This is a genomic window from Pseudomonas frigoris, from assembly GCF_047758635.1.
Taxonomy (GTDB): Bacteria; Pseudomonadota; Gammaproteobacteria; order Pseudomonadales; family Pseudomonadaceae; genus Aquipseudomonas; species Aquipseudomonas frigoris.
In genome coordinates this window covers 6,474,598-6,702,072 of sequence record NZ_CP180479.1, presented here as the reverse complement: position 1 = coordinate 6,702,072, position 227,475 = coordinate 6,474,598, and the positions used below count along the sequence as shown (strand labels likewise).

The following is a 227,475-nucleotide window of genomic DNA, read 5'->3' as shown; positions in this document are numbered from 1 at the left end:
ACCCGTGGGGCTTTTTTGAGGCACTTTGGGGCGTTTTTATGCCTTTGAGCGCTTTAGCGTCTGCGGGCTTGAGCGGGCCGTGTTGTATTTTTTACGGGGGTGTTGTGTAAAAAAATGAACAAGGCTAAGCTCGATTCAAACCCATAACACCAATAATACCGGGGTGCTTCATGTCTCGCCTGCCGTTAATCGGCGTGACCGCCTGCTCTAAGCAGATCGGTCTGCATGCTTATCACATCAGTGGCGACAAGTACGTCCGCGCCGTGGCCTCAGCGGCCAAGGGGCTGCCGGTGATTCTTCCGTCCCTGGCTGATTTGCTGGCACCGTCCGATATTCTGGACGGTCTGGATGGCATCCTCTTTACAGGCTCTCCTTCCAATATAGAACCGTTTCACTATAGCGGCCCAGCCAGCGCACCGGGCACTGCTCATGATTCTGCACGCGATGCCACCACCCTCCCGTTGATCCGCGCCGCAGTCGAGGCCGGTATTCCCGTACTCGGTATTTGCCGCGGCTTCCAGGAAATGAATGTGGCGTTCGGCGGCAGTCTGCATCAAAAAGTCGACGAAGCCGGTCCATTCATGGATCACCGTGAAGACGATAGCCTACCGCTTGAAGGACAGTATGCGCCAAGTCACCCGGTGCACATTCAACCGGGTGGTGTGCTCGCAGGTCTGGGCCTGGCGAGCGAGATACACGTCAATTCGATTCATGGTCAGGGCGTTGAACGTCTGGCGCCGGGCCTTTGCGTCGAGGCCTTGGCTCCCGACGGGTTGATCGAGGCAGTCTCGGTCCCGCAGGGCAAGGGTTTTGCTTTGGGAGTGCAATGGCATCCCGAATGGCAGGTAAGCTCAAACCCGGATTACCTTGCGATCTTTCAGGCATTTGGCGATGCCTGTCGTAAGCGCGCATTACAACGCGACGCCGATGCGTCAAACAACGCCTGACTTATAAGAGTCAGGAAACTCAGCCTAGAGGCATTTATGAGTAACAACCTCGACCAGCTCACCGATTGGTTGAAAGACCACAAGATCACAGAAGTCGAATGCATGATCGCCGACTTGACCGGGATCACCCGGGGCAAGATTTCGCCGACCAACAAGTTCATTGCCGAAAAAGGCATGCGCCTGCCCGAGAGCGTTCTGTTGCAGACCGTGACCGGCGACTATGTCGAAGACGACATCTATTACGAACTGCTCGACCCGGCCGACATCGACATGATCTGCCGCCCCGACCAGAACGCGGTATTCCTTGTGCCCTGGGCCATCGAGCCCACCGCTCAGGTGATCCACGACACCTACGACAAGCAAGGCAACCCGATCGAGCTGTCGCCGCGCAACGTGCTCAAAAAGGTGCTGAAACTCTATTCCGACAGGGGCTGGCAGCCGATCGTGGCGCCAGAAATGGAGTTCTACCTGACCAAGCGCTGCGAAGACCCGGACTTCCCGCTGCAACCGCCGGTTGGCCGATCCGGTCGCCCGGAAACCGGTCGCCAGTCCTTCTCGATTGAAGCGGCAAACGAATTCGATCCATTGTTCGAAGACGTCTACGACTGGTGCGAATTGCAGGAGCTGGACCTCGACACGCTGATCCACGAGGACGGCACGGCGCAGATGGAAATCAACTTCCGTCACGGCGATGCCCTGTCCCTGGCCGACCAGATCCTGGTGTTCAAACGCACCATGCGCGAAGCCGCGCTCAAGCACAACGTGGCAGCCACTTTCATGGCCAAACCCATGACCGGCGAGCCGGGCAGTGCGATGCACTTGCACCAGAGCATCATCGACATCGAGACCGGCAAGAACGTCTTCTCCAATGAAGACGGGAGCATGAGCCAGTTGTTCCTGAACCACATCGGTGGTTTGCAGAAACTGATCCCCGAGCTGTTGCCGCTGTTCGCGCCTAACGTCAACTCGTTCCGCCGCTTCCTGCCGGACACCTCGGCACCGGTGAACGTGGAGTGGGGCGAGGAGAACCGCACCGTGGGCCTGCGGGTTCCGGATGCCGGGCCGCAAAACCGTCGGGTGGAAAACCGCCTGCCGGGCGCCGACGCCAACCCGTACCTGGCGATTGCCGCGAGCCTGCTCTGCGGTTACATCGGCATGGTCGAAGGCTTGAACCCGAGTGCGCCGGTAGTAGGGCGTGGCTATGAACGCCGCAACCTGCGCCTGCCACTGACCATCGAAGACGCGCTGGAACGCATGGAACACAGCGCGACTATCGAGAAGTACCTGGGCAAGAAATTCATCACTGGCTACGTCGCGGTCAAGCGGGCCGAGCATGAAAACTTCAAGCGCGTGATCAGTTCGTGGGAGCGGGAATTCCTGCTCTTCGCCGTCTGATGCGCCGGGCTCGGCCGGAAATCGCCGCGCCTTTCACTGAAATCTTAGGAGAATTCGCATGACCAGCAACAACCCGCAAACCCGTGAATGGCAAACCCTGAGCAACGATCACCACCTGGCCCCGTTCAGCGACTTCAAGCAGCTGAAAGAGAAAGGCCCACGGATCATCACCAACGCCAAGGGCGTTTACCTCTGGGACAGCGAAGGCAACAAGATCCTCGACGGTATGGCCGGACTGTGGTGCGTAGCCATCGGCTACGGTCGCGATGAACTGGCCGATGCCGCCAGTAAACAAATGCGCGAACTGCCTTACTACAACCTGTTTTTCCAGACGGCTCACCCGCCGGTGCTGGAACTGGCCAAGGCCATCTCCGACATCGCGCCACAAGGCATGAACCATGTGTTCTTCACCGGTTCCGGCTCTGAAGGCAACGACACCATGCTGCGTATGGTTCGTCACTACTGGGCGATCAAGGGCCAGCCGAAGAAGAAAGTCATCATCAGCCGCAAGAACGGTTATCACGGTTCCACCGTGGCCGGCGCGAGCCTGGGTGGCATGACGTACATGCACGAACAAGGCGACTTGCCGATTCCGGGAATCGTCCACATCGCGCAGCCGTACTGGTTCGCTGAAGGCGGCGAGATGACACCGGAAGAGTTCGGTATCTGGGCGGCCAATCAGCTGGAAGAGAAAATTCTGGAAGTCGGCGTGGACAACGTCGGTGCCTTTATTGCCGAGCCGATCCAGGGTGCCGGCGGCGTGATCATTCCGCCAGACACCTACTGGCCGCGCATCAAGGAAATCCTCGCCAAGTACGACATCCTGTTCGTGGCTGACGAAGTGATCTGTGGTTTCGGCCGTACCGGTGAGTGGTTCGGTAGCGATTTCTACGACCTCAAACCCGACATGATGACCATCGCCAAAGGCCTGACATCCGGCTACATCCCTATGGGTGGCCTGATCGTGCGTGACGAAGTGGTTGCGGTGCTCAACGAAGGTGGCGATTTCAACCACGGTTTCACCTATTCCGGGCACCCGGTGGCCGCTGCGGTGGCACTGGAAAACATCCGCATCCTGCGCGAAGAAAAAATTATCGAGCGCGTTCATGCAGAAACGGCACCCTATTTGCAAAAGCGTCTACGGGAACTGAACGATCATCCCCTGGTGGGTGAAGTGCGTGGGGTGGGTCTGCTGGGGGCGATCGAGCTGGTGCAGGACAAGGCCACTCGCAAGCGTTACGAAGGCAAGGGCGCCGGCATGATTTGTCGCACGTTCTGCTTCGAAAACGGCCTGATCATGCGCGCCGTCGGCGACACCATGATCATCGCTCCGCCACTGGTGATTACACCGGCTGAAATCGATGAGTTGGTGACCAAGGCACGCAAGTGTCTGGACCTGACCCTGAGTGCATTGCAGGGCTAAGTGCTAGGCTCTGAGCGGGGTGTGAAGTTCGCATTTCGCTCAGAGCAAACGAAGGATAGGTCTTTCCTTGAAAGCCTGCCTTGGATCTTGCCAGACTACCGGTTGTTTTAGTTGCCCAGGAATAGGCCGCTGGCTCTTGGTTAACAAGAACGTGGTTAAAAAGAAAAATTGGAGCATTACGCATGAAGGCATTAGGTATGAAGATAGCTGGCAAGACCCTCCTCGCCATGTCCCTGATGGGCGTGATGGCGGGCGCAGTTCAGGCGGACGACAAAGTTCTTCACGTGTACAACTGGTCCGATTACATCGCGCCGGATACCGTCAAGAAGTTCGAAGCCGAGTCGGGGATCAAGGTTGTTTACGACGTATTCGACAGTAACGAAACCCTGGAAGCCAAGTTGCTGGCAGGCAAGTCCGGCTACGACATCGTCGTACCGTCGAACAACTTCCTGGCCAAGCAGATCAAGGCCGGCGTTTACCAGAAGCTGGACAAGTCCAAGCTGCCTAACTGGAAAAACCTGAACCCTGACCTGCTCAAAGCGGTATCGGTGAGTGACCCGGGCAACGAACACGCTTTCCCGTACATGTGGGGTTCGATCGGTATCGGCTTCAACGCCGAGAAGGTCAAGGCAGCACTGGGTGCCGATGCGCCAACCAATTCCTGGGATCTGATCTTCAAACCTGAAAACGCCGCCAAGTTGAAGTCGTGCGGTATCAGTGTCCTGGACTCGCCAACCGAGATGATTCCGGTGGCGTTGCACTACCTGGGCTATCCAACCGACAGCCAGGACAAAAAACAACTGGCTGAAGCCGAAGCGCTGTTCCTGAAAGTCCGCCCTTCGATCGCCTACTTCCACTCGTCCAAGTACATCTCCGACCTGGCCAACGGCAACATCTGCGTAGCCGTGGGTTATTCGGGCGACATCTACCAGGCCAAGACCCGCGCGGCTGAAGCCGGTGACAAGGTGAAAGTCAGCTACAACATTCCGAAAGAAGGTGCGGGCAGCTTCTACGACATGGTCGCCATCCCTAAAGATGCCGAAAACGTCGAAGGCGCCTACAAGTTCATGACCTTCCTGCAGAAGCCGGAAATCATGGCTGAAATCACCAACGCCGTACGCTTCCCGAACGGTAACGCGGCAGCCACCGCATTGGTCGATAAAGACATCACCACCGACCCAGGCATCTACCCGCCGGCAGACGTGCTGGCCAAGCTGTACGCGATTGCCGACTTGCCGGCCGCGACCCAGCGGATCCTGACTCGCAGCTGGACCAAGATCAAATCCGGTAAGTAAGTAAAACCCTGTAGCAGCTGCCGAAGGCTGCGTTGAGGTCCGAAGGACCTCCGCTTTTCGACAGCACAACTGCTTCGCAGTTGAACGCGGCCTGCGGCAGCTGCTACAGGTATCTGTATAAAAGTTTTGCTGGAACGGTTTTTCGAGGGTAAGTTGCGCGCCGGTTTTGTTGCCAGGCAGCCATGGCTGTCATGTAACGCTGGGCAACTTGGGCCCAAGTAATTTTAGAGGACCTCCACGTGCCAATTTTTTCTTTGTTGCGCAATGCGCTGCTCATCGGTGCCGGGCTGACGCTTGCCGTTAGTGTCCAGGCCGCTGGCACTGTGCATATTTATAACTGGTCGGACTACATCGGTTCGACGACCCTGGCAGACTTCCAGAAAGAGACCGGCATCAAACCGGTTTATGACGTTTTCGATTCTAACGAAACCCTGGAAGGCAAGTTGCTGGCCGGGCGCACCGGTTATGACGTGGTCGTGCCGTCCAACCACTTCCTTGGCAAGCAGATCAAGGCGGGTGCTTTCCAGAAGCTCGACAAGTCCAAGCTCACCAACTATGCCAACCTCGACCCGGTGCTGCTCAAGCGCCTGGAGCAAAACGATCCGGGTAACCTGTACGCCGTGCCGTATCTGTGGGGCACCAACGGCATCGGTTACAACGTCGACAAAGTGAAGGCTGTACTGGGCCTCGACAAGATCGATTCCTGGGATGTGGTGTTCGAGCCGGAAAACATCAAGAAACTGCACAGCTGCGGCGTGGCGTTCCTCGACTCCGCCGATGAAATGATGCCCACGGTCCTCAACTACATGGGCCTGAACGCCAACAGCACCAACCCCGAAGACTACAAAAAGGCCGAAGCCAAGTTGCTGGCGGTGCGGCCTTACGTGACCTATTTCCACTCGTCCAAATACATCGCGGACCTGGCCAACGGCGATATCTGCGTCGCGATCGGCTTTTCCGGCGACATGTTCCAGGCCAAGGCCCGCGCGGCTGAAGCCGGCAAAGGCATGAACATCGCCTATTCGATTCCGAAAGAGGGCGGCGCGCTCTGGTTCGACATGTTGGCGATCCCCAAGGATGCAGCCAACGTCAAGGAAGCCCATGCCTTCATCAACTATTTGCTGAAACCTGAGGTCATCGCCCAGGTCAGTGATTACGTGGGTTACGCCAACCCAAACCCAGGGTCGGACACATTGATGGAACAGTCCATTCGCACCGACAAATCGGTTTATCCACCGCAAGCCGTCCTCGACAAGACTTACGTGTCTATCGAGTTACCACCAAACATTCAACGTTTGATGACCCGCAGCTGGACCAAGGTCAAGTCGGGTAAATAGCTACAAGGCTCAAACTATCCAAAGTTCGCTCGCTTCGGGCGAACTGCAAATTTTGTTGGGAGTTTCGTAAATGGCAGTTGCCTCCGGCGCCTATAAGAAAGCCCTCGAGGGCGACCAGTCACCTAAACAGGTGTTGGTCAAAATCGACCGGGTCACGAAGAAGTTCGACGAGACGATTGCCGTGGACGATGTGTCCCTGGAAATCAAGAAAGGCGAGATTTTCGCCCTGCTCGGCGGTTCGGGATCGGGCAAATCCACGTTGCTGCGCATGCTCGCAGGCTTCGAACGGCCCACGGAGGGGCGCATTTTCCTCGATGGCGAAGACATCACCGACATGCCGCCGTACGAGCGGCCGATCAACATGATGTTCCAGTCCTACGCTTTGTTCCCGCACATGACCGTGGCGCAGAACATCGCCTTCGGCCTCAAGCAGGACAAGATCCCCGCCGCTGAAGTCGATGCGCGCGTGGCCGACATGCTCAAGCTGGTACAGATGAGCCAGTACGCCAAACGCAAGCCGCATCAGTTGTCCGGTGGTCAGCGTCAGCGTGTGGCCCTGGCGCGTTCCCTGGCCAAGCGGCCGAAACTGTTGCTGCTCGACGAACCGATGGGTGCTCTGGACAAGAAGCTGCGTTCGCAAATGCAGCTTGAGCTTGTCGAGATCATCGAGCGGGTCGGCGTAACCTGCGTCATGGTGACCCACGACCAGGAAGAGGCCATGACCATGGCCGAGCGCATCGCGATCATGCACCTGGGCTGGATCGCCCAGATCGGCAGCCCGATCGACATCTACGAAACCCCGACCAGCCGTCTGGTCTGCGAGTTCATCGGCAACGTCAACATCTTCGACGGCGAAGTGATCGACGACGCCGAAGGTCACGCGACCATCACCTGCAAGGACCTGGACCGCCAGATTTACGTGGGCCACGGCATCAGCACGTCGGTGCAGGACAAATCCGTGACTTACGCGATCCGTCCGGAAAAACTGCTGGTGACGCCGACCATGCCGACCTGCGAATACAACTGGTCCAGCGGCAAGGTGCATGACATCGCTTACCTCGGTGGCCACTCGGTGTTCTACGTCGAACTGCCGAGCGGCAAGATCGTCCAGTCTTTCGTCGCCAACGCCGAGCGCCGCGGCCAGCGCCCAACCTGGGGTGACCAGGTTTACGTGTATTGGGAAGACGACAGCGGCGTGGTACTTCGCTCATGAACATGCGCAAATTCAAACGCCGCCTCGATCGAATAATTCCCGGTGGCCGTCAGCTGGTCATCGGGGTTCCGTTCATCTGGCTGTTCATGTTCTTCATGTTGCCGTTCTTCATCGTTCTGAAGATCAGCTTCGCCGAAGCCGACGTGGCCATTCCGCCGTACACCGAGATCTACAGTTACCTCGACCAAAAAGTGCAGTTGCTGCTTAACCTGAGCAACTACGCGATGCTGGCCGGCGACGAGTTGTACATCGCCGCCTACCTCGGCTCGTTGAAGATGGCGCTGATCAGCACCGTCCTGTGTTTGCTGATCGGCTACCCGATGGCCTACGCCATTGCCAGTGCCCGTAAAGAGCTGCAAACGGTGCTGGTGCTGCTGATCATGATGCCGACCTGGACCGCGATCCTGATCCGCGTTTATGCGTGGATGGGCATCCTCAGCAACAACGGTCTGCTCAATGGTTTCCTGATGAGCATGGGCTGGATCAGCGAGCCGCTGCAGATCCTCAACACCAACCTGGCCGTGTACATCGGCGTGGTGTATTCGTACCTGCCGTTCATGATCCTGCCGCTCTATGCCAACCTGGTGAAGCACGATGCCAGTTTGCTGGAAGCCGCATCGGACCTGGGTTCGAGCACCTTCAACAGTTTCTGGAAAATCACCATTCCACTGTCCAAGAACGGCATCGTCGCGGGCTGCATGCTGGTGTTCATTCCGGTGGTGGGCGAGTTCGTGATCCCGGAACTGCTCGGCGGTCCGGAAACCCTGATGATCGGTAAAGTGCTCTGGCAAGAGTTCTTCAACAACCGTGACTGGCCGGTGGCGTCCGCCCTGGCGGTGGTGATGCTGGCGATTCTGATTGTGCCGATCATCCTGTTCAACCGTAGTCAGGCCAAAGAAATGGAGGGTAAAGAATGAAGCGCTTCCGTTTCTCAAGTTTGATGCTGGTGCTGGGTTTGCTGTTCATCTACGCGCCGATGCTGATCCTGGTGATCTACTCGTTCAACGCCTCCAAACTGGTGACGGTGTGGGGTGGCTGGTCGATCAAGTGGTACGTCGGCTTGATGGACAACACTCAACTGATGGGCTCGGTGGTGCGCTCGCTGGAAATCGCCTGCTACACGGCGGTGGCGGCGGTGGCGCTGGGTACATTGGCCGCGTTCGTCCTGACCCGTATCACTCGCTTCAAAGGTCGCACGCTGTTCGGTGGCCTGGTCACCGCGCCGCTGGTGATGCCCGAAGTGATCACCGGTCTGTCGCTGTTGCTGCTGTTCGTGGCCATGGCGCAGATGATCGGTTGGCCGCAGGAGCGCGGCATCATCACCATCTGGATCGCCCACACTACGTTCTGTGCGGCGTATGTGGCGGTGGTGGTGTCGGCGCGTTTGCGTGAGCTGGACCTGTCCATCGAAGAAGCGGCCATGGACCTCGGTGCGCGGCCGTGGAAGGTGTTCTTCCTGATCACCATCCCGATGATCGCGCCATCGTTGGGGGCCGGCGGCATGATGTCGTTTGCCCTGTCGCTGGATGACCTGGTGCTGGCGAGCTTCGTGTCCGGTCCGGGTTCCACGACCTTGCCGATGGAAGTGTTCTCGGCGGTGCGTCTGGGCGTGAAACCCGAGATCAACGCCGTGGCCAGCCTGATTTTGCTGGCGGTGTCGCTGATGACGTTCCTGGTCTGGTTCTTCAGCCGTCGTGCCGAAGAAAGTCGCAAACGTGCGATTCAGCAGGCGATCGAAGAAGGTGCTGCCGACTCCTGGAAACAACCGGACGTACGTCGCGCCCAGCAGGCGCCGGAAGCGGCTTAAAGCGTTGGCCACAATTACGTGGTCAACCCCGATCAAAATGTGGGAGCGGGCTTGCTCGCGAAAGCGGTGTGTCAGTCGACATCTCTATCGACTGAAACGGCCTCTTCGCGAGCAAGCCCGCTCCCACATTTGGTTTAGGACATCCAGAGGGATTTGCGGATGATCTCGACGAAGTTCATCGGTTTGAAACCCGGCTCGCTGTCGACCAACACATCCGCGTTTACAGTGCCGAACGTGGTGTCCGGTTTGTGCTTGAAGCCATTGGCAAACGCACACAGGATGCACTCCTTGAACCCTTCGCCACGCGGGTGGGCATGCACGACTTCTTCGCGTTGCGCGCTGGGGAACGCTGCGTAGTCGATACCCAACACATCCATTTCAACGCCAGCAGTCACCATCGCCACGTTAGGCCGCAGGTGTTGCGGCACCCCCGGTGTGGTGTGCAGAGCAATCGACAACCAGACCTGTTCGATATCATCGTCGGACAAACCGTAAGGCTTGAGGAATGCTTTGGCAGCGTTGGCGCTATCAACTTCGAAGCGCTCGTCGTCAGTGCGATGACCTTCCACCAGACCCAAGTCATGGAACATAGCGCCGACGTACAACAGTTCGGGGTTGTAGGCCAGTTGCTTGCGTTCACCGCTCAATGCGCCGAACAGAAACACGCGACGCGAGTGGTGATACAGCAGGTCTGATTCGACGTCGCGAATGTATTCCGTGGTGGCCTTGGCCAACGCGCTGTCGGGGATTTTGATACCGGCAATGGTGCTGCTCATGGTGCTGTCCTCGTGGGGAACGCCGTGGCGGCGCTGATGGGTTCAGTCTGTCCGCGCACCCGAAACCGGACAATCGATCCATGGCTACTATCCCGGCCAATGAGCATGCATATCGCGCCAACCTCGCTTGTTGGGCGAGGATTGGCTAGGGTTGATAGTGATCAGCCAGAAAAGATCGCAGCCTTCGGCAGCTCCTACATGGAAACGGCGCGCACCTGTAGGAGCTGCCGAAGGCTGCGATCTTTTTCACATTCAAGGTGATTTCCTGTCATGCAGAAAACCGTTGCCATCGTGGTCTTCGCCGGCGTTCAGTCCCTGGACGTCACCGGTCCCATGGATGTGTTTTGCGAAGCCAATCGTTTCCTTGAGCCGCCAGATCACTATCGACTGGAGGTGATCGGCGTCGAGCGCGGGGTGATGCCGTGTTCCAACGGTTTGGCACTCAATGCCCATCGGCATTTCAGCGAAGCGCTGGAGGCCTATGACTTGCTGCTGGTGGCCGGTGGGCCGCAGTTACCGTTCATGGATTTCGGTGCGGCATTCGATGCCTGGCTGCGCGATGCCTGCGCGCTGGCGCAACGCTTTGGCTCGATCTGCAACGGCGCGTTCATGCTCGCCCGGGCCGGATTGCTGGAAGGGCGAACGGTCACCACCCACTGGGGCGACGCCGCGGCGCTGGCGCAGTTGTGCCCGTCGACTCAGGTCGAGGCGGATCGCCTTTACGTGGAGGACGGCGAGCTCTACACCTCGGCGGGTGTCACGGCGGGGATTGATCTGTCGCTGTACTTGCTGGCCAGGGATCACGGGCCAGAAGTAGCGCTGAGTGTGGCAAAGCGGCTGGTGGTGTTCACTCAACGCTCCGGCGGGCAGTCACAGTTCAGCCCATTCCTCACGCCTCACGCCGAACCCACTTCTGCCGTGGCACTGGTGCAGCTCTACGTGTTGGCCAACCTGACGGGCGACCTGACGATTTCCGACCTGGCCAACGCCGCCAACATGAGTGCCCGCAACTTTTCCAGGGTGTTTACCAAAGTGGCAAAAATCACCCCGGCGGAATTCGTCGAACGGGCCAGGGTCGATGCGGCGCGGGTGCTGCTTGAAAGCACTCAATCGCCGCTGAAGACCGTGGCTTATCAGTGCGGATTTCGCGATGCCCAGCACATGCGCAATGTGTTTAATCGCAGGCTGGGCGTGACGCCGCAGCAGTTCAGGCTGAACTTTGCGGCGATGGTTTGAACTGACATTGTTGTTGCCTTTCAGGGCCTCTTCGCGAGCAAGCTCGCTCCCACATTAGACCGAGTCTGTCTGGACAACTCAGTCAACTGTGGGAGCGAGCTTGCTCGCGATGGCGGCGGAACAGCCAATAATTTTTCGGCCTATTGCACAGCCCGCGCCGGCAACAGCTTCAACGTACTGCGCGTGTTGGCCGTGACTTCTTCATCATTGAGATGCGCCTGGTAGTAAATCCCTTCGATATACGCCTCAGCCTGATCGTCATAGTGGCTGTCGAACGGTACGCCACTCTGGCCAACCGGGTTGACGGTCAGGCTGTGGGTCGGGTCGGCGAAGTCGATCAGGCGGCGGGTCGAAGGACCATAAGTTACTGGCCACGGCGCCGGGCCGATTTTGGCCGAGAGGTTGTTCGGCACTTCGTGAGTGCCGGGTGCCGCGAACGGGCCGACATTGAAGATCCGGTCCAGCGGCTTTTGCTGCCCCAGCGGATGGCCATGGGTCAGCGTGTGCACCTTGCCCCACTGCCATTGCGCGAAATCGCCGCCGAGGGTGGTTTTGAGATGAGCAATGCTCGCCTTCCACGCAACCTTGACCGTATCGGCGCGGGTTTCCATGCCGAGGGTGTTGCGGTTGTCCCACCACGGCGAATCGGCAGTCGCGGCCAGTCGTGGCAGTGCAGAATCGATCACCCGCGTCGACAGCAAAGTCTCGAAGAAGTCATTGCCCAGTTCATCGTGCATCGTCGCGTCAGCCAGGTTGAACAGGAACTGGTTGAACAGCGTGGCGCTGGTGGAATCGAGCGGGTAGTCGCCTTTCCACTGGGCCAATTGCTCAACCAGTTTGAGCTCGGCCGGATCGCTCACCACTTCACGCAGTACGGGCAACAACGGCGCGAGCAAGCGCGGGCCGTAAGCGGTGGTGGTGCCCAGTTGCAGCTTCTGGCTGGCGTCGAGATCCCACTTGATAGTCTTGTCGCTGAGCTGGCGATTGAGCTGCTGACCTCGATCGGCCAGGTTGTAGTAACCGGGAATCTCCATGCCGGTCGGCGACACCGGCTGGAAGTTGGCCGAGACGATGTAACCGCGTGCCGGGTTCTCTTCCTGTGGGTTGGCGCTGAACGGGTAAAAACCTTCCTTGTCTGCGTCGGCGGTGCTGCCATCGAGGATGAACCCCGGACGCACACCCGCCGGACGTTTTGGCAGTTGCGCCGCTGCCCACCAGCCGATGTCGCCCTTGGCGTTGGCCCAGACGATGTTCAGGCCCGGCGCCTGGATCTTTGCGCAGGCACTGCGCGCCTTGGCCAGGGTGTCGGCGCGGTTGAGCTGGTAGAAGCCCTCAAGGATCGGATTCTGGCTTTCGAGAAAACCCCACCACATGGCGATCGGCGTTTTACCGACGCCGCTGCCCAGCGCATCGTTGACGATCGGACCGTGGGGCGACTGGCGCAGCACCAGTGTCACCGGTGCCTGGCCCTTGACCGCGATCTGCTGTTCGCTGGTCACCATGTCCACCCACTTGCCGCGATACCAGACCTGATTGGGATTGTCCGGGTTGACCTTCTCAGTGATCAGATCGAGGTCGTCGTTCTGGAACATGGTGATGCTCCAGCCGAAGTCGCGGTTCATCCCGAGAGAGGCGAACGGCATCAATGCCTGATAGTGGCCGTAGAGCTCGAAGCCCGGCGCCGAGAGCTGCGCTTCATACCACACCGACGGCGCGGAAAAACGAATATGCGGGTCGCCGGCCAACAGCGGTTTGCCGCTTTTGGTCCGACTGCCGGAGACAGCCCAGGCGTTGCTGCCCTCGAACTGCGGCAAGCCGTTGTCGGCCAGTGCCTGTTCGCTGAGGCGGGCGAGGGCGTTGAGGTCTTTCCAGTCGGTACTGGCGAGGGGCGGCATGGCACCGCTGCGGTTTTTCGCCAGCACGCCCTTGGGCTGCCAGTCGAGATCGAAGACGTTCAGGTAGTTGGCGCCCAACTGATCGCGCACGTAGGTCAGCAACGGTTCGGTGCGAAACGCTGCGGCAAAACTGTAGGCCATGTAACCGGTGATGCTGATGGTGTCCTGGGCGGTGAAGGGCCGTTTGGGAATGCCCAGTACATCAAACTCCGCAGGTTTTGGATGGCTGTCCTGATACTGGTTGATGCCATCCAGATAGGCTTGCATGGCGATAAAGGCCGGCGATTGTTTGTCCATGTTCGCCAGGTAGGTGTCGGCGCGTTCGCGAATGCGCAGGCTGCGCATCAGCTTATCGGTGTCGAGAAGTTTCGGGCCCAGTACCTCGGCCAGCTCGCCACGGGCGAGGCGACGCAGGGCTTCCATCTGAAACAGCCGATCCTGGGCGTGCACGTACCCGAGGGCGCGGTACAGGTCGGTTTCGTTCTCGGCGCGAATGTGCGGGATGCCGCGCTCGTCGTAGCGCACGGTGACCGAACCTTGCAGGTGTTGCAGCTCCACCATGCCCTGACGTGTCGGCTGCTTGCTGTAGACGTACCAGCCTGCACCTGCGGCGAGCGCAACAATCAGCAGGGCGAGAACGGTCAGGCTACGTTTCATGGTGATTCCTTGTTGTTATCAGTGGCAGCAGTTCCCTGGCGCCACTGTTTAACACGGCTTGCCGACATGGCCATCGCACTTAGGAGGGATTCGCGTCTCCTGTCAGCCTTACTTCGCGGCGTCGACAGGCCATGGGCAGTAACAACCCACGGCCAGTGTGTGCGTGGCATTCACCGCGCGGCCTTCGTTCAACGCTTGCAGAATCGGTTCGATAAAGCTGTTACTCGAATTGCAGGTCAGGCCTTCGCTGTACGGGCCGAAATACGCCAGTTTGCCGCTGCGATCCCAGATCGCCACGGCCGGGCTGGCGGGGATCTGTTCGGAGCCTGGCAGGACGGCGATGCTTTTCAGGCGGCTTAAGGTGCTCGGTAACTGACCGTGGCTGCCAGGCTTTTGTACCGCATAAAACTCCACGCCTTGCGGTACATAATGCTCAACCAGTTCGCTCAGGTGTTGTTGATTACCAACGTTGCACGGGCAGGCCGGGTCCCAGAAGTGCACGAGGCGGATGGCGCCGGGGCCGGCGAGGTTGTCGGGCAGGCGCAGCGGGTCGCCGGAGAACACCGCGGTGTGCTCGCTGAACGCTCGCAGGTAGCGGCCCTGAAACCAGTCGTAGGCAGCCCACAGCGCGCCGGCACACACGAGGGCGAGCAGGCTGGCAAGCAGTGTGGCGCGGTAGGGCGAGCGCATGGATTTCAGTCCTCGAAGGTGCGCTAGCTTGCCATGCTTGCCCCAACAGATGAATATCGCAGGCCCATAAAGTCCGTTTGCGTTCTGGAATTGCTCATGTCTGCCACTTTCGACTCCGATCATCTGCGTGCCAGCCTGCGGCCGCTGGCCGACTGGCAGCCGCTGTCGGCAGAAGCGCTGGCTTACCAGCGCTTCTACGGGCTGGATTTTGCGGGCCGTAACGTGCGCAGTGGTCTTGGGCGTTTCGCGGTCGATGGTTATGAAGTGGTCAGCCAGGTCTGGTGGCCCGAGCGGACGAAGGCGACGCTGTTTTTGTTCCACGGTTTTTACGATCACACCGGGCTTTACCGGCATGTGATCGAATGGGCGCTGGATCAGGATTTTGCGGTGATTGCCTGCGACCTGCCGGGACACGGGCTGTCCAGTGGCGAACGGGCCAGCATCAAGGATTTCACTGAGTATCAGGACACGCTGCAAGGATTGTTCACCGAAGCGCAATCCCTCGATCTGCCGCAGCCGTGGCACCTTTGCGGGCAAAGCACTGGCGGTGCGATCGTGATCGATCATGTACTCAATCAGGGCGCCAGCAGTCCGGCCCAGGGCCAGGTCATTCTGCTGTCGCCGTTGGTAAGGCCGCGGGCCTGGGGCTGGTCGCAGCTCAGCTATTACCTGCTCAAGCCTTTCGTCAAAGCGATTGCCCGACGCTTCAGCGAGAACTCCAACGACCCGGATTTTCTGCCCTTCCTGCAAGCTGACCCGTTGCAGCCGCTCCGTTTGCCGACCGCCTGGGTCGGTGCGCTGGCGCGCTGGATCAAACGCATCGAAGCCGCACCGGACAGCACGCGGCGACCGCTGATTGTGCAGGGGCAGGCGGACATGACCGTGGATTGGGAGCATAACCTTGAAGTGTTGCGGGGCAAGTTCGATCGGCCGCAGGTGTTGATGTTGCCTGAGGCACGGCATCACCTGGCGAATGAGACGCTGGCGTTGCGGCGGGAGTATTTCGGGTTTTTGACGAAGCGGATCAAGGGGCGGAATCTTTAGCGTCTGTCATGGCCTCATCGCGAGCAAGCTCGCTCCCACATTAGACCGAGTACGTCTGAACAACTCGGTCACTGTGGGAGCGAGCTTGCTCGCGATAGCGATTTATCAGGCGCTAAAAATTACTGGCGAAGCGTTGAAGCATCCTGCCCCACCGCCAACCCCGCGCGAATCGCCGCCAATGCTGCCTGGTAATAAGCCTTGCCCTCGGTGGACTCGGCGAAGGTCGCGAACTCTTCCAGTTCTTCATCCGACAGGTCGCGATAGACATACAACAGCGTGTTGTTCAGGTCGTTGCCGATCTGGTCCATCAAGCGCTGACGCTGACCATTCAACATGCCTTGAGCCTGACCACCGCCGAGCAGGCCGGGGATCATCGAGCTGAGGCTGTCGGCCGCGACGCCGGCAATCGCCAGGCTGACTTCCGCGCCAGCCTCTCGGGCGGGCAGGGCCTGGGCCAGATGGCCGATGATCAGCATGCGGCTGTCGCTGGCCTGGATCTTGGGTAAACCCTTGGCGTTTTTTGCCAACTGATCGCGACGGGTCGCGAGCAATTCGGCGGCCACGATTTTCTTGCCCAGGGGGGACTGAAAAAACGTCAGCGCGGGTTTCGGATCGGCGAGGGTCTTGCGCAATTGCGCTTCGGCGCGCTGGTCGACGGCCTGGGGGGCAAAGCGCTGATTGCTGTTATTCACCAGCGCCTGGAACACTGCCGGCGGCAGACTGTTCTGGTACCGCTGCTGAGCGGCCGAGAGAGCGTCGTTGAAATGCGCGCGTTGTTCTGGCCAACCGGCGACCTTGTACAACTGGTCGTGGCCGTCTGCCCAAGCGGGCAATACACAGAACATCAACAGTGAAAAAAGCAAACGGCGCATAGGGACTCCTGTCAGCAGGCGACTATTCTCCGTGTGGCATTCGTCCTTGTCGAGAATTCGTATCAACCCGCTGCGCGGCTCTGTCGGATTTTCAGGCACAGGAATACTATGCGCGGCATGCGAATACCCTCTGATCACCCGCTGCTGTTACGTATCGTCGACGACCTGGCTGAGCACGGCTGGTCGCAGCAGAATATTTTCCTTCCTCTGGGTCTGACCCGGGAACTGGCGGCCGAGTGCCGTAAACGTGCTGCCGAGGGCGAATTGGCCCCGGCCGCCGTGGGGCGCGGGTCGACATCCGAGATTCGCGAGGGGATTCGCGGCGACCATATCCAGTGGATCGAGCCCGGCCAGGCGTTGGCGTGCGACAGCTATCTGGATTTGATGGACAGCCTGCGCGAAGCGATGAATCGTGGTTTGTTTCTGGGCCTGGAAGATTTCGAAAGCCATTTCGCGCTGTACCCGCCCGGCGCGTTCTACCTCAAGCATGTCGACCGTTTCCGCGATGACGACCGGCGCATGGTGTCGGCGGTGGTCTATCTAAATAACGCCTGGCTGCCCGAACACGGCGGCCAATTGCGCATGTATCTGGATGAAAGCGTCGAACATGATGTGGTGCCCACAGGTGGATGCCTGGTGGTGTTCCTGTCGGGTGAAGTGCCCCACGAAGTCCTGCCCGCGACCCGCGATCGACTGTCGTTGACCGGCTGGTTCCGGCGTCGTGGCAACGAGCCGTTCTGATCATGCAAAAAATTCTGGTAAGCCGCTGTCTGCTGGGCCACCGCGTACGTTATGACGGCGGGGCGAGTGGGCCGTTCGATCAGCTTCAACAGTGGCTTGATGAAGGTCGGGTGGTGCCGTTGTGTCCAGAGGTTGCCGGTGGCTTGCCGACGCCACGGGCGGCGGCGGAAATTCCGGGTGGGCAGGGTGGTGAAGTGCTTGATGGCCACGCATCAGTGATCACCACCGAGGGCGAGGACGTCAGCGCCGAGTTTCTCTCGGGGGCTTATCAGGCGTTGGAACTGGTGCAAAAGCACGGCATCCGCATTGCCGTACTCAAGGCCAACAGCCCGTCTTGCGGGAATCTGTTGACCTATGACGGGACGTTCAGTGGAGTGAAGGTCAGTGGTGAAGGCGTGACTGCGGCGTTGCTCAGGCGCCATGGCGTGCAAGTCTTCAGTGAGCTGGAGTTGCCGCAAGCGGCGGCAGTCCTGGCAACCCTGACCTAACGCCCTACACAAAACCACTGTGGGAGCGGGCTTGCTCGCGAAAGCGTTGAATCAGACAACATTCATTTGACTGACACACCGCTTTCGCGAGCAAGCCCGCTCCCACATTGGATCTCCATGAATTGATCTATTTCCAGAACATCAGGGTTTCGGCGCCACACTTGTATCCGCCCCCAGCCACTTCTGCGACAACGTCTCCAATCGCCCATCCGCCTTGATCCGCTGCAGCGCGTTTTCCAGGCTGGCATGAAACGCCGGGTTACCTTTCTGAAACGGAATCGCCAGGCTCACTGCCGGGCCAGCCTTCGGCTTCTCTTCCGTCAGCGACTGCACCAGCAGCATCGAGCGCGGTTGCTCTTCCTTCTGCGCGATCAATTGCGCATCGGTGTGAATGTAAGGTTCGCTGAAGTCGAAACGATCCTTGAGGTCCGGGGTCACTGCTATGTGGTTGATGGCGACGTCGTACTTGCCGGTTTCAACACCTTGCAACAGATCGCTGGAATCGGTAACGACGAAGTCGGCCCGTACGTCCAGTTCGTCAGCCAGCAGTTGCCCCAATTCGACTTCGAAGCCCGTAAGTTTGCCGTCCTCCTTGAAATTGAAGGGGGGTGTATTAGCCTCAAGGGCAATACGCAATTCGCCACGGTCGTTTACATCGTCAATCATTTCGGCATGAGCCAAAGGGCTCAGAAGGGGTAGCAGGCAGATCAGGCCAGGCAGAAAACGCATGGTCACTCCTTTGAATTCATTATCGCGACGCTCTGTTCAGGCTCGCTTTGCTATGGTTGTCGAGAGCCTTCGACAACGAATGGCCGTGAAGTTGTCATGGCCACGCGGATTTTACGAAAAAACTGGAGAAGAGAATGAAAACCTTTATGTCACGAGCAGCATTGGCTGGCCTGTTGATGGGTGCTTCGATGCTGGCAACGGCTGCGACTCCGGCCCCCAAGGGTGCAGAAGTGTCCATCGTTTCTCCTGCGGACGGAGCTACGGTTCCGCAAACCGTCGTCGTCAAGTTCGCTGTCGAGAACATGGCGCTGGCGCCTGCGGGCGATGTCACCAAGAACACCGGCCATCACCACTTGCTGATCGATGTCGATAAACTGCCGGCCGCCGGTGCGCCGATTCCTAACGATGCCAACCACCTGCATTTCGGCAAGGCGCAGACCCAGGCTGAAGTAAAGCTGACGCCGGGCAAACACACCTTGCAGCTGGAGCTGGGAGATAGCGGCCACATGCCGTTCGATCCGCCGATCGTGTCGGAGAAAATCACCGTCAACGTTAAGTAACCTGCTCGGAATAAAGAACCGCGCCCATGAAAAAGGAGCCCCCAAGGGCTCCTTTTTTTGTCACTCAAGTCACTATCAGAACAACACGCGGCAACGAATGGTGCCGTTGATGTGCTGCAGCTTCTCTTGCGCCATTTCCGAGTACTCGGCGTCGACGTCGATCACGACGTAGCCGACTTTCTCGTTGGTCTGCAGGAACTGACCGGAAATGTTGATGCCGTTTTCGGCGAAGACCTTGTTGATCTCGCTCATCACACCCGGAATGTTCTCGTGGATGTGCAGCAGGCGATGCTTGCCAGGGTGAGCCGGCAGGGCCACTTCCGGGAAGTTGACCGAGGACACGGACGTACCGTTGTCGCTGTACTTGACCAGTTTTTCTGCCACTTCCAGACCGATGTTGGCTTGCGCTTCAGCGGTAGAACCGCCGATGTGCGGGGTCAGGATCACGTTGTCCAGGCCACGCAGCGGGCTTTCGAACTCTTCGTCGTTGGAGCGAGGCTCCACCGGGAAGACGTCGATGGCCGCGCCGATCAGGTGCTTGTCCTTGATCGCGTCCGCCAGCGCTTGCAGTTCAACTACAGTGCCGCGCGCCGCGTTGATCAGAATGCCGCCCTTCTTGATCGCACGGATTTCTTTCTCGCCGATCATCCACTGGGTCGCAGCGGTTTCCGGAACGTGCAGGGTGACGATGTCGGACATGCCCAGCAGCTCGGTCAGGTTGCCGACTTGAGTCGCGTTGCCCAATGGCAGCTTGGTCACGGTGTCGTAGAAGTACACCTGCATGCCCAGGCCTTCAGCCAGAACCGACAATTGCGTACCGATCGAGCCGTAACCGACGATACCGAGCTTCTTGCCACGGATTTCGAAGGAGTTGGCTGCGCTCTTGATCCAGCCGCCACGGTGGCAGGAAGCGTTCTTCTCAGGGATGCCGCGCAGCAACAGGATCGCTTCGGCCAGCACCAGTTCCGCGACGGAGCGAGTGTTGGAGTACGGAGCGTTGAACACTGCGATGCCGCGTTCGCGGGCAGCATTAAGGTCAACCTGGTTGGTGCCGATGCAGAAACAGCCGACAGCGACCAGTTTCTTCGCGTGATCGAAGATCTCTTCGGTCAGTTGAGTGCGGGAGCGAATGCCGATGAAGTGAGCATCAGCGATCTTTTCCTTCAGCTGGGCTTCCGGCAGAGAACCTGTGAGGTACTCGATGCTGGTGTAGCCCGCCGACTTGAGGACGTCGACAGCCGATTGGTGGACGCCTTCGAGAAGAAGGAACTTGATCTTGCTCTTATCGAGAGAAGTCTTGCTCATCTGCGTAAACCTGTATCCCGGAGAAAAATGGCAGGAAATGGTCAACAGATGCTGACCCGGACGGCAAAAAAGCCGTCGCCGCAGAACAGCCGTTGGGCACTATCCTGCGGGGTCGGTATGCTAGCATATGCACCCCGCTAAACACTCATTCCTGCGACGTGAAGCGTTCTCAGGATGACCATGAATTGTTCGAGAGTTCTGTCGATGACCAATCCTGCCCTGATTGAAGAGCTGAAGACCCTGGTTGAGCCTGGCAAGGTGCTGACCGATGCCGACTCCCTGAATGCTTACGGTAAGGATTGGACCAAGCATTTCGCCCCGGCCCCGACCGCCATCGTGTTCCCCAAGACCACCGAGCAGGTTCAGGCCATTGTCCGTTGGGCCAATGAGCACAAAATTGCGCTGGTGCCGTCCGGCGGTCGTACCGGGCTGTCCGCCGCGGCCGTGGCCGCCAATGGCGAAGTCGTCGTGTCCTTCGACTACATGAACCAGATCCTCGACGTGAACATGACCGACCGCACTGCGGTCTGCCAGCCGGGCGTGGTCACCGAGCACCTGCAGAACGTCGCCGAAGAAAAAGGCCTGTACTACCCGGTGGATTTCGCTTCGGCAGGTTCGAGCCAGATTGGCGGCAATATCGGCACCAATGCCGGCGGGATCAAGGTCATTCGCTACGGCATGACCCGCAACTGGGTGGCCGGCATGAAAGTCGTCACCGGCAAAGGCGATCTACTGGAACTGAACAAAGACTTGATCAAGAACGCCACCGGCTACGACTTGCGTCAGCTGTTTATCGGCGCTGAAGGCACCCTCGGTTTCGTGGTCGAAGCCACCATGCGCCTGGACCGTGCGCCGAAAAACCTCACCGCCATGGTCCTCGGCACTGCCGATTTCGACTCGATCATGCCGGTGTTGCACGCGTTCCAGAGCAAACTCGACCTGACCGCCTTCGAATTCTTCTCCGACAAGGCTCTGGCGAAAGTCATGGCACGCGGTGATGTCCCGGCGCCATTCGAAACCGATTGCCCGTTCTACGCGCTGCTGGAATTCGAAGCGACCACCGAAGAAGTGGCCAACCACGCCCTGGAAACCTTCGAGCACTGCGTTGAGCAGGGCTGGGTGCTGGACGGCGTGATGAGCCAGAGCGAAACCCAGCTGCAGAACCTCTGGAAGCTGCGCGAATACATCTCCGAGACCATTTCCCACTGGACGCCGTACAAGAACGACATTTCGGTCACTGTGTCGAAAGTCCCGGCCTTCCTGAAGGAAATCGACGCGATCGTCGGCGAACACTACCCGGATTTCGAAATCGTCTGGTTCGGCCACATCGGCGACGGCAACCTGCACTTGAACATCCTCAAGCCGGAAAACCTGAGCAAGGACGAGTTCTTCGCCAAGTGCGCGACCGTCAACAAGTGGGTGTTCGAAACCGTCGAGAAGTACAACGGCTCGATTTCCGCCGAACATGGCGTGGGCATGACCAAGCGTGATTACTTGACCTACAGCCGCTCGCCGGTCGAGATCGAGTACATGAAAGCTGTCAAAGCGGTGTTCGACCCGAACGGCATCATGAACCCGGGCAAGATCTTCGCTGTTTGAATCAACGAACCAGGAGTCGGTAAATGAGCTATCAGCACCAGTATGTCGACGGTACGCGTATTCATTTCCCGCTGGGGAAAGTGGTATGCATTGGCCGTAACTACGCCGAACACGCCAAGGAACTGGACAATCCGGTGCCTACAGAACCGCTGCTGTTCATCAAGCCGGGCAGTTGCGTAGTGCCGCTGGAAGGTGGTTTCAGCATTCCGACCGAACGTGGCTCGGTGCATTACGAAGCGGAAATCGCGGTGTTGATCGGCAAACCTTTGTCGACCAAACCGAGCCGTGAAGAAGTGCTCGATGCTATCTCCGGCTTCGCTCCAGCCCTGGACCTGACGCTGCGCGACAAGCAGGCCGAGCTGAAATCCAAGGGCCTGCCATGGGAAATCGCCAAGTCCTTCGACGGTGCGGCGGTGATTGCGCCATTCGTGTCCGGCAGCACCTTCGCTGACCTGACCGACATCGGCATCCGCCTGACCATCAACGGCGAAGTGCGCCAGGATGGCAACAGCAGCGCAATGCTCAACCCGATCGTGCCGATGATCCAGCACATGGCCGGCTGTTTCTCGCTGCAGGCCGGTGACGTGATCTTGACGGGTACGCCGGTGGGTGTTGGCCCGCTGAATGTCGGTGATGAACTGGTGATCGAGTTGCCAGGCGCCAGCAGCTTCACCAGCGGCGTCCGCTAACCAAGACACTGCCAAACCCAGTGTGGGAGCGGGCTTGCTCGCGAATGCGGTGTGTCAGGCAACTCATATGTCGACTGATACACCGCATTCGCGAGCAAGCCCGCTCCCACATTGATTTTGTAGTTGCCGATGCAGAGCAATCCCGCCATTTCCCGTTTTTTTCACATCTCGTCCGGATAATTCCGGGACTTGCCGCGTCTTAGCCGGTCCCACTTGTGCTATTACCCATAGCCTGAATTTCTGGAACGCATCCCTCGATGGTCACCCAACCACTGCCCAAGCTTAAAACTGCCCGCCGCTCGCGCTTTGTCATGCGTTGGTATTCCTGGCTTTTGCTGGTGGCCGCCGCCGCGTACGGCGTTGCGTTTGCCATGCATTGGGATGATCGTGGCGTGCTCTGGTTGCGCGAGCGTTTCGAAAGCCCGGCCAAGCGTCAGGCCAGTGTCTGGTTGCCGGATTACCGGGCAGTGATCGACGCCAAGCTACTGCCGGGCATGGAAAAGGACGAAGCGTCCGACCTGGCCTACAACCCTCAAACCAAAACCCTGTTCTCGGTCATGGGCAAGAACCCGTTCCTCGTCGAATTGACCCTGCAGGGCGACGTGCTGCGCAAAATGCCGCTGGTGGGCTGGAGCAACCCGGAAGGCGTGACTATGATGGGCAACGGTCTGCTGGCCATCGTCGATGAACGTGACCACATGCTCTCCATCGTCAAGGTTGACGCTGACACCCGCGAGCTGAACATCGCCAACTTCCCGAAATACGACCTCGGCCCCTCGAAAGACCAGAACAAGGCCTTCGAAGCAGTCGTCTGGGATTCGCGCAATCAGCAGATGTTGCTGGGTGAAGAGCGTCCACCGGCGTTGTTCACCTGGAAAAGCAACGATGGCCAGACACTCACCGGTGACAAGCAAAAACTCGCCAGTGACCAACTGGACATCCGCAACCTCTCGGCGCTGGCCATCGACCCGCGCACTGGCCACACCCTGGTGCTGTCTGCCGACTCCCACTTGTTGCTGGAGCTGGACGAAAAGGGCGAGCAGGTCAGCTTCATGACCTTGCTGGGCGGCTTCAATGGTTTGAAGAAGACCATTCCTCGCGCCGAAGGCGTGACGATGGACGAGGCGGGGACGCTTTACATGGTGAGCGAGCCGAACCTGTTCTATCGCTTCGAAAAGCAGAAATAAGGCCTGAATGCGTCGACTTGCCCGCCCCAAGCCTCTGCTTTTGATCCTGTCGGTCATTGCGTTGATCGCGCTGGTTGCGGCCGGCCAGTACCTGCGCCTGTTCGAGCGCGCCTGGTTCAACCTGCACACGCTATGGCAACCGGAGAATGGTCAGTCCATCGCTCTGGATCAATACCAGGTGACGCTCGAAGCCCGAATTATCGAAGGCCTGGCCGACGATGTGTCGGCGCTGACCTTCGATCCGGTGCGCAAAAGCCTGTTCACCGTCACCAACAAAAACTCAGAGCTGATCGAACTGTCGCTGGACGGCCAGATTATTCGACGCATTGCGCTGGTCGGGTTTGGCGATCCGGAAGCGGTTGAGTTCATCAGCGCCGACACTTACGTAATCACTGACGAGCGTCAGCAGCGGCTGATCAAGATTCATCTGGAGAACGACACAACGTTCCTCGACGCAGCGGATGCCGAGCAGATGACCCTTGGCGTGCACATGAGCGGCAACAAGGGCTTCGAAGGCCTGGCTTACGACTTGGTGGGCAAGCGGTTGTTTGTTGCCAAGGAGCGCGACCCGATGCTGATCTACGAAGTGCAGGGCTTTCCCCATTACAACCCGGAAAAATCCTACGCGGTGCACGTAGTGAACAACCCCAAGCGCGATGCCGGGATGTTCGTGACGGACCTGTCGAGCCTGCAATACGACGAGCGTAGCGGCCATTTGCTGGCGTTGTCGGATGAATCGCGGCTGATTCTGGAACTCGATGTCGACGGGCGACCGCTGAGCACCCTGTCACTGAGCAAGGGGCGTCAGGGGTTGCAGAAAACGGTGCCGCAAGCGGAAGGCATCGCCATGGATGACGACGGCACGATGTACCTGGTGAGCGAGCCGAACCTGTTCTACGTCTTCAAAAAACCAGTACAAAACTAACAAACGCCCCAAAACCAATGTGGGAGCGGGCTTGCTCGCGAAAGCGGTCTGTCAGTCGACATCTCTATCGACTGACACGGCCTCTTCGCGAGCAAGCCCGCTCCCACAGGTTTTGCTATGTGTTCGGCTTACTTTGCGCGCAGGGTTTTCACGCCTTCGCTGGTGCCCAGCAGCAGCAAATCCGCTGGACGTGCCGCGAACAAACCGTTGGTGACCACGCCGACGATGGCGTTGATCTGCGTCTCCAGCTCCACCGGGTTGGTGATCTGCATGTTGAACACGTCGAGGATGATGTTGCCGTTGTCGGTCAACACGCCTTCACGGTAAACCGGGTCGCCGCCAAGCTTCACCAGCTCGCGGGCCACGTGGCTGCGGGCCATCGGGATCACTTCCACCGGCAGCGGGAACGCACCGAGCACCGGCACCAGTTTGCTGGCGTCGGCGATGCAGATGAAAGTCTTGGCCACAGCCGCCACAATCTTCTCGCGGGTCAGGGCTGCGCCGCCGCCTTTGATCAGGTTCAGGTGTTCGTCGCTTTCATCGGCGCCGTCGACGTAGAACTCCAGGTCGCTGACCGTATTCAACTCATACACCGGAATGCCGTGGCCCTTGAGGCGGGCAGCGGTGGCTTCGGAACTGGCGACCGCGCCGTCGAACGCGCCTTTGTGCTTGGCCAGTGCATCGATGAAGCAGTTGGCGGTGGAGCCGGTGCCAACCCCGACGATGCTCTTGTCGTCGAGTTTCGGGAGGATGAAGTCGACGGCGGCCTGAGCCACTGCCTGTTTGAGTTGATCCTGGGTCATGCGGGCTCCGAAGCGGGCAAGGGGAGAACGAAAGGCCGGCATTATAGCCCCATGCCGGGTTAAAACCTCTTGATTCGTGTGGTCGCCCGCCCGAAAGCCGGGTTAGACTCGTTGGCCCTGCCCAACCCGCTCAGTGATGCTTTCCGATGCTCGAACAGTACGTCAAAAAGATCCTCACCTCGCGCGTTTATGACGTTGCCGTAGAAACCCCATTGCAGACTGCCCGCCAGCTCTCCGAGCGGCTGGGCAACAGTATTTTGCTCAAGCGCGAAGACTTGCAGCCGGTGTTCTCGTTCAAGATTCGTGGCGCCTATAACAAGCTCACGCAGCTTTCCGATGAAGAGCGCGCTCGCGGTGTAGTCACTGCTTCGGCAGGCAACCACGCGCAAGGCCTGGCCTTGGCGGCGAAAGTGTTGGGCGTGAAAGCGACCATCGTGATGCCCAAGACCACCCCGGAGATCAAAGTTGAAGGCGTACGTTCGCGTGGCGGCAAAGTGGTGCTGCACGGGGATTCGTTCCCGGAAGCCCTGGCCTACTCGCTGAAACTGGTCGATGAAAAAGGCTACGTCTACATCCACCCTTACGACGATCCCCACACCATTGCCGGGCAGGGCACGGTGGCGATGGAGATTCTGCGCCAGCACCCTGGCCGTCTCGACGCGATCTTCGTCCCGGTGGGCGGTGGCGGATTGATCGCCGGGATCGCGGCGTACGTGAAGTACTTGCGACCTGAAATCAAAATCATCGGCGTCGAGCCGGACGATTCCAACTGCCTGCAAGCTGCCATGGCCGCTGGCGAGCGAGTGATCCTGCCGACGGTGGGCCTCTTCGCCGATGGCGTTGCTGTGGCGCAGATTGGTCAGCACACCTTCGATATCTGCAAAGATTATGTCGATGAAGTGATCACCGTCAGCACCGATGAAATCTGCGCGGCGATCAAGGACATCTACGACGATACCCGCTCGATCACTGAACCTGCCGGCGCATTGGGCGTGGCCGGGATTAAGAAATACGTCGAGCAACGCGGCGTCACCGGTCACACCTTCGTGGCCATCGACTCCGGCGCCAACGTCAACTTCGACCGTCTGCGCCACGTCGCCGAGCGCGCTGAACTGGGCGAGGGCCGCGAAGCGATTATCGCCGTGACGATTCCCGAGAAGCCGGGCAGCTTCAAGGCGTTCTGCGAGGCCATCGGCAAGCGCCAGATCACCGAATTCAACTACCGCTACAACACCGGCAGCGAGGCGCACATCTTTGTTGGCGTGCAGACGCACCCGGAAAACGACCCGCGCAGTGCGCTGATTGCCAGTCTGACCGAGCAGGGTTTCCCGGTGCTCGACCTGACCGACAACGAACTGGCCAAGTTGCACATCCGCCACATGGTCGGCGGCCGTGCGGCTCATGTGGTTGATGAAGTGATTCTGCGTTTCGAATTCCCGGAGCGTCCGGGCGCGCTGTTCAACTTCCTCAACAAGCTCGGCGGGCGCTGGAACATCTCGATGTTCCACTACCGCAACCATGGCGCGGCGGATGGCCGGGTGGTCGCAGGTCTGCAAGTGCCTCACGATGAACGCCATCTGGTGCCCGCTGCGCTGGCAGAAATCGGCTACCCGTACTGGGATGAAAGCGACAATCCGGCCTATCTGCTGTTTCTCGGCTGAGCGGCTACGCTGATGGGCAAGCCATAAGGAGATCGAACAATGGAAACGTTAACCGCCCTGAAAGTCGCTCATATGGTGGCGACGGTGTTGCTGCTGGTCAGCGCGCTGGGCTTGGCGATCTGGGTCTGGCGTACGCGCCGTAACGGTGACGCGACGGCTCACGCGCGCACGTTGCAGCGGCCGCGGGTGTTTATCTGGCTGGTGATGGGACTGGCGCTGCTGAGCATGCCGTTTACCGGCTGGTGGATGGTGCATCTGGTGGGCTGGCCGTTGGGGCAGACCTGGTTGTTGGCTTCCAGTGTGCTTTACACCGTCGCGGCGTTGGGCTGGTTCTGGTTGCTGGTGCGGCTTAACAAGTTGCGCAAGGCGCCGGCAGCGGGCAATGGGAAATTTACCTTTGCCTTGGCGTTGTTCAGTTTTGTCTGCTTTATCGCGATTGCGGGGTTGATGGGCGCCAAACCGGTTTAAGGCTTGGGACCGCGGCGGCCCCTTCGCGAGCAAGCCCGCTCCCACACTAGATCTTCAGCGAACACAGATTTTGTGTACGACGCAGATCAAATGTGGGAGCGGGCTTGCTCGCGAAAGCGGTATCAGCCGCGCAGAGTAATCACCGGCCAGCCACGCTTCTCGGCTTCAGCACGCAGATTCGGGTCCGGATCGACAGCGATCGGATGCGTCACCTGCTCCAGCAGCGGAAAATCATTCATCGAGTCGCTGTAGAAGTAACTGTCTTCCAACGAATATCCGGTCTCTTCCAGCCAGCGATTCAATCGCGTCACCTTGCCTTCACGGAAGCACGGGACGTCGGTGCTGCGCCCGGTGTAGCGGCCATCAACCATCTCGCATTCCGTGGCGATCAGGGTTTCGACGCCCAGACGCTGGGCAATCGGCCCGGTAACAAAACGGTTGGTCGCGGTGATGATCACCAGTTTGTCACCCGCCTCGCGGTGCTTGGCCAGTAGTTCGAGACCCTTGGGTAACACAATCGGCTCAATGCAATCGCGCATGTAATCCAGATGCCATTGATCCAGTGTGGCCATCTCGGTGCGGCCGAGCACTTCCAGGCAGAAGTTCAGGTAGGCATCGTTATCCAGTTTGCCGGCCAGGTAATCCTGATAAAACTCGTCGTTGCGTGCCTTGTAGGCGACGGCGTCGAGGAAGCCGCGTTCGCACAGGTAATCGCCCCAAGCGTGGTCACTGTCACCGCCCAAGAGCGTGTTGTCCAAGTCGAATAAAGCCAGCCGCATTGCAGTTACTCGCTGAAAAGTCTGTAGAAAGGCGTCCAGAATACGGACTTTTCACAAGAGTGCACATAAGGTAGACCGGCTCGTTGCTGCTATCACAACCTTTGTGGAACAATGCGGCGACATGCGTTTGCGAGGTTGTTGCCGTGATCGACCCCGATGGTTTCCGCCCCAATGTCGGGATCATTCTCACGAATGATGCCGGACAGGTGCTATGGGCTCGCCGTATCAATCAAGATGCCTGGCAGTTTCCACAGGGCGGGATCAACCCCCAGGAGACGCCGGAAGACGCCTTGTACCGCGAGTTGAACGAAGAAGTGGGTCTTGAGCGCGAAGATGTTGAAATTCTCGCCTGCACCCGGGGCTGGTTGCGCTATCGTTTGCCGCAACGTCTGGTCCGCACGCACAGCCAACCGCTGTGCATTGGCCAGAAACAGAAATGGTTTCTCCTGCGCCTGGTCTCCAACGAGCAGCGGGTGCGGATGGATTTGACCGGTAAACCGGAATTCGATGGCTGGCGCTGGGTCAGCTATTGGTATCCGTTGGGCCAGGTGGTGACATTCAAGCGCGAAGTGTATCGACGCGCTCTCAAAGAGCTTGCCCCGCGCCTTTTATCGCGCGACTGACGACGGAGTTCGACCCCGAGCCATGCTCAATACGCTGCGCAAGATCGTCCAGGAAGTTAACTCCGCCAAGGATCTCAAGGCGGCGTTGGGGATTATTGTGTTGCGCGTCAAAGAGGCCATGGGCAGCCAGGTCTGCTCGGTCTACCTGCTTGACCCTGAGACCAACCGCTTCGTGCTGATGGCCACCGAGGGCTTGAACAAGCGCTCGATCGGCAAAGTCAGCATGGCACCCAACGAAGGTCTGGTTGGCCTGGTCGGCACGCGTGAAGAACCCCTGAACCTCGAAAACGCCGCGGATCACCCGCGTTACCGCTACTTCGCCGAGACCGGTGAAGAGCGCTACGCCTCATTCCTCGGGGCACCGATCATTCACCACCGCCGCGTCGTCGGCGTGTTGGTCATTCAGCAAAAAGAACGTCGCCAGTTCGATGAAGGTGAAGAAGCCTTCCTCGTGACCATGAGCGCGCAGCTCGCCGGCGTTATCGCCCACGCCGAGGCCACTGGTTCGATCCGGGGTCTGGGTCGTCAGGGCAAAGGCATTCAGGAAGCCAAGTTCATCGGCGTACCGGGTTCGCCGGGTGCGGCGGTCGGTACCGCGGTGGTCATGTTGCCGCCGGCCGATCTGGACGTGGTGCCCGACAAGACCATTACCGACATCGCCGCCGAACTCGGGCTGTTCAAGACTGCCATCGAAGGCGTGCGCGCCGACATGCGTGCCTTGTCCGCCAAGCTCGCGAACCAGTTGCGGCCTGAAGAACGCGCGCTGTTCGATGTCTACTTGATGATGCTCGACGATGCGTCGTTGGGCAGCGAAATCACCACCGTGATCAAGACCGGTCAGTGGGCCCAGGGCGCGTTGCGTCAGGTGGTCACCGAACACGTCAACCGTTTCGAATTGATGGACGATGCCTACCTGCGTGAGCGCGCGTCGGACGTCAAAGACCTTGGTCGCCGCTTGCTGGCTTACTTGCAGGAAGAACGTCAACAGACCCTGGTCTACCCCGACAACACCATCCTGATCAGCGAAGAACTGACGCCGGCAATGCTCGGCGAGGTGCCGGAAGGCAAGCTGGTCGGTCTGGTGTCGGTACTCGGTTCCGGCAACTCCCACGTGGCGATCCTGGCGCGCGCCATGGGTATCCCGACGGTGATGGGCCTGGTCGACCTGCCGTATTCGAAAGTCGACGGCATCCAGATGATCGTCGACGGCTACCACGGCGAGGTCTACACCAACCCCAGCGAAGTGTTGCGCAAGCAGTTCGCCGAAGTGGTCGAGGAAGAGAAACAACTGGCCCTCGGGCTGGATGCACTGCGGGACTTGCCGTGCGTGACCCTCGATGGCCACCGCATGCCGCTGTGGGTCAACACCGGCCTGCTGGCGGACGTGGCGCGGGCGCAGAAGCGTGGCGCTGAAGGCGTCGGTCTGTACCGCACCGAAGTGCCGTTCATGATCAACCAGCGCTTCCCGAGTGAAAAAGAGCAACTGGCGATTTATCGCGAGCAGCTCGCCGCGTTCCACCCGCAACCGGTGACGATGCGCAGCCTGGACATCGGTGGCGACAAATCGCTGTCGTACTTCCCGATCAAGGAAGACAACCCGTTCCTCGGCTGGCGCGGCATTCGCGTCACGCTCGATCACCCGGAAATTTTCCTGGTGCAGACCCGCGCCATGCTCAAGGCCAGCGAAGGCTTGAACAACCTGCGGATTCTGCTGCCGATGATCTCCGGCACTCACGAACTGGAAGAAGCCCTGCACCTGATTCACCGGGCCTGGGGCGAAGTCCGCGACGAAGGCTGCGACGTGCCTATGCCGCCGATCGGCGTGATGATCGAAATTCCGGCGGCGGTTTATCAGACCAAGGAACTGGCGCGGCAAGTGGACTTCCTGTCGGTCGGCTCCAACGACCTGACCCAGTACCTGTTGGCGGTGGACCGAAACAACCCGCGTGTAGCCGACCTCTACGACTACCTGCACCCAGCGGTGCTGCAAGCCCTTCAGAGCGTAGTGCGTGACGCTCATGCCGAAGGCAAGCCAGTGAGTATCTGCGGTGAGATGGCCGGCGATCCGGCGGCGGCGGTGCTGTTGATGGCGATGGGCTTCGACAGCCTGTCGATGAACGCCACCAACTTGCCGAAAGTGAAGTGGATGCTGCGTCAGATCAACCTGAGCAAGGCCAAGGAGTTGCTCGCCGAGCTGATGACCATCGACAACCCGCAAGTTATCCACAGCTCGCTGCAATTGGCGCTGAAGAACCTTGGGTTGGCGCGGATGATTAATCCGGCTTCGGCCAAGACCCTCTAAACGCTGATGGCCCCTTCGCGAGCAAGCCCGCTCCCACATTTAACCGAGTTTTCCCAGAAGAACGCGGTCGAATGTGGGAGCGGGCTTGCTCGCGAAGGCGTCAATCCTGACAGCGCTAAATCCTGATTTCCACTTCCCCCAAATGCCCCCCATACGGCCCAAAACTCCGTTCAACCATCCACCGCGTCCCATCCGCCTGAACAATCAACGCCGTACTCGCTCGCGTCCCATAAGTCGGACTGGCAATAAACACACTCGACAGCAATGTCTCGGTGGCCAACCCGACCCCGGTATCCGGCAGTTCGGCAAACGGTGCCGTCTGCGGATCATTCAGCAACGCCAATAAAGCCTGAGGTTGCGGATCGCCCAGCACTTCCTCCAGCGCTGCCCGCGCCTTGAGCAGTTTCGGCCACGGCGTATCCAGCCAGGCGTTCGACAGCCCATAAACACCAGGCTGCAGCATCACCGCCTCAGTCTCCCGGGCATTGAAGTGCCACAGTTCGTTGGCATTACCGATCAGCAGGTTAAACCCGGCATATTCCAGCGAACGTCCGACAACGTCCGCCAAGTAGTCATCTATCGACATGTCGCCGGTCAGGAATCGCGCCACCAGTTCACCTCGCGACTTGCGTGCGGGCGGTTGATGCGGATCGCGGATATTGGTCAGAGCGGCGAAGCGTCCATGGGCGCCAACACCGAGCCAGGTGCCGCCGGCCTCCAGATCGCGACCGGCATGCACGTGCGGTGCTTCGGGCCATTGCGCCAGGGGCAGGCTGGGCCGGGCATAGAACTCGTCGCGGTTGGCCGCCACGATCAGCGGCTGGGCGTGACCCGGTCGCCAAGCGAAAACAATCAGGCACATAAGGTAGTCCTTGTGTGTTTTCTGCCCACTCTACTCAGTCATCGTGTGGGTATCCATCGCCATCCAGTGGAGCTTGAGGCCATGCATCCGTTACCATGCCGCTCTCATTTGGGGATGCGCATGGAATTTCTGCTCTATCTGGCGCTGGGCGCCTGTGCAGGTGTGCTGGCCGGGCTGTTCGGGGTCGGCGGCGGGATCATTATCGTTCCGGTGCTGGTCTACAGTTTCAAGCTGCAAGGGTTCGATCCGTCGATTCTCACGCACCTGGCGGTCGGCACGTCCCTGGCGACAATCATATTTACCTCGGTCAATGCGATCCGCGAACATCATCGCCGCGGTGCCGTGCGTTGGCCGATTTTTGCCTGGATGACCCTCGGTATTCTCATCGGCGCCGGTTTTGGGGCGCTGACGGCGGAGGCGATTTCCGGGCCCAACCTGCAGAAAATCATTGGTGTCTTCGCCTTGGTCATCGCCGCGCAACTGGCACTGGATTTCAAACCCAAGGCTTCTCGAACGGTGCCGGGTAAAGTCGGTCTGACCGTGGCCGGCAGTGTGATTGGCTGGGCCTCGGCGATTTTCGGGATTGGCGGCGGTTCGCTGACGGTGCCGTTCCTGACCTGGCGCAGCGTACCGATGCAGCAAGCGGTGGCGACTTCTTCCGCCTGCGGCCTGCCGATTGCCTTGTCCAGTGCATTATTTTTCATGATTCTGGGCTGGCACGATCCATTGCTGCCGGCCCATAGTCTCGGTTTTGTTTATTTGCCGGCGTTGCTGGGGATCGCCCTGACCAGCATGTTCTTCGCCCGCCTCGGCGCACGACTGGCCCACAGCCTGTCGCCGAAGTTGCTGAAAAGACTGTTCGCCGCTTTGCTGTTCTGCGTGGGCCTGAATTTCCTGCTCTGACGCAGCGCAATCCTGACTTAATCCTGGCGTGACAGCGTCGCCCGGGAATTTTAAAGGTTTCAACTCTAACGAGGAGTCGCAATGCTGCCTTACCCGCAGATCGACCCGGTGGCATTGGCCATCGGTCCGCTGAAAATCCACTGGTACGGCTTGATGTACCTGATCGGCATCGGCGGCGCCTGGCTGCTGGCGTCGCGCCGGTTGAACCGCTTCGACCCGACCTGGAGTAAAGAGAAACTCTCCGACATGGTGTTCTGGATGTCGATGGGGGTCATTGTCGGCGGCCGCTTGGGCTATGTGCTGTTTTACGATCTGAGTGCTTACATCGCCAACCCGTTGTTGATCTTTGAAGTGTGGAAGGGCGGCATGTCGTTCCACGGCGGGTTCATCGGCGTGATGTTGGCCGCGTTGTGGTTTGGTAAAAAGAACGGCAAGTCGTTCTTCCAGCTGATGGACTTCGTCGCACCGATGGTGCCGATCGGTCTGGGCGCCGGACGTATTGGCAACTTCATCAACGCCGAGTTGTGGGGCAAGGCAACCGATGTGCCGTGGGCGATGGTCTTCCCGACCGATCCGGCGCAACTGGCGCGTCACCCGTCGCAGCTGTACCAGTTCGCGCTCGAAGGCGTGGCGCTGTTCGCCATTCTCTGGTTGTTCTCGCGCAAGCCGCGGCCGACCATGGCGGTGTCCGGGATGTTCGCGCTGTTCTACGGCATTTTCCGTTTCATCGTCGAATTCGTCCGCGTACCGGACGCGCAACTGGGCTATCTGGCCTGGAACTGGCTGACCATGGGTCAGGTACTGTGCGTACCGATGATCGTCGGCGGTCTGTACCTGATCTGGCTGGCGTATCACCGTGCATCGGCGGCTCCAGCGGCGGCTGTATAAATTCGAACCCCGGGGCGACGGTCCCGGGTTCAAGGACACAGGTAACTCATGAAGCAATATCTCGAACTGGTCGCCCACGTCATCAAGAACGGCACCAAACAGGCCAACCGCACCGGCGTGAACACCATCAGCTTCCCTGGCGCGATGCTGCGTTATGACCTGAAGGAAGGTTTCCCGGCGATCACCACGCGCAAGATGGCCTTCAAATCGGCCATCGGCGAGATGTGTGGTTTTCTGCGCGGGGTGAACAACGCCGCCGAGTTCCGTGCCTTGGGCTGCAAGGTCTGGGATCAGAACGCCAACGAAAACGCCCAGTGGCTGGCCAACCCGTTCCGCCAGGGCGAAGACGACCTCGGCGAAATCTACGGTGTGCAATGGCGCAAATGGCCGGCGTACAAGCAGATTCCGGTCAGCAACCAGGCCGCCATCGAACAGACCCTGAGTCAGGGCTACCGCCAAATCGCCGAAGGCGAAGAAGACGGTCAAGCCTACGTGGTGCTGTACAAGGCGATCGACCAGATCCGCCAGTGCGTCGACACCATCATCAAAGACCCGGGCAGCCGCCGCATCCTGTTCCACGGCTGGAACGTCGCCCAGCTCGATGAAATGGCTTTGCCGCCGTGCCACTTGCTGTACCAGTTCCACCCGAATGTGGAGACCAAAGAAATCTCTTTGACTCTGTACATCCGCTCCAACGACCTGGGCCTGGGCACGCCGTTCAACCTCACCGAAGGCGCCGCGCTGCTGAGCCTGATCGGTCGCCTGACCGGCTACACGCCGCGCTGGTTCACCTATTTCATCGGTGATGCCCACGTCTACGAAAACCATTTGGACATGCTGAATGAACAGCTCAAGCGCGAGCCGTTCCCGATGCCGAAACTGGTGATTAGTGATCGTGTGCCGGAGTTTGCCAAGACGGGTGTTTATCAGCCGGAGTGGCTGGAGTTGATCGAGCCGAGCGATTTCTCGCTGGAAGGCTACGAGCACCACGCGCCGATGACCGCGCCGATGGCGGTTTAAGCCTTAACACCGACCAAATGTGGGAGCGGGCTTGCTCGCGAAAGCGGTATGCCAGTCGACATCATCGTTGACTGACACGACGCATTCGCGAGCAAGCCCGCTCCCACATTTGATTTTCGGTGTTTTTAGTGGCCGTGACTGCGGCCAACATGGGAATGCTCCACCTCCGTCGCCACAACCCCGCCGTTCACTTCAAGCCGCTGCAAAATCCCGCACTGATCAATATCCGGCCCCTCGCCACAACGTTGGCGCAGGTCGAGTAGTTGTGTCTGCAACGCCATCAACCCATCGATCCGCGCCTTCACGTGATGAATGTGCTCGTCAATCAACGCATTCACGCTTTCGCACTGATCCTGCGGACTGTCACGCAGGGCCAGCAGGCTGCGGATTTCCTCAAGCGTCATGTCGAGGGTGCGGCAGTTGCGGATGAAGGTCAGGCGCTCGGCGTGGGCCTGGGTGTAGACGCGGTAGTTGCCGTCGCTACGGGCCGGCTCCGGCAGCAGATTTTCGCGCTCGTAGTAGCGAATGGTTTCCACGGCGCAGTCGGTGAGTTTGGCCAGTTCTCCGATCTTCATGACGGCAATCTCCAAAAGGGTGCTTGACCCTATAGTGGCTACAGGGTCTTTACTTGGCAACAGGCACCTTTCCGGACGCGACCCAATGAGCGATTCCCTTCACACGCACAAACCCGAGGCTGATCACGATCACGATCACGATCACGATCACGATCACGATCACGATCACAGCCACAAGCTGCAGCCTGTACAGAAGCATGACCATGGCAGCCACGAGGATTCCTGCTGTTCGTCCAAAGTGGCGGCACCGTCGCTGATCAAACTCAGCGAAACGCCGACCGCTGGCGCGCGCCTGAGTAGCTTCCGCATCGATGCCATGGATTGCCCGACCGAGCAGACACTGATCGAGAACAAACTCGGCAAACTCGTGGGCGTGCAGCAACTGGAGTTCAACCTGATCAACCGCGTGTTGGGCGTCACCCATGACCTGCCGAGCACTGCTCCGATCATCGACGCCATCAAGTCCCTCGGCATGCAGGCCGAGCCGATAGAGCAGGGCGCTGAACCGTCAGCACCGGCTCCCGAGAAAAAGCCCTGGTGGCCCTTGGCGCTGTCGGGTATTGGTGCGCTGGCCGCCGAAGTTATCCACTTCATCAACGCCGCGCCGAACTGGGTTGTGGCGGTCATTGCGCTGATCTCGATCCTCAGCGGCGGCCTCAGTACCTATAAAAAGGGCTGGATCGCGCTTAAAAACCTCAACCTGAACATCAACGCGCTGATGAGCATCGCGGTGACTGGCGCGATTTTGATCGGCCAGTGGCCGGAAGCGGCGATGGTGATGTTCCTGTTTACCGTGGCCGAGTTGATCGAAGCCAAGTCGCTGGACCGGGCGCGCAACGCCATCGGCGGCCTGATGCAGATGACTCCGGAACAGGCCACGGTGCAGCAGGCTGATGGCAGTTGGATTGAGCGGGATGTTAAAACCATCGAGTTGGGTGCGCAGGTGCGGGTGCGTCCCGGTGAGCGAATCGGTCTGGACGGTGAAGTGGTTTCGGGCAGTTCAACCATCGATCAGGCGCCGATCACCGGTGAAAGCCTGCCAGTGGAGAAGACCATCGGCGATAAAGTCTTTGCCGGCACCATCAACCAGGCCGGTTCCCTGGAGTACTCAGTAACCGCAGCGGCCAACAACTCGACACTGGCACGAATCATCCACGCCGTGGAACAGGCCCAAGGCGCGCGGGCACCGACCCAGCGTTTCGTCGACAGCTTCTCGAAAATCTACACCCCGGCGGTGTTCATCCTGGCTCTCGCCGTCGCTGTGATTCCGCCACTGTTCATGGGCGCCGTATGGTTCGACTGGATCTACCGGGCGTTGGTGTTGCTGGTGGTTGCGTGCCCATGTGCGCTGGTGATTTCAACCCCGGTGACCATCGTCAGCGGCCTCGCGGCGGCGGCGCGCAAAGGGATTCTGGTGAAGGGCGGCGTTTATCTGGAGGGCGGTTACAAGCTCGATTACCTGGCCTTGGACAAGACCGGCACGATCACGCACGGCAAACCGGTGCAGACCGATTACCTGTCGCTTGATCCGACCGCGGACGAATCAGCCCCCGCCATTGCGGCGGCGTTGGCCAGTCGCTCCGATCACCCAGTGTCCTTGGCCATTGCCAACGCGGCTGTGGATAAACAACTCGCACCGCTGATTGTGGATAACTTTGAGGCGCTGGCCGGTCGCGGTGTACGCGGCGAAATCAATGGTCAGGTTTACCACTTGGGTAATCACCGTTTAGTGGAAGAACTGAACTTGTGCTCGCCTGCGCTGGAGGAAAAGCTGTTCGCGCTGGAGAAACAGGGCAAGTCCGTGGTGCTGCTGCTCGACAAATCCGGCCCATTGGCGCTGTTTGCCGTGGCCGACACCGTGAAAGAGTCCAGCCGCGAGGCGATCCGGCAACTGCACGAACTGGGCATCAAAACCCTGATGCTGACCGGCGACAACGTCCACACCGCTCAGGCGATTGCCGCGCAAGTCGGCATCGACGAGGCCAAGGGCGATCTGTTGCCGACTGACAAGCTGCAAGCCATCGAAGTCCTTTATGCACAGGGCCATATCGTCGGCATGGTCGGCGACGGCATCAACGACGCTCCGGCGCTGGCGCGAGCCGAGATCGGTTTTGCCATGGCGGCGGCAGGCACCGATACCGCTATCGAGACTGCGGATGTCGCCCTGATGGACGACGATCTGCGCAAGATCCCGACCTTCATCCGGCTGTCACGACAAACCTCAAGCATCCTCAAACAGAACATCGCCTTGGCATTGGTCATCAAAGCGATCTTTCTTGGGGTAACCTTCGCCGGGATCGCCACCATGTGGATGGCGGTGTTCGCCGACATGGGCGTCAGCCTGTTGGTGGTGTTTAACGGTTTGCGCCTGTTGCGCAAATAAGCGATGAGGAAAGGGTGTGCTGAGTGCCGAGCTGAAGGCGTTTTACATGGTTGCCCGCTTGGGCAGCATTACCCTGGCGGCGAAAAAACTCGGCCTGAGCCAACCCACGGTGACCACGCAGATTCGCAATCTGGAAAGCCAGTACTCGGTTGAGCTGTTCTACCGTGGCGGCCGCCGCCTCAGCGTCAGCGATGAAGGTGCGCGGCTGTTGCCGATGGTCAAGGCGCTGTTGCAACAGGAAGCCGACATCGAGTTTTTCCTGCGTAATAGCGGACAGGTCCAAGGCACGTTGCGTATCGCCGCGACCGCGCCGTATTACATCCTCGATCTGGTGAAGACCTTTCGCGAGCGCTTGCCGCAAGTTGAAGTGTCGGTGGAAATCGGCAACTCCCAGCAAGTGCTTGAAGCCCTGGAGGATTACCGGGTGGATGTCGCGGCGTCGTCGCAGTTGCTCGACGATGCGCGGCTGATTCGCCGGGTGCTCGGCAGCGATCCGCTGGTGCTGGCGGTGCATCGCAATCATCCGCTGGCGGTCCACGACCATGTGCCGCTCAGTGCGTTGGCCGGGCATACGTTATTGATGCGCGAATCGGGTTCGACCACTCGACGTCTGACCGAGGAATTGCTGGCCAGCGCCGGGGTGAGTTTCGGGCCGCTGCTGGAAATTGGCAGCCGTGAGTCGATCCGTGAGGCGGTGTTGCGCAATATCGGCATCAGCATCATTGCCCGACAGGAAGTGCCGCATGATCCGCAACTGCGCGTGCTGACCATCGAGAATGCGCCGCAGATTCCCGAGTATTTGTACTGCCTCAAAGAGCGAAAAGGCGCGCGGCTGCCGGCGGCGTTCCTGGGGTTGGCGCAGGAAATGGCTCCGGCCTGAAATGTGTGCTGACTGTTCTAGCCTCTTCGCGAGCAAGCCCGCTCCCACATTCAACCGTGTTCTTATCCAAAGACTCGGTCAAATGTGGGAGCGGGCTTGCTCGCGAAGGCGCCAGATCAAACAACACAAAACTCGAATCCCGTACCCAAATCCTTGAATACCACTATCAGCCGTTTTTGCCTCACTGCCACATGACGGACGCATTACAAATCTAGGATGGCCTTCATCTGCTTGATGAGGCCTGTCCATGAACCACTCGATCGCAACTGCCCTGACCAACCCTGGCGCGCCGATGAAAGTGCGCGGCGTGCAGAAGCGCTTCGGCGCCTTCACCGCGCTGGATAACGTTTCCCTCGACGTGGCGGCCGGTGAACTGGTGTGCCTGCTCGGTCCGTCGGGTTGTGGCAAAACCACCTTGCTGCGTTGCATCGCCGGTCTGGAGAAACAAGACAGTGGCGAGTTGTACCTCGGCAATCGCGACGTTTCCCACCTGGCGCCCCAGGCTCGGGACTACGGCATTCTGTTTCAGTCCTACGCGCTGTTCCCCAATCTTACCGTCGAAGCGAACATCGCCTACGGCCTCGCCGGCAGTGGTCGCGATGAAGTGCGCAAGCGTGTCGGTCAGATGCTGGAGCTGGTCGGCCTGATCGGCAGTGAGAAAAAGTACCCCGGCCAATTGTCCGGCGGCCAACAGCAACGTGTCGCACTGGCTCGGGCCTTGGCGCCGGCACCTTCGTTGCTGCTGCTGGACGAACCGATGTCGGCCCTCGACGCCCGGGTCCGCGAGCATCTGTGCACCGAACTGCGCCAACTGCAGCGCAACCTCGGCATCACCACCCTGATGGTCACCCACAATCAGGACGAAGCCATGCTGATGGCCGACCGCATCGCCGTGATGAACAACGGCAAGGTCGAGCAATACGCCACGCCGCAGGAAATCTACGACCGCCCGGCGACGCCGTTTGTGGCGGAGTTCGTCGGCCAGGGCAACTGGCTGCCATTCCAGCGCAGCAGCGACAGCCACGCCCAGGTCGGTGGGATGAACATGCGCCTGGCCGCAGATTCTGGCAACGCCGCCTCGGGTCGTTTGTTCTGCCGCCCCGAAGCGATCAGCGTCAACCCGCCCGTGCATGAAGAAAACCTGTTCCCGGCCAAGGTTCGCGAAATCACCTTCCTCGGCAACCGCTGCCGCATGAGCTTCGAACTCGATCAACTACCGGGTCATGCGCTGCTGGCGGAACTGGCGCCAGAAGCCATGCCGCGCCTCGGCGCGCAGCAGATCATGGTCGCCTTGCCACCGCGCAGCCTGCAGGTGTTTGCCTGATGAGCGCGAACCTCGCGCTGCCGATACCGCACAAGCAGGTTCGGCAGACCTCCCGTGCCGAGATTGGCGACCGGGTGTTCGTGGTCGGGGGCAAGGCCCTGTTGTTGGTGTTGCTCGGCGTTTCGGTACTGATGCCATTGCTGGCGATCTTCTGGCGCGGTTTCAGCTCTGAAGCCGGGCAGGGCGGCGGTCTGGTGGCCGCCCGTGAATTGGTGACCAGTGCCAATTTTCACTGGTTGCTCGGCAATAGCCTGAAAGTTTCCCTCAGCGTTGCGGCGATTGTCGTACCGCTGGCCTACCTGTTTGCCTACGCCCTGCAACGCACATTGATACCGGGCAAAGGCATCTGGCGTGGGATGTCGCTGTTGCCACTGATGGCGCCGTCGATGTTGCCGGGCATTGCGCTGGTTTATCTGTTCGGCAACCAGGGCATGTTGCGCGGTTTGCTCTCGGACAACATTTACGGCTTCTGGGGCATTGTTCTGGGTGAGGTCATCTACACCTTCCCACACGCGTTGATGATTCTGCTGTCGGCCCTGTCGCTGGCGGATGCGCGACTCTTCGATGCCGCCTCCAGCATGGGCGCCAGTCCGGCGAAAGCCTTTCGCAGCATCACTTGGCCGGCAACCCGTCAGGCCGTGTTCGCGGCGTTCTGTCTGGTATTCACCCTGACCATCACCGACTTCGGCGTACCCGTGGTGGTCGGTGGCGATTATCAGGTACTGGCGCTGGAAGCCTACAAAGCCGTGGTCGGCCAACAACAGTTCGGTCGCGGCGCGTTGATCGGCATGGTCCTGCTGCTGCCTGCGCTGTTCAGTTTTGGGGTCGACGCCTGGCTGCGTCGGCGTCACGGCGATTCCATGAGCGGTCGGGCGCAGGTCTTTCAACCGGCGCCGTCGAAACTGCGGGACGGCTGCTACCTGGCCATCGTGCTGCTGATCTGCGCGGTGTTGCTGCTGGTGTTCGGCATGGCGGTGTATTCGTCACTGGTGAAATTCTGGCCGTACAACCTGTCGCTGTCTCTCAACCATTACCAGTTCAACGACACGGCGGGCGGTGGCTGGCTGGCCTACGGCAACAGCGTGAAGATGGCGCTGTGTACGGCATTGATCGGCAGTGTCCTGATCTTCACCGGCGCTTATCTGATGGAAAAAACCAAGGGCCAGCGCGGACTGAATCTGACACTGCGCATGCTCAGTTTCGTACCGATGGCGGTGCCGGGTCTGGTGCTGGGCCTGGGTTACGTCTTTTTCTTCAACCTCAGCGGCAACCCGCTGCATGTGCTCTACGGGACCATGACCCTGCTGGTGGTGTGCACCATTGCTCACTATTTGACCACCGCGCAAATGACCGCGACCACGGCGCTGCGCCAACTCGACGCCGAGTTCGAAGCCGCCGCGCTGTCGCTCAAGGCACCGCTGTATCGGCATTACCTGCGCGTCACCGTGCCGATCTGCCTGCCGGCGCTGCTGGACATCGTGCGTTACCTGTTCGTCTCGGCCATGACCACTGTCTCGGCGGCGATCTTCCTCTACAGCCCCGACACTATCCTCGCAGCGGTGGCGGTGCTGAACATGGACGACGCCGGCAACGTCGGCGGCGCGGCGGCGATGTCGACTTTGATTCTGTTCACCTCGGCGGGCGTGTCCCTGCTGCTGGCCTGGGCTTCGCGCGGTTTGTTGCGCCGCTCCCAGGCCTGGCGGCAGACCGCGCCAGGCCATTGATTCGCTTCAACCCCTCAACTCAAACAGGAAAAGATCATGTTCAAGCCCCTGGCCCTGGCCGCTGCTGTCCTCACCGCTTTCAGCCTGAACGCCTTCGCGGCGAAAACAGAGTTGACGGTGTACACCGCCCTCGAAGCCGAACAACTGAAGACCTACAAAGAAGCCTTCGAAAAGGCCAACCCGGACGTCGAGATCAAGTGGGTGCGCGACTCCACCGGCATCATTACCGCCAAGCTGCTGGCCGAAAAAGCCCGCCCGCAGGCTGATGCGGTCTGGGGCCTGGCCGCTTCGAGCCTGGCGATCCTCGACCAGCAAGGCATGCTGCAAAGTTACGCGCCGAAGGACCTGGGCAAGATCGGCGGCAACTACCGCGACGCCGCCAACCCGCCGGCCTGGGTCGGCATGGACGTCTGGGCTGCGACCATTTGCTTCAACACTGTCGAAGCCGAAAAGCAGGGTTTGACCAAGCCAGTGAGCTGGCAGGACCTGACCAAGCCTGAGTACAAAGGCAAGATCGTCATGCCCAACCCGGCCTCGTCCGGCACCGGTTTCCTCGACGTCAGCGCCTGGCTGCAAACCTTCGGCGAGAAGCAGGGCTGGCAGTACATGGACGACCTGCACCAGAACATCGGCCAGTACGTTCATTCCGGTTCCAAGCCGTGCAAACTGGCGGCGGCGGGTGAATTCCCGATCGGCATTTCCTTTGAATACCCGGCCGTTCAGTTGAAGCGCCAGGGCGCGCCGCTGGACATCATCCTGCCGAAAGAAGGCCTGGGCTGGGAGATCGAAGCCACCGCCGTGATCAAGGGCACACCGCACGAGGATGCCGCAAAGAAACTGGCTGACTTCTCTGCCAGCCCGGCGGCGATGGAGCTTTATAAAGAGAACTTCGCGGTGCTCGCGCAGCCAGGTATTGCCAAGCCGCAGACCGAATTGCCGGCGGATTATGAGCAGCGTTTGATCAAGAACGACTTTGCCTGGGCTTCGAAGAATCGCGATGAAATCCTGACCGAGTGGCGCAAGCGCTATGACGGCAAGTCCGAGAAAGTGGCTGCCAAGTAAGATCTTCATCGGCTGACAGGGCCCCTTCGCGAGCAAGCCCGCTCCCACATTTGGAATGCGTTCCCCTGTGGGAGCGGGCTTGCTCGCGAAGGCGGTTCAGATTTTGGGGCAACTCTTAATGACACAACACAACGACATGCTGATCGTAGGCGCCGGCATTCTTGGCCTGTCCCACGCTTACGCCGCCGCCAAGCGCGGTCTGAAAGTCACCGTTTTCGAACGCAGCGAAACGCCTTTGGGTGCCTCGGTGCGCAACTTCGGCCAGGCACTGCTCACCGGCCAACCACCGGGCCCGATGCTCGAGCTGGCCAAAGCCAGCCGCGAGATCTGGGGCCAATGGGCCCAACTCGCCGGTCTGCAACTCAAGCGCAACGGCTCGTACCTGTTTGCCCGCACCGAAGCCGAAGAACACCTGCTGGAAGCCTTCTGCGCCGGTCGCGCCGTGGAGCACGGTTACCGCGTCGACCTGTTGCGCGGCGCTGCATTGCGTGACGTATACGGCGGCCAGTTCAGCCATCATCGCGCCGCGTTGCACGGAATGGACGATCAGCAACTGTATTCGCGCGAAGCGATTCCGGCGTTGATCGACTACCTGCACCGCGAACTTGGCGTCGCGTTTCACTTCTCCACCCTGGTGCGCGACATCGAGCCCGGCCGCTTGCACAGCACCGCCGGATCCTTCAGTGCCGAACAGATCATCGTCTGTTCCGGCCACGATTATCAGACGCTGCTGGCCGAGCCAATGGCCGAGCTCAACCCGCAAATCTGCCGCCTGCAAATGCTTCGCGCTCGACCGCAAATCAACCTCAACCTGCAACACGCGTTGCTCACCGGTCTGAGCTGCGTGCACTACGGCGCCTTCGCCGATCTGCCGGAAGCGGCGGCGGTGCAAGCGCAAATCCTGCGAGAGGAACCGCATCTGCATGAAAACGGCATTCACCTGCTGATCAGCCCGACGCCTTACGGTGAGTTGATCATCGGCGACTCCCACCATTACGGCAGCGACCCGTCGCCGTTCAACGCCGAGCAGGTGGACAACTGGATGATTGAACTGGCCGAGCAGACGTTGGGTTGCAAGGTGCAAGTGGTGGAACGCTGGCAGGGTGTCTATGGTTCGCGGGGACCGGGGCCATTCTCGTTTCTGCGTCCGATGCCGGGTGTGAGCGTGGCACTGATGCACACCGGTGTCGGCATGAGCGTCGGCCCGGCGATGGCTGAACGCAACATAGCGACGTTGTTGGGAGAGCGTTGATGGACCGCAATGAGCAAGTGATCGCCGAGGTGTTCGCGTTATACGAGCGCTTTGGCGACAGCGATTACATCGGCGAGCCGGTGTCGCAGATCGAGCACATGTCACAGGCCGCCGAACTGGCCATGGCCGAGGGCTTCGATGACGAAGTGGTGCTGGCCGCGTTCTTCCACGACATCGGGCATATCTGCGCCGAGAGCGCCGAGACCATGGGCGGCTTCGGCGTGGTCAGTCACGAACGGTTGGGCGCGGATTACTTACGTCGCGCAGGTTTCAGCGAGCGCTTGGCGCGGCTTGTGGAATACCACGTTCAGGCCAAGCGTTATCTGACGCTGAAAGAGCCTGGGTATTACGAGAGATTGAGCGAAGCCAGTCGCCGCACTCTGGAATATCAGGGCGGAGTGATGACCGCTGAAGAGGCTGAAGCTTTCGAGCAGGATCCGTTATGTGCGGTGAGTTTGCGGATGCGTCAGTGGGATGAGCAGGCCAAGGAAATGGCGGTGCCGGTGATTGATCTTCGTCTCTTGAAAGAAAAGGCGTTGCGCCTATTGGTGGCTTAATGCAAATGAACCGAGGTGCGGCCTTCGCGAGCAAGCCCGCTCCCACATTAGATCCGTGTCATACACAAATATTGGGTCACTGAAAATCAAATGTGGGAGCGGGCTTGCTCGCGAAGGGGTCGGTTCCGACACCACAGATCTAAAGCTGCTGCGCCAATACCTCAACCTGCTCTTGCCTTTCCGCCTGATTCAACTTCGGATGCGGGTCAAGCGACGACCACTGCGGATGCGCCCGCGCCTTGTTCAGTGCCTCGGGCAGTTTGCCTTCGCGCCAGGATTTGTCCTGGGGCGTGGCGACCTGAATGCTGTCCATCGCCGCATGCCCTCGCGCATTAAGCGCTTGCAGCAGTTGCCGCTGACGCAACGCCAATAGCCGCAGCACGCCGTCATCGACGGTCAGCTCTCGCTGGCCTTTGATCTTGCCCATTAACCGGCTGCCATAACTGCGCGCGGTTTGCAGGGCGCCGCCGGCAATTGCGCCGGCGAGTGCCGCTGCGCCAAGGGTCAGCCCGCCCACCAACAAGTCGACCCCGGCGCCGGCTGCCGCGCCGGCCGCGATACCGCCACCGACTCGTACGCCGAGTTGTTTCAGGGTTTCCGGGTTGAACAGGTCGTCACCCCAGCGGCCATCGAGCAGCGGCAGATCACTGGCCGCCGCGTCCTGTGGGCGGAAGGCATAGAGCTTGAGCAGCGCTTCGACGCAGCGTTGTTCCCGTTGTCGAACCGCTTTGCGCAGTTCATTGATAGCCTGCTGTTCTTGCTCGGCTTCACTGACCACGCTGCGCCGGCAGGCGGCACAGTCGATCAATAATTCGGCAATCAGCCGCGCCGCACTCTGTTGCCGGGCCTGGCGTTGGGCTTGCTGATCGGCGATCAAGCGTTCCAGTTGCGGGCGGGCGTTTTCCAGCAGCAGTGCGAGGCTTTCATACAGTCGACGTTCGCCATCCTCCGGCGGTGCGACGCTGTCGAAACGCACCAAGGCGTGTAAGCCCAGACGTGCCAACGCTTCGCGCCAATCCGGCTCGCGATGGTTGGCGCTGCTGACAAAATTCAGCACCGGCAGCAGCGGTTTGCCGCAGCTGGCCAACACTTCCAGTTCGTCGCGGTACTTGGCGAGCACCGGTTCCCGGGCGTCGATCACATAGAGGCCAGCGTCGCAGGTCAGCAGTTGCCGCAGCACCTTGGCTTCCTGTTCGAAACGCTGCCGGGCTTCGCTGCCCTCAAGAAAGCGCGCCAGACGCGCCGGACCGTCGAGGCGTTCACCCGGTCGTTCCAGACGTTCGAGGTAGTCGAGCAGGGCGATGGCGTCTTCCAGGCCCGGCGTGTCGAAGAGATCGAGCAACGGCTCGCCGTCCACCGATAACCGCGCGCCTTCGACGTGTCGAGTGGTGCTGGGGCGATGAGAGACTTCGCCGAAGCCGACATCTCGGGTCAACGTTCGCAGCAACGAGGTTTTGCCGACATTTGTGTGGCCGACCACGGCGAGCTTCAAGGGCGGTTTCCAGGGGTTAGTCATGACCGCTCTCCAGCCAGTTCAACGGCGCGCAATCGGCGAACGGCAAGTCCAGCTGTTGCAGCGCCACGTGCCAGTCACCCAGCCTTTCGGCATCCAGCGCTTCGCCCGGCGGTGCTTGCAGCAGCCAGACGCGGGTGGCGCTGGCGCTGCGGGCCAGTTCGGCGATCAGTGCCAGACTGCCGCGGTCCGGCGAACGTCGCGGATCGCAAGCGATGGCCAGACGGGCCGGGGGGAAACGGCTCAGTTGTTCGAGAAGTTTGTTGCGCGATTCGCGACTGTCGAGAATCCCGGCGTTGCCCACGGTTTTCGGTAATTGCGGCGGCCATGGACGTTGATCGTCCAGCTCGATGGCGACCAACAACGCGCCATCGCTTTGCAGGTCGCTGACGCCGCTTTCAATACGATGCAATTGCTCTGGCGCAGCGTCGCTGATACCCAGGCGTTCACTGGTCGGCATCAGCCGTTCGCGCAGTTGGGCGTAACCGGGCAGGTTCAAATCCAGACGCAATGCCGCTTGCCCGGTTTTCCAGCGCCACAGGCAGAACAGCGCCAGCAACAGTCGCGGCAAAACACCGTAGACCACCAGTACACCGACCAGCCATGTTGCCCAGGCCTGACGGGCGCTTTCGATGTTGAGCGCGGCATCGCCGCTGGCGCGGATCATTTCCACGGTCGGAACGTTGAAACCAAGCATGGCCGGCAGGGCGCCGAGGGCTTGAGTCATGGCGACGAAGGTGTCGCCGCCGAGGAGCGTGGTTTCCCAGACGAAGCCGTAACGCCGGGTCGCCATCAGCAACAACAGCATCACCAGCGCGCTGAGCATCGCCAGCAACCACAAGCCGTTGACCAGTACGCCGACCGCCCAGCGATTGAGTTTCTGTCGTTGCAGCAAGAGCAGCAGGGCCGGGGCCAGTTGCGCGGCTTTGGCATCGCGAGCGAGTTTTTCGCTGAGCCATAACCATATGCGGCCGAGGGTGGCCCCGTGTTCGCCAGCGAAGGCCAGGCCCAACGCCCAGCTCAGCAATAGAATCAGGTTCAGCCCAAGCAAACTGCCCAAGGCCCAGAACACATTCACTGGAGTTTGTCCGTCGCCCAGCGCGGCAATCGCCAGGCCGGCGCCGCTGGCAACGGCGAGAACAGCCAGCACCAACAGTGCCAGTCGCGCCCCTTGCAGCCAATGTTTGAGGGCGCTGGTCAGTCCATCGCGCTCGGCCAGCCACAGAGCACGGTGTTGAATGCGTGTCGGCAGATCGCCGCCCGCGCTGCGGGCCAGTCGGTTGGCTTCCAGATCATCCAGGGGACCGGCGTGTTCTTCGCGCAGGCGCACCGTCTCGGTCACCCAGAGGTTTTGCAGTGGAGTCAGTTCAGTCACGCGGCATCCCGTCGCTCAATTGAACGGTGAGCATAACCGCTGTGGCGCTTATCGGGGTACGGGAGGCTCTGGTATCCTCGCCGGCATGACTAAATCACTCCCCCTCAGCCTGATCGCAGCCCTCGGTGAAAACCGTGTGATCGGCGTCGACAACAGCATGCCCTGGCACTTGCCGGGGGACTTCAAATACTTCAAGGCCACCACCCTCGGCAAGCCGATCATCATGGGGCGCAAGACCTGGGATTCCCTCGGTCGTCCGTTGCCGGGCCGGTTGAACATCGTGGTCAGCCGTCAGGTGGATCTGCAGCTCGAAGGCGCGGAGGTTTATCCGTCGCTGGAAGCTGCAGTGGTTCGCGCCGAAGAATGGGCAAAGGAGCAAGGCGTCGATGAGCTGATGCTGATTGGTGGGGCGCAGTTGTATGCGCAAGGGATGGCGCAGGCTGATCGGCTGTACTTGACGCGCGTGGCGCTGAGCCCGGAAGGAGATGCGTGGTTTCCGGCGTTTGATTTGGGGCAGTGGAAGCTGGTGTCCAATGTTCCGAATGCGGCGGAAGGCGACAAGCCAGCGTACAACTTTGAGGTGTGGGAAAAGGCCTAAAAGCTTCGCGAGCAAGCCCGCTCCCACACTTGATCTGCGTCGTGCACAAATCCAATGTGGGAGCGGGCTTGCTCGCGAAAGCGGTCTCTCAGTCGCCGATTAAGCCTGAGCCAACTCCGAATGCTCATCCGCCTCCAGCAGCTCTTTATCGGTCTGCCGCATGATCTGGCTGGTGATCGCACCGGCGGTAATCGAACCACTCACGTTCAACGCCGTACGGCCCATGTCGATCAGCGGCTCAACCGAAATCAGCAACGCCACCAGTGACACTGGCAAGCCCATCGCCGGCAACACGATCAACGCGGCAAACGTCGCGCCACCGCCCACGCCGGCCACACCCGCCGAACTCAGCGTCACAATCGCCACCAACGTCGCGATCCACAGCGGGTCCAGCGGGTTGATGCCTACGGTTGGCGCAACCATCACCGCCAACATTGCCGGGTACAGACCGGCACAGCCATTCTGGCCAATGGTCGCGCCGAACGACGCGGCGAAACTGGCGATGGACTGTGGAATACCCAAACGGCTGGTCTGGGCTTCGATGCTCAGCGGAATGGTCGCAGCGCTGGAGCGGCTGGTGAAGGCAAATGTCAGCACGGGCCAGATCTTGCGGAAGAACCGCAGCGGGTTGATCCCGGCCGCCGACACCAGCAGGCCATGTACCACAAACATCAGGCCCAGCCCGATGTAGGAAACCACCACGAAACTGCCGAGTTTGATGATGTCCTGCAGGTTGGAGCCGGCGACCACTTTGGTCATCAGCGCCAATACGCCGTACGGGGTCAGCTTCATCACCAGACGCACCAGGCGCATCACCCAGGCTTGCAGGGTGTCGATAGCGTTGATCACTTTCTGACCTTTGTCGACATCATCTTTCAGCAGTTGCAGCGCCGCGACCCCAAGGAACGCGGCAAAAATCACCACGCTGATGATCGAGGTCGGCTTCGCGCGAGCGAGGTCGGCGAACGGGTTTTGCGGAATGAACGACAGCAACAGCTGCGGCACATTCAGGTCGGCAACCTTGCCTGCGTAGTCGGTCTGGATGGTTTGCAGACGGGCCATTTCCTGAGTGCCGGCCACCAGGCCTTCGGCCGTCAGGCCGAAGAGGTTGGTCAGGCCGATGCCGATCAGCGCCGCGAAGGCGGTGGTGAACAGCAGCGTGCCGATGGTCAGGAAGCTGATCTTGCCCAGCGACGAGGCGTTGTGCAGCCGGGCCACGGCGCTGAGGATCGAGGCGAACACCAGCGGGATCACGATCATTTGCAGCAACTGCACGTAACCGTTGCCCACCAGATCGAACCAGCCGATCGAGGCTTTCAGTACCGGGTTGCCGGCACCGTAAACGGTGTGCAGAGCCACACCGAACACCACACCCAGCACCAACGCGAGCAGGACTTTTTTCGCCAGGCTCCAGGTGGTGTGACGGGTTTGCGCCAGGCCAAAGAGCAGGGCGAGGAACACCAGCAGATTGAGGATCAGCGGCAGATTCATTGGAACTCCAAAATAGACTTGTGCCAGCTACCTTCCGGGGCAGCCGCGAACCGGCAAGCCTAACAGCTTGATATCTAATGAATTAATATCAAAAACATCTTGAAACTGTCGTTTTTGGAATAAGCGCGTGTCGCTGACAGAGATGCAGCTGGCGCAATAGGGACGCAAGCGGTCGCGGGCAGATGAGGGCTGTCACACTTATTTGTTAGCGTCGATGTCTTTAATTCAGGGAGAAATGCCGATGAAACTCGCACCGAAATTTCTGGCTGCCGCACTCTGCTTGGGCCTCGCCGGCCAAGCCTTCGCTACGGATTTGAAGCATTGGCCAGCCGATCAGGCCAAGGCACTGGACGCAATGATCGCCGCCAATGCCAACAAAGGTAACTACGCGGTGTTCGACATGGACAACACCAGTTACCGCTACGATCTCGAAGAGTCGTTGTTGCCGTTCATGGAAAACAAGGGCCTGATCACCCGCGAGAAGCTCGACCCCTCCCTGAAACTGATGCCGTTCAAAGACACTGCCGACCACAAGGAAAGCCTGTTCAGTTACTACTATCGCCTCTGCGAAGTCGACGACATGGTCTGCTATCCATGGGTCGCCCAAGTGTTTTCCGGCTTCACCCTCCAGGAACTCAAAGGCTACGTCGATGAGTTGATGGCTTCCGGTAAAGCGGTGCCAGCGACTTATTACGAAGGCGACGTGGTCAAGAACCTCGACGTCAACCCGCCGAAAATCTTCACCGGCCAGAAAGAGCTCTACAACAAGCTGATGGAGAACGGCATCGAGGTCTACGTGATGACCGCCGCCTCCGAAGAACTGGTGCGCATGGTCGCGGCCGATCCGAAGTACGGCTACAACGTCAAACCGCAGAACGTAATCGGCGTGACCACGTTGCTAAAGGATCGCAAGACGGGCGAACTGACCACGGCGCGCAAGCAGATCACCGCAGGCAAATATGACGAGAAGGCCAACCTCGGCCTCGAACTGACCCCGTATCTGTGGACCCCGGCGACCTGGATGGCCGGCAAGCACGCGGCGATCCTGACCTACATCGACGAGTGGAAAAAACCGGTACTGGTGGGCGGCGATACGCCGACCAGCGACGGTTACATGCTGTTCCACGATGTCGACGTGGCCAAGGGCGGCATCCACTTGTGGGTCAACCGCAAAGACAAATACATGACCCAGATTAACGGCATGATGGCCAAGCACGCCGCAGCTCAGGCCAAGGAAGGGTTGCAGGTCACGGCGGACAAGAATTGGGTGATTGTGACGCCGGCAGAAATCCAGTAAGCGAGATCAAGCTCACTCTCACTGGCAACACGGAGCAAATGTGGGAGCGGGCTTGCTCGCGAAGAGGTCGTCACATCCGACATTGATGTCGACTGATACACCGCTTTCGCGAGCAAGCCCGCTCCCACACTTGACCGAGTTGGCCGCAAAAAAAATGCCCCGCACTTGGCGGGGCATTTTTTTGTTCAACGGTTAAGCATCATAGTCCGTCGAGCATCGCCTTGTTACGCACGGCACCCTTGTCGGCGCTGGTTGCCAACAGGGCGTAGGCCTTCAGTGCGGTGGTCACCTTGCGTGGACGTTTTTCCACAGGCTTCCAGCCTTTCTGATCCTGCTCTGCACGACGCCCGGCCATTTCTTCGTCGCTGATCAACAGGTTGATCGAGCGGTTCGGAATGTCGATCAGCACTTTGTCGCCATCCTGCACCAGACCAATCGCGCCACCCGCCGCCGCTTCTGGGGAAGCGTGGCCGATGGACAGGCCTGAGGTGCCGCCGGAGAAACGGCCATCGGTGAGCAGGGCGCAAGCTTTGCCCAGACCTTTGGATTTCAGGTAGGACGTCGGGTACAGCATTTCCTGCATGCCCGGGCCGCCTTTCGGGCCTTCGTAACGAATGATCACGATGTCACCGGCCTTCACTTCATCCGCGAGGATGCCGCGTACGGCGCTGTCCTGGCTTTCGAAGATCTTCGCGTTGCCTTCGAAGACGTGAATCGACTCGTCAACGCCGGCGGTTTTCACCACGCAGCCGTCCAGTGCGATGTTGCCGTAGAGAACGGCCAGGCCGCCTTCTTTCGAGTAGGCGTGTTCGACACTGCGGATGCAGCCGTTTTCACGGTCGTCGTCCAGGGTCTCCCAACGGGTCGACTGGCTGAACGCGGTTTGCGTCGGGATGCCCCCAGGGCCGGCCTTGAAGAAGTGATGCACCGCTTCGTCGTTGGTCTGGGTGATGTCCCACTTGGCGATGCCTTCGGCCAGGGTTTTGCTGTGCACGGTCGGCAGGTCGGTGTGCAGCAGACCGCCACGGGCCAGCGAGCCGAGGATGCTGAAGATCCCGCCGGCGCGGTGCACGTCTTCCATGTGGTACTTCTGGATGTTCGGCGCAACTTTGCACAGTTGCGGCACGTGCCGGGAGAGACGGTCGATGTCGCGCAGGTCGAAATCGATCTCGGCTTCCTGGGCCGCGGCCAGCAAGTGCAGGATGGTGTTGGTGGAGCCGCCCATGGCGATGTCCAGGGTCATGGCGTTTTCGAACGCCTTGAAGTTGGCGATGTTGCGCGGCAATACCGACTCATCGTTGTCGCCGTAGTAACGCTTGCACAGCTCGACGATGGTGCGGCCGGCCTGCAGGAACAGCTGTTCGCGGTCGCTGTGGGTCGCGAGGGTCGAACCGTTGCCCGGCAATGCCAGACCGAGGGCTTCGACCAGGCAGTTCATCGAGTTTGCGGTGAACATGCCGGAGCACGAACCGCACGTCGGGCAGGCGCTACGCTCGTACTCAGCGACTTTCTCGTCAGAAGCGCTGGAGTCGGCGGCGATCACCATGGCGTCGACGAGGTCGAGACCGTGGCTGGCCAGTTTGGTCTTGCCGGCTTCCATCGGGCCGCCGGACACGAAGATCACCGGGATGTTCAGGCGCAGGGCAGCCATCAGCATGCCTGGGGTGATCTTGTCGCAGTTGGAGATGCAGACGATGGCGTCGGCACAGTGGGCGTTGACCATGTACTCGACGGAGTCGGCGATGATCTCGCGGCTCGGCAGCGAATACAGCATGCCGTCGTGGCCCATGGCGATGCCGTCATCCACGGCAATGGTGTTGAATTCTTTGGCTACACCGCCGGCGCGTTCGATTTCGCGGGCGACCAGTTGGCCCAGGTCCTTGAGGTGGACGTGGCCCGGTACGAACTGGGTGAAGGAGTTGGAAATGGCGATGATCGGCTTTTTGAAGTCGTCATCTTTCATCCCCGTGGCGCGCCACAGTGCGCGGGCGCCGGCCATGTTGCGGCCATGGGTGGATGTTTTCGAGCGGTAATCAGGCATGAAGCACTCCGGGCGGCTAATCAGGTATCAAAAGGGAAGTGAGCTTCTATTGACGTCTGGAACACTCAGAAATGGCCGTGTGTCCGGAAGTTGCCGATAACTTTGCGGGATCGCCGCGCGCTTCAGCTTGAGCTCATAAACCCGCCGGGGGATGACTGGCGATGAATGTCGCGATTCTACACGGCTGGCGTCAGGAGGGAATGCCGGAAAAGGGTGATCCAGCGCTGACGGAACGTGTGGGATGACGATCGGCAGGAATCACCCGCTATTCAGCGCGAGCTGCCGACGTGCGATCAGTGCATTGAAGGAAACGCCGACGGTGCTCAAGGCGAGGAAACTCAGTGCAAGAGTCGTTTGCAGATGGGCTCCACTCAGATTGATCAGGGCGCTGATCAGCCCGCCAGAGATGAAGACCAGCGTGTTCCCGGCCGACGCCGATGTACCGGCATTGTCCGGGAACACTTCCATGGCTTTGGAAGTGGCGACAGGGCGGGTGATGGTCGTGCCAGCGGTGCAGATGATCATCGGGATCAGCACGGTCAGGGCTGAAAGCCCCAGCAGGTTTGAGAGCAAGAGCATCACCAGTCCAGAAATGAAGATCAGGCCCAGGCCGACGACTATCTGGGTATCGGCCGTGACCCGCCCGACGAGGACTCGAGCGACAATGCCGCCGATGATGTAGGCCACGCCATACAGCAGCAGCGTCAGGGAAAACTCGTAGGCCGAAAGCTGTAGCTGCTCCATGAAGATCAGGGGCGAGATGACAATGAAGGAAAAGTGGCAGGTGAAGGCGATTGCGGCGATCAGCCAATAGCCGAGGAAACCCGCATCGCGACAGACGCGCCGGTAGGACTGAAGAATGCTTGGGCGTGGGTTTGTGGCGGTGTGCCGGTTTTCAAGAAAGAAGCAGGCCTTAAGGAACACGGCGGCGGCAAGGGCAATAAAGACAATGAAACTTGCGGGCCAGTCCAGCACCTGTTGCAACAAGGTGCCGGCTAGTGGCGAGACGGAAATGAAGATCCCGCTGGCGGTGACCATCAGAATTCGCAGCTGGTCTCGCTCCTTGCCGTCGAACAGGTCCTGGACCAGCGCCTGCGAGAGTACGAAGCAACCGCAGCCAATGGCCTGCACCACCCGGAACATCAGGAACCAGGCGTAGTCGGTGGACAGCACGCAACCAGTCGCACCGATCATCGAGACCGCCATTCCCGCCAGCAGCAGACTTTTGCGCCCGATGACATCCGAGAGCGGCCCGACCAGTAGTTGGGAAAGTGCGATCCCGATGGCAAACAGGCTGATGGAAAACGCGATGTCGCCTGGCGTGGTCCGGAAGTGTTCAGCCAGCGCCGGGAACGATGGCAGCAGAACATCGAGAGGGAAGACCCCAAGCATCACCATGGTCATTAATAGGGTGATCGCAGAGCGGCGGTGTTTGACACTGACCGCAGATTTTCCTTCATCCATCGACAAGTCCTGCCTGTGCGAAGAGCTGCTGGTTAAAAGGCAGGTCGAAAAAACCTGCCTTTTCCATTGCCTGTAGCGTCGCGCCTGCACCTGATCGGGCGCGCTGTAGGCAGGCTTGCGGGCCGGTCAGGGCACTGAGGATTTCTGCGACGCAATTCTCCCTGAGGCCCACGCTGTTCAGGCTTTCCTTCAGCCATCGCTCATCGACCTCAAAGAACATCAGGAGGATGTCCACCAGCAGCTTCGCGGCGAACGTGCGTTGGCTGCTGTTCAGGGTCAGCCACAGATAATGGAACACTTCGCAAAAGTAACGACTGTGTCGGGCCTCGTCGGTGAGGTGGTCCCTGAGCATTTCCTGGACGCTGGACACCAGCTCGTTGCGACAAACCTCGAGCAGTTCCCTGGCGATGATGGTCTCGGACACGAAGCCGACGAGAAACCAGGCCAGCGCCTTATGCCTCTCTGGGCTGTGGTTAATCAGGGCGTTCAGTCGGGTAATGCGGCGCGGCATCACCGGGCGTTGGGTCATGCCGTATAGGTCGGCTATCTGCTCGGCGAGGCTATTGGAGAACAGGGCGTGATAACCCTCATCGGTGTACAGCTGGAGGGCGGCCGTTTTCATCCGTCGGGGGATGGACGCGCCGAGCTCATCGTGGACGATGGTTTCCACGGAGCGGTTGACGATTCGATGTTCGAGCCGGGTGGTGTAGTCGAGGAAATACACCAGATGGTTGGCCGATAAACGATGGGTGATCGCACTGCCGGCTGCTTCGATGGCCGGGTGATTCAGGTAGGGCAGGAAGGCGGGCGGGAACCAGTGTCGTGTTTCCAGTTGCCGTTCCAGATCTGATGGCAATTGATAGGTGTGCTCGCTGGTTCGTACCGAGGCTCGGGTGTTCCAGTCGCCGAGGGTGAAGCGCTGTGCCCAGGCGTCGGGCAGTGACAGGTCGTCTGTGCGGGGCCCGGTCATTGTTGTGAGCCTCGGTTGCGCAGCAGCGCTTTCAATTCCTTGCACATCACTTGACCGTCACTCTGGCCGCAGCCAACAAAGAACAACGGTTGTTCGGCGCTGTCCTCGATCCCCAGCAACGTTTCGACCTGATCGTCTGCCAACGCACCGGTCAGCCAGGTGCTTAACCCAAGTGCGGTGGCCACCAGTTGAAAGGTCTGGGAAATATGACCTGCTTCGACGTAAGCCATTCGGTAGGCCCGCGAGTGTTCATATTTCCACCACAGTTTGTCGAAGCGAGCGGTGATGAACAGGCCGACTGGCAGATTGTTGATGAAATGCTGCCCACACAACAACTGCCCCAAGGGCGAGTCAGGCAGCGGATTGACGAAGCTCAATGCGTGTTCGGTGGGGTGGTAGGCGTAGAGCCCGGGATTCAGGCCGTTGACGTTCTGAACGTGAAGAAAACCTTCGCAGGCATTCAGTCCACCACCGGATGGACTGCTACGCCGGGCGCCATGGCCTTCTGCGATGGTTTCGTCGATATCGTTTTCGCGCTCACGCAGATAGCCAAGGGACAAATACAGGAGAGTGCTCAAATCATCGAGGGAAACCCTTTCCCCCGTGAAGGTGCGACAGGTCTTTCGCTCGATCAACGTCTTTACAAGAGCGTTTACCGGGAAGCAGGAAGGTTGAGGCAGGGTAATCCGCTCGCTTGTCGGGCGCTCCGTGAGTCTGCTATCTGGAGCAGGGGAGGCCAGTACTTCGGCGCAATGGTCCAAATAGTGTATTGACCATTCATTAATATCTTGGGGAACATATTCACACGGGATGTTCTTGGTGCCGATATGAAATATCTTCGATAGTTCATCCCAGCCCCATTCAAGAGGGTCTTGTATTGAAGGTGTTAGTATTCCTGCGCTTACAAATTGATTGTCTATTGTATTGTTTTGGTCAAACCTTTCGGGATTGTCGATAAGGTGTGCGAGACGGGTTGAGTATTCCAGGTTTAATTCGAATTGTTTGTGGTTCTTGTAATCCCAGACTATTTGGCCCGGCGAACGAGGCAGTATGAATATATAAGGGTTAATCTGCATGTTTGGCAACTCACTCTGGTCCGTACTATAGAAAACGCTGGGTAGCCGGCACTCCCCAGCGTCTCATTTACTTAGCGGGCTTTTGGAGCAACCAGAAAAGACAGGTTGGCGATTTTGTTTGCTTCCAGAGTAATTGCTTTCATGTTTTGAACTCCTTGTAATGGATAGTGAGTGTCACTCCTTTGTGACAACTTAATCATAGTTTGTAATGAGTTCTTATCAAGGGGAGATTGAGTAGGAATGTTCCAGTAATCTTGTCGGATCAATCTGAGGGTTGGATGAATCTTGTAAGTTCTGTCCGCTAAAATAAAAGACAAAGCGAAACGTCCTGCAAGTCATTAAGACCGCTGGAGTAGGAAGTTGGAGAATTCAATTACAGATAACAGAACGGGGAGCCGGCTGGCTCCCCGTCAAACCGGCGTAATCAGCTGTTTGGCAGCAGACGGCAGGTGATGCTCTTGATGTAGCGGGTTTCGGCGATGGCCGGGTGAACCGGGTGATCCGGGCCCTGACCGCCACGCTCCAGGATCTGGATGTTGCGGTCCAGGTGACGGGCGCTGGTCAGCAGGATGTTCTGCAGATCGTCTTCCGGCAGGTGCATCGAGCATGAAGCGCTGACCAGGATGCCGTCCTTGCTGAGCAGGCGCATGGCTTGCTCGTTCAGGCGACGGTAGGCACCTTCACCGTTTTTCATGTCTTTTTTACGTTTGATGAACGCCGGAGGATCGGCAACGATCACGTCGAAACGCTCTTCGCTGGCTTTCAGCTCTTTCAGGGCTTCAAACACGTCGCCTTCAATGCAGGTCATCTTGTCGGCGAAACCGTTCAGCGCGGCGTTGCGCTCGACGCCGTCGAGGGCGAAGGCCGATGCGTCGACGCAGAACACTTCACTGGCGCCGAACGCAGCCGCTTGCACGCCCCAACCACCGATGTAGCTGTACAGGTCCAGCACGCGTTTGCCTTTGGCGTAAGGTGCCAGACGCGCGCGGTTCATGCGGTGGTCGTAGAACCAGCCGGTTTTTTGTCCCTGGATGACGGGCGCTTCGAATTTCACGCCGTTTTCTTCCAGGGCAACCCACTCCGGCACCAGGCCGAACACGGTTTCGACGTAGCGGTTGAGGCCTTCGGCATCACGGGCAGCGGAGTCGTTCTTGAACAGAATGCCGCTAGGCTTGATCACTTGGGTCAGCGCTGCGATCACGTCTTCTTTATGGGCTTCCATGGTTGCCGAAGCGATCTGTACCACCAGGATGTCGCCGAAACGGTCGACTACCAGACCTGGAAGCAGGTCGGAATCGCCGTAGACCAGGCGATAGAACGGCTTGTCGAACAGGCGATCGCGCAGGGACAGCGCGACGTTCAGGCGATGCACCAGCAGCGACTTGTCCAGCGGCAACTTGATGTCGCGCGACAAGAGGCGGGCGCAGATCAGGTTGTTCGGGCTCATGGCAACGATGCCCAGCGGCTTGCCGCTGGCTGCTTCGAGGATCGCCTGGTCGCCGGCCTTGAAACCGTGCAAAGGAGTAGCGGCTACATCGATTTCGTTGCTATAGACCCACAAATGGCCGTTTCGCAGGCGACGGTCGGCGTTGGCTTTGAGGCGCAGGCTAGGCAGGGACATGACGTCGCTCCGGAAAAAAGAGCGGGAGTATAGCGTGTTGCGCACGGCCACGGTTTGGCGGATGGACATGCGGTGAGGAAGGGCCGGCATTTGATGAAACTTCAGACGATGGGCCGGCCAAGGTGTCGGATCCAACTTTATAAGGGTTAGAATCGCCGCCTGTCCCAGAGTGTGTACTTATGTCCCCAGAGCTGACTACCGAACAGATTCAACAGTCCCTGCAAGGCATCAGCGTGCCGGCCCAGCCGCAAATCATGGTGGATTTGCAGATGGAACAGTACATGCCCGATCCGGATCTGGAGGTGATCGCGAAGCTGATCTCCCAGGACCCGGGCCTCTCTGGCGCCTTGTTGAAAATCGTCAACTCGCCGTATTACGGCTTGAGCAACAAGATCGCCTCGATTCAGCGTGCGGTGAATCTGCTGGGCAGCCGCTCGATCATCAACCTGATCAACGCGCAGTCGATCAAGGGCGAAATGAACGACGACACCATCGTCACCTTGAATCGTTTCTGGGATACCGCTCAGGACGTGGCGATGACCTGCCTGACCCTGGCCAAGCGTATCGGCGCCCAGGCCGGCGATGAAGCGTACGCCCTGGGTCTGTTCCATGACTGCGGCGTGCCGCTGATGCTCCAGCGTTTCCCCAACTACATGACCGTTCTGGAAGAGGCCTACGCCAGTGCCAGCGCCGAATGTCGGGTGGTGGACACTGAGAATCGGGTGTTCAATACCAATCATGCGGTGGTGGGTTATTACACCGCCAAATCCTGGCGCCTGCCGGAGCATGTGACCGCCGCCATCGCCAATCACCACAATGCGTTGGCGATCTTCAGCGATGAGTCGTCGCGCAACAGCCAGCTGAAAAACCTGCTGGCGATCCTCAAGATGGCCGAACACATTTGTGCGTCCTACCGGGTGCTGGGCAACCAGACCGAGGATCATGAGTGGAACAGCATCGGGCCTTTGGTTCTCGATTACGTTGGCCTCTCGGACTACGACTTCGAGACCCTCAAACAAACGATTCGTGACCTTGGCGCTCACCGCTGAGCGTTGCACCGCCTGACTCGAGAGCACCATGCCGGAACTGCCTGAAGTCGAAACCACTCGCCGCGGGATTGCGCCGCACCTGGAAGGCCAGCGCGTCAGCCGGGTGATCGTGCGTGAGCGGCGCTTGCGCTGGCCGATTCCCGAAGACCTGGATGTGCGGCTGTCTGGCCAGCGCATCGTGCTGGTGGAAAGACGCGCGAAGTACCTGCTGATCAATGCCGAAGTCGGCACGCTGATCAGCCATTTGGGGATGTCGGGAAATCTGCGTCTGGTGGAAATCGGCACGCCGGTGGCCAAGCATGAGCATGTGGACATCGAACTGGAATCCGGTCTGGCCCTGCGTTACACCGACCCGCGACGGTTTGGCGCGATGCTCTGGAGCCTTGACCCACTCAACCATGAGTTGTTGATTCGCCTGGGGCCGGAGCCGTTGACCGACCTGTTCGACGGCGAGCGCTTGTTCCAGCAGTCCCGTGGGCGATCCATGGCGGTCAAACCGTTCATCATGGACAACGCGGTGGTGGTCGGCGTGGGCAATATCTACGCAACCGAAGCGTTGTTCGCCGCCGGTATCGATCCGCGTCGTGAGGCCAAAAGCATCTCTCGGGCGCGTTATCTGAAACTGGCGATCGAGATCAAACGCATCCTGGCGGCCGCTATCGAGCGCGGCGGCACCACGCTGCGAGACTTTATCGGCGGTGACGGTCAGCCGGGATATTTCCAGCAGGAACTGTTCGTGTACGGCCGTCGCGGTGCGCCCTGCAAGGTCTGCGGCACGGAGTTGCGGGAAGTGAAGCTCGGGCAGCGCGCCAGCGTCTTTTGCCCGCGTTGTCAGAGCTGATACGCCTACGGTCTATAGTCAGTGTTCTGACTGCCTAGCCCAAGGACCGTGCCATGAACCTGTTTCGAACCCTTGTCGTCGTTTTGCTGCTGAGCGTCGGTGCGCCAGCGCTGGCAGCAAACACGGGCAGCGGCGACCCGCGTTACACCATCCAGAATCCCCCGGCGTACGCCATGCTCGGCGATTTGCTGATCGCCCGACCTTTGTTGGTCGTGGCGACGGTGATCGGTGCCGGAGCGTTTGTGGTGTCGTTGCCGTTTACCGCGTTGGGTGGCGGCGTTGGCGATGCGGGGCAGGCGTTGGTGGTCGACCCGGCGAAAGCGGCGTTCGTGCGGTGCTTGGGGTGTATCGGAGAAGGGTTTGAGCAGCGGGAGTGAAGTCGGTTAATTCTTGGGTGTGGCTGATGGCCTCATCGCGAGCAAGCTCGCTCCCACATTAGACCGCGATCAACTGTGGGAGCGAGCTTGCTCGCGATGAGGCCCTTACAAACGCTACAAAAATCTCTGACTCAAGCCTTGCCAGTAATCTTCCGGTACTTCTCCATCAACTGCTCTTCAGTCTCCGGATGCGCCTCGTCCAGCGGAATGCAATCCACCGGGCAAACTTGCTGGCACTGAGGTTCGTCGTAGTGGCCGACGCACTGGGTGCACAGGTTCGGGTCGATCACGTAGATCTCTTCGCCCTGGGAGATGGCGGCGTTCGGGCACTCGGGTTCGCAGACGTCGCAGTTGATGCAATCGTCGGTGATGATCAGGGACATGCTAACTCCAGCCAGGGCGGAAGGCCCGGGCGCAATAAACCAATGCGCACAATTGTGCCGCATTGGCGCCCGCAGTGCACGCGGGGGCGATCAAGGGAAAAGATCGCAGCCTGCGGCAGCTCCTACTTTTTGAAGCGTTCGTTCAGGGCGTCCGCCACCACAGGGTGGACGAACTTGGTGATATCACCGCCCAGGGCTGCAATTTCACGGACCAGCGTCGAGGAAATGTACGAATAACGCTCGGACGGGGTAAGAAACAAACTTTCCACATCCGGTGCCAGCTGACGGTTCATGTTGGCCAGCTGGAATTCGTATTCGAAGTCCGACACCGCTCGCAAACCACGCAGGAACACGTTGGCGTTCTTCTCTTTGGCGAAATGCGCCAGCAACGTCGAGAAGCCGACGACTTCAACGTTCGGCAGATGTTTAGTGACCTCGCGGGCCAGCGCCACACGCTGTTCCAGGGGAAACAACGGGTTTTTCTTCGGGCTGGCGGCGACGGCGATGATCACATGATCGAACAGGCGCGCGGCGCGTTCGACCAGATCGCCATGGCCCTTGGTAATAGGGTCGAAGGTACCTGGGTACAACACTCGGTTCATCGCGTCGTCCTGGCGGGAGTCCGTTGGGGAGTCGGATGGTATCGCAGCCTTCCCGGTCGGCCAAGTCGCCTTTTGGGTAAGAAAGCACTATAGACCATTGGAATATTCTCCATTTTCATGGGTTTTTCAAACGTTCGGCCAAAGAAGTTGCCAGCTGCGCCGTCAGCCCGTAGACCGACAATTGTGGGTTTGCGCCAATGCTGGTGGGGAACAGCGAGCCGTCATGAATCGACAGGTTGCCTAACTGATGATGCCGGCCGAGGCTGTCGGTCACGGCGTTTTTCGGGTCTTCACCCATGGCACAACCGCCCATCACATGGGCGCTGCCCAGGCGTGTGCGATACAGCTCAAGGCTCAGGCCGTCGATCAGCGTGCGCGCTTCGGTCAGGGTTTTCACGTAGCGAGCATCGGCGTGCATTGGCATTACCGCATGGGCACCGCCCGCGAACTGGATCTCGGCCATGCTGTGGAACGCCCGACGCAATCCGTCCCAGGCATAGGGTGAAACCTGATAGTCGAGCACCGGCGTGCCGTCACCGCGCAACTCGACGCTGCCGCCGGGGCTGTCCGGGTGAAAGCCGTCCCGCAGCAACGCCAACATGGCGTGGGTGTGGGGCAGGTTTTCCATGTGCTGGGCGTTTTCCTTGCCGAAACCGCCGAGCAGGGTCGTGGCCAGTGCCGGGTGCAGTGGCGGCACTTCGAGTTTGTAAGACATTTTTCCGGTGGTGCCGTCCTGCCATTGGAAATGGTCGGAATAGATCGACTGTGGCGCGCCATAAAACGGGTTGATCACTTCGTCGAACAACCCTGCCGACATGTTCACCAGGTGTAGAAAAGTCCGTTTACCCAGCCGTTTGTGCGGATCCGGTGCCTCGGAGCGCATGAGCAACGCCGGGCTGTTGATCCCGCCCCCGGCCAGCACGTAATGCCGCGCCTTGACCGTGATCGTCTGTCCGGTAGGCGCGACGCAGCGATCGTCCATCGCTACGCAATGCAAGCCCGTGACCTTGTCGCCGGCGATCAAGAGCTTTTCGGCACGAGCCAGATAGAGCAACTCCCCACCTTTTTCCAGGGTCGCCGGGATGGTTGTGACCAGCATCGATTGCTTGGCGTTGGTCGGGCAACCCATGCCGCAGTACCCGAGGTTCCAGCAACCACGCACGTTGCGCGGGATCACATGCCAGGCGTAGCCGAGTTTTTCGCAGCCTTTGCGGATCACGTCGTTGTTGGCGTTGGGCGGGACCATCCAGGGTGCGACGCCCAGGCGTTGTTCCATTTTCTCGAACCACGGCGCCATCTCGGCCGGCGCGTGGCCTTTGACGTCGTGTTCCTTGGCCCAGTGGTCGAGGGTCGGATCCGGCGTGCGAAAACTGGAGGTCCAGTTGATCAGCGTGGTGCCGCCCACCGCCCGGCCCTGGAGGATGGTGATTGCGCCGTCCTTGCTCATGCGGCCGATACCTTCCTGATAGAGGCTGGTGTAGGCCTGGTCTTCGAGCATCTTGAAGTCGCTGCTGGTCTTGAGCGGGCCTTCCTCGATCAGCAATACCTTGTAGCCCGCGGCGCTGAGGATTTCGGCGGTGGTGCCACCGCCCGCGCCGCTGCCGATAATCGCCACGTCCGCTTCGAGGGTCAGGTCCTGGGTCAGTTGTGAACCGTTATAGGTTTTCCAGCCACGGGCCTGGCCTTCGCGGAACGGATCGGGTACGGGCATCTTCAGGGTCTCTTTTTATTATTTGGAAGAAGTAGTGAGGCGACTGACGCCATCGCGAGCAAGCTCGGCTCCAGGGTTTACGCGGTCAATGTGGGAGCCGAGCTTGCTCCGGGCGGCGATCCGACGATAGGATCAACTCGGTCTTAAACCGTTGGCGGCCCGGGATACCCGCAATGTGCCCACGACTCCGCCCGGCTGTACCAAGCCATCATCACCAGTTGCAGCAGCGAGCTATGGCCCATGCGCAGCAGACTTAACGAGCTGTTTTCCCAGCGATCGAGAAAATGCCGGATCTCGTCGGCACTGGCGTTTTCCCAGCTGCCCCAGATCCCGGTCAGTGGGCCGCGGGTGATGCTCATTCCCAGCACATCGAATAACTGTCGGGTCAGCTTGAGCATTTCCGGCGACAGATGATTCAGACCGTTGTCCAGGCAGTGCAGGGTTTCACCGACGGCCGTCGGCATTTTCTCGATGGCCACAGCGCCGTCGAGCATCACCGGAATCAGTGCCCGCAAAAACAGCAAGTCACCGCTGCGCAGAATCGCGAAACCGCTGGCCGGCAGGCTCGATGAGCAACCGCTGAGGCTCGCTCCCAAACCGGCGGTGGCGAGAAAAGCGCTGGCACCCAGGCTGAATTTAAGCAAGCCGCGCCGTGACAGCGCGGGTGTATCGGACAGACTTGGGCTCATTATTGTTATTACCCGAAGGGGATGATCGTTAGCGGATAAACAGCTTCTGAATCAGCTTCTGAATGGATTTTCCGTACGGCGGGTAGATCAATTTCGCCGCATTGAACCGCTGTTTGATCAGCACACCTTTGGCTTTGCTGAAGGTCAGGAAACCTTCGTGGCCGTGGTAATGGCCCATGCCAGAGGCACCGATCCCGCCGAATGGCATATCGTCCTGAGCGACGTGCAGCAGGGTGTCGTTCAGGCACACGCCGCCGGAATGGGTTTCGTGAAGTACGCGGTGTTGCTCACGCTTGTCGTAGCCGAAGTAATACAGGGCCAGCGGACGGGGTCGTTCATTGATATAGGCAAAGGCCTGATCCAGATCCTTGTAGGGAACGATCGGCAACAGCGGACCGAAGATTTCGTCCTGCATCACCATCATGTCGTTGCTGACGTTGAGCAGCAGGCTGTGGCTCATGCGGCGCCCCTGGCCCTTGTCGAACAGCGGAATCAGCAGCGCGCCCTTGCTGGTGGCGTCGCTGATGTAGCCGTTGAGACGCGCCAATTGTCGGTCATTGATGATCGCGGTGTAGTCCGGGTTGTCGGTCAAGGTCGGATAAAACCCACGAACCGCCTGACGATAGGCTTCGACGAAAGCGCCTACGCGATCTTCCGGCACCAACACATAGTCCGGGGCCACGCAGGTCTGTCCGGCGTTGAGCGTCTTGCCGAAGGCGATGCGTTCGGCAGCGTCCTTGAGTGGCACGTCGCGGGACACGATGGCCGGGGATTTGCCGCCGAGTTCGAGGGTCACCGGGGTCAGGTTCTCGGCCGCTGCACGCATCACGTGTTTGCCGATGCTGGTGGCGCCAGTGAACAGCAGGTGATCGAAACGCAATCTGGAGAACGCTACGCCGATATCGGCTTCGCCCAGTACCACGCAGACCAGGTCTTGCGGGAAGATTCGGCCCAGCAGTTCCTTGAGCAACAAACCGGTGGCGGGGGTCGATTCGCTGAGCTTGAGCATCACCCGATTGCCTGCCGACAACGCGCCTACCAACGGGCCGATGGCCAGATACAGCGGGTAGTTCCACGGCACGATCACCCCGACCACACCCAAAGGTTGATAAACGACTTTGGCCGCCGCGGGTTGAAAGGCAATTCCGACCTTGCGTTTCGACGCCTTCATCCAGCCTTTAAGGTGCTGACTGGCGTAGTGAATGCCGTGCAGGCTGGGCATCAGTTCGGCGAGCAGGGTTTCATCGGCGCTGCGGTGGCTGAAATCCTGGCTGATGGCATCGATCAGAGACTGGCGCTCATTGCTCAACAGATCGCGCAGGGCTTTGAGCCATTGCTGGCGCTGGGCGGCGGGTGGCATTGGGTTGGCGGCATACGCCGCGCGTTGGGCGTCGAACAGGGTCTGGAGCTCCTCCAGGGGCTGCTGCAAGTTCTGCAGGTAGGCGATGTCAGCAGTCATGGTCGGCTCCGGATTTATTGTAATGAGGGACTTTTTAGAGTCTATGCTCTATAAAGTCAAATGACATCCTGGCGCAGCTTTGTTTTATCCACCCGCGGATAGGTCGTAAGATGCCCGTCAACGCACTTTGAATTAAAGCCCAAGCCATGGCCCCTCGGATCAAAACCAGCGAGCGCATCGTGCAGAACAGCCTGGAGCTGTTCAATCAGCAGGGTGAGCGCAGCATCAGCACCAACCACATTGCTGCCCACATGGAAATTTCCCCGGGCAACCTGTACTACCACTTCCCCAACAAGCAGGCGATCATCGCCGTGCTGTTCAGTGAGTACGAAAGCCTGGTGGACAGCTTCCTGCGCCCGCCCCAGGGCCGTGCCGCCACGGTCGAAGACAAGCGCTTCTACCTCCAGGAATTGCTGGCTGCCATGTGGCGCTACCGGTTTTTGCACCGCGATCTGGAGCACCTGCTCGACAGTGACCCGGAGCTGGCCGCCCGTTATCGGCGCTTTTCCCAACGCTGTCTGATCCATGGCACGCACATCTACGCGGGCTTCGTCGAGGCCGGCATCCTGCAAATGGACAAGGTTCAGATCGAATCCCTGACGCTCAATGCCTGGATCATCCTGACGTCCTGGGTGCGTTTTCTCTGCACCACCCGTGAAAACTCCAATCACCTGAGCGAACAGGCCATTAAACGTGGGGTGTATCAGGTGCTGGTGCTTGAGGCCGGTTTTGTCACGGATCAGTCTCGCGATTCGGTGAATGCGCTGTTCGAGGAGTTTTACGTGCCGCTGGCCCAAGCACTGGAAGAAGTGGGATAGAAAGTGCAGTAGGATCAACCATCGCCAAAATCGCAGGAGCCCGTTATGCCCATTGCGCAACTGATCAGCCCGCAAGCGTTGGACCTGAAAAAGGAGCAGCCGGGGCTGGTGATTCTGGATTGTCGTTTTGCCCTCGAAGACCCGGATTACGGTCAGCGCAGCTATGCCGAAGGGCATATTGCCGGGTCGAGCTTTGCCGATCTTGAGCGTGATTTGAGCGGGACATTGATCAAGGGTGTGACCGGGCGTCATCCGCTGCCTGAACCTGAAGACTTGATCGAACGTCTGCAAGCCTGGGGCGTCAACGCCGACAGCGATGTGATTTTGTACGACGACGGTCCGGGTGCATACGCGGCGCGAGCCTGGTGGTTGATGGCCTGGCTGGGCAAACGTGACGGCGTGTTCATTCTGGATGGCGGACTCAAGGCCTGGCACGCGGCCGGTTTGCCCCTGAGTCTTGATGCGCCGCAGATTGAACGGGGCACCTTCACGGGGACGCCGGACAACGCGCTGATCTTGAGCGCCGAACAGCTCCAACAACGTCTCGGCCAGCCTGCGCTGACCTTGCTCGATGCCCGCGGCTTGCCGCGTTTCAAGGGCGAAGTAGAGCCGATCGACCCGATTGCCGGGCACATCCCCGGCGCGCAATGTGCGGCGTTCACCGACAACCTGGGCAGCGACGGGCGTTTTCTGCCGGCCGATCAGCTCAAACAGCGTTTTGCCGAGAAGCTCGGTGATCGTTCGCCGACCGATCTGGTGGCGTACTGCGGTTCTGGCGTGACGGCCTGTCACAACCTGTTTGCGTTGTGTCTGGCGGGTTATCCGTTGGGATCGTTGTATGCCGGTTCATGGAGCGAGTGGATCAACGATCCTGCACACGGCATCGCCATCGGCGAATGAAGATCAAAAGATCGCAGCCTGCGGCAGCTCCTACATCTATGGTTACCCCCTTTTCTGCAATACTGTTTTTGATGCGTGTTTGGCTTGCTTTCATCTATCCGGCGTCTGAGTGGGGGTTGTGGTCCCCGCGCCTCGATGAGAATCGATGCCCGACGATCCTAATTAGTGGAACGGCCTTTCAGCCGTGTAGGAGCTCAGGGTTGTCGTCAGGCCGGTTGGCCGTTCACGTCATCTGTTATCCAGCATCGCAAAACCAGGTGGGTGGTGCTCGGGTGACAGCAGGGTCAGGCGTTCATCTTGGCTGGCCCTGCATCGAATTCAGTGTGGTGTGCTGCGATTGCCCAGGCGATCCTCGCCAGCTTGTTGGCCAGCGCACAGACCACGAGATTGGAGTGATGGTGGGACGCTAATAACTGGCGGACCCAGTCCGCCAAAGCGCCTTTCTGTCGCTCCAGCTGGATCAGGTAGACACGGGCGCACTGGATGAGCAGGCGCCTCTGGTTTCGATCACCGCGCTTGCTGATGCCCAACAGGACGGTCTTGTCGCCCGTGGAATGCTGTTTGGGCACCAGCCCGATGGAGGCTGAATAGCCTCGGCCGCATTTGAATTGTTTGCCATCGCCCAACTCGGCAGCCAGGACGGTGGAGGTGATCGGGCCTAAGCACGGTATTGTCATCAAGCGCGATGCCAGATCATCTTCAGCGGCCTGGCATTGCACTCGCTTATCCAGTGTCTTGATCCGCTCAGTCAGGTAGTTGAAGTGCTCATGCAGCATCGTCAGATTTAGTTTGATGGCCTCAGAGAATGAACTCGTCTCAAGCAGCCCCGGCAGTTCATTGATCGACTTGAAGCCGGGGGCCAGGCTGACGCCAACCTCCAGAAGGGCGGCGTGAATCCGATTGACGGTTGCGGTGCGGTCTTTGATGAACGCATCGCGGGTGGAGTTGAGCATGGCCAGCGCCTGTTGGGCCTGGGTTTTGGGCGGCACAAAGCGCATGGTGGGGCGAGTCGCCGCCTCGCAGATCGCCTCGGCATCGGCGAAGTCGTTCTTGTTGCTTTTCACGTAAGGACGCACGAGATGAGGGGCGATGAGCTTGGGCGTATGGCCCAGCTTGGCGACCTGTTGTGCCATGAAGTGGGCGCCGCCACAGGCTTCCATCACGACGGTGCAGGGTTCGAGATTCGCCAGATGTTGGATGAGCGTCATTCGAGTGAATTTTTTGCGGTAGAGCTCATTCCCGCGCTCATCTTGTGCATGCAGATGGAAGGTACGTTTTCCTAAGTCGATGGCGGCAATAGCTACTTTCATGGCAACGGTCTCCGATGAGCCCCCTGTGAAAGCTTAGTGGGCGATCACGGGCGGCGGCGGGGGTAGCCATTTCATTAGTGGAATGTGTACACCTGTAGGAGCTGCCGCAGGCTGCGATCTTTTGATTCTAAAGCCGGGCGCTGCGATATGCGCCCGGCCCGACACCGTAAACCTGCTTGAACTGCCGACTCAGATGACTCTGGTCAGCAAACCCCAACTGCGTCGCCACTTCCAACGGTAAGCAACCATTCTGTAACAGCGCTCGCGCCCGGGCGATGCGCTGCTGCATCAGCCAGGTGTGTGGCGGCATGCCAGTGGCGCGGCGGAACACCCGGGCGAAGTGGAAGGGCGAAAGGTTGACCGCCGCTGCCAGTTCCTCCAGCGAAGGCGGCGTCGCCAATTGTGCTTGCAGCAGATCCTTGGCCAGCGTCACCGCCCGATGTTCCTTGCCCGGCTTGCCTGCAATCGGTACCGCTGCGTGCCGTTGCAGCAGCAACAGCATCATTTCCCGCCAGACCGTTTGTTGTTGCAAGGCCGTGGACGGACTCTCCAGCAGACGATGCAGTTGGCAGAAACCCTTCACCAGATCCGGATCGCGATACAGCGTCGCGCCGAACGCCGGCAAGTTGTTGGTCGGCAGTTCCAGCTCCGCCAACAGCGACAGAATCTGACCGCTGTCCGGATAGAACGCCCGATACAACCAGCCATCCTCCGTGCCTTTATGGCCGGTGTGCAGTTCATCCGGATTGATCAGCACCAGTGTGCCGCTGCCCGCCAGGTGTTCGGCACCGCGATAGCGATAGCGCTGGGCACCGGCCATGATCATGCCAATCACGTAACCGTCGTGCACATGGGGCGCGAAACGGTGTTCGATGTAGCGTGCGGACAATAACTCGACGCCGACCAACGGTGCTGTTTGCCAGAATCGGATCGACTCGCCCTGGTCGACGTCCATGGTCTTACTGGCGCCCCACGGCGGTCAGCCATTGCGGGATGCGGCGTTCCAGGTAGTAACCCGGTTGCCTGAGCGAACCATCGACGAAGCCGACATGCCCACCCTTGGTCTGTAACTCGAATTGAGTGCAGGCAGACAATTCGTCGGCATGCGGCAGGCTATGAGGAAAGACAAACGGGTCATCGGCCGCTTGAATGATCAGGGTCGGCGTACGAATTTCGCCGAGGAAATAGCGACTCGAAGCGCGGCGATAGTAATCTTCGGCATCGGCAAAACCGTTCAGCGGCGCGGTGACCCGGCCATCGAAATCCCAGAACGTGCGCATGTTCTCCAGCGAGCCCAGCGCGGCCAATGCCGCCAGTCCATCCTCGCGCCCGTCATGCTGGAACTGGCGTTGTTTGTTCTTGATGTAGGCCACCATCTCCCGCATGAAATGCGCCTGATAGACCTTGGAGAAACCCTGGCCGATACGGTCGGCGCATTGATCGAGACGAAACGGCACCGACACCGCCACCGCACCGACCACGCCACTATTGCTGCCGGATTCGCCCAAGTGCTTGAGCAACACATTGCCACCCAGGGAATAGCCGACCGCATACAACGGCGCGAGCGGTCGTTGGGCCTTCAGGTGTTTGATGGTTTCGGCCAGGTCTTCACTGGCACCGGAATGGTAGCTGCGTGCCAGCAGATTCGGTTCGCCTGAGCAGCCGCGCCAGTTCAGTGCGACGCTGGCCCAGCCTTGGGCGCCCAGTGCTTTCTGCACCCCGGCCACGTAAGGCGAATTTGAAGACCCGGTCAGGCCGTGCAACACCAGCACCAGTGGCGCATCGGCGCTGTGCGGGCCGTGCCAGTCGAGGTCGAGAAAGTCGCCATCCTCAAGCCATAAGCGTTCGCGCTGGCGTTCGATGTGCGTGGTTTTGCGCCACAGCGGTCCCCACAAGGTTTGCAAGTGCGGATTACCAAGGCCGGTGGCCGGGGTGAAGCGTTCGCTGGGCTGGAGCACGATGTTTCTCTAAAAGGTCAAACAGTCGGCGGCAGGGCTGAAAAGCGTGGCCCTGGCGCCTATGTCCAAAGAAACTAACTTGCCACAATCCCCGTTTCGGCGCGACACATGCTCTGCGGTACCTCGTTGGTCGGGAGAGGCAGAGGCTGTTGTTCTACGGTCGGGCCTATGGTCACCACCGACCATTGGTCCGCGTCAAAGTGCTTGTTCAGGGCTGTTCTGACTTGCGCAACGGTCAGTTTCTGAGCCTGTTCGATTGAAAAATCCAGATTGAGCGGCAAGTCGTATTGGTTGATATTGACCAGTCGGGCAATAATCTGTGAATTGCTGGCGCTGTTCAACGCGCTGCTGCTGCGCAGTTGGCGCAGGGTGTCGTCGAGCTCCTGTTGTGTCGGACCCGTTTGCAAGTAGTCGCGATACATTGACTGCACCAGCTTCACCGCACCTTCGCTGAACTGTGGGCTGGTATTCAGGCTGATGACGGCAGTACCGCCTTCCTCCCAGAGGGTGTTCTTCAGTTGCACGTCATAGGTCAAACCGCGTTTTTCTCTCAGCTCCGTCATCAGTCGCGAAGAGATTTTCTGCTCACCGAAAATCATATGGGCCACTCTCAGCGCCATGTAATCGGGGTGCTGCGGTGTCACGCCAGGTTGCCCCAGCATGATCTGCGTCTGGTTCAGGGGGCGCTCGATATGCCGTGACGTTGCATCGACCTGTCGGCGCGGGACCGGAATTACGGGGGGCATTTTGGAACCTGCTGGCAGCGCGTTGATAACCTGCAGGCTCATCGCCTGGGCTTGTTCCAGTGTCAGGTCGCCGACCAGGGTAATCAGCACATTCCCCGCGCTATAGGCTTGCCGATGGAACGTCTGGACCTGTTCACGAGAGAGTGCAGCCAGGCTTTTTTCTGTGCCAAAGACTGGTTGGGCGTAAGGGTGTCCAGCCATTAGCAGGTCAATCATGGCTTGGGTGATTTGTGATTCGGGATCCTGCTGCTGGGTCTTGAGGATATTGGTCAGTTCTTTTTTGACGTTGACCAGTGCTTCGTCGGTCAGCAGGGGTTGGCCAAGTATCTGGGTAAACAGCAACAGCGCCGGGTCGCGCTTATCGATGGCAGTCAGGCTGCGCAAGGACAATGAGGCCCGATCCTGCTCGATGCTCATTTTGGTTTTTGCGCCAAGGCCATCAAAGGTTTCGATAATCGCTGAGAGATCCTTGCCCGGTACGCCTTCGTTAAGCAGGCTGAACGTCGTTGCCGCCAGACCGGAATGCTGACCATCTCGCGTGCTGCCGGCAGGAAAACTGACATGCAGGTCGAACATCGGCAGTTCTGGAGTGCGAATAAACAGCACCTTGCCACCGGACGGCGATTTCCAACCGTGGATTTTCAGGGCGCGCGAGGCTGGTGTCTGCGCGTCCAGCTCTGCCAGCGATTGCAGCCGTGGAGACTGAACCACAGCAGGAAGCTGCGGTTCGGTGTCGGCCAAGGCCAGACAGCCTTGCAGGCCACCGATCACTAACAGCCACAGTGTCACGCAACTAACCTTATTCATTATTTTTCTCCACGAGGACATGGGCGGTGCTCAGGCGTTGTCGGGTCAGGTACGTCCGCGCGACGTGCTGAATGTCTGCGGGGGTCACCTGATTCAGTTCATCGACATCCTCTTCCATCAGTCGCCAGGAAAGGCCGATGCTCTCGAGTGCACCGAGGTGATCCGCCTGTTTTTCAATGTCGTCGCGGTTGTAGATCTGCCCGGCGATCAGCAGGGTGCGGGCGCGCTCCAGTTCGACGCTGTCGGGCGGTGCGGACTTGAGTTCGTTGAGCAGTTCCCAGATACGGGCCTGTGCTTGATCGAGGCTTTCATTGCGTTGGCTGTGGAGCTGGGCGGTGAGGGTAAGCAGACTGTCACCTCGATAAAGCGTGTTGTATTCGGACGAGGTGCTGGAAAACAGCCTGTCGGTAAATTGCAGGCTTTTACGCAGGCGTGCGCTGTTCGAACCGGCCAGCAAGGTGTTGAGTAGCCTTAATGCATGCACTGTTCGACGGTTTTCGGCGGTGGCAAGGCTCGGGACATTGAACGACATGATCAATCGAGGCGCCGGGATCGCCTGGTGCAGGATGATTTTCCGCTCTCCGGGCTCGGCCAACTCCATCGATGTCCTTGCCGCGACAAACGGTCTGGCCGCAAGTACGCCGAAGTAGCGCTCGACCAGGGGCTTCACCTTTTCCAGCGTGACGTCACCGACAATGACGAGCGTGGCATTACCGGGGGCGTAGTGGGTCTGGTACCAGTGACGCACGTCATCAGCGTTCAAGCGTTGCAAGTCGTGCATCCAGCCGATGATTGGCGCGCCATAGCTGCTGGCGGGAAAGGCGATGCTGGTGAGGCGGTGTTGCGCGATTGCGTCGGGATCATCGTCGACTCGTAGCCGTCGTTCTTCCTGAATGACGGAAAGTTCCGGAATGAAATCCTCGGCTCGCAAATGAGCGGTCGAGATCATGTCGGCCATCAACTCGAACGCGACACCCAACTGGTGAGGTTGCACGGTCTGGTAGTAGGCGGTGACGTCCTTATCGGTAAAGGCGTTATGTGACGCGCCCAGCTTGTCCAGAATGGCGGAAGCTTCACCTGCACAGGTCTTGCTGCTGCCTTTGTAGAGCATGTGCTCCAGCGCATGGGACAGGCCAGACTTCCCCGGCGGTTCATCGCTGGAGCCGACCTTGAGCCAGAGTTGTGAGGTCACTACCGGGGCGCGATGGTCCTCGCGTACCACCACTTTCAGGCCGTTGCTTAACGTGAACTCGTGGGTCGGTTGTGCGGGTTCGGCCAGTACCGTGAAGGGCAGTATCCAGGAAAAGAGCAGCATCCTGCTGCGGGAGATGTTCATCCGTGTTCATCCTCAGTGGTTTACGGAAATTGCGTAAACCACTGTGGAGACTTGGACGAGGCCGTTGGCGGTAATTATTTACCGCACTTGATGCCTTGTTTCACGCTACGTTGCGATAACAGTTTCAGTTTGCCAGCGGGCTGCGCTGCCACAGCGCGTAATACACTCGCCCGGATTTCTGCTCCCGGTGCAGGCGCCAGTTACCCGGTAAGCCAAGCGCCGACGGTGCGTTTTCGCTTTCGGTGTAGACCCAGGCGTCATCGGCCAGCCATTGGCGCTCTTCGAGCAAGGCGCAAACGCCCGGCAACAGGTTCTGGTTGAACGGCGGGTCGAGGAACACCACGTCGTAAGCGGTCGCTGTCTGGGTTTCCAGGTAGCGCAGGGCATCGGCAGTCTGCACCTGGCCGGTGGTGCAGCGCAGCGTGCCCAGATGTTCCTTGATGCTGGCGACCGCGATGTTACTGGCGTCCAGCGCCTGACCCATGGCCGCGCCACGGGACAAGGCTTCGAGGAACAACGCGCCGCTGCCGGCGAACGGGTCCAGAACCTTGGCGCCAGCGACATATGGCGCGAGCCAGTTGAACAGGGTTTCACGCACCCGGTCCGGCGTCGGACGCAGGCCCGGTGCGTCCGGGAAGCTCAGCTTCCGGCTGCCCCATTCGCCGCCGATAATGCGCAGTTGGTTCACGCCGTTGTGTACGTTGTGAACGGGTTTTTTAGGACGAGTGGCCATTAATGCTCCGGAACCCCGAGCGGTTGCTCGGCAGGTTTATCAGTTGGGGCCGGTAACGGCTTTTGCGGCACGGTCGGGCCAGCGCTGACGATGACCATTTTATCCGTGCTCAAGTGTTTGTTCAGTGCGGTTTTGACCTGTTCGACCGTCAGGCTCTGGGACTCACGCATGAAGTCATCCAGATAACTCAGCGGCAGGTTGTAGAAGCCCATGGCGCCGAGTTGGCCGACGATATCGGCGTTGCTGGCGGTGGACAGCGGGAAGCTGCCGGCCAGTTCACGCTTGGCGTCGTCGAGTTCTTTCTGGGTCGGGCCGGTTTTAAGGTAGTCGGCGAGCACGTCCTGCACCAGTTTCAGCGTGCCTTCGCTCATCTCGGCGCGGGTTTGCAGGTTGATCATGAACGGGCCGCGTGCCTGCATCGGGGTGAAGCCCGAATACACGCCATACGTCAGGCCGCGCTTCTCGCGCACTTCGCTCATCAACCGCGTGCCGAAGCCACCGCCGCCAAGAATCTGGTTACCCATGGACAGTGCTGCGTAGTCCGGATCGTCACGGTCGATGCCCAATTGCGCGAGCATCAGGTTGGTCTGCTTGGACGGAAACTCGATGTGGCCGATGCTGGCTTTCGGTTCCTCCGGTTGCGGGATTTTCGCCAGCTCCGGGCCTTTTGGCAGCGCGCTGGAGACTTGCGAAGCAATCGCCTCCGCCTCGGCACGAGACAGGTCGCCCACCAGCGCAATCACCACGTTGCCAGCCGCGTAGGCCTTCTCGTGGAACGCCTTCAGTTGAGCCAGTGTGATCGCTGGAACGGTTTTCGCCGTGCCGTCGCTGGAGTGCGCGTACGGGTGATCGCCGTACAGACGGTTCATCAGCTCCAGGCTCGCGAGTTTGCCCGGGTTCTGCTTCTGGTACTCGAAACCGGCGAGCATCTGGTTCTTGATGCGCGCAAAGGAATCGGCAGGGAAGGTCGGTTTGCCGACGACTTCAGAGAACAACTTCAGGGCCGGTTCGCGTTTGTCCGCGGCGCTGAGACTGCGCAGGGACGCCAGGGCCATGTCCTTAAATGCGCCGTTGCCAAAGTCTGCGCCCAGGCCTTCGAAGCCCTGAGCGATGGCGCCGACATCTTTGCCGGCCACACCTTCGTTGAGCATGGCGTTGGTCAGCACGGAGAGGCCAGGTGCGTCGCCGTCCTGGCTGCTGCCGGCGGCGAAGATCAGGCGCATGTCGAACATCGGCAGCTCGCGGGCTTCAACGAACAGCACCTTGGCGCCCTCGGCGGTTTTCCAGGTCTGCACGTCCAGGGTGCGGTGGCTTGGCGCTTTGCCGTCGAGTTCAGCCAGCGATTGCAGCTTCTGGCTGGCCTTGGCCTTGTCGAGGGCTTCGCTGGCCTTGGATTCGTCGGTCTTTGAAAAGTAAAACGCGGCAGACCCGATCAATGCGACAGCGATCAGGCCCATCAGGGCCAGGCGCGGTTTTTTACGCTCACTCATGAGTCGTCTCCTCTGGCAGTACATGGGCGACACTGAGACGTTCGCGGGTGAAATACAGCTTGGCGGCTTTCTGGATGTCTTCCGGGGCCACGCTTTCCAGCTCGGCGAGTTCGGTGTCCATCAGCTTCCACGACAGGCCAACAGTTTCCAATTGGCCAATGGCGGTAGCCTGACTGGTGATCGAGTCACGCTCGTAGACCAGGCCGGCGATGACCTGTGCGCGGACGCGTTCCAGTTCCTCAGTGGACGGCGCGGTGGTTTTCAGCTGTTCGAGCAGCTTCCACAGGCCTGCTTCAGCCTGGGCCATGGTTTTGTTTTTCTGGGTATTGGGCGTTGCCGACAACGTGAACAGACTGTCGCCACGGGTGTAGGCGTCGTAGCTCGACGAACCGCCGGACACCAGCTCTTCGCCGCGCTCCAGTTGCGTCGGGATGCGTCCGCTGTAGCCACCGTCGAGCAGGGCCGAGATCAGGCGCAAGGCGTTGACCGAGCGTTTGTCTTCAGCGGTTGCGATGCTTGGCACGTTGAAACCCAGCATCAGGCTCGGCAATTGGGTCTTCACGTGCAGGGTGATCTGCCGCTCGCCGGGCTCGGCCAGCTCCAGCGGGATTTTCGCCGGTGGCACATCACGTTTGGCGATCGGACCGAAGTAGCGCTGGGCCAGGGTTTTGACCTCGTCCGGGGTCACGTCGCCCACCACCACCAACGTGGCGTTGTTCGGCACGTACCAGGATTGGTACCAGTGGCGCAGCTCTTCGACTTTCATGCGGTCCAGGTCAGCCATCCAGCCGATGGTCGGCGTGTGGTAACCGCTGGCCGGGTAGGCCATGGCCTTGAAGCGTTCGTAGGCCTTGGACATCGGCTTGTCGTCAGTGCGCAGGCGACGTTCTTCTTTAATGACTTCGATCTCGCGGGCGAACTCGTCGGCCGGCAGACGCAGGCTGGCCATGCGATCGGCTTCCAGCTCGAAGGCCACGCCCAGACGGTCGCGGGCCAGCACCTGGTAATACGCCGTGAAGTCATCGCTGGTGAACGCGTTCTCTTCGGCGCCGAGGTCGCGCAGGATCAGCGAAGCTTCGCCGGGGCCGACTTTCTCGCTGCCCTTGAACATCATGTGTTCCAGAGCGTGGGACAAACCGGTCTGACCCGGGGTCTCGTAGCTAGAGCCGACCTTGTACCAGACTTGGGAAACCACCACCGGCGCGCGATGGTCTTCGCGCACGACGACCTTCAGGCCGTTATCGAGGGTGAATTCATGGGTGGGTTGTGGATCGGCAGCCAGGGCCGAAAGGGGCAGACAAACTGTGCTGAGCAGCAGGCCTGCAGCGCGGCGGGCTAGAGCATTCATTCGTTTTTAAACCTTTGGGGCTGCCCGCTTGGTCTTAGCGTCGGCGGGCGAGAGGGTGCTAGGATACTGATCCGTTTTACTGGCGGCCACGCCTATCAGGCCTTTGATCGGTCAGCAGGTTGTTTGGGTTTACGGCTAAAGCTTTGAGTTTGTCAGCTAAACTCTGCGTTTTCGCCGACGATGCCGTTCCAGTCCTTCGTATTAGTCGACCTTTTAGGTGCTGTTTGCACCTCGACAAAATGTTGCGCGTGAACAAGCTGGGTCAATCGCAGTCTGTTCTGCATCGAATATTTATTTGCCGAGGCGCCCTTTGGCGCGTCGCTACCGTGAGATAGCCGTCCTCCATGTTTGGTTCCAACGACGACAAGAAAGCCCCAGCTGCGGCTGGTGAGAAGAAAAGCCTGTTCGGATGGCTGCGCAAAAAGCCGCAGGAACCCGTCGTCGAACAGCCACAACCACTTCCTGAGCCAACGCCTGCGCCGGTAATAGAAGAAGAGCCTGCGCCGATTGTCTTGCCGATCGCCGAGCCGGTGCTGCAACCGGTCACCGAGCCTGAGCCTGATGTCGTCGCCGAAGTCGTGGCCCAGGTGCCGCTCACGCCCGTTGCCGAGCCATGGCTGACGTTGCCAGTGGCGGAAGAGCCGGTGGCATTGGTCATAGATGAGCTGGCACCGCACGTTACACCGCCAATTCCAGCCCCGACTGCCTTTGCTCCTGAACCCGTTCAAGCGCCAGTGGTTGAGCCGGTTGTCGCGCCAGTGGTGGTGGCCGAGCCTGAACCGGTTGTTCCAGAGCCTGTGGTGCCCGCATTCGTTGCTCCGGTTGTTCAAGCGCCGGCACCGGTCGTCGCTCCCGTTGCCGCCGCACCTGTGGTTCCCGTCGAAGCGCCTGCCGAGCCTGCGCGCACCGAAGAAACCAAAGCCGGTTTCTTCGCCCGTCTGAAACAAGGCTTGTCCAAGACCAGCGCCAGCATCGGCGAAGGCATGGCCAGCCTGTTCCTGGGCAAGAAGATCATCGATGACGAGCTGCTCGAAGACATCGAAACCCGTCTGCTGACCGCCGATGTGGGTGTCGAGGCGACTTCGGTGATCATTCAGCGCCTGACCCAGAAGGTCGCTCGCAAAGAACTGGCCGATGCCGACGCGCTGTACAAGTCCCTGCAGGCGGAACTCGCGGCGATGCTCAAGCCCGTCGAGCAACCGCTGAAAATCACTTCGCAGACCAAGCCGTTCGTGATTCTGGTCGTCGGCGTCAACGGTGCCGGCAAGACCACCACCATCGGCAAACTGGCGAAGAAGCTGCAGCTCGAAGGCAAGAAAGTCATGCTCGCGGCCGGCGATACCTTCCGCGCCGCCGCCGTCGAACAATTGCAGGTCTGGGGCGAGCGCAACAAGATCCCGGTCATCGCCCAGCACACCGGCGCTGACTCGGCTTCGGTTATCTTCGATGCCGTGCAAGCGGCCAAGGCCCGAGGCATTGACGTGCTGATCGCCGACACCGCCGGTCGTTTGCACACCAAAGACAATTTGATGGAAGAGCTGAAGAAGGTTCGCCGGGTTATCAGCAAACTCGACGCCGATGCGCCGCACGAAGTGCTGTTGGTGCTGGATGCCGGTACGGGGCAGAACGCGATCAGCCAGGCCAAACAATTCAACCAGACCGTCGAACTGACCGGCCTGGCGCTGACCAAGCTCGATGGCACCGCCAAAGGTGGGGTGATTTTCGCCCTCGCCAAGCAGTTTGGCCTGCCGATTCGCTACATCGGCGTCGGTGAAGGCATCGATGATTTGCGTACTTTTGAAGCAGAACCCTTTGTCCAGGCATTGTTTGCCGAGCGGGAGCGTTCATGATTCGTTTCGAACAGGTCGGTAAGCGCTACCCGAACGGTCACGTCGGCTTGCATGAGCTGAGCTTTCGAGTCCGTCGGGGCGAGTTTTTGTTTGTGACCGGCCACTCTGGCGCGGGTAAAAGCACCTTATTGCGCCTACTGCTGGCGATGGAGCGCCCGACCACCGGCAAATTGCTGCTGGCCGGGCAAGACCTGAGCACCATCAGCAACGCACAGATTCCTTACCTGCGGCGCCAGATCGGTGTGGTGTTCCAGAATCACCAACTGCTGTTCGATCGCACGGTGTTCAACAACATCGCGCTGCCCTTGCAGATCCTTGGGTTGTCCAAGGCCGAGATCGCCAAGCGCGTGGATTCGGCGCTCGAGCGCGTGGCGCTGTCGGACAAAACCGATTTGTACCCCGGCGACCTGTCCACCGGTCAGCAGCAGCGCGTCGGCATCGCCCGCGCCATCGTTCACCGCCCGGCCTTGCTGCTGGCGGACGAACCGACCGGTAACCTCGATCCGCGTCTGGCGGCAGAAATCATGGGCGTGTTCGAAGACATCAACCGTCTGGGCACCAGCGTGCTGATTGCCAGTCACGACCTGGCACTGATCGCCCGCATGCGCCACCGCATGCTGACCCTGCAACGCGGCCGATTGATCGGTGACGGGGAGGCCGGCGTATGAGTGCGACACGCAGCCCCAAGGTTTCCGAGCGCGTGGCCCCCAAGGCCGCCGATCAGCAACCTCAAAAGAAAAAACGCGACGATGATGACGGTCCGGATTTCGCCACATTGTTTCGTGCCTGGGTCGAGAGCCATCGCGCCAGCCTGCTCGATAGCTTGCGTCGTTTGGGCAAGCAGCCCATCGGTAGCTTCTTCACCTGCATGGTGATGGCGGTTGCCCTGAGTTTGCCGATGGGCCTGTCACTTTTGCTAAGTAACGTCGAGCGTCTTGGCGGTTCCTGGCAGCGTGCGGCGCAGATTTCCCTGTATTTGCAAATCGAGGCCAGCCCTGCTGAGGGCGAGTCGTTGCGCGAGCAGATTAAAGGCATGCCTGGCGTAGCTGATGCTGAATATGTCGGCCGCGATCAGGCGCTGGAAGAGTTTCAGCAGCAGTCGGGTTTGGGCGAGGCGCTCAAGGAACTGCCGGAAAACCCGCTGCCGGGCGTGGTTCTGGTGACGCCGAACGAAGTCGACAAGCCCGCGCTTGAAGCATTACGACAAAAACTTTCCGAGTTGCCCAAGGTACAACAGGCGCAACTTGATCTAGTCTGGGTCGAGCGTCTGGCAGCCATCCTCAAGCTGGGTGACCGTTTTGTCTTCGGTCTGACCGTGCTTCTGGTTTCTGCATTACTTTTGGTGATAGGCAATACCATTCGTCTTCATATTGAAAACCGCCGCACAGAGATAGAAGTGATTAAACTCGTCGGCGGCACTGACAGCTATGTGCGCAGGCCCTTTCTGTATATGGGTGCGCTTTATGGCTTCGGTGCGGGGATTCTTTCCTGGGGCGTATTGGCGTTCGGCCTTGATTGGTTGAACGACGCGGTGGTGGGGCTGGCCGGACTGTACGGCAGTGATTTCGCGCTGGCCGGAGTGCCGGTTGCCGACGGTCTGTCTCTCTTGCTTGGCGCGGTGCTGTTGGGGTATATCGGTGCATGGATTGCAGTCGCACGCCACCTGAGGGAGCTTGCGCCTAAGTAGTATCATTTTGCTCGTATTGACCTTTCAGCGTTTATGGGAACTTGTCTTTCGGTTTCCGGTCAATTTTCGCAGTGCTGAACTGCACGAGTTATGTAAGTGGGAGGTTTTTTCGTATGACCAATTCTTTGCAACCTGCATATGCTCTGGTCCCGGGTGCGAACCTGGAGGCCTATGTGCACACCGTGAACAGCATTCCATTGCTGACGCCGGAGCAGGAGCGTGAACTGGCCGAGAGTCTCTATTATGAGCAGGATTTGGGGGCGGCTCGGCAGATGGTGCTCGCCCACCTGCGCTTTGTTGTACATATCGCCCGTAGCTATTCCGGCTACGGTCTGGCTCAGGCTGACCTGATCCAGGAAGGCAACGTCGGCCTGATGAAGGCCGTGAAGCGCTTCAACCCGGAAATGGGTGTGCGTCTGGTTTCGTTCGCTGTGCACTGGATCAAGGCGGAAATCCACGAGTTCATCCTGCGCAACTGGCGCATTGTGAAAGTCGCGACCACCAAGGCCCAGCGCAAGCTGTTCTTCAACCTGCGCAGCCAGAAGAAGCGTCTGGCGTGGCTGAACAACGAGGAAGTCCACCGTGTGGCGGAAAGCCTCGGTGTAGAGCCTCGGGAAGTGCGTGAGATGGAAAGTCGCCTGACCGGCCATGACATGGCCTTCGACCCGGCCGCGGAAGCGGACGACGACAGTGCTTTCCAATCGCCGGCCAACTATCTGGAAGACCACCGGTACGACCCGGCCCGTCAACTGGAAGATGCTGACTGGAGCGACAACTCGAACCACAACCTGCACGAAGCGCTTGAAGTGCTGGACGACCGCAGCCGTGACATCCTCTACCAGCGCTGGCTGGCAGAAGAAAAAGCCACGCTGCACGACCTGGCGCAGAAGTACAACGTGTCGGCCGAGCGTATTCGTCAGCTCGAGAAGAGCGCGATGAACAAGCTCAAGTTGTCGATTGCCGCCTAACCGCAGCTCCGGCATAAAAAAACGCCCCGATCATTGATCGGGGCGTTTTTGTTTGTACCCATTTTTCTGCATCACCCTGGTCCCCTGTGGGAGCGAGCTTGCTCGCGATAGCGGTTTATCAGTCAATACTTATAGCGACTGACCCGACGCTATCGCGAGCAAGCTCGCTCCACAGGGGTTTTCGGTGTTCAGGAAATTGTGTTCAGCTACTCGGCCCAAGGCGCCCGCCGCGAATCATTGAGCCCTGCAAGGTAGCTGTCGCCACCGAGCTGACTCATCTGCTGTCGAATCCATCCCGCTCGCCGTGCGACATAGCTGGTTGGGTGACTGGCACTCCACACTCGCGGGTTAGGCAACACCGCCGCCAGCAAACTGGCCTGCTGCCGGGACAGCGAGCGAGCGCCGACGCCAAAGTGATGCCTGGCCGCTGCTTCCGCGCCAAACACCCCGTCATCCCACTCGACGCTGTTCAGATACACCTCAAGAATTCGCTGCTTGGGCCAGAACACTTCGATCAGCCCGGTAAACCAGGCTTCCAGGCCTTTGCGTAGCCAGCTGCGGCCGGACCACAGAAACAGATTCTTCGAGACCTGCTGACTCAGGGTGCTGGCGCCGCGAATCGTTCCGCCGAGTTCGTTGTGGGCCAGTGCGGCCTGGATCGCGCCAAAGTCAAAACCCCAATGCTCCGGGAATTTCTGATCCTCGCCGGCAATCACCGCGACTTTCAGGTCGTCAGAGATTTCATCCCAGGGTTTCCAGGTGCGTTGCAGGTCGATGGGCTCGCCGTCGAACCAGGATTCGACCTTGCGCTCGACCATCAACGCGGTTCCCGGTGGCGGTACCACGCGAAAGATCAGCACCAGCAATACGCTGCCACCCGCGAACCAGAGCAGGGCCTTCGTGAATCGTCGCAAAAATAAACGCAGCATAGAGATGGCTTGGCCGAACCCGTTGAGCGGGCCATTATACAGACCCTGTGGATCGAGTCTGACTGGAGTTCTTCATGCTGCGTGGCTTTCTGATGCTGGTCGCTTTCTTCGGCTTCACCGGCGTTGCCCTTGGCGCGTTTGCCGCCCATGGCTTGAAAAGCCGCCTGACGCCCGAGTACCTGGCGATTTTCCACACCGGCGTGACCTACCAATTGGTGCACACGTTGGCCTTGCTGGGCGTTGCACTGCTGGCCACACAGATTCCCGGTCGCCTGATCACGTGGGCGGGTGCATCATTTGTCATTGGCATACTGCTGTTTTCCGGCAGTCTGTACCTGTTGACCATAACCGGCGTCAGCAAGCTCGGGATCATCACCCCCTTCGGCGGCCTGGCATTTCTGGTCGGCTGGTTCTGCCTGGGGCTTGCCGCCTGGCGGTTGAGCTGACCCTGTAGGAGCTGCCGCAGGCTGCGATCTTTTGATCTTGCTCTTTTAAATATCGAAAGATCGCAGCCTTCGGCAGCTCCTACAGAATCTAGTTACAAGACGAATGGCTTGGGTCGCCAAGACTGATCGGGCTAGAATGCCAGCCCCTAAAAATGATGGCGGCTTCCGGCATGCGCATTCAGTTGAACGGCGAATCCCTTGAACTGCCCGACGGTGAAACCGTTGCGGCCCTGCTGACCCGTCTGGAGCTGACCGGACGCCGGGTGGCGGTCGAACTCAATCTGGATATCGTCCCGCGCAGCCAGCACGCAGAAACCACGCTGAACGACGGCGATTCCGTCGAAGTGGTCCACGCCATCGGCGGCGGCTAGTCGTCCGGCCCTCAAGGGCACAGAATTCTGCAAGAACCTCACCACTACAGAGGATTTCCCATGAGCATCGTTCGTAGCGACAAGCCCTTCGTCCTGGCCGGTCGTACTTACCAGTCACGTTTGCTGGTAGGTACCGGCAAGTACCGCGACATGGAAGAAACCCGCCTGGCCATCGAAGCCTCGGGTGCCGAGATCGTCACCTTCGCCGTGCGCCGCACCAACCTCGGCCAGAACCCGGGCGAACCGAACCTGCTCGAAGTCCTGTCGCCGGATCGCTACACCTTCCTGCCTAACACCGCCGGTTGCTTCGACGCTACCGAGGCTGTGCGCACCTGCCGCCTGGCCCGTGAGCTGCTCGGTGGCCACAACCTGGTGAAGCTGGAAGTGCTGGCGGACCAGAAAACCCTGTTCCCCAACGTGATCGAAACCCTCAAGGCCGCCGAAGTGCTGGTCAAGGAAGGTTTCGACGTGATGGTCTACACCAGCGATGACCCGATCATTGCCCGTCAACTGGCGGAAATCGGCTGCATCGCGGTGATGCCGCTGGCCGGCCTGATCGGCACGGGCCTGGGGATCTGCAACCCGTACAACCTGCAGATCATCCTCGAAGAAGCCAAGATCCCGGTGTTGGTGGATGCCGGTGTCGGTACCGCCTCCGATGCAACCATCGCCATGGAACTGGGTTGCGAAGCGGTGCTGATGAACTCGGCTATCGCCCATGCCCAGCAGCCGATCATGATGGCTGAAGCCATGAAACACGCCATCGTGGCAGGTCGCTTGGCCTACCTCGCCGGCCGCATGCCGAAAAAACTCTATGCCAGCGCCTCCTCGCCGCTGGATGGTCTGATCAAGTAAGAGCCATTGATGACTGAATCAAACGAAACGCCTATCCAGCCGGAAGAAGGCGAAGAGCGCCAACACCGCCGCATCAAGAGTTTTGTGATGCGCGCCGGGCGCATGACCGAAGGCCAGCAAAAAGGTCTGGAGCAGGGCACGCCGCTGTTCGTGTTGCCTCTGGCCGATGCGCCGGTGGACTTCGATCAGGTGTTCGGTCGTTCGGCACCGCGCTCGCTGGAAATCGGTTTCGGCATGGGCCATTCGCTGCTGGAAATGGCCGCAGCCTCTCCAGAGCAGGATTTCATCGGCGTGGAAGTGCACCGTCCGGGTGTGGGAGCGCTGCTCAATGGCGTGCTGACTCAGGGCCTGACCAACCTGCGGGTCTACGATTGCGATGCGATTGAAGTGCTCAACCGCTGCGTGGCCGACAACAGCCTCGATCGCCTGATGCTGTTTTTCCCGGACCCATGGCACAAGAGCCGCCACCACAAGCGCCGTATCGTTCAGGCGTCGTTCGCTGAACTGGTGCGCAGCAAGTTGAAGGTCGGCGGTGTGCTGCACATGGCCACCGATTGGGAACCGTACGCCGAGTACATGCTGGAAGTGATGAACGTTGCGCCGGGTTATCGCAACCTGGCCGAAGACGGCAAATGCGTCCCGCGCCCGACCGAGCGCCCGATCACCAAGTTCGAACGCCGCGGCGAACGACTTGGGCATGGCGTGTGGGATCTGAAGTTCGAGAAACAGTCCTAAACCGTACGCAATACCCAATGTGGGAGCGGGCTTGCTCGCGAAGGCGTCGTGTCAGTCGACATTTAAGTTGAATGACACACCGCTTTCGCGAGCAAGTCGAATCGTCGCACCGCCGCTCCCACATTTGTTTTGTGTTGTGCCAGGGGGTTAGCGGCGGTCTGCGACGACGCCAATCAACACCAGCACCACCAACAACACCGGCGCCAGGCTGTAGTTGTTGAACTGGCTCAGGCCTTTGATGATCCACGGCGTGGCGTAGATCAGCGCGACGCCGCTGCCGATCATGCACAGCAGGGCCATCAGCGGGACGCGCAAGGCGCCGGCGATGCTGCCCAGGCGTTGGTCGACCCAGCCTTTGATATCGGCGCCAAACAACACCAGCAGGCAGCCCACCAGTGCCAGAGCGATTTCAGACAGGTTGCTACGGCTCCAGCGGGACGCGGTGGCGAGCAGGTCGAGTATCAAATCCATTCGTTTTCCCTTAAGGCTGAAATCAGCTCAAAAATGTCTGCAACAAGTCATTGAGGAAGAGTTGTCCGCGCTCGGTGGCCGCCAGACGTGACGGTTCGACCTGCAACAAGCCACTTTGTTCGGCCTCGCGGCGGCCTTCGGCGAGGCTTTCCAGGCTCAGCCCGGTGCGTTCCGGGTACAGTCGCGATTCCACGCCGGCGGTCAGGCGCAAGGCGTTCATCAGGAACTCGAACGGCAGTTCTTCATTGGTCAGGGCTTTCTCCCCAGCCTTGAAGCTTTTGGCCGGGTTGAGGTAGTCCTTCGGCAACCGGGTCTTCCAGGTGCGGACGATGCGCCCGTCGGGGTGACTGAGTTTGCCGTGAGCCCCGGCGCCGATGCCGATGAAGTCGCCGAAACTCCAGTAATTGAGGTTATGCCGCGCCGGGCGACCGGGTTGGGCATAGGCCGAGACTTCGTATTGCGCGTAACCGTGTTCGGCCAACAGCGCCTGACCGGCCTCCTGAATGTCCCACAACGTGTCGTCTTCCGGCAGCGTCGGCGGCTGGTTCCAGAACACCGTGTTCGGCTCCAGGGTCAGCTGATACCAGGACAAGTGGGTCGGCTTCAGGGCGATGGCCTGGCGCAGGTCGCTCAGGGCATCGTCCAGGGACTGATCGGGTAAACCGTGCATCAGGTCCAGGTTGAAGTTGTCGAACCCGGCCTGACGGGCCATGCCGGCGGCACGTACCGCTTCGTCACCGTTGTGAATCCGCCCCAGGGCCTTGAGTTTCTCTTCTTGAAAGCTCTGGATGCCGATCGACAGGCGATTGATGCCCAGCGCCCGGTAGGCGACGAACTTCTCTTGCTCGAACGTCCCAGGATTGGCTTCCAGGGTAATTTCGATGTCGCTGGCGAACGGAATGCGCTGCTCGACGCCTTTGAGCAAACGGCCCAACGCCTCGGCGCTGAACAGGCTCGGCGTGCCGCCGCCAAAGAAGATCGAACTCAGCTCACGGCCGTAAACCGCATGCAGGTCCTGATCGAGGTCGGCCAGCAACGCGTCCACATATTCTTCTTCCGGCAACACCGGGCTGGCGGTGTGGGAATTGAAGTCGCAATAAGGACATTTGCGCACACACCACGGGATGTGGATGTACAGCGCCAGGGGCGGCAGCACAGGCAGGGCGGCCCGAGGCGATTGGGCGTCGCCGCCGAAGATCAGCGGCGACGCGGATGAGTCATGGATCATTTCAGGCCCAGACGCTGGCGCAGCAGATCCATTGCACGGGCGCGGTGGCTGATGAGGTTCTTGTCGCTCGGGCTCAGTTCGGCGCTGGAGCAGTCGCGTTCCGGCACCCAGAACAGTGGATCGTAACCAAAACCGTGTTCGCCGCTGGCCGCTGGCAGGATTCGTCCGTGCCACAGGCCTTCGCAGAGAATCGGCAACGGATCGTCGGCATGACGCACCAGCGCCAGAACGCAGACAAACTGCGCACCGCGCTCGGCTTGCGGCACGTCCTTCAATACGTCGAGCAGTTTGGCGTTGTTCGCCGCATCGCCCTGACCGTCGGCGTAACGCGCCGAGTAGATACCCGGCGCACCGCCGAGGAAATCCACGGCCAACCCCGAATCGTCGGCCAGCGCTGGCAGGCCGGAGATGCGCGCGGCATTGCGGGCCTTGAGGATGGCGTTTTCGACGAACGACAAGCCGGTTTCTTCAGGTTCGACGCTGCTGAACTCGCCGATCGAGCGCAGTTGCACCGATTCGCCGAGCATGGCCTGAAGTTCCTTGAGTTTGCCGGCGTTATGGCTGGCCAGTACGAGTTGCGTGAAGTTGATCATTCGCCGGGGAAGAGCTCTTGGTTGAAATTGATGGTGTTGATTTTATCGCCGTTCTGCACCTTGATGTCGAAGGTCCGGACTTCCTGCTGATCGACCGGGAACTGGGCGATGTAGTAGATCGCGCCTTGTTCGGTGATCTGTTTGAACTTCAACGGTACGGTCTGGCTGGTCAGGTCTTTCACCGATCCGCTGACTTCAGCGGTCAGTGGCTTGCCATCCTTGAGCACGGAGACGTTTATCACGCCCTGGTTCTTGCTGCGCGTCAGCCCGGCAGCTTTGGCGATATCCGGTGTCAGGAAGGTGGAGTTGAAGGTGTTGTAGTGCACCGTTACATCGCCAAAGGTTTCTTTGCGCTCGCCTTTGATGACGTCGGCGGCCATGGCGGTGACGCTCAGGCAGGCAGTAAGTACAAACAGCGCTAGACGACCCATGTTCATTCTCCTCGAAGTGTCGTGACTCAGACCGCGACCTTGTGGTCTTGCAGCCCGGGGCTGCTGACGCGGTAAATACCGATTTCACCTAATAGATTAGGCCATAGCTTACTGGCCCACCCGTGGCGGTGCTGTTGATCCACGGCAAGCCGATCAATGACCCTGGCTTCACGTTCGCGACACAACGCTTCAAAGTCTTCGAAAGTACAAAAGTGGATGTTCGGCGTGTTGTACCAGGTGTACGGCAGAAAGTCGGACACTGGCATCCGGCCCTTGCTCGCCAGGTACCAGCGGCAGCGCCAGTGACCGAAATTGGGGAAGGTGATGATGCACTGGCGACCGACGCGCAGCATTTCGTCGAGGATCTTGTCCGGGTAGTGCACGGCTTGCAGCGCCTGGGTCATGACCACGACGTCGAAGCTGTTGCTGGCAAAGTTGCCCAGGCCCTTGTCCAGGTCCTGCTCAATCACGTTGATGCCCTTGGCCACGCATTCGGCGATGTTGTCCGGGTCGTTTTCCAGGCCATAGCCGGTCACTTGCTTGTTATCGCGCAACCAGGTCAGCAGCTCACCGTCGCCGCAACCGAGGTCGAGCACGCGGCTGCCGGCGGGGATCCATTCCTGGATGATTTCCAGATCAGCTCTCATGGCTTTCTCACAACGTAATGCGGTTCATGTAATTGCTGAATGCCTGCAAGTAGCGCGGGATCGGAATCAGGAAGGCGTCGTGGCCTTGCGGAGCGTCGATCTCGAGGTAGCAGACGTCTTTCTTGGCCGCCATCAGCGCGTCCACCAGTTCCCGCGAGCGGGCAGGGGAGAAGCGCCAGTCGGTGGTGAAAGACATTACGCAGAACTTGGCCTGGGCGTTGGCGAAGGTTTTCGCCAGGTCATCGTCGAAGTTCGCCGCCGGATCGAAGTAGTCCAGTGCCTTGGTCATCAGCAGGTACGTGTTGGCGTCGAAACGTCCGGAGAACTCTTCGCCTTGATAACGCAGGTAGCTTTCGACCTGGAACTCGACGCTGTGGAAGTCGTAGTTGAGCTTTTCGCTCTTCAGGCCACGACCGAATTTCTCACCCATCGAGTCATCGGACAGGTACGTGATGTGCCCGACCATCCGCGCCAGCATCAAGCCACGCTTGGGGATCACGCCCGCTTCCTGGAACGAACCGCCGTGGAACTCGGGGTCGGTGAGGATCGCCTGGCGCGCCACTTCGTTGAACGCGATGTTCTGTGCCGACAGCTTGGGGGCCGAGGCGATGGCCAGGCAGTGGCGAATGCGATCCGGGTAAGTGATGCTCCACTGCATCGCCTGCATGCCACCGAGACTGCCGCCAATCACGGCGGCCCATTGGCCGATGCCTATGCGGTCTGCCAGGCGCGCCTGGCTGTGAACCCAGTCTTCCACGGTCAGCACTGGGAAGTCGGCGCCGAACGGCTTGCCGGTTTCCGGATTGACGCTGCTCGGGCCGGTAGAGCCGTTGCAACCGCCGAGGTTGTTCAGGCTGACCACGAAGAATTTGTTGGTGTCGATCGGCTTGCCAGGCCCGATGCAGCTGTCCCACCAACCGGGTTTGCGGTCGTCGGGGCTGTGGAAGCCGGCAGCGTGATGGTGACCGGACAAGGCGTGGCAGATCAGCACGGCGTTGCTCGCCGCGGCATTCAGCGTGCCGTAAGTTTCGTAGATCAGGTCATAAGCTGGGAGCGAACGGCCGCAGGCCAAGGCCAGGGGTTCGCTGAAGTGCGCCACTTGCGGCGTCACCAGACCAACAGAATCGGGGGGAAAGGCAGCTGGCATCGACCCTGCTCTCGTTGAAATGAGGCGTAAGTCTAAAGACCGCTGCCCCTAGCAGCAAGCAAAGGCCGGGGCTGATTTCATTCAGCTGGACCGAGGCGCTGCATTCGCGAGCAAGCCCGCTCCCACATTGGAATGCGTTCCCTTGTGGGAGCGGGCTTGCTCGCGAATGCAGCGCCTCGGTCTATCAGCTCTGTCGCACCAACCCCGGCAAATCCGGCAGCTTCTTCGGCGAACAAATCCGCACCCGCTTCTGCCGGTTCAACTCCCCGCTAATCAAACTCACCTGGCTCTTGGAAACCCCAAACGCCTTGGCCAGAAACGCCATCAAATACGCGTTGGCCTTGCCTTCAACCGGCGGCGCCGTCAGGCGAATCTTCAATCGATCCCCATGCAGCCCGCAGAAATCATCGCTGCGGGCCGCCGGTTGCAGGTGACATTCCAGAATCAGGTCGTCACCGTCCCAGCGAAAGTAGCTCACCGGGTCAGATCAGTAGACGCAGGATTTCCGGCATCATCGTCATGGCGGCGAGGTTGTTGATCACCAGCATGTCGATCAGCTTGAGCACCATGAACGCCAGGATCGGCGAAATATCCAGGCCGCCGAGGTTCGGCAGGATCTTGCGGAACGGTGCCAGGGCTGGCTCGCAGATCTGGTTCACCAGCTCGGCGCCAGGGTTATGGCTGCCCGGCGCGACCCAGGACAGGATCACGCTGATGATCAGGGCAAAGAAGAAAATCTTCAGGAACAGCGCGGTCACGCCGATCAGCGACCAGAGCAGCAATTGCAGCGGGTTACCGGTGGTGCCGTAAGTCAGCAGCAGAGTCAGGGCCATCAGTGCCAGCTGCACGAGGATCGCCAGCACCAGCGAGGACATGTCCAGGCCGAACATGCTCGGGATGATCCGGCGCAACGGCTTGAGCAGCGGCTGAGTGGCTTTCACGGCGAACTGGCAGAGCGGGTTGTAGAAGTTTGCGCGTACCAGTTGCAGCACAAAGCGCAGCAGCACGATCAGCAGGTACAGGCTGCCGAGGGTTTGCAGCACGTAGACCGCTGCAGTGTTCAATCCAATCATGTAAGGCTCCTTATTGACCCAATTGTTCGGCCATCTCGGCCGAGCGGTGCGCAGCGGCGCCAAGTGCTTTTTCTACCAGGGCTTCGAAGCCGCCGGCCTGGAACGACTTGATCGCCGCTTCCGTCGTGCCCGCAGGTGACGTCACGCGGCGACGCAGTTCCGCAGCGTCGACGTCACTGGCCACGGCCATGTGAGCAGCGCCCAAAGCGGTTTGCAGGGTCAGTTGTGCAGCGATGTCTGCTGGCAGGCCGAGCTTCACGCCGGCGGCGGTCATGGCCTCGATGAGCAGGAAGAAGTACGCAGGGCCCGAGCCGGAAACGGCGGTGACCGCGTCCAGTTGTTGCTCTTCATCCAGCCACAGTGCGATGCCGACGGCGGACAGCAGTTCTTGCGCCTGTTGGCGTTGCTCGGTGTTCACTTCAGCCGTGGCGAACAAACCGCTCACGCCCCGACGCAGCAGCGCCGGGGTGTTGGGCATGCAACGCACGATCGGTTGGGCGCCGAGCCAGTTGTTCATGCTGGCGCAGGTGATGCCGGCCGCAATCGAGACCACCAGTTGATTCGGCTGGAGGCTTGGGCGAAGTGCTTCGCAGACGGCTTTCATCGCTTGAGGTTTGACCGCCAGGAGGACGACGTCGGCGCCCTGGATGGCTTCGGCGTTGTCGGCGAACACGTCGATACCGTGTTCAGCGTTCACGCGAGCGCGGCTTTCAGCGCCCGGATCGCTGGCGCGGATCTGCGCGGCGTCCAGACCTTTGGCGCGCAGGCCACCGATCAGGCTGGCGGCCATGTTGCCGGCACCGATAAAGGCAATACGAGTCTTGCTCATGTCAGGTCCTTATAAAGAGAGGAGTCAGCCATATTTCAAGGCTGACCGTAGTCGCGGGCACCAAACAGGGCCGTACCGATACGGACCCAGGTGGCGCCCATGGCGATGGCCGACTCGAGGTCGTGGCTCATGCCCATGGAAAGTGTGTCGAGCGGCAGGTTCAGGCTGGCTTGCAGGCGTTGCACGGCAGCAAAAGCGGCATCCTGAGCGGCGCGATCTTCAGTCGGCTCGGGGATTGCCATCAACCCGCGCAGCTTGATGCGCGGCAGTTCGCTGATGGCATTGGCCAGGGCCGGAAGATCAGCCGGGGTGCAGCCGGACTTGCTGGCTTCACCACTGACGTTGACCTGGATGCAGATGTTCAGAGGCGGCAAATCGGCAGGACGTTGTTCGGACAGGCGTTGTGCGATTTTCAAACGATCCACGGAATGCACCCAGGCGAAGTGCTCGGCGATAGCGCGAGTCTTGTTCGATTGAATGGGGCCGATGAAGTGCCAGATCAAGGGCAGGTCGGCCAATTCGAGCTGTTTGCTCAGGGCTTCCTGCAGGTAGTTCTCGCCAAAGTCGCGCAGCCCGGCGGCATACGCTTCGCGCAGGGCTTCGGCGGGCTTGGTCTTGCTCACGGCCAGCAGCTGGACGCTGTCTTCGTCGCGCTTTGCGGCGACGGCAGCGGCGTGGATGCGTGAACTAACCTGAGCGATGTTGTCTGCTATCGTGGACATCAAGAGGCGCCGGCGGTCTGAAGGTTCGCGGCATTCTACTGGAATTGAGGAACGCTATGGATATCACTGAGCTGCTGGCTTTCAGCGCGAAACAGGGCGCGTCCGACTTGCATCTGTCTGCCGGCCTGCCACCGATGATTCGGGTCGACGGCGATGTGCGGCGCATCAACCTGCCAGCCCTGGACCACAAGCAGGTGCAGGCGCTGATCTACGACATCATGAACGACACTCAGCGGGTGGACTTCGAGAAGCACCTGGAGACCGACTTCTCCTTCGACGTGCCCAGCGTGGCGCGTTTTCGGGTTAACGCGTTCAACCACAATCGTGGTGCTGGCGCGGTGTTCCGGACCATTCCGTCCAAAGTCCTGAGCATGGACGACCTCGGTATGGGGGAAGTGTTTCGCAAGATTACCGAAGCGCCGCGGGGGCTGGTGCTGGTGACCGGGCCGACCGGTTCCGGCAAATCCACCACCCTGGCGGCGATGATCGATCACCTGAACACCCATCGTCACCACCACATCCTCACCATCGAAGACCCGATCGAGTTCGTCCACGAGTCGCGCAAATGTTTGATCAATCAGCGTGAAGTCCATCGCGATACACGCAGCTTCGCCACGGCTCTGCGCTCGGCCCTGCGGGAGGACCCAGACGTGATTCTGGTGGGGGAGATGCGGGATCTGGAGACCATTCGTCTGGCGTTGACCGCCGCCGAAACCGGTCATCTGGTGTTTGGCACGCTGCACACGACATCGGCGGCGAAAACCATCGATCGGGTGGTGGACGTGTTTCCGGGGGACGAGAAGTCGATGGTCCGTTCGATGCTGTCCGAGTCGTTACTGGCGGTGGTGTCGCAGACGTTGGTCAAGAAGATCGGCGGCGGGCGGATCGCGGCCCACGAAATCATGCTCGGCACGTCAGCGATCCGTAACCTGATCCGCGAAGACAAGGTGGCGCAGATGTACTCGTCGATTCAGACCGGGGGAAACCTGGGGATGCAGACGCTGGATATGTGCTTGAAGGAGCTGGTGACCAAGGGCTTGATCAGCCGCGAGCATGCGCGGGAGAAGGCGCGCACGCCGGATGGGTTTTGACGGGGATTTGTGTCGCTTTCAACGACGCCATCGCGAGCAAGCTCGCTCCCACAGGGGAACGCATTTCAATGTGGGAGCGAGCTTGCTCGCGATGGCGGCATCATGTTCAAAGTAAAATCCCGGATCAGACCCGGGATTTCAAATCAGCGTTGAACAACCTGTAGGGTGTTCTTCTCTTTCGGCGTAACCCGCTTGGCAACCACATAGTGGCTTTCCCAGAAGGGTTTTTTCAGCGTGTCGATGGTCACCGACTTGCCACGACGTGGTGCGTGGATGAAGCGGTCGTTGCCCAGGTAGATGGCAACGTGATTGACCTGACGGCTCTTGATGTTGAAGAAAATCAGGTCGCCAGGCTTCAGATCCTTGCGATCGACTTTCTCCCCATGACCGCTGGCCATGGCGTTGGAAGTGCGTGGCAGGTCAAACGTGGCGTCGTTGAACGCGTATTTCACCAGGCCACTGCAATCGAACCCTTTACTTGGGCTGCTGCCGCCCCAACGGTAGGGTGTACCGAGGACGTTGACTGCGCGGCTCAGCACGTTGCTGCTTTCCTTGGCCGCCATTGGCGGTATCAGGCTGCTTTTGTTGCTGCTCAGCTGGGGAGCGCGTTTTACGGTCTGTTTGTTTTTGCTCGAAGGAGCAGAAACATGGGATTTTTGGGTGTAACCATTAACGTTAGGAAGACGTTGCTCACGATTGGTGGCGTGGGCGGCCAGTGGCATCAAAAGGCAAATGGTTAGCCATGTCTTGAAAAATGGACGCATTAGGCAAGGCTCATATAAGTTAGCGCGCAACTTTATAACAGCTTTTTTGGCCCTTCCGAGGCCGTTGGTCGATTCAACCTTGGGGTCAACGGAACCAAATAAGCGGAAAATGGACGCGATTGTCGGACACAACGCTTGTGCTACAAGGCTTTGACGGGACACAAGGTAGCATTTGCCATGCGTCGGCAACCTGTAAAAAAGTCACAAAGATTTAAAGAATATTTATCTATCGTGTGAAACGAGGACCTTCATGAACACCTATCAACAGTCCGATCCGCATCAAGATACCCACAGCAAGGTGATCGGTTACCTACTGTGGATTTTCGGTTTTACCGGCGCTCACCGCTTCTATTACGGCAAGCCAGTGACGGGGACGATTTGGTTCTTCACCTTCGGTTTGTTGGGTATCGGTTGGCTGATCGACGTGTTTCTGATCCCGGCCATGGATCGTGAAGCGGACCTGCGTTTTACCGCCGGGCCTATCGAGTACAACGTTGCGTGGATTCTGCTGACGTTTCTTGGGGTGTTCGGCGTGCACCGGATGTATCAGGGGAAGTGGATCAGCGGATTGCTGTACCTGGTGACGGGCGGGTTGTTTTTTCTGGGGGTGCTGTATGACTTCTGGACGCTGAATGACCAGGTTTCCGTGCGTAACGCTCAGAATAGAGGCGCTTTCCAGTAAGCCATCGCGAGCAAGCTCGCTCCCACAGGGGATTTGTGAACGACACAGATCCAGTGTGGGAGCTTGCTCGCGATTGCCGCGACGCGGTCTTAAGCCTGGTGGCTAATACGCCCATCCACCAAGGTGTAACGCACCACGCCCGGCAGGCTGTGGCCAATGAACGGGCAGTTTTCGCCTTTGGACAGCCAGATCTCACCGGCCACGGTCGAAGCCGACGGATCGAACAGCACGATGTCCGCAGGTCCACCTACCGCCAGTTTGCCCGCCGGCAGGCGCAATGCCTCGGCAGGTCCGGTACTCAAGCGCGCCAACAGCGTTGGCAGGTCCAGCAAACCGTCTTCCACCAGCGTCATCGCCAACGGCAGCAGCAGTTCAACGCTGCTGATGCCCGGCTCGGTGGCCCCGAACGGCGCCAGTTTGGCGTCCCGCTCGTGGGGTTGGTGATGACTGGAGATGGCCGAGACCACACCCGATTTCACCGCTTCACGCAGGCCATCGCGGTCGGCGCGGGTGCGCAGCGGCGGCTGGACGTGATAGAGGCTGCTGAAGTCGATCAGGGCTTCGTCGGTCAGGATCAGCTGATACAGGGCGACATCAGCCGTCACCGGCAGGCCGCGAGCCTGGGCCTGAGCGATCAGGGCCACGCCGCGGGCGCTGGTGAGCTGGCTGAAGTGCGCGCGCACGCCACTTTGCTCGACCAGCAGCAGATCACGGGCCAGAGCCACGGTTTCGGCGGTTTCCGGAATGCCCGGCAAACCGAGGAAGCTGGCGGTCGGGCCTTCGTGAGCCAGGCCACCTTCAGCCAGGTCATGGTCCTGAGAGTTGAAAATCACCGTCAGGTCGAATGTTGCGGCGTATTCCAGCGCCCGGCACAGCGTGCGGGTGTTGCGGAAGCTGTCCAGGCCGTTGCCGAAGGCCACGCAACCGGCATCGCGCAGGGCAACGAGCTCGGCCAGCTGTTCGCCGTCCAGGCCTTTGCTCAGGGCGCCGATCGGGAAGACTTTGGTGTTGCCGGCCTCACGGGCGCGGTCGAGGATCAATTCGGCCACGGCCGAGGTGTCCAGCACCGGTTTGGTTTTCGGCGGGCAGCACAGGCTGGTGACACCACCGGCTGCGGCGGCACGGGTTTCGCTGGCGATTGAACCTTTGCGGCTGTAGCCCGGTTCGCGCAGGGCGACGTTCAGGTCAACCAGCCCAGGGGCGGCGATCAGACCTTTGGCGTCGAGGGTGTCGACGGCGACAAAACCGGCCGGGGCGGCGCCAAGGGCAATGATCTTGCAGGCTTCAATATGGATATCGGTAACTTGATCCAGGCCGCTGGCTGGATCGATGACGCGGGCGCCGAGAATGCTGAGCTTCACTGGGCGTTCTCCTGCTCGAATTGGCGCTGGGCAGTCTGCCCGCTCATGGCCATGGACAGCACGGCCATACGAATCGCAATACCGTAGGTGACCTGGTTGAGGATCACCGAGTGCGGGCCATCGGCCACCGCCGACTCAATCTCCACGCCGCGGTTGATCGGCCCCGGGTGCATGACGATGCAATCCGGTTTGGCTCCGGCCAGGCGCGCGGTGGTCAGACCGAACAGGCGGTAGAACTCACCTTCGCTCGGCAGCAGGCCGCCGGTCATGCGTTCACGCTGCAGGCGCAGCATGATCACCACGTCGACGTCTTTCAGGCCTTCGGTCATGTCGGTGTAAACCTTCACGCCGTATTGCTCGATGCCGATCGGCAGCAGGGTTTTCGGCGCGATGACGCGGATGTCCGGGCAGCCGAGGGTTTTCAGCGCGAGCATGTTCGAGCGTGCCACCCGCGAGTGCAGGATGTCGCCGACGATAGCCACCGAAAGGTTTTCGAAGCCGCCCTTGTGCCGACGGATGGTGAGCATGTCGAGCATGCCCTGGGTCGGGTGGGCGTGACGGCCGTCGCCGCCGTTGATGATCGCCACTTGCGGGCAGACATGTTCGGCGATGAAGTGCGCCGCGCCGGAATCACCGTGGCGCACGACGAACATGTCGGCGGCCATGGCTTCCAGGTTGCGCAGGGTGTCGAGCAGGGTTTCGCCCTTGCTTGCCGACGACGTGGACACGTTCAGGGTGATCACGTCCGCCGACAGCCGCTGGGCCGCCAGTTCGAAGGTGGTGCGGGTGCGGGTGGAGTTCTCGAAGAACACGTTGCACACGGTCTTGCCGCGCAGCAACGGGACTTTCTTCACCGCCCGGGCGCCGACTTCGAGGAACGAGTCGGCGGTGTCGAGGATTTCCGTCAACAGCTCGCGGCGCAAACCGTCGAGCGAGAGGAAGTGGCGCAGCTGGCCCTGATCATTGAGCTGCAGCGGGCGCTTGGTTTCTAGAGGCGTCATCGCGAGGGGGACTCTCAATAGGGCGAATTAAAGGGCGAGGTCTTGCAGTTCGAGCTTGAGTTCCGGGCCGGACAGTTTCACCCGTTCGTGGGCGGCCAGCGACAAGGTCGCACCGACCACATTCGGGCGGATCGGCAGCTCGCCGGCGTCCAGGTCCAGCAGGCACACCAATGTCACACTGGCCGGGCGGCCGTAGTCGAACAGCTCATTCAGGGCGGCGCGGATGGTCCGGCCGCTCATCAGCACATCGTCGATCAGCACCAGGTGCTGGCCTTCGATCTCGAACGGCAGAGCCGAAGGGCGCACTTGCGGGTGCAGGCCGTTCTGGCTGAAGTCGTCGCGGTAGAAGGAGACGTCCAGGGTGCCGAGGGGCGAATCGCTGCCCAGTTCATCGAGCAACGCCTGGGCGACCCAGACGCCACCGGTACGAATGCCGATGTAGCGCGGTTCGCTGATGCCACGTTTGGCCAGATAGGCGTCAAGCCGGGTCGCCATCTGGCTGATCAGTTCAACGGGATTGGGCAGGCTCATGGTTGCTCCTTCTTGGGCCCGAGCCGGATTCTGCTGGAGAGGTGGCTCGGGTTGTAGCTAAGTAGAGACGCTTGTTGCGGCTCTTCAGGATTCGAACAATGCGGTATTTTCGTCGAGCCAGCCTTGTAGCAGCAGGGCGGCGGCGATGGCGTCCACCGGGTTGTCGCGGTAGCTGCCCTTTTGTCCGCCACGATCACGCCGTTCACCCTTGGCTTCGAAGGTGGTCAGGCGTTCATCGTGGGTATAGAAGGGCAGGTTGTAGCGGCCGTTGAGGCGGCGGGCGAATTTTTCGGCGCGCAGGCACATGTCGCTCGGCGTGCCGTCCATGTTCAAGGGCAGGCCAACCACCACGGCATCGGGTTTCCACTCTTTAATCAGGGCTTCGACCTGATTCCAGTCGGGAATACCGTTTTGTGCCTTCAAGGTGCACAGCTCGCGGGCCTGGCCGGTAATCACCTGGCCGACCGCAACGCCGATCTGTTTGGTGCCGTAGTCGAAACCCAAAATCAGGCGCAGGGACATCAGGCGTGTCCCGCCTGGCTGGTCAGCAGGCTGAGATTGACGCCCAGGTGCTTGGCCGCTGCTTCCAGGCGCAGTTCGCTGCTGGTGTTGAACAAAATATCGGCATCGAACGGGCAGGTCAGCCAGGCGTTCTGGGCCAGTTCGGCTTCCAGCTGCCCGGCTTCCCAACCAGCGTATCCGAGGGCGATCAGGCTTTTCGCCGGACCGACGCCGTCGGCGATGGCGAACAGCACGTCCTGGGAGGTCGACAGGGCCAGTTTCTCATCAAGCTCAACGGTGGCCTGATAACTCTGCCCCGAGGGGTGCAGGACAAAACCGCGATCGGTCTGCACCGGGCCGCCGATGAAGATCGGCACATGCTGGCAGAGCACCGGCGGTTCGATGTCGGGGCGCAGTTGCTCGAGGATATCGGCCAGGTTGAGGTCTTGCGGACGATTGACCACCAGCCCCATGGCACCATTGGCCGTGTGCTCGACGATGTAGGTCAAGGTGTGCGCAAAGTTCGGGTCGACCATGTGAGGCATGGCGATCAGGAATTGATGCTTGAGGTAGCTGGGGCTGACGTTCTTCATGAGCGCTAGTGTGGCGTTGGAGGGGCGAACTGACAAGCTGAAGCAAGTCAAAAGATCGCAGCCTTCGGCAGCTCCTACAGGTGCCACATTCCAAGGTAGGAGCTGCCGAAGGCTGCGATCTTTTGATTCTCCGGCTAATTACTGGACAACCGGTTGCCGCGGGCAAACTTCCAGGTCCGGATGATTTCCAGACGATCGATATCCGACAAATCCCCGGTAAACGGTGAAAACGGCGCCGCCAGTCGCACGATGCGCTGCGCCGCCTGATCCAGCAGCGGTTGTCCGGATGACTCCAGCACCAGCACTTCAAAGAGCGAGCCGTCACGGTTGATCGAAACCATCAGGCGCAAATTGCCGTAGATCTGCTTGCGTCGCGCTTCGTCGGGGTAATTCAGGTTGCCGATGCGCTCGACCTTCTTGCGCCACTCGTCCTTATACCAGGCGCCCTTGTCGCGCATGGTCGACGCGGCGCTCAGGCGATGGATACGCGGGCGCTTGGCATACAACTGTTGTTCGTTGGCCAGTTCCGCTTCCAGGCTGGCAATGTCGGTGGACAGCTGTTCACTGTCGAACGTCGGCGCGGCGACTGCGGGTTTGGTGACGGGCTTGGGTTCTTCGGTTTTGGTGGCGGCCTTTTTCGGCTTGGGCGCGACGGTCGTCACGGCTGCCTTCGGTGCGGCTTCCCGCACTTCAGGCTTGGCCGCCGGCGGTGGCGTGACTTTCTGCACCTTGTTGTCCTGGAAAGGCGCGACCTCGGTGGTCTTGGGAATTGCCTTTTTATCCAGGGTGCCGCTGCCTTGCTGATTCTCTTGAGCGAGGAAATCGGCTTTCTCAGGCTTCTTTTCGCTTTTGAAGGTGGCGAGGGTGATTTCCAGGGTTTTGCTGATTTGCTTGGGTTCGACCATCGTAAAGCCGACGCCCAACAGCAAGGCCAAGTGAATCAGCGCCGCGAGAAACAGGGTAAAACCGAGGCGATCAGCCGGGCGCACGCCACGATGGGCGAGTTCAGCGGGCAGATCGGACGGGAGCGTCATGACAAAAAAACCAACATCGCGTTTTTCACAGGCCGCGGATGATAACGCAATGTTGGTCGTTTCTTGGCTGTTCTATATCAACGGGCCTTGAGCTTCTGATCGATGGCATCCATCAGAAGGCCGCCGATGTCGGTGCCAAACGCGTTATCAATCTCGCGAATGCAGGTCGGGCTGGTGACGTTGATTTCCGTCAGATGCTCTCCGATCACGTCCAGACCGACGAACAACAGGCCTTTTTCGCGCAGGGTCGGGCCGACTTGTGCGGCGATCCAGCGATCTTTCTCGGTCAGCGGTCGGGCTTCGCCACGGCCACCGGCGGCGAGGTTGCCACGGGTTTCACCGGCTGCCGGAATTCGCGCCAGGCAGTAATCCACCGGTTCGCCGTCGATCATCAGGATGCGCTTGTCGCCATCGATGATCGCCGGCAGGTAACCCTGAATCATGATCTGCTGTTTGCCGTGCAGGGTCAGGGTTTCGAGGATCACCGACAGGTTCGGGTGGCCAGCGGTGTGACGGAAAATCGATGAACCGCCCATGCCGTCCAGCGGCTTGAGGATCACGTCGCCGTGGTGATCGGCGAATTCACGCAGTACGTCCGGGCGACGGCTGACGATGGTCGGCGGCGTGCACTGCGGGAACAGCGTGGCGAACAGTTTCTCGTTGCAGTCACGCAGGCTTTGCGGCTTGTTGACCACCAGCACGCCAGCGCGTTCGGCTTGCTCCAGCAGGTAAGTGGAGTAGACGAATTCCATGTCGAACGGCGGATCCTTGCGCATCAGGATCACGTCCAGATCGCTCAGCAGCGCGTCGGTCTCGGCTTCGAGTTCGAACCATTTTTCCGGGTTGGCGAAGACTTTCAACGGACGCATCCGCGCCCGCGCTTCGCCTTCGGCCTGGTACAGATCGCCCTGTTCCATATAGAACAGTTCCCAGCCGCGCTTCTGTGCGGCCAGCAGCATGGCCAGCGAGCTATCCTTTTTATAGGAGATGCTGGCGATAGGATCCATGACAATCCCGACGCGAACGCTCATGGGTTTTTCCTCGAAATTGGGTGGGTCGCAGTGACCTGCAAAAGTGGCGTCAGAGTGGCGCTCAGTGTGTTCCCGGTCAAGGAAAAACCACCGCGCCGGTCCCCCGATAGATTGCATTTGGAGACTGTGCTAAAAAGGCTGCCATATCGTTCCGGCCCTTAAACATCAAGGGTTTCGAGCCTCCGGTTATCGGAAATGGACAATTTGATTCGCAAAGGCGACGGCAGAGCATTTATGGAACAGCATTCCAGCGCCTTGAAGGTCATGGTAATCGACGATTCGAAAACGATTCGCCGCACCGCCGAAACGCTGTTGAAGAACGTGGGTTGTGAAGTGATCACCGCCATCGATGGTTTCGATGCCCTGGCCAAGATTGCCGACAATCACCCCGGCATCATCTTTGTCGACATCATGATGCCGCGTCTGGATGGTTATCAGACCTGCGCTTTAATCAAGAACAACAGTGCGTTCAAGTCCACGCCAGTGATTATGCTGTCGTCCAAGGACGGGCTGTTCGACAAGGCCAAGGGGCGCATCGTCGGCTCCGACCAGTTTTTGACCAAGCCTTTCAGCAAGGAAGAACTGCTGAACGCGATCCAGGCCCATGTACCGGGCTTCGCCGCTGTTTTGCCGCAGTAGGACACGCACAGTGACGCTCGGCCAGCGGGCCCGGCGTCGACAAAAATGGGGAAGACCATGGCACGTATTCTGATCGTCGATGATTCGCCGACCGAAATGTACAAACTGACCGGCATGCTGGAAAAGCACGGTCATGAAGTGTTGAAAGCCGAAAACGGCGCCGACGGCGTGGCCCTGGCCCGTCAGGAAAAACCCGACGCCGTGCTGATGGACATCGTCATGCCTGGCCTCAATGGTTTCCAGGCAACCCGTCAGCTGACCAAAGACCCGGAAACCGGGCACATCCCGGTGATCATCATCACCACCAAGGATCAGGAAACCGACAAGGTCTGGGGCACGCGCCAGGGCGCCAAGGACTACCTGACCAAACCGGTCGACGAAGAGACGCTGATCAAGACCCTGAACAACGTGCTGGCCGGTTGATCGTCCGGCCATGACCGAGTCGCTGACGGCTTTCGAACTGCTGCTGCAGATCGACCAGCGTTGTCGCCTGCTGGCGGCGGACTTGCCGTCCCAGCCGACCCGACAAGACAGTTGGAGCGGCATCGGCTTCCGTCTGGGCGAGCACTGGTACGTCGCGCCGATGGGCGAAGTCAGCGAAGTGTTGCACGAGCCGCGGTTCACCCAGCTGCCGGGGGTCAGACCTTGGGTCAAGGGCGTGGCCAACCTGCGCGGGCGTCTGTTGCCGATCATCGACTTGTGCGGCTTCTTTTCTGGTAATGAGCCTGGGCATGAGCTGTCAGCCGTGCGCAAGCAGCGCCGGGTCTTGGTGGTCGAGCATAACGAGGTGTTTACCGGGTTGATGGTCGATGAGGTTTTCGGCTTGCAGCACTTTGCCCAGGACAGTCTGGAGCCGGTAGATAGCTTGAGCGGCGCGATTGCACCCTTCATCCAAGGCCAGTTTCAGCGCGAGCAGAACTGGCAGGTGTTCAGCCCGTTTGCGTTGGTGCAGTCCCAAAGCTTTATGCACGTCGCGGTTTAATTGGCGCAACGCCGATCCAATGTGGGAGCGGGCTTGCTCGCGAAGGCGGTGGGTCAGTCAGAATCAATGTTGAATGAATGACCGCATTCGCGAGCAAGCCCGCTCCCACAGGGGATCTATGGTGGGTTCTAAAGGTGCGTTAACAGGCGAGGACCGATGATAAAAGCAAAAACAGGCAAGCCAGAAGGGTCGCGCAGCCGGTCACAGATCATCGCGCTGTTCATTGCGCTGATCGTCTTCATCATGCTGCTGTTCGCCAACTTCGCGTACCTCAACACCCAGGCCACGTACGACAAACAGTACATCGGCCACGCCGGTGAGCTGCGCGTGTTGTCCCAGCGCATTGCCAAGAACGCCACCGAAGCGGCTGCCGGCAAGGCTGCGGCGTTCAAGCTGCTGAGCGATGCGCGCAATGACTTTGCCCAACGCTGGGGCTATCTGAAGAAAGGCGACCCAGCCACCGGCCTGCCGCCGGCGCCGTCCACCGTGCGCCCGGAAATGCGTGCCGTGCAACTGGACTGGGAACGCTTGCTGAAAAACACCGACGCGATCCTCTCCAGCGAACAGACTGTGCTGTCGCTGCATCAAGTTGCCGCGACCCTGGCTGAAACCGTGCCGCAGTTGCAGGTCGAGTACGAAAAAGTCGTCGAAACGCTCCTCCAGCGCGGTGCCCCGGCCGCGCAAGTGGCCATGGCCCAGCGCCAGTCGCTATTGGCTGAACGGATTCTCGGTGCGGTGAACACCGTGCTGTCCGGTGATGAAAACTCGCAGCAGGCCGCCGACGCCTTCGGTCGCGATGCGGCGCGATTCGGCCAGGTGCTCAACGGCATGCTCCAGGGCAATCCGTCACTGAAAGTCAGCCAGGTTGAAGACCGCGATGCTCGCGCGCGGTTGATCGAGATTTCCGAGCTGTTCGAATTCGTCTCGGGTTCGGTGGATGAAATCCTCGAAACCTCGCCGGAGCTGCTCAAGGTCCGCGAATCGGCGACCAATATTTTTACCCTGTCGCAGACCCTGCTCGAGGAAGCCTCGCACTTGGCCGGCGGTTTCGAAAACCTGGCCGGCGGGCGCAACACCGACGCCATTGGCGGCTACGTGCTGGGCCTGCTGGCACTGATGTCGATCATCCTCATTGGCCTGGTGATGGTTCGCGAAACCAATCGTCAGTTGCGCGAAACCGCCGAGAAAAATGAACGCAACCAGAACGCAATCATGCGCCTGCTCGACGAGATCGAAGACCTGGCGGACGGCGACCTGACCGTGACCGCCTCGGTGACCGAAGACTTCACCGGGACCATCGCCGACTCGATCAACTATTCCGTGGACCAATTGCGCGATCTGGTGGCGACCATCAACCTCACCGCTGGCCAGGTCGCTGCCGCCGTGCAGGAAACCCAGGCCACCGCCATGCACCTGGCGCAGGCTTCCGAGCATCAGGCGCAGCAGATTGCCGAAGCCTCCACCGCGATCAACGACATGGCCCAGTCCATCGATCAGGTCTCGGCCAACGCCGCCGAATCCTCAGCGGTGGCCGAACGCTCGGTGGAAATCGCCAACAAGGGCAACGAGGTGGTGCACAACACCATTCACGGCATGGACAATATTCGCGAGCAGATTCAGGACACCGCCAAACGCATCAAGCGCCTCGGCGAGTCCTCTCAGGAAATCGGCGACATTGTCAGCCTGATCGATGACATTGCCGACCAGACCAACATCCTTGCACTCAACGCGGCGATCCAGGCTTCCATGGCCGGTGATGCCGGGCGCGGTTTTGCGGTGGTCGCCGATGAAGTCCAGCGGCTGGCCGAGCGCTCGTCCGCCGCCACCCGGCAGATCGAAACCCTGGTGCGGGCGATTCAGACCGACACCAACGAAGCGGTGATTTCCATGGAGCAGACCACCACCGAAGTGGTGCGCGGCGCTCGTCTGGCGCAGGATGCCGGAGTGGCCCTGGAAGAAATCGAAGGCGTATCGAAGACCCTCGCCGCGTTGATCCAGAGTATTTCCAACGCGGCGCAGCAACAGACGTCTTCGGCCGGTCAGATTTCCCTGACGATGAACGTGATCCAGCAGATCACCACGCAGACCTCGTCCGGCTCCACCGCCACCGCCGAGAGCATTGGCAACCTGGCGAAAATGGCCAGCCAGCTGCGGCGTTCGGTGTCCGGTTTCACCTTGCCGGCCGCCAAGGCGCAGGCTGCGGATAAAGTGTGATGCGCCTTGAGGCGCGCGAATTATGAGTGGAGTGGTTATGGGTGATCGGCACGACTATGTGGCCCTCGAGTGGGTCAAAGGCGAGATTGCCGAAACGCTGAAAGTGGCTCACCAGGCGATTGAAATGTTGCTTGATGACCCGCAGGCGACGCACGCCCTCAGTGAATGCCTGGCGTGCATCCATCAGGTTCACGGCAGTTTGCAGATGGTCGAGTTCTACGGCGCAGCGCTGCTCGCCGAAGAGATGGAACATCTGACCACGGCTTTGCAACAGAACCGCGTCAGTCATCGCGATGAGACGCTCCACCTGTTGCTGCAAGCCCTTGGGCAGCTGCCGATTTACCTCGACCGGGTGCAAGGTGCGCGCCGCGACCTGCCGCTGGTGGTGCTGCCGCTGATCAACGATCTGCGCAGCGCCCGTGGCGAAAGCCTGTTGTCGGAAACCAGCTTGTTCAGCCCGCAATTGCCGGACCTGCCGCCCCTGGACGAAGAGTCGCTGGCGCTGCTGGAGCCGGCAGATTTACCGAATGTGCTGCGCAAGTTGCGGCAGATGTTGCAGATGGCCCTGGTCGGATTGCTGCGAGAGCAGGATGGCGAAACCAACCTCGATTATCTGACCAGAGTTTTTACGCGTCTCGAAGGCCTGTGCGGCAATGCGCCCCTGTGCCCGTTGTGGCAAGTGGCCTCGGCGCTGGTCGAAGGTATACGCAGCGGCTCGATTGCTAACAGTCCGGCGTTGCGCAGTCTGTTCAAGGAGGCCGACAAAGAACTGAAGCGCCTGCTCGAACAGGGCATCTCCGGCATCAATCAGCCGGCGCCGCTAGAGTTGCTCAAGAGTTTGCTGTTCTACATTGCCAAGGCCGAACATCCCACCGGGCAGATGCTGACCATGAAAGATCGCTACGGACTGGACGACGCGCTGCCTGACAGCGCAATGGTCGACGAAGAGCGCGCACGGCTGGCCGGTCCCGACCGCGATGCCATGCGCTCGGTGTTGGCCGCTTTGTGTGAAGAGCTGGTACGGGTCAAGGAACGTCTGGACCTGTTCGTGCGCAGTGACCGTCAACACATCTCTGACCTCGAAAGCCTGCTGGCGCCCCTGCGGCAAATCGCCGACACCCTGGCGGTGCTCGGTTTCGGCCAGCCACGCAAGGTCATCATCGATCAACTGGCGGTGGTGCTGAGCCTGGCCCAGGGCCAGCGTGAGCCCAACGACGCGATCCTGATGGACGTCGCCGGTGCCTTGCTCTACGTCGAAGCGACGCTGGCCGGCATGGTCGGCACCGTCGAGCCGGAAAGCCAGGAAGAAAGCCGCCTGCCGACCACCGACCTGACACAGATCCATCAGATCGTGATCAAGGAAGCGCGCATCTGCCTGCAACAGGCCAAGGACATGATCGTCGACTACATCGACGCCGACTGGGACCGCCAGCACTTGCAGCCATTGCCGGCCTTGCTGACCCAGGTGCGCGGTGCGCTGGCGATGATTCCGTTGAGCCGTGCGGCGAGCCTGATCGAAACGTGCAACCACTTCATCCGCGAGCACCTGCTGCTGGACCCGGATCATCCTGGCTGGCAGGAACTGGACAGCCTGGCCGACGTCATCACCAGCATCGAGTATTACCTGGAACGCCTCAGCGACGACCCCGAAGCGCCGGGCGAAAAGTTGCTCGACGTCGCGGAAAAAAGCCTGGCCGCGCTCGGCTTTTTCCCCAGCGAGCAGCAGGTGCCGGTGCTTGAAGATGTGCTCAGCCCGAGTGAAGCGCAGGTCATGCAGGATCTGCAGGAACTGGACGATCCCGAGACCGTCCAGTCACTGGCCGATGTATTGGCCAGCCCTGTGTCTTCCGTCAACCCGCCTGCTCTGACCATCCCGGGAAGCCTGTTGCCGCCACCTGCCGGTGAAGAGCCGGTGGACGATGAACTGCGGGAAGTGTTCCTCGAAGAAACCGATGAAGTCCTGGAAATCCTCCGGGAGTACCTGCCGCGCTGGTCGGCCAATCCCGACGATAAATCAGCTTTGAGTGAATTGCGTCGGGCCTTTCATACGTTGAAAGGCAGTGGCCGGATGGTCCGCGCTTTGGTCCTGGGCGAACTGGCCTGGGCGGTGGAAAACCTGCTCAACCGCGTACTGGAACGCAGCGTTCCGCCGGGGCCGGCGGTGCAGCAACTGCTGGGCGATGCGCTGCATCTGCTGCCGGAACTGGTGGCCGATTTTGCGGCCAATGCCCAGCGCCAGTGCAACGATGTCGACCAATTGGCCGCACGCGCCCACGCCTTGGCCAAGGGCGATGAATCGATACTCGATGAAGACGCACAAGACGTCGCAGCCCTCGATCCGCTGCTACTTGAGATCTTCCGCAACGAGGCCGAAACCCATTTGGGCAGCCTCAACCGTTTCCTCGATAAAGCCGCCGAGCACGTGCCATTGCAGGCCAGCGACGAGTTGCAGCGGGCGCTGCACACCCTCAAGGGCAGCGCCTCCATGGCTGGCGTATTGCCGATCGCCGAACTGGCGACGCCGCTGGATCATCTGGCCCGGGAATATAAGGCGCACCTGCTCGCCCTCGACCTGGACGAAGTCGAACTGTTACTCGAAGCCGAAGGACTGTTCCGTCTCGGGTTGCGACAGCTCAAGACTGATCCACTGGCGGAGATTCCCGGCGCCCCCCCATTGATCGAGCGAACCCAAGCGTTGCTGGCCGAGCGTCTGGAAACGCTCCTGAGTGCACCGAATACCGGGTTGCGCATCAAGCGTGATCCGCAACTGATCAACAACTTCCTCGCGCAAGGCATGGACATCCTGCTGGACGCCGAAAGCCTGTTGCAACGCTGGCAGCAACATCCCGGCGAGCGTCAGGAACTCAGTGCATTGCTGGATGAATTGACCACCCTCGGCGAAGGCGCGCACCTGGCTGATTTGCATCCGGTGGATGAACTCTGCGAAGCCCTGCTTGACCTCTACGGTGCGGTGGAAGAAAGCAGCCTGGCGGTCAGCGAGGCGTTTTTCCATGAGGCGCAAAGTGCCCATGAAGCGCTGATCAACATGCTCGACGAACTGGCGGCCGGCCAGGAAGTCAGCCCGCAACCGGAACGCATTCGGGCCTTGCGCGGCTTGCTCGATGAGAGCCTTGATCCCTCGGCCATGGGCCTGATTCGCAGCGACGGTAGCCGCACCCTGAGCATTAGGGAACTGGGCAGTGCCACCGCCGAACTCGAACAGACCGCGACCCAGGTTGAGCTGGACGATGAGATCGTTTCGATCTTCCTTGAAGAGGCGATGGATATCCTCGAAAGCGCCGGCCAGGCCTTGCAGCGCTGGCTGAGCGACCCGGACAACGCTGCGCCGTTGTTGTCGTTGCAGCGAGATTTGCACACCCTCAAGGGTGGTGCGCGGATGGCCGAGGTCGAGCCGGTCGGTGAGCTGGCCCATGAACTGGAAAGCCTTTACGAAGGTCTGGTGGACCGCCGTTACGCCTACAGCGAAGCCTTGGCGCACTTGCTGCAACACAGTCATGACCGGCTCGCGCAGCTGCTTGATCAGTTGCAGAACCAACGGCCATTGGGCGATCCGGATGAGGTGATCGAGGCCATTCGCGAGTTTCGCCAGGGCAACGCCAGCGCTGTTGAAACGGTCGAGCCGGCACGGACCGAGGACTCACCGGGGCATGATCCGGAGCTGCTGGAGATCTTCCTCGAAGAAGGTTTCGACATCATCGAAAACTCCGGCGCGGCGCTGGTGCGCTGGCAGGCCGAGCCGTCGAATCGTCAGGAAGTGGAAACCTTGCTGCGTGACCTGCACACCCTCAAGGGTGGCGCGCGGATGGTGGAAATCGCGCCGATTGGCGACCTCGCCCATGAGCTGGAATTCCTCTACGAAGGTCTGTCCGCTGGCGTGCTGCAACCCACCGCCGCGTTGTTCGGCTTGTTGCAAAGCAGCCACGACCGACTGGCGCAGATGCTCGACGCGACCCGTGCCGGTCAGCCATTGCCGCCCGCCGATCAACTGATCGACGCGATCAAGAATTTCAGTCATCCGGCCGTGCCCGAAACACCGGCACCGGTCGTAGTGTCCGCAACGCCGAAAGTCGAGCTGCCGGCACCGCAACCCGATGCCAGCGCGGACATGGTCAAGGTCTCGGCAGAGTTGCTCGATGATCTGGTCAACCTGGCCGGCGAAACGTCGATCTTCCGTGGCCGGATCGAACAACAGGTCAACGATGCACGCGTGACCCTGAGCGAAATGGAAACCACCATCGAGCGCATGCGCGACCAGTTGCGTCGTCTCGACACGGAAACCCAAGGGCGGATCCTCAGCCGCCAGCAAGTCGAAGCCGAACGCCTGGGCTACGAAGAATTCGATCCGCTCGAAATGGACCGCCACTCGCAGTTGCAGCAACTGTCGCGCGCGCTGTTCGAATCCGCCTCCGACTTGCTCGACCTCAAGGAAACCCTCGACCGACGCAATCAGGACGCGGAAAACCTGCTGCAACAGCAGGGCCGCATCAACACTGAATTGCAGGAAGGCCTGATGCGTACGCGCATGGTGCCGTTCGAGCGGATGCTGCCGCGCTTGAAGCGGATCGTCCGTCAGGTCTCCGGCGAGTTGGGGAAAGATGTGGATTTCATCGTCGGCAATGCCGAAGGCGAGATGGACCGCAATGTCCTCGAACGCATGGCCGCGCCGTTGGAACACATGCTGCGCAACGCCGTGGATCATGGCCTGGAATCGGCCGAGGTGCGTATCGCGGCGGGTAAACCGGCTCAGGGTCGTATCACCCTCGACCTGTCGCGAGAGGGCGGCGACATCATTTTCGACATCCGCGACGACGGTGCCGGCGTGCCGCTGGACGCGGTGCGGCGCAAGGCGATCAAACGCGGGTTGCTGGCCGCGGACAGCGACATCAGCGACCGCGATGTACTGCAATTCATCCTGCAACCGGGATTCTCCACCGCCGAGAAAATCACCCAGATTTCCGGACGCGGCGTCGGCATGGACGTGGTGCATGAAGAGGTCCGGCAGCTCGGCGGCAGCATGAGCATCGACTCTGTGCCGGGGCAGGGCGTGCACTTCCGGATTCGACTGCCGTTTACCGTGTCGGTCAACCGGGCGCTGATGGTGCAGTGCTTTGATGATCAGTACGCGATCCCGCTGAACACCATCGACGGCATCGTTCGCGTGCTGCCCAACGAACTTGAAGGGCATTACCGGCTCGATCCGCCGACCTACAAATACGCCGGGCAACACTATGAACTGTGCTACCTCGGCGAACTGCTGAAAACCAGTCACCGCCCGAAACTGCTGGGCCAGAGCCTGCCGCTGCCGGTGTTGCTGGTGCAGTGCAACGAGCGGCACATCGCGGTGCAAGTCGACTCCATGGCCGGCACTCGCGAGATCGTGGTCAAAAGCCTCGGCCCGCAATTTGCGGCGGTGCAGGGTTTGTCCGGGGCGACGATTCTCGGCGATGGGCGGGTGGTGCTGATTCTCGATTTGCTGGCGCCGATCCGCGCGATGCAGGCGCGTGTGCCGCAGCAGTCAGCGACTCAGGAGGCGGAGGTCGAGCCGCATAAACCGCTGCTGGTGCTGGTGGTCGATGATTCGGTCACCGTGCGCAAGGTCACCAGCCGCCTGCTGGAACGCCACGGCATGAACGTGCTGACCGCCAAGGACGGTGTCGACGCCATGCTGCTGCTTGAAGAACACATGCCTGACCTGATGCTGCTGGACATCGAAATGCCGCGCATGGACGGCTTCGAAGTCGCGACCCAGGTACGCGCCGACGAACGTCTGCAGCACCTGCCGATCATCATGATCACCTCCCGCACCGGGCAGAAACACCGCGACCGCGCCATGGCCATCGGCGTCAACGATTACCTCGGCAAGCCGTACCAGGAATCGGTGCTGCTCGAAAGCATCGCCTTGTGGAGCAAAACCCATGCTTGAGCACCGCACCAGCAACCTCACCGGCCTGCTGCTGCCCTTGGCCGACCGCAACCTGATTTTGCCCAACGTCGCTGTTGCGGAGCTTATTGACTACCAACCCAGCGCCTTCGACCTCGACACGCCGCCGTGGTACCTCGGGCGGGTAACGTGGCGGAACCGGCAGATTCCGTTGCTGAGTTTCGAGTCGGCGTGCGGGCAGAAAATCGTCATCGGTGAGCGGGCGCGGATCGTCATCCTCAATGCGCTCGGTGGGCGGCCCGATTTGAAATTCATCGCCTTGTTGGTGCAGGGGATTCCGCGGTCTTACAAGCTTGATAGTCAGCTGAGTTATGTGGATGTGCCGTTGTGCTCGCTGGAACAGGCGGCGGTGCAAGTGGGGGAGCAAGTGGCCAAGGTGCCTGACTTGCTGGCGTTGGAGGAGTTGCTCGTAAGTGCTGGGTTGATCTGACTGGCCTCTTCGCGAGCAAGCCCGCTCCCACAGGGGATTTGTGTACGACGGAGATCCAATGTGGGAGCGAGCTTGCTCGCGATGGCGGCCGTCAATTCACCTCAAACCTGACGGCTAAACCTTGGCTTGATCCCGCAACTGCATCTGCAACGCCTCATAGTGATCCAGCGCCCGCTCCACCAACAACTGCACCCCATCCGCCATGCGGCTGAGCGCGAAGGCTACAGAGCGGCGTGAGCCTTCCACATCGTCCGCCAGATCGGCCGCAATGGCGCTGATGGACAGCAGGTCTTCGGATGCATTGGCCAGAAGGGCTTCGGTGTCGATATCGGGGGAGACGCTGAAGAGGTGATGTTTGCGGCGCTTGCCCGGTTTTTCGTGGGGTGGGAAGTAGTAGGAAAAGACGCGGTCGGCGGCTTCCTTGAGTTTTTCGGCTTCGAGGGATGCATCGGAACCGGTGTCGGTTTCCGGGGGATTGGGAGTTGGTTTGAACATAGTGAATCTCCGCTTATGGTTTGGAGCTGGCCCTTTCGGTTTCCGAACGAAGGGGTGGCAGCTGTACGCAGGCTGGAAACCCGGGAAACGGCAACCCGGTTGACCCGAAGGTCTCCCGCGCACAGCCGCCATAACGGAGTGCACACTTTAAAGGTGCGCAAGCATACGTCATGAGTGGCGCTTTCACGCCGTTTACTCGTCGGGGTTTCCAATCCCGGTCGCTGAGTTTGCAGCGACCCCCAAACGATAAAGATCAACGCAAAACCGCACCAGTCAGCGGGTTCCGGCATTGCTGTAGGCAGTGACGCCAGACTGCGTAGCCTCTCACCACTCCTGCGGACAAACTTTTAAACACAAAACCCCAGTCTGTCGGACCTTCCGACAAGCCCCCTCGCCACAAAGGTTTCTGCGCCAGGTTGAAGATTCCCAAAAAGGGACCTATCGTTCCTTTTTTGGGACTTATCGGTCGTTGCCGTGAAAAACCTGTCACTGAGCGAAGCCTTGTTCACCACCACCCAGCAAAAAGTGCTGGGCCTGCTGTTTGGTAAACCCGACCGAAGTTTTTACGCCAACGAGATCGACCGCTGGGATCAAGTGGGTAAAGGCAGCCTCATGCGCGAGCTGGATCGGTTGCAGCGGGCAGGCGTGCTGACCATGACCCGTCAGGGCAACCAGACCCACTATCAAGCCAATCCCGACTGCCCGATTTATTCCGAACTGCTGGGCATCGCCCGCAAAACCTTTGGTATTGCCGAGCCTCTGCGTCAGGCGCTCCAACCCTTTGCCGAACAGATCATTTGGGCATTCGTGTACGGCTCTGTCGCCAAGGATCAGGCAAACGCATCCAGTGACATTGACCTCATGCTGATCGGCGAGGGCCTGCACTACAGTGAAGTGATGGAGCGGCTTATACCGATGGAGGAGCAGTTGGGCCGCGTCCTCAACCCGACGCTCTACACCCCCGACGACTGGGCCGCAAAACTGGCGGCTGAAAATAGTTTTGTCGTGCGGGTAGCGCAGCAGGACAAGATCAATCTGATGGGGGGAAACCCTGTAGATACTCTGTTCACGGTCAAGCTTTCGCGAGATGTTTTTCGCTAAAAAGCTTGGCCGTATTAAATTCTTCTCCGGAGCGCATGCATGCCCATAACCCGGTTAGGTATTTGCGCATGACCGCACCGATGGCCTGCATTTTCTTCTTGCCGCGCGCTACCAGAGCCTCGTAGAAGGCCTTCACATTCTCATCACAACGAATTGCCGTCATCGCCGGCATGAACATCGCTGCGCGCAAGTAAGCATTACCGCATTTGGACATTCGCCCTGGTCGGTTCACGCTGGTGCCTGACTGGGTCAACCTGACATCCAGGCCTGCATAGCGGCTTACCTGCGCCGATTTAAGCGTTACCGGAAGGGTCGTCAGCTCAGCCAGTGCGGCGATGGCTGAGGCTTCTCCAACGCCGGGGGCCGCCATCATGCAGCGAAACTGCAAACTCAGATCCGGGCATTTGGCGATGGCATCACGTGCGGCTTTCTTCAAGCGATCAATCCGTGTGTCCAGCCCTGCAATCGCCTCTTTCTCATCCTCGATCAGCAGCTCCACACTCGTTTCTGTCGCTTGTAGCGCGTGTAATTCGTTTTTGGCTCGTGTTCGATGACCAATCAGCCGATTGATATGGCGGCCAATCGCACGCAGCGTCATTTGATCGGCAGTAGGCGCAACCCAAAGCCTGGGAGTCATGCGCTCGCCATATTCAGCCAGCAATTGAGCGTCTATCTGGTCAGTTTTGCTGTTTTGCAGCATCAATTTTGCAAAATTGTGGAAGCTTTTGGGGTTGATCACCGAGACCGGCAGGCCGGCGGCGTGCAACTCCAATGCAAGATCCAGGTAGTAAATGCCGGTGGCCTCCATGACCACGCTCAGCGGTTTGAGACCCAACATTTTTGTCACGGCAGCCTTACGTCCTTTGGGCGTGTGCTGAATATCCCACTGGCCTGATGTTCTACCGCTCTGCCGCCATCCCATGACAGACGTGCGCGCACCAATGTCTATGCCGACATGAGTATTCATGCTTTTCACTTCCCTGACTTTCGGTAAGATTGCTCCTGGTTCCCCCGACCTCGAACTTCATGCCACTGCAACCTTGTAATGCGAAGTCCGACTTGTCGGCTTCTCGATACTCTTCGTGGTGGGCAATGAGGCGGGGGGGCCTCTCTACAGACAAGGTCAGGAGCAAATCCTGCCTTCAGGAGCGATCGGCCTCCCCCAGAAACGCACTTGCTGTTGTATGAATCCTTGAGCGTAACCTCTCTCGTTGGAATCAAGGTCAACATACAAGGAGCTGCCGAAGGCTGCGATCTTTTGACTTTGACTTTGGATTTTAAGATCAAAAGATCGCAGCCTTCGGCAGCTCCTACCACTTTCCTTCGCGAGTCGTTTCGACCTGGCTTACAACGCTGCCCATGCCCTTGCACTGACGGCTCTTCGCTTGTGCGGCTACCGTTCAGACAAGCGATATCTGGTGTTTCAGTGCCTGGTTAATACCGCTGATGTTGGCAAAGTACAGGTTCGGCTATTCGCCCTGTGTCATGAGCGACGAAACCTGGCGGAGTACGAAGGCTATATGGATGAAGATCCGGCGTTGTTGGCGCAGTTGTTGGAAAGTGCTGAACAGCTTCTGATTCGAGTGCAGCAGCAGATGACCGGAATGTAATGTTCCGTCATTGAAAACTGCGGGGATTGTTCTGGCCCCTTCGCGAGCAAGCCCGCTCCCACAAGGGTATGCATTCCAATGTGGGAGCGGGCTTGCTCGCGAAGAGGCCGGCACAGTCACCACACGTCTTCGCCAACCATTACGGTGACCGTAACGATCCGTCTCTCTGCTTGATTGATGCCCCCCACCCAACGCTCCTAAGGTGACTCCCACGACAGCGAACCCGTGGAGTGGTCATGACAACAACAATATCCCCCGACTCGCGATGGACGCGGCGGCGCAGCGAAAAGCAGCGGCGTCTCGAGCTGGTACGGGGTTTAGCCGACGGTGTGGTCCTGCCCACCGACAAAATCGTTGCGGCGCTGGAGGCCTTGATTCTGCCCGGCGACCGTGTGGTGCTGGAGGGCAATAACCAGAAGCAGGCGGATTTCCTGTCCCGCTCCCTGGCCAAGGCTGATCCCGCGAAGCTGCATGACCTGCACATGATCATGCCCAGCGTCGGTCGCTCCGAGCATCTGGACTTGTTTGAACGCGGCATCGCCCGCAAGCTCGACTTCTCTTTCGCCGGCACCCAGAGCCTGCGCATCAGCCAGTTGCTGGAAGATGGCCTGCTGGAAATCGGCGCGATCCATACCTACATCGAGCTCTATGCGCGGCTGGTGGTCGACCTGATTCCCAACGTCGTGCTCTCGGCCGGTTTCATGGCCGACCGCGCCGGTAACATCTACACCGGCCCGAGCACCGAAGACACTCCTGCATTGATCGAACCGGCCGCCTTCAGCGACGGCATCGTCATCGTTCAGGTCAATCAACTGGTGGACGATGTCAGCGACCTGCCTCGCGTTGACATCCCTGCCTCCTGGGTCGACTTCGTGGTGGTGGCCGACAAGCCGTTCTACATCGAACCGCTGTTCACCCGCGACCCGCGGCACATCAAGCCTGTGCACGTGTTGATGGCGATGATGGCGATCCGCGGGATCTACGAGAAACACAACGTCCAGTCCCTGAACCACGGTATCGGTTTCAACACCGCCGCCATCGAATTGATCCTGCCGACCTACGGCGAATCCCTCGGTCTGAAGGGCAAGATCTGCCGCAACTGGACGCTTAATCCGCATCCAACCTTGATCCCGGCCATCGAAAGTGGCTGGGTCGAAAGCGTGCATTGCTTCGGCACCGAATTGGGCATGGAAAACTACATCGCCGCTCGGCCGGACGTGTTCTTCACCGGACGCGACGGCTCTCTGCGCTCCAACCGGATGTTCTGCCAACTGGCCGGGCAATACGCGGTGGACTTGTTCATCGGCGCCACCCTGCAAGTCGACGGCGACGGCCATTCCTCCACCGTGACGCGCGGCCGCCTGGCCGGTTTCGGCGGTGCGCCGAACATGGGCCATGACCCACGCGGTCGCCGTCACGGCACTCCGGCCTGGCTCGACATGCGCCATGACGATGCGCCCGAAGCGCTGCTGGAGCGAGGCAAGAAACTCGTGGTGCAAATGGTCGAGACCTTCCAGGAGGGCGGCAAACCCACCTTCGTCGAAACCCTCGACGCGGTGGAAGTGGCGAGAAAAAGCGGCATGCCGCTGGCGCCGATCATGATCTACGGCGACGACGTCACCCACCTGCTGACCGAAGAAGGCATCGCCTATTTGTACAAGGCGCGTTCGCTGGAAGAGCGCCAGGCGATGATCGCCGCCGTGGCAGGAGTCACCGTGATCGGCTTGCGCCACAACCCGAAAGACACCGCGCGCATGCGCCGCGAAGGCCTGATCGCCTTGCCCGAAGACCTCGGTATCCGCCGCACCGACGCCACCCGCGAACTGCTGGCGGCCAAAAGCGTGGCCGATCTGGTCGAGTGGTCCGGTGGCCTCTACAACCCGCCCGCCAAGTTCAGGAGCTGGTAATGCACGCATTTAACCTGCAACCGAAAACCCTGTCGTTGGCCGAGCGGCTGGCGGATCTGGCTGTGGATGCGCTGATCGACGAAGCGGACCTGTCGCCGAAACCGGCGCTGGTCGACCGTCGTGGCAATGGCGCGCACACCGATTTGCACCTCGGGTTGATGCACGCTTCGGCGCTGTCCCTGTGGCCTGCGTTCAAGGAAATGGCGGAGGCCGCCATCGAGTTCGGCGAAGTCAGTTTGCCGCTGCGCGAAGCCATTGGCCTGATCGGTCGTGAAGGCGAGGAAGTGATGCTCGCCACCACGGGCGGGGTGAACACCCATCGCGGGGCTATCTGGGCCTTGGGTCTGTTGGTCGCGGCGACGGCGCTGGAACCTGAATCCACTGGCGCAGGCGCCATTACCTTGCGCGCCGCACGTCTGGCCTTGCTCGCCGACCGTTACGCGCCGCGTCCTCTGAGCCACGGTGCGCAAGTCGCCCAGCGTTATGGCGCACGCGGTGCCCGTGAAGAAGCTCAGCTCGGTTTTCCGGCGGTGATTCAACGCGCGCTGCCACAACTCAAACGCAGCCGCGCCGCCGGTCATGGCGAGCAGAACGCCCGGCTCGATGCCTTGCTGGCGATCATGACCCAACTGGCCGACACCTGCGTGCTCTACCGCGCAGGCGAACAAGGCCTGCAGACCATGCAACTCGGCGCCCAAGCCGTGCTCGATGCGGGCGGCAGTGCCAGCCTCGCCGGCCGCCGCCGTTTGCATGAGCTGGACCAACAACTTATCGCGTTGAATGCCTCGCCCGGCGGTGCTGCTGACTTACTCGCAGCCTGCCTGTTCATCGACCGCATCGAGTCGGCTGACGGCATCATCCAGGGAGCTTTCTGATGGAAACCTTATCTTTTGAATTCCCCGCCGGGCAGCCGCCACGCGGCCGGACGCTGGTGGGCTGTGTCGGCTCGGGCGATCTGGAAGTGCTGATAGAACCGGGTCAGACCGGCAAGCTCACGATCAAAGTGCAGACCTCGGTCAATGGCAGCGAACAACGCTGGCAGCATCTGTTTGCGCGGATGTTCGACGGTCAGACACCGCCTGCTATGGCCATCGATATCCACGATTTCGGCGCGACGCCTGGCGTGGTGCGCTTGCGTCTGGAACAAGGCTTTGAGGAGATCAGCCATGACTGATCTCCTTCACAAGCATAGCTTCGTCGAACTCGGCGCCCGGCAACGGGCAAAAGCCTTGCTCGACACCGGTACCTTCCGCGAATTACTCGACCCCTTTCAACGTGTCATGTCGCCGTGGCTGTCGCGCCAGGGCGTGGTGCCGCAAGCCGATGACGGCGTGGTGATCGCCAAGGGCAGCATCGGCGGTTTGCCGGTGGTCATCGCCGCGATCGAAGGCGCGTTTCAGGGTGGCAGTCTCGGTGAAGTCGGCGGGGCGAAAATTGCCGGTGCGCTGGAGTTGGCCGCCGAAGACAACCGCAATGGCATTCCCACTCGCGCCGTGTTGCTGCTGGAAACCGGTGGAGTGCGTTTGCAGGAGGCCAACCTCGGGCTGGCGGCGATTGCCGATATTCATGCGGCGATTGTCGATCTGCGCCAATACCAGCCAGTCGTTGGCGTGGTGGCCGGAAGCGTCGGCTGCTTTGGCGGGATGTCGATTGCCGCCGGGTTGTGCAGCTATTTGCTGGTGACTCAGGAAGCGCGGCTTGGCCTCAACGGTCCGCAAGTGATCGAACAGGAAGCCGGGCTTGAGGAATACGACTCCCGTGATCGTCCTTTCATCTGGAGCCTGACCGGTGGCGAGCAACGTTTCGCCAGTGGTCTGGTGGATCGTTTTGTCGCTGACAACGTGGCGCAGGTTCAGCAGCAGGTCAGTGAATTGCTTAAGCAAGGTTTGCCGGAACAGCAACGCAGTCGTCAGGCCGAATGGTTCCTGCAACGGCTGGCCCGTCTGGACGCCGAGCCGCAAATCGAGCCGTCGACGGTTCGCGATCTGTATCAAGGAGAGCGCTCATGAGTTCGTATTCCCTGAGAGGCTTGAACTGGTTCAACGCCTTGAGTTCGGGCGCCAAACCGGTCGAAGGTTTGCCGGCTTCGTTGAAAGTCGCGGATGGTGTGTTGGGCGACCAACCTGTTCGGTTTATCGCGGTGGCGGCGGATCCCGACAACCGTTTCGTCCGCGCCCGCAATGGCGAGGTCGGTTTGCTGGAAGGTTGGGGGTTGGCCAAAGCCGTGAATGAAGTCATTGCGGCGGATCTGGATAAACCGCAGAAACGCGCCTTGATCGCCATCGTCGATGTTCCGAGTCAGGCCTACGGTCGGCGCGAAGAAGCGCTCGGCATTCATCAGGCACTGGCCGGTGCCGCGGACAGCTATGCCCGCGCCCGACTGGCCGGCCATGCCGTGATCGGTTTGCTGGTGGGCAAGGCGATGTCCGGGGCGTTTCTGGCTCATGGGTATCAGGCCAATCGGCTGATTGCGCTGCGCGATCCGGGGGTGATGGTTCACGCGATGGGCAAGGCTTCGGCCGCGCGGGTGACCTTGCGCAGTGTTGAAGAACTCGAAGTCTTGGCTGCCAGCGTGCCGCCGATGGCGTATGACATCGACAGCTACGCGAGCCTTGGTTTGCTTTGGGAAACCTTGTCGGTGGAACAGATCGAGCAGCCGACGGCGGCGGATCTGACGCGGGTGACTGAATGCCTGACCCAGGCGATTGGTGATGTCGCCGCGAAAGGGCGCGACCTGAGTAGCCGCTTGGGCGCGAGCAACCGTGCGGCGTCGAGTCAGGTTCGCCAATTGCTGAGAGAGCAGTGGTGAACACGCTTCTGGCCCACGACCTGCTCTGGGGGATGACCCCGGAGCAGTTGCCTGCGGATGCACCGTCGTGGGTGATCGAGTCGATCAGTGCGGGTCAACCGGTGGTGGTTCGGCGTGCGTTGAGCGCGCCGGATCACATCGCGGTCGGGGTGCGTGGGAGTTTGCGTGAACAGCGGTATGCAACGGTGATGTCGGTCGATGCAATCCAGCGTCAAGTTCGGCCGGAAGCGCTTTGCCATGTCTCGATTGATCGGGATTTACCGGCAGTGCGCGCCCTCAATCAACTGCGGCCGATGCTCGATTCCTGTGAGTGGGTTTGGGGTGTCAGCGGCAGTGCCGGGTTTGAATTGGCCAGCGGTTTTCAGGCATTGCATGAGGGCAGCGATCTCGACTTGATCCTGCGTACACCGCAACCGTTGGAGCGCACTCAGGCGCAGGAACTGGTGAAACTTCTTGATGCCTCGGTGTGCTTGGTGGACATGCAACTGCAAACGCCAAACGGCGCTGTCGCCTTGCGCGAATGGGCCGGTCCCTCGCAACGGGTCCTGCTAAAAAACGCCAGTGAAGCCTGTCTGGTAACCAATCCCTGGAACCCGCAGGAGCAAGCAGCGTGAGCAGCCTGCTGGTGTTCCCCGGCCAGGGCGCGCAGCAACCGGGCATGCTCCATCGTTTGCCTCGCGAGACAGTGATCGAGGCGAGTGAAGTGCTTGGCGAAGATACATTGCTGCTGGATTCTGCCGAGTCGTTGAAGTCGACAAGGGCGGTTCAGCTCTGCCTGTTGATCGCCGGCGTCGCCGCTTCACGCCAGTTGCGGTTGGCGGCGGATTACGTGGCCGGGCTTTCCATCGGCGCCTACCCGGCAGCGGTGGTCGCCGGCGCGTTGAGCTTCAGCGATGCGTTGCATCTGGTCAGCCTGCGCGGTGAACTGATGCAACAGGCTTATCCACAAGGCTATGGAATGACCGCGATCATCGGTCTGGATCTGGCCACGGTGGAAGGGTTGCTGGCGCAGGTTCACAGCGTCGACACGCCGGTGTACCTAGCGAACATCAACGCCGATAACCAGGTGGTGATTGCCGGCAGCGATGGCGCGATGAACGCGGTCGCCGAGTTGGCGAAAAGTCGTGGTGCAGGTTTGGCCAAACGTCTGGCCGTCAGCGTGCCGTCCCACTGCCCGCTGCTGGACACACCTGCGAAAACCCTGGCCGAAGCCTTCGCCAAGGTGCAGCTGAAAACACCGACGGTGGGCTACCTGAGCGGCAGTCGCGCCCGGCCCATCATCAACACTGACGCCTTGCGCGACGACCTGGCGTTCAACATGTGCCGCATCGTCGATTGGCGCGGCACGGTACAAAGCGCTTACGAGCGCGGCGTACGTCTACAGATCGAACTGCCGCCCGGTGCGGTGCTGACCGGGCTGGCGCGCCGGGTGTTCGAGCAGGGCACCGTGATTGCGTTCGACGGTGCGCGCCTCGATACCTTGCAGGCGCTGCTGCGTGAGGAGGGAAGCCGCCAACTCTAGACCCGGACTCAGGCCTTCGAACAACAAAAACAACATTCGACGATGCACTTTGAGGACTACAACAATGATTATTTACGGTGTGGCGCTGTTGGCGATATGTACGCTGGCAGGGGTGATCATGGGCGATGCGCTTGGCATGTTGCTGGGCGTGAAATCAAACGTCGGCGGCGTCGGGATCGCGATGATCCTGTTGATCTGCGCGCGGTTATGGATGCAAAAACGCAGCGGCATGACCAAGGATTGCGAGATGGGCGTCGGTTTCTGGGGCGCCATGTACATTCCGGTCGTGGTCGCGATGGCCGCGCAACAGAACGTCGTCACCGCCCTGCACGGCGGCCCGGTGGCGGTGCTGGCGGCGATCGGCTCGGTGGTGATATGCGGTTGCACCATTGCCCTGATCAGCCGGACTCACAAAGGCGAACCGTTGCCCGATGAACCGGCGGAAATAACGCCGGTTGGCACTCCAGTAGGAGGTCGCTGATATGTGGGAATTCATTGAGAAGGGGCTGGCCAATAACAGTCTGATTACCGCGTTCGCGTTCGTCGGCGTGATCATGTGGGTGTCGGTGGTGCTGTCCAAGCGCCTGACGTTCGGACGGATTCACGGTTCGGCGATTGCCATCGTCATCGGGCTTGTTCTGGCCTGGGTCGGCGGCACGATGACTGGCGGGCAAAAAGGTTTGGCGGATCTGACGCTGTTTTCCGGCATTGGTCTGATGGGCGGCGCCATGCTGCGGGACTTTGCGATCGTCGCCACGGCATTCGAAGTGCAAGCCACCGAAGCGAAAAAGGCCGGTTTGATCGGTGTGATTGCGCTGCTGTTGGGCACGATCCTGCCATTCATTGTCGGCGCAAGCATGGCCTGGGCGTTCGGTTATCGCGATGCGATCAGCATGACTACCATCGGCGCGGGTGCGGTGACCTACATCGTCGGGCCGGTGACCGGGGCGGCAATTGGTGCGAGTTCGGATGTGGTGGCGTTGTCGATTGCCACCGGGTTGATCAAGGCGATTTTTGTAATGGTCGGCACACCGATGGCGGCGCGCTGGATGGGGTTGGATAACCCGCGCTCGGCGATGGTGTTTGGTGGGTTGGCGGGTACTGTCAGTGGTGTGACGGCCGGGTTGGCGGCGACGGATCGGCGGTTGGTGCCTTATGGCGCGTTGACCGCGACGTTCCACACCGGGCTTGGGTGTCTGCTTGGGCCTTCGTTGTTGTACTTCATTGTTCGCGGGATTGTGGGGTAGGGCTTTGGTTCTTTGTTGAATGTGCTGGCCCCTTCGCGAGCAAGCCCGCTCCCACAGGAGAATGCATTCCAATGTGGGAGCGGGCTTGCTCGCGAAGGGGGCGACGCGGTCTCAAGCCTGGCGATTGGCGTACATCCGACACTCAGCCAGCAACGCCAACAAATTCGGATCCCGCTCCTTGGCCTTCAAGAACACCACCCCAATGTGCTGCTGCAACCGATACTTTTCCTGCAACGGAATCAGCTTCACCCGGTTTTCATACACCGCTGCAATCCGCCCCGGCAGCAACGCATAACCCACGCCCGAGCTGACCATGCTCAGCAGGGTGAAGATGTCGTTGACCTGCATCGCCACCTTCGGTTCGAACCCTGCCTGCTTGAACACCCGATTACCGTCCTGGTGCGTGGCAAAGCCCTGGGTCAGCGTAATGAATGTCTCATCGCGGACTTCGGCAAGGTCGACTTCGGTCCGTTGAGCAAACTTTGAATCCGCCGGTGTGGCGAGAAAAATGTCGTCGGAAAACAGCGGAATTTGCTCGCAGTCAGGGTCGTTGACGCTCTCGTCCAGCGACACCAGGATCGCGTCGACTTCCATGTTCTTGAGCTTGTACAGCAGGTCGAAGTTCGAGCCGAGGATCAGGTCGATGTTGAGTTCGCTGCGGCGGATTTTCAGGCCCATGATCAGCTGCGGCACCGTCTTCACCGTCAGCGAATACAGCGAGCCGAGCTTGAAACGCTCGGCGGAGAACCCGGCGGCTTCGCGGGTCAGGCGCACGGTTTCGACCACGTCCTGAATCAGCTTCTGCGCCCGTTCTTCCAGCACATAAGCGCTTTCCAGCGGCGTGAGATTGCGGCCTTCGTGCTTGAACAGCGGGCAGCGCAGGGCGCTCTCCAGGGAATGGATCGCCCGGTGCACGCTGACGTTGCTGGTCTGCAATTCGGCGGCAGCCCGGGCCAGGTTGCCGGTGCGCATGAAGGCCAGGAACACCTCGAGTTTTTTCAGGGTCAACTCTTCATCGATCAGCATGATGCAGACTCTTATTCGAATGGCTCGATTGTGCACGTATGCGATCTTTTGTAGCAGCTGTCGAGTGAAACGAGGCTGCGATTTTTCAAGATCAAAAGATCGCAGCCTCGTTTCACTCGACAGCTCCTACAGTTTGCGCGATGTTGCAGTGAATTTTGAGGTGAGCAACACATGTATCACGGGGAAAGATTGAACGCCTGGACGCATCTGGTCGGGGCGGTGGCAGCGGTGGTCGGGGTGGTGTGGATGTTGGTGATCGCCGGCATGGACGGGAGTCCGTGGAAGATCGTCAGCGTGGCGATTTACGGGTTTACCTTGCTGGTGCTTTACAGCGCGTCGACCGTTTATCACAGCGTGCGTGGGCGCAAGAAAGCGATCATGCAGAAGGTCGATCACTTTTCGATCTATCTGCTGATTGCCGGCAGTTACACGCCATTCTGTCTCGTGACGCTACGCGGGCCGTGGGGCTGGACGCTGTTTGGGATTGTCTGGGGATTGGCGCTGATCGGCATCCTGCAAGAAATCAAACCGCGTTCGGAAGCGCGGATTCTGTCGATCGTGATCTACGCGGTGATGGGCTGGATCGTGCTGGTGGCGGTCAAACCGTTATTGGCGGCGTTGGGCAGTACAGGTTTCGCCTGGCTGGCGTCGGGCGGCGTGCTGTACACCGTGGGCATTATCTTTTTTGCGCTGGATAGTCGTTTACGCCATGCCCACGGGATCTGGCATCTGTTCGTGATCGCCGGGAGTTTGCTGCACTTCGTGGCGATTCTGTTTTATGTCTTGTAGATCGCACTGCAGCTATTTGAAAAACCTGTGGGAGCGGGCTTGCTCGCGAAAGCGTCAGGTCAGTCGACATCATCGCTGGCTGATCCACCGCATTCGCGAGCAAGCCCGCTCCCACAGGGGTACAGGTGATCCAGTTGTGCCTGCGCCCGTCGGCTGAACACCTGCAACAAGTCGCTCAGGGTGTGGGGCGGCGGTTCGTCGGCGCGAGTGACCGCATACAACGTGATCGGTAACGCGGGTGCCAGAGGGCGAATCGCCGTAGCGGCGGGGGACGCGCCGAGCGCGGTAAACGGGTCGATCACCGCTAGCCCTGCCCCGGATTCAACCATCGCCCGCGCCAGCGAGTAGGTCTGCACGGCGATGCGAACCCGTGGCGGCGGATCGACCGCCTCAAGGTAGCTGTCGAGTCTGGCCGCCAGCGGGTCGGCGCTGGACAGGCCGATCAGCGGCGCTCCGGCCAATTCGCTCAACGGCAACGGTTGGCTCAAGGCGTCGTCGGCCCAATAACCCAACGGCGCCAGTGCCACCAAAACCCCGCAGGCCAGGGCTTGCGCCTTCAGGCCCGGATGATCCGGCGGCTGCAAGGTCAGCGCGACATCCACTTCGCGCATCAACAAATTCTGCATCAGCTCACGGCTGTGGGCGCTGGACAGTTCGCAGACGATGTCCGGGTAGCGTTGCGTCCACTCGTTGATGGCCGGCGGCAGCAGCGACAGGGCCAGCGCCGGGATCGCGCCGATCCGTACGCTGTGCCCCGGCTCGCGCCGCAGGCTCTGGGCCAGACGTCGCACGCCTTGCAGACTTTCGGTGACCTTGTCGACTTCGCGTTCAAGCTCCAACGCTTCGGGCGTGGCCTGCAATTTACCGCGCACCCGCAGGAACAACGGAAAGCCCAGTTGCTGCTCGGCGTGTTGCAGCACTTTGCTTACCGCCGGTTGCGATACGTGCAGCAACTGTGCGGCGCCACTGACCGAACCGGTCTGGCGAATGGCCTGGAAAATCTCGATGTGTCGCAGTCGCATGGCAAGTCCATAACCTTTGTTTATGGGGCAGGCATCTTTATGCATTGTTCAACGGCTGTCACCTGGTCCTAACCTGAGGTCTGTTTCAACAACGGTTAAGGACAGACATGGCTCAGCGGGTTTGCATCATCGGTGGTGGCGTCATCGGGCTGACGACGGCTTACGCACTGGTGCGCGACGGCATCGACGTGACGCTGATCGAGGCCCGGGACTCGCTGGGCAGCGAGACCAGTTTCGCCAACGGCGGCCAGTTGTCCTACCGTTACGTCGCGCCGCTGGCCGATGCCGGCGTACCGTTGCAGGCGCTTGGCTGGATGCTGCGCGGTGACTCGCCGTTGAAGCTGCGCCCGCGCCTGGACCCGGCGCAATGGCGCTGGATGGCGTCCTTCCTGGCGGCTTGCCGTCGTTCGGTGAATCAGCGCAACGGCGCGCACCTGCTGCGTCTGGCGCTGCTGAGCCAGGCCACGCTGCAAGGCTGGCGCGAAGAAGACCGTCTCGACGGTTTCGACTGGCGGCGCAACGGCAAACTGGTGACGTTTCGTGAAGCCGCGAGTTTCGAACACGCTCGCCATGGCCTGGCTGATCCGCGACAGCAGCACGTGCTGTCGCGGGCCGAATGCGCCCAACTGGAGCCTGCACTCGCCGAGGCGCCGTTTGTGGGCGCGATTTATACCCCCGACGAGGAGGTCGCCGACTGCCATGCTTTCTGTCAGCAACTGTTGGCTCGACTCCAGGCGTCGGGGCGTTGCGAGTTTTTGCTCGGCCGCAAGGTCACCGGCATTCGCCACGCGGACGGTGCGGTGCAGGCCGTAGAAATGGGTTCGCAGGTGCTGCCGGTCGAACAACTGGTGATTGCCGCCGGACATCGCAGTCCGGCGCTGGCGTTGCCGGGCATGAACCTGCCGCTGTATCCGCTCAAGGGCTACAGCCTGACCTTGCCCATCCGCGCTGAACATCGCTCGCCGGAGCTGAGCATCACCGATTACAACCGCAAGATCGTTTACGCCCGCATCGGTGAACAACTGCGCGTGGCGGCAATGGTCGACATCGTCGGCTTCGACACGGCGCTCGACCCCAAACGTCTGGCGCTGATCAAGCGCCAGGCGCAGGAAACCTTACCGAATGCTGGGGATTACGCCGCCGCCATCGAATGGGCCGGCATGCGCCCGGCCACCCCCAGCGGCGTGCCGTTGATCGGGGCCACGGTGTATCGCAACCTGTGGCTCAACCTCGGCCATGGCGCCCTGGGTTTTACCCTGGCCTGTGGCAGCGCCCGGTTGCTCAGCGAGTTGATCGCCCGGCGCACACCTTCAATCGAAATGCAGGGCCTCGCCCCCCGCGTCGCCTGACTTGAAAAGGAAAAACCGATGAACATCAACCGAATCAACAGCAACAGCCGACTCTCTGGCGCGGTGACCTTTGGCGATCTGGTGTTTCTCTCGGGACAGGTTCCGGGTGACAGCACCGACGTCACCGGCCAAACCGCCGAAGTGCTGGCGAAAATCGATGCGTTGTTGGCCGAGGCTGGCAGCGACAAGGATCATCTGCTCAACGCGACCATTTACCTGAACGACATTGGCCGCGACTTTGCCGCCATGAACGAGGTCTGGTCGCAGTGGCTGTCACCGGGCAACGCACCGACCCGCACCACTGTGCAGGCGCTACTGGCCCGTCCAGAGGTTCTGGTGGAAATCACCGTGATCGCCGCCCGCCGCTAATCGCCTTACCCACAACGGAGAATAACAATGCAAAAAATCACGTTGATCGGCTGCACCCTCGGCCTGCTGCTCGCCAGCCAGGTCCAGGCCAACGAAGCGCCGCTGACCGGCACGCTGAACAAGGTCGCCAATGCCAAGAGCATCACGCTGGGTTATCGCGATGCGTCGGTGCCGTTCTCCTACGTGGGTGATCACACGGGGCAGCCGATGGGCTATTCGGTGGACCTGGCGAGCAAGATTGTCGAGCGCATCAAGCAAAAGCTTGAGCTGCCGGATCTGCAGGTGAAGTACAACCTGGTGACCTCGCAAACGCGCATTCCGCTGGTGCAGAACGGCACGGTCGACCTTGAGTGCGGCTCCACCGGCGTGACGGCCGAGCGTATGCAGCAAGTGGCGTTTTCCTACGGGTTCATCTACGTGAAGGGTCAGTTGCTCACGGCGAAGGACAGCGGCATCAAGAGTTTCGCCGACTTGCGTGGCAAGAACGTCGTGACCACCGCCGGCACCACCAACGAACGTTTTCTGAAGAGCTACAACGTCGATCACAAGATCGATATGTTCGTGATCAGCGCCAAGGACCACGGCGAAGCCTTCCAGATGTTGCAGTCAGGTCGGGCGGCGGCGTTCTATATGGATGACGCGCTGCTTTACGGCGAACGCGCCAAGGCCCGCGATCCGCATAACTGGGTGGTGGTGGGCGAGGAGCAGTCGCGGGAAATCTACAGCTGCATGGTGCGAAAGGATGATCCGCAGTTTCTTGAGTTGGTGAACTCGACACTCGCCGATCTGTACAGCTCGGGCGAGATCAACGGCATCTACCAGCGCTGGTTCCAGCAGCCGATTCCGCCCAAAGGCCTGAACCTGGAATTCCCGATGACCAGCGAACTGAAAGCAATCATCGCCAAACCGGTGAGTGATCCGGTGCAGTAATCGCCTCTTGATCCTTGCACGCTCCCACTTTGGAATGCATACCCCTGTGGGAGCGAGCTTGCTCGCGATGGGGCCCTAGAAGTCACCCCACAACTGTTGGGCAACCGCAAGCGCAACCACTGGCGCGGTCTCAGTCCGCAATACCCTTGGCCCAAGCCGTGCGGCGTGAAAACCGCCAGCCTTGGCCTGCTCGACTTCAGCGTCGGACAACCCGCCTTCCGGGCCGATCAAAAACGCCAGCGTCGCCGGTTTCGAATGGCTCACCAATGGTTCGGCCACCGGATGCAGTACCAGTTTCAATTCGGCCTCCGTCTGCTTCAACCAATCCGCCAACAGCAGCGGCGGATGAATCACCGGCACCCGTGAGCGTCCGCATTGCTCGCACGCGCTGATCGCAACCTGGCGCCAGTGCATCAGGCGTTTGTCGGCGCGCTCATCCTTCAGCCGAACTTCACAGCGGTCGCTAAAAATCGGGGTGATTTCAGTGACGCCCAACTCGGTGGCTTTCTGAATCGCCCAATCCATCCGCTCGCCACGGGACAAGCCCTGGCCGAGGTGGATCTGCAAGGGCGACTCGACTTGCCCGGCGAAGCTTTCATCGATCTGCACGACGACGCGCTTCTTGCCGACCTCCACCAGCGTGGCGCGAAACTCATGGCCCGAACCGTCGAACAGTTGCAGCGCATCACCCTCGGCCATGCGCAACACGCGGCTGATGTAATGGGCCTGGGCCTCGGGCAACTCGTGTTCGCCAGTGCTCAAGGGGGCGTCGATAAAGAAGCGGGACAGTCTCATGCTGGGTCTCTGGAAAGTGTTAATCATCTGAATCGGTGTCGACTTCATTCGCGAGCAAGTCGAATCGTCGCACCGCCGCTCTCACATTGGAATGCGGTCAACTGTGGGAGCGGCGGTGCGACGATTCGACTTGCTCGCGAAGGCGGCGGCCCGGACACCACAGAATCCCAAATAACCTAGCCCGGATCTCGGAAGCCCGGGTGGAAGTCTTTCGGCACCGAAACACTGACGCTATCGCGAGTCGCGATGTCGATGCCTTCGCTGGCCACTTCGGCCAGAAAGTCGATCTGCTCCGGTGTAATCACATACGGCGGCAGAAAGTACACCACGCTGCCCAACGGTCGAAGTAAAGCACCACGCTCCAGCGCATGCTGGAACACTTTCAAGCCGCGGCGTTCCTGCCACGGATAAGCTTCCTTGGTGGCCTTGTCCTTGACCATCTCGATGGCCAGCACCATGCCGGTCTGACGCACTTCCGAAACGTTCGGGTGATCGGCCAGGTGCGCAGTGGCGCTGGCCATGCGCTGAGACAGGGCCTTGTTGTTCTCGATGACGTTGTCTTCTTCGAAGATATCCAACGTCGCCAATGCCGCCGCGCACGCCAGCGGATTGCCGGTGTAGCTGTGGGAGTGCAGGAAGGCGCGCAGGGTCGGGTAGTCGTCGTAGAAAGCGCTGTAGACATCTTCGGTGGTCACGCAGGCCGCCAACGGCAGGTAACCGCCGGTCAGGGCCTTGGACAGGCACAGGAAGTCCGGGCGGATGCCGGCCTGTTCGCAGGCGAACATCGTCCCGGTGCGGCCGAAGCCGACGGCGATTTCGTCGTGGATCAGGTGCACGCCATAGCGGTCGCAGGCTTCGCGCAGCAGTTTCAGGTACACCGGGTGGTACATGCGCATGCCGCCGGCGCCCTGAATCAGTGGCTCGACGATGACTGCCGCGACGGTGTCGTGATTCTCGGCCAGGGTTTGTTCCATGGCGGCGAACATGTTGCGCGAGTGTTCTTCCCAGCTCATGCCTTCCGGGCGCAGGTAGCAATCGGGGCTCGGCACCTTGATGGTGTCCAGCAACAGGGCCTTGTAGGTTTCGGTGAACAGTGGCACGTCGCCCACCGACATCGCCGCCATGGTCTCGCCGTGGTAGCTGTTGGTCAGGGTGACGAAGCGCTTCTTGTTCGGCTGGCCGCGGTTGAGCCAATAGTGAAAGCTCATTTTCAGCGCGACTTCGATGCAGGACGAACCGTTATCGGCGTAGAAGCATCGGGTCAGGCCTTCCGGCGTCATCTTCACCAGGCGCTCGGACAACTCGATGACTGGCTGATGACTGAAACCAGCGAGGATCACGTGTTCCAGCTGATCGACCTGGTCCTTGATGCGCTGGTTGATCCGCGGGTTGGCGTGACCAAACACGTTGACCCACCAGGAGCTGACGGCGTCGAGGTAACGTTTGCCTTCGAAGTCTTCCAGCCAAACGCCTTCACCGCGTTTGATCGGGATCAGCGGCAGCTGTTCGTGGTCTTTCATCTGGGTGCAGGGATGCCACAACACCGCGAGATCGCGTTGCATCCACTGATTATTCAGGCCCATTTTCAGTCTCCTCGAGGCGGCTCGCGACGTGCGCGGGCAAACAATCGCGCAAGCCTATGCAATGCGTGACGTGGGGACAACCCATTGTGTGGATTGAGCTACTTTGTATAGGTGGATAGACGTCGCTGGCGGCCTTTTGATGGCTGACGTATTCTTCGCGGTTCTTTGAGTCGTCTGACTCGCAAAACCGCTATTTCCTACGTGTATTTCCGGAGTTCGCTGAATGTCTGCTGGTTGGCTGCGCGCCTGTGCGCTGGTGATGTTGGGGCTGTTCAGCGTGTCTGCGCTGGCCAAGGATAAAACGGCGATCGTGATCGGCGGAGGGCTGTCTGGCCTCACCGCGGCTTACGAACTGCAAAACAAGGGCTGGCAGGTGACCCTGCTGGAAGCCAAGCCGAGCATGGGCGGTCGCTCCGGCATGGCCACCAGTGAGTGGATCGGCAACGACAAGACCCAACCGGTTCTGAACAAGTACGTATCGACCTTCAAGCTGAGCACCACGCCGGCCCCAGAGTTCGTGCGGACCCCGGGCTACCTGATTGACGGTGAGTATTTCACCGCCGCCGATCTGGCCACCAAGCAGCCGGCCACCAGCGACGCGCTCAAGCGCTACGAAAAGACTCTGGACGATCTGGCGCGCTCGATCGAAGACCCGCAGAACCCCGCGGCCAACAGCACGCTGTTCGCGCTGGACCAGATCAACGTGGCCAACTGGCTCGACCGTCTGAATCTGCCGGCCACGGCTCGTCAGTTGGTGAATCAGCAGATTCGTACCCGTTATGACGAACCGTCGCGCCTGTCGCTGCTGTACTTCGCACAGCAAAGCCGCGTTTACCGTGGCGTTGCCGACCGTGACCTGCGCGCTTCGCGTCTGCTCGGTGGCAGCCCGGTGCTGGCACAGGCCTTCGTCAAACAACTGAAAACCATCAAGACCAGCTCCCCGGTCTCGGCCATCACCCAGGAAAAGGACGGCGTAACCGTCAAAGTCGGCAGCGTTGGCTATCAGGCTGACTACGTCGTCGTGGCCGTGCCATTGCGCGCCCTGAACAAGATCCAGATGACTCCGTCGCTGGATGCCCAGCACATGGGCGCGATCAAGGGCACCAACTACGGTTGGCGCGACCAGATCATGCTGAAATTCAAGACGCCAGTGTGGGAAAGCAAGGCGCGGATGACCGGCGAGATCTACAGCAACGCCGGTCTGGGCATGTTGTGGGTCGAGCCGGCGCTGAAGGGCGGCGCCAACGTGGTGATCAACCTGTCCGGCGACAACGCGCGCGTGATGCAGGCTTTCGGCGACAAGCAGATGGTCGATCAGGTGTTGATCCGTCTGCACGCCTTTTATCCACAGGCGCGCGGTTCGTTCACCGGTTACGAAATCCGCCGCTACAGCACCGACCCATCGATGGGCGGCGCTTACCTGGCGTTCGGTCCTGGCCAGATCAGCAAGTACTGGCGTCTGTGGGAGCGTCCGATTCAGCGTGTAGCCTTTGCTGGCGAACACACTGACACCTTGTACCCGGGCACGCTGGAAGGTGCATTGCGCACCGGTCAGCGGGCAGCCAGTCAGGTAGAAGACCTGGCGGCCGGCAAGTCGTTTGAACCGGCGAAAGTTGTTCCGGCAGCGACCGTTGCGGCGGCCGGCGCGGTGGCAGCGAAGAAAGGCAACTTCTTCACCAACCTGTTCATTGGTTCTGACGACAAACCGGCACCGGTCAAGGCGCCAGAACCAGTGGCTCCGGTTGCTCCGGCACCGGCTCCAACACCTGAGCCGGCCCCAGCGCCTGCTCCGGTCGAAGCGCCGAAACCAGCGGCACCGGTGAAAGCTGAACCGGCCAAAAAAGCCCCGGCCAAAAAGCCTGCTGCCAAAACCGAGGCCAAAAAGGCTCCGGCAAAAGCGCCGGCGAAGAAAGCTGAACCGGCTAAGAAACCAGCGGCCAAGCCCGCTGCGACTCCGGCGACGGATACCAAAGCGCAGTAAGCTTTGGGACTAAAAAACGCGGCAGAAATGCCGCGTTTTTTTATGTCCTGAAGAAAACCAATATCAAGAATCGAATAAATCTTGGGGCGCAGGTGTTCCTTAGTTGGACTTCATTTTTTCTTACACATTGGTCTTTAATCTTTCCTTAACTCACCTATTTCAGACTCTTGATCGTATTTCTCGATATTTCAAAGCGAAATTTTCCGCTTTAACTCGATAGATAACTCGATAGTCTTGTTCGCAGTTCTCACAGGATTTGGGCAATGCAGCTACGTAATTCTTCTTCGCGCTACGGTTGGGTCAGCATCTTTATGCACTGGGGCGTGGCGCTGGCGGTCTTCGGTCTGTTTGCGTTGGGCTTGTGGATGGTCGGTCTCGACTACTACAGCACCTGGCGCAAAGACGCGCCCGACTTGCACAAGAGCATTGGCCTGGTGTTGTTAGCCGTCATGGTTCTACGGGTGCTGTGGCGTTTCATCAGTCCGCCGCCGCCAGTACTGGAAAGCTATAACCGCATGACGCGCATTGGCGCCAAGTTCGGGCACTCGTTCCTGTATCTCAGTCTGTTTGCTGTGATGATTGCCGGTTACCTGATTTCCACCGCAGAAGGTGTCGGGATTCCGGTGTTTGGCCTGTTTGAAGTTCCTGCACTGGTGTCCGGACTACCGGACCAGGCAGACACCGCCGGTGTGATTCATCTGTATCTGGCGTGGATGCTGGTAATTTTTTCCGGCCTCCATGCGTTGGCAGCACTGAAACACCACTTTATCGATCGTGATGCGACCCTCACTCGAATGCTGGGGCGCAAAGCTTGACGTTCAACCTCGACTCCAAAGGAATAGAAAGCATGTTGAAAAAGACTCTCGCCGCTCTGGCAATCGGTTCTGCTCTGCTGTCCGCCAACGTGATGGCGGCCGACTACGTCGTCGACAAAGAAGGCCAGCACGCCTTCGTTGACTTCAAGATCAGCCACCTGGGCTACAGCTTCATCACCGGTACCTTCAAGGATATCGACGGCAAGTTCAGCTTCGACGCTGCCAAGCCTGAAGACAGCAAGATCGAGTTCAACGTGAACACCGCCAGCGTGTTCACCAACCATGCCGAGCGCGATAAGCACATCGCCAGCGGTGATTTCCTGGATGTGAGCAAGTTCGCCAAAGCCACGTTCGTTTCCACCAGCGTCAAATCCACCGGCAAAAACGCCGCGGGTAAAGACACTGCGGACGTGACCGGTGACCTGACCCTGCTGGGCGTGACCAAGCCAGTCGTGGTCAAGGCCACTTTCCTGGGTGAAGGCAAGGACCCATGGGGCGGCTACCGTGCCGGCTTCGAAGGCACTACCAGCATCAAGCGTTCCGATTTCGGCAAGCAGAAAGACCTGGGCCCACAGTCCGACGCGGTCGAGTTGTACGTGACGTTTGAAGGTGTCAAAGCGAAATAACTTTCGCTGCTAAAACAAAAACGCCCCCGATCTTGCGATCGGGGGCGTTTTTTATTGCCTGGCGCAATACGCACAGGCGATGAGATCAAGTGTGGGAGCGGGCTTGCTCGCAAAAGCGGTGGGTCAGTCGCCATCAATGTTGAATGTTCAACCGCTTTCGCGAGCAAGCCCGCTCCCACATTTGTTCTTTGGTGAATCCGGTATTTGCGCCTGACTTCAGGGCCGCTACGCAGAAAACAAAAATGCCCCTGATCTCGCGATCAGGGGCATTTTTTGTTACTGCGTTAAATCAGCGATTGCGGGTCAGCAACGCTGGCTTCTCGCCGCGCGGACGGCCTGGCAGTTGATCAAGTTGCTCAGGAGTCGGGAAACGATCGGTTTTCGACTCCTTGTGAATGATCTTCGGTGCCGGGCCGCGCGGGTTTTGCACTGCAGGTTCCGAACGCGGCTGATCGTCGGTGCGGGCAGGGCGGCGGTTGCGGGACTCTTCGCGACGGGCCTGGCCGTCACGTGGAGCACCATTGCGTGGGCCGCTGCGCTTGGCCGGCGGAGTGCCGGTGGTGGCGCCATCGCTGCTGCGTGGGCCGCTTTGACGACCCTGAGGCTTGCCGCCGCCGGTGCGCGGAGCACCTGCACCAGCTGTCGTGCCTTGTGCCGGAGCACTTGGACGGCGGCCACGGCCCTGAGCCGGTTTGGCTTGAGGAACGTAATCGACGCGGTTACCGAAGTTATCGATATCGTCGTCCAGGAACTCGTCCGGAGCACGGTCTGCGGCAGCAGCGCGTGGTGCTGGACGTTGTTGCTCGCGAGCCGGAGTGCCTTCGCGTGGCTTGTGTTCACGCGCCGGGCGATCGCCACGGCCAGTGGCTGCAGGTTTTTCCTTGCCGCCCTTGTCCTTGCCCTTGTCTTTACGACCGCCGCCACCGCCAGTGCCGTTCGGACCGTCGCCGCGCGGGCCACGTGGGTTGCGCGGGTTACGCACATCCGGACGCTCGCGGACTTCAGGCTTCTCGGCTTCTACAGCGCTGGAGTCGAAGCCCATCAGGTTGCCGTCGGCAATCTTCTGCTTGGTCATGCGCTCGATGCTTTTCAGCAACTTCTCTTCGTCCGGGGCAACCAGCGAGATCGCCTCGCCCGAACGACCGGCACGGCCAGTACGGCCGATACGGTGAACGTAGTCTTCGTCGACGTTTGGCAATTCGAAGTTGACCACGTGTGGCAACTGGTCGATATCCAGGCCGCGAGCGGCGATGTCGGTGGCGACCAGGATGCGCACTTCGCCGGCCTTGAAGTCGGCCAAGGCTTTGGTGCGAGCGTTCTGGCTCTTGTTACCGTGGATCGCAACGGCGCTGAGGCCGTGTTTGTCCAGGTACTCGGCCAGACGGTTGGCGCCGTGCTTGGTGCGGGTGAACACCAGCACCTGTTCCCAGGCACCTGCGGTGATCAAGTGCGCCAGCAGCGAACGCTTGTGGCTGGCAGCCAGGCGGAATACGCGCTGTTCGATACGCTCGACCGTGGTGTTCGGCGGCGTGACTTCGATGCGTTCCGGGTTGTGCAGCAGCTTGCCGGCGAGGTCGGTGATGTCTTTGGAGAAAGTCGCCGAGAACAGCAGGTTTTGACGTTTGCTCGGCAGACGAGCCAGGACCTTTTTCACGTCATGGACGAAGCCCATGTCGAGCATGCGGTCGGCTTCGTCCAGCACGAGGATTTCCACGTGGGACAAATCGACGCTGCCTTGGCCGGCGAGGTCGAGCAGGCGGCCAGGGCAGGCCACCAGCACGTCAACACCGCGGGACATGGCCTGAACCTGCGGGTTCATGCCGACGCCGCCGAAGATGCAGGCGCTGACGAACTTCAGGTCACGGGCATAGACCTTGAAGCTCTCGTGTACTTGAGCCGCGAGTTCGCGGGTAGGGGTCAGGACCAGTACGCGCGGTTGGCGCGGGCCGTGACGCTGGGATTTGTCCGGGTGACCGTTGGGGAACAACCGCTCCAGAATCGGAAGGGCGAAGCCGCCGGTTTTACCAGTACCTGTCTGAGCCGCGACCATCAGGTCGCGACCTTGCAACACGGCGGGAATGGCCCGCTGTTGCACCGGAGTAGGCTCGGTATAGCCCGCTGCCTCGATGGCGCGGACTAAAGCCTCGGAGAGACCGAGGGAAGCAAAGGACATGAGTAATCCTGTTTTAGTTAGGGCTTGGCCCAATGGGAGTCTTGCCTGGCGCGAATGGCGTTTAAGAGGAACGCAATCCCGTCCGGTCCTGCTGGGCCAAGAAGGCTCATCTGGAGTGCTCGCGCGGGCTGAAAAGCTGCGCTGTAGCGGGGTCGAGATGCCTTGAACAAGTCCGAGCGTCCGGGCGTGAGCCTGGCGGGAAGGCCGGAGTATAACAGAGCAATCACTGCGCGCCGCTTTCCTGCTGCTCAACGGTTTTTCCGCTGGCGGCGGTGGCTCTGGTGGTTTTTACCTCGGCCGCCGGGTCGGCGCCATAACGGGCGCTCAGTTCAGCGTACGCGGGCTCGCGCTTGAAGCGTCTGAGTTCGGCGCCGAAGCGCTGCACCAACAAGTCCATGCCGGCGTTGCGGCGTACTGCCAGGAACTGGCTCTGGTGGCTGATGACGGTCGGGTTCTCGGTAATCTTGTCGCGGATGCCCAATTCGTCAAGCAGGTGCTGACCCACCCGGCGGTCGGTGATCAGCAGGTCGATCCGCCCGCGCACCAGTTTACCGAAGTTGGCTTCATGGGTCGGCGCCGGTTCACGGGTGAATAGCGTCGATTCGCGGAAGTCCAGGCTGTACAGATAGCCCGGAGAGGTGCCAATGGTCAGGCCTTTCAGATCATCCAGAGTGTGAAACGGATGCGGGCGCTCATTGGCGTAAAACATCACAAACTCGACTTCCGAGAGCGGTTCGCTCGGGTAGAGCAGGGCAGCGTCGCGTTCGGCGCTGTGAAAAATGTCCAGTGCGCCATCCGCCTGGCCTGTTTCGAGCATCGACAGGCAGCGTTTCCATGGCAGGAACTGCCACTCGACCTCGACCTCCAGGCGCTTGAAGACAATTGCCGTGGTTTCGTAGTCCAGTCCCAGGGATTTGCCGTCCTCCTCATACACGTAAGGCGCCCACGGCTCGGTGACAATGCGCAGCTTCTCGCCCCGAGCGGCGAAGCTCAGGCAAGTAAAAAGAAACACGGTCAGTAACTGCGCGATCAAAGGCATGGCTTGAGATTACGACGAGAAACCGGAAAGAGCCAGAAACGGGATCCAGAAGCTCTAACTCAGTGTGTGCTGCACAATAAAAGGGCGTTAAAAGCAAAAGATCGCAGCCTCGTTTCACTCGACAGCTCCTACAGGGGATTGCGTACCCTGTAGGAGCTGTCGAGTGAAACGAGGCTGCGATCTCTTGATCTTGCTTTTAGCGCGGCAGCTTCAGATTGTTCCACACCGCCAGGCTCGGTTCGGCCTGGTTCAGCGTGTAGAAGTGCAGCCCTGGAGCGCCACCTTGCAGCAGGCGTTCGCACATCTCGGTGATGACTTGCTCACCAAAGCCTTGAATGCTTTGGGTGTCGTCGCCGTAGGCTTCCAGTTGCTTGCGGATCCAGCGCGGGATTTCCGCACCGCAGGCATCGGAGAAGCGCGCCAGCTTGCTGTAGTTGGTGATCGGCATGATCCCCGGAACGATAGGGATATTCACGCCCATCGCCCGTACACGCTCGACGAAGTAGAAGTAGCTGTCGGCGTTGAAGAAGTACTGGGTGATCGCACTGTTGGCGCCAGCGTTGGCCTTGCGCACGAAGTTGGTCAGATCGTCTTCGAAATTGCGCGCTTGCGGGTGCATTTCCGGGTAGGCGGCGACTTCGATGTGGAAATGATCGCCGGTTTCTTCACGAATGAATTCAACCAGGTCATTGGCGTGGCGCATTTCACCACTGGCCATGCCCATGCCGGAAGGCAGGTCACCGCGCAGGGCGACGATACGGGTGATACCGGCTGCCTTGTATTGGGTCAGCAGGCCGCGCAAGTCGTCCTTGCTGTCGCCAACGCAGGACAAATGCGGTGCGGCAGGGACTTTGACTTCGCTTTCGAGCTGCAACACGGTGTTGAGGGTGCGATCACGGGTCGAACCACCAGCGCCGTAGGTGCAGGAGAAGAAGTCAGGATTGTAGGTCGCCAGATGACGGGCAGTAGCGATCAGTTTTTCATGCCCAGCATCGGTCTTCGTAGGGAAGAACTCGAAGCTGTAGCGACGTTCTTGGGACATGGTCATATCCTTGGAAGCACGTAAGCCGGAGGCTTGCACGTCCCAATGTGGGAGCGGGCTTGCTCGCGAAGGCGGTGGGTCAGACGACATTAATGTTGAATGATAAACCGCCTTCGCGAGCAAGCCCGCTCCCACAAGGGAGAGCAGGCAGCAGGTCGAATCAGTAGCGGTAAGCGTGCGGCTTGAACGGGCCTTCAACGGTCACGCCGATGTAGTCGGCCTGGGTCTTGGTCAGTTGAGTCACCACGCCGCCGAAACCGCGGACCATTTCCAGGGCCACTTCTTCGTCGAGTTTCTTCGGCAGTACTTCAACGGTCAGGCGCTCGGCTTTTTGGGCTGGCGACAGGTCGGCGTACTTCTGGCCGAACAGGAAGATCTGAGCCAGAACCTGGTTGGCGAACGAACCGTCCATGATGCGGCTTGGGTGGCCGGTTGCGTTACCCAGGTTAACCAGACGGCCTTCGGCCAGCAGAATCAGATAGTCGTCGTTCTGAGCGTCGAATGCGCCAGTGCCGGTACGGTGGATCTTGTGAACCTGTGGCTTCACTTCTTCCCATGCCCAGTTCTTGCGCATGAAAGCGGTGTCGATTTCGTTGTCGAAGTGACCGATGTTGCAGACAACGGCACGCTTCTTCAGGGCTTTGAGCATGTTTGCGTCGCAAACGTTGACGTTACCGGTGGTGGTCACGATCAGGTCGATCTTGCCCAGCAGCGCTTTGTCGATGCTTGCTTCGGTGCCGTTGTTGATACCGTCGATGAACGGCGAAACCAGCTCGTAACCGTCCATGCAGGCTTGCATGGCGCAGATCGGGTCAACTTCGGAGACTTTAACGATCATGCCTTCCTGACGCAGGGACTGGGCCGAACCCTTGCCCACGTCACCGTAACCGATGACCAGCGCTTGCTTGCCGGACAGCAGGTGGTCGGTACCGCGCTTGATCGCATCGTTCAGGCTGTGACGGCAGCCGTACTTGTTGTCGTTCTTGCTCTTGGTTACCGAGTCGTTGACGTTGATGGCCGGGATTTTCAGTTCGCCCTTGGCCAGCATGTCCAGCAGGCGGTGAACGCCCGTGGTGGTTTCTTCGGTAACGCCGTGGACGCGGTCCAGGATCGCCGGGTATTTCTTGTGCAGCAGCTCGGTCAGGTCGCCGCCGTCGTCGAGGATCATGTTGGCATCCCATGGCGCGCCATCTTTCAGGATGGTTTGCTCAAGGCACCACTCGTACTCTTCTTCAGTTTCGCCTTTCCAGGCGAAAACCGGGATACCGGCAGCGGCGATAGCGGCAGCGGCCTGGTCCTGAGTCGAGAAAATGTTGCAGGACGACCAACGCACTTCGGCACCCAGGGCAACCAGGGTTTCGATCAGCACGGCAGTCTGAATGGTCATGTGGATGCAACCGAGGATCTTCGCGCCTTTGAGCGGCTGCTCACCGGCGTACTTGCGGCGTAGACCCATCAGGGCTGGCATTTCGGATTCGGCGATGATGGTTTCGCGACGACCCCAGGCAGCCAGGGACATGTCGGCAACTTTGTAATCGTTAAAATCTGCAGGCGTGATAACAGCGCTCATGATGAGCCTCCATTCGTAATGTATGCGAATGGGCGCCGTTGTGCGTTTAGTGTCTGACCGATAACGGTCAAGCAACGCCCCATCCGAGCCTGACAGGTCGAACCTGCTGCAGCGCCCCTCGGACAGGTGGCGGGAAAACGGTATCAACCGAAGATGACCGTTTTGAAACGGTGGCGATTATAGCCGTGTGAGCGATACTTCCAAAGCGTTTCTGTTGGTCAATGTCTGAACGGTAATCGAGGCCATAGCCGATGCTTGATAGAGCTCTAGGTCGGGCTCTGCCATGATGGCCGGCATCAATCGGCAAGACGGTCAGGAGTGAATATGAATTTCCACACCCGCAAATGGGTAAAACCCGAAGACCTCAACCCCAACGGCACGCTGTTCGGCGGCAGCCTGTTGCGCTGGCTCGACGAAGAAGCGGCGATCTACGCCATCGTCCAGCTGGGCAATCAGCGTGTGGTGACCAAGTACATTTCCGAGATCAACTTCGTCAGCGCCTCGCGCCAGGGCGACATCATTGAACTGGGCATCACCGCCACCGAGTTCGGTCGCACCTCAATCACCTTGAAGTGCGAAGTGCGTAACAAGATCACCCGCAAAAGCATTCTGACGGTGGAGAAGATTGTTTTCGTCAATCTGGGTGAAGACGGTTTGCCCGCGACACACGGCCAAACCGAGATCAAGTACGTCAAAGACCAGTTCAAGGATGATATCGCCAGCGAGTGATATCGGCGGCGCGCCCTTCGCGAGCAAGCCCGCTCCCACATTGGATCTTCAGCGAACACGGTTTCTGTGAACGACTGAGATTAAGGGTGGGTGGGCTTGCTCGCGAAAGCGGTGTAACAGTCGATGATGTTTTAACGGGTCAGTGAACAGCTCCGAACCCCGCGTGTCGTACCTACATGACACACCACAGGTTCCGGAGCTTTATGGACGCGCAAAAAGACGGCAAGACCCCGAACCTCTCGCCTGAAGAACAGCACGACGTCGACAAGAGCCAGCCACCTCGGGCGGCGGTGTTGCACGAAATCATCCGCACCCAGGGCGATCAGGAACTCGAACGCAGCGTCGCCGCCTTGTGGTGGTCGGCGCTGGCCGCCGGCCTGACCATGGGCCTGTCGCTGATGGCCATGGGGCTGCTCAATTCCCGTCTGCCGGACGGCGAAGGCTTCAAGGTGATCGCCAGTTTCGGTTACTGCGCAGGCTTTCTCGCGGTGATCCTCGCCCGTCAGCAGTTGTTCACCGAAAACACCCTGACGGCTGTGCTGCCGATCATGACCAAACCCACACTGAACAATTTCGGTCGATTGCTACGCCTGTGGTCGGTGGTGCTGGTGGGCAACCTCTGCGGCACGTTGCTGGTGGCGTATGTGATGCTGAATCTGCCGATTTTCGACAGCAAGACCGACCTGGCCTTCCTTGATATCGGGCGCAAGATCATGGAGAACGACGCCAGCCAGATGTTTGCCAAAGGCATTGTGTCGGGCTGGATGATCGCCACCATGGTCTGGATGATTCCGTCCATGGAGAGCGCGAAGATGTGGATCATCATCCTCATCACCTACCTAATGGCGCTGGGGGATTTCACCCACATCGTGGTCGGTTCGGCCGAGGTCTCGTATCTGGTGTTTGCCGGCGAGTTGCCGTGGAAGGATTTCTGGCTGGTGTTCGCCGGGCCGACGCTGGCGGGGAACATCATCGGCGGCAGCTTCATCTTCGCGCTGATCAGCCATGCGCAGATTCGCAGCGAGAGCGGGCCGCCGAAGAAGTCTACGGATCAAGGCCCGGAGCCCGACCCGCAGAAGACCACAAAGTAATCAGTGATGCTCGGCCTGTGCCGCTGGCGCAGGCTCACCCTTGGTCACGTGCTTGACCAGTTTGCCGATGCTCAACAGCAAGTCACGTTCCGGACAGAAAAGAGGGGATTCAGGGAGTGGCTGCTACACCGTGTCAACTTCTTCGCGAGCAAGCCCGCTCCCACACTGAATCGTCAGTGAACACCGATTTGGTGTACGACGGAGATCAAATGTGGGAGCGGGCTTGCTCGCGAATGCAATGTCATGGGCGATGCAGCTATTAGCCGGACACATTGACCGCAGCAACACCGCGACGTTGCAGATAGATGTAGAAAAGCGCCGTCAGCACCGTTAATCCACTGACCAGCGCGCCGGTCCACGGCAAGTTCGCCAGATCCGCGCCACTGGCAACGACCAGCCCACCAATCCACGCACCGGCCGCGTTGCCGAGGTTGAACGCGCTCTGGTTCAGCGTTGAACCCAGATTCGGCGCTTCATGGGCCTGATCGATGATCAGCAATTGCAAAATCGGGCACAGGGCAAAGGCGAAGATGCCCCACAACACCAGCGTGATCGCCGCCGGAATCACCGAGTGACTGGTCTGCGTAAATGCCGCCAGCACGACCAAAACGGCGAGTGCCATACCCACCAGCGACGGCAGCAATCGACTGTCAGCCAGGCGACCGCCGAGCATGCTTCCCGCCGTCAGTCCGACACCGAATAGCAGCAGCATGATGGTCACGCCATGCGGGCTGACGCCGGTGATGTCTTGCAGGATGGGGGCAATGTAAGTGAAGACGCTGAACAGGCTGGTCGACGCCAGCACGCTCATGCCCAGCGCCAACAACACGTTGACCTTGCCCAGCACTTTGAACTCGCTGGCGAGGTTGGCTTTGTCCATGGCGATGTCCTTCGGCAACCAGACCCACTGCGCGATCGCGGCAATCACGCCGATTACCGACACCGCCCAGAACGTCGAGCGCCAGCCGGCGTATTGCCCGAGCGCGGTGCCCAAAGGCACGCCCAGCACGTTGGCCAGGGTCAGGCCGGTGAACATCATCGCAATCGCTTGGGCGCGTTTGTTAGGTGCCACCAAACCGGCGGCAACCACCGAACCGATGCCGAAGAACGCACCATGGCAGAGCGCGGTGACCACTCGTGCGGCCATCAGCGTGGCGTAGTTCGGCGCCAATGCGCAAAGAATGTTGCCGAGGATGAACATCAGGGTCATGCCCAGCAGCGTGGCTTTGCGCGGCATGTTGGCGGTGCCGACCGCGAGGATCGGCGCACCGAACACCACGCCCAGGGCGTAGCCGGTGATCAGCAGGCCCGCGTGGGGGATGCTCACGGCGAGGTCGCGGGCGACATCGGGCAGCAAGCCCATGATGACGAATTCAGTGGTGCCGATGCCGAACGCGGCAACAGCGAGGGCAAGCAAGGCGAGTGGCATGCGCAAGGTCTCTGTCGGTAGTCTTGACGCTCTGATCAGGCATACGCATGCCGACGCCCGTTCTCGACGAGAGCGGGCGGTGGCAAAAATTATTGGAATTAGTCTGTGCGCAACTGAGTGCGGCGTGGTCGCTTGCAGTATAAACAGCTGCTGACATATGGCGAATCAATTATCTACCCGGTCAATGTAGGAGCTGCCGAAGGCTGCGGTCTTTTGATGTTGATTTTTTAAGATCAAAAGATCGCAGCCTTCGGCAGCTCCTACAGGGGGGGCGGGCAAATAATAAGGAGTGTGCCGTGCTTGCAACAGCACTGGTGTTGGTAGCGGCGCTGTTGCACGCGGCGTGGAATACCCTGATCAAATTCAGTGCGGAACGGCTGCTGGTGGTGGCCTGCATGGACAGCGTTGCAATGCTGTTTGTCGCGCTGATGCTGCCGTTCGTGGCGTTGCCACCCCTGGACATCTGGCCGTGGATTCTGGCGTCGGCGGCGTTTGAATTGCTCTATCGCTATTTGCTGATCCAGGCGTACCGGGTCGACGACCTCGGGTTGGTCTACCCACTGATGCGTGGCTTGTCGCCGCTGGTGGTGCTGGCACTGACGCTGATTTTTGCCGGGGAAGTGCTGACGAACCAGCAGATCTTCGGGATTCTGCTGATCCCGTTCGGCATGCTGTGCCTGCTCTGGCAAGGCGGCGGCGGTGCGCGATTGCCGTGGTCGATGCTGCCGGTGGTGGCGTTGATCGGCCTGTGCATCGGCTGCTACACCTTTATCGATGGCCAGGCGTTGCGGCGCTGGTCGCATCCGCTGGATTACCTGGTGTGGGTCACGTTGCTCAGCGCCTGGCCGTTCCCGTTACTGGCGCTGGTGCGTAAGCGACCGGCCTTCATGTTGTTCTGGCGTGAACAGTGGCGACTGGGGTTGGCGGTCGGGTTTTGCGTGTTGTTCAGCTACGCTCTGGTGCTGTGGGCCATGCAGCTGGGCTCGATTGCCGAAGCGGCGGCATTGCGCGAAATCAGCGTAATCCTGGTGGTGCTGTTCGGCATGCGTTACCTGAAAGAACCTTTCGGCAGGCCGCGGCTCTTAGCTTGTGGGCTGGTGCTGATCGGCATGCTGGTGATGAAGTTTTGACTGGAGCTTGACTCTTGAAACTTAAAGAAGGGATTGCGTTATGACGGTTGCTCTGTGGTGCATTTTGATCGCGATTTTCCTGCCCTATATCTGCACGGGCATCGCCAGGGTCAGTGGCGGGTTCAGGCCGAAAGACAACCATGACCCCCGTGACTTTCTCGAGTCACTGAATGGTTTTGGCCGACGTGCGTATGCGGCGCATCTGAACAGTTTTGAAGTGACTCCCGCGTTCGCGGCGGCGGTGATCGTTGCCCACCTGGCCGGCAATGCCGAACTGGTGACGATCAATGTGCTGTCGGTGTTGTTCATCACCAGTCGGCTGCTGTACATCATTTGCTACTTGGCGGACTGGGCGATTTTGCGATCGCTGATGTGGTTGGTGGGGATGGGGTTGATCGTCAGTTTCTTTGTGGTTTCTGTTTAAGAGCAAGATCAAGAGATCGCAGGCTTCGCCAGCTCCTACGCTCATCCGCGATTTTGCGGCGAGCCTGCGATCTTTTGACTTTAAAGCTTGTCGGTCACCTGAGGCACTTGAGGCAGGGCTGCACCTTTAGGCCAGAGCATCCAGATTTGCCCCTGCTGTTTCATGTCTCCCGCCAATTGCCCGGCCGCCTCGCCCGTGCCCCAGAACAGGTCTGCACGGACTTCGCCGGCAATTGCGCCGCCGGTGTCCTGAGCGGCTACCGGGCGTACCAGTGCGGTACCGTCCGGTTTAGTGGTCGACAACCACAACAGACTGCCCAGCGGAATCACTTTGCGATCCACCGCCGCGCTATAGCCTGCGGTCAGCGGAACGTTCAGCGAGCCGCGAGGCCCTTCGTTGCTGTCCGGGTTGCGGGTGAAGAACACGTAGCTAGGGTTGCTGCCCAGCAGTTCCGGAATGCGCGTCGGATTGGCCTTGGCCCAATTGCTGATGGCGCCCATGGTCACTTCTTCTTTTTTCAGCTCGCCCTGGTCCACCAGCCAGCGGCCGATCGGTCGATACGGGTGACCGTTCTGATCGGCATACGCAATGCGCAACTGGCGGCCGTCATCGAGCTGGATACGACCTGAACCCTGGATTTGCAGGAATTGCAGGTTCATCGGGTCGGCCAGCCAGGCAACGACAGGCGCCTTGACCCCTTGGGTTTCAATGGTGGCCGCATCGTCGTAAGGCTTGAGTACGCGACCTTCGAGTCGTCCGCGCAGGCGTTTGCCTTTGAGTTCCGGATAAATGCTGTCCAGAGAGACGATGATCATGTCCTCAGGCACACCGTACACCGGGATGTTCGCCACTTCGGTCTGGGTCAGGCTGCCGGGGTAGACCGGCTCGTAATAGCCGGTGATCAAGCCGTTGGGATTGTCATTGGCGGCGCGCAGGCCGTAGACGTCGAGGTTCTGCTTGAGGAAGCCACGAATGTCGCTGGCGGATTGCGGCACGTTGGCGGCAGCCGCGCAGGTCGAGCCCCACACCGGGTCGGCTTTGAGTCGGGTGCAGGCGCTGCGCCACGAACCGAAGCCGGCGACCAGGTCGTTGTCGGACACCGTCGGAAGTGCTTCCCACGTGGCGCTGGAGTAGGTGGCCAGGGCGTGGGTTTTCGGTTGGTTGTTGTCGCCACCGGTGCAGCCCGCAAGCACGGCCACCATCGGAAGTGTCCAGGCGAGGTTGTGACGCCATGCCTTGAAACGGCTGTTCATGGAGTAATTCCTTTGTCGGTTGCCTGAGTGCTCCATGCGCTCAAACAACCCGTATTGATAATAGGGCTATTGGTCTTTGCCGATGACGCGAGGATACTGGCCGCCGTTTCCCGTGACCTGAAGCCACCATGACTCTTAAAAGACTTTCTGTTGTATTGCTGGCCTGCCTGACGTTGTCTGCCTGCGGTGGTGTCGATCCCAACTCGCCGCTGGGCCAGCGCAAGGCGATCTTCAAGCAAATGCTCAAGACCGGCGAAGACCTGGGCGGCATGTTGCGTGGTCGCATCCCGTTTGACGGTCCGAAATTCGCTGACGGTGCCGTGAAGCTCGATGCGTTGTCCCGTGAACCCTGGAAACATTTTCCGCAGGTGCGCGAAGAAGATCACACCAGTGCCAAGAGCGATGTATGGCAGAAACAGGAACACTTCCAGGACATGGCCCGCACCCTTGAAGTCGCCACCGGTGAATTGGTGATTGCCAGCAAGGTCCAGCCTTACAAGGCCAGTAACCTGGGGCCGGCCGTGCAGAAGGTCGAAGATGCCTGCAGTGCCTGCCATAAAGAGTTTCGGGATCATTGAGTCCTGAGCTGATCCTTACTTATCCAGCTCATCGAGTGCGTCCTGCAGTTCCTTGCGGGACTCGGCGAGTTTGTCTTTGTGCTTGTTGATTTTCTCGGCGTCGCCTTTCTTCATGGCCTTGTCGAGGTCAGCCTGACGCTGGCTGACTTCGTGCTTGGCGTCGAGCACCTTGTTTTCCCGTTCTTTCTTCAGGGAAGCATCTGTGCATTGAGCAGTGACTTCACTCAGGGCCGTTTCAAGGCCTGCCTGCTGATCGGCGTTGCCGTGGGACTTGGCCAGTTCAATCTGGTTGATGATGCCCTGCTTCTTTGCGGCGCAGCCGGTCAGGCCCGGAGCTTCTTCGGCGGCCATTAGTGGAGCGGCCAGCACGCTGCAAAGGGTCAACAGGGCGAGCGGTGAAAGAAGTTTCATAAAGGCTCCATGTGAAAAAGCGATCGGGTCGATGTGGCGATGGGGAGTTTGAGCCCAGCGGCACCATTGGGTTCCCGGGTTGGCGGACATCGCCGGCCGTTAAAAACCGTCAATCCCCGCAATACGTAATGTTTCACTCAAGGCCAGGACCTGCGGGTCGCGGAAAAATGCGCTCAATTGCGCTGCGCGTCCCGGGCCGATGCCGGCTTCTGCCTGCCATTGTTCGGTGTTTCGTTGTGCCAGTTCCTGCCATGAATCGGCAAGCCGCGCCTGGCCTGTCGGCGGTAAACCCAGGGCTTTGAGCCAGCGAGTGAAAGGGCGTTGCCGGGCACTGTTGAAACTGTTCAAAAGACGAGCGCTGCTGCGTTCGCCGAAGCCGTCAATGTTAGCAAGCTCTTGAGCATCGAGGGTCAACCAATCCAGCAGGCCTTTCAGGCGGCCTGTTTCTAAAAGTTTCTCCCAAGTGCCAGGACCGACATGCGGCAACGCCAGTCCCTGCTTGCCGCTGAGCCAGGTCAGTCGGGCGAGGAATTGGCTTTCGCACCCCGGTGTCGGCTGCCAGCAACTCAAATGATGAAAGTCCTCCGCGAGCGGTACGCTCAATTCAGCGCGTTGGGTGCTGCGCAGCATGACACCGTCTAACCTTGGAATGGTCAGGCCTGCCAGGCTGATGGACACCTGATCGCCGGGGCGGATGTCCAGTTCTTCCCAGCGTCGCAGGGAGCTGACGCTCACGCGCTTGATTTGTCGGTCATCGAGTTTCACAGGTGTCAGTTCAAGTACCGGGGTGATCCGCCCGGTTCGCCCAATCTTGAAGTTGACCTTGCGCACTTCGGTCAGCGCTTGAGCAAACGGATACTTCCAGGCAACGCTCCAGTGGGGAGGCCGGGCCTGTCGGCGCTCCGCCGGTGGACGTTGGCTCTGACGCAAAACGATGCCATCGCTGGCGAAAGGCAAGGGCGCGCGATACCAGTGATCGCGCCAGCGTTCAGCGTCGGCAAATGCCTTGATCGGCTGGCTGTACGGTGCGGTGCTCGGGAAACCCAGTTCGTCCAGGGCCGCCACGCGAGCGGGCAAAGTAGCCGGGCCCTGAGGCCAGTCCCAGACAAACAACCCTATACCACCGGCCTGATCGGCGTTCAGCTCTTTGCGTGCCATTAATCCGGCCACCGTGGCGCGGGCATTGAGGCTGCCAGCCCGGGCTTGTATGTGGTCAGTCAGGCGCCAGTAGAGTTCGCCTTGCACCAGCAGCTCCAGCGGTTGTGGCAGCGCTTGAGGAATGGCGGCGATCTGGCGCGCCGAGGTGGTCCAGTCCTGGCCGTTGACACCGTCACCGCGACTGATCGCCTGATGCAGCAAGCCATTGCGATAGATCAGCGTCACCGCTACACCGTCGACCTTGGGTTGTACCCAGATATCGTTTCGATCGCGCAGCCAGTCCTCTACCGCGCGACCATCACGGAGTTTTTCCAGGCCAGTGTGGGCGATGGGGTGGGGGATCGTGCCGCCGGCGGTGCGCAAAGGTTCGGGCGCCAAACCCAGGTCAAAACATTTCCGCCATTCGATCAGTCTCGCACGGGATTGATCATAGATTTCGTCGGGGACCAGTGAGCGTCCGTTGCGGTGATAGTGGTCGTCCCAGAGGTCGATTTGTTTCTGCAGTGACGTGATTTCGTCCAGGGCGCGTGCGGGTGGCCAGTCGGGGCACTCGCCAGCGTTTGAACTCAGGCAAAGAAAGGTCAGGAAAAAACAGAAAAACAGGCGCAGAAGCATTGTGAGCGTCCTTGCTCAGGGAGAATGCTTTCAAGGCTAGTCAGCTTTCGGGCGTCGGTAGCGAGGATGTTTTTCGGTGTGTTTCGAGAGACAGGAAGATCAAGAGATCGCAGCCTCGTTTCACTCGACAGCTCCTACACAAATCCCTGTAGGAGCTGTCGAGTGAAACGAGGCTGCGATCTTTCGATTTTCGCGCAATAAAAAGCCCCGCACGGCGAACCGTGCAGGGCTTTTGGTACCGCCGGGGAAGTCTTACAGGCCGGCAGCCGCGCGCAAGGAATCGGCGCGGTCGGTCTTTTCCCAGGTGAAAGTGGTGAAAGTGTCTTCGCCCACAGTCTTGGTTGTCGGGGTGCGACCGAAGTGGCCGTACGCAGCGGTTTCCTGGTACATCGGGTGCAGCAGGTCGAGCATGGTGGTGATTGCGTATGGACGCAGGTCGAACACTTCGCGAACCAGTTTGACGATTTTGTCGTCGCTGATCTTGCCGGTGCCGAAGGTGTTCAACGAGATCGACGTCGGCTGAGCAACACCGATCGCGTAGGAAACCTGAATCTCGCAACGCTCAGCCAGGCCGGCCGCCACGATGTTTTTAGCCACGTAACGACCCGCGTAGGCGGCCGAACGGTCAACCTTCGATGGATCTTTACCGGAGAACGCGCCGCCGCCGTGACGGGCCATGCCGCCGTAGCTGTCAACGATGATCTTGCGACCGGTCAGACCGCAGTCGCCTACCGGGCCACCGATGATGAACTGGCCAGTCGGGTTGATGTGGAACTGGGTGTCTTTGGACAGCAGTTCGGCAGGCAGTACGTGCTTGACGATCAGCTCCATCACGCCTTCGCGCAGGTCTTTGTAGGACACGTCAGGGTTGTGCTGAGTCGACAGTACAACGGCGTCGATACCGACAACTTTGCCGCCTTCGTAACGGCAAGTCACTTGCGACTTGGCGTCCGGGCGCAGCCAAGGCAGCAGGCCGGATTTACGGGCTTCGGCCTGACGCTGAACCAGCTGGTGCGAGAAGGTGATCGGTGCTGGCATCAGCACGTCGGTTTCGTTGCTGGCATAGCCGAACATCAGGCCCTGATCGCCGGCGCCCTGATCTTCAGGCTTGGCACGGTCGACGCCCTGATTGATGTCAGGAGACTGCTTGCCAATGATGTTCATCACGCCGCAAGTGGCGCCGTCGAAGCCGACATCGGAGCTGTTGTAGCCGATGTCCAGAATGACGTTACGCACGATCTCTTCCAGGTCGACCCAGGCCGACGTGGTGACTTCACCTGCGATGATTGCAACGCCGGTTTTTACCAGGGTCTCGACCGCGACACGGGCGAATTTGTCTTCAGCAATGATGGCGTCCAGCACAGCATCGGAAATCTGGTCGGCGATTTTGTCCGGATGCCCTTCGGACACGGACTCGGAGGTGAAGAGGGAGTATTCGCTCATCTCGATTTTTTCCTGAATTTACCGATGGTGAGTGTCGCCAGCCGGTCGCTGAAAATGGCGGACCTGGATCTGGAAACCATTACGTAAGCCTACATAGAGGCTTTCCCCGGGAACGAGTCCCGCAGCGGTGGCCCAACGGGCCAAATCGTCCTGTTCAAACCCCAACCAGAGATCACCGCAGGCCTCCCTGGCCCAACTCTGGTTGTGGCTACATAACTCTGTCACGAGCAGGCTACCGCCCGGTTGCAGCAAGTTGGCCATGTGCTTGAGAGCTTCGGCCGGCGCAGCGAAATGGTGCAGCACCATGTTCAGTACAACGCAGTCAGCCTTGAGGCGGACACCGTTCAATGCATCGGCCAATTGCAGGCTGACGTTAGCCAGCGTTTCACGTTCGCAAACCTGGCGCGCCAGTTCGAGCATCGCCGGGCTGTTGTCCAGCGCCGTGACCTGTGTAAAGCGGCGCGCCAGTTCCGGCAAAAATGCGCCATCTCCGGGGCCGACTTCGATGGCCGTGGCGCCTTCGCTGAAACTCAGCTTGTCGAGCAATGCCACCACGCTTTCGCGGTATTGCGGCAGACCGGCGATCAAGTCTTGCTGGGCGCGAAACTTCTCCGCGACCCGTGAGAAAAAGTCCTGGCTGGCCGCCGCTCGTTGCCCATGGACCTGACCGATCCGCGACTGCACATCGGCAGGCAGGGGCAGGTTGTCCACTTCTTCCAGTAGCGCGGCATGCAGCTTGCCGCCCAGCAGGTCGGTGTGGGGCAGGGCGCGACGGTAGAAAATCGCGTTGCCTTCACGGCGCGTCGCCACCAGATCGGCCTGGGCCAATACCTTGAGGTGATGACTCATGCCGGACTGGCCGATGCCAAAGATCTGCGCCAGCTCCAGTACGCCAAACGAATCGTTGGCCAGCGCGCGCAATACATTCAGCCGCAGAGGATCGCCGCCGGCCTTGCACAGGGCCGCCAGCTCATCGCAATCGTCATGTCGAATGGAAGGCACACGTAAATTCATAAGGCCAGCAGTCTAGTGACGGTCAGAAAACACCGCAAGAGCAATATCAAAAAGTTTTGATATTGCACGATAGATGGCACTTCTCGGGGAAAGGGTCACTCTACAAATCGTCAGCGGAAAGGTTTCATCAGGCGAATGCGACTTTATCCACCGGAAAAACGCCTTCAGATGACTATCTGTCATTGCCCCGAGGCGGGTGGGTGAGGGAAAATGCTCGCCTTTTTTCCGTTTCGTTTTATTCAGCCCCCAGGAGAACAGCGATGCCCAGCCGTCGTGAGCGTGCCAACGCCATTCGTGCCCTCAGCATGGATGCCGTGCAAAAAGCCAACAGCGGCCATCCCGGTGCCCCTATGGGTATGGCGGATATCGCCGAAGTACTTTGGCGTGACTACCTGAAGCACAACCCGAGCAATCCATCGTTCGCCGACCGTGACCGCTTCGTGCTGTCCAACGGTCACGGCTCGATGTTGATCTACTCGCTGCTGCACCTGACCGGCTATGACCTGTCGATCGAAGACCTGAAGAACTTCCGCCAACTGCACAGCCGCACCCCGGGTCACCCGGAATTGGGCTACACCCCAGGCGTTGAAACCACCACCGGTCCACTGGGCCAAGGCCTGGCCAACGCCGTTGGTTTTGCCCTGGCAGAAAAAGTCCTGGCGGCGCAGTTCAACCGTCCGGGCCACAATGTTGTCGATCACCACACCTACGTGTTCCTGGGTGATGGCTGCATGATGGAAGGCATTTCCCACGAAGTCGGCTCCCTGGCCGGTACTTTGGGCCTGGGCAAACTGATCGCCTTCTACGACGACAACGGCATTTCCATCGACGGCGAAGTCGAAGGCTGGTTCACCGACGACACGCCGAAGCGCTTCGAAGCCTACAACTGGCAGGTCATCCGCAACGTTGACGGTCACGACCCTGAAGAGATCAAGATCGCGATCGAAACTGCGCGCAAAAGCGATCAGCCAACCCTGATCTGCTGCAAGACCACCATCGGTTTCGGTTCACCGAACAAGCAAGGCAAGGAAGACTGCCACGGCGCCCCACTGGGTGACGCGGAAATCGCTCTGACTCGTGCTGCGCTGAAATGGAACCACGGTCCGTTCGAAATCCCGGCCGACATCTACGCCGAGTGGGACGCCAAGGAAACCGGTCGCGCGGCCGAAGCCGAATGGGATCAGCGTTTCGCTGCCTACTCTGCTGCCTTCCCTGAGTTGGCCAACGAGCTGATTCGTCGTCTGAGCGGCGAACTGCCGGAAGACTTCGCTGAAAAAGCCTCTGCTTATATTGCTGAAGTCGCTGCCAAAGGCGAAACCATCGCCAGCCGTAAAGCCAGCCAGAACGCATTGAATGCCTACGGCCCGCTGTTGCCTGAACTACTGGGCGGCTCCGCTGACCTGGCCGGTTCCAACCTGACCCTGTGGAAAGGTTGCAAAGGTGTTTCGGCTGAAGACGCCAGCGGCAACTACATGTACTACGGCGTTCGCGAGTTCGGCATGAGCGCGATCATGAACGGCGTGGCCTTGCATGGCGGTCTGGTGCCTTACGGCGCGACCTTCCTGATGTTCATGGAATATGCCCGCAACGCCGTGCGCATGGCCTCGCTGATGAAGCAGCGTGTCGTGTTCGTCTACACCCACGACTCCATCGGTCTGGGCGAAGACGGTCCGACTCACCAGCCGATCGAGCAACTGACCAGCTTGCGCAGCACGCCGAACCTCGACACCTGGCGCCCAGCCGATGCCGTTGAATCGGCGGTGTGCTGGAAACTGGCTCTGGAACGCAAGGACGGCCCTTCGGCGCTGATCTTCTCGCGTCAGAACCTGCAGCACCAAACTCGTAATGCGTTCCAGATCGCCGACATCGCCCGTGGCGGTTACGTGTTGAAGGATTGCGACGGCGAACCTGAGCTGATCCTGATCTCCACCGGTTCCGAAGTCGGTCTGGCGGTTCAGGCCTACGACAAGCTGACCGAACAAGGTCGTAAGGTGCGTGTTGTTTCGATGCCTTGCACCAGCGTGTTCGATGCTCAGGACGCCGGCTACAAGCAAGCGGTTCTGCCGTTGCAGGTCAGTGCCCGTATCGCCATCGAAGCCGCCCACGCGGACTACTGGTACAAGTACGTGGGCCTGGAAGGCCGCGTGATCGGCATGACCACCTACGGCGAGTCGGCGCCTGCGCCTGCCTTGTTCGAAGAGTTCGGCTTCACCCTGGAAAACATCCTGGGTCAGGCTGAAGAGCTGCTGGAAGACTGATCCAGAAAATGTGTCGCCTGGACTGACGCCATCGCGAGCAAGCTCGCTCCCACAGGGATGTACACCGTCCATGTGGGAGCGAGCTTGCTCGCGATAGCGTTGGTCCAGGCAACGCTGCAATAACGGATTCACCCAGGTAATCGAGAACCCCATGCCTCAACCGCGTCCTTACAAAGTTGCACTCAACGGCTACGGCCGGATTGGTCGTTGCGTCTTGCGTGCGTTGTTTGAGCGAGGCGATAAGGCCGGGTTTGAAATTGTTGCGATCAACGATCTGGCTGACATGGCCAGCATCGAATACCTGACACGCTTCGACTCCACTCACGGGCGTTTTCCCGGGGAAGTGAAGGTCGAGGGCGATTGTCTGCATATTAATGGCGACTGCGTGAAGGTCCTGCGCAGTGCCACCCCTGAAGGCATCGATTGGGCGTCGTTGGGCGTCGATCTGGTGCTGGAGTGCTCCGGCGCTTACCACACGCGTGCCGATGGCCAGCGTTTCCTCGACGCCGGTGCGCCGCGTGTGCTGTTTTCCCAGCCGATGGCCAGCGAGGCGGATGTCGACGCCACTATCGTCTACGGCGTGAACCAGGATTGCCTGACCGGTGATGAGCTGCTGGTGTCCAACGCGTCCTGCACCACCAACTGCGGCGTGCCGCTGTTGCGCCTGCTGGATCAGGCCATTGGTCTGGAATACGTGTCGATCACCACCATTCACTCGGCGATGAACGATCAGCCGGTGATCGACGCCTATCACCACGAAGACTTGCGGCGCACCCGTTCGGCGTTTCAGTCGGTGATTCCGGTGTCCACTGGTCTGGCGCGTGGCATCGAACGGCTGTTACCGGAACTTGCCGGGAGAATTCAGGCCAAAGCCGTGCGGGTGCCGACGGTTAACGTGTCTTGCCTCGACATTACGATGCAGACCGTGAGCGACACCGACGCCACCGAGGTCAACCGGATTTTGCGCGAGGCCGCCACCAGCGGCCCGCTCAAAGGCCTTCTGGCCTACACCGAGTTGCCTCACGCCAGTTGTGATTTTAATCATGACCCACATTCGGCCATCGTCGATGCCAGTCAGACCCGAGTTTCCGGCCCACGGCTGGTGAACATCCTGGCCTGGTTCGACAACGAATGGGGGTTTGCCAACCGAATGCTGGATGTTGCGGAACACTATCTGCAATCAGCTGGCTCTCCAAAACACTGCTCTCCAAAACAGTAGGAAATGCGACCCATGACCGTGTTGAAGATGACCGACCTCGATCTGCAAGGTAAGCGCGTACTGATCCGCGAAGACCTCAACGTCCCAGTCAAGGACGGTGTTGTCACCAGCGATGCGCGAATCCTGGCCTCGCTGCCGACCATCAAGCTGGCCCTGGAAAAAGGCGCGGCCGTGATGGTCTGCTCGCACCTTGGCCGTCCGACCGAAGGCGAGTTCTCGGCCGAGAACAGCCTCAAGCCAGTCGCTGATTACCTGAGCAAGGCCCTGGGCCGTGAAGTGCCGCTGGTGGCCGATTACCTGGGCGGCGTTGACGTGAAGGCCGGCGACATCGTGCTGTTCGAAAACGTGCGCTTCAATAAGGGCGAGAAAAAGAACGCTGACGAACTGGCTCAGCAATACGCCGCCCTGTGCGACGTGTTCGTGATGGATGCCTTCGGCACCGCTCACCGTGCGGAGGGTTCGACCCATGGCGTGGCCAAGTTCGCCAAAATCGCGGCCGCTGGCCCGTTGCTGGCCGCTGAACTGGACGCACTGGGCAAAGCCCTCGGCGCCCCGGCCCAGCCAATGGCAGCCATCGTTGCCGGCTCCAAGGTCTCGACCAAACTCGACGTACTCAACAGCTTGAGCCAGATCTGCAACCAGCTGATCGTCGGCGGCGGCATTGCCAACACCTTCCTGGCCGCTGCCGGTCACCCGGTCGGCAAGTCCCTGTACGAGCCGGACCTGCTGGACACCGCTCGCGCCATCGCCGCCAAGGTCAGCGTGCCGCTGCCGGTCGACGTCGTGGTTGCTAAGGAATTCGCTGAAAGCGCCACCGCTACCGTCAAACTGATCGCTGATGTGGCCGCAGACGACATGATTCTGGACATCGGCCCACAGACCGCGGCGAATTTCGCCGAGCTGCTGAAGTCGTCCCAAACCATTCTGTGGAACGGCCCGGTGGGCGTGTTCGAATTCGACCAGTTCGGTAACGGCACCAAAGTCCTGGCCCAGGCCATCGCAGACAGCTCGGCATTCTCCATTGCTGGCGGCGGCGACACCCTGGCCGCTATCGATAAATATGGCGTTGCCGATCAGATCTCCTACATTTCTACCGGCGGCGGCGCGTTCCTCGAATTCGTCGAAGGCAAGGTGCTGCCGGCCGTTGAAGTCCTGGAAAGCCGGGCCAAGGCCTGAGGCCGCCCATTTGACCAGGCAAAGGAGTGTTCAGATGGTCAAAACATTAGCGCTGTTGATTATCGCGGGGTCGCTGGCAGCTTGCGGGAGTAACCCGAAAGCCCCGAAGGTACCCGAGACGCCTGAACAGGACAAAGGCTGCTACCAGGCCGACTGGCAGGCGGAAACCAATCCGGTGATCAACAAGCGTTCCGGGCCTGATGGCCTGGACAAATATGAGACACAGACCCCGGCCAAGGAACATGGTTGCCCTTGACGGGTCTGACACTTTACTCAGGGCTGGCGACGTGCGTCGTCGGTCGAGGAACATGGATGAAAGGTTTTATCGCCGTTGCGACGCTGGCTCTGCTGGCAGGTTGCGCTAATTTGAACCTGTTCAAGCCTGCCGAATCGACGGACAACTGGACCATCTGGACCTGCGACAGTCAGGCTAAAGTGCTCTGGCGCTACACCGACGAAAGCCGCAAGGAAGTCGACGTTCGCCTGGGCGGTGCCGATCAGGTCTACCGCTTGAAGCATGAGCCGGGCGCCGAAGGTTCGCTGTACAGCAACGACATGCTGGCGTTTCACATAAAAGGTGAGGAAGGCCTGGTGTACTGGGTCGCCACCAATGATTTGATCGGCCGCGGTTGCAAAGCGCAGTAAGACACGAAATTGATACACCACAGATCCAATGTGGAAGCCAGATCCAAATGTGGGAGCGGGCTTGCTCGCGAAGGCGTCGGGTCAGCTTGCATCAACGTTGAATGTTAAATCGCATTCGCGAGCAAGCCCGCTCCCACAATGAATCTGTGCGGGTACATCAGATTTTTGCAGCACCGAATGAGCGGAGCGGGCCAACCCCCGATCTGCAATAACTTGAATAGCCGCCGCCGCTACGGCAGGCTGGCACGATTAACGACCCTCAACCGGGAGAGACACACACAATGGCACTTATCAGCATGCGCCAGATGCTGGACCACGCAGCCGAGTTCGGCTACGGCGTTCCAGCCTTCAACGTCAACAACCTTGAGCAGATGCGCGCCATCATGGAAGCCGCTGACAAGACTGACTCCCCGGTGATCGTCCAGGCTTCGGCCGGTGCTCGCAAATACGCAGGCGCCCCGTTCCTGCGTCACCTGATCCTGGCGGCAATCGAAGAATTCCCGCACATCCCGGTGTGCATGCACCAGGACCACGGCACCAGCCCTGACGTCTGCCAGCGCTCCATCCAACTGGGCTTCAGCTCGGTGATGATGGACGGTTCCCTGGGCGAAGACGGCAAGACCCCGACCGACTACGACTACAACATCCGCGTCACCCAACAAACCGTGGCCCTGGCTCACGCCTGCGGCGTATCGGTAGAAGGCGAGCTGGGCTGCCTGGGTTCGCTGGAAACCGGCATGGCCGGTGAAGAAGACGGCATCGGTGCCGAAGGCGTTCTGGATCACAGCCAAATGCTGACCGACCCGGAAGAAGCCGCCGACTTCGTCAAACGCACTCAGGTCGACGCCCTGGCCATCGCCATCGGCACCAGCCACGGCGCCTACAAGTTCACCAAGCCGCCTACCGGCGACGTGCTGGCCATCGACCGCATCAAAGAAATCCACAAACGCATCCCGAACACCCACCTGGTGATGCACGGCTCGTCTTCGGTTCCGCAAGACTGGCTGGCGATCATCAACCAGTACGGCGGCGACATCAAAGAAACCTACGGCGTACCGGTTGAAGAAATCGTCGAAGGCATCAAGCACGGCGTGCGCAAGGTCAACATCGACACCGACCTGCGTTTGGCGTCTACCGGTGCGATGCGTCGCCTGATGGCTACCAACCCGAGCGAGTTTGATCCGCGTAAATTCTTCGGCGCGACTGTTACTGCCATGCGTGATGTGTGTATCGCACGTTATGAAGCGTTTGGTACTGCGGGTAATGCTTCGAAGATCAAGCCGATCTCGTTGGAAGCGATGTATCAGCGGTATTTGAAGGGTGAGTTGAACGCGAAGGTCAACTAAGCCTTCAGCGTTACTACCGGTATTAAAAAACCCGCAGCGATGCGGGTTTTTTATTGCCTGAAAATTGACTACTGACTCTTGGGCGTTTCAACCCCGTGCTGCTCAATCACCCGAAACACATCGCTTACATCCTGAACCAGGATCCGGGCGAAGTTGGTGACGGTGTTGATGTCGTTCTCGGCGTAGTCGGGGAGGCTGGTACAGGCCATGAGGTGCAGGTATTTGAGGGCGGCGTTGAGGCGTTCGCTGACACAATTGTGGAGTTCGCGCAGCGGGGCGTCGCTGTCGATGAGGAGGACGGGGTAGTCGGTGGCGAATTGGGACATGGGGGTGAAGCGACGGGGCGGTTGTTGATTGCTCATGGAAAATCCTTAACTCAAGAAAGAATTCGCCACCGTTTGCTGCGAAACAAATGGGGTGGCAGCTGTGCGCGGGTTCGCAGACCGAGGAGTTAAGACCCGGCAGACCCGAGGGTCTCCCACGCACAGCCGCCATAAAAAACGAGTACGGGCAAACGCTGCCCGTGTCGTATTTTGACGGTTGTGGTTCTAACTCGGTAGGGCTGCGAAACCCTATAGCCGACTGCTGTCAGCGACGGGGCGAACTATCAGCGGCGACTTTGGCGGCTGCAACCGGGGTGTAGGACCGTGCGCGGTCATTGTAGCGAGGGGGCTTGGTCCCGCTCGGCGGCGCAGCCGTCGTCAATCGGGCTGTGTGGTGTGTCAGCAGGAATGAGATGGCAGGTTTTGGGGCCAACTTTGCAGCCCGGTGGGAGCAACTCCCTCGCCACAATGGGCGGGTTCCTACGTGCTTTTCGGAGCTAAAGATCAAAAGATCGCAGCCTTCGGCAGCTCCTACATCTATGGTTACCCCCTTTTCTGCAATACTGTTTTTGATGCGTGTTTGGCTTGCTTTCATCTATCCGGCGTCTGAGTGGGGGTTGTGGTCCCCGCGCCTCGATGAGAATCGATGCCCGACGATCCTAATTAGTGGAACGGCCTTTCAGCCGTGTAGGAGCTCAGGGTTGTCGTCAGGCCGGTTGGCCGTTCACGTCATCTGTTATCCAGCATCGCAAAACCAGGTGGGTGGTGCTCGGGTGACAGCAGGGTCAGGCGTTCATCTTGGCTGGCCCTGCATCGAATTCAGTGTGGTGTGCTGCGATTGCCCAGGCGATCCTCGCCAGCTTGTTGGCCAGCGCACAGACCACGAGATTGGAGTGATGGTGGGACGCTAATAACTGGCGGACCCAGTCCGCCAAAGCGCCTTTCTGTCGCTCCAGCTGGATCAGGTAGACACGGGCGCACTGGATGAGCAGGCGCCTCTGGTTTCGATCACCGCGCTTGCTGATGCCCAACAGGACGGTCTTGTCGCCCGTGGAATGCTGTTTGGGCACCAGCCCGATGGAGGCTGAATAGCCTCGGCCGCATTTGAATTGTTTGCCATCGCCCAACTCGGCAGCCAGGACGGTGGAGGTGATCGGGCCTAAGCACGGTATTGTCATCAAGCGCGATGCCAGATCATCTTCAGCGGCCTGGCATTGCACTCGCTTATCCAGTGTCTTGATCCGCTCAGTCAGGTAGTTGAAGTGCTCATGCAGCATCGTCAGATTTAGTTTGATGGCCTCAGAGAATGAACTCGTCTCAAGCAGCCCCGGCAGTTCATTGATCGACTTGAAGCCGGGGGCCAGGCTGACGCCAACCTCCAGAAGGGCGGCGTGAATCCGATTGACGGTTGCGGTGCGGTCTTTGATGAACGCATCGCGGGTGGAGTTGAGCATGGCCAGCGCCTGTTGGGCCTGGGTTTTGGGCGGCACAAAGCGCATGGTGGGGCGAGTCGCCGCCTCGCAGATCGCCTCGGCATCGGCGAAGTCGTTCTTGTTGCTTTTCACGTAAGGACGCACGAGATGAGGGGCGATGAGCTTGGGCGTATGGCCCAGCTTGGCGACCTGTTGTGCCATGAAGTGGGCGCCGCCACAGGCTTCCATCACGACGGTGCAGGGTTCGAGATTCGCCAGATGTTGGATGAGCGTCATTCGAGTGAATTTTTTGCGGTAGAGCTCATTCCCGCGCTCATCTTGTGCATGCAGATGGAAGGTACGTTTTCCTAAGTCGATGGCGGCAATAGCTACTTTCATGGCAACGGTCTCCGATGAGCCCCCTGTGAAAGCTTAGTGGGCGATCACGGGCGGCGGCGGGGGTAGCCATTTCATTAGTGGCGACTCGATCTCATGTGGAGCTGCCGAAGGCTGCGATCTTTTGTGCGGTGGACGCGATCTCTATTTATCGTGATCAATATCCAGCTTGCTGAACGTCACTTGCCCGCCTTCGCTGGTGTACCCGGTGTTGTCCTGCACATAAACCCCGGCCTTGAAGTACAGCGGCTTGACGCTCCAGGTCTTGCTGATTTCGGTGTCCCACTGGTAGCCCGCCGCACTGATGCCCAGCGCGCCGCGCGGGCTCAGGTGGATGAGGTAGGAAAACTCCCGATCCAGTTTCACCCCGGTAGCAATGGTGATTATCCGTGCGCTATCGTCATCAGGGTGCATACGAACCTTGGCGACGATGTTGCCTGACTGCGTAGTGGTGCTGTACTGATACTCGAGCTTCACCATGGGCTTCTGGCTTTCATAGGCGTGGATCTGGCCAATAACGATCTTCCCCGAACTCGGTACCTGATTCACCGCCATGGTGGCGCGCAGGGTATTGTCGGCGTCCGGGTAGAGCCAGTTTTTCAGGGTGCCATTGCTGTAGGTTTCGCGAAGTTCAGTGCGGGGGTACTTTGCGTTTTCAGTTTTGGAACCGGTGACCGGGGCCCAGAAAAACAAGGTGCCGGTGTCGGAGTGGAAGTATTGGTCCTTGAAGCCATCCACCAGTTTTGACGTTTCAACGGTGTACGGCGGATTGCCGACAGGAACACTGAGGTTCCAGGTTGCGAGATCAATCATAGACAAAAGCTTCCACGTTTTTTTACTGCACGCACGTTCCAGAAGCTCTGGCACGCGCCTTGGGGGCAATCCTTATAATCGCAGAAGTTCAATTTGTTAATGCGTAAATGACAAACGGGTGACGTCAAAATCCTGTTAAAAGGCCATCTTTCCCGGTTTCAGAGGCCTGTGGCGCCGACCGTTAGTCGGCAAATGGACTCTTTGGTTAAATGATGGCGTACTGATAGCTTCTGCTTTTGCAGAACCCGGTCTAGAGTGAAGGCTTAGTATTTGTCCGGTTTTCACGAGAAACCGGCCTGACGTCCCGCATAAGAGAAGCAGCATGGAATGCGCGCAACCCACGCCAGCTGAAGGCAGTTCAATTCTTTTAATCGTCGATGATTACCCTGAAAACCTGATCAGCATGCGCGCGTTGTTGCAGCGCCAGGACTGGCAGGTCATGACCGCCGCCTCGGGCTTCGAGGCGCTCAGTCTGTTACTCGAACACGATGTCGACCTGGTGCTGCTGGATGTGCAGATGCCGGGCATGGACGGTTTTGAAGTGGCACGCCTGATGCGCGGCAGCCAACGAACCTGCCTCACGCCGATCATTTTTCTTACCGCCAACGAACAGTCCCAGGACGCCATGATCAAGGGCTATGCCTGCGGCGCGGTGGATTACCTGTTCAAACCGTTCGATCCACAAATTCTCAAGCCCAAAGTCCAGGCGCTGCTCGAGCATCAGCGCAATCGCCGTGCGTTGCAGCGCCTGAGCCACGATCTGGAGGTCGCACGCGCGTTTAATGCCTCGGTGCTCGACAATGCCGCCGAAGGCATCCTGGTGGTCGGTGAGGACGGTCTGATCCGCTTTGCCAATCCGGCGATGTCGCGGCTGCTCAATGCCACGGTGCAAGACCTGCAAGGCAAAGAGTTCCTGGATTTCCTGCAAAATCCGCACATCCCGATCTGGGCCGACTCCGAGTTGTTCGCCGGTTACAAACGCGGCGAAACCTTGCGCCTGCACGATGCATTGCTGCGTACGGCGCCCGGCCAGCAGGTGCCCGTGGCGCTGTCCTGCGCACCGTTGCCCAGCGAACAACATGCGATGGTGGTGACGGTGCTGGACATGTCGGTGGTGCGCCATCTGCATCAGCAACTGGAGTTCCAGGCCGTCACTGATCCATTGACCGGGCTGCTCAATCGTCGCGGCTTTTACCAGACGGCGGAAAACCTGCTGTTGCGTGGCGACCGCTCAGACAGCGCCTGGGTGCTGCTGTATCTGGACCTCGACGGCTTCAAACGGGTCAACGATTCCCTTGGTCACGATGCCGGCGACCGGGTGCTGCGGTGGGTGTCCGAGCAGTTGAAGGCCTGTCTGCGGCCCTTCGACATTCTGGCGCGCATGGGCGGTGATGAGTTCACCGCTTTGCTGGATCTGGAATTCCCCGAGCAAGCGGCAAAGATTGCCGAGAAGCTGATTGAGCGGGTGTCGATCTGTCAGCAGATCGATGGTCTGGATATCGCGTTGGGCGCCAGCATCGGCATTGCGACGTACCCGGATTGCGGTTCCAATCTTGACGGTTTGTTGCGCGCATCTGACATCGCCATGTACGAAGCCAAGCGCGCCGGCCGTCAGCAATATCGTTTCTACGATCACGAAATGAACGGCCGGGCACGCTCGCGGCTGATGCTCGAAGAAAGTGTGCGCGCGGCAATCGAGAACCGTGAATTCAATTTGGTATATCAACCTCAGGTGGCCATTGCCAGTGGGCAGATTCGCGGGTTCGAAGCGCTGATTCGCTGGCAGCACCCGAGCGTCGGCGATGTACCGCCGGGGCTGTTTTTGCCATTGCTGGAAGAGGCGCGGTTGATCAGTCGCCTGGGCAGCTGGATCTATCAACAAGGGGCGAGCCAGCGAAAGGCCTGGGAAACCTTGTTTGCCAACGACCTGGTGCTGGGCGTCAGTTTGAGCAGTACGCAGTTCGGCATGCCCAATCTGGTCACTGAGTTGCGCCAGGTATTGGAGCGCCATGGTTTGCAGGCGCGCCATCTGGAAGTCGAGGTCACTGAAGAGGCCTTGATGCAAAACCCCGAGGAAACCCGCAAACAGCTGCGCCTGCTGCGTAACCTGGGTGTGCGAGTGGCCCTGGATGACTTCGGTTCCGGGCCGTGTTCGCTGTCTCATCTGCGCGATCTGGAATTGGACACGCTCAAGTTCGACCGGCATTTGATTGGCCGGCTTCTGGAGTCCTCACGCGATGCGGCGCTGGTGCGCAATGTGATCGAGTTGTGCAAGGAGTACGGGATGCTGGTGATTGCCGAAGGGGTTGAAACTGTTGCGCAATATCAGTGGCTGCAAGCCAATGGTTGCGAGTACGTGCAAGGGTTTCTGGTCGCACGGCCGATGATGGCCGAGGACGTCGGCGACTTTGTGCGGTCGTTCGACTGGAACACTCTGACCGCCTGAATTCGCTACACTGGCGACCTTTTCGTGAATCGTGTTGCCGCCCCAATGACCGCGTTGAAATACCTCCAGGCCTATCCTGCAGCACTGCAGGACCAAGTGCGCCAGCTGATCGCCGACGGTCGGCTGGGCGACTACCTGAGCCAGCGTTACCCGGAAAAACACCGGGTACAGAGCGACAAGGCGTTGTACACCTATACGCTGGACCTCAAGCAGGAATACCTGCGCAACGCCCCGGCCATCGATAAGGTGTTGTTCGACAACCGTCTGGACCTGACCCACCGCGCCCTCGGATTGCACACCGCGATATCCCGGGTGCAGGGCGGCAAGCTCAAGGCCAAGAAAGAAATTCGTGTAGCTTCATTGTTCAAGGAAGCACCTGCCGAGTTTCTGAAAATGATCGTGGTGCATGAACTGGCGCACTTCAAAGAGTCTGATCACAACAAGGCGTTCTACAAGCTTTGCGAACACATGTTGCCGGGGTATCACCAGATGGAGTTCGATGTGCGGGTGTACCTGACGTGGCGGGATATGCAATAGAGATCAAAATATCGCAACCGGGAGTGTTTAGATGGATGTAAGCAAGACCAAGAGCAGCTTCTATCGTCGGTTGTACGTGGCGTACCTGATTGATAGCGGGTTGGCCAGTAGCGTCCCGGCGCTGACCGAAGTGACCGGCATGCCCCGGCGCACGGCTCAGGACACCATCGCGGCATTGGCGGATCTGGACATTGTTTGCGAGTTCGAGCAGGAAGACGGTGCGCGCAATCATGCCGGGCGTTATCGGATTCGCGAGTGGGGGGCGATAGATCGGGGGTGGATCGAGCGCAATCTTCGGCAGATTAAAGCGGTGCTTGAGTACCCCTGAACTTCTGCGGTGAACCGGCTGACGCCTTCGCGAGCCAGCCCGCTCCCACATTAGATCTCCAGTGGATATGGACTTTGTGCACGACGCAGATCAATTGTGGGAGCGGGCTTGCTCGCGAAGAGACCCTCAGGAACGACGCATCCCGATATGAGGAATGCCATCCTCCACGAACTCCTCGCCCGCCACCACAAATCCATATTTAGCGTAATACCCCTGCAAATGCGCCTGGGCCGAGAGATAGATCGGTACTTCAGGCCAGCGCTTTTCAGCCTGCTTCAACGCCTGTGCCATCAGCTCATGCCCAAGCCCTGTACCGCGCGCTTGAGGGGCAATGATTACCCGCCCGATGACCACGTCGCCACCCTGTAACTCCGGGTCGAGCAACCGCAGGTACGCCACCAGCCGATCCCCTTCCCAAGCCATTAAATGGCAGGTGTCACCTTCCAGATCCTGGCCATCGACGTCCTGATAGACGCATTTCTGCTCAACGACAAACACCTCTGCACGTAGCTGCAGAATGGCGTACAGCTGCTCTTTGCCCAGATCGCTGTGGTGTTTGCAGACCCAATCGATTGTCATCTTCACACTCCTTGAACATCGTCGCTGCGATACTAAGCGCCCAGGCGAAAGATGTCTTTATGGCAGAGAAATCTGTGACAAAGGCCAAAATGCCATCATTCATTTCGCGCGGCCTTGTCTTGTTTGTGTAATCTGAGATGAAGCGCTGTGCAGTGGCTTCGATGAGTTAATGTTAGTACTGGGTTTGGCAGTACGGGGGCCTTGGAGTTTTGGCTGAAAACACGTCGGGCGTCCCGCCCGCTAAGGATTTTCTAGCATGCCGCGATTGCATCGAGCCTTTGCTTTGATTGGATTGCTGTTGCTGACTCAAGGCGCGGCAGCGGAAAAGCTGCGATTGGTCGCCGATGCCTGGCCACCCTTTACCGATGCCACGCTGGCCAACGGTGGGTTGGCCACGGACATCGTCAGCACAGCGCTGGCCCGGGCCGGTTATGCCAGTGAGTTTGAACAAGTGCCTTGGGCGCGGGCCTTGCTGGGGGTTGGCGAGGGTCGATACGACGTGTTGGTCAACGCCTGGTACACCGACGATCGTACGAAACTTGGCCAGTTTTCCGGCGAATACCTGCTCAACCGTGTGCGCTTTCTCAAGCGCAAAGACACACCGATCGAATACAACAACCTGCAACAACTGCACACCTACCCGATAGCGGTGGTGCGCGGTTATGCCTATTCGTCGGCGTTCGATGACGACGTGTCGCTGCAGAAAGTCCCGGTGCACAGCTTCTCCATGGCGGTGCGAATGGTCGCCGCCGACCGGGTCAAATTGACGCTGGAAGACGAATACGTCGCGCGTTACTACCTGGCCCGGGAATCATCCAAGGTGCGCAATGCCGTGGAGTTTTTGCCCCAGCCATTGAGCGAGAACAGTCTGCACATCCTGGTCAGCCTGAAGAACCCCCGGCATGAACAGATCGTCGCCGGTTTCGACCGCGAGATCGCGGCGATGAAAGTGGATGGCAGTTATCAGCGGTTGATGGAACAGCATGGGATGTAAGGTGTGGCTGATGACCTCATCGCGAGCAAGCTCGCTCCCACAGGATTTAGGTAATCCCTGTGGGAGCGAGCTTGCTCGCGATGAGGCCCGCTCAGCCACCGCAGATCTCAATCCTCACTCGTTTCCTTGATGAGGTGCGCCGCCAACGTCCGCAATGGCCCAAGCTGACGGCAGATCAACGCCAACTGCGTCTGCACCAGCCGTTGGCCTTCATCGATTTCGTCCGGCATCTGTTCAAGCGTATTGGCCAGTGCCTCTTCCTCATCGCTCTGAATCGCAATCGGCAGTTTGCTCGCCAACCCTTGGGCAATTTCATCGATGCTGGCGGCCAGTTTCACGCCGGCACCGTCGATCAAATGCTCGCGCACGTCGGGCGGTAGCTGGGTTTCCCGGTGTGCGCCCAGGCCAGATAAATAACTGAGCAAGGTGTGCGACAGCACCAGGAAGCGGAACCCGACATCCGCCTCCTTACGGAAATGCCCCGGCTCCATCAGCATGTTGGCGAGCGTCGTCGACAGTGCCGCGTCGGCGTTGTGCGCATTGCGTCGGGCCAGGCGATACGCCAGGTCGTCGCTTTTGCCGACGGCGTATTGCTGCATGATCTGGCGCAGGTAAATGCTGTTGCAGGTCAGGGTGTTGGCCAGCACTTTGTTCAGGCGTCGGCCCTGCCAGTCCGGCAGGAACAGGAACACCGCCAACCCGGCGATCAGGCTGCCGAGCAAGGTATCGAACAACCGCGGCAGGAACAGCCCGTAACCATCCCCGACCTGGTTGAAGCAGAACAGCACCATCAAGGTGATCGCGGCCGTCGCCAAGGTGTAGCGGGTGGTGCGGTTGATAAAGAACACCACCCCGGCGGCGATCGCGAAGCACGACTGGACCAAGGGATTCGGAAACAGATCGAACAACGCCCAGGCCAGGGTGAGGCCGATGGCGGTGCCGATGATCCGTTGGCCGAGTTTGCGGCGGGTGGCGCCATAGTTCGGTTGGCAGACAAACAGCGTGGTGAGGATGATCCAGTAACCCTGAGACGGGTGGATCAAATGCACCATCCCGTAGCCGATGCTCAAGGCCAGGGGCAAACGCAGTGCGTGACGGAACAGCAATGAAGTCGGTGTCAGCTGCGTGCGTAACCGAATCCACACATCTTTGAGGCTACGCGGCGAACGGTCGAGCAGGCTGCTGTCGGTGGCATCGGCCAAGGCGTCGGGATTGCTGGCGTCGCTGAGCAAACGATCGAGCGTGCCGAGGTTGGCCGCCAGTGCCCGCAACGACCGCAACAGTCCGCGCCACGCCGGGTTGCTCTGAACGCGCAAATGTTCGAGAGAGGCGTGCAGGTCGCTCAGGGCTTCGGCGAAGCTGGCGTCATAGATGAACGGCTGGCGCATCTGGATCGACTCGGCCAGCGCCCGGCAGGCCTTGCCTTGCTGGCGCAGCAGGCGCTGGCAGCGGAACATCACGTCGCTGTGAAAGAAGGCATCGGCCAAGGCGTTGTAAGGGTAGTGCGAGGAACTGGCGCGCTCGTGGATGTCCTGAGCGAGGAAGTACAGCTTCAGGTAACGGCTGACTTTCGAGCCCGGTCGACCGTTGCCGACCCGGTGCAGGATGATTTCCTTGGCGGCGTTCAGTGCTGCCACGACACGGCCGTTTTGCTGCGCCAGTTCCAGTCGACGCGCTTCCACGTCCATCTGCCGGATCGGCTCGAACAGCGAGGACTTCAGCTTCAGGTAGTAACCCAACTCACGGAACAACCGCGCCAGGCTTTGCTGCACCGGCTGATTGGAAAACATCGCCTGCCACAGTACCGAGAGCAAACCGTACCAGGCTGCACCGGCCACCAGCAGCACCGGCTCGTGCCAGAAATCGGTGACTGCACCGCCGCGCTGGTCCACGCCGATCATGGTATAGACCGACAGAATCAACGTCGCGGAGGCAATCGCGCCATAGCGTTCACCCAAGGCGCCGAGCATGGTCAGGCCGAAACTGGCCAGGGCCAGGGCGATGACAAAAACGACGGGGTAGGGGAAGAGCAGTTCGACGGAGAGGGCGGCGACGCTGAAGCACACCAGCGTCACGGCCAGTGCGTTAAGGCGGCCTTGCCAACTGTCGTCGGTCTCGGCCAGGGCGCTGGCGATGATCCCGAGGAACAGCGGGATCAGCAGCCCCATTTCATCCTTGTACCAACACAGCGCCATGCTGCCGGTCAGGGCGATGAACACTCGCACGCTGTAACTGAATTTATCCAGCGCCCAGAGGCGACGCAGAGACTGACTAAACGGGGTCGATGACATGAAGTGCGAGGGCCTTCCGAGGCAATGACGCTAAATTGAGCCAGTAATGACGCCGACGCAATGGCGCCGATCACATCTGACAGCAAAATCTGTTCCTTCCCTGTTCTTACACTGCAACGCAATCCATGTAGGAGCTGCCGCAGGCTGCGATCTTTTGATCTTGATCCTGGAAAAACAAGATCAAAAGATCGCAGCCTCGTTTCACTCGGCAGCTCCTACAGGGATTGCGTTTGGGGGATTAGACGTATTGCGCGGCGGCGTAACCCGAGGCCCACGCCCACTGGAAGTTGAAACCGCCCAGATGCCCGGTGACGTCGAGCACTTCGCCTATGAAATACAAGCCAGGGCTTTTCAGCGACTCCATGGTCTTGGACGACACCTCGTTGGTATCGACGCCGCCCAATGTCACTTCAGCGGTGCGATAACCTTCAGTGCCGGCCGGAACCACTTTCCAGCTCGCCAGTTTTTCGGCGATGTCGGCAATTTCCGCGTGGGTGTACTGCTTCATCGGTTTGGAGACGAACCAGTTATCCGCCAGCAGGTTGGCCATCTTCTTGGTGAAGATTTCCCCCAGCAGGGTTTTCAGCTCGCTGTTCGGGCGTTCGGCTTGCTGCTGTTGCAGCCAGCTCGGTACGTCGTGGTCCGGCATCAGGTTGATTTCTACCGTGTCGCCGGATTCCCAGAACGATGAAATCTGCAAAATCGCCGGACCGCTGAGGCCGCGGTGGGTGAACAGGATGTTCTCGCGGAAACTCTGCTCATTGCAGCTCACCAGGCAATCCACCGACGTACCGGACAGTTCGGTGCAAAGCTCCTTGAGCTGATCGGTGATGGTGAACGGCACCAGCCCGGCGCGGGTCGGCAGCAAGTCGTGGCCGAACTGCTTGGCCACCTGATAGCCGAAACCGGTGGCACCCAGCGTCGGGATCGACAAGCCGCCCGTGGCGATCACCAAGGATTCGCAGGTGATCTGATCGAGGGTGGTTTGCAACAGGTAGCCGCTTTCCATTTTCTCGATGTGCTGGATCGAGGTGTCCAGGTGCAGGCTGACGCCAACCTGATCGCACTCGTTGAGCAGCATGTCGAGGATGTCGCTGGATTTGTTATCGCAGAACAGCTGGCCGAGTTTTTTCTCGTGGTACGGCACGCCGTGTTTGGCGACCATGCCGATGAAATCCCACTGGGTGTAGCGGGCCAGGGCGGATTTGCAGAAGTGTTCGTTCTGCGAGAGAAAATTGCTCGGTTCGGTGTACATGTTGGTGAAATTGCAGCGGCCACCGCCCGACATCAGGATTTTCTTGCCGGCCTTGTTGGCATGGTCGAGCAACATCACCTTGCGCCCGCGCCCGGCGGCAGTCAGCGCACACATCAAACCTGCGGCGCCAGCGCCAATGATCACGACTTCGGTAGAGCGCAAAACGGTGTCCTCTTAATCTGTCACCACAAAACAAACTGTGGGAGCGGGCTTGCTCGCGAAAGCGGTGTGTCAGCCAACATCAATGGCGACTGACAGATTGCATTCGCGAGCAAGCCCGCTCCCACAGGGGATCTTCGTGGGGTCGAAGAATCCTTACAAAATTCGCACGCGCAGCGAACGGCCTTTGATCTTGCCGTCATTCAGGCGCTGCAACGCTTGCTTGGCGATCCCGCGCTCCACAGCCACATAGGCCTGGAAGTCGAAAATCGCGATCTTGCCAACCTGAGCGCCGGGAATACCCGCATCGCCAGTCAATGCGCCAAGAATGTCGCCCGGACGCACCTTGTCTTTACGGCCAGCGCCAATGACCAGCGTGCTCATCACCGGCAGTAGCGGTGCGCCGCCCTGGGATTTGAGGTTGTCCAGCTGATCCCAGCTCAACGGCGAGTTCTGCAGTTGCTCGATGGCTTGGGCGCGGTGGGCTTCGGACGGTGCGACCAGGCTGATCGCAATACCTTTCTCACCAGCACGACCGGTACGGCCAACACGGTGGATGTGGATTTCCGAATCCCGGGCCAGTTCGACGTTGATCACCATGTCCAGCGCATCGATGTCCAGACCGCGAGCGGCGACGTCAGTGGCGACCAGCACCGAGGTGCTGCGGTTGGCGAACATGGCCAGTACCTGGTCGCGGTCACGCTGTTCCAGATCGCCATGCAGGCCGACGGCGGAGATGCCTTTGGAGGTCAGGTGATCGACGGTTTCCTGAACCTGCTGCTTGGTGAAGCAGAAGGCGACACAGGATGCCGGACGATGATGCGCGAGGACTTTGACCACGGCGTCCATGCGCTCTTCCGGGGAAATCTCGTAGAAACGCTGCTCGATCTGCGTGTCGTCGTGGAACGCCTCGGCCTTCACGATCTGAGGGTTGCGCATGAACTTCGCGGCCAACTGCTTGATGCCCGTCGGGTACGTGGCGGAGAACAGCAGGGTCTGGCGACGCTCCGGGCACTGGGCGATGATTTCTTCGATGGAGTCGTAGAAACCCATGTCGAGCATGCGGTCGGCTTCGTCGAGGATCAGCGTGTTCAGGCCATGGAGCACCAGCGAACCTTTGCGCAAATGCTGCTGAAGGCGGCCCGGGGTGCCGACGATGATGTGCGCGCCGTGCTCCAGAGAGCCGATCTGTGGGCCAAAGGACACGCCGCCGCACAGGGTCAGGATCTTGATGTTGTCTTCGGCGCGGGCCAGACGACGGAGTTCCTTGGCGACCTGGTCGGCCAGTTCGCGAGTCGGGCAGATGACCAGCGCCTGGCAACCGAAGAAGCGCGGATTGATCGGGTTCAGCAGGCCGATACCGAAGGCGGCGGTCTTGCCGCTGCCGGTCTTGGCCTGGGCGATCAGGTCCATCCCCTTGAGGATCACCGGCAAGCTTTGCGCCTGGATCGGCGTCATCTGGGCATAACCGAGGGAGTCGAGGTTAGCCAGCATGGCGGCGGACAGCGGCAAAGTATTAAAAGCGGTGGCGATGGTGGTCACGGGACTGGCCTGCAAAACAAAATGTCGCGCAGTGTACCAGTCTCGCTCTCTTCACCTGCAAATTCTGGACGAATAGTCGTAGCAGCTGCCGAGGCACGAGGCTGCGTCGGGCTGCGAAGCGGCCCCCGAGGGCGGTCCTGCGGACACGCAACGCAGCCTCGTGCCTCGGCAGCTGCTACAGATCAGTGCTCTATATCGTGCTCGCGGCTGACCATCCGTCGGCCATCCTTTGGTGAAAGCTGGGAGAAGATGGTTGCAGCCAGCATCGCCATGATCCCGACCGTGACAAAGGTCAGCTGGAATGCCCCCAGAACCGTGTCCACGCCGTCGTTGCCGATCTCGGCCGTGAAGCCGCCGAGCAAGGCGCCGGCGCAGGCAACCCCGAGGCTCAGGGACAATTGCGCGACCACCGACAGCAAGCTATTGCCGCTGCTGGCGCTGGCGTCGTCGAGGTCGATCAGGGTTACGGTGTTCATGGCGGTGAACTGCAGCGAGTTGATCGCCCCCAGAATCGATAGCATCACCAACAGCAACCAGTACGGCGTTTGTTCGCCGACCAGCCCCATGCTCGCCAGCATCAACCCCAGCGCCAACGTGTTGCCGGTCAGCACGATGCGATAGCCCAAGCGTTCGATCAGCGGCCGCGCCACCGACTTGGCGACCATCGCTGCCGCCGCCAGCGGCAACATGCTCATCCCGGCCTGGGACGGTGAGTAACCCAGCGCCACTTGCAGCAGCAATGGCACGAGAAACGGCAGGGCGCCGCTGCCCAGTCGGGCGAACAGGTTGCCGAGGATGCCCACGGCAAACGTCCGGGTCTTGAACAGTGACGGCGCGAACAACGGGTTTTCGATGTGCCCGGCCCGCAACCAATACGCCGCCAGACACGCCATGCCGCCGAACAGCAGCAACATCACGCGCAAGTGCGGCAGGTGCAACTCGCCGAGGCCTTCCATGGCGATGGTGATCAGCACCATCGCCGCACCAAACAGCAAAAAGCCCAGGCTATCGAAGCGGGTGCGTTCAGTGCCGCGCAGGTCGGGGATGAATTTCCACACGGCGTAGCAGCCGATGGCGCCCACCGGCAGGTTGATCAGGAAGATCCAGTGCCAGGTCAGGTATTCCACCATCCAGCCGCCCATGGTCGGGCCGATCAACGGGCCGAGCAGGCCGGGAATGGTGATGAAACCCATGATCCGCACCAGATCCGAGCGCGGGTAGGCGCGCAGCACCACAAGTCGCCCGACCGGCAACATCAGCGCGCCGCCCAGGCCTTGAATCACCCGCGCGCCAATCAGCATGCTCAGGGTGCTCGACAAGGCGCAGAGCAGTGAGCCGAGGCTGAACAGCAGAATCGCGCCGAAGAAGATTTTCTTGGTGCCGAAACGGTCGGCGATCCAGCCTGAAGCGGGGATCAGCAGGGCGACGGTGAGCATGTAGGCGATGATCACGCCCTGCATGCGCAGCGGGTCTTCGGCCAAGTCGCGGGCCATGGCGGGCAGGGCGGTGTTGAGGATGGTCCCGTCGAGGGATTGCATGAAGAACGCGATGGCGACGACCCACGGCACCCAGCGGGCGGTGACAGCGTCGAGAGGCGGGCGGTTGGGCATGGGACCTCTTGTGGGTTGAAGTTAATGCAAAATCACTGTGTCTCACGGTCCATGTGGGAGCGGCGGTGCGGCGATCCGACTTGCTCGCGAAGAGGTCATCACATCCAACATCAATGTTGACGGATCCATCGCTTTCGCGAGCAAGCCCGCTCCCACAGGGCCTTCTGTGTACCGTGGGATTGTGCTTACAGGGTCAGGGTCAATCGGCTCACGAGCGCCCCCGGCAACAACGCCGAGGCCGTGGCCCGCTGGCTGTAGGTGCTGGCCGACAACATCAGCTCACGCTCCTCGGTCAAAGCCTCCAGCTGCGAACCCAACAAACTGTAAGCACTGTCATCAAACCGCATGGTGCTCACCGGCGCCTGAATCTCGCCGTTCTCGACCCAGAAGGTCGCAAACCGCGTCATGCCGGTCAGGCGTGCCGCCGGCTGATCGGAGTAGTTCAGGTACCAGAGATTGCTGATGTACAAGCCAGTGCCCAGTTGCTTGAGAATCTCTGCGTCAGGCAACGTGCCGGCGGCCATGTTCACTGCGCTTGGCATTTCACCACCGCTGGCGCCATTGGCGGTCAGGCCGTACTCCGCCGCACTGCGTGAACTGACCATCTGTGCGCCGGCCTTGCCGTTGACGATCAACCCCAGATCGCTGCGCGGATACCCTTCGCCGGAAAACGCCGGGCTCAACGAACCGCTGACCTTTTCATCGACCGACACCAACGGGCTGAACGCACTGTCGCCCGCGTAAAGCTTCTGCAGCGGGCTGTTTTTGCTGGCAATCGACTGCGCCGAGAAACCACCCCAGCCCAGCATGTCCATGATTTCTCCCAGGGCTGCCGGCGCCAGATAGGCGCGGTACTGACCGGGCGCCAGGGTGTGTTGCGGTCTGCCGAGAAACGCCAACTGCTCGCGTGCCTGCGCAAAGCGCTTGGCAAACCCTTCGCTGTTCCAGTCGTGCCCGGCGTAACTGGCTTTCACCGCCTGGCCGTTGTCATGGAACAGGCTGAAGTCGAAGTTGAAGCTGTTGGCCTGGTGCCAGCCGAACGCGCCTGAAGAACTGGCGAAGCCGCGACTGATCGGGCCGGCGGCGTAGAAGCCGACCAGATCCAGCCCTTCGGCCGCCTGGGTAATTTCCGCGACCACCTGCTCGGTGTCCGGCAGCGGGTGATCCTGAACGTTCTTGCTCTGCCAGCCGTTGTGGTTGAGCAACAGGTACGGATCCTGCGGCAGCAGCGGCAAGGTTTCGCGCAACTGTTGCAGACCTTCGGCCAGGCGCTGCACATCGACTGCGGCATCCCCGGACAGCGTGATGTTCAGGTCGGCGTGGCGCCCCTCGTTGATCAGTTTGAAACCGACGCTTGCCTGTTGCACCTGCCCGGCCTGACGGACCTTAGCGTGGTTGAAGCGCACGAAGGCCGAGGATTCGGCGGCGTAACTTAGAGTGAATTGCTCCGGCTCGCGAATCGCATCGCGCAGCCAATTAACCAAGGCCTTGAACGCATCGGCCTGACTTTTCGACGTGCTCATCAGGCATCCCCCCCAAACACATCAACGTTGCTGAACACGCAGGCCGGCGACGCATGGCCGACGCGGATCACCTGGTTCGGTTCGCCCTTGCCGCAGTTCGGTGTGCCCAGGACCTTGAGGGTGCTGGCGTCGCCGACGGCGCTGAGGCTTTTCCAGAACTGAGCGGAAATCGCCCGGTAGTTGGGGTTCTTGACCACGCCTTTGAGTTCGCCGTTTTCGATCAACTGAGCCCATTCGCAGCCGAACTGGAATTTGTTGCGCGCATCGTCGATGGACCACGATCGATTGGTCGACATCATGATGCCGTGTTCGATGTTGCCGATCAGTTGCTCCAGCGGTTGATCGCCGGGCTCGATGTTCAGGTTGGCCATGCGATCGATTGGCGGACGGTTCCAGCCGCAAGCGCGGCTGTTGGCGACGCCTTCCATGCCGGCACGGAATTGCGACAGCGCGCCGCCCAGTGGACGCAGCAGCAAACCTTCCTTGATCAAAAATTGCTTGCTGGCAGCCGTGCCGTCGTCGTCATGGCCGTAACTGGCGAGTTGTTCGGGAATGTCCGGGTCGAAGGTCACGTTCAGCAGTTTGGAGCCGTATTGCAGGCTGCCGAAGTCTTCTGCCTTGACGAAGCTGGTGCCGGCGTAATTGCGCTCGTCACCGAGGATGCGGTCCAGCTCCAACGGGTGACCGATGGATTCGTGGATCTGCAGCATCATTTGGTCAGGCATCAACAGCAGGTCGCGCGGGCCTTGCGGGGTGTTCGGCGCCAGCAGCAATTGCAGCGCCTGATCGGCGACTGTCGGGCCGGCACCGACCAGGCCGCAGCGGCTGATCACATCAAAGCCGCCTTGTTGGCCGAAATTTTCGCGGCCCAGGGTGCGGGTCTGGCTGTCATTGCCGTCGTAGGCGGTGACGTCCACGCTCGGGTAGACAAAACGCTGGGCCTGACGCAGTTCGGCGCCGGCGCTGTTGAGGTAGATCTGCTCGACGTTAGTGATGCCGATGCTCACCTGCCAGTTCACCAGTCGCTCATCCTTGGGCACGGAGGCGGATTCGGCGCCGAGCAGTTGGTAGCAATCGCTCAGGGATGGGAAGGGCTGGTCGAGGTTCGGCGAAAAGTAGTCGGCGCGGTCGCTGGAGACGGCTTGCTCGCGCAGGTCGAGCAGGGCGTGGGGCTTGAGTCGGCGGGCTTGTTGCTCGGCTCGCTCCAGCGCGGCTTGCAGGCCGGATTGGGACAGGTCGTTGGTCGCGGCGTAGGCTTCGACGCCGTTGACCCGAACGGTCAGCATCGCGCCTTCGTCACGGCTCAGGCTGGGAGGTTCAGCGACATTCTTGCGCACCGACAGGTACTGACCGGACTCGCGCACATAGCGCAGCGAAAAGAATTCAGCGCCCGTGCGCAAGGCAGCGAAGCGCTGCTTGAGCTGGGGGTGGAAATCGAACATTCGGGAACCTCCTTGGTATGGAGTGGCGGTGTATCGATGTTGCGAGGGGGTGAAACGTTTGCGTGGCGCTAGATTAGGCCGGTGCGGGGGGTAGGATCAAGCTTGGAGAGGTGTAGGAAAAGATTACCCGAGGTGGGTCAGAGGGAGATGTGGTGTCTGGCCGGGCCTCTTCGCGAGCAAGCCCGCTCCCACATTTGATCTCGGGTGTTCACAAATTTTGTGTTCACTGGAGATCTCCTGTGGAAGCGGGCTTGCTCGCGAAGGGCGCACCGCGGTGTAACTGTCTTACTGCGCGGTAGGACTCACATCCCGCAACGGCTTGCCACGCACCGGCGCATCGCCGGCCACGAAGTAGGCGGCCTTACTACGCGGCAATGGCTTGCGGCCACGGATCTTGTCGGCGATTTTCTCGGCGATCATGATCGTCGGCGCGTTCAGGTTGCCGGTGGTGATGATCGGCATGATCGAGGCATCGACCACACGCAGGCTCTGCATGCCGTGCACACGACCTTCAGCGTCAACTACCGCCATTTCGTCTGTGCCCATCTTGCACGAGCAGGACGGGTGGAACGCGGTTTCGGCGTGTTCGCGAATGAACTTGTCGAGCTGCTCATCAGATTGCACGTCGATGCCCGGGCTGATTTCGCGGCCACGGAAAGCGTCCAGCGCAGGCTGTTGCATGATTTCACGGGTCAGGCGGATGCCGTCGCGGAATTCCTGCCAGTCCTGCTCGGTGGCCATGTAGTTGAACAGGATGCTCGGGTACTCGCGCGGATCCTTGGACTTGGCCTGGATGCGACCACGGCTCGGCGAACGCATGGAGCCCATGTGCGCCTGGAAACCGTGCTCTTTCACACCGTTGCTGCCGTTGTAGTTAATCGCGACCGGCAGGAAGTGGTACTGGATGTTCGGCCAATCGAATTCCGGACGGGTACGGATGAAACCGCCGGCTTCGAACTGGTTGCTGGCGCCGATGCCGGTGCCGTTGAACAGCCACTCGGCACCGATGGCCGGCTGGTTGTACCAGAGCAGCGACGGGTACAGCGAGACCGGTTGGGTGCAGGCGTATTGCAGGTACAGCTCGAGGTGATCCTGCAGGTTTTCACCCACGCCCGGCAGGTCGTGGACCACCGGGATGTCGAGTTTTTTCAGCAGCTCGGCCGGGCCGACGCCGGAACGCTGCAGAATCTGCGGCGAAGCGATGGCGCCGGAGCACAGCAGCACTTCTTTGCGGGCGCGGGCTTCAACGCGCTCTTCAGCGGCGCCGATCAAGTAACGCACGCCGACCGCACGCTTGCCTTCGAACAGAATCTTGTCGGTCAGGGCGTGGGTGACGATGGTCAGGGTCGAGCGCTTCTTGGCGATGTCCAGGTAACCGCGAGCGGTGCTGGCGCGACGGCCGTTCGGCGTCACGGTGCGGTCCATCGGGCCGAAGCCTTCTTGCTGGTAACCGTTGAGGTCTTCGGTGCGCGGGTAACCGGCTTGCACGCCGGCTTCAACCATCGCGTGGAACAGCGGGTTGTTGCCGGCTTTCGGCGTGGTCACGCTGACCGGACCTTCGCCACCGTGGTAGTCGTTCGCGCCGATGTCACGGGTTTCAGCCTTGCGGAAATACGGCAGGCAGTTCAGGTAGTCCCAGTCTTCAAGACCTGGCAGTTTGGCCCAGTTGTCGTAGTCCATCGCGTTGCCGCGGATGTAGCACATGCCGTTGATCAGCGAGGAACCACCCAGGCCCTTGCCGCGACCGCATTCCATCCGGCGACCGTCCATGTGTGGTTCAGGATCGGTTTCGTAGCCCCAGTTGTAGCGACGACCTTGCAGCGGGAACGCCAAAGCGGCCGGCATTTGCGTGCGGAAGTCTAAACGGTAGTCCGGGCCGCCTGCTTCGAGCAGCAGGACGGTGACGCCTTCGTCTTCAGTCAGACGGGTCGCCAGGGTGTTACCGGCCGAGCCGGCACCGATGATGATGTAATCGAATTCTTGGGACATTGAATGCACCCTCTTTGAAGTTGGTCAGGTCGCCTGTAGCAGCTGCCGAGGCACGAGGCTGCGTTGGGTCGCGCAGCGACCCTCTGAGGGCGGTCCTGCGGACACGCAACGCAGCCTCGTGCCTCGACAGCTGCTACCGGGTATTCAGCCGGGGCTTAGAAAACCGAGGCGTAATCGCCCAGTTCGACCTGTACCGATTTGATGCGTGTGAAGTTGTTCAGCGAGCTGATGCCGTTTTCACGGCCCACGCCCGACTGCTTGTAGCCGCCAACCGGCATCTTGGCGTCGGACTCGCCCCAGGCGTTGATCCAGCAGATACCGGCTTCCAGTTGATGAATCACGCGGTGAGCGCGGTTCAGGTCCTTGGTGACGACGCCAGCCGCCAGGCCGAAGTCGGTGTCGTTGGCACGACGGATCACTTCTTCTTCGGTTTCGTAGGTCAGGATGCTCATCACCGGGCCGAAGATTTCTTCGCGAACGATGGTCATCTCGTCGGTGCAGTCGGTGAACACGGTCGGTGCCACGAACGCGCCTTTGGCGAATTCGCCTTCGGTCAGACGGCTGCCGCCGCACAGCACGCGAGCGCCTTCTTCCTTACCTTTGGCGATGTAACCCAGCACACTTTCCATGTGGGCGAAGCTGACCAGCGGGCCGAAGTTGGTGTTCTCGTCTTCCGGGTTGCCAACGCGGATGCGGGCAACGCGCTCAACGATCTTGGCTTCGAACGCGGCTTTCAGGTGGCTCGGCACGAACACGCGAGTGCCGTTGGTGCAGACCTGGCCGGAGCTGTAGAAGTTGGCCATCATGGCGGTGTTGGCGGCGCGATCGAGGTCGGCGTCGTCGAAGATGATCAGCGGGGATTTGCCGCCCAGTTCCATGGTCACGTCTTTCAGCGACGAAGCGGAAGCGCTGGCCATTACCTTCTTGCCGGTGTCGGTGCCGCCGGTGAAGGAGATTTTTTCGATGCGTGGGTGCTCGGTCAACCAAGTGCCGACTTCACGGCCGCTGCCGGTCAGCACGTTGAACACGCCAGCCGGAACGCCGGCTTCGGTGTAGATCTCGGCCAGTTTCAGCGTGGTCAGGGAAGTAACTTCGCTTGGCTTGAAGATCATCGCGTTACCGGCCGCCAGGGCAGGGGCGGATTTCCACAGGGCGATCTGGATCGGGTAGTTCCACGCGCCGATACCGGCCACGACGCCCAGCGGCTCGCGACGGGTGTAGACGAACGACGTGGTGCGCAGCGGGATCTGCTCGCCTTCGATGGCCGGCACCAGACCTGCGTAGTACTCCAGCACGTCAGCGCCGGTGACGATGTCGACGTACTTGGTTTCGGAGAACGACTTACCGGTGTCCAGGGTTTCCAGAGCAGCCAGTTCATCGTTGCGCTCGCGCAGGATGTCGACGGCACGACGCAGGATGCGCGAACGCTCCATGGCGGTCATCGCAGCCCAGATTTTCTGGCCCTTTTCGGCGCTGACGACGGCGCGCTCAACGTCTGACTGGGTCGCACGTTGTACGGTTGCGAGGACTTCACCGTTAGCCGGGTTGATGGCTTCGAAAGTGGCGTCGCTGCTGGCGTCACTGTAGCCGCCATCGATGTAGAGTTTTTGCAGTTCGAAACGGGCCATATAGTCCTCGCAAGAGCATAAGTTGGTTGGCGGTAACCACTGGGCGTGCCTTATAGCTTGGGCAACGCTGGTCAGTGGCGGTTCAGGTGCTGAGCGGTTCTGTGTGCTCTAACTCACCTGCTTGGCCAGTTGGAAATCCATGTATTCGTAAGCGATCTGGTGCGCCTGCTCGGTGTCGAAAGCATCTCCCGACAACGCGCCGCGCAACCACAAACCGTCAATGAGGGCTGCCAGGCCCCGGGCTGCACTGCGCGCGGTATCGAGCGGCAATACACGGCGGAACTGGCAGCACAGGTTGGAATACAGACGGTGATCGTTGATTCGCTGCAACCTGTGCAAAGACGGGTGGTGCATGCTGGTGGCCCAAAAGGCCAGCCAGGTTTTCATTGCCGGGCCATTGACCTGGCTGGCGTCGAAGTTGCCTTCGATAATCACCTGGAGGTGGGCCCGCGGGCTGCTGTCCTCCAGCGCCTGACGGCGCGCGGTGACGTTCTCGCTGAGGACGCTCATCAGATACTGCGCCGTGGCAGCGATCAGGCCGTTCTTGTCCTGAAAGTAATGACTGATGATGCCATTCGAGACACCGGCCAAACGGGCGATCAGCGCAATGCTGGCGTCCCCCATTCCGACCTGATCTACCGCCTGCAATGTGGCTTCGATCAACTGCTGGCGACGGATGGGTTGCATACCGACCTTGGGCATCTTGCACATCTCCTTAGGCCTTCCGGCGGACGTAAAACGTCTATCGGATTGAAGGCCAGTCTATTTTGTTTTGATTGAACGTTCAATCAACAAAGAATAAGATCTGCGACAATTCGTCGCTGCCTACAGGTTTTTCCTACATGTAGTTGGCGGAAAAACGACATCCGAAAACGCTCGAAACCCACGCGCACTGGCGCTCCCGGGCTTCGGGCTTTTTTCGGGGTGTCTTTATATCACCCGCTGGTCGGCTGCCAACTAAGCGATTGGTCGGGTAACGCGTTGCCTTGTGTTCTTCTCTCGCACTGCCTGGAGCATCTGTGCCATGAGTTCTGCCTCTCTTATAAAGACCCCACCCGAGAAGGTGACGGTCAACGGTTGGGTGTTCTACACCTCTACCGCGTTGATCCTGTTGTTGACCGCCATTCTGATCATCGCCCCGCAAGAGGCGGGCAGATTGCTCGGTATTGCCCAGGCCTGGTTGTCCCGCAGCTTCGGCTGGTACTACATGGTGGTGATCGCCGCTTACCTGGTCTTCGTGGTCGGCCTGGCGTTTTCGTCCTACGGCAAGCTCAAACTGGGCAGCAAGGACGACACCCCGGACTTCAGCTACGGCGCCTGGGCGGGGATGCTGTTCTCGTCGGGTATCGGCATCTCGCTGTTGTACTTCGGTGCTTCCGAGCCGCTGGACCACTACTTCAACCCGCCAGAAGGCGTGGCCGCCAGCAACCTCGCTGCACGTCAGGCCGTTCAGCTGACGTTCCTGCACTGGGGCCTGCATGGCTGGGCGATCTACGCATTGGTCGGCCTGGCCGTGGCGTACTTTGCTTACCGTCATAACCAGCCGCTGGCGTTGCGTTCGGCGCTGTATCCGCTGGTGGGCGAGCGTTGGGTCAAAGGCGCGGCCGGTCACGCGGTGGACGGCTTCGGCATGTTCGTGACCCTGCTGGGGCTGGTGACCAACCTGGGGATTGGTTCGCTGCAAGTGTCGTCCGGGCTTGAAAACCTGTTCGGCATGGAACACAGCAATACCAATCTGCTGATCGTGATCATCGTGATGAGCACCGTGGCGACTATCGCTGCCGTGTCCGGCGTGGAAAACGGCATCCGCCGTCTGTCCAACCTGAACATCGTGCTGTTCAGCGGTCTGCTGATTTTCGTGCTGTTGTTCGGCCCGACCCTGCACCTGCTTAACGGCTTCGTGCAAAACATTGGCGACTACCTGAACGGCGTGGTGCTGAAGACTTTCGACCTCTATGTGTACGAAGGCGACAGTGAGAAGTCCGACCGCTGGTTGGGTCTGTGGACCGTGTTCTATTGGGCCTGGTGGATTTCCTGGGCCCCATTCGTCGGCATGTTCATCGCGCGTATTTCCCGTGGTCGCACGGTGCGTGAACTGGTGGCCGGCGTGCTGCTGATCCCGCTGGGCTTCACCTTGGCGTGGTTGTCGATTTTCGGTAACTCGGCCCTGGACCTGGTGATGAACCATGGTGCGGTGGAGCTCGGAAAGACGGCGCTGGAACAGCCGTCGATGGCGATTTACCAGTTGCTGGAGCATTACCCGGCGTCGAAGATTGTGATCGGCGTGTCGATCTTTGTCGGTTTCGTGCTGTTCCTGACCCCGGCGGATTCCGGCGCGGTGATGATGGCCAACCTTTCCTGCAAGGGCGGTAACGTCGACGAAGACGCCCCGCACTGGCTGCGGATCTTCTGGTCGGCGGTGATCACGCTGGTGACCATCGGCCTGCTGTTCGCCGGTAACTTCGAAGCCATGCAAACCATGGTGGTGCTCGCCGGTCTGCCGTTCTCGGTGGTGCTGGTGTTCTTCATGTTTGGCCTGCACAAGGCCATGCGCCAGGACGTGCAGATCGAACAGGAGCAAGCGGAGCTGGCTGCGCGCGGTCGTCGTGGTTTCAGCGAGCGTTTGACGCAGCTGGACTTGCAGCCGAATCAGTCGATTGTTCAGCGTTTCATGGACAAGCAAGTCAGCCCGGCGCTGGAAGATGCAGCTGTGCAATTGCGTGCTCAGGGTCTGGATGTGCAGACGTTGCTGGGCAAGTCGAAACGCTGCATGGGCGTGCGGATCGAGATGGAAGAGGGCAACCCTTTTGTCTACGAAGTGAGCCTGGACGGCTATCTGGCAGCGGCGAGCGACATGGTTTCGGCTGAAAGTGCTGATGAGCCCCGCGCACGTTACTACCGCGCCGAGGTGTACCTGCACAACGGCAGCCAGGACTACGACTTGATGGGCTTCACTTCGGATCAGATTACCCGTGATGTGCTCGATCAGTTTGAAAGCCATCGGCAGCTCCTTGGCCGGGTCTATAGCTAAAACTTGATAGGACGCGGTGTTTCGATCTGAAGCACCGCGTCGTGTTCTTCGCGAGCAAGCCCGCTCCCACATTTGATCTGAGTCGTTCACAAATCCAATGTGGGAGCGGGCTTGCCCGCGAAGGGGCCATCAGCTTCGACGCCGTATTACCCGATGTCCCGATAAACAAAAACGCCGCGATCCTCTCGCGGCGTTTTTGTGTGTGTTGCCTTAACCCAGGTTCTTGCCGAGCAGTGCGTGATACAGCTCACTGTCACCGAGAATCCCGACCACCTTATTGTTGTCGTGCAGCACCAGTTTGTTGCCCGTCTGATATCGAATCTGCAGCGCTTCGCGCATGCCGATGTTCGAATCCACTACCGTTGGCCGACGACCCAACCCTTCAACCGCTTGACCCGGCACCCAGTTCTGCAGATCCAGGCTCGCGCCGTTCTGACGAGCGCCCTTGATGGTGTTGCCTTCCGCCAGGTCCAGCCACGAATCGCCGCCCGGATCCAGGCATACCGAACCGTTGATGCGTTTGCAGTTGTCGAGGGTGCGCATCAGGCTGCGACCGCACAGTACGTTCAGCGGGTTGGTGTGGGCCACGAAGGTCCGCACGTAATCGTCCGCAGGGTTCAACACGATCTCTTCCGGCACGCTGTACTGAACAATGCGGCCGTCTTTCATGATTGCGATACGGCTGCCGAGCTTCAGTGCTTCATCGAGGTCATGGCTCACGAACACGATGGTTTTGTTCAGCTTGCTTTGCAGTTCCAGCAGTTCGTCTTGCAGGCCTTGGCGGATCAGCGGGTCGAGGGCCGAGAACGGTTCGTCCATCAGCAGAATGTCGGCGTCCATCGCCAGCGCGCGGGCCAGGCCCACACGTTGCTGCATACCACCGGAGAGCTCGTCCGGCTTCTTGTTGCGCCACTGGGTCAGGCCCACCAGCTCAAGCTTCTCGTCCACCAGTTTGCGGCGTTCCTTCTCCGGACGACCCTGCATTTCCAGACCAAAGCTGATGTTCTCGCGAACGGTCAGCCAAGGCATCAGGGCGAACTTCTGGAACACCATCGCAATGCGCTTGGTGCGCATCATTTTCAGTTCCGCCGGGGTGCAGGACGCGATGTCGATCTGCTTGCCTTCGTGCTCGACGAACAACTTGCCGCGGCTGACGGTGTTGAGGCCGTTGATGCAGCGCAGCAAGCTGGACTTGCCGGAGCCGGACAGGCCCATCAGTACACAGATTTCACCCTTTTCGACGTCCAGGCTGGCCTTTTCAACGCCAACAATCTGCCCGGTCTTTTTCAGGATCTGGTCGCGTGTCATGCCCTGGTCGAGGAGTTTCAAGGCCTCGCGCGGGTCTTTGGAGAAGATTACGTCGACGTCTTCGAAGCGAATAATGCTCATGCGTCACCCCCTACTTTGGCTTCGGGTTGTTTGCAGATACGGTCGAGCATGATCGCCAGCAGTACGATCGCCAGGCCGGCTTCGAAGCCCAGGGCGATATCAGCAGTGTTCAGTGCGTTGACCACGGGTTTGCCCAGGCCGTCGGCGCCCACCAGTGCCGCGATCACCACCATCGACAGCGACAGCATGATGCACTGGGTAATACCGGCCGCGATGCTTGGCATGGCGTGGGGCAGTTCAATCCGTGAAAGCAGTTGACGGCGCGAGCAGCCGAAGGCTTTGCCGGCGTCCATCAGTTCCTGCGGAACATCGCGAATGCCCAGGTAGGTCAGGCGGATAGGCGCGGCAATCGCGAACACTACCGTCGAAATCAAGCCCGGGACCACACCCAGACCGAAGAGGGTCAGGGTAGGAATGAGGTACACGAAGGTCGGTACGGTCTGCATCAGATCGAGCACCGGACGCATCAGTGTATAGAACATCGGTTTGTGCGCGGCGACGATGCCCAACGGCACGCCGATGACCACGCAGACCAGGGTGGCGAACAACACCTGGGCAAGGGTTTCCATGGTTTCCTGCCAGTACCCCAGATTGAGGATCAGCAGGAAGGAGGCGATGACAAAAACGGTCAGTCCCCATTTTCGTTGAATAAAGTGTGCCAGTAGCGCGATGAGGCCGATCAATGCCAGCGGGTTGAACCAGGTCAGCGCAAAAGTCACGCCGTGGATCATCGTTTCCAGTGACACGGCGATTGCGTCGAAGGTGCTGGCGCCGTGTTGCGTCAACCATTCAACGAAGCCCGCGATGTACTGGCCTAAAGGTATTTTCTGATCAATCAGCATGGTAGTGAACGTCCGCATGCAAGGAAATAAACAGCCCGGGCGAGCGAACTCGCCCGGCGTAAGCGATTACTGCGCGAGCTTGGCTTTCACGGCCTCCAGGCCTGGTTTACCGTCAATGGTGGTCACGCCAGCGAGCCAGGTATCGAGGACCTGTGGATTCTTTTTCAGCCAGGCCTTGGCGGCCGCGTCAGGCTTCATTTTGTCGTCCAGGATGTTGCCCATCAGCGAGCTTTCCATGTCGACGGTGAATTCCAGGTTTTTCAGCAACTGGCCAACGTTGCTGCATTCCTGGGCATAACCCTTGCGAGTGTTGGTCGCCACGGTGGCGGCACCGAAGTCGGGGCCGAAGTAATCGTCACCACCAGTGAGATATTGGATCTTGAAGCGCTTGTTCATCGGGTGCGGCGCCCAGCCGAGGAACACCACGGCGGTATCGCGTTTCTGGGCGCGGTCGACTTGCGACAGCATGCCCGCTTCGCTGGACTCGACGATCTTGAATCCGGCGTCTTTCAAGCCGAAGGCGTTCTTGTCGATCATACTCTGAATCAGACGGTTGCCATCGTTACCCGGTTCGATGCCGTAGATCTTGCCGTCGAGTTCTTTCTTGAATTTCGGAATGTCGGCGAAGTCGTGAAGACCTTTGTCATACAGCGCTTGAGGTACGGCGAGGGTGTACTTGGCGCCTGTGAGGTTGGTGCGCACGACGTCCACGGTGCCGGCATCGCGATAAGCCTTGATGTCGTTTTCCATGGTCGGCATCCAGTTACCCAGGAATACGTCCATGTTCTTGCCGTCGGCCAGGGACTTGTAGGTCACCGGTACGGAAATCATCGTGGTTTTGGTCTTGTAGCCGAGGGCGTCGAGGACGACGCTGGTGGTGGCGGTCGTTGCGGTGATGTCGGTCCAGCCGACATCGGAGAAGTTTACGGTGCTGCATTGAGCCGGTTCTGCGGCGTGAGCCAGAAGCGGCAGACTCAGCATGGCGGCCAACAACAACGACGGGGAACCTTTCATGGATGGACTCCTTGGTGTTTTTTTTGGCAGTGTTCCGACTGGACCACCGCACTTATAGGTTGCGGTTGGATGGCGTTTTGGAGACAGCTCTACCACGGCGCCTTGCAATCGAGTCGATACGATCATGTACCAGTGAAAATCTGACGCCTACAGGGGGCGTCGTAACCAGTACAGGGATGGTCGCATCCAGTGTCGGTGACGTCGTTTACAGCTTTTTTCAGCCCTCTTTGCCCCTCTGATCCGCAAAAAAACGGCGAAAACGCAGCGTCAAAGGCCCGCGGCGTTGGTGGGCATGAGTGCGTCGGTGTGAGACGTCGAACGACATGACAAAAGGCTGATGATGCGGCCATCTCGGCGGATTGCAGCTTGAGCGTAGCAGCTCCGTCACTGGGCGCTTTTGCGTCTGGAGTAGGCACATCCAGGAGTTCGGCAGTAATGGCTATCAGTGTTTTCGACCTGTTCAAAATCGGCATCGGCCCTTCCAGTTCGCACACCGTGGGGCCTATGCGGGCCGCCGCGTTGTTCGTGCAAGGTTTGCGTGAGCAGGGTCTTTTGGAACAAGTAAGGCGCGTCGAAGTTCAGCTTTATGGTTCGTTGTCGGCCACCGGCATCGGTCACGGCAGCGACAACGCAGTGATCATGGGCCTGATGGGCGAGTGGCCGGACGCGATCGATCCATCGCAAATCGGCATTCGCATCGAAACCCTGCGCGAAACCCACACGCTGTTGCTCGACGGTCGTTTGTCAGTCCCGTTCAACTGGGCCCGGGACATGCGCCTGATCGACGAGAACCTGCCGTTCCACCCCAACGCCATGACGCTGATCGTCGACGGTGATGACGGCGAGCTGCATCGCGACACCTACTATTCCATCGGCGGCGGTTTTGTCGTCGATGAAGCACAAGCCTCCAGCGGTGTGGTGGACCTGGACCGCACGGTGTTGCCGTACGATTTTTCCAGTGCCGCCGAGCTGCTCAGCCTCTGTAAGCAGCACAACTTGCGCGTCGCCGAATTGATGATGGCCAACGAGAAGGTCTGGCGCAGCGAAGAGGAAATCCGCGCCGGCCTGATGAAGCTTTGGCGGGCCATGCAGGATTGCGTCGAACAAGGTCTCAAGCACGAAGGTATCTTGCCCGGTGGCCTGAATGTGCGTCGTCGCGCGGCCAAACTGCACCGCAGCCTGCAAGAACTGAACAAGCCCAATGTGATCGGCTCGACCTTGAGCGCCATGGAGTGGGTCAACCTGTTCGCCCTGGCGGTCAATGAAGAAAACGCCGCTGGCGGGCGCATGGTCACGGCACCGACCAATGGTGCTGCGGGGATCATTCCGGCGGTGCTGCACTACTTTATGAAGTTCAGCGAGGTGGTGACTGACGCCAACGTAGTCGACTATTTCCTCAGTGCGGCGGCGGTAGGGATTCTGTGCAAGAAGAACGCTTCGATTTCCGGTGCCGAAGTCGGCTGCCAGGGCGAGGTCGGTTCGGCCTGCGCCATGGCGGCGGCCGGGCTGGCGGAGATTCTGGGTGCCACACCGGAGCAGCTGTGTAACGCGGCGGAAATCGGCCTGGAACACAACCTCGGCCTGACCTGCGACCCGGTGGGCGGGTTGGTGCAAGTGCCGTGCATCGAGCGCAATGCGATTGCCGCGGTGAAAGCCATCAACGCAGCGCAGATGGCGCTGCGTGGCGACGGTCAGCACTTTATCTCGCTGGATCGGGTGATCCGCACCATGCGTGATACTGGTGCGGACATGCATGACAAATATAAAGAGACATCGCGGGGTGGGTTGGCGGTTAGCGCGGTTGAGTGCTGAGTCAGTAATACCGAGTTGCCTGCTTCGCGAGCAAGCCCGCTCCCACATTCGACCGCATTACCCTGAGAGAACTCGGTCAACTGTGGGAGCGAGCTTGCTCGCGAAGGCGCCAGACCAGTCAAAACTGCGCGCTAAGTGAACACCGGAATCAAAACGCGCCACGTTTTGGCGCGTCGCTTACAGATAAGCGACTTGCCCGAGATCCGGGATCCAAGTTGGCCATTACCGCCTGTCACCTGTGCTTGTGGTGACACTCTTCACCAGGTCGCTGTAGCCCTGTTCCCACAAGTGCTACCGATTTGCTCACGCCCAACGGGGCAGAGCGCCTCCCGCCGATAATGGCACTTATCACCCCCACTCCCCGCGCGTCACATCTAGACACATCGCGACGTCGTTTTCAGGAGTTATTGAACGGCCATTCAACTTTAGGCATGGCATTTGCTCTGTCATTACAAAGCCCGTCTCCCACGCGAGAACGATGGCAATAACAAGAGCCTCCGCCTGAGGCCATCACCCGCTTTGTGTGAGGAGATACCGCGATGACGACGTTCAACTCCGGGGCCCAACCCCAGAACCGTGCGCCTCAATCCATCGGCTTTTTGCTGCTGGACAATTTCACGCTTATTTCTCTGGCCTCCGCAGTAGAACCCCTGCGCATGGCCAACCAATTGTCCGGTCGCGAGCTGTATCGCTGGAGCACGCTTACCGTCGACGGCGGTCAGGTCTGGGCCAGTGACGGTCTGCAGATCACCCCCGACGCCTCCATGCACAAAGCGCCTCCCATGGACACCATCATTGTCTGTGGCGGTATCGGCATCCAGCGCACTGTTACCCGTGAACACGTTTCGTGGCTGCAAAGCCAGGCGCGTCAGTCCAAGCGTCTGGGCGCGGTCTGCACCGGTAGCTGGGCCCTGGCCTGCGCCGGTTTGCTGGACGGTTTCGATTGCAGCGTGCACTGGGAATGCCTGGCCGCTATGCAGGAAGCATTTCCGCGTGTGGCCATGAGCACCCGGTTGTTCACCCTCGACCGCAACCGTTTCACCAGCTCCGGTGGCACCGCGCCGCTGGACATGATGCTGCACCTGATCAGCCGCGATCACGGTCGTGAGCTGTCGGCCGCGATCTCGGAAATGTTCGTCTACGAGCGCATCCGCAACGAGCAGGATCACCAGCGTGTGCCGCTCAAGCACATGCTCGGCACCAACCAGCCGAAGTTGCAGGAAATTGTGGCGCTGATGGAGGCCAACCTCGAAGAGCCGATCGACCTCGACGAGCTGGCAGTTTATGTCGCCGTGTCGCGTCGTCAGCTGGAGCGGCTGTTCCAGAAATACCTGCACTGCTCGCCGTCGCGTTACTACCTGAAACTGCGCTTGATTCGCGCCCGGCAGCTGCTCAAGCAAACGCCGATGTCGATCATCGAAGTGGCGTCGGTGTGTGGCTTCGTGTCTACGCCGCACTTCTCCAAGTGCTACCGCGAATACTTCGGCATTCCGCCGCGTGACGAACGCGTAGGTTCCAACACCACGCAACAAGTGGCGATGATGCCGCTGCCGCAAGCACTGGTGCTGTCGCCGTTGTCCGGGCCGTTGTCGGCGTTGAGTCAGGCGCGCAATGAGTCGACGTTCGCCAGCGTAAGGCTCTAGACCGAGGCGCTCCCTTCGCGAGCAAGCCCGCTCCCACATTCGACCGAGTCTCTCAGGGGAAATACGGTCAAATGTGGGAGCGGGCTTGCTCGCGAAAGCGGTTTATCAGGCGCTACGGCTCTGCTGATACTCCGCCAACGCGGGCAGCAATTGCCTGTCGATGGCCTGGCGCACGGCCGGCAGAATGGTCGCGCTGCTGGTGTACATCTGCTTGACCATGGTCCGCAGTTCCATTGCCCGTTCGTTGTTCAAGCCCCGTACCGCGCATTCGCAGGCCTGCTCAGCGGTTGCGCCAGGGGGCACTGCAAATCCCAACGCCTTGAGCTGGCCCAACAGGTCTTCCTGGTCTATCAAATCGGCGTGCATCATGACGCAATCCTTCTTCAGGGAACGGTGTCGTGGCTCGATTCTCGTAGGGGTACGGAGTGGCGGCAAGGACGATTTGTCGCAATGGCCGCAATACCTATGAACAGGTCGTTTTCGGCTAACTTGCACAGGAGGAGAGTGGGCACACTGGGATCAGCTGGCTTCACGAAGGTTTGGTCACCCTCGCGCAACGGCTCCTCAACAGTACCCACCTCTGCCCCGATCCTGTCACGGCTTGATCGGGGTTTTTTTTGCCTGTGAATCAGGGAGATATGAGGTGTATGGACTGGCGTCATCGCGAGCAAGCTCGCTCCCACATGGGATCGCATATCCCTGTGGGAGCGAGCTTGCTCTCGATGAACGATGACGCGGTTTAACGCTGCAATACGAGGATGCGCGACAACAATTCATCACGGTCGACATAACAACCCTGAAAATGCCGGGCACCGGTGGCGGGGTCGAAGGCGTTGCGGGCGTGGAGGGTGCGGCGGTTGTCGAAACACCACATTTCGCCGGGGTTCAACCGAGTCATCACGCGGAATCGCGTTTCCCGGGTCATCGCAATAAAGCGGCGGTAGGCGTGATAGAGAGCGGGCATCTGCTCGACCGACGCATCGAACGGACCGCGCAGAAAATTCGCCGTGCGGATTTCCGAAACCTGCCCCAAGGCATCCAGCGCGATGATCGGCGCGAGACGGCGGTAGTCGCTGTGGCGGTCTTTATTACGGAACTCCACGGGGATTTCGCACAGGCTTTTAAACGCCTCGGGATCTTCCTGTCGCAAGGCTTCGGCAATGGCAAAACCGTCAACGAAAATACTCTCGCCACCGTCGGCGTCATTCACCAGGCAATGCAGGAATTGCAGCCCCGGTTGCAGCTCCCGGGTCGGCAGGTCGCTGTGCAGCGGCAGGTTGAACGCGGTGTAGGCATTGCTGTCGGCATCGGCCTTGGATTGCACGTTGAACAGCACGCCAAAATTGCTCTCGCGGATGAAGGAAATCCGCTGGGCAATCAACTTCAACGAGCCCGGCTCGGTGGGCACACCGCGGACCTGGGTCAGGCCGGTATCGCGCACGGCCAGCAGCCATTGCAGCAGGGCATCGTTGTCGTTCATCAACGACTGGTATTCGAACACTGGCAGCTTCAGGTTGCTGTTCCAGAGCTGGCTTTTTGGCTTGGCAGCCCGGCGTTCGGCGCGGGACTCGTCATCGTAGGCGTGGGCCCGTAACCAGCCAGGATCGAAGCGGCTGAGATGGCCGTCCTGCCAGTCGACACGCAGGCAGCCTTCGGCATCAATGCTGACGTCCGAGGGCTTCAGGTTTTCCGCGACGTCGACGATTTCCAGCACTTGCTCGCGGGTCACGGTGTAGACGCACAGCGGGCACGGACAGTTGTCCCGCAGCCACTGATGATGAAACGGGCTGACACGGTCATCGGCCCACTTCACTTGAATTCGCTCCGCCAGGGTGTGTACGGCGGTCAACGCGCTGATCAACGGGTAGGTGCGGAAGTCGGCAAAAGCGGCGGCGGTGTTCAATGGCGATCTCCTTGTTATTTTTTAGGGGGTAACGCGATCACTCGGCCGATGTAGGCGGGGGCGGGCAGGTCGGATTGCTCGACGACGATGGCTTGCAACTTGCTCAAGGTGTCTTCGCTGAACGGTGCGGAGCGCGGCCCGGCGAGGTCGACGTGCAGCAGCATTTGCTCGTTGCCCGCCAGCTCCTTGTCATCACCCACCAAATGCAGGCTGTGATAGAGGTGCAGGCGTTTTTGGTCGTGGCCGATGATTTGGGTGTGCACTTCGACGTCGGCGTCGAGCTTCACTTCGTGCAGGTAATTGAGGTGCAGTTCGAGGGTGAACAGCGAGTTGCCGCTGGCTTCGCGGTTGTTGCTGTCGAGCCCTAAGCGATCCATCAGCGCGTCGGTGGCGTAGCTGAAGATGAGCAGATAGAAGGCATCGCGCAGGTGGCCGTTGTAGTCGACCCAGTCGGGGATGATTTTGGTTTGGTAGGTGGTGAGGGTGGGCATGATGAGTGATCCAGGATGTGTGGTGACTGGGCTGCCGTCTTCGCGAGCAAGCCCGCTCCCACAGGGGATTTGCTGGGTGACATAGATTGTATTCACACCTCAAATCAACTGTGGGAGCGGCGGTGCGACGATTCGACTTGCTCGCGAAGGGGCCAGCCTTGCTGGCCCATAGCTGAGGGTTATTCGCTAAACGCCATCCCATGCTTCTCTTTGGTGGTCTTCACCGCCTCCAGCACCGCCAGCAAGCAATCATCACGATAGCGCTCCAGCGCTGAAATGCTGTGTGTGCCCAACTGATCACTGGTGCCATCCACTACATCATCGATCAACTTGTCCGTCAGCTCCGGCGCCGGCAGATACGTCCATGGCAACTGCAACGCCGGCCCGAATTGCGCCATGAAGTGCCGCATGCCCGCATCGCCACCCGCCAGGGTGTAGGTCAAGAACGTGCCCATGAATGACCAGCGCAGACCCGCACCAAAGCGGATCGCATCATCGATTTCACCGGTGGTCGCCACACCGTCGTTGACCAGGTGCAGCGCCTCACGCCACAGCGCTTCGAGCAAGCGGTCGGCGATAAAACCGGGTACTTCCTTGCGCACATGCAGCGGACGCATGCCCAGGGATTCATAGACTTTCATTGCCGCTTGAACGGCTTGCGGGGCGGTGTTTTTGCCGCCAACCACTTCCACCAGCGGCAGCAGATAAACCGGGTTGAACGGGTGCCCGACGACGCAGCGTTCCGGGTGCGTCGAACTCTCGTAGAACTCGCTCGGCAACAGGCCGGAAGTACTGGAACCGATCAAGGCATTGGGTTTGGCCGCTGCGCTGATTTTGGCGTGTAGTTCCAGTTTCAGGTCCAGACGCTCAGGGGCGCTTTCCTGAATGAAATCCGCGTCGCGAACGCATTCTTCAATGGTTGCGACAAAGCGCAGCCGATCCTGCGATGCACCCGGCGCAAGGCCCTGTTTCTCCAAAGCACCCCAGGCATTGGCGACGCGTTTGCGCAGCGCGGCTTCGGCACCGGGCGCCGGGTCCCAGGCCACCACGTCGAGGCCGTGGGCGAGGGCGCGAGACACCCAACCGCTGCCGATGACACCGCTGCCCAGGGCGGCGAAGGTTTTGATATCAGTGATAAAGCTCATGGCGACGTCCTAAAAAATTCGGTGATCCAATGTGGGAGCGGGCTTGCTCGCGAAAGCGGAGTGTCAGTCGACAGAGATGTCGGATGTAACGGCCTCTTCGCGAGCAAGCCCGCTCCCACAGTTGGAAAGAGTTGTTAGCAGTTAACCGCGCTTGGTCAGGCCCATTTTTGCCCGGCCTTCCGCCGGCGTCAGAACACGGGCGCCGAGACGGCTGAGGATTTCCGAGGCGCGTTCGACCAGTTGGCCGTTGGTCGCCAGTACGCCCTTGTCCAGCCAGATGTTGTCTTCCAGGCCGACCCGCACGTTGCCGCCAAGCAGCACCGCTTGCGCAGCCATCGGCATTTGCATGCGACCGATGCCGAAACCGGCCCAGACCGCATTGGCAGGCAGGTTGTCGACCATGGCCTTCATGGTGGTGGTGTCGGCCGGCGCGCCCCATGGGATGCCCAGGCACAGTTGGAACAACGGGTCGTCGAGCAACCCTTCCTTGATCATCTGCTTGGCGAACCACAGGTGACCGGTATCGAAGATTTCCAGCTCGGCCTTCACGCCCAGCTCTTGAATGCGTTTGGCACCAGCGCGCAGCTGGGCTGGGGTGGACACGTAAATAGTGTCGCCGTCGCCGAAGTTCAGGGTGCCGCAATCGAGGGTGCAGATTTCCGGCAGCAGTTCTTCAACGTGGGCCAGACGGGTCAGCGGGCCGACCAGGTCGGTGTTCGGGCCGAACTCCATCGGGTTCTCGCCAGCGCCGATTTCCAGGTCGCCGCCCATACCGGCGGTGAGGTTGACGATAATGTCGACGTCCGCCTCGCGGATGCGCTCCATCACTTCGCGATACAGCGTTACATCACGGCTGAATTTTCCGGTTTCGGGGTTACGAACGTGGCAGTGGACTACGGTGGCGCCGGCCTTGGCGGCTTCCACGGCGGCCGCGGCGATTTGTTTCGGGGTGACCGGCACGTGTGGGCTCTTGCTGGTCGTGTCGCCAGCACCGGTGAGTGCGCAGGTGATGATGACGTCGTGGTTCATGAGGCGGGTTCCTTGCAGGCGTGATGATTCCGTTCGCAGCCCGGTCGGGCTGCGAGTCGGTGGTTCAATCGGGTTTATTTGGTGGTCAGTTGCAGGTTTTCAGCAGCGGGTTTGCCATCGAAGGTGGTCACGCCTTCGAGCCAGCGTTGCTTGTCTTGCGGGTGATCTTTCAGCCATTGCTTGGCCGACTCGAAAGCGTCCTTGTGATCCAGCAGCGGCTGCATCATCCGGCTCTCGTCTTCGGCGGTGTACTTCAGGTTGCTCAGCAAGCGACCGATGTTCGGGCATTGCTCGGCGTATTTCGGCGCGGTGACGGTCCAGACCGTGGCCATGCCTTCGTTCGGGCCCAGAGCGTCGTCGCTGCCGGTGAGGTACGTCATCTTCACGTTGACGTTCATCGGATGCGGCGCCCAGCCGAAGAACACCACGGCCTCGTTGCGGCGCACGGCGCGATCCACCGCCGCGAGCATGCCGGCTTCGCTGGACTCGACCAACTGGAACTTGCCGAGGCCAAACTGGTTCTTGGCAATCATCGCCTTGATCTGGGTGTTGGCTCCCGAACCTGGTTCGATGCCGTAGATCTTGCCGCCCAGCTCTTTCTCGAACTTGGCGATGTCGGCGAAGGTTTTCAGGCCCTTGTCGGCGAGGTAAGTCGGTACGGCGAGGGTCGCGCGGGCATCTTTCAGGCTTGGCGCTTCAAGCACTTTGACCTGCTTGCCATCGACGAACGGCGTGATGGTCTGGGTCATCAGCGGGTTCCAGTAGCCCAGGAACAAGTCCAGGCGCTGATCGCGGATCCCGGCGAAGATGATTTGCTGGGAAGCGCTGGTTTGTTTGGTGTTGTAGCCGAGGCCATCGAGCAGGACTTGGGTCATGGCGCTGGTGGCGATCACGTCGGTCCAGTTCACAACGCCCATGCGCACGTTCTGGCATGAAGCAGGTTCGGCCGCCATGACGCTGGCGCTCAGGAAAGCGGTACCGCTGAGTGCAAGAACACAGCTGCTGATCAGTCGTTTCATCTCAGGTTCCTCGGCAGTTCGTTATTGTGGGTCCGGTCGTCTGCATCCGGTCTTGCGGATAGCGCTCATATTTTGGCGAGTGGCTGTTGTCCTCAGGCAAGGCGCCGCGACGAGTCATAGCTCGCTATGACGAGGAGCGGCAACGCAGCTTGAGGGCAACAGACGCCGCAAAAATTGAGCAGCTATCCGTAAGACCGGATGCGCCGTGCGCCGGTGATGCCAAGTTACGCAGCTTAAGGCCCGCTAAAGCGCACTGCGGCGACCAGCTCTTGCACTGCAGCGACCTGCGCTCTTGAATGCCTCTTGCAAGTGGCGTATCAACGTCCACACGCTTCCCGCCCTCTCGTTACCTGCCAGTCGAGTGCGCTCCATGTCCCAGGATTTCTACTTCTTGTTGATGCCGGGTTTCTCGGCGATTGGATTTATCTCTGCCATCGAGCCGCTGCGGGTTGCCAATCGCTTTCGTGGCGAGCTCTACCGCTGGCATGTGCTCAGCGCGGACGGCGGGGCGGTGCTGGCCAGCAACGGCATGTCGGTCAACGCCGATGCGGCGCTGGAACCGCTGAAGAAAGGTGCGACGTTGTTGGTGGTAGCCGGTTTCGAGCCGCTGAAGTTCGCAACCCCGGCGCTGGAACACTGGCTGCGCCGGCTGGACAACGAAGGCGTGACCCTCGGCGCCATCGACACCGGCAGCTTCATCCTCGCCGAGGCCGGCCTGCTCGACGGCCATCGCCTGACCCTGCACTGGGAAGCCATCGACGCGTTCAAGGAGTCTTATCCACAGCTCAGCGTCACCCAGGAGCTGTTCGAGATCGACCGCCGGCGCATCACCTCTGCCGGCGGCACTGCGTCCATCGACCTGATGCTCGACCTCATCAGCCAGGCCCATGGCCCGGAACTGGCGATCCAGGTCAGCGAACAATTCGTGCTCGGCCGCATCCGCCCGCGCAAAGACCACCAGCGCATGGAAGTCGCCACGCGTTATGGCATCAGCAACAAGAAACTGGTGCAGGTGATTGGGGAGATGGAGCAGCACAGCGAGCCGCCGCTGAGCACGCTGGAATTGGCCGAATCGATCAAGGTGACGCGACGGCAGTTGGAGCGATTGTTTCGCCTGCACCTGAACGACACACCGAGCAATTTTTACCTGCGGTTAAGGCTGGAGAAGGCGCGGCAGTTGTTGCGGCAAACCGATATGAGCGTGTTGGAAGTGAGTATCGCGTGCGGGTTTGAATCACCGTCGTATTTCACCCGGAGTTATCGGGCACGGTTTGAGCGGTGTCCAAGGGAAGACCGACGGCGGCTGGGGGGTGGTCGGGAACTGGTTTGATCGCGCCAGAAGCCTGTACACAAGACAAAATGTGGGAGCGGGCTTGCTCGCGAATGCGGTCAGTCATTCAACATTGATGTCAACTGATCCACCGCATTCGCGAGCAAGCCCGCTCCCACATTTTGATCCGGTTTCGCTTTTACTTCTTCATCAGGGCGGAGCAGGCCGCTTTAAACGCTTCATGCTGATACTTGTTCAGCGTGGCCGGCAGTTCAAAGTCGAATTTCTTGTTCTGTGCATTGATGGTCTGTGGCGACAGCAACGTCACCTCGCAACTATCCAGCAACTGGAAAACACCCTCGATCTTGAACGTGGTCGGCCCACCAGCAAATTCGCCTTTCTTGTTGCGCTTCTTGATCGCAATCCGATCGATGGCGTTCTCGCGCACAAACGACGCCACCTGAGCAGCAAACACTTTGACGTTCGCGGCTTCGTCGTCATCGTCGAGGGCAATTTTCTTGGTGGCCAGAGCGACGTGGCTCAACACCTGATCGTCGAGGGAGGCCACGGCGATGATCGCTTCGCTGCCTTTGATTTCGATGCCGCAGATTTTCATGTGAGTCCCTTTCCCGAATGGTGGCCTGCAGCTTACAGCTCAAGTTGATTGACGTTTGCGCTTACTCCTGCCCAATCGACTCCAAAAACTCCGACCGCTCGTCACTCATCCGCGCCACGCAATCATTCTGCGCGATGGTGAATGCCTTGCTACCGCTCGTCGCCGGAAAGGCCTCAACCGCACAATCCGCATCCCGGGTCTTCAGCCACTGCTGTTGAGCAGCCTTGAGCTTGCCGGTGATGTCGGCCAGTTGTGCCGGGTTCTTGCTGTAGGCCGTTTGCATGCGCTCGGTCAGGCCTTGATAGTTGTCTTTTAGGAGCTGTTCGGCGGTGGTTCTGCTGTAGACCGAGCATTCCAGGGTCTGGACCTCGTTTTCGACTTTGTCGCAGGGGTTGTCGTCGGACTCTTCGGCCGCGTGTACGCCGGTCGCTATCAGTGCTAACGCCAGGAAGATCGATTTCATTGCGTCGCCGCCCCTTATCAGTAAAGCATCCAGTAGTGGCGCGAATTCTGGCCCATGCGCAGGCCCTTGAACAGGTGGCTCATGACGTCCGACGACGACCCTTTGTCGCGGATTGACGCTTTCGGCAAACCCCCTGTCGTTTTTGCACCCGGCTGCCCCCTCCCTCAGGCATATGCTGGCCCCAAAGCGCCGGCACACGATTCGGCGCATGAATCGCTAATAGGGGACAGCCTGATGAGCCCAGCCGAATTGCACGCCGACAGCATCGTTATCGACGGTCTGATTATTGCCAAGTGGAACCGTGAGCTGTTCGAAGACATGCGCAAGGGCGGTCTGACCGCGGCCAACTGCACCGTGTCGGTGTGGGAGGGCTTTCAGGCCACTGTGAACAATATCGCCGCCAGCCAGAAGCTGATCCGCGAAAACAGCGACCTGGTGATTCCAGTGCGCACCACCGCCGATATCCGCAAAGCCAAAGAACAGGGCAAGACCGGCATCCTGTTCGGCTTCCAGAATGCCCACGCCTTTGAAGATCAGATCGGCTACGTCGAGGTGTTCAAGCAGCTGGGCGTCGGTATCGTGCAGATGTGCTACAACACCCAGAATCTGGTCGGTACCGGTTGCTACGAGCGTGATGGCGGCCTGTCGGGTTTCGGTCGTGAAATCGTCGCCGAGATGAACCGCGTCGGCGTCATGTGCGACCTGTCCCACGTAGGTTCGAAAACCTCCGAAGAAGTCATCCTCGAATCCAAGAAACCGGTCTGCTACTCCCATTGCCTGCCGTCGGGCCTGAAAATTCACCCGCGCAACAAATCCGATGAAGAACTGAAGTTCATCGCCGATCACGGCGGTTTCGTCGGCGTGACCATGTTTGCGCCTTTCCTGGCCAAGGGCATCGATTCGACCATCGACGATTATGCCGAAGCCATTGAATACACCATGAACATCGTAGGTGAAGACGCCATCGGTATCGGCACTGACTTCACCCAGGGCCATGGCCAGGACTTCTTCGAATACCTGACCCATGACAAGGGCTACGCCCGCCGCCTGACCAGCTTCGGCAAGATCATCAACCCGCTGGGCATCCGCACCGTCGGCGAGTTCCCGAACCTGACCGAAACCCTGCTCAAGCGCGGCCATTCCGAGCGTGTGGTCCGCAAGATCATGGGCGAGAACTGGGTCAACGTCTTGAAGGACGTCTGGGGCGAGTAACCCCTTTTTCAAACGAACGCTGTAGCAGCTGCCGAGGCACGAGGCTGCGTTGCGGTCCGCAGGACCGCCCTCGGGGGCCGCTTCACCGCCCAACGCAGCCTCGCAGGCTCGACAGCTGCTACGGCACGACAACACAACGAATTTTTCTGGAGTTAAGTTTCCATGGCCAAGATCGCCCCGCAATTGCCAATCGAAGTCGACAGCGAAACCGGTGTCTGGACCTCCGACGCCCTGCCAATGCTGTACGTGCCGCGTCATTTCTTCGTCAACAACCACATGGGCATCGAGGAAGTACTGGGCGCCGACGCCTACGCCGAAATCCTCTACAAGGCCGGCTACAAATCCGCCTGGCACTGGTGTGAAAAAGAAGCTGAATGCCACGGCCTGGAAGGCGTTGCGGTGTTCGAGCACTACATGAAGCGTCTGTCGCAACGCGGCTGGGGCCTGTTCAAAATCCAGGACATTGACCTCGACAAGGGCACTGCCAGCGTCAAGCTCGAACACTCGGCGTTCGTCTACGTGTACGGCAAGGTCGGCCGCAAAGTCGACTACATGTTCACGGGCTGGTTTGCCGGTGCCATGGACCAGATTCTGCAAGCCCGCGGCAGCAAGATCCGCACCGTTGCCGAACAGGTTTACGGTGGCTCCGAAGAAGGCCACGACGACGGCCTGTTCACCGTCAAGCCGTTGTAAGTCGAGGAACCCGCCATGGCTTTCGAAGCAATGTTCCAGCCGATCCAGATCGGCAAACTGACCATCCGCAACCGCGTGCTCAGCACCGCGCACGCCGAGGTCTATGCCACCGACGGCGGCATGACCACCGACCGGTACGTCAAGTATTACGAAGAGAAAGCCAAGGGCGGGATCGGCCTGGCGATTTGCGGCGGTTCCTCCAGTGTGGCCATCGACAGCCCGCAAGGCTGGTGGAAGTCGGTCAATCTGGCCGACGACCGGATCATTCCGCACTTCCAGAATCTGGCCGATGCCATGCACAAGCATGGCGCCAAGATCATGATCCAGATTACCCACATGGGTCGTCGTTCCCGTTGGGATGGCGAGCATTGGCCAACCCTGCTGTCGCCGTCGGGCATCCGTGAGCCGGTGCACCGCGCGACCTGCAAAACCATCGAGCCGGAAGAAATCTGGCGGGTAATCGGTAACTACGCCACTGCGGCTGGCCGCGCCAAGGCCGGTGGCCTGGACGGCGTTGAACTGTCGGCGGTGCACCAGCACATGATCGACCAGTTCTGGAGCCCGCGCGTCAACAAACGTACCGACGAATGGGGCGGCAGCTTCGAGAACCGCATGCGTTTCGGCCTTGAAGTGATCAAGGCTGTACGGGCTGAAGTCGGCCCGGATTTCTGCGTCGGCATCCGTCTGTGCGGTGATGAGTTCCACCCGGATGGCTTGTCCCACGAGGACATGAAGCAGATCGCCAAGTACTACGACGACACCGGCATGATCGACTTCATCGGCGTGGTGGGTTCGGGTTGCGACACCCACAACACCCTGGCCAACGTAATTCCGAACATGAGTTATCCACCGGAGCCATTCCTGCATTTGGCCGCCGGTATCAAGGAAGTGGTAAAGGCCCCGGTGCTGCACGCGCAGAACATCAAGGACCCTAACCAGGCGACCCGGATTCTGGAAGGCGGCTACGTCGACATGGTCGGCATGACCCGCGCCCACATCGCCGATCCGCACCTGATCGCCAAGATCAAAATGGGTCAGGTCGACCAGATCAAACAATGCGTCGGCGCCAACTACTGCATCGACCGTCAATACCAGGGCCTGGACGTGTTGTGCATCCAGAACGCCGCGACCTCCCGTGAATACATGGGTGTGCCGCACATCATCGAGAAGTCGACCGGTGTGAAGCGCAAAGTTGTGGTGGTCGGTGCCGGTCCTGCCGGGATGGAAGCCGCTCGCGTCTCCGCCGAACGTGGCCACGACGTGACCCTGTTCGAGAAGAAAGAATTCATCGGCGGGCAGATCACCACCGCCTCGAAAGCCCCGCAACGGGACCAGATTGCCGGTATCACTCGCTGGTTCCAGCTTGAGCTAGCGAGGTTGAAAGTCGACCTGCGCCTGGGCGTGGCGGCGGATGCGGCGACCATTCTCGACCTGCGTCCGGACGTGGTGGTACTCGCCGTCGGCGGCCATCCATTCCTGGAGCAGAACGAGCACTGGGGCGCGGCTGAAGGTCTGGTGGTCAGCAGCTGGGACATCCTCGACGGCAAGGTTGCACCGGGCAAGAACGTGTTGGTCTACGACACCATTTGCGAGTTCACCGGGATGTCTACCGCCGACTTCCTCGCCGACAAGGGCAGCCAGGTCGAGATCGTCACCGACGACATCAAGCCGGGCGTGGCGATTGGCGGTACCTCGTTCCCGACTTACTACCGCAGCATGTACCCCAAAGAAGTGATCATGACCGGGGACATGATGCTGGAGAAGGTCTACCGCGAAGGCGACAAGCTGGTGGCGGTGCTGGAAAACGAATACACCGGCGCCAAAGAGGAGCGGGTGGTGGACCAGGTCGTCGTCGAAAACGGCGTGCGTCCGGACGAAGAAATCTATTACGCGCTGAAGGAAGCGTCGCGCAACAAAGGCCAGATGGACATCGAGGCCCTGTTCGCGATCAAGCCGCAACCTTCGCTGAGCCAGGCGGGCGACGGCTACTTGCTGTTCCGCATCGGCGACTGCGTGGCGCAACGCAACACCCACGCGGCGATCTATGACGCGTTGCGGTTGTGCAAGGATTTCTAAGAGCTTGTGGATAACCCTGTGGGAGCGGGCTTGCTCGCGAAGACGGACTGACATTCAACATTGATGTCGACTGACCCGCCGCTTTCGCGAGCAAGCCCGCTCCCACAGGAATCGGGCAAGGCATCCAGCTAGTTAAGCCTGCAAGACCCTGCGGTCTTTGGGAGCTCCACCATGTTGAACACCCTTCTTCCAATCCTGTTGTTCGCAGCCCTGGGCCTCGCTGTCCTCGGCGCGTTGCGGCGGGTGGCTATGTGGCGCCGAGGCCGGGCTTCGAAAGTCGACCTGATCGGCGGCCTGTTCGCCATGCCCAAGCGCTATATGGTCGATTTGCACCATGTCGTCGCGCGGGACAAATACATCGCCAACACCCACGTGGCCACGGCCGGTGGTGCGGTGGCGTCCATTGTGCTGGCGATACTGGTTCACGGTTTCGGCCTGCACAGCCGCATTCTCGGTTTTGCCCTGTTGATTGCCTCGGCGGTGATGTTCGTCGGTGCGATCTTCATGTTTCTGCGTCGTCGCAACCCGCCAGCCCGCCTGTCCAAAGGGCCGTGGATGCGCCTGCCGAAAAGCCTGTTGGCGTTCTCTGCGAGCTTCTTCCTGTTGACCCTGCCGGTCGCCGGCATCCTTCCGGAAAACTTCGGTGGTTGGGTGGTGGCTGCGATCCTCGGCGTCGGTGTGCTGTGGGGCGTTAGCGAACTGTTCTTCGGCATGACCTGGGGCGGGCCGATGAAGCACGCCTTCGCCGGTGCTTTGCACCTGGCCTGGCACCGTCGCGCCGAACGCTTTGGTGGCGGCCGTTCCACCGGTTTGAAACCGCTGGACCTGAACGATCCAAACGCGCCACTGGGCGTGGAAAAACCCAAGGATTTCACCTGGAACCAACTGCTCGGCTTCGACGCCTGCGTGCAGTGCGGTAAATGCGAAGCTGCGTGCCCGGCGTTCGCCGCCGGCCAGCCGCTGAACCCGAAAAAACTGATTCAAGACATGGTCGTCGGTCTGGCCGGTGGCACCGATGCCAAGTTCGCCGGCAGCCCGTATCCAGGCAAGGCCATCGGCAAACACGCCGGTAACCCGCATCAACCGATCGTCAACGGCCTGGTGGACGCTGAAACCTTGTGGTCCTGCACCACCTGCCGCGCCTGCGTCGAGGAGTGCCCGATGATGATCGAGCACGTCGACGCCATCGTCGACATGCGCCGCCATCTGACGCTGGAAAAAGGCGCGACCCCGAACAAGGGCGCCGAAGTCCTGGAAAACCTGATTGCCACCGACAACCCGGGCGGCTTCGCCCCGGGCGGGCGGATGAACTGGGCGGCGGATTTGAACCTCAATCTGATGAGCGAGAAGAAGTCGGTCGACGTGCTGTTCTGGGTCGGCGACGGCGCCTTCGACATGCGCAACCAGCGCACCTTGCGCGCCTTCGTCAAAGTACTGAAAGCGGCCAAGGTCGACTTCGCGGTATTGGGTCTCGAAGAGCGCGACAGCGGTGACGTGGCCCGACGTCTGGGCGACGAAGCCACCTTCCAGTTGTTGGCCAAACGCAACATCCAGACCCTGGCCAAATACAGCTTCAACCGCATCGTTACCTGCGACCCGCACAGCTTCCACGTGCTGAAAAACGAGTACGGCGCCTTCGACGGCAACTACCTCGTGCAGCACCACAGCACCTACATGGCGGAAATCATCGGCGCTGGCGCCCTGAACCTCGGCCAGCACAAAGGCAGCAGCGTGACGTATCACGATCCGTGCTACCTCGGCCGCTACAACGGCGAATACGAGGCGCCGCGTGAAGTGCTGCGCGCCCTGGGTATCGAGATCAAGGAAATGCAACGCTCCGGTTTCCGCTCGCGCTGCTGCGGCGGTGGCGGCGGTGCGCCGATCACCGACATCCCGGGCAAGCAACGGATCCCCGACATGCGCATGGAGGACATCCGCGAAACCGGCGCCGAACTGGTGGCCGTGGGTTGTCCACAGTGCACCGCGATGCTCGAAGGCGTAGTCGAACCCCGGCCGCTGATCAAGGACATCGCCGAACTGGTGGCGGACGCATTGCTCGAAGACGCTGCCCCGAGCAAGCCGACCAAACCGGCCCAACGTGAACCTGCGGAGGCCCACTGATGAGCGACATTATCCGCCGCGACCCACGCGCCGAATGGATCGCCCGCAACCGTCTGCACCCGCTGCACGCGGCCATGCAGCCGGCGCAACACAGCTGGATGGGGCCTAACGGCGTCATCCGCAAGAATCCCCATGGCATCGGTTTTATCGGTCCCAATGGCATCAAACGCATTGACCGCAGCGGCGCTCAACAGGGCGGGGCGACCAAACGCTCGGCCGCCGTTGAAGTGCAATTGCCGCTGCATCAAGTGCCTGCACCGGCGTTCTACATCAGCGTGGTGCCGGACATGGTCGGCGGCCGCTTGAGCAGCCACGACCGCGACCTGCTCGGCCTGGCGCACCAATTGGCCGGCAAGGACGGCGCGGTATTGGCCGTGGTCTTCGGCGAACACAAAGAAAACGCCTTTGCCACCGCTGGCGTCGATCGCTTGCTGGTGCTGGAAGGCGACGAATTCAGCGGTTATGCACCGGAACAAAGAGTCCAGGGCTTGCGGGCTGTGGATAACCAGTTCAGCCCGCGTCATTGGCTGCTGCCGGATAGCCGCAGCGGTGGTGGCGAACTCGGTCGTCGCTTTGCTGCTGCGCTGGGCGAACGCCCGGCCACGCGGGTCTGGCAGGTCAAGGATCAGGAGTGCATCGGCCGCGCGGGTGCTGGCTTGCAAGACCTTGCACGTCCGGTTGCACGCTTGATTCTGGCCGCCGTCGAATGCGCCGAACCGGTCAGCGAAACCCGTCACGAAGCGTTGCCGGTAGAGTTATCCACAGCCGTCGCACGAAGCTTGTCGCGCATCGAGGATCTGGGCGCGGTGGCGGTGGACCCGGCGGCGATTCCGATGGCCGAAGCCGAGTTCATCTTCTCCGGTGGCAACGGGGTCAAGGATTGGGGACTTTTCCACAGGACCGCCGAAGCGTTGGGCGCTACCGAAGGCGCGTCCCGAGTGGCGGTGGACGATGGCTTCATGGCCCGCGACCGTCAGGTCGGCGCGTCCGGCACCTGGGTCACCGCGCGGGTTTACGTGGCGGTGGGGATTTCCGGGGCGATCCAGCACCTGCAAGGCATCGGTGCCTGCGACAAGGTGGTGGCGATCAACCTCGACCCTGGCTGCGACATGATCAAACGGGCCGACCTGTCGGTGATCGGCGAGAGCGCCGAGATTCTTCAAGCCTTGATCGATGCGGTAGAGGCTTACCGCAATGAAGCCAAGCGCGATGCGGCTTAAGGAAAGGAAAGGGTTATGAGCACGAAAATCATCAGCCTGGTGTCCATCGGCGCCCACCCGACCTCCGGCCGGCCACGTCGTGCGGAGCAGGATGCGCGGGCGGTGGAACTGGGCCTGCAACTGGCTGGGGATAACCTGCAAGTGCTGCATGCCGGCGACGTCGCGGAACCTGCACTACGCGCCTATCTGGGTATGGGCCTGGAACAGTTGCACGTGCTTGAACAACCTTCAGGCGCCGATGCGCTGCCGGCGTTGACCGCGTATTTGCGTGACGCCGGGGCGCAGGTCGTGCTGACCGGCAGCCAGGCGGAAACCGGCGAAGGCTCGGGCATGCTGCCGTTCCTGCTGGCCGAAAGCCTGGGATGGCCGCTGGTCGTGGGGCTGGCTCAAGTTGAATCCATCGACGGTAATTCAGCGCTGGTGCTGCAAGCCTTGCCCCGTGGTCAACGCCGTCGCTTGAAAGTACGGCTGCCGTTTCTCGCGACTGTGGATAACGCCGCGCCGAAGCCTCGGCAAAGCGCTTACGGCCCGGCCCGACGCGGGGTGTTGCAGGCAGATGAAGTCGAAGTGATCGACGATGAACTGCTGGCGGTTGCCACGCTGCAACCGGCCAAGCCACGGCCTAAACGCTTGAAGGTGATCAAGGCCAAGAGCGGCGCGGATCGAATGAAAGCCGCGACGGCCAAGGCCAGCGGCGGGGGCGGGCAGGTGCTTAAAGGGCTGAGTGCCGAGGCTGGCGCCGAGGCGATTCTCAAGTTACTGATCGAAGAAGGCGTGGTCCGCTAACGGACATCCAGTGAAGATCTAATGTGGGAGCGGGCTTGCTCGCGAAGGCGGCGTGTCAGTTATTACAGATGCTGGCTGACAAGACGCCTTCGCGAGCAAGCCCGCTCCCACAAGGAAAAATAATGACCGTTGAATTTCGTTCGGCCCTGCGCGCGGATGCGCGGGAGATTGCTCGTTTGTTTCAGATTTCATCAGAAGGCGCTGCGGATTACATCTGGAGTCAACTGGCGCAGCCCGGTCAGGATTTACTGGACGTGGGCGCCAGTCGGTATGCCCGTGAAGACGTGGATTTTTCCTGGCAGAACTGCCTGATTGCCGAGGCACGGGGAAACGTCATTGGCATGATGCACAGCTACGTGATTCGTCACGATCCGCTGGCGCCTCCAGTGACCGATCCAGTCCTGGCGCCGTACGCCAAGATGGAAATCCCCGACACCCTTTATATTTCCAGCCTGGCGCTGCATGAAGGCTGGCGAAACCAGGGCCTGGGCAAGCAATTCCTCGCCTACGCTTACGACCGCGCCAACCAGCTGGGGCTCAATGGCTTGAGCCTGATCGACTACGCGGTGAACACCGGCGCCCGTCGGTTTTACGAGCGACATGGCTTTCGTATCGTCGATACCTGCCAGATCACTCCCCATCCGATGATTCGGGTCACGGGTGAGGCCTATCTGATGTATCGGCCCTAGTGAGCTACATTTCTCTATGAGCTGCTCAGGGTTGCCGCAGCGCTAGTTCATAAAACTCGTTTTCTAGAATGGGTTGAACATGAGGGCGGTCAGTCGGCGTGAGACATGTCTGATCGGCGGCGTGAATTCAAAGTCGTCTCTGGTGCTGCTTGCATTTTTTATGTGTGCAGCATCAAGTTCGATGGCTGATACCAGGCCGGCAGCTCCGGATTTCTACACATGGTTAGAGTCCGAACAGGGACAAAAAGCGTCCTTGGTGCAGCTGAAACAGCAATGCGACAAGGCCTTGGATGCTGAAAAAAACCTGAATTGTTCAGTGTCTGTTCTCGCCCGGATGTTCGAGGCCAAAACCGCAAACCAGATCCCCGAATACTATTTGGCGATCAAGCATCGTCATGCTCAGGCAATCGCGAATGACCCTGAACTCAACACGATGTTTTCCATGTTCGGCAGCGAATCCCTCACAACCCTGCGGGCGGTCGGCGATTTTTCGGTGACAAGAACGAAGCGGCACGAGGTGCTGGCGATTCATCCTTACGCCAGCGGCGGTCACGTCGCTGACGAGGTGTTGCCCTACCTCGATGTCAAAGCGGCCAATGGTGTCTCGTCACGCTTCATTCTGGACACCGGCGCACCGCAAACCCGGGTCAACCACGAAACCGCGAAGCTGATGGGAATCAGGCTATTAACCGACTCTCACTATGGCTACAGCACGTTTTATGGTGAACGTGACCTGTCTGCCAAACTCGGGATCTTTGAGTCTTTAAAGATCGGCTCAAGCGAGTTCAGAAACGTCCTGGTGTTTGTCAGCGATCGGGATAACTTACTGGGGCTCGATTTGCTCGGTAAGTTGGGGCGTTTGAAGGTCTCCAAAAAGATGCTGGAGCTTAACGCCCAACCTCCCGCGCGATGCGATTCGCGAATTAACTACGCGCGCATGGACATTAATCAACGACTGATCATTGCCGCACGCCTGGATCGTCGGGCCACGCCGGCGATTATCGACACCGGCAATGTTAATTACCTGACGTCGTCCTCGCCGGGCAACTCACCCATTCATGTCACCGATAACCCGCGTTCCCAAACCTTCAAGGGTGAATTGAGCCTGTCGGGCCATATCCAATCGATCACCTACAACTACTACCCGGACTACACGATTCCTCCGTCGTTGTTGCTGGGCCAGTACGTGCCTTCGCTTTTGCTTGGGTGGGGTGCATTCAATGACTATGAGTTGAATCTGGACATCGACTCGGGCTGGTCGTGTTTCAACAGGACCTGATCGCGGTTACCCACAATCCCTGTTAGCGCTTCTGTGGATAACATGTTCGCCCTTTGCTACACACCATACAAATCAAGCCCTACAACCCTTCGAACAAAAAACAACCAGCCTAACTTGCGGTTTTTTCACGCTTTTTTCAGAGGATAACTTTATACGCGAACCAATACTTGCCCCCAATCTCTGTTAGCGCATCTGTGGATAAGATGTTCGCTGTCCTCTACAGGCCATATAAACCGGGCTTGTCAGGAGGCTGATCAAAAAACGATCAAATCACCGTTTCAAGCTGATAAACCTCGCGCAAACCCCGATTTATCGCGGCTTCCAACGGTTTTCCACAGATCCGCCCAAGTTGCCCCCAAAGTCTGTTGGCGCTTCTGTGGATAAGGTGTTCGCCATCCTCTGCAAGCCACGTACAACGTGCCTTTCAAGCTTTCGATCAAAAAACAACCAATCGCTGCTAAAAACCCTGCTTCTGGATAAGTCACGGATTTTCTTCAGTTTCTGTGGAGAAAGTTTTCTATAAATTCACACTTGTCCCCAATAGCTGTGGGTGGAGGTGTGGATAAGTTGTTTGCTGAAGGCTGGGAGGCACGCGGCGTATAGGCCTGAACGTAATAGATCATATTTCGTACAGTTCTATAGGGGAGAGGATTTCGCGGGGGAAGGATGCAGTGACTGGGAGGGCGCTTTCGCGAGCAAGCCCGCTCCCACATTTGATCGGAGGTGTTCACAAACGCTGTGGACACCTCGGTTAAGTGTGGGAGCGGGCTTGCTCGCGAAGCTTTTGACATTAGCCTTGAACCGGAACCCCTTTGAGGTAAGCCGCAGGCTCAGCCCCCAGGTTGTTCAGCAAACGCTCGCTGTACCAATCCACAAAGTTCACCACGCCAAACTCATAGGTCTTGGAGTAAGGGCCTGGCTGGTAAGCGGTGGAGTTGATGCCGCGCTGGTTCTCTTCGGCCAGGCGACGGTCCTGGTCGTTGGTCGCATCCCAGACCTGGCGCATGCGCTCCACGTCGTAGTCCACGCCTTCGACGGCGTCCTTGTGGACGATCCACTTGGTGGTGACCATGGTTTCCTGCGCACTGATCGGCCACACCGTGAAGACGATGATGTGGTCGCCCATGCAGTGGTTCCACGAGTGCGGCAGGTGCAGGATGCGCATCGAGCCCAGGTCCGGGTTTTTGATCCGGCCCATGAGTTTGGCGCAGCCCTGTTTGCCGTCCAGGGTCATCGACACGGTGCCTTTGAGCAGCGGCATGCGCACGATGCGGTTACGCAGGCCGAAGCTGGCGTGGGCGTAAGGAATCTTCTCGGCTTCCCAGGCAGCGGCGGAGGCCGCGACGTGGTCCTTGAAGGCCTGGTCGGCACGCGGGTCGGTGACGTCGTCCCATTCCAGCAGGGTTTTCAGCAGTTCCGGGTGCGACGCGTTGCAGTGGTAGCACTCGCGGTTGTTTTCCAGCACCAGTTTCCAGTTGGCCTTTTCCATCAAGGTGGTGGTAATCGCCACCTTGGTGTTCTCCATGTCGTACGGTTCCATGTAATGGTTCAGCGTCGACAGGAAGTCATCAATGGCTGGCGGGTTCTCCGACAGGCTGATGAAGATGTAGCCGCCGGCAGTCTTCACGTTGACCGGTTTGAGGCCGTACTCCTTCATGTCGAAGTCGGCGCCCATTTCGGTACCGGCGAACAACAGGCGGCCGTCCAGCTCGTACGTCCACTGGTGGTAGTGGCAGACCAGTTTTGCGACCTTGCCTTTTTCACTGGTGCACAGACGCGAACCACGGTGACGGCAAACGTTGTGGAACGCATGTATCACGCCTTCGGCGCCGCGAATCACAATGATCGGGTTCTTGCCGACTTGCAGGGTCAGGTAGTTGCCCTTGGTCGGGATTTCGCAGGCCATGCCGGCGATCAACCACTCTTTCTGGAAGATTTCCTGCATGTCGATATCAAACAGCCGTTCGTCAGAGTAAAACGGCTGCGGCAGCGAGTAAGTGCGCTCGCGCTCTTGCAGCATCTGTGCGGTGGCCTTGCGTGCGGGTTCCAGCGGATCGCCCAGGCTGATTTTTGCGGTGACGTCCATCGATTTGATCCTCAAGGCCATTCTGTGCGGCCGGCGAAATAGTGGCTGATACGGTTTGCTACGCAAGGGTGTAAAGAAATCGTCTCTGTGTGGAGCGAGTGTGGGGCCGGCGTTGTCCGGAACCTTATCCATGGGCGACATGGCCCAATCTGTTCCCGACGCGCAACCCCCGGTAATTGGGGGCTGGTCGCGATAAGTATGTGAATGTCGCAGATAGGTAAATGGGTGGTTCGCACGTTACGCAGAATCGCCAACATAAGGCCGACCATCGGCGGTGGAGAACAGCATGTCCAACAGCTTCCTGAATCCGGTAACCACCCAGACCTGGGCCAATGGTCGACACATCGTCCGTTGCGTCAAAGTCATCCAGGAAACCTGGGATGTGCGCACCTTCTGCTTTATGGCTGACCAGCCGATCCTGTTCTTCTTTAAGCCGGGGCAGTTTGTCACCCTGGAGCTGGAAATCGAAGGCGTGCCGATCATGCGCTCCTACACCATTTCCAGCTCGCCGTCGGTGCCGTACAGCTTTTCGGTGACCATCAAGCGCGTACCGGGCGGCAAAGTCTCCAACTGGCTGCACGATACCCTGCACGAAGGCCAGGAGCTGGCGGTGCACGGGCCGGTCGGGTTGTTCAACGCCATGGACTTCACCGCGCCGAAGGTGTTGTACCTCAGCGGCGGTGTCGGTATCACGCCGGTCATGTCGATGGCTCGCTGGTTCTACGACACCAACGGCAACGTCGACATGGTGTTTATCCACAGCGCCCGTTCGCCCAAAGACATCATTTACCACCGCGAGCTGGAACACATGGCGTCGCGGATCGATAACTTCAGCCTGCACCTGATCTGCGAGAAGCATGGTCTGGGCGAGCCGTGGGCCGGTTATCGCGGTTACCTGAACCACAAGATGCTCGAACTGATGGCGCCGGACTTCATGGAGCGCGAAGTGTTCTGCTGCGGCCCGACGCCATATATGAACGCGGTCAAGCGCATGCTGGAAGCAGTCGGCTTCGACATGTCGCGTTATCACGAGGAATCGTTCGGTGCTACACCGCCGGAAGCCCGTGCCGATGCGGTGGAGCAAGCCGAAATAGCCGCAGACGCACCGGACATCGACGTGGCGGACCTGCACCAGGTGGAATTCACGGCGTCCGGCAAGAGCATTCGTGTTGCACCGGGTGAAACCGTTCATGCCGCCGCTGCGAAGTTGGGGCTGTTGATTCCGAAGGCTTGCGGGATGGGGATCTGCGGGACGTGCAAGGTGATGAAGCTGGGTGGCGAGGTCGAAATGGACCACAACGGCGGGATCACCGAGGAAGACGAGGCGGAAGGGTTCATTCTTTCGTGCTGCAGCGTGCCGAAGGGCGACGTGCGCATCGAGTTTTGATAGTTGCACAATGACCCTGTAGGAGCTGTCGAGTGCAACGAGGCTGCGATCTTTTAAGATCAAAAGATCGCAGCCTTCGGCAGCTCCTTGTATGTTGACCTTGATTCCAACGAGAGAGGTTACGCTCAAGGATTCATACAACAGCAAGTGCGTTTCTGGGGGAGGCCGATCGCTCCTGAAGGCAGGATTTGCTCCTGACCTTGTCTGTAGAGAGGCCCCCCCGCCTCATTGCCCACCACGAAGAGTATCGAGAAGCCGACAAGTCGGACTTCGCATTACAAGGTTGCAGTGGCATGAAGTTCGAGGTCGGGGGAACCAGGAGCAATCTTACCGAAAGTCAGGGAAGTGAAAAGCATGAATACTCATGTCGGCATAGACATTGGTGCGCGCACGTCTGTCATGGGATGGCGGCAGAGCGGTAGAACATCAGGCCAGTGGGATATTCAGCACACGCCCAAAGGACGTAAGGCTGCCGTGACAAAAATGTTGGGTCTCAAACCGCTGAGCGTGGTCATGGAGGCCACCGGCATTTACTACCTGGATCTTGCATTGGAGTTGCACGCCGCCGGCCTGCCGGTCTCGGTGATCAACCCCAAAAGCTTCCACAATTTTGCAAAATTGATGCTGCAAAACAGCAAAACTGACCAGATAGACGCTCAATTGCTGGCTGAATATGGCGAGCGCATGACTCCCAGGCTTTGGGTTGCGCCTACTGCCGATCAAATGACGCTGCGTGCGATTGGCCGCCATATCAATCGGCTGATTGGTCATCGAACACGAGCCAAAAACGAATTACACGCGCTACAAGCGACAGAAACGAGTGTGGAGCTGCTGATCGAGGATGAGAAAGAGGCGATTGCAGGGCTGGACACACGGATTGATCGCTTGAAGAAAGCCGCACGTGATGCCATCGCCAAATGCCCGGATCTGAGTTTGCAGTTTCGCTGCATGATGGCGGCCCCCGGCGTTGGAGAAGCCTCAGCCATCGCCGCACTGGCTGAGCTGACGACCCTTCCGGTAACGCTTAAATCGGCGCAGGTAAGCCGCTATGCAGGCCTGGATGTCAGGTTGACCCAGTCAGGCACCAGCGTGAACCGACCAGGGCGAATGTCCAAATGCGGTAATGCTTACTTGCGCGCAGCGATGTTCATGCCGGCGATGACGGCAATTCGTTGTGATGAGAATGTGAAGGCCTTCTACGAGGCTCTGGTAGCGCGCGGCAAGAAGAAAATGCAGGCCATCGGTGCGGTCATGCGCAAATACCTAACCGGGTTATGGGCATGCATGCGCTCCGGAGAAGAATTTAATACGGCCAAGCTTTTTAGCGAAAAACATCTCGCGAAAGCTTGACCGTGAACAGAGTATCTACAGGTCAATCGACAAACAGATCCGTCATCAGTTTGTCGGTGGAGTCCGGTTCAAACCGATACCCCTCAAAATCCGTCACCCCGTGCTCCCGCAGAATTTCCTCATCAATCAGCAATCGCCCAGTAATGCTGCGACCGCTGCGGCTCAGAATCACATGGGCGGCGTCGGCCATGATCGCGGGCGTACGCGCATGCTTGAACGACTCCCGTGACCCCAGCTGAAATTCAATGGCGGCAGTGGCGATCATGGTTTGCGGCCACAGGGAATTGACGCTGATGCCGTAGTTCTTGAATTCCTCGCTCATGCCCAGGGTCAGCATGCTCATGCCGTATTTGGTCACGGTATAGGGGCTGTACTGGGCGAACCACTTGGTCGCCAGATTCAGTGGCGGGGACAGATTGAGGATATGTCCGGCGCTTTTCTTCAGATAGGGCAGGGCGGCCTGGCTGCACAGGAGCACGGCGCGGGTGTTGATCTGGTGCATCAGGTCGAAGCGCTTGAGTTCGATGTGTTGAACCCCGGTCAGCTTGATCGCGCCGGCATTGTTGATCAGCGCATCAATGCCGCCGAAATGCTCGTTGGCCTGGGCCAATGCCTCACGCACCGCGACGTCATCACGCACATCCACCTGCAACGCCAACGCCTTGCCGCCCGCGGCTTCGACTTCCTTGGCCACGCTGAAAATCGTGCCCGGCAACTTGGGATGCGGCTCGGCGCTTTTAGCGGCAATCACAATGTTGGCCCCATCCCGCGCAGCTCGTAGCGCGATCTCACGACCAATCCCGCGGCTGGCGCCGGTGATGAACAGGGTTTTGCCTTTCAATGACATGCGTGCGCTCCTGATTATTGTTGTCTGAGCGGAGGCTCGACAAACAATGTAGACCATGTCTTTCAGGGCAAACGATCAGGGGCAGCAGGACTGTAGGAGCTGTCGAGTGAAACGAGGCTGCGATCTTTTGATCTTAAAAAACCAACATCAAAAGATCGCAGCCTCGTTTCACTCGACAGCTCCTACCAGCTCCTACCAGCTCCTGCAGTCCTACAAGGGGAGGGCTTAGCGGGACATGACTTCGCGAATATCCGTCGCCAATTCCCGTACGCGTTCTTCTTCGGTGTCCCACGAGCACATGAAGCGTGCGCCGCCGTTGCCGATGAAGGTGTAGAAGCGCCAGCCCTTGGCCGTCAATGCGGCGATGGCCGGTTCCGAGAGTTGCAGGAACACGCCGTTGGCTTGCACCGGGAACATCAGTTCCACGCCTGGAATGTCGCTCACCAGTTCCGCCAGCAGCTGCGCGCAGTGGTTGGCGTGGCGGGCGTATTTAAGCCAGGCGTCGTTTTCCAGAATCCCGACCCACGGCGCGGACAGGAAACGCATCTTCGAGGCCAGTTGCCCGGCCTGTTTGCAGCGGTAGTCGAAGTCTTCAGCCAGTTTGTGGTTGAAGAACAGAATCGCTTCACCCACCGCCATGCCGTTTTTCGTGCCGCCGAAGCACAACACGTCGACGCCGGCCTTCCAGGTCAGGTCGGCTGGCGAGCAGCCAAGGAAAGCGCAGGCGTTGGAGAACCGCGCGCCGTCCATGTGCAGGTTCAGGCCCAGCTCTTTGCACGTGGCGCTGATGGCGCGGATTTCTTCCGGGGTGTAGACGCTGCCGACTTCGGTGGCTTGGGTCAGGGTGACTACGCGCGGTTTCGGGTAATGGATGTCCTGGCGCTTGAGCGCGATTTCGCGGATCGATTCCGGGGTCAGCTTGCCGTTTTCAGTGCGGGCGATGAGCAGTTTGGAGCCGTTGGAAAAGAATTCCGGTGCGCCGCATTCGTCGGTTTCGACGTGGGCGGTTTCCGAGCAGATCACGCTGTGGTAACTCTGGCACAGCGACGACAGGGCCAGGGAGTTGGCCGCGGTGCCGTTGAAGGCGAAGAACACTTCGCAGTCGGTTTCGAACAGTTTTCGGAAATCATCGGACGCGCGTGCGGTCCATTCGTCGTCGCCATAGGCGCGTTGGTGGCCGTGGTTGGCCTGTTCCATGGCCGCCCAGGCTTCAGGGCAGATACCGGAATAGTTGTCGCTGGCGAATTGTTGGCTCTTATCGGTCATGGCCCTGCTTTCCGTGGTCGAGACGCTTATGGTGAAGCGACCCGTGGTCAATGATGGTACGCACTTTACCGAAGATCATCCGGTGAGCACACGCGATGTGTCTGACAGAAAAATACAAAAACGACGGGCAATTATGCACATGACGCAAAGGGATGGGGCACTGGATCTGCTCAAGTGGCTGGCGCTGTTGAGCATGGTGTTCGATCACCTGCGATATGTCGGTTATTCCGTCGATCTGCTGTATGTGCCGGGGCGGTTGGCGTTCCCGTGGTTCTGTCTGGCGATGGCCGCAAACCTGGCCCGGGCCCAGGCAGTGACGACGGACGGCCAGTGGCGTTATCTGGGCTGGTTGCTGCTGTTTAGCGCCATCAGCGAAATCCCCTACCGGATCTACATGCCTGATCCCGACACCTTGAACGTGCTGCCCACGTTGGTGCTGGGATTGCTGGTGGCCCGTGGCTGGCAGCACAAGACGCTGCAATTGCGACTACTCGCGGTCGGCGCCTTAACGCTGGCGGCGCTGTTCCCGGAGCGACTGATGTTCGGTTTCTTCGGCGTCCTGCTGCCGCTGACATTGTTGCTGGTGATCAAGCGGCCTTGGTACTTCAGCCTGCTGCCGGGGCTGGTCTGCCTGGCGGCCAATCAATGGGAAGTGCTGTTTTACTCCGCTAGATTCGGCAACAGTGCAGCCATCCTCGGCATCGCCACTTGTCTGATCGCGCCACTGGCCGGCCTGCTTTTGTTGCGACATGCCGGCCGATTGAAACCGCCCCTACCGATGCGTCGCTGGGCGTATGCCTTGTATCCGCTGCATTTTCTGCTTCTGTTGCTCGTCCGCGAAATCGCCGCATAACCCTGTGGGAGCGGGCTTGCTCGCGAATGCGGTTTGTCATCCACCACTTATGTTGACTGACCTGACGCATTCGCGAGCAAGCCCGCTCCCACAAGGTTCTTTGCTGATTTGAGGAGTGTGCTCGGCATGCCATTTCCCGCCATGTCGTAAACGCACCTTTGCGTGGCGTCCGTAGGCATTTGGCCTGTCTGCGCCGGTCATACCATCGCATCCAAAGGGCACTGCCGAAAGGTACGTGCCTCACCGAGACGAATGGCGCACCGCCGCCGCTGGGAGAGACGCGATGTTCAGCAAGCAAGACCAGATCCAGGGTTACGACGATGCACTGCTGGCGGCGATGAATGCCGAGGAGCAACGCCAGGAAGATCACATCGAGCTGATCGCGTCAGAGAACTACACCAGCAAACGCGTCATGGAAGCGCAAGGCAGTGGCCTGACCAACAAATACGCCGAGGGCTATCCGGGCAAGCGCTACTACGGTGGCTGCGAGCACGTCGATAAAGTTGAAGCGCTGGCCATCGAACGCGCCAAGCAACTGTTCGGTGCCGACTATGCCAACGTGCAGCCGCACTCCGGCAGCCAGGCCAACGCCGCGGTATTCCTTGCGCTGCTGCAGGCCGGCGACACCGTGCTGGGCATGAGCCTGGCTCACGGTGGTCACTTGACCCACGGCGCCAAAGTCAGCTTCTCCGGCAAGCTCTATAACGCTGTGCAGTACGGCATCGACACCGCCACCGGCCTGATCGATTACGACGAAGTCGAGCGCATGGCGGTCGAGCACAAGCCGAAAATGATCATCGCCGGGTTCTCCGCCTACTCGAAGACCCTGGACTTCCCGCGCTTCCGTCAGATCGCTGACAAAGTCGGCGCTTATCTGTTCGTCGACATGGCGCACGTCGCCGGTCTGGTCGCTGCCGGTCTGTACCCGAATCCGCTGCCGTACGCCGACGTGGTCACCACCACCACCCACAAAACCCTGCGCGGTCCACGTGGTGGCCTGATTTTGGCCCGTGCCAACGAAGAGCTGGAAAAGAAACTCAACGCTGCCGTGTTCCCCGGTGGTCAGGGCGGCCCGCTGATGCACGTGATCGCTGGTAAAGCGGTGTGCTTCAAGGAAGCGCTGGAGCCAGGTTTCAAGGCTTACCAGCAACAAGTGATCGACAACGCCCAGGCCATGGCCGGCGTATTTATCAAACGCGGCTACGATGTAGTGTCCGGCGGCACCGATAACCACCTGTTCCTGGTCAGCCTGATTCGTCAGGGCCTCACCGGCAAAGAGGCGGATGCAGCACTCGGTCGCGCCCACATCACCGTGAACAAGAACGCTGTCCCGAACGATCCACAGTCGCCGTTCGTGACCTCCGGCCTGCGCATCGGCACCCCGGCGGTGACCACTCGCGGCTTCAAGGTTACCCAGTGCGTCACGCTTGCCGGCTGGATCTGCGACATTCTCGACAACCTCGGCGACGCCGACGTAGAGGCCAATGTTGCGCAGCAAGTTTCAGCCCTGTGCGCGGACTTCCCGGTTTATCGCTGAGCGCGGTTTTGGAGTAAATGACTATGCAACGCTACTCGGGCTTCGGCCTCTTCAAACACTCCCTCAGCCATCACGAAAACTGGCAGAAAATGTGGCGCACGCCGACCCCTAAAAAGGTCTATGACGTGGTCATCGTCGGCGGTGGCGGGCATGGTCTGGCGACCGCCTACTACCTGGCCAAAGAGCACGGCATCACCAATGTGGCTGTGGTCGAGAAAGGCTGGCTGGGCGGCGGTAACACCGCGCGCAACACCACCATCGTTCGCTCCAACTACCTGTGGGACGAGTCGGCGCACCTGTACGAACACGCGATGAAACTGTGGGAAGGCCTGTCCCAGGACCTGAACTACAACGTGATGTTCTCCCAGCGTGGCGTTTACAACCTGTGCCACACGCTGCAAGACATTCGTGATTCCGAGCGTCGGGTCAGCGCCAACCGCCTCAACGGCGTGGACGGCGAACTGCTCGATGCCAAGCAAGTGGCCGACGAGATTCCGTACCTCGACTGCTCCAAGAACACTCGCTACCCGGTGATGGGCGCTACCGTCCAGCGCCGCGGCGGCGTGGCCCGTCACGATGCCGTGGCGTGGGGCTTTGCCCGTGCCGCCGACGCACTGGGCGTGGACCTGATTCAACAGACCGAAGTGATCGGCTTCCGCAAGGAAAACGGCGTGTGCATCGGTGTTGAAACCAACAAAGGCTTCATCGGCGCCAAACGCGTCGGTGTAGTGACCGCCGGTAACTCCGGGCACATGGCCAAACTCGCCGGTTTCCGCCTGCCGATCGAATCGCACCCGCTGCAAGCGCTGGTGTCCGAGCCGATCAAACCGATTATCGACAGCGTGATCATGTCCAACGCCGTACACGGTTACATCAGCCAGTCCGACAAGGGCGACCTGGTGATCGGCGCCGGTATCGACGGCTACAACGGCTACGGCCAGCGTGGTTCGTACCCGGTGATCGAGCACACCATTCAGGCCATCGTCGAGATGTTCCCGGTGTTGTCCCGCGTACGCATGAACCGTCAGTGGGGCGGCATCGTCGACACCACGCCGGACGCATGCCCGATCATCTCGAAAACCCCGGTCCCGAACATGTTCTTCAACTGCGGTTGGGGCACCGGTGGCTTCAAGGCAACACCTGGCTCGGGCAACGTGTTTGCCGCGAGTCTGGCCAAGGGTGAAATGCACCCATTGGCTGCACCTTTCTCCATCGACCGTTTCCACAACGGTGCGTTGATCGACGAACACGGCGCTGCTGCGGTTGCCCACTAACAGGAGAAATCCCCATGTTGCATATCTTCTGTCCTCACTGCGGCGAACTGCGCTCCGAAGAGGAATTCCACGCATCCGGCCAGGCGCACATCCCGCGTCCACTGGATCCGACCAATTGCACCGACGAGGAGTGGGGCGACTACATGTTCTTCCGCGATAACCCTCGCGGTCTGCACCACGAACTGTGGGATCACGTCGCCGGTTGCCGTCAGTACTTCAACGCCACCCGTGACACCGTGACCTACGAGATTCTCGAAACCTACAAGATCGGCACCAAGCCACAATTCACCGACAAGACCGATAGCCCGAAAGCGGCCGCCACGGCTCTGGGAGAGAAGGTATGAGCCAGATCAATCGCCTGTCCAACGGCGGACGGATCGACCGCAACAAAGTGCTGAGCTTCACCTTCAACGGCCAGAGCTACAAAGGCTTTGAAGGTGATTCCCTGGCCGCAGCCTTGTTGGCCAACGGTGTCGACATCATCGGTCGCAGCTTCAAATACTCCCGTCCGCGCGGCATCTTCGCCGCCGGTGCCGAAGAGCCGAACGCCGTGCTGCAGATCGGCGCGACCGAAGCCACGCAAATCCCGAACGTACGCGCCACGCAACAAGCGCTGTATCAAGGTTTGGTCGCCACCAGCACCAACGGCTGGCCGAGCGTGAACAACGACATGATGGGGATTCTCGGCAAGGTCGGCGGCAAGCTGATGCCGCCGGGCTTCTACTACAAAACCTTCATGTACCCGCAATCGTTCTGGATGACTTACGAGAAGTACATTCGTAAAGCCGCCGGTCTTGGCCGCTCGCCGACCGAGAACGATCCGGACACCTACGACTACATGAACCAGCACTGCGACGTGCTGATCGTCGGCGGTGGCCCGGCTGGCCTGGCCGCTGCATTGGCGGCTGCCCGCAGCGGTGCGCGCGTAATTCTCGCCGATGAACAGGAAGAGTTCGGCGGCAGCCTGCTCGATTCCCGCGAAAGCCTCGACGGCAAGCCTGCCAGCGAGTGGGTCGCCAGCGTCATCGCCGAGCTCAAGGACACCCCGGACGTGCTGCTGTTGCCGCGCGCCACGGTCAACGGCTACCACGACCATAACTTCCTGACCATTCACGAACGCCTCACCGATCACCTCGGCGACCGCGCCCCGATTGGCCAGGTGCGTCAGCGTATTCACCGTGTTCGCGCCAAGCGTGTAGTGCTGGCGACCGGTGCTCACGAGCGTCCGCTGGTTTATGGCAACAACGACGTGCCGGGCAACATGCTCGCCGGCGCTGTGTCGACTTACGTGCGTCGTTACGGCGTGGCACCGGGCAAAAAACTGGTGCTGTCGACCAACAACGATCACGCCTATCGCGTTGCCCTGGACTGGCTCGACGCCAGCCTGCAAGTCGTCGCCATCGCCGATGCCCGCAGCAATCCGCGCGGTGCGCTGGTTGAAGAAGCACGCGCCAAAGGCATCCGCATCCTGACCGGCAGCGCCGTGATCGAGACACGTGGCAGCAAGCACGTGACCGCCGCTCGCGTTGCCGCGATCGATGTCAAAGCCCACGCCGTGACCAGTCCTGGTGAGTGGCTCGAATGCGATCTGGTCGCCAGTTCCGGCGGTTACAGCCCGGTGGTTCACCTGGCGTCGCACTTGGGTGGCAAGCCGATCTGGCGTGAAGATATCCTCGGTTTCGTACCGGGCGAAGCACCGCAGAAACGCGTGTGCGTCGGTGGCATCAACGGCGTCTACGGCCTCGGCGATTCCCTGGCCGATGGTTTCGAAGGCGGCGCTCGCGCAGCCAGCGAAGCCGGTTTCAGCGTGGTCGAAGGTACCTTGCCCAAAGCCCTGAGCCGTCTGGAAGAGCCAACACTGGCGCTGTTCCAGGTGCCGCATGAAAAGAACACCGCACGTGCGCCGAAGCAATTCGTCGACCTGCAAAACGACGTCACCGCTGCCGCCATCGAACTGGCGACCCGCGAAGGCTTCGAATCGGTCGAGCACGTCAAACGCTACACCGCACTGGGCTTCGGCACTGACCAGGGCAAGCTCGGCAACGTCAACGGTCTGGCCATCGCCGCCCGTTCGCTGAACGTGACCATCCCGCAGATGGGCACCACCATGTTCCGTCCGAACTACACGCCGGTGACATTCGGCGCTGTGGCCGGCCGTCACTGTGGGCACATCTTCGAGCCGGTGCGTTTCACCGCGCTGCATCACTGGCATGTGAAGAACGGCGCCGAGTTCGAAGACGTCGGTCAGTGGAAGCGTCCTTGGTACTTCCCGAAAAACGGTGAAGACCTGCATACCGCCGTGAAACGCGAATGCAAAGCCGTGCGCGACAGCGTCGGCCTGCTGGACGCTTCGACCCTGGGCAAGATCGACATCCAGGGCCCGGATTCGCGCGAGTTCCTCAACCGCATCTACACCAACGCCTGGACCAAGCTCGACGTGGGCAAGGCTCGCTACGGCCTGATGTGCAAAGAAGACGGCATGGTGTTCGATGACGGCGTAACCGCCTGTCTCGCCGACAACCATTTCGTGATGACCACCACCACCGGCGGCGCTGCACGCGTGCTGCAATGGCTGGAAATCTACCACCAGACCGAATGGCCAGACCTGAAGGTGTACTTCACGTCCGTGACGGATCACTGGGCAACCATGACCCTGTCCGGGCCGAACAGCCGCAAGCTGCTCAGCGAAGTCACCGACATCGACCTGAGCAACGAAGCCTTCCCGTTCATGACCTGGAAAGAAGGCCTGGTCGGCGGCGTACCAGCGCGGGTGTTCCGGATTTCCTTTACCGGTGAGCTGTCGTACGAAGTCAACGTGCAGGCCGATTACGCCATGGGCGTTCTGGAAAAAATCGTCGAGGCCGGCAAGAAATACAACCTGACCCCGTACGGCACTGAAACCATGCACGTTCTGCGGGCCGAGAAGGGCTTCATCATCGTCGGTCAGGACACTGACAGCTCGATGACTCCGGACGACCTGAACATGGGCTGGTGCGTCGGTCGCACTAAACCTTTCTCATGGATCGGCCAGCGTGGCATGAACCGTGAAGACTGCGTGCGTGATCAACGCAAACAGTTGGTCGGTCTGAAGCCGATCGATCCGACCAAATGGCTGCCGGAAGGTGCGCAACTGGTGTTCAACACCAAGCAAGCGATCCCGATGACCATGGTTGGTCACGTCACCTCCAGCTACTTGCACAACTCCCTCGGCTATTCGTTTGCCATGGGTGTGGTGAAGGGCGGCTTGAAGCGTATGGGTGAGCGCGTGTTCGCACCGCTGGCCGATGGCAGCGTGATCGAAGCGGAAATCGTTTCTTCGGTGTTCTTCGATCCAAAGGGTGATCGCCAGAACGTTTAATGGCCTCGGGTCCTGTGGGCGGGCAGTTGCACCGAGTCGTCTGAGCGATTCGCGAGCAAGCCCGCTCCCACAGGGGAACGCGGTCAAATGTGGGAGCGGGCTTGCTCGCGAAAGCGTCAGCCTGGTCACCACAAGGGCCGGAACCAACAGAATTCAGGACAGGTGCTTTATGACCGCAGCCAATGTTTACCAACAACGCCCAACCACTGGGGCCAAGGCCGAGTCGTCGTTGCATCACGCAGGCCTGCCAAGCCTGGTGGGCAAGGGTCGCAAAAGCGCCGGCGTGATCGTGCGTGAGAAAAAACTCCTCGGCCACCTGACCATTCGTGGCGATGGCCACGATGCCGCGTTCGCTGCCGGCGTGCACAAAGCCCTCGGTATCGAATTGCCGGGCGCGCTGACCGTCGTCGTCAAAGGCGAAACCAGCCTGCAATGGATGGGGCCGGATGAATGGCTGCTGATCGTGCCGACCGGTGAAGAATTCGCCGCCGAGAAAAAACTGCGTGAAGCGCTGGGCGACCTGCACATTGCGATCACCAACGTCAGCGGCGGCCAGCAGCTCCTCGAACTGAGCGGCCCGAACGTGCGCCAGGTGTTGATGAAGTCCACCAGCTACGACGTGCACCCGAACAGCTTCCCGGTGGGCAAGGCTGTGGGGACCGTGTTTGCCAAGTCGCAACTGGTGATCCGCCACACCGCCGAAGACACCTGGGAACTGCTGATTCGTCGCAGCTTCTCGGATTACTGGTGGTTGTGGTTGCAGGATGCGGCCGCCGAATACGGGCTTAGCGTTCAGGCTTGATGAACCACTGAGGTCCCTGTAGCAGCTGCCGAAGGCTGCGTTCGGCGACGAAGTCGTCGTGAAACCAGTGGTAGCGTTCTTTCAGATGGATCTGGGATACAGGGTTTACGACGGCTTCGCCGCCGAACGCAGCCTTCGGCAGCTGCTACACAAAGCGGCGTTGCTGCTACTTTCGAACAGGAGTCACCGCACTATGAGCCGCGCCCCAGACACATGGATTCTGACCGCCGACTGCCCAAGCGTCCTCGGCACCGTGGACGCGGTGACCCGCTTTCTGTTCGAGCAGGGCTGCTACGTCACTGAGCACCATTCCTTCGATGATCGGCTCTCGGGCCGTTTCTTCATTCGCGTGGAATTCCGCCAGCCCGACGGCTTCGACGAACAGGCCTTCCGCGCAGGGCTCGAAGAACGCGGCCAAGTCTTCGGCATGATCTTCGAACTCACGGCGCCGAACTATCGGCCAAAAGTGGTGATCATGGTCTCCAAGGCCGATCACTGCCTCAACGATTTGCTCTACCGCCAGCGCATCGGCCAATTGTCGATGGACGTGGCCGCCGTGGTTTCCAACCACCCGGATCTCAAACCGTTGGCGGACTGGCACCAGATTCCGTACTACCACTTCCCGTTGGACCCGAACGACAAACCGTCCCAGGAGCGTCAGGTCTGGCAGGTGATCGAAGAGTCCGGCGCCGAACTGGTGATCCTTGCCCGCTACATGCAAGTCCTGTCGCCCGAGCTGTGCCGCAAACTCGACGGCAAGGCGATCAACATCCATCACTCCCTGCTGCCGGGTTTCAAGGGCGCCAAGCCTTATCACCAGGCCTACAACAAGGGTGTGAAGCTGGTCGGTGCGACGGCGCACTACATCAACAACGACCTGGACGAAGGCCCGATCATCGCCCAGGGGGTAGAGGCCGTGGACCACAGTCATTACCCGGAAGATTTGATCGCCAAAGGGCGGGATATCGAAGGGCTGACCCTGGCCCGGGCGGTTGGTTATCACATTGAACGAAGAGTGTTTCTCAACGCGAACAGAACCGTTGTTCTTTAAATCGCCTTCGCGAGCAAGCCCGCTCCCACAGGGGGTTGCGCTTGGTCACAGATCTCAGTCACACCAAAGATCAACTGTGGGAGCGGGCTTGCTCGCGAAGAGGCCCTGACAAACAACGCAAAGACACACAGGCAATAACCCGAGCAATCAACGCGCCGCCGATCCATGGCGTCGCGACCGCTACATAAAAACAACAGCGAGGTGAAAGCATGTCTGGCAATCGTGGTGTGGTGTATCTCGGCAATGGCAAAGTCGAAATACAGAAAATCGACTATCCAAAAATGCAGGACCCGCGCGGCAGGAAGATTAACCACGCTGTCATCCTGCGTGTGGTTTCCACCAACATCTGTGGTTCCGACCAGCACATGGTGCGTGGCCGTACTACCGCTCAAACCGGCCTGGTACTGGGCCACGAGATCACCGGTGAAGTGATCGAGAAGGGCAGCGACGTCGAAAACCTGCAAATCGGCGACCTGGTGTCGGTGCCGTTCAACGTCGCTTGCGGGCGCTGCCGTTCCTGCAAGGAAATGCACACCGGTGTTTGCCTGAGCGTCAACCCGGCGCGTCCGGGCGGTGCTTACGGTTATGTCGACATGGGCGACTGGACCGGTGGCCAGGCTGAATACGCGATGGTGCCGTATGCAGACTTCAACCTGCTGAAACTCCCGGATCGCGATCGCGCGATGGAAAAAATCCGCGACCTGACCTGCCTCTCCGACATCCTGCCGACCGGTTATCACGGCGCAGTGACGGCCGGCGTTGGCCCGGGCAGCACCGTGTACATCGCCGGTGCCGGTCCTGTCGGTCTGGCCGCCGCCGCTTCCGCTCGCCTGCTGGGCGCGGCCGTGGTGATCATCGGTGACGTCAACACCGTCCGCCTGGCGCACGCCAAGGCTCAGGGTTTCGAAATCGCCGACCTGTCCCTGGATACCCCGCTGCACGAACAAATCGCTGCACTGCTGGGCGAGCCAGAAGTGGATTGTGCCGTCGACGCCGTGGGCTTCGAAGCGCGCGGTCACGGCCATGACGGCGTGAAACACGAGGCTCCTGCGACCGTGCTCAATTCCCTCATGGGCGTTGTTCGCGTGGCGGGCAAAATCGGTATCCCTGGCCTGTACGTGACTGAAGATCCGGGTGCAGTCGACGCAGCCGCGAAGATGGGCAGCCTGAGCATCCGCTTCGGTCTGGGCTGGGCCAAATCCCACAGCTTCCACACTGGTCAGACGCCAGTCATGAAGTACAACCGCCAGCTGATGCAGGCGATCATGTGGGACCGTATCCATATTGCCGACATCGTTGGCGTGGAAGTCATCAGCCTCGATGACGCGCCGCGTGGTTATGGCGAGTTCGATGCGGGCGTGCCGAAGAAGTTTGTGATCGATCCGCACAAGTTGTTTAGTGCTGCGTAAGGCTTCACATAAAACAAAACGGCGACCCCAGGGTCGCCGTTTTTTATGGCTGGGAACGATCGTTAAAGGGCAGCCAGCGCCCCTTGATACAACACCGGCCCAGTCGGTTGCCCCGTCGGCGAACCGCCCTTCGGTTCAAGACTGACCGCCAACGCAATCGGCTTGCCGATCAACGTCTTCTGCGCATCGCTCAACTCTACGCGCCCCTTGCCGTCAGCCGGAATCACCCCAAGTGAAATCGGCTTGCCATCCGCCGGAATCGCCCACAACTCCAGACTTCGCCCCGGATCAACCGCCGCCAGGGTCAGCGGCTCGACCTTCAGGTAGTTCTCGTGCGCTTCAACCTTCAGCGCAGGCTGCGCGTCGGCCGCCAGCAGCGTGGCGCTGTAACGCGCGCTGTCGCGGTTATAGATCACGCCCAACGTCACGGCGATCACCAGCGAACAAACCGCCGCCGTCACCCGCAACCAGTTCCAGAACGGACGCTTCTCTGGCACATGAAGCACTTGTGGTTCGATTCGCGCGGTGATGCCTTTCCACACGCGATCCGGCACCGGCTGCTCGGGCAAAGCTTCAGTCAGACTGGCGAGGCTTTCCTGCCATTGCGCCAATTCCGCGCGAAGTGCCGCGTCTTCCAGTAACAATTGTTCAAAACGCCGACGAGCGGCAGAAGGCATCAAACCGATGGCGTAATCGGCGGCGAGCGCGCGGCGCAAGGTCGGGGTTTGATAGTTCATGATTCAAGGCACCTGCGCAGTCGCTCCATACCGCGGCGGATCCAGGATTTCACCGAGCCCAACGGCGCGGCCAGGTGTTCGGCGAGCTCAGAGCAGGACAACCCCTGAAAGTAAGCCACAGTGATCGATTGACGCTGCATGCCGTCGAGGCTTTCCAGGCACCGGTTCAAGGCGTTGGCCTCACGGGCACTGTTTAGTTGTTCGTGGGCCGATGGGCTTTCATCCACCAGCGCCTGTTCTTCAAGGTCGCTTAACGGCCGGTCGCGGTGTTTGCGCAACTGATCGATGGCCTGATGACGGGTGATGTTGATCATCCAGGTCAGCGGTGCCGACAGATGCGCCTCGTAGCGCGAGGCGTTGTTCCAGATGCGCACGAAGCTTTCCTGCAGCACTTCTTCAGCCAGGTCCGGCCGCCCCATGAAACGCAGCGCTACGCCATGCAGCCGAGGGCCGACGCTGCGGTAAAGCGTCTCGAAAGCGCGGCGGTCGCCCAGTGAACACTGGGCCAGAAGCTGCCTGAGCTGATCGGCGTCGGCGATGGGAATAGCGGTTCTCCAGGCAATCGAGGTGGGCTGCGTGAGGTGTCGGTTGCAGGCAGAGGTTAGTTCACGGTGCGCAGTTGTTCCATTCACGGGTGGCCACCTCGGAAAACCGACCCCGATGAATAGGGTCGGCGGCAGCCCTCAGCTTTTTGGCATCAGCACTTTGTCGATGACCTGAATCACGCCGTTGGACTGGTACACGTCATAGGTGGTGATGTCGGCGACGTCACCTTTTTCATCCTTGATCGTGATGTTGTGCGGGCCGTTCATCATCGCCCACAGCTTGCCCCCTGCGACGGTGGTCAGTTCGGCTTTGCCGCCACCGGCCTTGATCTTCTCGGCCAGGGTCATCATGTCGAGTTTCCCGGCGACCACGTGGTAGGTGAGGACGTGAGTCAGGGTCGCCTTGTTGGCGGGTTTGAGCAGGGTATCAACAGTGCCGGCCGGCAGGGCGGCGAAGGCCGAGTTGACCGGGGCGAACACGGTGAACGGGCCTTTGCCCTTGAGGGTATCCACCAGGCCAGCGGCTTTCACGGCGGCGACAAGGGTGGTGTGGTCGGCGGAGTTCACCGCGTTATCGATGATGTCCTTGCTCGGCATCATGCTCTGGCCGCCGACGATGACCGCTTGACTCGTGTCTGCCGCTTGCACGGTGTTCAGGGCGAATCCGCCGCCAAGGGCCAGGGTCAGCAGGCTGGCAATCAACGGCGTTTTGATCGAAGTGCGTTTCATGGGGATGATCCTCGTGAAGGGAATCGGCCAGGAGTGTCTGTCCGTGCTTGATATACGCGGGCGGGGCCGGACTGGATGCAGCGCGACTGCATTCTTTTTTGATGTGGACCTGTAGGAGCTGGCGAAGCCTGCGATCTTTTGATCTTCAGCGCATTCAATTCCGCCAACAATCAGGATCAAAAGATCGCAGCCTTCGGCAGCTCCTACAGAATCCGCGACAAACTCACTGGGCTGGGAACAATCCATGGGGATGCCAGTCCAACACACGATTTTTCGCCGCCCACTGCCGGGCGGTTTTCATGGCACATGAGGATGTCTGAATGAGGATTTCACGCGGTTTTGCACTGGCTTCGCTGATGTGTCTGGCGGCCAGTCCGGTCTTTGCTCAGTTCAGCCTGTTCGATGCGGCCAATGCCATCTCCGGCACGCAGGGCGAGGACGCCGCCGCGGCCGCGCCGACCTCGCAGACGGCCGGTCTGCTGAGTGCGCTCAGCCAATTGAACGTGACGCCACAACAAGCCATTGGCGGTGCCGGGGCAATGCTCGGTCTGGCGAAGAATCAATTGAGTTCGACCGACTACTCGGAGTTGGCCCAAAGCGTGCCCGGAATCGACTTACTGTCGGGTGGCGGTGAACTGGGCGTCCTCAGCGGCTTGCTTGGCTCGTCCGGCAAAGCGGCAGGTCTGGGCAACGTCTTGGGCAACGTGAATAACGCCAACGACCTGAACAGTGCCTTCAACGCATTGGGCATGGACACTGGCATGATCGGCCTGTTTGCCCCCGTGCTTCTGCAATTTTTCGGTCAGCAGGGCGTCGGCGGGTCGCTGCTGACAAACCTGGGCGGGATCTGGGGCGCAGGCACCGGTACCTGATTCAGCGGCGCTCGGTGCGCAACGCGTCGATGCGCTGGTCCTTCTCGATCCAGAGCTGGTTGACCCAGTTCTTCCGCGCAGGACCAGTTTGAGCAAGGCGAACACCATCAGCGGCCCGAACAGGGCCAGGGTGTTGAGCAACAGCAGCAGGGTAACGAAACAGCCGGTGAGCAGGCGGCGCATAAATAACTCTTGGAAGCCTTTGGGCGCGCAATGATAAGCAGCTTCGGACGGCAGGCCAAATCGGTGACGACGAATGTTTCACCTTTTAACCGCTATGCTTGAGGTCGGCTGATCTTTGGTTTTGCAGGCGCCGAACGAATTCAAAGGCAACGGTCTAAAATTCCGCTGCCCACTCCCTCAAGGAAGCCCATTACGTGAAATCCCTCCTTGCACTGCTTTCCCTCGTGGCCCTGCCGGTCCTGGCTGCTGAGCCGACCCTGTACGGGCGCTACGAATACATCGCGCTGCCGGAAATCGGTGGCGAAGTCCTCAAGGCCAAGATGGACACCGGCGCCCTGACCGCGTCGCTCTCGGCCAAAGACATCGAAACCTTTACCCGTGACGGCGACGAGTGGGTGCGTTTCCGCCTCGCGACCAAAGGCGCGAGCAACAAGGTCTACGAACACAAGGTCGCGCGGATCAGCAAGATCAAGACCCGCTCCGAAGAAGACGAGGATGACAAGGAAGCCGTCGCACCCACCAAGCGTCCGGTGGTCGATCTGGAACTCTGCCTGGGCAACGTCAAGCGCACCGTGGAGGTCAACCTCACCGACCGCAGTAGCTTCAACTACCCTTTATTGATCGGTGCCAAAGCCTTGCGTGAGTTCGGCGCGGCGGTGAACCCGGCACGGCGCTTTACGGCGGACAAGCCCGACTGCTGATTTCAAGTGGTCTCATTGACGTGACGTGAGCCTTGGGGCACCGTTCGCCCACTTAACTCCCGGGCTCGGACGCCATGCCTCATATCCTGATTGTCGAAGACGAAGCGGCGATTGCCGACACCCTGATTTTCGCCTTGCAGGGCGAGGGCTTCATCACCACCTGGCTGAGCCTTGGCGCCGCTGCGCTTGAGCATCAGCGCCAGACTCCGGCCGACCTGATCATTCTCGACATTGGTCTGCCGGACATCAGCGGCTTCGAGACCTGTAAGCAATTGCGCCGTTTCAGCGAAGTGCCGGTGATCTTCCTCAGCGCCCGTGATGCTGAAATCGATCGCGTTGTGGGCCTGGAAATCGGTGCCGACGATTACGTGGTCAAGCCGTTCAGCCCACGGGAGGTGGCTGCGCGGGTCCGGGCGATTCTCAAACGCATGGCGCCGCGAGCGACCGCCGCGGTGTCATCGGCGCTGTTTCGCATTGACAGCGAGCGGGTGCAGATCAGCTACCGCGGTCAGCTTCTAATCCTGACCCGCCATGAGTTCCGTCTGCTGCAATCCCTGCTGGACCAACCCGAGCGCGTCTTCAGCCGCGAGCAATTGCTCGATGCGCTGGGCGTCGCTGCAGATGCCGGGTACGAGCGCAGCATCGACAGCCACATCAAAAGCGTGCGCGCCAAACTGCGCCTGGTGAAAGCCGACGCGGAACCGATCCAGACCCATCGCGGCCTCGGTTACAGCTACAGCCCGGGGCGTAGCTGATGCCTCTGGGGATTCGGATTTTTCTGGTTTATGTGCTGTTTATCGGCCTGACCGGTTACTTCGTGTTGAACACCGTGATGGAAGAAATCCGTCCCGGCGTGCGCCAGTCCACCGAAGAAACGCTGGTCGACACCGCCAATCTCATGGCCGAAATCCTGCGCGACGACTTCAAGGCCGGCACCCTGAATCAGAACCGCTGGCCCGAACTGCTCAAGGCTTATGGCGAACGGCAACCGAAGGCGAGCATCTGGGGATTGCCGAAGAACCAGGTCAACCACCGGATCTACGTCACCGATGCCAAGGGCGTCGTGGTGCTGGACTCCAGCG

The 227,475-nt window shown here is 59.9% G+C and carries 208 protein-coding genes, 2 pseudogenes and 1 riboswitch (1 of these 211 only partly in view); of the genes and pseudogenes, 113 read left to right on the top strand and 97 right to left on the bottom strand.

The features are described from left to right. Window positions 1–170: 170 nt before the first annotated feature. The 8 genes from ACMXYH_RS30950 (at window position 171) to ACMXYH_RS30915 (ending at window position 9,417) form a co-directional block, all read left to right on the top strand. Complete coding sequence (locus tag ACMXYH_RS30950) at window positions 171–947, top strand: gamma-glutamyl-gamma-aminobutyrate hydrolase family protein (protein ID WP_134420783.1); 777 nt, start codon at window positions 171–173, stop codon at window positions 945–947. 36 nt (window positions 948–983) lie between these two features. Further along, window positions 984–2,342: a glutamine synthetase family protein gene (locus tag ACMXYH_RS30945; RefSeq protein ID WP_347802449.1), complete on the top strand. Its 1,359-nt coding sequence runs from the start codon at window positions 984–986 to the stop codon at window positions 2,340–2,342. A 58-nt stretch (window positions 2,343–2,400) separates the two neighbouring features. Beyond that, the gene (locus ACMXYH_RS30940) at window positions 2,401–3,765 is read left to right on the top strand and encodes an aspartate aminotransferase family protein (RefSeq protein WP_129440206.1); all 1,365 of its coding nucleotides are present in this window, start codon (window positions 2,401–2,403) and stop codon (window positions 3,763–3,765) included. Between the two features lie 197 nt (window positions 3,766–3,962). After that, window positions 3,963–5,060, top strand: coding sequence for a polyamine ABC transporter substrate-binding protein (locus ACMXYH_RS30935; protein WP_415767768.1), 1,098 nt, complete (start codon window positions 3,963–3,965; stop codon window positions 5,058–5,060). A 239-nt stretch (window positions 5,061–5,299) separates the two neighbouring features. Next, window positions 5,300–6,397: a polyamine ABC transporter substrate-binding protein gene (locus ACMXYH_RS30930; protein ID WP_415765878.1), complete on the top strand. Its 1,098-nt coding sequence runs from the start codon at window positions 5,300–5,302 to the stop codon at window positions 6,395–6,397. Between the two features lie 70 nt (window positions 6,398–6,467). Beyond that, window positions 6,468–7,610, top strand: coding sequence for an ABC transporter ATP-binding protein (locus ACMXYH_RS30925; RefSeq protein ID WP_129440210.1), 1,143 nt, complete (start codon window positions 6,468–6,470; stop codon window positions 7,608–7,610). 35 nt (window positions 7,611–7,645) lie between these two features. Continuing rightward, window positions 7,646–8,527 (top strand): ABC transporter permease subunit, encoded by an 882-nt coding sequence (locus ACMXYH_RS30920; RefSeq protein WP_415767741.1) that lies wholly within the window; start codon window positions 7,646–7,648, stop codon window positions 8,525–8,527. Continuing rightward, entirely contained in the window at window positions 8,524–9,417 is an 894-nt protein-coding gene (locus ACMXYH_RS30915) for an ABC transporter permease subunit (RefSeq protein WP_150659053.1), read from the top strand. Before ACMXYH_RS30920 ends, ACMXYH_RS30915 begins: the two co-directional genes overlap by 4 nt. Window positions 9,418–9,551: 134 nt before the next feature. Here ACMXYH_RS30915 and ACMXYH_RS30910 read toward each other — a convergent pair whose 3' ends face one another. Continuing rightward, window positions 9,552–10,193, bottom strand: coding sequence for an HD domain-containing protein (locus ACMXYH_RS30910; protein WP_129440214.1), 642 nt, complete (start codon window positions 10,191–10,193; stop codon window positions 9,552–9,554). Between the two features lie 270 nt (window positions 10,194–10,463). Between ACMXYH_RS30910 and ACMXYH_RS30905 the strand changes: the two genes are divergently transcribed. Beyond that, window positions 10,464–11,429, top strand: a complete 966-nt coding sequence (locus tag ACMXYH_RS30905) for a GlxA family transcriptional regulator (RefSeq protein ID WP_415765877.1) — start codon at window positions 10,464–10,466, stop codon at window positions 11,427–11,429. Window positions 11,430–11,569: 140 nt separating this feature from the next. On the opposite strand, the gene ACMXYH_RS30900 is transcribed toward ACMXYH_RS30905, so the two are convergent. Both ACMXYH_RS30900 and ACMXYH_RS30895 read right to left on the bottom strand, forming a co-directional pair. Continuing rightward, complete coding sequence (locus tag ACMXYH_RS30900; RefSeq protein ID WP_415765876.1) at window positions 11,570–13,981, bottom strand: penicillin acylase family protein; 2,412 nt, start codon at window positions 13,979–13,981, stop codon at window positions 11,570–11,572. A gap of 108 nt (window positions 13,982–14,089) precedes the next feature. Beyond that, window positions 14,090–14,671: a DUF6436 domain-containing protein gene (locus ACMXYH_RS30895; RefSeq protein WP_415765875.1), complete on the bottom strand. Its 582-nt coding sequence runs from the start codon at window positions 14,669–14,671 to the stop codon at window positions 14,090–14,092. Between the two features lie 96 nt (window positions 14,672–14,767). On the opposite strand from ACMXYH_RS30895, the gene ACMXYH_RS30890 reads away from it, so the two are divergent. After that, on the top strand, window positions 14,768–15,715 hold the full coding sequence (locus tag ACMXYH_RS30890) for an alpha/beta hydrolase (protein ID WP_415765874.1): 948 nt from the start codon (window positions 14,768–14,770) through the stop codon (window positions 15,713–15,715). A gap of 119 nt (window positions 15,716–15,834) precedes the next feature. On the opposite strand, the gene ACMXYH_RS30885 is transcribed toward ACMXYH_RS30890, so the two are convergent. Beyond that, entirely contained in the window at window positions 15,835–16,587 is a 753-nt protein-coding gene (locus ACMXYH_RS30885) for a DUF2059 domain-containing protein (protein ID WP_415765873.1), read from the bottom strand. 108 nt (window positions 16,588–16,695) lie between these two features. Here ACMXYH_RS30885 and ACMXYH_RS30880 point away from each other — a divergent pair, with 108 nt between their 5' ends. Continuing rightward, window positions 16,696–17,328 (top strand): 2OG-Fe(II) oxygenase, encoded by a 633-nt coding sequence (locus tag ACMXYH_RS30880; protein ID WP_415765871.1) that lies wholly within the window; start codon window positions 16,696–16,698, stop codon window positions 17,326–17,328. Window positions 17,329–17,330: 2 nt separating this feature from the next. Next, entirely contained in the window at window positions 17,331–17,816 is a 486-nt protein-coding gene (locus ACMXYH_RS30875; protein ID WP_129440234.1) for a DUF523 domain-containing protein, read from the top strand. A gap of 141 nt (window positions 17,817–17,957) precedes the next feature. Here ACMXYH_RS30875 and ACMXYH_RS30870 read toward each other — a convergent pair whose 3' ends face one another. Beyond that, window positions 17,958–18,545: a transporter substrate-binding domain-containing protein gene (locus ACMXYH_RS30870; protein WP_415765870.1), complete on the bottom strand. Its 588-nt coding sequence runs from the start codon at window positions 18,543–18,545 to the stop codon at window positions 17,958–17,960. A gap of 134 nt (window positions 18,546–18,679) precedes the next feature. Here ACMXYH_RS30870 and ACMXYH_RS30865 point away from each other — a divergent pair, with 134 nt between their 5' ends. Continuing rightward, on the top strand, window positions 18,680–19,105 hold the full coding sequence (locus ACMXYH_RS30865; protein WP_129440238.1) for a DUF4399 domain-containing protein: 426 nt from the start codon (window positions 18,680–18,682) through the stop codon (window positions 19,103–19,105). 75 nt (window positions 19,106–19,180) lie between these two features. Here ACMXYH_RS30865 and serA read toward each other — a convergent pair whose 3' ends face one another. Beyond that, the gene (gene serA / locus ACMXYH_RS30860; protein WP_129440240.1) at window positions 19,181–20,410 is read right to left on the bottom strand and encodes a phosphoglycerate dehydrogenase; all 1,230 of its coding nucleotides are present in this window, start codon (window positions 20,408–20,410) and stop codon (window positions 19,181–19,183) included. Window positions 20,411–20,614: 204 nt separating this feature from the next. On the opposite strand from serA, the gene ACMXYH_RS30855 reads away from it, so the two are divergent. From ACMXYH_RS30855 to ACMXYH_RS30840, 4 genes are all read left to right on the top strand, one after another. After that, the gene (locus ACMXYH_RS30855) at window positions 20,615–22,009 is read left to right on the top strand and encodes an FAD-binding oxidoreductase (RefSeq protein ID WP_134420760.1); all 1,395 of its coding nucleotides are present in this window, start codon (window positions 20,615–20,617) and stop codon (window positions 22,007–22,009) included. 23 nt (window positions 22,010–22,032) lie between these two features. Continuing rightward, complete coding sequence (locus ACMXYH_RS30850; RefSeq protein ID WP_415765869.1) at window positions 22,033–22,698, top strand: fumarylacetoacetate hydrolase family protein; 666 nt, start codon at window positions 22,033–22,035, stop codon at window positions 22,696–22,698. 257 nt (window positions 22,699–22,955) lie between these two features. Further along, window positions 22,956–23,885 carry an SdiA-regulated domain-containing protein gene (locus ACMXYH_RS30845; RefSeq protein ID WP_415765868.1) on the top strand — a complete coding sequence of 310 codons (930 nt, stop codon included), beginning with the start codon at window positions 22,956–22,958 and terminating at the stop codon, window positions 23,883–23,885. Window positions 23,886–23,892: 7 nt separating this feature from the next. Beyond that, window positions 23,893–24,810, top strand: a complete 918-nt coding sequence (locus ACMXYH_RS30840) for an SdiA-regulated domain-containing protein (protein ID WP_415765866.1) — start codon at window positions 23,893–23,895, stop codon at window positions 24,808–24,810. Between the two features lie 128 nt (window positions 24,811–24,938). Here ACMXYH_RS30840 and rpiA read toward each other — a convergent pair whose 3' ends face one another. Continuing rightward, window positions 24,939–25,613: a ribose-5-phosphate isomerase RpiA gene (gene rpiA, locus ACMXYH_RS30835; protein ID WP_134420752.1), complete on the bottom strand. Its 675-nt coding sequence runs from the start codon at window positions 25,611–25,613 to the stop codon at window positions 24,939–24,941. A 146-nt stretch (window positions 25,614–25,759) separates the two neighbouring features. On the opposite strand from rpiA, the gene ilvA reads away from it, so the two are divergent. Continuing rightward, the gene (gene ilvA, locus ACMXYH_RS30830; RefSeq protein WP_415765865.1) at window positions 25,760–27,274 is read left to right on the top strand and encodes a threonine ammonia-lyase, biosynthetic; all 1,515 of its coding nucleotides are present in this window, start codon (window positions 25,760–25,762) and stop codon (window positions 27,272–27,274) included. Between the two features lie 39 nt (window positions 27,275–27,313). Beyond that, the gene (locus ACMXYH_RS30825; RefSeq protein WP_415765864.1) at window positions 27,314–27,742 is read left to right on the top strand and encodes a DUF2269 domain-containing protein; all 429 of its coding nucleotides are present in this window, start codon (window positions 27,314–27,316) and stop codon (window positions 27,740–27,742) included. A gap of 122 nt (window positions 27,743–27,864) precedes the next feature. Here the strand turns inward: ACMXYH_RS30825 and ACMXYH_RS30820 are convergent, their stop codons facing one another. Then, window positions 27,865–28,521, bottom strand: coding sequence for an HAD family hydrolase (locus ACMXYH_RS30820; RefSeq protein WP_129440255.1), 657 nt, complete (start codon window positions 28,519–28,521; stop codon window positions 27,865–27,867). 143 nt (window positions 28,522–28,664) lie between these two features. Between ACMXYH_RS30820 and ACMXYH_RS30815 the strand changes: the two genes are divergently transcribed. Both ACMXYH_RS30815 and ptsP read left to right on the top strand, forming a co-directional pair. Next, window positions 28,665–29,144: an RNA pyrophosphohydrolase gene (locus ACMXYH_RS30815; RefSeq protein WP_008150514.1), complete on the top strand. Its 480-nt coding sequence runs from the start codon at window positions 28,665–28,667 to the stop codon at window positions 29,142–29,144. Between the two features lie 22 nt (window positions 29,145–29,166). Beyond that, window positions 29,167–31,446, top strand: a complete 2,280-nt coding sequence (gene ptsP / locus ACMXYH_RS30810; RefSeq protein WP_033060547.1) for a phosphoenolpyruvate--protein phosphotransferase — start codon at window positions 29,167–29,169, stop codon at window positions 31,444–31,446. A 115-nt stretch (window positions 31,447–31,561) separates the two neighbouring features. On the opposite strand, the gene ACMXYH_RS30805 is transcribed toward ptsP, so the two are convergent. Further along, window positions 31,562–32,308: an NRDE family protein gene (locus ACMXYH_RS30805; RefSeq protein WP_415765863.1), complete on the bottom strand. Its 747-nt coding sequence runs from the start codon at window positions 32,306–32,308 to the stop codon at window positions 31,562–31,564. Between the two features lie 120 nt (window positions 32,309–32,428). Between ACMXYH_RS30805 and ACMXYH_RS30800 the strand changes: the two genes are divergently transcribed. The 3 genes from ACMXYH_RS30800 (at window position 32,429) to ACMXYH_RS30790 (ending at window position 35,119) form a co-directional block, all read left to right on the top strand. Next, on the top strand, window positions 32,429–33,211 hold the full coding sequence (locus ACMXYH_RS30800; RefSeq protein ID WP_033060544.1) for a sulfite exporter TauE/SafE family protein: 783 nt from the start codon (window positions 32,429–32,431) through the stop codon (window positions 33,209–33,211). A gap of 81 nt (window positions 33,212–33,292) precedes the next feature. Then, window positions 33,293–34,099 carry a prolipoprotein diacylglyceryl transferase gene (gene lgt, locus ACMXYH_RS30795; RefSeq protein WP_415765862.1) on the top strand — a complete coding sequence of 269 codons (807 nt, stop codon included), beginning with the start codon at window positions 33,293–33,295 and terminating at the stop codon, window positions 34,097–34,099. 48 nt (window positions 34,100–34,147) lie between these two features. Then, entirely contained in the window at window positions 34,148–35,119 is a 972-nt protein-coding gene (locus tag ACMXYH_RS30790) for a thymidylate synthase (RefSeq protein WP_033060541.1), read from the top strand. 125 nt (window positions 35,120–35,244) lie between these two features. On the opposite strand, the gene cadR is transcribed toward ACMXYH_RS30790, so the two are convergent. After that, window positions 35,245–35,694, bottom strand: a complete 450-nt coding sequence (cadR, locus tag ACMXYH_RS30785) for a Cd(II)/Pb(II)-responsive transcriptional regulator (RefSeq protein ID WP_129440262.1) — start codon at window positions 35,692–35,694, stop codon at window positions 35,245–35,247. An 85-nt stretch (window positions 35,695–35,779) separates the two neighbouring features. On the opposite strand from cadR, the gene ACMXYH_RS30780 reads away from it, so the two are divergent. From ACMXYH_RS30780 to ACMXYH_RS30750, 7 genes are all read left to right on the top strand, one after another. Further along, on the top strand, window positions 35,780–38,077 hold the full coding sequence (locus ACMXYH_RS30780; RefSeq protein WP_415765861.1) for a heavy metal translocating P-type ATPase: 2,298 nt from the start codon (window positions 35,780–35,782) through the stop codon (window positions 38,075–38,077). Between the two features lie 16 nt (window positions 38,078–38,093). Continuing rightward, on the top strand, window positions 38,094–38,957 hold the full coding sequence (locus ACMXYH_RS30775) for a LysR family transcriptional regulator (RefSeq protein ID WP_033060537.1): 864 nt from the start codon (window positions 38,094–38,096) through the stop codon (window positions 38,955–38,957). Window positions 38,958–39,204: 247 nt separating this feature from the next. Continuing rightward, window positions 39,205–40,281 carry a putative 2-aminoethylphosphonate ABC transporter ATP-binding protein gene (locus tag ACMXYH_RS30770; RefSeq protein ID WP_415765860.1) on the top strand — a complete coding sequence of 359 codons (1,077 nt, stop codon included), beginning with the start codon at window positions 39,205–39,207 and terminating at the stop codon, window positions 40,279–40,281. Next, on the top strand, window positions 40,281–42,005 hold the full coding sequence (locus ACMXYH_RS30765; RefSeq protein WP_415765859.1) for a putative 2-aminoethylphosphonate ABC transporter permease subunit: 1,725 nt from the start codon (window positions 40,281–40,283) through the stop codon (window positions 42,003–42,005). The genes ACMXYH_RS30770 and ACMXYH_RS30765 overlap by 1 nt, the downstream gene beginning before the upstream one ends. A gap of 36 nt (window positions 42,006–42,041) precedes the next feature. Further along, window positions 42,042–43,067 carry a putative 2-aminoethylphosphonate ABC transporter substrate-binding protein gene (locus ACMXYH_RS30760; protein WP_008040773.1) on the top strand — a complete coding sequence of 342 codons (1,026 nt, stop codon included), beginning with the start codon at window positions 42,042–42,044 and terminating at the stop codon, window positions 43,065–43,067. 118 nt (window positions 43,068–43,185) lie between these two features. After that, window positions 43,186–44,319 carry a TIGR03364 family FAD-dependent oxidoreductase gene (locus ACMXYH_RS30755; protein ID WP_415765858.1) on the top strand — a complete coding sequence of 378 codons (1,134 nt, stop codon included), beginning with the start codon at window positions 43,186–43,188 and terminating at the stop codon, window positions 44,317–44,319. Next, window positions 44,319–44,876: a phosphonate degradation HD-domain oxygenase gene (locus ACMXYH_RS30750; RefSeq protein ID WP_134420728.1), complete on the top strand. Its 558-nt coding sequence runs from the start codon at window positions 44,319–44,321 to the stop codon at window positions 44,874–44,876. The genes ACMXYH_RS30755 and ACMXYH_RS30750 overlap by 1 nt, the downstream gene beginning before the upstream one ends. Window positions 44,877–45,015: 139 nt before the next feature. Here the strand turns inward: ACMXYH_RS30750 and ACMXYH_RS30745 are convergent, their stop codons facing one another. Together ACMXYH_RS30745 and ACMXYH_RS30740 are read right to left on the bottom strand one after the other, a co-directional pair. Next, complete coding sequence (locus tag ACMXYH_RS30745; RefSeq protein WP_415765857.1) at window positions 45,016–46,392, bottom strand: GTPase/DUF3482 domain-containing protein; 1,377 nt, start codon at window positions 46,390–46,392, stop codon at window positions 45,016–45,018. After that, window positions 46,385–47,764, bottom strand: coding sequence for a DUF2868 domain-containing protein (locus tag ACMXYH_RS30740; RefSeq protein ID WP_415765856.1), 1,380 nt, complete (start codon window positions 47,762–47,764; stop codon window positions 46,385–46,387). The genes ACMXYH_RS30745 and ACMXYH_RS30740 overlap by 8 nt, the downstream gene beginning before the upstream one ends. Before the next feature lie 85 nt (window positions 47,765–47,849). On the opposite strand from ACMXYH_RS30740, the gene ACMXYH_RS30735 reads away from it, so the two are divergent. Continuing rightward, window positions 47,850–48,362, top strand: coding sequence for a dihydrofolate reductase (locus tag ACMXYH_RS30735; protein WP_134420722.1), 513 nt, complete (start codon window positions 47,850–47,852; stop codon window positions 48,360–48,362). Between the two features lie 99 nt (window positions 48,363–48,461). Here ACMXYH_RS30735 and ACMXYH_RS30730 read toward each other — a convergent pair whose 3' ends face one another. After that, window positions 48,462–49,853, bottom strand: coding sequence for an L-cystine transporter (locus ACMXYH_RS30730; protein ID WP_415765854.1), 1,392 nt, complete (start codon window positions 49,851–49,853; stop codon window positions 48,462–48,464). Window positions 49,854–50,094: 241 nt separating this feature from the next. Here ACMXYH_RS30730 and ACMXYH_RS30725 point away from each other — a divergent pair, with 241 nt between their 5' ends. Further along, a complete protein-coding gene (locus ACMXYH_RS30725) occupies window positions 50,095–51,150 on the top strand; it encodes a haloacid dehalogenase-like hydrolase (RefSeq protein WP_415765852.1) in 1,056 nt (351 codons plus the stop codon). Window positions 51,151–51,349: 199 nt separating this feature from the next. On the opposite strand, the gene ilvD is transcribed toward ACMXYH_RS30725, so the two are convergent. The 5 genes from ilvD to ACMXYH_RS30700 all read right to left on the bottom strand — a co-directional run bounded on the left by ilvD (window position 51,350) and on the right by ACMXYH_RS30700 (window position 58,322). After that, a complete protein-coding gene (gene ilvD, locus ACMXYH_RS30720) occupies window positions 51,350–53,191 on the bottom strand; it encodes a dihydroxy-acid dehydratase (RefSeq protein ID WP_415765851.1) in 1,842 nt (613 codons plus the stop codon). A gap of 258 nt (window positions 53,192–53,449) precedes the next feature. Beyond that, window positions 53,450–54,655, bottom strand: coding sequence for a multidrug effflux MFS transporter (locus tag ACMXYH_RS30715; RefSeq protein WP_415765850.1), 1,206 nt, complete (start codon window positions 54,653–54,655; stop codon window positions 53,450–53,452). Beyond that, a complete protein-coding gene (locus tag ACMXYH_RS30710; RefSeq protein ID WP_415767766.1) occupies window positions 54,648–55,625 on the bottom strand; it encodes a diiron oxygenase in 978 nt (325 codons plus the stop codon). Before ACMXYH_RS30710 ends, ACMXYH_RS30715 begins: the two co-directional genes overlap by 8 nt. Next, window positions 55,622–56,701 (bottom strand): SagB family peptide dehydrogenase, encoded by a 1,080-nt coding sequence (locus tag ACMXYH_RS30705; protein WP_415765849.1) that lies wholly within the window; start codon window positions 56,699–56,701, stop codon window positions 55,622–55,624. Before ACMXYH_RS30705 ends, ACMXYH_RS30710 begins: the two co-directional genes overlap by 4 nt. Before the next feature lie 424 nt (window positions 56,702–57,125). Next, window positions 57,126–58,322, bottom strand: coding sequence for a class I SAM-dependent rRNA methyltransferase (locus tag ACMXYH_RS30700; protein ID WP_134420712.1), 1,197 nt, complete (start codon window positions 58,320–58,322; stop codon window positions 57,126–57,128). A 233-nt stretch (window positions 58,323–58,555) separates the two neighbouring features. Here ACMXYH_RS30700 and ACMXYH_RS30695 point away from each other — a divergent pair, with 233 nt between their 5' ends. Genes ACMXYH_RS30695 through ACMXYH_RS30685 form a run of 3 tightly spaced genes read left to right on the top strand, consistent with a single transcriptional unit; the run spans window position 58,556 to window position 60,589 of the window. Continuing rightward, window positions 58,556–59,371 (top strand): HDOD domain-containing protein, encoded by an 816-nt coding sequence (locus ACMXYH_RS30695; protein ID WP_166793837.1) that lies wholly within the window; start codon window positions 58,556–58,558, stop codon window positions 59,369–59,371. 28 nt (window positions 59,372–59,399) lie between these two features. Further along, on the top strand, window positions 59,400–60,212 hold the full coding sequence (gene mutM, locus ACMXYH_RS30690) for a bifunctional DNA-formamidopyrimidine glycosylase/DNA-(apurinic or apyrimidinic site) lyase (RefSeq protein WP_129440297.1): 813 nt from the start codon (window positions 59,400–59,402) through the stop codon (window positions 60,210–60,212). Between the two features lie 53 nt (window positions 60,213–60,265). Further along, window positions 60,266–60,589 (top strand): multidrug transporter, encoded by a 324-nt coding sequence (locus ACMXYH_RS30685; protein WP_129440299.1) that lies wholly within the window; start codon window positions 60,266–60,268, stop codon window positions 60,587–60,589. A gap of 131 nt (window positions 60,590–60,720) precedes the next feature. On the opposite strand, the gene ACMXYH_RS30680 is transcribed toward ACMXYH_RS30685, so the two are convergent. The 5 genes from ACMXYH_RS30680 to ACMXYH_RS30660 form a co-directional block, all read right to left on the bottom strand. Next, on the bottom strand, window positions 60,721–60,972 hold the full coding sequence (locus ACMXYH_RS30680; protein WP_003195146.1) for a YfhL family 4Fe-4S dicluster ferredoxin: 252 nt from the start codon (window positions 60,970–60,972) through the stop codon (window positions 60,721–60,723). A 122-nt stretch (window positions 60,973–61,094) separates the two neighbouring features. Then, window positions 61,095–61,574 carry a pantetheine-phosphate adenylyltransferase gene (coaD, locus tag ACMXYH_RS30675; protein ID WP_123368514.1) on the bottom strand — a complete coding sequence of 160 codons (480 nt, stop codon included), beginning with the start codon at window positions 61,572–61,574 and terminating at the stop codon, window positions 61,095–61,097. A gap of 115 nt (window positions 61,575–61,689) precedes the next feature. Then, on the bottom strand, window positions 61,690–63,285 hold the full coding sequence (locus ACMXYH_RS30670) for a GMC family oxidoreductase (RefSeq protein WP_415765848.1): 1,596 nt from the start codon (window positions 63,283–63,285) through the stop codon (window positions 61,690–61,692). 143 nt (window positions 63,286–63,428) lie between these two features. Beyond that, window positions 63,429–63,974, bottom strand: coding sequence for a twin-arginine translocation pathway signal protein (locus tag ACMXYH_RS30665; RefSeq protein WP_129440303.1), 546 nt, complete (start codon window positions 63,972–63,974; stop codon window positions 63,429–63,431). A 28-nt stretch (window positions 63,975–64,002) separates the two neighbouring features. Continuing rightward, window positions 64,003–65,433, bottom strand: coding sequence for a coniferyl aldehyde dehydrogenase (locus tag ACMXYH_RS30660; RefSeq protein ID WP_415765846.1), 1,431 nt, complete (start codon window positions 65,431–65,433; stop codon window positions 64,003–64,005). Between the two features lie 146 nt (window positions 65,434–65,579). Here ACMXYH_RS30660 and ACMXYH_RS30655 point away from each other — a divergent pair, with 146 nt between their 5' ends. Together ACMXYH_RS30655 and ACMXYH_RS30650 are read left to right on the top strand one after the other, a co-directional pair. Then, window positions 65,580–66,251: a TetR/AcrR family transcriptional regulator gene (locus ACMXYH_RS30655; RefSeq protein ID WP_129440307.1), complete on the top strand. Its 672-nt coding sequence runs from the start codon at window positions 65,580–65,582 to the stop codon at window positions 66,249–66,251. 45 nt (window positions 66,252–66,296) lie between these two features. Next, on the top strand, window positions 66,297–67,151 hold the full coding sequence (locus ACMXYH_RS30650; RefSeq protein ID WP_415765845.1) for a sulfurtransferase: 855 nt from the start codon (window positions 66,297–66,299) through the stop codon (window positions 67,149–67,151). A 284-nt stretch (window positions 67,152–67,435) separates the two neighbouring features. Here ACMXYH_RS30650 and ACMXYH_RS30645 read toward each other — a convergent pair whose 3' ends face one another. The 8 genes from ACMXYH_RS30645 to ACMXYH_RS30610 form a co-directional block, all read right to left on the bottom strand. Further along, the gene (locus ACMXYH_RS30645) at window positions 67,436–68,461 is read right to left on the bottom strand and encodes an IS110 family transposase (protein WP_415764593.1); all 1,026 of its coding nucleotides are present in this window, start codon (window positions 68,459–68,461) and stop codon (window positions 67,436–67,438) included. Window positions 68,462–68,588: 127 nt separating this feature from the next. After that, the gene (locus ACMXYH_RS30640; protein ID WP_415765844.1) at window positions 68,589–69,416 is read right to left on the bottom strand and encodes an AraC family transcriptional regulator; all 828 of its coding nucleotides are present in this window, start codon (window positions 69,414–69,416) and stop codon (window positions 68,589–68,591) included. 4 nt (window positions 69,417–69,420) lie between these two features. Continuing rightward, window positions 69,421–70,419 carry a hydrolase gene (locus ACMXYH_RS30635; RefSeq protein ID WP_415765843.1) on the bottom strand — a complete coding sequence of 333 codons (999 nt, stop codon included), beginning with the start codon at window positions 70,417–70,419 and terminating at the stop codon, window positions 69,421–69,423. 74 nt (window positions 70,420–70,493) lie between these two features. Next, entirely contained in the window at window positions 70,494–71,972 is a 1,479-nt protein-coding gene (locus tag ACMXYH_RS30630) for a M16 family metallopeptidase (protein WP_415765842.1), read from the bottom strand. Continuing rightward, the gene (locus tag ACMXYH_RS30625; RefSeq protein ID WP_415765841.1) at window positions 71,965–73,308 is read right to left on the bottom strand and encodes a M16 family metallopeptidase; all 1,344 of its coding nucleotides are present in this window, start codon (window positions 73,306–73,308) and stop codon (window positions 71,965–71,967) included. The genes ACMXYH_RS30630 and ACMXYH_RS30625 overlap by 8 nt, the downstream gene beginning before the upstream one ends. 124 nt (window positions 73,309–73,432) lie before the next feature. Further along, window positions 73,433–74,041: a 16S rRNA (guanine(966)-N(2))-methyltransferase RsmD gene (gene rsmD, locus ACMXYH_RS30620; RefSeq protein ID WP_415765840.1), complete on the bottom strand. Its 609-nt coding sequence runs from the start codon at window positions 74,039–74,041 to the stop codon at window positions 73,433–73,435. Next, window positions 74,041–75,531: a M16 family metallopeptidase gene (locus ACMXYH_RS30615; protein WP_134420692.1), complete on the bottom strand. Its 1,491-nt coding sequence runs from the start codon at window positions 75,529–75,531 to the stop codon at window positions 74,041–74,043. Before ACMXYH_RS30615 ends, rsmD begins: the two co-directional genes overlap by 1 nt. Then, the gene (locus ACMXYH_RS30610; protein ID WP_415765839.1) at window positions 75,524–76,879 is read right to left on the bottom strand and encodes a M16 family metallopeptidase; all 1,356 of its coding nucleotides are present in this window, start codon (window positions 76,877–76,879) and stop codon (window positions 75,524–75,526) included. Before ACMXYH_RS30610 ends, ACMXYH_RS30615 begins: the two co-directional genes overlap by 8 nt. A gap of 344 nt (window positions 76,880–77,223) precedes the next feature. On the opposite strand from ACMXYH_RS30610, the gene ftsY reads away from it, so the two are divergent. The 4 genes from ftsY to rpoH all read left to right on the top strand — a co-directional run bounded on the left by ftsY (window position 77,224) and on the right by rpoH (window position 81,384). Continuing rightward, window positions 77,224–78,729: a signal recognition particle-docking protein FtsY gene (ftsY, locus tag ACMXYH_RS30605; RefSeq protein ID WP_415765837.1), complete on the top strand. Its 1,506-nt coding sequence runs from the start codon at window positions 77,224–77,226 to the stop codon at window positions 78,727–78,729. Continuing rightward, window positions 78,726–79,397 carry a cell division ATP-binding protein FtsE gene (ftsE, locus tag ACMXYH_RS30600; protein ID WP_008152655.1) on the top strand — a complete coding sequence of 224 codons (672 nt, stop codon included), beginning with the start codon at window positions 78,726–78,728 and terminating at the stop codon, window positions 79,395–79,397. Before ftsY ends, ftsE begins: the two co-directional genes overlap by 4 nt. Beyond that, window positions 79,394–80,416, top strand: coding sequence for a permease-like cell division protein FtsX (ftsX, locus tag ACMXYH_RS30595; RefSeq protein WP_008152652.1), 1,023 nt, complete (start codon window positions 79,394–79,396; stop codon window positions 80,414–80,416). The genes ftsE and ftsX overlap by 4 nt, the downstream gene beginning before the upstream one ends. Window positions 80,417–80,529: 113 nt before the next feature. Beyond that, window positions 80,530–81,384, top strand: a complete 855-nt coding sequence (gene rpoH / locus ACMXYH_RS30590; RefSeq protein ID WP_007897890.1) for an RNA polymerase sigma factor RpoH — start codon at window positions 80,530–80,532, stop codon at window positions 81,382–81,384. A 206-nt stretch (window positions 81,385–81,590) separates the two neighbouring features. Here rpoH and mtgA read toward each other — a convergent pair whose 3' ends face one another. Continuing rightward, entirely contained in the window at window positions 81,591–82,313 is a 723-nt protein-coding gene (mtgA, locus tag ACMXYH_RS30585; protein WP_282482463.1) for a monofunctional biosynthetic peptidoglycan transglycosylase, read from the bottom strand. Window positions 82,314–82,387: 74 nt separating this feature from the next. On the opposite strand from mtgA, the gene ACMXYH_RS30580 reads away from it, so the two are divergent. From ACMXYH_RS30580 to trmB, 4 genes are all read left to right on the top strand, one after another. Continuing rightward, window positions 82,388–82,759: a DUF423 domain-containing protein gene (locus tag ACMXYH_RS30580; RefSeq protein WP_129440332.1), complete on the top strand. Its 372-nt coding sequence runs from the start codon at window positions 82,388–82,390 to the stop codon at window positions 82,757–82,759. A 170-nt stretch (window positions 82,760–82,929) separates the two neighbouring features. After that, window positions 82,930–83,130: a sulfur carrier protein ThiS gene (gene thiS / locus ACMXYH_RS30575; protein ID WP_007897898.1), complete on the top strand. Its 201-nt coding sequence runs from the start codon at window positions 82,930–82,932 to the stop codon at window positions 83,128–83,130. A gap of 60 nt (window positions 83,131–83,190) precedes the next feature. After that, entirely contained in the window at window positions 83,191–83,985 is a 795-nt protein-coding gene (locus ACMXYH_RS30570; protein WP_007897902.1) for a thiazole synthase, read from the top strand. 9 nt (window positions 83,986–83,994) lie between these two features. Then, window positions 83,995–84,720, top strand: a complete 726-nt coding sequence (trmB, locus tag ACMXYH_RS30565; RefSeq protein ID WP_046053677.1) for a tRNA (guanosine(46)-N7)-methyltransferase TrmB — start codon at window positions 83,995–83,997, stop codon at window positions 84,718–84,720. A gap of 147 nt (window positions 84,721–84,867) precedes the next feature. Here trmB and ACMXYH_RS30560 read toward each other — a convergent pair whose 3' ends face one another. From ACMXYH_RS30560 to ACMXYH_RS30515, 10 genes are all read right to left on the bottom strand, one after another. Next, window positions 84,868–85,191: a DUF3392 domain-containing protein gene (locus tag ACMXYH_RS30560; protein ID WP_046045220.1), complete on the bottom strand. Its 324-nt coding sequence runs from the start codon at window positions 85,189–85,191 to the stop codon at window positions 84,868–84,870. Window positions 85,192–85,213: 22 nt separating this feature from the next. Next, window positions 85,214–86,419 (bottom strand): radical SAM family heme chaperone HemW, encoded by a 1,206-nt coding sequence (hemW, locus tag ACMXYH_RS30555; RefSeq protein ID WP_129440338.1) that lies wholly within the window; start codon window positions 86,417–86,419, stop codon window positions 85,214–85,216. Then, entirely contained in the window at window positions 86,416–87,012 is a 597-nt protein-coding gene (gene rdgB, locus ACMXYH_RS30550) for an RdgB/HAM1 family non-canonical purine NTP pyrophosphatase (RefSeq protein ID WP_129440340.1), read from the bottom strand. The genes hemW and rdgB overlap by 4 nt, the downstream gene beginning before the upstream one ends. Further along, entirely contained in the window at window positions 87,009–87,443 is a 435-nt protein-coding gene (locus ACMXYH_RS30545; RefSeq protein WP_008152635.1) for a DUF4426 domain-containing protein, read from the bottom strand. The genes rdgB and ACMXYH_RS30545 overlap by 4 nt, the downstream gene beginning before the upstream one ends. Before the next feature lie 26 nt (window positions 87,444–87,469). Then, a complete protein-coding gene (metW, locus tag ACMXYH_RS30540) occupies window positions 87,470–88,090 on the bottom strand; it encodes a methionine biosynthesis protein MetW (protein WP_008152632.1) in 621 nt (206 codons plus the stop codon). 7 nt (window positions 88,091–88,097) lie between these two features. Beyond that, a complete protein-coding gene (gene metX / locus ACMXYH_RS30535) occupies window positions 88,098–89,237 on the bottom strand; it encodes a homoserine O-succinyltransferase MetX (protein WP_129440342.1) in 1,140 nt (379 codons plus the stop codon). 184 nt (window positions 89,238–89,421) lie between these two features. Continuing rightward, window positions 89,422–89,715, bottom strand: coding sequence for a DUF167 domain-containing protein (locus ACMXYH_RS30530; protein WP_134420676.1), 294 nt, complete (start codon window positions 89,713–89,715; stop codon window positions 89,422–89,424). Window positions 89,716–89,719: 4 nt separating this feature from the next. Beyond that, complete coding sequence (locus ACMXYH_RS30525) at window positions 89,720–90,310, bottom strand: YggT family protein (RefSeq protein WP_129440346.1); 591 nt, start codon at window positions 90,308–90,310, stop codon at window positions 89,720–89,722. Between the two features lie 10 nt (window positions 90,311–90,320). Beyond that, window positions 90,321–91,139, bottom strand: coding sequence for a pyrroline-5-carboxylate reductase (proC, locus tag ACMXYH_RS30520; RefSeq protein WP_415765836.1), 819 nt, complete (start codon window positions 91,137–91,139; stop codon window positions 90,321–90,323). A 35-nt stretch (window positions 91,140–91,174) separates the two neighbouring features. Then, entirely contained in the window at window positions 91,175–91,861 is a 687-nt protein-coding gene (locus tag ACMXYH_RS30515) for a YggS family pyridoxal phosphate-dependent enzyme (protein ID WP_415765835.1), read from the bottom strand. Between the two features lie 56 nt (window positions 91,862–91,917). Here ACMXYH_RS30515 and ACMXYH_RS30510 point away from each other — a divergent pair, with 56 nt between their 5' ends. Then, a complete protein-coding gene (locus ACMXYH_RS30510; protein ID WP_129440352.1) occupies window positions 91,918–92,952 on the top strand; it encodes a type IV pilus twitching motility protein PilT in 1,035 nt (344 codons plus the stop codon). A 143-nt stretch (window positions 92,953–93,095) separates the two neighbouring features. On the opposite strand, the gene ACMXYH_RS30505 is transcribed toward ACMXYH_RS30510, so the two are convergent. Then, entirely contained in the window at window positions 93,096–93,716 is a 621-nt protein-coding gene (locus ACMXYH_RS30505) for a C40 family peptidase (protein WP_134420674.1), read from the bottom strand. Between the two features lie 250 nt (window positions 93,717–93,966). On the opposite strand from ACMXYH_RS30505, the gene ACMXYH_RS30500 reads away from it, so the two are divergent. Beyond that, window positions 93,967–94,398 carry an NINE protein gene (locus ACMXYH_RS30500; RefSeq protein WP_415765833.1) on the top strand — a complete coding sequence of 144 codons (432 nt, stop codon included), beginning with the start codon at window positions 93,967–93,969 and terminating at the stop codon, window positions 94,396–94,398. Between the two features lie 89 nt (window positions 94,399–94,487). Here the strand turns inward: ACMXYH_RS30500 and ACMXYH_RS30495 are convergent, their stop codons facing one another. The 7 genes from ACMXYH_RS30495 to gshB form a co-directional block, all read right to left on the bottom strand. Next, window positions 94,488–95,759 carry a dihydroorotase gene (locus ACMXYH_RS30495; RefSeq protein ID WP_415765832.1) on the bottom strand — a complete coding sequence of 424 codons (1,272 nt, stop codon included), beginning with the start codon at window positions 95,757–95,759 and terminating at the stop codon, window positions 94,488–94,490. Continuing rightward, window positions 95,756–96,760, bottom strand: a complete 1,005-nt coding sequence (locus ACMXYH_RS30490; protein WP_007897943.1) for an aspartate carbamoyltransferase catalytic subunit — start codon at window positions 96,758–96,760, stop codon at window positions 95,756–95,758. The genes ACMXYH_RS30495 and ACMXYH_RS30490 overlap by 4 nt, the downstream gene beginning before the upstream one ends. Window positions 96,761–96,787: 27 nt before the next feature. Next, the gene (gene pyrR / locus ACMXYH_RS30485) at window positions 96,788–97,291 is read right to left on the bottom strand and encodes a bifunctional pyr operon transcriptional regulator/uracil phosphoribosyltransferase PyrR (RefSeq protein ID WP_033060467.1); all 504 of its coding nucleotides are present in this window, start codon (window positions 97,289–97,291) and stop codon (window positions 96,788–96,790) included. Between the two features lie 84 nt (window positions 97,292–97,375). Next, window positions 97,376–97,813, bottom strand: a complete 438-nt coding sequence (gene ruvX, locus ACMXYH_RS30480; RefSeq protein WP_415765831.1) for a Holliday junction resolvase RuvX — start codon at window positions 97,811–97,813, stop codon at window positions 97,376–97,378. After that, window positions 97,813–98,385 carry a YqgE/AlgH family protein gene (locus ACMXYH_RS30475; RefSeq protein ID WP_046045231.1) on the bottom strand — a complete coding sequence of 191 codons (573 nt, stop codon included), beginning with the start codon at window positions 98,383–98,385 and terminating at the stop codon, window positions 97,813–97,815. Before ACMXYH_RS30475 ends, ruvX begins: the two co-directional genes overlap by 1 nt. Before the next feature lie 134 nt (window positions 98,386–98,519). After that, the gene (locus tag ACMXYH_RS30470) at window positions 98,520–99,419 is read right to left on the bottom strand and encodes a TonB family protein (RefSeq protein WP_415765830.1); all 900 of its coding nucleotides are present in this window, start codon (window positions 99,417–99,419) and stop codon (window positions 98,520–98,522) included. Window positions 99,420–99,496: 77 nt separating this feature from the next. Then, entirely contained in the window at window positions 99,497–100,450 is a 954-nt protein-coding gene (gshB, locus tag ACMXYH_RS30465; protein ID WP_056738965.1) for a glutathione synthase, read from the bottom strand. A 234-nt stretch (window positions 100,451–100,684) separates the two neighbouring features. Here gshB and pilG point away from each other — a divergent pair, with 234 nt between their 5' ends. From pilG to ACMXYH_RS30435, 6 genes are all read left to right on the top strand, one after another. Beyond that, window positions 100,685–101,089: a twitching motility response regulator PilG gene (gene pilG / locus ACMXYH_RS30460; RefSeq protein WP_008152601.1), complete on the top strand. Its 405-nt coding sequence runs from the start codon at window positions 100,685–100,687 to the stop codon at window positions 101,087–101,089. Window positions 101,090–101,146: 57 nt separating this feature from the next. Further along, window positions 101,147–101,512, top strand: coding sequence for a twitching motility response regulator PilH (gene pilH / locus ACMXYH_RS30455; protein WP_008068134.1), 366 nt, complete (start codon window positions 101,147–101,149; stop codon window positions 101,510–101,512). A 10-nt stretch (window positions 101,513–101,522) separates the two neighbouring features. Next, window positions 101,523–102,071, top strand: a complete 549-nt coding sequence (locus ACMXYH_RS30450) for a chemotaxis protein CheW (RefSeq protein WP_129440362.1) — start codon at window positions 101,523–101,525, stop codon at window positions 102,069–102,071. Window positions 102,072–102,227: 156 nt separating this feature from the next. Beyond that, complete coding sequence (locus tag ACMXYH_RS30445; protein ID WP_134420664.1) at window positions 102,228–104,285, top strand: methyl-accepting chemotaxis protein; 2,058 nt, start codon at window positions 102,228–102,230, stop codon at window positions 104,283–104,285. 37 nt (window positions 104,286–104,322) lie between these two features. Continuing rightward, on the top strand, window positions 104,323–110,229 hold the full coding sequence (locus ACMXYH_RS30440; protein ID WP_415767765.1) for an Hpt domain-containing protein: 5,907 nt from the start codon (window positions 104,323–104,325) through the stop codon (window positions 110,227–110,229). Next, complete coding sequence (locus tag ACMXYH_RS30435; protein WP_134420662.1) at window positions 110,222–110,677, top strand: chemotaxis protein CheW; 456 nt, start codon at window positions 110,222–110,224, stop codon at window positions 110,675–110,677. Before ACMXYH_RS30440 ends, ACMXYH_RS30435 begins: the two co-directional genes overlap by 8 nt. A 114-nt stretch (window positions 110,678–110,791) precedes the next feature. Here the strand turns inward: ACMXYH_RS30435 and ACMXYH_RS30430 are convergent, their stop codons facing one another. Beyond that, complete coding sequence (locus tag ACMXYH_RS30430) at window positions 110,792–111,172, bottom strand: DUF6124 family protein (protein WP_415765828.1); 381 nt, start codon at window positions 111,170–111,172, stop codon at window positions 110,792–110,794. A gap of 474 nt (window positions 111,173–111,646) precedes the next feature. Here ACMXYH_RS30430 and ACMXYH_RS30425 point away from each other — a divergent pair, with 474 nt between their 5' ends. Further along, window positions 111,647–112,273, top strand: a complete 627-nt coding sequence (locus ACMXYH_RS30425) for a nucleotidyltransferase domain-containing protein (RefSeq protein WP_415765827.1) — start codon at window positions 111,647–111,649, stop codon at window positions 112,271–112,273. Here ACMXYH_RS30425 and ACMXYH_RS30420 read toward each other — a convergent pair. Next, window positions 112,245–113,240, bottom strand: coding sequence for an IS110 family transposase (locus ACMXYH_RS30420; protein WP_415765780.1), 996 nt, complete (start codon window positions 113,238–113,240; stop codon window positions 112,245–112,247). The two genes, ACMXYH_RS30425 and ACMXYH_RS30420, sit on opposite strands and share 29 nt — an antisense overlap. A gap of 337 nt (window positions 113,241–113,577) precedes the next feature. On the opposite strand from ACMXYH_RS30420, the pseudogene ACMXYH_RS30415 reads away from it, so the two are divergent. The 10 genes and pseudogenes from ACMXYH_RS30415 to madM form a co-directional block, all read left to right on the top strand. Next, window positions 113,578–113,883, top strand: a pseudogene (locus ACMXYH_RS30415) (hypothetical protein); the annotation flags it as partial. A gap of 236 nt (window positions 113,884–114,119) precedes the next feature. Next, complete coding sequence (gene mdcA, locus ACMXYH_RS30410; protein WP_008152587.1) at window positions 114,120–115,790, top strand: malonate decarboxylase subunit alpha; 1,671 nt, start codon at window positions 114,120–114,122, stop codon at window positions 115,788–115,790. Continuing rightward, entirely contained in the window at window positions 115,790–116,665 is an 876-nt protein-coding gene (locus ACMXYH_RS30405; protein WP_415765826.1) for a triphosphoribosyl-dephospho-CoA synthase, read from the top strand. Before mdcA ends, ACMXYH_RS30405 begins: the two co-directional genes overlap by 1 nt. Beyond that, window positions 116,665–116,964, top strand: coding sequence for a malonate decarboxylase subunit delta (locus ACMXYH_RS30400; RefSeq protein WP_134420654.1), 300 nt, complete (start codon window positions 116,665–116,667; stop codon window positions 116,962–116,964). The genes ACMXYH_RS30405 and ACMXYH_RS30400 overlap by 1 nt, the downstream gene beginning before the upstream one ends. Continuing rightward, window positions 116,957–117,799 carry a biotin-independent malonate decarboxylase subunit beta gene (locus tag ACMXYH_RS30395; RefSeq protein WP_415765825.1) on the top strand — a complete coding sequence of 281 codons (843 nt, stop codon included), beginning with the start codon at window positions 116,957–116,959 and terminating at the stop codon, window positions 117,797–117,799. Before ACMXYH_RS30400 ends, ACMXYH_RS30395 begins: the two co-directional genes overlap by 8 nt. Continuing rightward, window positions 117,796–118,599: a biotin-independent malonate decarboxylase subunit gamma gene (gene mdcE / locus ACMXYH_RS30390; RefSeq protein WP_415765823.1), complete on the top strand. Its 804-nt coding sequence runs from the start codon at window positions 117,796–117,798 to the stop codon at window positions 118,597–118,599. Before ACMXYH_RS30395 ends, mdcE begins: the two co-directional genes overlap by 4 nt. Further along, a complete protein-coding gene (locus ACMXYH_RS30385) occupies window positions 118,593–119,213 on the top strand; it encodes a malonate decarboxylase holo-ACP synthase (RefSeq protein ID WP_415765822.1) in 621 nt (206 codons plus the stop codon). Before mdcE ends, ACMXYH_RS30385 begins: the two co-directional genes overlap by 7 nt. Continuing rightward, window positions 119,210–120,121, top strand: coding sequence for a malonate decarboxylase subunit epsilon (gene mdcH, locus ACMXYH_RS30380; RefSeq protein ID WP_415765821.1), 912 nt, complete (start codon window positions 119,210–119,212; stop codon window positions 120,119–120,121). The genes ACMXYH_RS30385 and mdcH overlap by 4 nt, the downstream gene beginning before the upstream one ends. Window positions 120,122–120,185: 64 nt before the next feature. Then, window positions 120,186–120,602 carry a malonate transporter subunit MadL gene (gene madL / locus ACMXYH_RS30375; protein WP_415765820.1) on the top strand — a complete coding sequence of 139 codons (417 nt, stop codon included), beginning with the start codon at window positions 120,186–120,188 and terminating at the stop codon, window positions 120,600–120,602. A gap of 1 nt (window position 120,603) precedes the next feature. Further along, the gene (gene madM, locus ACMXYH_RS30370; protein ID WP_415765819.1) at window positions 120,604–121,368 is read left to right on the top strand and encodes a malonate transporter subunit MadM; all 765 of its coding nucleotides are present in this window, start codon (window positions 120,604–120,606) and stop codon (window positions 121,366–121,368) included. Between the two features lie 111 nt (window positions 121,369–121,479). On the opposite strand, the gene ACMXYH_RS30365 is transcribed toward madM, so the two are convergent. Then, window positions 121,480–122,394 carry a LysR family transcriptional regulator gene (locus ACMXYH_RS30365; RefSeq protein WP_008033325.1) on the bottom strand — a complete coding sequence of 305 codons (915 nt, stop codon included), beginning with the start codon at window positions 122,392–122,394 and terminating at the stop codon, window positions 121,480–121,482. 171 nt (window positions 122,395–122,565) lie between these two features. On the opposite strand from ACMXYH_RS30365, the gene trhA reads away from it, so the two are divergent. Continuing rightward, entirely contained in the window at window positions 122,566–123,183 is a 618-nt protein-coding gene (gene trhA, locus ACMXYH_RS30360; protein ID WP_095127102.1) for a PAQR family membrane homeostasis protein TrhA, read from the top strand. Window positions 123,184–123,242: 59 nt separating this feature from the next. Here trhA and ACMXYH_RS30355 read toward each other — a convergent pair whose 3' ends face one another. After that, entirely contained in the window at window positions 123,243–124,205 is a 963-nt protein-coding gene (locus ACMXYH_RS30355; RefSeq protein ID WP_415765818.1) for a LysR family transcriptional regulator, read from the bottom strand. A 107-nt stretch (window positions 124,206–124,312) separates the two neighbouring features. On the opposite strand from ACMXYH_RS30355, the gene ACMXYH_RS30350 reads away from it, so the two are divergent. From ACMXYH_RS30350 to ACMXYH_RS30340, 3 genes are read left to right on the top strand one after another with little or no spacing between them, the layout of a single operon-like run. Beyond that, entirely contained in the window at window positions 124,313–125,554 is a 1,242-nt protein-coding gene (locus ACMXYH_RS30350) for a D-amino acid dehydrogenase (protein ID WP_415765817.1), read from the top strand. An 18-nt stretch (window positions 125,555–125,572) separates the two neighbouring features. Next, window positions 125,573–125,923 (top strand): RidA family protein, encoded by a 351-nt coding sequence (locus ACMXYH_RS30345; RefSeq protein ID WP_134420638.1) that lies wholly within the window; start codon window positions 125,573–125,575, stop codon window positions 125,921–125,923. Between the two features lie 27 nt (window positions 125,924–125,950). After that, window positions 125,951–126,853: a transporter substrate-binding domain-containing protein gene (locus ACMXYH_RS30340; protein WP_192409174.1), complete on the top strand. Its 903-nt coding sequence runs from the start codon at window positions 125,951–125,953 to the stop codon at window positions 126,851–126,853. Between the two features lie 75 nt (window positions 126,854–126,928). Here ACMXYH_RS30340 and ACMXYH_RS30335 read toward each other — a convergent pair whose 3' ends face one another. Then, the gene (locus ACMXYH_RS30335) at window positions 126,929–127,648 is read right to left on the bottom strand and encodes a 16S rRNA (uracil(1498)-N(3))-methyltransferase (protein ID WP_415765816.1); all 720 of its coding nucleotides are present in this window, start codon (window positions 127,646–127,648) and stop codon (window positions 126,929–126,931) included. A gap of 176 nt (window positions 127,649–127,824) precedes the next feature. Then, the gene (locus ACMXYH_RS30330; RefSeq protein ID WP_046045254.1) at window positions 127,825–129,231 is read right to left on the bottom strand and encodes an adenosylmethionine--8-amino-7-oxononanoate transaminase; all 1,407 of its coding nucleotides are present in this window, start codon (window positions 129,229–129,231) and stop codon (window positions 127,825–127,827) included. A 223-nt stretch (window positions 129,232–129,454) separates the two neighbouring features. Between ACMXYH_RS30330 and ACMXYH_RS30325 the strand changes: the two genes are divergently transcribed. The 3 genes from ACMXYH_RS30325 (at window position 129,455) to ACMXYH_RS30315 (ending at window position 132,653) form a co-directional block, all read left to right on the top strand. Then, a complete protein-coding gene (locus ACMXYH_RS30325) occupies window positions 129,455–131,212 on the top strand; it encodes a flavin monoamine oxidase family protein (RefSeq protein WP_415765815.1) in 1,758 nt (585 codons plus the stop codon). Window positions 131,213–131,475: 263 nt separating this feature from the next. Then, a complete protein-coding gene (locus ACMXYH_RS30320) occupies window positions 131,476–132,027 on the top strand; it encodes a cytochrome b (RefSeq protein ID WP_129440399.1) in 552 nt (183 codons plus the stop codon). Window positions 132,028–132,059: 32 nt separating this feature from the next. Further along, window positions 132,060–132,653 (top strand): YceI family protein, encoded by a 594-nt coding sequence (locus ACMXYH_RS30315; RefSeq protein WP_415765814.1) that lies wholly within the window; start codon window positions 132,060–132,062, stop codon window positions 132,651–132,653. A 289-nt stretch (window positions 132,654–132,942) separates the two neighbouring features. Here ACMXYH_RS30315 and ACMXYH_RS30310 read toward each other — a convergent pair whose 3' ends face one another. From ACMXYH_RS30310 to ahcY, 4 genes are all read right to left on the bottom strand, one after another. Continuing rightward, window positions 132,943–134,826 (bottom strand): DEAD/DEAH box helicase, encoded by a 1,884-nt coding sequence (locus ACMXYH_RS30310; protein ID WP_129440403.1) that lies wholly within the window; start codon window positions 134,824–134,826, stop codon window positions 132,943–132,945. A 223-nt stretch (window positions 134,827–135,049) separates the two neighbouring features. After that, entirely contained in the window at window positions 135,050–135,865 is an 816-nt protein-coding gene (locus ACMXYH_RS30305; protein ID WP_415765813.1) for a substrate-binding periplasmic protein, read from the bottom strand. A 196-nt stretch (window positions 135,866–136,061) separates the two neighbouring features. Next, window positions 136,062–136,907, bottom strand: a complete 846-nt coding sequence (gene metF / locus ACMXYH_RS30300) for a methylenetetrahydrofolate reductase [NAD(P)H] (protein ID WP_046045259.1) — start codon at window positions 136,905–136,907, stop codon at window positions 136,062–136,064. Window positions 136,908–137,067: 160 nt separating this feature from the next. Beyond that, on the bottom strand, window positions 137,068–138,477 hold the full coding sequence (gene ahcY / locus ACMXYH_RS30295) for an adenosylhomocysteinase (protein WP_415765812.1): 1,410 nt from the start codon (window positions 138,475–138,477) through the stop codon (window positions 137,068–137,070). 23 nt (window positions 138,478–138,500) lie between these two features. Further along, window positions 138,501–138,603, bottom strand: a riboswitch (S-adenosyl-L-homocysteine riboswitch). A 198-nt stretch (window positions 138,604–138,801) separates the two neighbouring features. On the opposite strand from ahcY, the gene ACMXYH_RS30290 reads away from it, so the two are divergent. Both ACMXYH_RS30290 and ACMXYH_RS30285 read left to right on the top strand, forming a co-directional pair. Beyond that, window positions 138,802–139,206 (top strand): acyl-CoA thioesterase, encoded by a 405-nt coding sequence (locus ACMXYH_RS30290; RefSeq protein WP_415765811.1) that lies wholly within the window; start codon window positions 138,802–138,804, stop codon window positions 139,204–139,206. A gap of 203 nt (window positions 139,207–139,409) precedes the next feature. Then, window positions 139,410–140,297 (top strand): formate/nitrite transporter family protein, encoded by an 888-nt coding sequence (locus ACMXYH_RS30285; protein WP_129440413.1) that lies wholly within the window; start codon window positions 139,410–139,412, stop codon window positions 140,295–140,297. A gap of 259 nt (window positions 140,298–140,556) precedes the next feature. Here ACMXYH_RS30285 and ACMXYH_RS30280 read toward each other — a convergent pair whose 3' ends face one another. Beyond that, window positions 140,557–141,726 (bottom strand): MFS transporter, encoded by a 1,170-nt coding sequence (locus tag ACMXYH_RS30280; RefSeq protein WP_415765810.1) that lies wholly within the window; start codon window positions 141,724–141,726, stop codon window positions 140,557–140,559. Between the two features lie 296 nt (window positions 141,727–142,022). On the opposite strand from ACMXYH_RS30280, the gene ACMXYH_RS30275 reads away from it, so the two are divergent. Both ACMXYH_RS30275 and ACMXYH_RS30270 read left to right on the top strand, forming a co-directional pair. After that, window positions 142,023–142,856 (top strand): EamA family transporter, encoded by an 834-nt coding sequence (locus ACMXYH_RS30275; RefSeq protein WP_415765809.1) that lies wholly within the window; start codon window positions 142,023–142,025, stop codon window positions 142,854–142,856. A gap of 40 nt (window positions 142,857–142,896) precedes the next feature. Next, window positions 142,897–143,280, top strand: a complete 384-nt coding sequence (locus ACMXYH_RS30270; protein ID WP_129440417.1) for an MAPEG family protein — start codon at window positions 142,897–142,899, stop codon at window positions 143,278–143,280. Window positions 143,281–143,360: 80 nt separating this feature from the next. On the opposite strand, the gene mltA is transcribed toward ACMXYH_RS30270, so the two are convergent. Further along, a complete protein-coding gene (mltA, locus tag ACMXYH_RS30265) occupies window positions 143,361–144,533 on the bottom strand; it encodes a murein transglycosylase A (RefSeq protein WP_415765807.1) in 1,173 nt (390 codons plus the stop codon). Between the two features lie 128 nt (window positions 144,534–144,661). On the opposite strand from mltA, the gene ACMXYH_RS30260 reads away from it, so the two are divergent. Then, window positions 144,662–145,111 (top strand): c-type cytochrome, encoded by a 450-nt coding sequence (locus tag ACMXYH_RS30260; RefSeq protein ID WP_283182000.1) that lies wholly within the window; start codon window positions 144,662–144,664, stop codon window positions 145,109–145,111. A 15-nt stretch (window positions 145,112–145,126) separates the two neighbouring features. Here the strand turns inward: ACMXYH_RS30260 and ACMXYH_RS30255 are convergent, their stop codons facing one another. From ACMXYH_RS30255 to ACMXYH_RS30240, 4 genes are all read right to left on the bottom strand, one after another. Then, window positions 145,127–145,522, bottom strand: a complete 396-nt coding sequence (locus ACMXYH_RS30255; RefSeq protein WP_129440422.1) for a DUF1090 domain-containing protein — start codon at window positions 145,520–145,522, stop codon at window positions 145,127–145,129. Between the two features lie 99 nt (window positions 145,523–145,621). Further along, the gene (gene ligB, locus ACMXYH_RS30250; RefSeq protein WP_415765806.1) at window positions 145,622–147,295 is read right to left on the bottom strand and encodes an NAD-dependent DNA ligase LigB; all 1,674 of its coding nucleotides are present in this window, start codon (window positions 147,293–147,295) and stop codon (window positions 145,622–145,624) included. Window positions 147,296–147,547: 252 nt separating this feature from the next. Then, window positions 147,548–148,738, bottom strand: coding sequence for a methionine adenosyltransferase (gene metK / locus ACMXYH_RS30245; RefSeq protein ID WP_056739024.1), 1,191 nt, complete (start codon window positions 148,736–148,738; stop codon window positions 147,548–147,550). A gap of 18 nt (window positions 148,739–148,756) precedes the next feature. After that, the gene (locus tag ACMXYH_RS30240) at window positions 148,757–149,752 is read right to left on the bottom strand and encodes an ArsR/SmtB family transcription factor (protein ID WP_129440427.1); all 996 of its coding nucleotides are present in this window, start codon (window positions 149,750–149,752) and stop codon (window positions 148,757–148,759) included. A gap of 260 nt (window positions 149,753–150,012) precedes the next feature. Here ACMXYH_RS30240 and tkt point away from each other — a divergent pair, with 260 nt between their 5' ends. The 6 genes from tkt (at window position 150,013) to fba (ending at window position 156,396) form a co-directional block, all read left to right on the top strand. Beyond that, a complete protein-coding gene (gene tkt / locus ACMXYH_RS30235) occupies window positions 150,013–152,010 on the top strand; it encodes a transketolase (protein WP_129440429.1) in 1,998 nt (665 codons plus the stop codon). A gap of 151 nt (window positions 152,011–152,161) precedes the next feature. Beyond that, complete coding sequence (gene epd / locus ACMXYH_RS30230; RefSeq protein ID WP_134420614.1) at window positions 152,162–153,229, top strand: erythrose-4-phosphate dehydrogenase; 1,068 nt, start codon at window positions 152,162–152,164, stop codon at window positions 153,227–153,229. A 12-nt stretch (window positions 153,230–153,241) separates the two neighbouring features. Continuing rightward, complete coding sequence (locus ACMXYH_RS30225) at window positions 153,242–154,405, top strand: phosphoglycerate kinase (RefSeq protein ID WP_415765804.1); 1,164 nt, start codon at window positions 153,242–153,244, stop codon at window positions 154,403–154,405. 34 nt (window positions 154,406–154,439) lie between these two features. Beyond that, the gene (locus tag ACMXYH_RS30220) at window positions 154,440–154,661 is read left to right on the top strand and encodes a hypothetical protein (protein WP_046045274.1); all 222 of its coding nucleotides are present in this window, start codon (window positions 154,440–154,442) and stop codon (window positions 154,659–154,661) included. A 56-nt stretch (window positions 154,662–154,717) separates the two neighbouring features. Further along, window positions 154,718–155,050, top strand: a complete 333-nt coding sequence (locus ACMXYH_RS30215; protein WP_415765803.1) for an MliC family protein — start codon at window positions 154,718–154,720, stop codon at window positions 155,048–155,050. Window positions 155,051–155,331: 281 nt separating this feature from the next. After that, window positions 155,332–156,396 carry a class II fructose-bisphosphate aldolase gene (gene fba, locus ACMXYH_RS30210; RefSeq protein ID WP_046045276.1) on the top strand — a complete coding sequence of 355 codons (1,065 nt, stop codon included), beginning with the start codon at window positions 155,332–155,334 and terminating at the stop codon, window positions 156,394–156,396. Window positions 156,397–156,464: 68 nt separating this feature from the next. On the opposite strand, the gene ACMXYH_RS30205 is transcribed toward fba, so the two are convergent. The 3 genes from ACMXYH_RS30205 to ACMXYH_RS30195 form a co-directional block, all read right to left on the bottom strand. Further along, window positions 156,465–156,758 (bottom strand): fructose-bisphosphate aldolase, encoded by a 294-nt coding sequence (locus tag ACMXYH_RS30205; protein WP_415765802.1) that lies wholly within the window; start codon window positions 156,756–156,758, stop codon window positions 156,465–156,467. A 746-nt stretch (window positions 156,759–157,504) separates the two neighbouring features. Continuing rightward, complete coding sequence (locus tag ACMXYH_RS30200) at window positions 157,505–158,530, bottom strand: IS110 family transposase (RefSeq protein ID WP_415764593.1); 1,026 nt, start codon at window positions 158,528–158,530, stop codon at window positions 157,505–157,507. A gap of 141 nt (window positions 158,531–158,671) precedes the next feature. After that, window positions 158,672–159,340 carry a polysaccharide lyase family 7 protein gene (locus ACMXYH_RS30195; RefSeq protein ID WP_134420604.1) on the bottom strand — a complete coding sequence of 223 codons (669 nt, stop codon included), beginning with the start codon at window positions 159,338–159,340 and terminating at the stop codon, window positions 158,672–158,674. Window positions 159,341–159,662: 322 nt separating this feature from the next. On the opposite strand from ACMXYH_RS30195, the gene ACMXYH_RS30190 reads away from it, so the two are divergent. The 3 genes from ACMXYH_RS30190 to ACMXYH_RS30180 are packed head-to-tail and all read left to right on the top strand — an operon-like array spanning window position 159,663 to window position 162,651. Further along, window positions 159,663–161,786 (top strand): putative bifunctional diguanylate cyclase/phosphodiesterase, encoded by a 2,124-nt coding sequence (locus ACMXYH_RS30190; RefSeq protein ID WP_415765801.1) that lies wholly within the window; start codon window positions 159,663–159,665, stop codon window positions 161,784–161,786. Window positions 161,787–161,831: 45 nt separating this feature from the next. Then, complete coding sequence (locus ACMXYH_RS30185; protein WP_415767764.1) at window positions 161,832–162,323, top strand: M48 metallopeptidase family protein; 492 nt, start codon at window positions 161,832–161,834, stop codon at window positions 162,321–162,323. Window positions 162,324–162,354: 31 nt separating this feature from the next. After that, window positions 162,355–162,651: a winged helix-turn-helix domain-containing protein gene (locus ACMXYH_RS30180; protein ID WP_123369167.1), complete on the top strand. Its 297-nt coding sequence runs from the start codon at window positions 162,355–162,357 to the stop codon at window positions 162,649–162,651. A 126-nt stretch (window positions 162,652–162,777) separates the two neighbouring features. On the opposite strand, the gene ACMXYH_RS30175 is transcribed toward ACMXYH_RS30180, so the two are convergent. Continuing rightward, entirely contained in the window at window positions 162,778–163,230 is a 453-nt protein-coding gene (locus ACMXYH_RS30175) for a GNAT family N-acetyltransferase (RefSeq protein ID WP_415765800.1), read from the bottom strand. A 256-nt stretch (window positions 163,231–163,486) separates the two neighbouring features. Here ACMXYH_RS30175 and ACMXYH_RS30170 point away from each other — a divergent pair, with 256 nt between their 5' ends. Further along, window positions 163,487–164,224 (top strand): substrate-binding periplasmic protein, encoded by a 738-nt coding sequence (locus ACMXYH_RS30170; RefSeq protein ID WP_129440449.1) that lies wholly within the window; start codon window positions 163,487–163,489, stop codon window positions 164,222–164,224. Window positions 164,225–164,331: 107 nt separating this feature from the next. On the opposite strand, the gene yccS is transcribed toward ACMXYH_RS30170, so the two are convergent. From yccS to betI, 9 genes are all read right to left on the bottom strand, one after another. Next, entirely contained in the window at window positions 164,332–166,515 is a 2,184-nt protein-coding gene (yccS, locus tag ACMXYH_RS30165; RefSeq protein WP_415765799.1) for a YccS family putative transporter, read from the bottom strand. Window positions 166,516–166,753: 238 nt separating this feature from the next. Further along, a complete protein-coding gene (locus ACMXYH_RS30160; protein ID WP_415765798.1) occupies window positions 166,754–167,932 on the bottom strand; it encodes an NAD(P)/FAD-dependent oxidoreductase in 1,179 nt (392 codons plus the stop codon). A gap of 153 nt (window positions 167,933–168,085) precedes the next feature. Further along, window positions 168,086–169,471 (bottom strand): ATP-dependent RNA helicase DbpA, encoded by a 1,386-nt coding sequence (dbpA, locus tag ACMXYH_RS30155; RefSeq protein WP_129440455.1) that lies wholly within the window; start codon window positions 169,469–169,471, stop codon window positions 168,086–168,088. Between the two features lie 182 nt (window positions 169,472–169,653). Beyond that, window positions 169,654–171,081, bottom strand: a complete 1,428-nt coding sequence (gene mdtD / locus ACMXYH_RS30150) for a multidrug transporter subunit MdtD (RefSeq protein WP_415765797.1) — start codon at window positions 171,079–171,081, stop codon at window positions 169,654–169,656. A gap of 185 nt (window positions 171,082–171,266) precedes the next feature. Further along, window positions 171,267–172,604: a TldD/PmbA family protein gene (locus tag ACMXYH_RS30145; RefSeq protein ID WP_415765796.1), complete on the bottom strand. Its 1,338-nt coding sequence runs from the start codon at window positions 172,602–172,604 to the stop codon at window positions 171,267–171,269. Continuing rightward, a complete protein-coding gene (locus tag ACMXYH_RS30140) occupies window positions 172,604–174,046 on the bottom strand; it encodes a TldD/PmbA family protein (protein ID WP_415765795.1) in 1,443 nt (480 codons plus the stop codon). Before ACMXYH_RS30140 ends, ACMXYH_RS30145 begins: the two co-directional genes overlap by 1 nt. A gap of 285 nt (window positions 174,047–174,331) precedes the next feature. Next, entirely contained in the window at window positions 174,332–176,035 is a 1,704-nt protein-coding gene (betA, locus tag ACMXYH_RS30135; protein ID WP_415765794.1) for a choline dehydrogenase, read from the bottom strand. A gap of 155 nt (window positions 176,036–176,190) precedes the next feature. Then, the gene (betB, locus tag ACMXYH_RS30130) at window positions 176,191–177,663 is read right to left on the bottom strand and encodes a betaine-aldehyde dehydrogenase (RefSeq protein WP_415765793.1); all 1,473 of its coding nucleotides are present in this window, start codon (window positions 177,661–177,663) and stop codon (window positions 176,191–176,193) included. A 108-nt stretch (window positions 177,664–177,771) separates the two neighbouring features. Continuing rightward, entirely contained in the window at window positions 177,772–178,365 is a 594-nt protein-coding gene (gene betI / locus ACMXYH_RS30125) for a transcriptional regulator BetI (protein ID WP_129440466.1), read from the bottom strand. A 379-nt stretch (window positions 178,366–178,744) separates the two neighbouring features. Here betI and ACMXYH_RS30120 point away from each other — a divergent pair, with 379 nt between their 5' ends. After that, a complete protein-coding gene (locus tag ACMXYH_RS30120) occupies window positions 178,745–180,694 on the top strand; it encodes a BCCT family transporter (RefSeq protein ID WP_256661576.1) in 1,950 nt (649 codons plus the stop codon). Between the two features lie 210 nt (window positions 180,695–180,904). Here the strand turns inward: ACMXYH_RS30120 and choV are convergent, their stop codons facing one another. The 3 genes from choV to ACMXYH_RS30105 form a co-directional block, all read right to left on the bottom strand. Next, complete coding sequence (gene choV / locus ACMXYH_RS30115) at window positions 180,905–182,083, bottom strand: choline ABC transporter ATP-binding protein (RefSeq protein WP_129440470.1); 1,179 nt, start codon at window positions 182,081–182,083, stop codon at window positions 180,905–180,907. Further along, window positions 182,080–182,925 carry a choline ABC transporter permease subunit gene (gene choW / locus ACMXYH_RS30110; protein WP_129440472.1) on the bottom strand — a complete coding sequence of 282 codons (846 nt, stop codon included), beginning with the start codon at window positions 182,923–182,925 and terminating at the stop codon, window positions 182,080–182,082. The genes choV and choW overlap by 4 nt, the downstream gene beginning before the upstream one ends. A gap of 66 nt (window positions 182,926–182,991) precedes the next feature. Continuing rightward, window positions 182,992–183,939, bottom strand: a complete 948-nt coding sequence (locus ACMXYH_RS30105; RefSeq protein ID WP_129440474.1) for a choline ABC transporter substrate-binding protein — start codon at window positions 183,937–183,939, stop codon at window positions 182,992–182,994. A 435-nt stretch (window positions 183,940–184,374) separates the two neighbouring features. Here ACMXYH_RS30105 and ACMXYH_RS30100 point away from each other — a divergent pair, with 435 nt between their 5' ends. Continuing rightward, window positions 184,375–185,751, top strand: coding sequence for an L-serine ammonia-lyase (locus ACMXYH_RS30100; protein ID WP_415765792.1), 1,377 nt, complete (start codon window positions 184,375–184,377; stop codon window positions 185,749–185,751). Between the two features lie 539 nt (window positions 185,752–186,290). Next, on the top strand, window positions 186,291–187,394 hold the full coding sequence (locus tag ACMXYH_RS30095) for a GlxA family transcriptional regulator (RefSeq protein WP_129440478.1): 1,104 nt from the start codon (window positions 186,291–186,293) through the stop codon (window positions 187,392–187,394). A 105-nt stretch (window positions 187,395–187,499) separates the two neighbouring features. Here the strand turns inward: ACMXYH_RS30095 and ACMXYH_RS30090 are convergent, their stop codons facing one another. The 6 genes from ACMXYH_RS30090 to choX form a co-directional block, all read right to left on the bottom strand. Then, on the bottom strand, window positions 187,500–187,763 hold the full coding sequence (locus tag ACMXYH_RS30090) for a hypothetical protein (protein WP_129440480.1): 264 nt from the start codon (window positions 187,761–187,763) through the stop codon (window positions 187,500–187,502). Between the two features lie 370 nt (window positions 187,764–188,133). Further along, window positions 188,134–189,297, bottom strand: coding sequence for a gamma-butyrobetaine dioxygenase (locus ACMXYH_RS30085; protein WP_415765791.1), 1,164 nt, complete (start codon window positions 189,295–189,297; stop codon window positions 188,134–188,136). A 14-nt stretch (window positions 189,298–189,311) separates the two neighbouring features. Next, entirely contained in the window at window positions 189,312–189,788 is a 477-nt protein-coding gene (locus ACMXYH_RS30080; RefSeq protein WP_415765790.1) for a thioesterase family protein, read from the bottom strand. Between the two features lie 179 nt (window positions 189,789–189,967). Next, a complete protein-coding gene (locus ACMXYH_RS30075) occupies window positions 189,968–190,933 on the bottom strand; it encodes an L-carnitine dehydrogenase (protein ID WP_134420574.1) in 966 nt (321 codons plus the stop codon). A 141-nt stretch (window positions 190,934–191,074) separates the two neighbouring features. Further along, window positions 191,075–191,962, bottom strand: a complete 888-nt coding sequence (locus tag ACMXYH_RS30070) for a 3-keto-5-aminohexanoate cleavage protein (RefSeq protein ID WP_415765789.1) — start codon at window positions 191,960–191,962, stop codon at window positions 191,075–191,077. Window positions 191,963–192,036: 74 nt separating this feature from the next. Continuing rightward, entirely contained in the window at window positions 192,037–192,981 is a 945-nt protein-coding gene (gene choX, locus ACMXYH_RS30065) for a choline ABC transporter substrate-binding protein (protein ID WP_129440490.1), read from the bottom strand. Between the two features lie 370 nt (window positions 192,982–193,351). On the opposite strand from choX, the gene ACMXYH_RS30060 reads away from it, so the two are divergent. Beyond that, the gene (locus tag ACMXYH_RS30060; protein ID WP_415765788.1) at window positions 193,352–194,311 is read left to right on the top strand and encodes a GlxA family transcriptional regulator; all 960 of its coding nucleotides are present in this window, start codon (window positions 193,352–193,354) and stop codon (window positions 194,309–194,311) included. A gap of 139 nt (window positions 194,312–194,450) precedes the next feature. Here ACMXYH_RS30060 and ACMXYH_RS30055 read toward each other — a convergent pair whose 3' ends face one another. Both ACMXYH_RS30055 and ACMXYH_RS30050 read right to left on the bottom strand, forming a co-directional pair. Continuing rightward, complete coding sequence (locus ACMXYH_RS30055; RefSeq protein WP_415765787.1) at window positions 194,451–194,867, bottom strand: DUF3010 family protein; 417 nt, start codon at window positions 194,865–194,867, stop codon at window positions 194,451–194,453. Window positions 194,868–194,928: 61 nt separating this feature from the next. Further along, window positions 194,929–195,330, bottom strand: a complete 402-nt coding sequence (locus ACMXYH_RS30050; RefSeq protein ID WP_415765786.1) for a lysozyme inhibitor LprI family protein — start codon at window positions 195,328–195,330, stop codon at window positions 194,929–194,931. 234 nt (window positions 195,331–195,564) lie between these two features. Between ACMXYH_RS30050 and ACMXYH_RS30045 the strand changes: the two genes are divergently transcribed. The 8 genes from ACMXYH_RS30045 (at window position 195,565) to ACMXYH_RS30010 (ending at window position 205,406) form a co-directional block, all read left to right on the top strand. After that, complete coding sequence (locus tag ACMXYH_RS30045) at window positions 195,565–196,542, top strand: dipeptidase (protein WP_008033250.1); 978 nt, start codon at window positions 195,565–195,567, stop codon at window positions 196,540–196,542. A gap of 162 nt (window positions 196,543–196,704) precedes the next feature. Further along, window positions 196,705–197,235 (top strand): DUF5943 domain-containing protein, encoded by a 531-nt coding sequence (locus ACMXYH_RS30040; RefSeq protein ID WP_008033249.1) that lies wholly within the window; start codon window positions 196,705–196,707, stop codon window positions 197,233–197,235. Between the two features lie 15 nt (window positions 197,236–197,250). After that, window positions 197,251–199,311 (top strand): dimethylglycine demethylation protein DgcA, encoded by a 2,061-nt coding sequence (gene dgcA / locus ACMXYH_RS30035; RefSeq protein ID WP_415765785.1) that lies wholly within the window; start codon window positions 197,251–197,253, stop codon window positions 199,309–199,311. Window positions 199,312–199,482: 171 nt separating this feature from the next. Further along, entirely contained in the window at window positions 199,483–201,432 is a 1,950-nt protein-coding gene (gene dgcB / locus ACMXYH_RS30030) for a dimethylglycine demethylation protein DgcB (RefSeq protein ID WP_415765784.1), read from the top strand. Continuing rightward, a complete protein-coding gene (locus ACMXYH_RS30025; RefSeq protein WP_415765782.1) occupies window positions 201,432–202,652 on the top strand; it encodes an electron transfer flavoprotein subunit alpha/FixB family protein in 1,221 nt (406 codons plus the stop codon). The genes dgcB and ACMXYH_RS30025 overlap by 1 nt, the downstream gene beginning before the upstream one ends. Window positions 202,653–202,667: 15 nt before the next feature. Beyond that, complete coding sequence (locus ACMXYH_RS30020; RefSeq protein WP_123368597.1) at window positions 202,668–203,438, top strand: electron transfer flavoprotein subunit beta; 771 nt, start codon at window positions 202,668–202,670, stop codon at window positions 203,436–203,438. A 122-nt stretch (window positions 203,439–203,560) separates the two neighbouring features. Continuing rightward, window positions 203,561–204,127 carry a GNAT family N-acetyltransferase gene (locus ACMXYH_RS30015; RefSeq protein WP_129440526.1) on the top strand — a complete coding sequence of 189 codons (567 nt, stop codon included), beginning with the start codon at window positions 203,561–203,563 and terminating at the stop codon, window positions 204,125–204,127. A 79-nt stretch (window positions 204,128–204,206) separates the two neighbouring features. Then, the gene (locus ACMXYH_RS30010; RefSeq protein WP_415765781.1) at window positions 204,207–205,406 is read left to right on the top strand and encodes a retropepsin-like aspartic protease; all 1,200 of its coding nucleotides are present in this window, start codon (window positions 204,207–204,209) and stop codon (window positions 205,404–205,406) included. A gap of 790 nt (window positions 205,407–206,196) precedes the next feature. On the opposite strand, the gene gbcA is transcribed toward ACMXYH_RS30010, so the two are convergent. Then, window positions 206,197–207,492: a glycine-betaine demethylase subunit GbcA gene (gene gbcA, locus ACMXYH_RS30005; protein WP_129440530.1), complete on the bottom strand. Its 1,296-nt coding sequence runs from the start codon at window positions 207,490–207,492 to the stop codon at window positions 206,197–206,199. Between the two features lie 286 nt (window positions 207,493–207,778). On the opposite strand from gbcA, the gene gbcB reads away from it, so the two are divergent. Further along, window positions 207,779–208,879 carry a glycine-betaine demethylase subunit GbcB gene (gene gbcB, locus ACMXYH_RS30000; protein ID WP_129440532.1) on the top strand — a complete coding sequence of 367 codons (1,101 nt, stop codon included), beginning with the start codon at window positions 207,779–207,781 and terminating at the stop codon, window positions 208,877–208,879. A gap of 354 nt (window positions 208,880–209,233) precedes the next feature. After that, window positions 209,234–210,229 carry an IS110 family transposase gene (locus ACMXYH_RS29995; RefSeq protein WP_415765780.1) on the top strand — a complete coding sequence of 332 codons (996 nt, stop codon included), beginning with the start codon at window positions 209,234–209,236 and terminating at the stop codon, window positions 210,227–210,229. 22 nt (window positions 210,230–210,251) lie between these two features. Here the strand turns inward: ACMXYH_RS29995 and ACMXYH_RS29990 are convergent, their stop codons facing one another. Both ACMXYH_RS29990 and ACMXYH_RS29985 read right to left on the bottom strand, forming a co-directional pair. Further along, window positions 210,252–211,076, bottom strand: coding sequence for an SDR family oxidoreductase (locus tag ACMXYH_RS29990; RefSeq protein WP_415765779.1), 825 nt, complete (start codon window positions 211,074–211,076; stop codon window positions 210,252–210,254). A 225-nt stretch (window positions 211,077–211,301) separates the two neighbouring features. Further along, a complete protein-coding gene (locus tag ACMXYH_RS29985; RefSeq protein WP_129440536.1) occupies window positions 211,302–212,342 on the bottom strand; it encodes a low specificity L-threonine aldolase in 1,041 nt (346 codons plus the stop codon). A gap of 133 nt (window positions 212,343–212,475) precedes the next feature. On the opposite strand from ACMXYH_RS29985, the gene ACMXYH_RS29980 reads away from it, so the two are divergent. The 8 genes from ACMXYH_RS29980 to fdhA all read left to right on the top strand — a co-directional run bounded on the left by ACMXYH_RS29980 (window position 212,476) and on the right by fdhA (window position 222,626). Beyond that, window positions 212,476–213,195 carry a TraX family protein gene (locus tag ACMXYH_RS29980; protein WP_415765778.1) on the top strand — a complete coding sequence of 240 codons (720 nt, stop codon included), beginning with the start codon at window positions 212,476–212,478 and terminating at the stop codon, window positions 213,193–213,195. Between the two features lie 283 nt (window positions 213,196–213,478). Further along, a complete protein-coding gene (glyA, locus tag ACMXYH_RS29975) occupies window positions 213,479–214,732 on the top strand; it encodes a serine hydroxymethyltransferase (RefSeq protein WP_415765777.1) in 1,254 nt (417 codons plus the stop codon). A 23-nt stretch (window positions 214,733–214,755) separates the two neighbouring features. Further along, entirely contained in the window at window positions 214,756–216,006 is a 1,251-nt protein-coding gene (locus ACMXYH_RS29970) for a sarcosine oxidase subunit beta (RefSeq protein ID WP_007947735.1), read from the top strand. Between the two features lie 14 nt (window positions 216,007–216,020). Further along, entirely contained in the window at window positions 216,021–216,350 is a 330-nt protein-coding gene (locus ACMXYH_RS29965; RefSeq protein WP_008147095.1) for a sarcosine oxidase subunit delta, read from the top strand. Next, complete coding sequence (locus tag ACMXYH_RS29960) at window positions 216,347–219,364, top strand: sarcosine oxidase subunit alpha (protein ID WP_415765776.1); 3,018 nt, start codon at window positions 216,347–216,349, stop codon at window positions 219,362–219,364. Before ACMXYH_RS29965 ends, ACMXYH_RS29960 begins: the two co-directional genes overlap by 4 nt. Before the next feature lie 169 nt (window positions 219,365–219,533). After that, a complete protein-coding gene (locus tag ACMXYH_RS29955) occupies window positions 219,534–220,166 on the top strand; it encodes a sarcosine oxidase subunit gamma (protein ID WP_129440544.1) in 633 nt (210 codons plus the stop codon). Window positions 220,167–220,359: 193 nt separating this feature from the next. Continuing rightward, on the top strand, window positions 220,360–221,217 hold the full coding sequence (gene purU / locus ACMXYH_RS29950; RefSeq protein WP_134420536.1) for a formyltetrahydrofolate deformylase: 858 nt from the start codon (window positions 220,360–220,362) through the stop codon (window positions 221,215–221,217). A 209-nt stretch (window positions 221,218–221,426) separates the two neighbouring features. Then, the gene (fdhA, locus tag ACMXYH_RS29945) at window positions 221,427–222,626 is read left to right on the top strand and encodes a formaldehyde dehydrogenase, glutathione-independent (protein ID WP_007947729.1); all 1,200 of its coding nucleotides are present in this window, start codon (window positions 221,427–221,429) and stop codon (window positions 222,624–222,626) included. 62 nt (window positions 222,627–222,688) lie between these two features. On the opposite strand, the gene ACMXYH_RS29940 is transcribed toward fdhA, so the two are convergent. The 3 genes from ACMXYH_RS29940 to ACMXYH_RS29930 are packed head-to-tail and all read right to left on the bottom strand — an operon-like array spanning window position 222,689 to window position 224,637. Next, complete coding sequence (locus ACMXYH_RS29940; protein WP_415765775.1) at window positions 222,689–223,363, bottom strand: anti-sigma factor; 675 nt, start codon at window positions 223,361–223,363, stop codon at window positions 222,689–222,691. Continuing rightward, window positions 223,360–223,995, bottom strand: coding sequence for a sigma-70 family RNA polymerase sigma factor (locus tag ACMXYH_RS29935; protein ID WP_415765774.1), 636 nt, complete (start codon window positions 223,993–223,995; stop codon window positions 223,360–223,362). Before ACMXYH_RS29935 ends, ACMXYH_RS29940 begins: the two co-directional genes overlap by 4 nt. A 51-nt stretch (window positions 223,996–224,046) precedes the next feature. Further along, complete coding sequence (locus ACMXYH_RS29930) at window positions 224,047–224,637, bottom strand: fasciclin domain-containing protein (protein ID WP_129440552.1); 591 nt, start codon at window positions 224,635–224,637, stop codon at window positions 224,047–224,049. A gap of 320 nt (window positions 224,638–224,957) precedes the next feature. Between ACMXYH_RS29930 and ACMXYH_RS29925 the strand changes: the two genes are divergently transcribed. Continuing rightward, window positions 224,958–225,509, top strand: coding sequence for a DUF2780 domain-containing protein (locus ACMXYH_RS29925; RefSeq protein ID WP_134420532.1), 552 nt, complete (start codon window positions 224,958–224,960; stop codon window positions 225,507–225,509). A 69-nt stretch (window positions 225,510–225,578) separates the two neighbouring features. Here ACMXYH_RS29925 and ACMXYH_RS29920 read toward each other — a convergent pair. Next, window positions 225,579–225,692, bottom strand: a pseudogene (locus ACMXYH_RS29920) (acyltransferase); the annotation flags it as partial. Window positions 225,693–225,886: 194 nt separating this feature from the next. Between ACMXYH_RS29920 and ACMXYH_RS29915 the strand changes: the two are divergent. The 3 genes from ACMXYH_RS29915 to creC form a co-directional block, all read left to right on the top strand. After that, window positions 225,887–226,393 (top strand): ATP-dependent zinc protease family protein, encoded by a 507-nt coding sequence (locus ACMXYH_RS29915; RefSeq protein WP_129440556.1) that lies wholly within the window; start codon window positions 225,887–225,889, stop codon window positions 226,391–226,393. Window positions 226,394–226,467: 74 nt separating this feature from the next. Next, the gene (gene creB, locus ACMXYH_RS29910) at window positions 226,468–227,148 is read left to right on the top strand and encodes a two-component system response regulator CreB (protein ID WP_415765772.1); all 681 of its coding nucleotides are present in this window, start codon (window positions 226,468–226,470) and stop codon (window positions 227,146–227,148) included. Next, window positions 227,148–227,475: the beginning of a two-component system sensor histidine kinase CreC gene (gene creC, locus ACMXYH_RS29905; RefSeq protein WP_415765771.1), read on the top strand. It continues 1,091 nt past the right edge of the window; only the first 328 of its 1,419 coding nucleotides appear in the window; its start codon is at window positions 227,148–227,150; its stop codon lies beyond the right edge, outside the window. Before creB ends, creC begins: the two co-directional genes overlap by 1 nt.

Bases quoted from the DNA above. Each gene is read 5' to 3' on its own strand.
- ACMXYH_RS30950 (WP_134420783.1), top strand. From the start codon at position 171: ATGTCTCGCCTGCCGTTAATCGGCGTGACCGCCTGCTCTAAGCAGATC.
- ACMXYH_RS30945 (WP_347802449.1), top strand. From the start codon at position 984: ATGAGTAACAACCTCGACCAGCTCACCGATTGGTTGAAAGACCACAAG.
- ACMXYH_RS30940 (WP_129440206.1), top strand. From the start codon at position 2,401: ATGACCAGCAACAACCCGCAAACCCGTGAATGGCAAACCCTGAGCAAC.
- ACMXYH_RS30935 (WP_415767768.1), top strand. From the start codon at position 3,963: ATGAAGATAGCTGGCAAGACCCTCCTCGCCATGTCCCTGATGGGCGTG.
- ACMXYH_RS30925 (WP_129440210.1), top strand. From the start codon at position 6,468: ATGGCAGTTGCCTCCGGCGCCTATAAGAAAGCCCTCGAGGGCGACCAG.
- ACMXYH_RS30915 (WP_150659053.1), top strand. From the start codon at position 8,524: ATGAAGCGCTTCCGTTTCTCAAGTTTGATGCTGGTGCTGGGTTTGCTG.
- ACMXYH_RS30910 (WP_129440214.1), bottom strand. From the start codon at position 10,193: ATGAGCAGCACCATTGCCGGTATCAAAATCCCCGACAGCGCGTTGGCC.
- ACMXYH_RS30905 (WP_415765877.1), top strand. From the start codon at position 10,464: ATGCAGAAAACCGTTGCCATCGTGGTCTTCGCCGGCGTTCAGTCCCTG.
- ACMXYH_RS30900 (WP_415765876.1), bottom strand. From the start codon at position 13,981: ATGAAACGTAGCCTGACCGTTCTCGCCCTGCTGATTGTTGCGCTCGCC.
- ACMXYH_RS30895 (WP_415765875.1), bottom strand. From the start codon at position 14,671: ATGCGCTCGCCCTACCGCGCCACACTGCTTGCCAGCCTGCTCGCCCTC.
- ACMXYH_RS30890 (WP_415765874.1), top strand. From the start codon at position 14,768: ATGTCTGCCACTTTCGACTCCGATCATCTGCGTGCCAGCCTGCGGCCG.
- ACMXYH_RS30885 (WP_415765873.1), bottom strand. From the start codon at position 16,587: ATGCGCCGTTTGCTTTTTTCACTGTTGATGTTCTGTGTATTGCCCGCT.
- ACMXYH_RS30880 (WP_415765871.1), top strand. From the start codon at position 16,696: ATGCGCGGCATGCGAATACCCTCTGATCACCCGCTGCTGTTACGTATC.
- ACMXYH_RS30875 (WP_129440234.1), top strand. From the start codon at position 17,331: ATGCAAAAAATTCTGGTAAGCCGCTGTCTGCTGGGCCACCGCGTACGT.
- ACMXYH_RS30870 (WP_415765870.1), bottom strand. From the start codon at position 18,545: ATGCGTTTTCTGCCTGGCCTGATCTGCCTGCTACCCCTTCTGAGCCCT.
- ACMXYH_RS30865 (WP_129440238.1), top strand. From the start codon at position 18,680: ATGAAAACCTTTATGTCACGAGCAGCATTGGCTGGCCTGTTGATGGGT.
- serA (WP_129440240.1), bottom strand. From the start codon at position 20,410: ATGAGCAAGACTTCTCTCGATAAGAGCAAGATCAAGTTCCTTCTTCTC.
- ACMXYH_RS30855 (WP_134420760.1), top strand. From the start codon at position 20,615: ATGACCAATCCTGCCCTGATTGAAGAGCTGAAGACCCTGGTTGAGCCT.
- ACMXYH_RS30850 (WP_415765869.1), top strand. From the start codon at position 22,033: ATGAGCTATCAGCACCAGTATGTCGACGGTACGCGTATTCATTTCCCG.
- ACMXYH_RS30845 (WP_415765868.1), top strand. From the start codon at position 22,956: ATGGTCACCCAACCACTGCCCAAGCTTAAAACTGCCCGCCGCTCGCGC.
- ACMXYH_RS30840 (WP_415765866.1), top strand. From the start codon at position 23,893: ATGCGTCGACTTGCCCGCCCCAAGCCTCTGCTTTTGATCCTGTCGGTC.
- rpiA (WP_134420752.1), bottom strand. From the start codon at position 25,613: ATGACCCAGGATCAACTCAAACAGGCAGTGGCTCAGGCCGCCGTCGAC.
- ilvA (WP_415765865.1), top strand. From the start codon at position 25,760: ATGCTCGAACAGTACGTCAAAAAGATCCTCACCTCGCGCGTTTATGAC.
- ACMXYH_RS30825 (WP_415765864.1), top strand. From the start codon at position 27,314: ATGGAAACGTTAACCGCCCTGAAAGTCGCTCATATGGTGGCGACGGTG.
- ACMXYH_RS30820 (WP_129440255.1), bottom strand. From the start codon at position 28,521: ATGCGGCTGGCTTTATTCGACTTGGACAACACGCTCTTGGGCGGTGAC.
- ptsP (WP_033060547.1), top strand. From the start codon at position 29,167: ATGCTCAATACGCTGCGCAAGATCGTCCAGGAAGTTAACTCCGCCAAG.
- ACMXYH_RS30805 (WP_415765863.1), bottom strand. From the start codon at position 32,308: ATGTGCCTGATTGTTTTCGCTTGGCGACCGGGTCACGCCCAGCCGCTG.
- ACMXYH_RS30800 (WP_033060544.1), top strand. From the start codon at position 32,429: ATGGAATTTCTGCTCTATCTGGCGCTGGGCGCCTGTGCAGGTGTGCTG.
- lgt (WP_415765862.1), top strand. From the start codon at position 33,293: ATGCTGCCTTACCCGCAGATCGACCCGGTGGCATTGGCCATCGGTCCG.
- ACMXYH_RS30790 (WP_033060541.1), top strand. From the start codon at position 34,148: ATGAAGCAATATCTCGAACTGGTCGCCCACGTCATCAAGAACGGCACC.
- cadR (WP_129440262.1), bottom strand. From the start codon at position 35,694: ATGAAGATCGGAGAACTGGCCAAACTCACCGACTGCGCCGTGGAAACC.
- ACMXYH_RS30780 (WP_415765861.1), top strand. From the start codon at position 35,780: ATGAGCGATTCCCTTCACACGCACAAACCCGAGGCTGATCACGATCAC.
- ACMXYH_RS30770 (WP_415765860.1), top strand. From the start codon at position 39,205: ATGAACCACTCGATCGCAACTGCCCTGACCAACCCTGGCGCGCCGATG.
- ACMXYH_RS30765 (WP_415765859.1), top strand. From the start codon at position 40,281: ATGAGCGCGAACCTCGCGCTGCCGATACCGCACAAGCAGGTTCGGCAG.
- ACMXYH_RS30760 (WP_008040773.1), top strand. From the start codon at position 42,042: ATGTTCAAGCCCCTGGCCCTGGCCGCTGCTGTCCTCACCGCTTTCAGC.
- ACMXYH_RS30755 (WP_415765858.1), top strand. From the start codon at position 43,186: ATGACACAACACAACGACATGCTGATCGTAGGCGCCGGCATTCTTGGC.
- ACMXYH_RS30750 (WP_134420728.1), top strand. From the start codon at position 44,319: ATGGACCGCAATGAGCAAGTGATCGCCGAGGTGTTCGCGTTATACGAG.
- ACMXYH_RS30745 (WP_415765857.1), bottom strand. From the start codon at position 46,392: ATGACTAACCCCTGGAAACCGCCCTTGAAGCTCGCCGTGGTCGGCCAC.
- ACMXYH_RS30735 (WP_134420722.1), top strand. From the start codon at position 47,850: ATGACTAAATCACTCCCCCTCAGCCTGATCGCAGCCCTCGGTGAAAAC.
- ACMXYH_RS30730 (WP_415765854.1), bottom strand. From the start codon at position 49,853: ATGAATCTGCCGCTGATCCTCAATCTGCTGGTGTTCCTCGCCCTGCTC.
- ACMXYH_RS30725 (WP_415765852.1), top strand. From the start codon at position 50,095: ATGAAACTCGCACCGAAATTTCTGGCTGCCGCACTCTGCTTGGGCCTC.
- ilvD (WP_415765851.1), bottom strand. From the start codon at position 53,191: ATGCCTGATTACCGCTCGAAAACATCCACCCATGGCCGCAACATGGCC.
- ACMXYH_RS30715 (WP_415765850.1), bottom strand. From the start codon at position 54,655: ATGGATGAAGGAAAATCTGCGGTCAGTGTCAAACACCGCCGCTCTGCG.
- ACMXYH_RS30710 (WP_415767766.1), bottom strand. From the start codon at position 55,625: ATGACCGGGCCCCGCACAGACGACCTGTCACTGCCCGACGCCTGGGCA.
- ACMXYH_RS30705 (WP_415765849.1), bottom strand. From the start codon at position 56,701: ATGCAGATTAACCCTTATATATTCATACTGCCTCGTTCGCCGGGCCAA.
- ACMXYH_RS30700 (WP_134420712.1), bottom strand. From the start codon at position 58,322: ATGTCCCTGCCTAGCCTGCGCCTCAAAGCCAACGCCGACCGTCGCCTG.
- mutM (WP_129440297.1), top strand. From the start codon at position 59,400: ATGCCGGAACTGCCTGAAGTCGAAACCACTCGCCGCGGGATTGCGCCG.
- ACMXYH_RS30685 (WP_129440299.1), top strand. From the start codon at position 60,266: ATGAACCTGTTTCGAACCCTTGTCGTCGTTTTGCTGCTGAGCGTCGGT.
- ACMXYH_RS30680 (WP_003195146.1), bottom strand. From the start codon at position 60,972: ATGTCCCTGATCATCACCGACGATTGCATCAACTGCGACGTCTGCGAA.
- coaD (WP_123368514.1), bottom strand. From the start codon at position 61,574: ATGAACCGAGTGTTGTACCCAGGTACCTTCGACCCTATTACCAAGGGC.
- ACMXYH_RS30670 (WP_415765848.1), bottom strand. From the start codon at position 63,285: ATGCCCGTACCCGATCCGTTCCGCGAAGGCCAGGCCCGTGGCTGGAAA.
- ACMXYH_RS30665 (WP_129440303.1), bottom strand. From the start codon at position 63,974: ATGAGCCCAAGTCTGTCCGATACACCCGCGCTGTCACGGCGCGGCTTG.
- ACMXYH_RS30660 (WP_415765846.1), bottom strand. From the start codon at position 65,433: ATGACTGCTGACATCGCCTACCTGCAGAACTTGCAGCAGCCCCTGGAG.
- ACMXYH_RS30655 (WP_129440307.1), top strand. From the start codon at position 65,580: ATGGCCCCTCGGATCAAAACCAGCGAGCGCATCGTGCAGAACAGCCTG.
- ACMXYH_RS30650 (WP_415765845.1), top strand. From the start codon at position 66,297: ATGCCCATTGCGCAACTGATCAGCCCGCAAGCGTTGGACCTGAAAAAG.
- ACMXYH_RS30645 (WP_415764593.1), bottom strand. From the start codon at position 68,461: ATGAAAGTAGCTATTGCCGCCATCGACTTAGGAAAACGTACCTTCCAT.
- ACMXYH_RS30640 (WP_415765844.1), bottom strand. From the start codon at position 69,416: ATGGACGTCGACCAGGGCGAGTCGATCCGATTCTGGCAAACAGCACCG.
- ACMXYH_RS30630 (WP_415765842.1), bottom strand. From the start codon at position 71,972: ATGAATAAGGTTAGTTGCGTGACACTGTGGCTGTTAGTGATCGGTGGC.
- ACMXYH_RS30625 (WP_415765841.1), bottom strand. From the start codon at position 73,308: ATGAACATCTCCCGCAGCAGGATGCTGCTCTTTTCCTGGATACTGCCC.
- rsmD (WP_415765840.1), bottom strand. From the start codon at position 74,041: ATGGCCACTCGTCCTAAAAAACCCGTTCACAACGTACACAACGGCGTG.
- ACMXYH_RS30615 (WP_134420692.1), bottom strand. From the start codon at position 75,531: ATGAGTGAGCGTAAAAAACCGCGCCTGGCCCTGATGGGCCTGATCGCT.
- ACMXYH_RS30610 (WP_415765839.1), bottom strand. From the start codon at position 76,879: ATGAATGCTCTAGCCCGCCGCGCTGCAGGCCTGCTGCTCAGCACAGTT.
- ftsY (WP_415765837.1), top strand. From the start codon at position 77,224: ATGTTTGGTTCCAACGACGACAAGAAAGCCCCAGCTGCGGCTGGTGAG.
- ftsE (WP_008152655.1), top strand. From the start codon at position 78,726: ATGATTCGTTTCGAACAGGTCGGTAAGCGCTACCCGAACGGTCACGTC.
- ftsX (WP_008152652.1), top strand. From the start codon at position 79,394: ATGAGTGCGACACGCAGCCCCAAGGTTTCCGAGCGCGTGGCCCCCAAG.
- rpoH (WP_007897890.1), top strand. From the start codon at position 80,530: ATGACCAATTCTTTGCAACCTGCATATGCTCTGGTCCCGGGTGCGAAC.
- mtgA (WP_282482463.1), bottom strand. From the start codon at position 82,313: ATGCTGCGTTTATTTTTGCGACGATTCACGAAGGCCCTGCTCTGGTTC.
- ACMXYH_RS30580 (WP_129440332.1), top strand. From the start codon at position 82,388: ATGCTGCGTGGCTTTCTGATGCTGGTCGCTTTCTTCGGCTTCACCGGC.
- thiS (WP_007897898.1), top strand. From the start codon at position 82,930: ATGCGCATTCAGTTGAACGGCGAATCCCTTGAACTGCCCGACGGTGAA.
- ACMXYH_RS30570 (WP_007897902.1), top strand. From the start codon at position 83,191: ATGAGCATCGTTCGTAGCGACAAGCCCTTCGTCCTGGCCGGTCGTACT.
- trmB (WP_046053677.1), top strand. From the start codon at position 83,995: ATGACTGAATCAAACGAAACGCCTATCCAGCCGGAAGAAGGCGAAGAG.
- ACMXYH_RS30560 (WP_046045220.1), bottom strand. From the start codon at position 85,191: ATGGATTTGATACTCGACCTGCTCGCCACCGCGTCCCGCTGGAGCCGT.
- hemW (WP_129440338.1), bottom strand. From the start codon at position 86,419: ATGATCCATGACTCATCCGCGTCGCCGCTGATCTTCGGCGGCGACGCC.
- rdgB (WP_129440340.1), bottom strand. From the start codon at position 87,012: ATGATCAACTTCACGCAACTCGTACTGGCCAGCCATAACGCCGGCAAA.
- ACMXYH_RS30545 (WP_008152635.1), bottom strand. From the start codon at position 87,443: ATGGGTCGTCTAGCGCTGTTTGTACTTACTGCCTGCCTGAGCGTCACC.
- metW (WP_008152632.1), bottom strand. From the start codon at position 88,090: ATGAGAGCTGATCTGGAAATCATCCAGGAATGGATCCCCGCCGGCAGC.
- metX (WP_129440342.1), bottom strand. From the start codon at position 89,237: ATGCCAGCTGCCTTTCCCCCCGATTCTGTTGGTCTGGTGACGCCGCAA.
- ACMXYH_RS30525 (WP_129440346.1), bottom strand. From the start codon at position 90,310: ATGATTGGATTGAACACTGCAGCGGTCTACGTGCTGCAAACCCTCGGC.
- proC (WP_415765836.1), bottom strand. From the start codon at position 91,139: ATGAGCAAGACTCGTATTGCCTTTATCGGTGCCGGCAACATGGCCGCC.
- ACMXYH_RS30515 (WP_415765835.1), bottom strand. From the start codon at position 91,861: ATGTCCACGATAGCAGACAACATCGCTCAGGTTAGTTCACGCATCCAC.
- ACMXYH_RS30510 (WP_129440352.1), top strand. From the start codon at position 91,918: ATGGATATCACTGAGCTGCTGGCTTTCAGCGCGAAACAGGGCGCGTCC.
- ACMXYH_RS30505 (WP_134420674.1), bottom strand. From the start codon at position 93,716: ATGCGTCCATTTTTCAAGACATGGCTAACCATTTGCCTTTTGATGCCA.
- ACMXYH_RS30500 (WP_415765833.1), top strand. From the start codon at position 93,967: ATGAACACCTATCAACAGTCCGATCCGCATCAAGATACCCACAGCAAG.
- ACMXYH_RS30490 (WP_007897943.1), bottom strand. From the start codon at position 96,760: ATGACGCCTCTAGAAACCAAGCGCCCGCTGCAGCTCAATGATCAGGGC.
- pyrR (WP_033060467.1), bottom strand. From the start codon at position 97,291: ATGAGCCTGCCCAATCCCGTTGAACTGATCAGCCAGATGGCGACCCGG.
- ruvX (WP_415765831.1), bottom strand. From the start codon at position 97,813: ATGTCCCTGCGCCTGATTTTGGGTTTCGACTACGGCACCAAACAGATC.
- ACMXYH_RS30475 (WP_046045231.1), bottom strand. From the start codon at position 98,385: ATGAAGAACGTCAGCCCCAGCTACCTCAAGCATCAATTCCTGATCGCC.
- ACMXYH_RS30470 (WP_415765830.1), bottom strand. From the start codon at position 99,419: ATGACGCTCCCGTCCGATCTGCCCGCTGAACTCGCCCATCGTGGCGTG.
- gshB (WP_056738965.1), bottom strand. From the start codon at position 100,450: ATGAGCGTTCGCGTCGGGATTGTCATGGATCCTATCGCCAGCATCTCC.
- pilG (WP_008152601.1), top strand. From the start codon at position 100,685: ATGGAACAGCATTCCAGCGCCTTGAAGGTCATGGTAATCGACGATTCG.
- pilH (WP_008068134.1), top strand. From the start codon at position 101,147: ATGGCACGTATTCTGATCGTCGATGATTCGCCGACCGAAATGTACAAA.
- ACMXYH_RS30450 (WP_129440362.1), top strand. From the start codon at position 101,523: ATGACCGAGTCGCTGACGGCTTTCGAACTGCTGCTGCAGATCGACCAG.
- ACMXYH_RS30445 (WP_134420664.1), top strand. From the start codon at position 102,228: ATGATAAAAGCAAAAACAGGCAAGCCAGAAGGGTCGCGCAGCCGGTCA.
- ACMXYH_RS30440 (WP_415767765.1), top strand. From the start codon at position 104,323: ATGGGTGATCGGCACGACTATGTGGCCCTCGAGTGGGTCAAAGGCGAG.
- ACMXYH_RS30435 (WP_134420662.1), top strand. From the start codon at position 110,222: ATGCTTGAGCACCGCACCAGCAACCTCACCGGCCTGCTGCTGCCCTTG.
- ACMXYH_RS30430 (WP_415765828.1), bottom strand. From the start codon at position 111,172: ATGTTCAAACCAACTCCCAATCCCCCGGAAACCGACACCGGTTCCGAT.
- ACMXYH_RS30420 (WP_415765780.1), bottom strand. From the start codon at position 113,240: ATGAATACTCATGTCGGCATAGACATTGGTGCGCGCACGTCTGTCATG.
- mdcA (WP_008152587.1), top strand. From the start codon at position 114,120: ATGACAACAACAATATCCCCCGACTCGCGATGGACGCGGCGGCGCAGC.
- ACMXYH_RS30405 (WP_415765826.1), top strand. From the start codon at position 115,790: ATGCACGCATTTAACCTGCAACCGAAAACCCTGTCGTTGGCCGAGCGG.
- ACMXYH_RS30400 (WP_134420654.1), top strand. From the start codon at position 116,665: ATGGAAACCTTATCTTTTGAATTCCCCGCCGGGCAGCCGCCACGCGGC.
- ACMXYH_RS30395 (WP_415765825.1), top strand. From the start codon at position 116,957: ATGACTGATCTCCTTCACAAGCATAGCTTCGTCGAACTCGGCGCCCGG.
- mdcE (WP_415765823.1), top strand. From the start codon at position 117,796: ATGAGTTCGTATTCCCTGAGAGGCTTGAACTGGTTCAACGCCTTGAGT.
- madL (WP_415765820.1), top strand. From the start codon at position 120,186: ATGATTATTTACGGTGTGGCGCTGTTGGCGATATGTACGCTGGCAGGG.
- madM (WP_415765819.1), top strand. From the start codon at position 120,604: ATGTGGGAATTCATTGAGAAGGGGCTGGCCAATAACAGTCTGATTACC.
- ACMXYH_RS30365 (WP_008033325.1), bottom strand. From the start codon at position 122,394: ATGCTGATCGATGAAGAGTTGACCCTGAAAAAACTCGAGGTGTTCCTG.
- trhA (WP_095127102.1), top strand. From the start codon at position 122,566: ATGTATCACGGGGAAAGATTGAACGCCTGGACGCATCTGGTCGGGGCG.
- ACMXYH_RS30355 (WP_415765818.1), bottom strand. From the start codon at position 124,205: ATGCGACTGCGACACATCGAGATTTTCCAGGCCATTCGCCAGACCGGT.
- ACMXYH_RS30350 (WP_415765817.1), top strand. From the start codon at position 124,313: ATGGCTCAGCGGGTTTGCATCATCGGTGGTGGCGTCATCGGGCTGACG.
- ACMXYH_RS30345 (WP_134420638.1), top strand. From the start codon at position 125,573: ATGAACATCAACCGAATCAACAGCAACAGCCGACTCTCTGGCGCGGTG.
- ACMXYH_RS30340 (WP_192409174.1), top strand. From the start codon at position 125,951: ATGCAAAAAATCACGTTGATCGGCTGCACCCTCGGCCTGCTGCTCGCC.
- ACMXYH_RS30335 (WP_415765816.1), bottom strand. From the start codon at position 127,648: ATGAGACTGTCCCGCTTCTTTATCGACGCCCCCTTGAGCACTGGCGAA.
- ACMXYH_RS30330 (WP_046045254.1), bottom strand. From the start codon at position 129,231: ATGGGCCTGAATAATCAGTGGATGCAACGCGATCTCGCGGTGTTGTGG.
- ACMXYH_RS30325 (WP_415765815.1), top strand. From the start codon at position 129,455: ATGTCTGCTGGTTGGCTGCGCGCCTGTGCGCTGGTGATGTTGGGGCTG.
- ACMXYH_RS30320 (WP_129440399.1), top strand. From the start codon at position 131,476: ATGCAGCTACGTAATTCTTCTTCGCGCTACGGTTGGGTCAGCATCTTT.
- ACMXYH_RS30315 (WP_415765814.1), top strand. From the start codon at position 132,060: ATGTTGAAAAAGACTCTCGCCGCTCTGGCAATCGGTTCTGCTCTGCTG.
- ACMXYH_RS30310 (WP_129440403.1), bottom strand. From the start codon at position 134,826: ATGTCCTTTGCTTCCCTCGGTCTCTCCGAGGCTTTAGTCCGCGCCATC.
- ACMXYH_RS30305 (WP_415765813.1), bottom strand. From the start codon at position 135,865: ATGCCTTTGATCGCGCAGTTACTGACCGTGTTTCTTTTTACTTGCCTG.
- metF (WP_046045259.1), bottom strand. From the start codon at position 136,907: ATGTCCCAAGAACGTCGCTACAGCTTCGAGTTCTTCCCTACGAAGACC.
- ahcY (WP_415765812.1), bottom strand. From the start codon at position 138,477: ATGAGCGCTGTTATCACGCCTGCAGATTTTAACGATTACAAAGTTGCC.
- ACMXYH_RS30290 (WP_415765811.1), top strand. From the start codon at position 138,802: ATGAATTTCCACACCCGCAAATGGGTAAAACCCGAAGACCTCAACCCC.
- ACMXYH_RS30285 (WP_129440413.1), top strand. From the start codon at position 139,410: ATGGACGCGCAAAAAGACGGCAAGACCCCGAACCTCTCGCCTGAAGAA.
- ACMXYH_RS30280 (WP_415765810.1), bottom strand. From the start codon at position 141,726: ATGCCACTCGCCTTGCTTGCCCTCGCTGTTGCCGCGTTCGGCATCGGC.
- ACMXYH_RS30270 (WP_129440417.1), top strand. From the start codon at position 142,897: ATGACGGTTGCTCTGTGGTGCATTTTGATCGCGATTTTCCTGCCCTAT.
- mltA (WP_415765807.1), bottom strand. From the start codon at position 144,533: ATGAACAGCCGTTTCAAGGCATGGCGTCACAACCTCGCCTGGACACTT.
- ACMXYH_RS30260 (WP_283182000.1), top strand. From the start codon at position 144,662: ATGACTCTTAAAAGACTTTCTGTTGTATTGCTGGCCTGCCTGACGTTG.
- ACMXYH_RS30255 (WP_129440422.1), bottom strand. From the start codon at position 145,522: ATGAAACTTCTTTCACCGCTCGCCCTGTTGACCCTTTGCAGCGTGCTG.
- ligB (WP_415765806.1), bottom strand. From the start codon at position 147,295: ATGCTTCTGCGCCTGTTTTTCTGTTTTTTCCTGACCTTTCTTTGCCTG.
- metK (WP_056739024.1), bottom strand. From the start codon at position 148,738: ATGAGCGAATACTCCCTCTTCACCTCCGAGTCCGTGTCCGAAGGGCAT.
- ACMXYH_RS30240 (WP_129440427.1), bottom strand. From the start codon at position 149,752: ATGAATTTACGTGTGCCTTCCATTCGACATGACGATTGCGATGAGCTG.
- tkt (WP_129440429.1), top strand. From the start codon at position 150,013: ATGCCCAGCCGTCGTGAGCGTGCCAACGCCATTCGTGCCCTCAGCATG.
- epd (WP_134420614.1), top strand. From the start codon at position 152,162: ATGCCTCAACCGCGTCCTTACAAAGTTGCACTCAACGGCTACGGCCGG.
- ACMXYH_RS30225 (WP_415765804.1), top strand. From the start codon at position 153,242: ATGACCGTGTTGAAGATGACCGACCTCGATCTGCAAGGTAAGCGCGTA.
- ACMXYH_RS30220 (WP_046045274.1), top strand. From the start codon at position 154,440: ATGGTCAAAACATTAGCGCTGTTGATTATCGCGGGGTCGCTGGCAGCT.
- ACMXYH_RS30215 (WP_415765803.1), top strand. From the start codon at position 154,718: ATGAAAGGTTTTATCGCCGTTGCGACGCTGGCTCTGCTGGCAGGTTGC.
- fba (WP_046045276.1), top strand. From the start codon at position 155,332: ATGGCACTTATCAGCATGCGCCAGATGCTGGACCACGCAGCCGAGTTC.
- ACMXYH_RS30205 (WP_415765802.1), bottom strand. From the start codon at position 156,758: ATGAGCAATCAACAACCGCCCCGTCGCTTCACCCCCATGTCCCAATTC.
- ACMXYH_RS30200 (WP_415764593.1), bottom strand. From the start codon at position 158,530: ATGAAAGTAGCTATTGCCGCCATCGACTTAGGAAAACGTACCTTCCAT.
- ACMXYH_RS30195 (WP_134420604.1), bottom strand. From the start codon at position 159,340: ATGATTGATCTCGCAACCTGGAACCTCAGTGTTCCTGTCGGCAATCCG.
- ACMXYH_RS30190 (WP_415765801.1), top strand. From the start codon at position 159,663: ATGGAATGCGCGCAACCCACGCCAGCTGAAGGCAGTTCAATTCTTTTA.
- ACMXYH_RS30185 (WP_415767764.1), top strand. From the start codon at position 161,832: ATGACCGCGTTGAAATACCTCCAGGCCTATCCTGCAGCACTGCAGGAC.
- ACMXYH_RS30180 (WP_123369167.1), top strand. From the start codon at position 162,355: ATGGATGTAAGCAAGACCAAGAGCAGCTTCTATCGTCGGTTGTACGTG.
- ACMXYH_RS30175 (WP_415765800.1), bottom strand. From the start codon at position 163,230: ATGACAATCGATTGGGTCTGCAAACACCACAGCGATCTGGGCAAAGAG.
- ACMXYH_RS30170 (WP_129440449.1), top strand. From the start codon at position 163,487: ATGCCGCGATTGCATCGAGCCTTTGCTTTGATTGGATTGCTGTTGCTG.
- yccS (WP_415765799.1), bottom strand. From the start codon at position 166,515: ATGTCATCGACCCCGTTTAGTCAGTCTCTGCGTCGCCTCTGGGCGCTG.
- mdtD (WP_415765797.1), bottom strand. From the start codon at position 171,081: ATGCCCAACCGCCCGCCTCTCGACGCTGTCACCGCCCGCTGGGTGCCG.
- ACMXYH_RS30145 (WP_415765796.1), bottom strand. From the start codon at position 172,604: ATGAGCACGTCGAAAAGTCAGGCCGATGCGTTCAAGGCCTTGGTTAAT.
- ACMXYH_RS30140 (WP_415765795.1), bottom strand. From the start codon at position 174,046: ATGTTCGATTTCCACCCCCAGCTCAAGCAGCGCTTCGCTGCCTTGCGC.
- betA (WP_415765794.1), bottom strand. From the start codon at position 176,035: ATGTCCCAAGAATTCGATTACATCATCATCGGTGCCGGCTCGGCCGGT.
- betB (WP_415765793.1), bottom strand. From the start codon at position 177,663: ATGGCCCGTTTCGAACTGCAAAAACTCTACATCGATGGCGGCTACAGT.
- betI (WP_129440466.1), bottom strand. From the start codon at position 178,365: ATGCCCAAGGTCGGTATGCAACCCATCCGTCGCCAGCAGTTGATCGAA.
- choV (WP_129440470.1), bottom strand. From the start codon at position 182,083: ATGAGCATTATTCGCTTCGAAGACGTCGACGTAATCTTCTCCAAAGAC.
- choW (WP_129440472.1), bottom strand. From the start codon at position 182,925: ATGCTGATTGATCAGAAAATACCTTTAGGCCAGTACATCGCGGGCTTC.
- ACMXYH_RS30105 (WP_129440474.1), bottom strand. From the start codon at position 183,939: ATGAAAGGTTCCCCGTCGTTGTTGTTGGCCGCCATGCTGAGTCTGCCG.
- ACMXYH_RS30100 (WP_415765792.1), top strand. From the start codon at position 184,375: ATGGCTATCAGTGTTTTCGACCTGTTCAAAATCGGCATCGGCCCTTCC.
- ACMXYH_RS30095 (WP_129440478.1), top strand. From the start codon at position 186,291: ATGACGACGTTCAACTCCGGGGCCCAACCCCAGAACCGTGCGCCTCAA.
- ACMXYH_RS30090 (WP_129440480.1), bottom strand. From the start codon at position 187,763: ATGATGCACGCCGATTTGATAGACCAGGAAGACCTGTTGGGCCAGCTC.
- ACMXYH_RS30080 (WP_415765790.1), bottom strand. From the start codon at position 189,788: ATGCCCACCCTCACCACCTACCAAACCAAAATCATCCCCGACTGGGTC.
- ACMXYH_RS30075 (WP_134420574.1), bottom strand. From the start codon at position 190,933: ATGAGCTTTATCACTGATATCAAAACCTTCGCCGCCCTGGGCAGCGGT.
- ACMXYH_RS30070 (WP_415765789.1), bottom strand. From the start codon at position 191,962: ATGAACCACGACGTCATCATCACCTGCGCACTCACCGGTGCTGGCGAC.
- choX (WP_129440490.1), bottom strand. From the start codon at position 192,981: ATGAAACGACTGATCAGCAGCTGTGTTCTTGCACTCAGCGGTACCGCT.
- ACMXYH_RS30060 (WP_415765788.1), top strand. From the start codon at position 193,352: ATGTCCCAGGATTTCTACTTCTTGTTGATGCCGGGTTTCTCGGCGATT.
- ACMXYH_RS30055 (WP_415765787.1), bottom strand. From the start codon at position 194,867: ATGAAAATCTGCGGCATCGAAATCAAAGGCAGCGAAGCGATCATCGCC.
- ACMXYH_RS30050 (WP_415765786.1), bottom strand. From the start codon at position 195,330: ATGAAATCGATCTTCCTGGCGTTAGCACTGATAGCGACCGGCGTACAC.
- ACMXYH_RS30045 (WP_008033250.1), top strand. From the start codon at position 195,565: ATGAGCCCAGCCGAATTGCACGCCGACAGCATCGTTATCGACGGTCTG.
- ACMXYH_RS30040 (WP_008033249.1), top strand. From the start codon at position 196,705: ATGGCCAAGATCGCCCCGCAATTGCCAATCGAAGTCGACAGCGAAACC.
- dgcA (WP_415765785.1), top strand. From the start codon at position 197,251: ATGGCTTTCGAAGCAATGTTCCAGCCGATCCAGATCGGCAAACTGACC.
- dgcB (WP_415765784.1), top strand. From the start codon at position 199,483: ATGTTGAACACCCTTCTTCCAATCCTGTTGTTCGCAGCCCTGGGCCTC.
- ACMXYH_RS30025 (WP_415765782.1), top strand. From the start codon at position 201,432: ATGAGCGACATTATCCGCCGCGACCCACGCGCCGAATGGATCGCCCGC.
- ACMXYH_RS30020 (WP_123368597.1), top strand. From the start codon at position 202,668: ATGAGCACGAAAATCATCAGCCTGGTGTCCATCGGCGCCCACCCGACC.
- ACMXYH_RS30015 (WP_129440526.1), top strand. From the start codon at position 203,561: ATGACCGTTGAATTTCGTTCGGCCCTGCGCGCGGATGCGCGGGAGATT.
- ACMXYH_RS30010 (WP_415765781.1), top strand. From the start codon at position 204,207: ATGAGGGCGGTCAGTCGGCGTGAGACATGTCTGATCGGCGGCGTGAAT.
- gbcA (WP_129440530.1), bottom strand. From the start codon at position 207,492: ATGGACGTCACCGCAAAAATCAGCCTGGGCGATCCGCTGGAACCCGCA.
- gbcB (WP_129440532.1), top strand. From the start codon at position 207,779: ATGTCCAACAGCTTCCTGAATCCGGTAACCACCCAGACCTGGGCCAAT.
- ACMXYH_RS29995 (WP_415765780.1), top strand. From the start codon at position 209,234: ATGAATACTCATGTCGGCATAGACATTGGTGCGCGCACGTCTGTCATG.
- ACMXYH_RS29990 (WP_415765779.1), bottom strand. From the start codon at position 211,076: ATGTCATTGAAAGGCAAAACCCTGTTCATCACCGGCGCCAGCCGCGGG.
- ACMXYH_RS29985 (WP_129440536.1), bottom strand. From the start codon at position 212,342: ATGACCGATAAGAGCCAACAATTCGCCAGCGACAACTATTCCGGTATC.
- ACMXYH_RS29980 (WP_415765778.1), top strand. From the start codon at position 212,476: ATGCACATGACGCAAAGGGATGGGGCACTGGATCTGCTCAAGTGGCTG.
- glyA (WP_415765777.1), top strand. From the start codon at position 213,479: ATGTTCAGCAAGCAAGACCAGATCCAGGGTTACGACGATGCACTGCTG.
- ACMXYH_RS29970 (WP_007947735.1), top strand. From the start codon at position 214,756: ATGCAACGCTACTCGGGCTTCGGCCTCTTCAAACACTCCCTCAGCCAT.
- ACMXYH_RS29965 (WP_008147095.1), top strand. From the start codon at position 216,021: ATGTTGCATATCTTCTGTCCTCACTGCGGCGAACTGCGCTCCGAAGAG.
- ACMXYH_RS29960 (WP_415765776.1), top strand. From the start codon at position 216,347: ATGAGCCAGATCAATCGCCTGTCCAACGGCGGACGGATCGACCGCAAC.
- ACMXYH_RS29955 (WP_129440544.1), top strand. From the start codon at position 219,534: ATGACCGCAGCCAATGTTTACCAACAACGCCCAACCACTGGGGCCAAG.
- purU (WP_134420536.1), top strand. From the start codon at position 220,360: ATGAGCCGCGCCCCAGACACATGGATTCTGACCGCCGACTGCCCAAGC.
- fdhA (WP_007947729.1), top strand. From the start codon at position 221,427: ATGTCTGGCAATCGTGGTGTGGTGTATCTCGGCAATGGCAAAGTCGAA.
- ACMXYH_RS29940 (WP_415765775.1), bottom strand. From the start codon at position 223,363: ATGAACTATCAAACCCCGACCTTGCGCCGCGCGCTCGCCGCCGATTAC.
- ACMXYH_RS29930 (WP_129440552.1), bottom strand. From the start codon at position 224,637: ATGAAACGCACTTCGATCAAAACGCCGTTGATTGCCAGCCTGCTGACC.
- ACMXYH_RS29925 (WP_134420532.1), top strand. From the start codon at position 224,958: ATGAGGATTTCACGCGGTTTTGCACTGGCTTCGCTGATGTGTCTGGCG.
- creB (WP_415765772.1), top strand. From the start codon at position 226,468: ATGCCTCATATCCTGATTGTCGAAGACGAAGCGGCGATTGCCGACACC.